General features: G+C 62.8%; 208 protein-coding genes, 2 tRNA genes, 2 pseudogenes and 2 riboswitches (1 of these 214 only partly in view). Of the genes and pseudogenes, 104 read left to right on the plus strand and 108 right to left on the minus strand.

Annotated elements, in window-relative coordinates; translation table 11 throughout:
* The first annotated feature begins 231 nt into the window (after positions 1-231).
* Together IFT57_RS14610 and IFT57_RS27020 are read left to right on the plus strand one after the other, a co-directional pair.
* On the plus strand, positions 232-513 hold the full coding sequence (locus IFT57_RS14610) for a type II toxin-antitoxin system Phd/YefM family antitoxin (RefSeq protein WP_244657348.1): 282 nt from the start codon (positions 232-234) through the stop codon (positions 511-513).
* Positions 514-625: 112 nt separating this feature from the next.
* Positions 626-808, plus strand: coding sequence for a type II toxin-antitoxin system RelE family toxin (locus tag IFT57_RS27020; protein WP_342030359.1), 183 nt, complete (start codon positions 626-628; stop codon positions 806-808).
* A gap of 599 nt (positions 809-1,407) precedes the next feature.
* Here the strand turns inward: IFT57_RS27020 and IFT57_RS14620 are convergent.
* From IFT57_RS14620 to IFT57_RS14695, 16 genes and pseudogenes are all read right to left on the minus strand, one after another.
* A complete protein-coding gene (locus IFT57_RS14620) occupies positions 1,408-2,178 on the minus strand; it encodes a M48 family metallopeptidase (protein WP_342030360.1) in 771 nt (256 codons plus the stop codon).
* Between the two features lie 2 nt (positions 2,179-2,180).
* A complete protein-coding gene (locus tag IFT57_RS14625) occupies positions 2,181-5,456 on the minus strand; it encodes a type I restriction endonuclease subunit R (RefSeq protein WP_192151873.1) in 3,276 nt (1,091 codons plus the stop codon).
* Between the two features lie 158 nt (positions 5,457-5,614).
* Complete coding sequence (locus IFT57_RS14630) at positions 5,615-6,451, minus strand: HAD family hydrolase (RefSeq protein WP_192151874.1); 837 nt, start codon at positions 6,449-6,451, stop codon at positions 5,615-5,617.
* Positions 6,451-7,677, minus strand: coding sequence for a restriction endonuclease subunit S (locus tag IFT57_RS14635; protein WP_192151875.1), 1,227 nt, complete (start codon positions 7,675-7,677; stop codon positions 6,451-6,453). The genes IFT57_RS14630 and IFT57_RS14635 overlap by 1 nt, the downstream gene beginning before the upstream one ends.
* Complete coding sequence (locus tag IFT57_RS14640) at positions 7,667-9,190, minus strand: type I restriction-modification system subunit M (RefSeq protein WP_192151876.1); 1,524 nt, start codon at positions 9,188-9,190, stop codon at positions 7,667-7,669. Before IFT57_RS14640 ends, IFT57_RS14635 begins: the two co-directional genes overlap by 11 nt.
* A gap of 3 nt (positions 9,191-9,193) precedes the next feature.
* Positions 9,194-9,766 carry a restriction endonuclease subunit S gene (locus IFT57_RS14645; protein ID WP_192151877.1) on the minus strand — a complete coding sequence of 191 codons (573 nt, stop codon included), beginning with the start codon at positions 9,764-9,766 and terminating at the stop codon, positions 9,194-9,196.
* A gap of 45 nt (positions 9,767-9,811) precedes the next feature.
* A complete protein-coding gene (locus tag IFT57_RS14650; protein ID WP_192151878.1) occupies positions 9,812-10,093 on the minus strand; it encodes a hypothetical protein in 282 nt (93 codons plus the stop codon).
* 325 nt (positions 10,094-10,418) lie between these two features.
* Positions 10,419-10,709, minus strand: a complete 291-nt coding sequence (locus IFT57_RS14655; protein ID WP_192151879.1) for a hypothetical protein — start codon at positions 10,707-10,709, stop codon at positions 10,419-10,421.
* Positions 10,706-11,686 (minus strand): annotated as a pseudogene (locus IFT57_RS14660) (integrase domain-containing protein). The gene IFT57_RS14655 and the pseudogene IFT57_RS14660 overlap by 4 nt, the downstream one beginning before the upstream one ends.
* Positions 11,687-12,597: 911 nt before the next feature.
* Positions 12,598-13,920 carry a tyrosine-type recombinase/integrase gene (locus IFT57_RS14665; RefSeq protein WP_192151880.1) on the minus strand — a complete coding sequence of 441 codons (1,323 nt, stop codon included), beginning with the start codon at positions 13,918-13,920 and terminating at the stop codon, positions 12,598-12,600.
* Between the two features lie 172 nt (positions 13,921-14,092).
* A tRNA-Thr gene (locus IFT57_RS14670) sits at positions 14,093-14,168 on the minus strand.
* A 290-nt stretch (positions 14,169-14,458) separates the two neighbouring features.
* Entirely contained in the window at positions 14,459-15,661 is a 1,203-nt protein-coding gene (locus tag IFT57_RS14675; protein WP_192151881.1) for a methyltransferase, read from the minus strand.
* Complete coding sequence (locus IFT57_RS14680; protein WP_122480575.1) at positions 15,646-16,335, minus strand: ABC transporter permease; 690 nt, start codon at positions 16,333-16,335, stop codon at positions 15,646-15,648. Before IFT57_RS14680 ends, IFT57_RS14675 begins: the two co-directional genes overlap by 16 nt.
* Positions 16,332-17,027: an ABC transporter permease gene (locus IFT57_RS14685; protein ID WP_192151882.1), complete on the minus strand. Its 696-nt coding sequence runs from the start codon at positions 17,025-17,027 to the stop codon at positions 16,332-16,334. The genes IFT57_RS14680 and IFT57_RS14685 overlap by 4 nt, the downstream gene beginning before the upstream one ends.
* A gap of 56 nt (positions 17,028-17,083) precedes the next feature.
* Positions 17,084-17,833 carry an ABC transporter substrate-binding protein gene (locus IFT57_RS14690; RefSeq protein ID WP_122480573.1) on the minus strand — a complete coding sequence of 250 codons (750 nt, stop codon included), beginning with the start codon at positions 17,831-17,833 and terminating at the stop codon, positions 17,084-17,086.
* Positions 17,834-17,848: 15 nt separating this feature from the next.
* On the minus strand, positions 17,849-18,622 hold the full coding sequence (locus IFT57_RS14695; RefSeq protein WP_192151883.1) for an ABC transporter ATP-binding protein: 774 nt from the start codon (positions 18,620-18,622) through the stop codon (positions 17,849-17,851).
* 590 nt (positions 18,623-19,212) lie between these two features.
* On the opposite strand from IFT57_RS14695, the gene gabP reads away from it, so the two are divergent.
* Positions 19,213-20,601 carry a GABA permease gene (gene gabP, locus IFT57_RS14700; protein WP_192151884.1) on the plus strand — a complete coding sequence of 463 codons (1,389 nt, stop codon included), beginning with the start codon at positions 19,213-19,215 and terminating at the stop codon, positions 20,599-20,601.
* Between the two features lie 27 nt (positions 20,602-20,628).
* Here gabP and IFT57_RS14705 read toward each other — a convergent pair whose 3' ends face one another.
* From IFT57_RS14705 to IFT57_RS14725, 5 genes are all read right to left on the minus strand, one after another.
* Positions 20,629-20,850, minus strand: coding sequence for a hypothetical protein (locus tag IFT57_RS14705; RefSeq protein WP_192151885.1), 222 nt, complete (start codon positions 20,848-20,850; stop codon positions 20,629-20,631).
* Positions 20,851-21,092: 242 nt separating this feature from the next.
* Positions 21,093-21,168 (minus strand) — tRNA-Phe (locus tag IFT57_RS14710).
* A 92-nt stretch (positions 21,169-21,260) separates the two neighbouring features.
* Positions 21,261-21,533 (minus strand): oxidative damage protection protein, encoded by a 273-nt coding sequence (locus tag IFT57_RS14715; protein WP_043191657.1) that lies wholly within the window; start codon positions 21,531-21,533, stop codon positions 21,261-21,263.
* Positions 21,533-22,597 carry an A/G-specific adenine glycosylase gene (gene mutY, locus IFT57_RS14720; RefSeq protein ID WP_192151886.1) on the minus strand — a complete coding sequence of 355 codons (1,065 nt, stop codon included), beginning with the start codon at positions 22,595-22,597 and terminating at the stop codon, positions 21,533-21,535. The genes IFT57_RS14715 and mutY overlap by 1 nt, the downstream gene beginning before the upstream one ends.
* On the minus strand, positions 22,594-24,822 hold the full coding sequence (locus tag IFT57_RS14725; protein WP_192151887.1) for an AsmA family protein: 2,229 nt from the start codon (positions 24,820-24,822) through the stop codon (positions 22,594-22,596). The genes mutY and IFT57_RS14725 overlap by 4 nt, the downstream gene beginning before the upstream one ends.
* 407 nt (positions 24,823-25,229) lie before the next feature.
* On the opposite strand from IFT57_RS14725, the gene IFT57_RS14730 reads away from it, so the two are divergent.
* The 6 genes from IFT57_RS14730 to hisF all read left to right on the plus strand — a co-directional run bounded on the left by IFT57_RS14730 (position 25,230) and on the right by hisF (position 30,194).
* Positions 25,230-26,888 (plus strand): OFA family MFS transporter, encoded by a 1,659-nt coding sequence (locus IFT57_RS14730; protein WP_192151888.1) that lies wholly within the window; start codon positions 25,230-25,232, stop codon positions 26,886-26,888.
* Positions 26,889-27,075: 187 nt separating this feature from the next.
* Positions 27,076-27,669, plus strand: coding sequence for an imidazoleglycerol-phosphate dehydratase HisB (hisB, locus tag IFT57_RS14735; RefSeq protein WP_043191647.1), 594 nt, complete (start codon positions 27,076-27,078; stop codon positions 27,667-27,669).
* Positions 27,669-28,307, plus strand: a complete 639-nt coding sequence (hisH, locus tag IFT57_RS14740) for an imidazole glycerol phosphate synthase subunit HisH (RefSeq protein ID WP_192047991.1) — start codon at positions 27,669-27,671, stop codon at positions 28,305-28,307. Before hisB ends, hisH begins: the two co-directional genes overlap by 1 nt.
* Entirely contained in the window at positions 28,307-28,564 is a 258-nt protein-coding gene (locus IFT57_RS14745) for a DUF2164 domain-containing protein (RefSeq protein WP_122714466.1), read from the plus strand. The genes hisH and IFT57_RS14745 overlap by 1 nt, the downstream gene beginning before the upstream one ends.
* A gap of 42 nt (positions 28,565-28,606) precedes the next feature.
* Positions 28,607-29,344 (plus strand): 1-(5-phosphoribosyl)-5-[(5-phosphoribosylamino)methylideneamino]imidazole-4-carboxamide isomerase, encoded by a 738-nt coding sequence (gene hisA / locus IFT57_RS14750; RefSeq protein ID WP_192151889.1) that lies wholly within the window; start codon positions 28,607-28,609, stop codon positions 29,342-29,344.
* Between the two features lie 79 nt (positions 29,345-29,423).
* Positions 29,424-30,194 (plus strand): imidazole glycerol phosphate synthase subunit HisF, encoded by a 771-nt coding sequence (gene hisF, locus IFT57_RS14755; protein ID WP_043191638.1) that lies wholly within the window; start codon positions 29,424-29,426, stop codon positions 30,192-30,194.
* 87 nt (positions 30,195-30,281) lie between these two features.
* Here the strand turns inward: hisF and IFT57_RS14760 are convergent, their stop codons facing one another.
* Positions 30,282-30,488 carry a hypothetical protein gene (locus tag IFT57_RS14760; protein ID WP_192151890.1) on the minus strand — a complete coding sequence of 69 codons (207 nt, stop codon included), beginning with the start codon at positions 30,486-30,488 and terminating at the stop codon, positions 30,282-30,284.
* Between the two features lie 116 nt (positions 30,489-30,604).
* Here IFT57_RS14760 and trhA point away from each other — a divergent pair, with 116 nt between their 5' ends.
* Positions 30,605-31,222 carry a PAQR family membrane homeostasis protein TrhA gene (trhA, locus tag IFT57_RS14765; protein ID WP_192151891.1) on the plus strand — a complete coding sequence of 206 codons (618 nt, stop codon included), beginning with the start codon at positions 30,605-30,607 and terminating at the stop codon, positions 31,220-31,222.
* A gap of 3 nt (positions 31,223-31,225) precedes the next feature.
* Here trhA and IFT57_RS14770 read toward each other — a convergent pair whose 3' ends face one another.
* A complete protein-coding gene (locus tag IFT57_RS14770) occupies positions 31,226-31,945 on the minus strand; it encodes a 16S rRNA (uracil(1498)-N(3))-methyltransferase (RefSeq protein ID WP_192151892.1) in 720 nt (239 codons plus the stop codon).
* A 133-nt stretch (positions 31,946-32,078) separates the two neighbouring features.
* Positions 32,079-33,485 (minus strand): adenosylmethionine--8-amino-7-oxononanoate transaminase, encoded by a 1,407-nt coding sequence (locus IFT57_RS14775; RefSeq protein WP_122714471.1) that lies wholly within the window; start codon positions 33,483-33,485, stop codon positions 32,079-32,081.
* 189 nt (positions 33,486-33,674) lie between these two features.
* Here IFT57_RS14775 and IFT57_RS14780 point away from each other — a divergent pair, with 189 nt between their 5' ends.
* From IFT57_RS14780 to IFT57_RS14790, 3 genes are all read left to right on the plus strand, one after another.
* On the plus strand, positions 33,675-35,444 hold the full coding sequence (locus IFT57_RS14780; protein ID WP_192151893.1) for a flavin monoamine oxidase family protein: 1,770 nt from the start codon (positions 33,675-33,677) through the stop codon (positions 35,442-35,444).
* Positions 35,445-35,642: 198 nt separating this feature from the next.
* Positions 35,643-36,194, plus strand: coding sequence for a cytochrome b (locus IFT57_RS14785; RefSeq protein WP_122714473.1), 552 nt, complete (start codon positions 35,643-35,645; stop codon positions 36,192-36,194).
* Positions 36,195-36,231: 37 nt separating this feature from the next.
* Complete coding sequence (locus tag IFT57_RS14790; protein ID WP_192151894.1) at positions 36,232-36,831, plus strand: YceI family protein; 600 nt, start codon at positions 36,232-36,234, stop codon at positions 36,829-36,831.
* A 53-nt stretch (positions 36,832-36,884) separates the two neighbouring features.
* Here IFT57_RS14790 and IFT57_RS14795 read toward each other — a convergent pair whose 3' ends face one another.
* The 5 genes from IFT57_RS14795 to ahcY all read right to left on the minus strand — a co-directional run bounded on the left by IFT57_RS14795 (position 36,885) and on the right by ahcY (position 43,355).
* Entirely contained in the window at positions 36,885-38,765 is a 1,881-nt protein-coding gene (locus IFT57_RS14795; RefSeq protein WP_192151895.1) for a DEAD/DEAH box helicase, read from the minus strand.
* A 221-nt stretch (positions 38,766-38,986) separates the two neighbouring features.
* Entirely contained in the window at positions 38,987-39,817 is an 831-nt protein-coding gene (locus tag IFT57_RS14800) for a substrate-binding periplasmic protein (RefSeq protein ID WP_192151896.1), read from the minus strand.
* A gap of 52 nt (positions 39,818-39,869) precedes the next feature.
* The gene (locus IFT57_RS14805) at positions 39,870-40,952 is read right to left on the minus strand and encodes a hypothetical protein (protein WP_192151897.1); all 1,083 of its coding nucleotides are present in this window, start codon (positions 40,950-40,952) and stop codon (positions 39,870-39,872) included.
* Between the two features lie 78 nt (positions 40,953-41,030).
* Positions 41,031-41,876: a methylenetetrahydrofolate reductase [NAD(P)H] gene (gene metF / locus IFT57_RS14810; protein WP_122480554.1), complete on the minus strand. Its 846-nt coding sequence runs from the start codon at positions 41,874-41,876 to the stop codon at positions 41,031-41,033.
* A 69-nt stretch (positions 41,877-41,945) separates the two neighbouring features.
* Entirely contained in the window at positions 41,946-43,355 is a 1,410-nt protein-coding gene (ahcY, locus tag IFT57_RS14815; protein ID WP_122714478.1) for an adenosylhomocysteinase, read from the minus strand.
* A gap of 21 nt (positions 43,356-43,376) precedes the next feature.
* Positions 43,377-43,484, minus strand: a riboswitch (S-adenosyl-L-homocysteine riboswitch).
* Between the two features lie 197 nt (positions 43,485-43,681).
* Between ahcY and IFT57_RS14820 the strand changes: the two genes are divergently transcribed.
* The 3 genes from IFT57_RS14820 (at position 43,682) to IFT57_RS14830 (ending at position 46,245) form a co-directional block, all read left to right on the plus strand.
* Positions 43,682-44,077 (plus strand): acyl-CoA thioesterase, encoded by a 396-nt coding sequence (locus tag IFT57_RS14820; RefSeq protein ID WP_122480552.1) that lies wholly within the window; start codon positions 43,682-43,684, stop codon positions 44,075-44,077.
* A gap of 123 nt (positions 44,078-44,200) precedes the next feature.
* Positions 44,201-45,421, plus strand: a complete 1,221-nt coding sequence (locus IFT57_RS14825) for a putative DNA modification/repair radical SAM protein (RefSeq protein WP_122480551.1) — start codon at positions 44,201-44,203, stop codon at positions 45,419-45,421.
* Positions 45,418-46,245, plus strand: a complete 828-nt coding sequence (locus IFT57_RS14830; protein ID WP_122480550.1) for a TIGR03915 family putative DNA repair protein — start codon at positions 45,418-45,420, stop codon at positions 46,243-46,245. Before IFT57_RS14825 ends, IFT57_RS14830 begins: the two co-directional genes overlap by 4 nt.
* An 11-nt stretch (positions 46,246-46,256) precedes the next feature.
* Here IFT57_RS14830 and IFT57_RS14835 read toward each other — a convergent pair whose 3' ends face one another.
* Positions 46,257-47,000 carry an NRDE family protein gene (locus IFT57_RS14835; protein WP_192151898.1) on the minus strand — a complete coding sequence of 248 codons (744 nt, stop codon included), beginning with the start codon at positions 46,998-47,000 and terminating at the stop codon, positions 46,257-46,259.
* A gap of 121 nt (positions 47,001-47,121) precedes the next feature.
* On the opposite strand from IFT57_RS14835, the gene IFT57_RS14840 reads away from it, so the two are divergent.
* Genes IFT57_RS14840 through IFT57_RS14850 form a run of 3 tightly spaced genes read left to right on the plus strand, consistent with a single transcriptional unit; the run spans position 47,122 to position 49,754 of the window.
* Positions 47,122-47,907: a sulfite exporter TauE/SafE family protein gene (locus IFT57_RS14840; RefSeq protein WP_192151899.1), complete on the plus strand. Its 786-nt coding sequence runs from the start codon at positions 47,122-47,124 to the stop codon at positions 47,905-47,907.
* Positions 47,908-47,916: 9 nt separating this feature from the next.
* Positions 47,917-48,729: a prolipoprotein diacylglyceryl transferase gene (gene lgt / locus IFT57_RS14845; protein WP_192048005.1), complete on the plus strand. Its 813-nt coding sequence runs from the start codon at positions 47,917-47,919 to the stop codon at positions 48,727-48,729.
* A gap of 53 nt (positions 48,730-48,782) precedes the next feature.
* On the plus strand, positions 48,783-49,754 hold the full coding sequence (locus IFT57_RS14850; protein WP_192151900.1) for a thymidylate synthase: 972 nt from the start codon (positions 48,783-48,785) through the stop codon (positions 49,752-49,754).
* A 502-nt stretch (positions 49,755-50,256) separates the two neighbouring features.
* Here the strand turns inward: IFT57_RS14850 and IFT57_RS14855 are convergent.
* The 3 genes from IFT57_RS14855 to cadR all read right to left on the minus strand — a co-directional run bounded on the left by IFT57_RS14855 (position 50,257) and on the right by cadR (position 51,812).
* Positions 50,257-50,730: a GNAT family N-acetyltransferase gene (locus IFT57_RS14855; protein WP_192151901.1), complete on the minus strand. Its 474-nt coding sequence runs from the start codon at positions 50,728-50,730 to the stop codon at positions 50,257-50,259.
* A 76-nt stretch (positions 50,731-50,806) separates the two neighbouring features.
* Positions 50,807-51,106: a helix-turn-helix domain-containing protein gene (locus IFT57_RS14860; protein ID WP_192151902.1), complete on the minus strand. Its 300-nt coding sequence runs from the start codon at positions 51,104-51,106 to the stop codon at positions 50,807-50,809.
* A gap of 256 nt (positions 51,107-51,362) precedes the next feature.
* The gene (gene cadR, locus IFT57_RS14865) at positions 51,363-51,812 is read right to left on the minus strand and encodes a Cd(II)/Pb(II)-responsive transcriptional regulator (RefSeq protein WP_122795909.1); all 450 of its coding nucleotides are present in this window, start codon (positions 51,810-51,812) and stop codon (positions 51,363-51,365) included.
* Between the two features lie 85 nt (positions 51,813-51,897).
* Between cadR and IFT57_RS14870 the strand changes: the two genes are divergently transcribed.
* Positions 51,898-54,150 carry a heavy metal translocating P-type ATPase gene (locus tag IFT57_RS14870; protein WP_192151903.1) on the plus strand — a complete coding sequence of 751 codons (2,253 nt, stop codon included), beginning with the start codon at positions 51,898-51,900 and terminating at the stop codon, positions 54,148-54,150.
* 280 nt (positions 54,151-54,430) lie between these two features.
* Here the strand turns inward: IFT57_RS14870 and IFT57_RS14875 are convergent, their stop codons facing one another.
* Both IFT57_RS14875 and IFT57_RS14880 read right to left on the minus strand, forming a co-directional pair.
* Entirely contained in the window at positions 54,431-55,789 is a 1,359-nt protein-coding gene (locus IFT57_RS14875) for a DUF3482 domain-containing protein (protein ID WP_192151904.1), read from the minus strand.
* Positions 55,782-57,161: a DUF2868 domain-containing protein gene (locus tag IFT57_RS14880; RefSeq protein ID WP_192151905.1), complete on the minus strand. Its 1,380-nt coding sequence runs from the start codon at positions 57,159-57,161 to the stop codon at positions 55,782-55,784. The genes IFT57_RS14875 and IFT57_RS14880 overlap by 8 nt, the downstream gene beginning before the upstream one ends.
* 65 nt (positions 57,162-57,226) lie before the next feature.
* Between IFT57_RS14880 and IFT57_RS14885 the strand changes: the two genes are divergently transcribed.
* Positions 57,227-57,739 (plus strand): dihydrofolate reductase, encoded by a 513-nt coding sequence (locus IFT57_RS14885; RefSeq protein WP_122801359.1) that lies wholly within the window; start codon positions 57,227-57,229, stop codon positions 57,737-57,739.
* Positions 57,740-57,797: 58 nt separating this feature from the next.
* Here IFT57_RS14885 and IFT57_RS14890 read toward each other — a convergent pair whose 3' ends face one another.
* The 3 genes from IFT57_RS14890 to IFT57_RS14900 form a co-directional block, all read right to left on the minus strand.
* The gene (locus IFT57_RS14890) at positions 57,798-59,189 is read right to left on the minus strand and encodes an L-cystine transporter (protein WP_192151906.1); all 1,392 of its coding nucleotides are present in this window, start codon (positions 59,187-59,189) and stop codon (positions 57,798-57,800) included.
* Between the two features lie 207 nt (positions 59,190-59,396).
* Positions 59,397-61,238, minus strand: coding sequence for a dihydroxy-acid dehydratase (ilvD, locus tag IFT57_RS14895; RefSeq protein ID WP_192151907.1), 1,842 nt, complete (start codon positions 61,236-61,238; stop codon positions 59,397-59,399).
* A gap of 411 nt (positions 61,239-61,649) precedes the next feature.
* The gene (locus tag IFT57_RS14900) at positions 61,650-62,846 is read right to left on the minus strand and encodes a class I SAM-dependent rRNA methyltransferase (protein ID WP_122480530.1); all 1,197 of its coding nucleotides are present in this window, start codon (positions 62,844-62,846) and stop codon (positions 61,650-61,652) included.
* Between the two features lie 186 nt (positions 62,847-63,032).
* On the opposite strand from IFT57_RS14900, the gene mutM reads away from it, so the two are divergent.
* Together mutM and IFT57_RS14910 are read left to right on the plus strand one after the other, a co-directional pair.
* Complete coding sequence (gene mutM, locus IFT57_RS14905) at positions 63,033-63,845, plus strand: bifunctional DNA-formamidopyrimidine glycosylase/DNA-(apurinic or apyrimidinic site) lyase (RefSeq protein WP_192151908.1); 813 nt, start codon at positions 63,033-63,035, stop codon at positions 63,843-63,845.
* Positions 63,846-63,954: 109 nt separating this feature from the next.
* The gene (locus tag IFT57_RS14910; protein ID WP_192151909.1) at positions 63,955-64,299 is read left to right on the plus strand and encodes a multidrug transporter; all 345 of its coding nucleotides are present in this window, start codon (positions 63,955-63,957) and stop codon (positions 64,297-64,299) included.
* Positions 64,300-64,333: 34 nt separating this feature from the next.
* On the opposite strand, the gene IFT57_RS14915 is transcribed toward IFT57_RS14910, so the two are convergent.
* Entirely contained in the window at positions 64,334-64,585 is a 252-nt protein-coding gene (locus IFT57_RS14915) for a YfhL family 4Fe-4S dicluster ferredoxin (protein WP_043191560.1), read from the minus strand.
* 101 nt (positions 64,586-64,686) lie between these two features.
* Positions 64,687-65,169 carry a pantetheine-phosphate adenylyltransferase gene (gene coaD, locus IFT57_RS14920; protein WP_122480527.1) on the minus strand — a complete coding sequence of 161 codons (483 nt, stop codon included), beginning with the start codon at positions 65,167-65,169 and terminating at the stop codon, positions 64,687-64,689.
* A 269-nt stretch (positions 65,170-65,438) separates the two neighbouring features.
* Here coaD and IFT57_RS14925 point away from each other — a divergent pair, with 269 nt between their 5' ends.
* On the plus strand, positions 65,439-66,293 hold the full coding sequence (locus tag IFT57_RS14925) for a sulfurtransferase (protein ID WP_192151910.1): 855 nt from the start codon (positions 65,439-65,441) through the stop codon (positions 66,291-66,293).
* Here the strand turns inward: IFT57_RS14925 and IFT57_RS14930 are convergent.
* From IFT57_RS14930 to IFT57_RS14945, 4 genes are read right to left on the minus strand one after another with little or no spacing between them, the layout of a single operon-like run.
* Positions 66,256-67,287, minus strand: coding sequence for a hydrolase (locus tag IFT57_RS14930; protein WP_192151911.1), 1,032 nt, complete (start codon positions 67,285-67,287; stop codon positions 66,256-66,258). The genes IFT57_RS14925 and IFT57_RS14930 overlap by 38 nt on opposite strands.
* Positions 67,288-67,311: 24 nt before the next feature.
* Complete coding sequence (gene rsmD, locus IFT57_RS14935) at positions 67,312-67,899, minus strand: 16S rRNA (guanine(966)-N(2))-methyltransferase RsmD (protein WP_192151912.1); 588 nt, start codon at positions 67,897-67,899, stop codon at positions 67,312-67,314.
* On the minus strand, positions 67,899-69,374 hold the full coding sequence (locus IFT57_RS14940; RefSeq protein ID WP_122795924.1) for a M16 family metallopeptidase: 1,476 nt from the start codon (positions 69,372-69,374) through the stop codon (positions 67,899-67,901). The genes rsmD and IFT57_RS14940 overlap by 1 nt, the downstream gene beginning before the upstream one ends.
* On the minus strand, positions 69,367-70,722 hold the full coding sequence (locus IFT57_RS14945; RefSeq protein WP_192151913.1) for a M16 family metallopeptidase: 1,356 nt from the start codon (positions 70,720-70,722) through the stop codon (positions 69,367-69,369). Before IFT57_RS14945 ends, IFT57_RS14940 begins: the two co-directional genes overlap by 8 nt.
* Positions 70,723-70,954: 232 nt before the next feature.
* Between IFT57_RS14945 and ftsY the strand changes: the two genes are divergently transcribed.
* The 4 genes from ftsY to rpoH all read left to right on the plus strand — a co-directional run bounded on the left by ftsY (position 70,955) and on the right by rpoH (position 75,145).
* Positions 70,955-72,439 (plus strand): signal recognition particle-docking protein FtsY, encoded by a 1,485-nt coding sequence (gene ftsY, locus IFT57_RS14950; protein WP_192151914.1) that lies wholly within the window; start codon positions 70,955-70,957, stop codon positions 72,437-72,439.
* The gene (gene ftsE, locus IFT57_RS14955) at positions 72,436-73,107 is read left to right on the plus strand and encodes a cell division ATP-binding protein FtsE (RefSeq protein WP_122480520.1); all 672 of its coding nucleotides are present in this window, start codon (positions 72,436-72,438) and stop codon (positions 73,105-73,107) included. The genes ftsY and ftsE overlap by 4 nt, the downstream gene beginning before the upstream one ends.
* Complete coding sequence (gene ftsX / locus IFT57_RS14960; protein ID WP_122714503.1) at positions 73,104-74,135, plus strand: permease-like cell division protein FtsX; 1,032 nt, start codon at positions 73,104-73,106, stop codon at positions 74,133-74,135. The genes ftsE and ftsX overlap by 4 nt, the downstream gene beginning before the upstream one ends.
* Positions 74,136-74,290: 155 nt before the next feature.
* Entirely contained in the window at positions 74,291-75,145 is an 855-nt protein-coding gene (gene rpoH / locus IFT57_RS14965) for an RNA polymerase sigma factor RpoH (RefSeq protein ID WP_043191535.1), read from the plus strand.
* Positions 75,146-75,260: 115 nt separating this feature from the next.
* Here rpoH and mtgA read toward each other — a convergent pair whose 3' ends face one another.
* On the minus strand, positions 75,261-76,016 hold the full coding sequence (mtgA, locus tag IFT57_RS14970; RefSeq protein WP_244657349.1) for a monofunctional biosynthetic peptidoglycan transglycosylase: 756 nt from the start codon (positions 76,014-76,016) through the stop codon (positions 75,261-75,263).
* A gap of 46 nt (positions 76,017-76,062) precedes the next feature.
* Here mtgA and IFT57_RS14975 point away from each other — a divergent pair, with 46 nt between their 5' ends.
* The 4 genes from IFT57_RS14975 (at position 76,063) to trmB (ending at position 78,301) form a co-directional block, all read left to right on the plus strand.
* Positions 76,063-76,434, plus strand: coding sequence for a DUF423 domain-containing protein (locus IFT57_RS14975; RefSeq protein WP_122480518.1), 372 nt, complete (start codon positions 76,063-76,065; stop codon positions 76,432-76,434).
* Between the two features lie 70 nt (positions 76,435-76,504).
* A complete protein-coding gene (gene thiS / locus IFT57_RS14980) occupies positions 76,505-76,720 on the plus strand; it encodes a sulfur carrier protein ThiS (protein ID WP_342030363.1) in 216 nt (71 codons plus the stop codon).
* Positions 76,721-76,774: 54 nt separating this feature from the next.
* Positions 76,775-77,569: a thiazole synthase gene (locus IFT57_RS14985; protein WP_122480517.1), complete on the plus strand. Its 795-nt coding sequence runs from the start codon at positions 76,775-76,777 to the stop codon at positions 77,567-77,569.
* A gap of 9 nt (positions 77,570-77,578) precedes the next feature.
* Positions 77,579-78,301 (plus strand): tRNA (guanosine(46)-N7)-methyltransferase TrmB, encoded by a 723-nt coding sequence (trmB, locus tag IFT57_RS14990; RefSeq protein WP_192151915.1) that lies wholly within the window; start codon positions 77,579-77,581, stop codon positions 78,299-78,301.
* Positions 78,302-78,404: 103 nt separating this feature from the next.
* Here the strand turns inward: trmB and IFT57_RS14995 are convergent, their stop codons facing one another.
* The 8 genes from IFT57_RS14995 to IFT57_RS15030 all read right to left on the minus strand — a co-directional run bounded on the left by IFT57_RS14995 (position 78,405) and on the right by IFT57_RS15030 (position 84,699).
* Positions 78,405-78,728, minus strand: coding sequence for a DUF3392 domain-containing protein (locus IFT57_RS14995; protein ID WP_122480515.1), 324 nt, complete (start codon positions 78,726-78,728; stop codon positions 78,405-78,407).
* An 11-nt stretch (positions 78,729-78,739) separates the two neighbouring features.
* Positions 78,740-79,927 carry a radical SAM family heme chaperone HemW gene (gene hemW, locus IFT57_RS15000; RefSeq protein ID WP_192151916.1) on the minus strand — a complete coding sequence of 396 codons (1,188 nt, stop codon included), beginning with the start codon at positions 79,925-79,927 and terminating at the stop codon, positions 78,740-78,742.
* Positions 79,924-80,520 (minus strand): RdgB/HAM1 family non-canonical purine NTP pyrophosphatase, encoded by a 597-nt coding sequence (rdgB, locus tag IFT57_RS15005; RefSeq protein WP_192151917.1) that lies wholly within the window; start codon positions 80,518-80,520, stop codon positions 79,924-79,926. The genes hemW and rdgB overlap by 4 nt, the downstream gene beginning before the upstream one ends.
* A gap of 100 nt (positions 80,521-80,620) precedes the next feature.
* On the minus strand, positions 80,621-81,241 hold the full coding sequence (metW, locus tag IFT57_RS15010) for a methionine biosynthesis protein MetW (RefSeq protein WP_122795929.1): 621 nt from the start codon (positions 81,239-81,241) through the stop codon (positions 80,621-80,623).
* 7 nt (positions 81,242-81,248) lie between these two features.
* The gene (metX, locus tag IFT57_RS15015; protein WP_122714507.1) at positions 81,249-82,388 is read right to left on the minus strand and encodes a homoserine O-succinyltransferase MetX; all 1,140 of its coding nucleotides are present in this window, start codon (positions 82,386-82,388) and stop codon (positions 81,249-81,251) included.
* A 152-nt stretch (positions 82,389-82,540) separates the two neighbouring features.
* Positions 82,541-83,131: a YggT family protein gene (locus IFT57_RS15020; RefSeq protein ID WP_122480512.1), complete on the minus strand. Its 591-nt coding sequence runs from the start codon at positions 83,129-83,131 to the stop codon at positions 82,541-82,543.
* A gap of 9 nt (positions 83,132-83,140) precedes the next feature.
* On the minus strand, positions 83,141-83,962 hold the full coding sequence (proC, locus tag IFT57_RS15025; protein ID WP_192151918.1) for a pyrroline-5-carboxylate reductase: 822 nt from the start codon (positions 83,960-83,962) through the stop codon (positions 83,141-83,143).
* Positions 83,959-84,699 (minus strand): YggS family pyridoxal phosphate-dependent enzyme, encoded by a 741-nt coding sequence (locus IFT57_RS15030; protein WP_192151919.1) that lies wholly within the window; start codon positions 84,697-84,699, stop codon positions 83,959-83,961. Before IFT57_RS15030 ends, proC begins: the two co-directional genes overlap by 4 nt.
* Before the next feature lie 66 nt (positions 84,700-84,765).
* Between IFT57_RS15030 and IFT57_RS15035 the strand changes: the two genes are divergently transcribed.
* On the plus strand, positions 84,766-85,800 hold the full coding sequence (locus IFT57_RS15035; protein WP_122795933.1) for a type IV pilus twitching motility protein PilT: 1,035 nt from the start codon (positions 84,766-84,768) through the stop codon (positions 85,798-85,800).
* Between the two features lie 226 nt (positions 85,801-86,026).
* Here the strand turns inward: IFT57_RS15035 and IFT57_RS15040 are convergent, their stop codons facing one another.
* A complete protein-coding gene (locus IFT57_RS15040; RefSeq protein ID WP_122714510.1) occupies positions 86,027-86,662 on the minus strand; it encodes a C40 family peptidase in 636 nt (211 codons plus the stop codon).
* 249 nt (positions 86,663-86,911) lie between these two features.
* Between IFT57_RS15040 and IFT57_RS15045 the strand changes: the two genes are divergently transcribed.
* Positions 86,912-87,319, plus strand: a complete 408-nt coding sequence (locus IFT57_RS15045; RefSeq protein ID WP_122795934.1) for an NINE protein — start codon at positions 86,912-86,914, stop codon at positions 87,317-87,319.
* A 108-nt stretch (positions 87,320-87,427) separates the two neighbouring features.
* Here IFT57_RS15045 and IFT57_RS15050 read toward each other — a convergent pair whose 3' ends face one another.
* From IFT57_RS15050 to gshB, 7 genes are all read right to left on the minus strand, one after another.
* Positions 87,428-88,699 carry a dihydroorotase gene (locus IFT57_RS15050; RefSeq protein ID WP_192151920.1) on the minus strand — a complete coding sequence of 424 codons (1,272 nt, stop codon included), beginning with the start codon at positions 88,697-88,699 and terminating at the stop codon, positions 87,428-87,430.
* Positions 88,696-89,700, minus strand: coding sequence for an aspartate carbamoyltransferase catalytic subunit (locus IFT57_RS15055; RefSeq protein WP_122714512.1), 1,005 nt, complete (start codon positions 89,698-89,700; stop codon positions 88,696-88,698). The genes IFT57_RS15050 and IFT57_RS15055 overlap by 4 nt, the downstream gene beginning before the upstream one ends.
* Positions 89,701-89,711: 11 nt before the next feature.
* On the minus strand, positions 89,712-90,230 hold the full coding sequence (pyrR, locus tag IFT57_RS15060) for a bifunctional pyr operon transcriptional regulator/uracil phosphoribosyltransferase PyrR (protein WP_192048027.1): 519 nt from the start codon (positions 90,228-90,230) through the stop codon (positions 89,712-89,714).
* 265 nt (positions 90,231-90,495) lie between these two features.
* Entirely contained in the window at positions 90,496-90,936 is a 441-nt protein-coding gene (gene ruvX / locus IFT57_RS15065; protein WP_192151921.1) for a Holliday junction resolvase RuvX, read from the minus strand.
* Positions 90,936-91,505: a YqgE/AlgH family protein gene (locus IFT57_RS15070; protein WP_122795938.1), complete on the minus strand. Its 570-nt coding sequence runs from the start codon at positions 91,503-91,505 to the stop codon at positions 90,936-90,938. The genes ruvX and IFT57_RS15070 overlap by 1 nt, the downstream gene beginning before the upstream one ends.
* A 61-nt stretch (positions 91,506-91,566) precedes the next feature.
* Entirely contained in the window at positions 91,567-92,472 is a 906-nt protein-coding gene (locus IFT57_RS15075; protein ID WP_192151922.1) for an energy transducer TonB, read from the minus strand.
* 89 nt (positions 92,473-92,561) lie between these two features.
* A complete protein-coding gene (gene gshB / locus IFT57_RS15080) occupies positions 92,562-93,515 on the minus strand; it encodes a glutathione synthase (protein ID WP_122795940.1) in 954 nt (317 codons plus the stop codon).
* 193 nt (positions 93,516-93,708) lie between these two features.
* Here gshB and IFT57_RS15085 point away from each other — a divergent pair, with 193 nt between their 5' ends.
* From IFT57_RS15085 to IFT57_RS15115, 7 genes are all read left to right on the plus strand, one after another.
* Positions 93,709-94,098: a response regulator gene (locus IFT57_RS15085; RefSeq protein ID WP_122795941.1), complete on the plus strand. Its 390-nt coding sequence runs from the start codon at positions 93,709-93,711 to the stop codon at positions 94,096-94,098.
* 54 nt (positions 94,099-94,152) lie between these two features.
* The gene (gene pilH / locus IFT57_RS15090; protein ID WP_122795962.1) at positions 94,153-94,518 is read left to right on the plus strand and encodes a twitching motility response regulator PilH; all 366 of its coding nucleotides are present in this window, start codon (positions 94,153-94,155) and stop codon (positions 94,516-94,518) included.
* Positions 94,519-94,527: 9 nt separating this feature from the next.
* Complete coding sequence (locus IFT57_RS15095) at positions 94,528-95,067, plus strand: chemotaxis protein CheW (RefSeq protein ID WP_192151923.1); 540 nt, start codon at positions 94,528-94,530, stop codon at positions 95,065-95,067.
* Positions 95,068-95,125: 58 nt separating this feature from the next.
* On the plus strand, positions 95,126-97,183 hold the full coding sequence (locus tag IFT57_RS15100; protein WP_192151924.1) for a methyl-accepting chemotaxis protein: 2,058 nt from the start codon (positions 95,126-95,128) through the stop codon (positions 97,181-97,183).
* A 2-nt stretch (positions 97,184-97,185) separates the two neighbouring features.
* Positions 97,186-101,262, plus strand: coding sequence for a hybrid sensor histidine kinase/response regulator (locus IFT57_RS15105; RefSeq protein WP_192151925.1), 4,077 nt, complete (start codon positions 97,186-97,188; stop codon positions 101,260-101,262).
* Positions 101,255-101,710 carry a chemotaxis protein CheW gene (locus tag IFT57_RS15110; RefSeq protein WP_122714520.1) on the plus strand — a complete coding sequence of 152 codons (456 nt, stop codon included), beginning with the start codon at positions 101,255-101,257 and terminating at the stop codon, positions 101,708-101,710. Before IFT57_RS15105 ends, IFT57_RS15110 begins: the two co-directional genes overlap by 8 nt.
* A gap of 87 nt (positions 101,711-101,797) precedes the next feature.
* Entirely contained in the window at positions 101,798-102,556 is a 759-nt protein-coding gene (locus tag IFT57_RS15115; protein ID WP_192151926.1) for a substrate-binding periplasmic protein, read from the plus strand.
* Between the two features lie 34 nt (positions 102,557-102,590).
* On the opposite strand, the gene IFT57_RS15120 is transcribed toward IFT57_RS15115, so the two are convergent.
* From IFT57_RS15120 to gpmI, 4 genes are all read right to left on the minus strand, one after another.
* A complete protein-coding gene (locus tag IFT57_RS15120; RefSeq protein ID WP_192151927.1) occupies positions 102,591-103,346 on the minus strand; it encodes a divergent polysaccharide deacetylase family protein in 756 nt (251 codons plus the stop codon).
* Position 103,347: 1 nt separating this feature from the next.
* Positions 103,348-104,673: a S41 family peptidase gene (locus tag IFT57_RS15125; protein WP_192151928.1), complete on the minus strand. Its 1,326-nt coding sequence runs from the start codon at positions 104,671-104,673 to the stop codon at positions 103,348-103,350.
* Positions 104,674-104,735: 62 nt separating this feature from the next.
* Positions 104,736-106,028 carry a murein hydrolase activator EnvC family protein gene (locus IFT57_RS15130; protein ID WP_192102831.1) on the minus strand — a complete coding sequence of 431 codons (1,293 nt, stop codon included), beginning with the start codon at positions 106,026-106,028 and terminating at the stop codon, positions 104,736-104,738.
* Positions 106,029-106,031: 3 nt separating this feature from the next.
* Entirely contained in the window at positions 106,032-107,567 is a 1,536-nt protein-coding gene (gene gpmI, locus IFT57_RS15135; RefSeq protein WP_122480490.1) for a 2,3-bisphosphoglycerate-independent phosphoglycerate mutase, read from the minus strand.
* A gap of 217 nt (positions 107,568-107,784) precedes the next feature.
* Between gpmI and IFT57_RS15140 the strand changes: the two genes are divergently transcribed.
* Genes IFT57_RS15140 through secB form a run of 3 tightly spaced genes read left to right on the plus strand, consistent with a single transcriptional unit; the run spans position 107,785 to position 108,985 of the window.
* The gene (locus IFT57_RS15140; protein WP_122480489.1) at positions 107,785-108,198 is read left to right on the plus strand and encodes a rhodanese-like domain-containing protein; all 414 of its coding nucleotides are present in this window, start codon (positions 107,785-107,787) and stop codon (positions 108,196-108,198) included.
* Between the two features lies 1 nt (position 108,199).
* Entirely contained in the window at positions 108,200-108,454 is a 255-nt protein-coding gene (gene grxC, locus IFT57_RS15145) for a glutaredoxin 3 (RefSeq protein WP_122480488.1), read from the plus strand.
* 45 nt (positions 108,455-108,499) lie between these two features.
* Positions 108,500-108,985 (plus strand): protein-export chaperone SecB, encoded by a 486-nt coding sequence (gene secB / locus IFT57_RS15150; RefSeq protein ID WP_122714527.1) that lies wholly within the window; start codon positions 108,500-108,502, stop codon positions 108,983-108,985.
* A 90-nt stretch (positions 108,986-109,075) separates the two neighbouring features.
* On the opposite strand, the gene trmL is transcribed toward secB, so the two are convergent.
* Entirely contained in the window at positions 109,076-109,531 is a 456-nt protein-coding gene (trmL, locus tag IFT57_RS15155; protein WP_122480486.1) for a tRNA (uridine(34)/cytosine(34)/5-carboxymethylaminomethyluridine(34)-2'-O)-methyltransferase TrmL, read from the minus strand.
* Between trmL and IFT57_RS15160 the strand changes: the two genes are divergently transcribed.
* Entirely contained in the window at positions 109,530-109,970 is a 441-nt protein-coding gene (locus IFT57_RS15160; RefSeq protein WP_192151929.1) for a hypothetical protein, read from the plus strand. The genes trmL and IFT57_RS15160 overlap by 2 nt on opposite strands.
* A 717-nt stretch (positions 109,971-110,687) precedes the next feature.
* Here the strand turns inward: IFT57_RS15160 and ntrC are convergent.
* From ntrC to glnA, 5 genes are all read right to left on the minus strand, one after another.
* Positions 110,688-112,124 carry a nitrogen regulation protein NR(I) gene (gene ntrC, locus IFT57_RS15165; protein ID WP_043191454.1) on the minus strand — a complete coding sequence of 479 codons (1,437 nt, stop codon included), beginning with the start codon at positions 112,122-112,124 and terminating at the stop codon, positions 110,688-110,690.
* Positions 112,121-113,206, minus strand: coding sequence for a nitrogen regulation protein NR(II) (glnL, locus tag IFT57_RS15170; protein ID WP_122480483.1), 1,086 nt, complete (start codon positions 113,204-113,206; stop codon positions 112,121-112,123). Before glnL ends, ntrC begins: the two co-directional genes overlap by 4 nt.
* 277 nt (positions 113,207-113,483) lie before the next feature.
* The gene (locus IFT57_RS15175; protein ID WP_192152067.1) at positions 113,484-114,080 is read right to left on the minus strand and encodes a DUF4124 domain-containing protein; all 597 of its coding nucleotides are present in this window, start codon (positions 114,078-114,080) and stop codon (positions 113,484-113,486) included.
* Positions 114,080-114,595 carry a DUF4124 domain-containing protein gene (locus IFT57_RS15180; protein WP_192151930.1) on the minus strand — a complete coding sequence of 172 codons (516 nt, stop codon included), beginning with the start codon at positions 114,593-114,595 and terminating at the stop codon, positions 114,080-114,082. Before IFT57_RS15180 ends, IFT57_RS15175 begins: the two co-directional genes overlap by 1 nt.
* A 131-nt stretch (positions 114,596-114,726) precedes the next feature.
* Positions 114,727-116,133: a glutamate--ammonia ligase gene (gene glnA, locus IFT57_RS15185; protein ID WP_122480480.1), complete on the minus strand. Its 1,407-nt coding sequence runs from the start codon at positions 116,131-116,133 to the stop codon at positions 114,727-114,729.
* 422 nt (positions 116,134-116,555) lie between these two features.
* On the opposite strand from glnA, the gene thiI reads away from it, so the two are divergent.
* From thiI to IFT57_RS15200, 3 genes are all read left to right on the plus strand, one after another.
* Positions 116,556-118,010, plus strand: a complete 1,455-nt coding sequence (gene thiI, locus IFT57_RS15190; protein ID WP_192151931.1) for a tRNA uracil 4-sulfurtransferase ThiI — start codon at positions 116,556-116,558, stop codon at positions 118,008-118,010.
* 263 nt (positions 118,011-118,273) lie between these two features.
* Positions 118,274-120,094: a translational GTPase TypA gene (gene typA / locus IFT57_RS15195; protein WP_122480478.1), complete on the plus strand. Its 1,821-nt coding sequence runs from the start codon at positions 118,274-118,276 to the stop codon at positions 120,092-120,094.
* A 329-nt stretch (positions 120,095-120,423) separates the two neighbouring features.
* On the plus strand, positions 120,424-122,421 hold the full coding sequence (locus IFT57_RS15200) for a methyl-accepting chemotaxis protein (protein WP_192151932.1): 1,998 nt from the start codon (positions 120,424-120,426) through the stop codon (positions 122,419-122,421).
* A gap of 181 nt (positions 122,422-122,602) precedes the next feature.
* On the opposite strand, the gene IFT57_RS15205 is transcribed toward IFT57_RS15200, so the two are convergent.
* Entirely contained in the window at positions 122,603-123,013 is a 411-nt protein-coding gene (locus tag IFT57_RS15205) for a YkgJ family cysteine cluster protein (RefSeq protein WP_122480476.1), read from the minus strand.
* A 187-nt stretch (positions 123,014-123,200) separates the two neighbouring features.
* On the opposite strand from IFT57_RS15205, the gene IFT57_RS15210 reads away from it, so the two are divergent.
* The 15 genes from IFT57_RS15210 (at position 123,201) to IFT57_RS15280 (ending at position 142,130) form a co-directional block, all read left to right on the plus strand.
* Positions 123,201-125,651, plus strand: a complete 2,451-nt coding sequence (locus IFT57_RS15210) for a glycogen/starch/alpha-glucan phosphorylase (RefSeq protein ID WP_192151933.1) — start codon at positions 123,201-123,203, stop codon at positions 125,649-125,651.
* Positions 125,652-126,098: 447 nt separating this feature from the next.
* Complete coding sequence (locus IFT57_RS15215) at positions 126,099-127,109, plus strand: class 1 fructose-bisphosphatase (RefSeq protein WP_122480474.1); 1,011 nt, start codon at positions 126,099-126,101, stop codon at positions 127,107-127,109.
* Between the two features lie 289 nt (positions 127,110-127,398).
* Positions 127,399-127,923 (plus strand): lipocalin family protein, encoded by a 525-nt coding sequence (locus IFT57_RS15220; RefSeq protein ID WP_446731205.1) that lies wholly within the window; start codon positions 127,399-127,401, stop codon positions 127,921-127,923.
* A gap of 163 nt (positions 127,924-128,086) precedes the next feature.
* Positions 128,087-128,797, plus strand: coding sequence for a histidine utilization repressor (gene hutC / locus IFT57_RS15225; protein WP_192048256.1), 711 nt, complete (start codon positions 128,087-128,089; stop codon positions 128,795-128,797).
* Positions 128,798-128,911: 114 nt separating this feature from the next.
* Entirely contained in the window at positions 128,912-129,880 is a 969-nt protein-coding gene (locus IFT57_RS15230) for an ABC transporter substrate-binding protein (protein WP_192151935.1), read from the plus strand.
* 45 nt (positions 129,881-129,925) lie between these two features.
* A complete protein-coding gene (locus IFT57_RS15235) occupies positions 129,926-130,777 on the plus strand; it encodes an ABC transporter permease (RefSeq protein ID WP_122480470.1) in 852 nt (283 codons plus the stop codon).
* The gene (locus IFT57_RS15240) at positions 130,774-131,595 is read left to right on the plus strand and encodes a quaternary amine ABC transporter ATP-binding protein (protein WP_122714537.1); all 822 of its coding nucleotides are present in this window, start codon (positions 130,774-130,776) and stop codon (positions 131,593-131,595) included. The genes IFT57_RS15235 and IFT57_RS15240 overlap by 4 nt, the downstream gene beginning before the upstream one ends.
* A 133-nt stretch (positions 131,596-131,728) precedes the next feature.
* On the plus strand, positions 131,729-132,874 hold the full coding sequence (gene srmL / locus IFT57_RS15245; RefSeq protein ID WP_192151936.1) for a PheS-related mystery ligase SrmL: 1,146 nt from the start codon (positions 131,729-131,731) through the stop codon (positions 132,872-132,874).
* A gap of 90 nt (positions 132,875-132,964) precedes the next feature.
* Positions 132,965-133,936: a prolyl aminopeptidase gene (gene pip / locus IFT57_RS15250; RefSeq protein WP_122480467.1), complete on the plus strand. Its 972-nt coding sequence runs from the start codon at positions 132,965-132,967 to the stop codon at positions 133,934-133,936.
* Positions 133,933-134,370: a D-aminoacyl-tRNA deacylase gene (gene dtd / locus IFT57_RS15255; protein ID WP_192151937.1), complete on the plus strand. Its 438-nt coding sequence runs from the start codon at positions 133,933-133,935 to the stop codon at positions 134,368-134,370. The genes pip and dtd overlap by 4 nt, the downstream gene beginning before the upstream one ends.
* Positions 134,371-134,632: 262 nt before the next feature.
* Positions 134,633-136,372 carry a glucan biosynthesis protein G gene (locus IFT57_RS15260; RefSeq protein WP_342030361.1) on the plus strand — a complete coding sequence of 580 codons (1,740 nt, stop codon included), beginning with the start codon at positions 134,633-134,635 and terminating at the stop codon, positions 136,370-136,372.
* Positions 136,365-138,941 carry a glucans biosynthesis glucosyltransferase MdoH gene (mdoH, locus tag IFT57_RS15265; protein WP_192151939.1) on the plus strand — a complete coding sequence of 859 codons (2,577 nt, stop codon included), beginning with the start codon at positions 136,365-136,367 and terminating at the stop codon, positions 138,939-138,941. The genes IFT57_RS15260 and mdoH overlap by 8 nt, the downstream gene beginning before the upstream one ends.
* Positions 138,942-139,567: 626 nt before the next feature.
* Positions 139,568-140,365, plus strand: coding sequence for a transporter substrate-binding domain-containing protein (locus IFT57_RS15270; RefSeq protein ID WP_122480464.1), 798 nt, complete (start codon positions 139,568-139,570; stop codon positions 140,363-140,365).
* A 75-nt stretch (positions 140,366-140,440) separates the two neighbouring features.
* Entirely contained in the window at positions 140,441-141,403 is a 963-nt protein-coding gene (locus IFT57_RS15275; protein WP_122796587.1) for an ABC transporter permease subunit, read from the plus strand.
* On the plus strand, positions 141,396-142,130 hold the full coding sequence (locus IFT57_RS15280; protein WP_192152068.1) for an ATP-binding cassette domain-containing protein: 735 nt from the start codon (positions 141,396-141,398) through the stop codon (positions 142,128-142,130). The genes IFT57_RS15275 and IFT57_RS15280 overlap by 8 nt, the downstream gene beginning before the upstream one ends.
* Positions 142,131-142,258: 128 nt before the next feature.
* On the opposite strand, the gene IFT57_RS27285 is transcribed toward IFT57_RS15280, so the two are convergent.
* The 11 genes and pseudogenes from IFT57_RS27285 to ubiE all read right to left on the minus strand — a co-directional run bounded on the left by IFT57_RS27285 (position 142,259) and on the right by ubiE (position 150,339).
* On the minus strand, positions 142,259-143,122 hold the full coding sequence (locus IFT57_RS27285; RefSeq protein ID WP_446730824.1) for a methyl-accepting chemotaxis protein: 864 nt from the start codon (positions 143,120-143,122) through the stop codon (positions 142,259-142,261).
* A pseudogene (locus tag IFT57_RS27290) lies at positions 143,114-144,175 on the minus strand (methyl-accepting chemotaxis protein); the annotation flags it as partial. The pseudogene IFT57_RS27290 and the gene IFT57_RS27285, both read right to left, overlap by 9 nt.
* A 129-nt stretch (positions 144,176-144,304) precedes the next feature.
* Complete coding sequence (locus IFT57_RS15290) at positions 144,305-145,012, minus strand: 16S rRNA (uracil(1498)-N(3))-methyltransferase (RefSeq protein WP_192151941.1); 708 nt, start codon at positions 145,010-145,012, stop codon at positions 144,305-144,307.
* Positions 145,009-145,797, minus strand: a complete 789-nt coding sequence (gene tatC, locus IFT57_RS15295; protein ID WP_122714544.1) for a twin-arginine translocase subunit TatC — start codon at positions 145,795-145,797, stop codon at positions 145,009-145,011. Before tatC ends, IFT57_RS15290 begins: the two co-directional genes overlap by 4 nt.
* A complete protein-coding gene (tatB, locus tag IFT57_RS15300; protein ID WP_192151942.1) occupies positions 145,794-146,270 on the minus strand; it encodes a Sec-independent protein translocase protein TatB in 477 nt (158 codons plus the stop codon). Before tatB ends, tatC begins: the two co-directional genes overlap by 4 nt.
* A gap of 3 nt (positions 146,271-146,273) precedes the next feature.
* Positions 146,274-146,534 carry a twin-arginine translocase TatA/TatE family subunit gene (locus tag IFT57_RS15305; protein ID WP_049861753.1) on the minus strand — a complete coding sequence of 87 codons (261 nt, stop codon included), beginning with the start codon at positions 146,532-146,534 and terminating at the stop codon, positions 146,274-146,276.
* A 25-nt stretch (positions 146,535-146,559) separates the two neighbouring features.
* Entirely contained in the window at positions 146,560-146,895 is a 336-nt protein-coding gene (locus IFT57_RS15310; protein ID WP_122480666.1) for a phosphoribosyl-ATP diphosphatase, read from the minus strand.
* Positions 146,888-147,289, minus strand: a complete 402-nt coding sequence (gene hisI, locus IFT57_RS15315) for a phosphoribosyl-AMP cyclohydrolase (RefSeq protein WP_122714546.1) — start codon at positions 147,287-147,289, stop codon at positions 146,888-146,890. The genes IFT57_RS15310 and hisI overlap by 8 nt, the downstream gene beginning before the upstream one ends.
* A 52-nt stretch (positions 147,290-147,341) precedes the next feature.
* Positions 147,342-148,949: a ubiquinone biosynthesis regulatory protein kinase UbiB gene (gene ubiB / locus IFT57_RS15320; protein ID WP_122480456.1), complete on the minus strand. Its 1,608-nt coding sequence runs from the start codon at positions 148,947-148,949 to the stop codon at positions 147,342-147,344.
* Positions 148,946-149,569 carry a ubiquinone biosynthesis accessory factor UbiJ gene (locus tag IFT57_RS15325; RefSeq protein WP_192151943.1) on the minus strand — a complete coding sequence of 208 codons (624 nt, stop codon included), beginning with the start codon at positions 149,567-149,569 and terminating at the stop codon, positions 148,946-148,948. Before IFT57_RS15325 ends, ubiB begins: the two co-directional genes overlap by 4 nt.
* On the minus strand, positions 149,569-150,339 hold the full coding sequence (gene ubiE / locus IFT57_RS15330; protein WP_043191385.1) for a bifunctional demethylmenaquinone methyltransferase/2-methoxy-6-polyprenyl-1,4-benzoquinol methylase UbiE: 771 nt from the start codon (positions 150,337-150,339) through the stop codon (positions 149,569-149,571). The genes IFT57_RS15325 and ubiE overlap by 1 nt, the downstream gene beginning before the upstream one ends.
* Before the next feature lie 129 nt (positions 150,340-150,468).
* On the opposite strand from ubiE, the gene IFT57_RS15335 reads away from it, so the two are divergent.
* Positions 150,469-150,747 carry a polyhydroxyalkanoic acid system family protein gene (locus IFT57_RS15335; protein ID WP_043191383.1) on the plus strand — a complete coding sequence of 93 codons (279 nt, stop codon included), beginning with the start codon at positions 150,469-150,471 and terminating at the stop codon, positions 150,745-150,747.
* Here IFT57_RS15335 and IFT57_RS15340 read toward each other — a convergent pair.
* The 6 genes from IFT57_RS15340 to IFT57_RS15365 form a co-directional block, all read right to left on the minus strand.
* Positions 150,744-151,121: a gamma-butyrobetaine hydroxylase-like domain-containing protein gene (locus IFT57_RS15340; protein ID WP_192151944.1), complete on the minus strand. Its 378-nt coding sequence runs from the start codon at positions 151,119-151,121 to the stop codon at positions 150,744-150,746. The genes IFT57_RS15335 and IFT57_RS15340 overlap by 4 nt on opposite strands.
* 132 nt (positions 151,122-151,253) lie before the next feature.
* Positions 151,254-152,591, minus strand: a complete 1,338-nt coding sequence (gene hslU / locus IFT57_RS15345) for an ATP-dependent protease ATPase subunit HslU (protein WP_122480452.1) — start codon at positions 152,589-152,591, stop codon at positions 151,254-151,256.
* Between the two features lie 87 nt (positions 152,592-152,678).
* Positions 152,679-153,209, minus strand: coding sequence for an ATP-dependent protease subunit HslV (gene hslV / locus IFT57_RS15350; RefSeq protein WP_043191380.1), 531 nt, complete (start codon positions 153,207-153,209; stop codon positions 152,679-152,681).
* 220 nt (positions 153,210-153,429) lie between these two features.
* A complete protein-coding gene (locus IFT57_RS15355; protein WP_122714549.1) occupies positions 153,430-154,119 on the minus strand; it encodes an SPOR domain-containing protein in 690 nt (229 codons plus the stop codon).
* A gap of 1 nt (position 154,120) precedes the next feature.
* On the minus strand, positions 154,121-155,857 hold the full coding sequence (gene argS, locus IFT57_RS15360) for an arginine--tRNA ligase (RefSeq protein WP_122714550.1): 1,737 nt from the start codon (positions 155,855-155,857) through the stop codon (positions 154,121-154,123).
* 181 nt (positions 155,858-156,038) lie between these two features.
* The gene (locus IFT57_RS15365) at positions 156,039-158,258 is read right to left on the minus strand and encodes a primosomal protein N' (RefSeq protein ID WP_122796581.1); all 2,220 of its coding nucleotides are present in this window, start codon (positions 158,256-158,258) and stop codon (positions 156,039-156,041) included.
* 302 nt (positions 158,259-158,560) lie between these two features.
* On the opposite strand from IFT57_RS15365, the gene rpmE reads away from it, so the two are divergent.
* The 3 genes from rpmE (at position 158,561) to IFT57_RS15380 (ending at position 161,033) form a co-directional block, all read left to right on the plus strand.
* Complete coding sequence (rpmE, locus tag IFT57_RS15370) at positions 158,561-158,779, plus strand: 50S ribosomal protein L31 (protein WP_043193699.1); 219 nt, start codon at positions 158,561-158,563, stop codon at positions 158,777-158,779.
* The gene (locus IFT57_RS15375; protein ID WP_192152069.1) at positions 158,779-159,585 is read left to right on the plus strand and encodes a thermonuclease family protein; all 807 of its coding nucleotides are present in this window, start codon (positions 158,779-158,781) and stop codon (positions 159,583-159,585) included. Before rpmE ends, IFT57_RS15375 begins: the two co-directional genes overlap by 1 nt.
* 179 nt (positions 159,586-159,764) lie before the next feature.
* Positions 159,765-161,033 (plus strand): malic enzyme-like NAD(P)-binding protein, encoded by a 1,269-nt coding sequence (locus IFT57_RS15380; protein WP_122714552.1) that lies wholly within the window; start codon positions 159,765-159,767, stop codon positions 161,031-161,033.
* A gap of 294 nt (positions 161,034-161,327) precedes the next feature.
* Here the strand turns inward: IFT57_RS15380 and IFT57_RS15385 are convergent, their stop codons facing one another.
* Positions 161,328-163,772 (minus strand): penicillin-binding protein 1A, encoded by a 2,445-nt coding sequence (locus tag IFT57_RS15385; protein ID WP_446731206.1) that lies wholly within the window; start codon positions 163,770-163,772, stop codon positions 161,328-161,330.
* Positions 163,773-163,955: 183 nt separating this feature from the next.
* On the opposite strand from IFT57_RS15385, the gene IFT57_RS15390 reads away from it, so the two are divergent.
* From IFT57_RS15390 to IFT57_RS15435, 10 genes are all read left to right on the plus strand, one after another.
* Positions 163,956-165,020 (plus strand): type IV pilus assembly protein PilM, encoded by a 1,065-nt coding sequence (locus IFT57_RS15390; RefSeq protein WP_122714554.1) that lies wholly within the window; start codon positions 163,956-163,958, stop codon positions 165,018-165,020.
* Positions 165,021-165,590 carry a PilN domain-containing protein gene (locus tag IFT57_RS15395; protein ID WP_192151946.1) on the plus strand — a complete coding sequence of 190 codons (570 nt, stop codon included), beginning with the start codon at positions 165,021-165,023 and terminating at the stop codon, positions 165,588-165,590.
* Entirely contained in the window at positions 165,587-166,246 is a 660-nt protein-coding gene (gene pilO, locus IFT57_RS15400; RefSeq protein ID WP_192151947.1) for a type 4a pilus biogenesis protein PilO, read from the plus strand. The genes IFT57_RS15395 and pilO overlap by 4 nt, the downstream gene beginning before the upstream one ends.
* Complete coding sequence (gene pilP / locus IFT57_RS15405; RefSeq protein WP_192151948.1) at positions 166,243-166,770, plus strand: type 4a pilus biogenesis lipoprotein PilP; 528 nt, start codon at positions 166,243-166,245, stop codon at positions 166,768-166,770. Before pilO ends, pilP begins: the two co-directional genes overlap by 4 nt.
* Before the next feature lie 36 nt (positions 166,771-166,806).
* Positions 166,807-168,909 (plus strand): type IV pilus secretin PilQ, encoded by a 2,103-nt coding sequence (gene pilQ, locus IFT57_RS15410; protein ID WP_122714557.1) that lies wholly within the window; start codon positions 166,807-166,809, stop codon positions 168,907-168,909.
* Positions 168,910-168,913: 4 nt separating this feature from the next.
* Positions 168,914-169,432 carry a shikimate kinase AroK gene (gene aroK, locus IFT57_RS15415; RefSeq protein WP_043191342.1) on the plus strand — a complete coding sequence of 173 codons (519 nt, stop codon included), beginning with the start codon at positions 168,914-168,916 and terminating at the stop codon, positions 169,430-169,432.
* 101 nt (positions 169,433-169,533) lie between these two features.
* Positions 169,534-170,637, plus strand: coding sequence for a 3-dehydroquinate synthase (aroB, locus tag IFT57_RS15420; protein WP_122801396.1), 1,104 nt, complete (start codon positions 169,534-169,536; stop codon positions 170,635-170,637).
* A 70-nt stretch (positions 170,638-170,707) separates the two neighbouring features.
* The gene (locus tag IFT57_RS15425) at positions 170,708-172,282 is read left to right on the plus strand and encodes an SPOR domain-containing protein (protein WP_192151949.1); all 1,575 of its coding nucleotides are present in this window, start codon (positions 170,708-170,710) and stop codon (positions 172,280-172,282) included.
* A 394-nt stretch (positions 172,283-172,676) separates the two neighbouring features.
* A complete protein-coding gene (gene gltB / locus IFT57_RS15430) occupies positions 172,677-177,125 on the plus strand; it encodes a glutamate synthase large subunit (protein ID WP_122796575.1) in 4,449 nt (1,482 codons plus the stop codon).
* A gap of 33 nt (positions 177,126-177,158) precedes the next feature.
* Positions 177,159-178,577 carry an FAD-dependent oxidoreductase gene (locus IFT57_RS15435; RefSeq protein WP_043191325.1) on the plus strand — a complete coding sequence of 473 codons (1,419 nt, stop codon included), beginning with the start codon at positions 177,159-177,161 and terminating at the stop codon, positions 178,575-178,577.
* Positions 178,578-178,693: 116 nt separating this feature from the next.
* Here IFT57_RS15435 and IFT57_RS15440 read toward each other — a convergent pair whose 3' ends face one another.
* Positions 178,694-179,734, minus strand: a complete 1,041-nt coding sequence (locus IFT57_RS15440; RefSeq protein ID WP_192151950.1) for a threonine aldolase family protein — start codon at positions 179,732-179,734, stop codon at positions 178,694-178,696.
* Between the two features lie 212 nt (positions 179,735-179,946).
* Here IFT57_RS15440 and IFT57_RS15445 point away from each other — a divergent pair, with 212 nt between their 5' ends.
* From IFT57_RS15445 to IFT57_RS15485, 9 genes are all read left to right on the plus strand, one after another.
* The gene (locus IFT57_RS15445; protein ID WP_192151951.1) at positions 179,947-180,657 is read left to right on the plus strand and encodes a TraX family protein; all 711 of its coding nucleotides are present in this window, start codon (positions 179,947-179,949) and stop codon (positions 180,655-180,657) included.
* Between the two features lie 161 nt (positions 180,658-180,818).
* Positions 180,819-182,072, plus strand: coding sequence for a serine hydroxymethyltransferase (glyA, locus tag IFT57_RS15450; protein ID WP_122796604.1), 1,254 nt, complete (start codon positions 180,819-180,821; stop codon positions 182,070-182,072).
* Between the two features lie 16 nt (positions 182,073-182,088).
* Complete coding sequence (locus IFT57_RS15455) at positions 182,089-183,339, plus strand: sarcosine oxidase subunit beta family protein (RefSeq protein ID WP_122796572.1); 1,251 nt, start codon at positions 182,089-182,091, stop codon at positions 183,337-183,339.
* A gap of 14 nt (positions 183,340-183,353) precedes the next feature.
* Complete coding sequence (locus tag IFT57_RS15460; protein ID WP_192151952.1) at positions 183,354-183,680, plus strand: sarcosine oxidase subunit delta; 327 nt, start codon at positions 183,354-183,356, stop codon at positions 183,678-183,680.
* On the plus strand, positions 183,677-186,694 hold the full coding sequence (locus tag IFT57_RS15465; protein ID WP_192151953.1) for a sarcosine oxidase subunit alpha: 3,018 nt from the start codon (positions 183,677-183,679) through the stop codon (positions 186,692-186,694). Before IFT57_RS15460 ends, IFT57_RS15465 begins: the two co-directional genes overlap by 4 nt.
* A 155-nt stretch (positions 186,695-186,849) precedes the next feature.
* Positions 186,850-187,482 carry a sarcosine oxidase subunit gamma gene (locus tag IFT57_RS15470; RefSeq protein WP_122796570.1) on the plus strand — a complete coding sequence of 211 codons (633 nt, stop codon included), beginning with the start codon at positions 186,850-186,852 and terminating at the stop codon, positions 187,480-187,482.
* A gap of 144 nt (positions 187,483-187,626) precedes the next feature.
* On the plus strand, positions 187,627-188,484 hold the full coding sequence (gene purU / locus IFT57_RS15475) for a formyltetrahydrofolate deformylase (RefSeq protein WP_122714568.1): 858 nt from the start codon (positions 187,627-187,629) through the stop codon (positions 188,482-188,484).
* Positions 188,485-188,580: 96 nt separating this feature from the next.
* Positions 188,581-189,780, plus strand: a complete 1,200-nt coding sequence (gene fdhA, locus IFT57_RS15480; RefSeq protein ID WP_122796568.1) for a formaldehyde dehydrogenase, glutathione-independent — start codon at positions 188,581-188,583, stop codon at positions 189,778-189,780.
* A 443-nt stretch (positions 189,781-190,223) separates the two neighbouring features.
* Positions 190,224-190,796, plus strand: coding sequence for a DUF2780 domain-containing protein (locus IFT57_RS15485; protein ID WP_192151954.1), 573 nt, complete (start codon positions 190,224-190,226; stop codon positions 190,794-190,796).
* On the opposite strand, the gene IFT57_RS15490 is transcribed toward IFT57_RS15485, so the two are convergent.
* Complete coding sequence (locus IFT57_RS15490) at positions 190,797-191,687, minus strand: acyltransferase (protein WP_192151955.1); 891 nt, start codon at positions 191,685-191,687, stop codon at positions 190,797-190,799. It lies immediately after the preceding gene.
* 143 nt (positions 191,688-191,830) lie between these two features.
* On the opposite strand from IFT57_RS15490, the gene rloA2 reads away from it, so the two are divergent.
* The 3 genes from rloA2 (at position 191,831) to IFT57_RS15505 (ending at position 193,152) form a co-directional block, all read left to right on the plus strand.
* Entirely contained in the window at positions 191,831-192,334 is a 504-nt protein-coding gene (rloA2, locus tag IFT57_RS15495) for a retropepsin-like aspartic peptidase RloA2 (RefSeq protein WP_192151956.1), read from the plus strand.
* A 153-nt stretch (positions 192,335-192,487) separates the two neighbouring features.
* Positions 192,488-192,751, plus strand: a complete 264-nt coding sequence (locus IFT57_RS15500; protein WP_192151957.1) for an antitoxin — start codon at positions 192,488-192,490, stop codon at positions 192,749-192,751.
* On the plus strand, positions 192,748-193,152 hold the full coding sequence (locus IFT57_RS15505; RefSeq protein ID WP_192151958.1) for a type II toxin-antitoxin system VapC family toxin: 405 nt from the start codon (positions 192,748-192,750) through the stop codon (positions 193,150-193,152). The genes IFT57_RS15500 and IFT57_RS15505 overlap by 4 nt, the downstream gene beginning before the upstream one ends.
* 13 nt (positions 193,153-193,165) lie before the next feature.
* On the opposite strand, the gene IFT57_RS15510 is transcribed toward IFT57_RS15505, so the two are convergent.
* The 6 genes from IFT57_RS15510 to IFT57_RS15535 form a co-directional block, all read right to left on the minus strand.
* Positions 193,166-193,789: a glutathione S-transferase gene (locus IFT57_RS15510; protein WP_192151959.1), complete on the minus strand. Its 624-nt coding sequence runs from the start codon at positions 193,787-193,789 to the stop codon at positions 193,166-193,168.
* Positions 193,790-193,939: 150 nt separating this feature from the next.
* Positions 193,940-195,634, minus strand: coding sequence for an ATP-binding cassette domain-containing protein (locus IFT57_RS15515; protein WP_192151960.1), 1,695 nt, complete (start codon positions 195,632-195,634; stop codon positions 193,940-193,942).
* Positions 195,635-195,964: 330 nt separating this feature from the next.
* A complete protein-coding gene (locus IFT57_RS15520; protein WP_192151961.1) occupies positions 195,965-196,147 on the minus strand; it encodes a hypothetical protein in 183 nt (60 codons plus the stop codon).
* A complete protein-coding gene (locus IFT57_RS15525; protein WP_192151962.1) occupies positions 196,144-197,268 on the minus strand; it encodes a PepSY-associated TM helix domain-containing protein in 1,125 nt (374 codons plus the stop codon). The genes IFT57_RS15520 and IFT57_RS15525 overlap by 4 nt, the downstream gene beginning before the upstream one ends.
* A 143-nt stretch (positions 197,269-197,411) precedes the next feature.
* Entirely contained in the window at positions 197,412-198,119 is a 708-nt protein-coding gene (locus IFT57_RS15530; protein ID WP_192151963.1) for an exonuclease domain-containing protein, read from the minus strand.
* On the minus strand, positions 198,116-200,059 hold the full coding sequence (locus IFT57_RS15535) for a putative nucleotidyltransferase substrate binding domain-containing protein (RefSeq protein WP_192151964.1): 1,944 nt from the start codon (positions 200,057-200,059) through the stop codon (positions 198,116-198,118). Before IFT57_RS15535 ends, IFT57_RS15530 begins: the two co-directional genes overlap by 4 nt.
* Positions 200,060-200,221: 162 nt before the next feature.
* Between IFT57_RS15535 and IFT57_RS15540 the strand changes: the two genes are divergently transcribed.
* Positions 200,222-200,668, plus strand: a complete 447-nt coding sequence (locus tag IFT57_RS15540; RefSeq protein ID WP_122796560.1) for a response regulator — start codon at positions 200,222-200,224, stop codon at positions 200,666-200,668.
* A gap of 223 nt (positions 200,669-200,891) precedes the next feature.
* Here the strand turns inward: IFT57_RS15540 and rarD are convergent, their stop codons facing one another.
* The 3 genes from rarD to IFT57_RS15555 form a co-directional block, all read right to left on the minus strand.
* Positions 200,892-201,779: an EamA family transporter RarD gene (rarD, locus tag IFT57_RS15545; protein WP_122796559.1), complete on the minus strand. Its 888-nt coding sequence runs from the start codon at positions 201,777-201,779 to the stop codon at positions 200,892-200,894.
* Positions 201,780-201,888: 109 nt separating this feature from the next.
* Positions 201,889-202,863: a serine/threonine protein kinase gene (locus IFT57_RS15550; RefSeq protein ID WP_192151965.1), complete on the minus strand. Its 975-nt coding sequence runs from the start codon at positions 202,861-202,863 to the stop codon at positions 201,889-201,891.
* 76 nt (positions 202,864-202,939) lie between these two features.
* Positions 202,940-204,841 carry a PhoX family protein gene (locus tag IFT57_RS15555; RefSeq protein WP_192151966.1) on the minus strand — a complete coding sequence of 634 codons (1,902 nt, stop codon included), beginning with the start codon at positions 204,839-204,841 and terminating at the stop codon, positions 202,940-202,942.
* 215 nt (positions 204,842-205,056) lie between these two features.
* Here IFT57_RS15555 and IFT57_RS15560 point away from each other — a divergent pair, with 215 nt between their 5' ends.
* Both IFT57_RS15560 and IFT57_RS15565 read left to right on the plus strand, forming a co-directional pair.
* On the plus strand, positions 205,057-205,296 hold the full coding sequence (locus IFT57_RS15560) for a type II toxin-antitoxin system Phd/YefM family antitoxin (protein ID WP_122796558.1): 240 nt from the start codon (positions 205,057-205,059) through the stop codon (positions 205,294-205,296).
* Positions 205,293-205,679, plus strand: a complete 387-nt coding sequence (locus tag IFT57_RS15565) for a PIN domain-containing protein (protein ID WP_192151967.1) — start codon at positions 205,293-205,295, stop codon at positions 205,677-205,679. Before IFT57_RS15560 ends, IFT57_RS15565 begins: the two co-directional genes overlap by 4 nt.
* Before the next feature lie 6 nt (positions 205,680-205,685).
* On the opposite strand, the gene bioD is transcribed toward IFT57_RS15565, so the two are convergent.
* From bioD to bioB, 5 genes are read right to left on the minus strand one after another with little or no spacing between them, the layout of a single operon-like run.
* On the minus strand, positions 205,686-206,366 hold the full coding sequence (gene bioD / locus IFT57_RS15570) for a dethiobiotin synthase (protein WP_192152070.1): 681 nt from the start codon (positions 206,364-206,366) through the stop codon (positions 205,686-205,688).
* Positions 206,363-207,250: a malonyl-ACP O-methyltransferase BioC gene (gene bioC / locus IFT57_RS15575; RefSeq protein WP_192151968.1), complete on the minus strand. Its 888-nt coding sequence runs from the start codon at positions 207,248-207,250 to the stop codon at positions 206,363-206,365. Before bioC ends, bioD begins: the two co-directional genes overlap by 4 nt.
* Positions 207,243-207,974, minus strand: coding sequence for an alpha/beta fold hydrolase (locus tag IFT57_RS15580; protein ID WP_192151969.1), 732 nt, complete (start codon positions 207,972-207,974; stop codon positions 207,243-207,245). Before IFT57_RS15580 ends, bioC begins: the two co-directional genes overlap by 8 nt.
* Positions 207,967-209,139 carry an 8-amino-7-oxononanoate synthase gene (gene bioF, locus IFT57_RS15585; RefSeq protein WP_192151970.1) on the minus strand — a complete coding sequence of 391 codons (1,173 nt, stop codon included), beginning with the start codon at positions 209,137-209,139 and terminating at the stop codon, positions 207,967-207,969. Before bioF ends, IFT57_RS15580 begins: the two co-directional genes overlap by 8 nt.
* Positions 209,140-209,192: 53 nt before the next feature.
* A complete protein-coding gene (bioB, locus tag IFT57_RS15590; protein ID WP_122796552.1) occupies positions 209,193-210,251 on the minus strand; it encodes a biotin synthase BioB in 1,059 nt (352 codons plus the stop codon).
* A 101-nt stretch (positions 210,252-210,352) separates the two neighbouring features.
* Here bioB and IFT57_RS15595 point away from each other — a divergent pair, with 101 nt between their 5' ends.
* From IFT57_RS15595 to IFT57_RS15610, 4 genes are all read left to right on the plus strand, one after another.
* Positions 210,353-211,084, plus strand: a complete 732-nt coding sequence (locus IFT57_RS15595) for a ComF family protein (RefSeq protein WP_192151971.1) — start codon at positions 210,353-210,355, stop codon at positions 211,082-211,084.
* Between the two features lie 9 nt (positions 211,085-211,093).
* Complete coding sequence (locus IFT57_RS15600; protein WP_192151972.1) at positions 211,094-211,843, plus strand: TOBE domain-containing protein; 750 nt, start codon at positions 211,094-211,096, stop codon at positions 211,841-211,843.
* 208 nt (positions 211,844-212,051) lie between these two features.
* Positions 212,052-213,857, plus strand: a complete 1,806-nt coding sequence (locus IFT57_RS15605; RefSeq protein WP_192151973.1) for a phenylacyl-CoA dehydrogenase — start codon at positions 212,052-212,054, stop codon at positions 213,855-213,857.
* A 90-nt stretch (positions 213,858-213,947) separates the two neighbouring features.
* On the plus strand, positions 213,948-215,723 hold the full coding sequence (locus IFT57_RS15610; protein ID WP_192151974.1) for an acyl-CoA dehydrogenase C-terminal domain-containing protein: 1,776 nt from the start codon (positions 213,948-213,950) through the stop codon (positions 215,721-215,723).
* 454 nt (positions 215,724-216,177) lie between these two features.
* Here the strand turns inward: IFT57_RS15610 and IFT57_RS15615 are convergent, their stop codons facing one another.
* Positions 216,178-217,635: a TolC family outer membrane protein gene (locus IFT57_RS15615; RefSeq protein ID WP_192151975.1), complete on the minus strand. Its 1,458-nt coding sequence runs from the start codon at positions 217,633-217,635 to the stop codon at positions 216,178-216,180.
* A gap of 167 nt (positions 217,636-217,802) precedes the next feature.
* Positions 217,803-217,907: riboswitch (TPP riboswitch) on the plus strand.
* 151 nt (positions 217,908-218,058) lie between these two features.
* Here IFT57_RS15615 and thiC point away from each other — a divergent pair.
* Entirely contained in the window at positions 218,059-219,963 is a 1,905-nt protein-coding gene (thiC, locus tag IFT57_RS15620) for a phosphomethylpyrimidine synthase ThiC (protein WP_192151976.1), read from the plus strand.
* Positions 219,964-220,124: 161 nt separating this feature from the next.
* Complete coding sequence (cytX, locus tag IFT57_RS15625; RefSeq protein WP_192151977.1) at positions 220,125-221,408, plus strand: putative hydroxymethylpyrimidine transporter CytX; 1,284 nt, start codon at positions 220,125-220,127, stop codon at positions 221,406-221,408.
* Here the strand turns inward: cytX and IFT57_RS15630 are convergent.
* Positions 221,377-222,123 carry an RsiV family protein gene (locus tag IFT57_RS15630; protein ID WP_192151978.1) on the minus strand — a complete coding sequence of 249 codons (747 nt, stop codon included), beginning with the start codon at positions 222,121-222,123 and terminating at the stop codon, positions 221,377-221,379. The two genes, cytX and IFT57_RS15630, sit on opposite strands and share 32 nt — an antisense overlap.
* Positions 222,124-222,321: 198 nt before the next feature.
* Between IFT57_RS15630 and IFT57_RS15635 the strand changes: the two genes are divergently transcribed.
* From IFT57_RS15635 to IFT57_RS15660, 6 genes are all read left to right on the plus strand, one after another.
* On the plus strand, positions 222,322-222,939 hold the full coding sequence (locus IFT57_RS15635; protein ID WP_122796546.1) for an NUDIX domain-containing protein: 618 nt from the start codon (positions 222,322-222,324) through the stop codon (positions 222,937-222,939).
* Positions 222,894-223,382: a DUF1249 domain-containing protein gene (locus IFT57_RS15640; protein WP_197975833.1), complete on the plus strand. Its 489-nt coding sequence runs from the start codon at positions 222,894-222,896 to the stop codon at positions 223,380-223,382. Before IFT57_RS15635 ends, IFT57_RS15640 begins: the two co-directional genes overlap by 46 nt.
* Before the next feature lie 92 nt (positions 223,383-223,474).
* Entirely contained in the window at positions 223,475-224,290 is an 816-nt protein-coding gene (gene cpdA, locus IFT57_RS15645) for a 3',5'-cyclic-AMP phosphodiesterase (RefSeq protein ID WP_192151979.1), read from the plus strand.
* A gap of 152 nt (positions 224,291-224,442) precedes the next feature.
* Entirely contained in the window at positions 224,443-225,051 is a 609-nt protein-coding gene (locus tag IFT57_RS15650; RefSeq protein WP_192151980.1) for a YqiA/YcfP family alpha/beta fold hydrolase, read from the plus strand.
* A 35-nt stretch (positions 225,052-225,086) separates the two neighbouring features.
* Positions 225,087-226,991, plus strand: coding sequence for a DNA topoisomerase IV subunit B (gene parE / locus IFT57_RS15655; protein ID WP_192151981.1), 1,905 nt, complete (start codon positions 225,087-225,089; stop codon positions 226,989-226,991).
* Between the two features lie 8 nt (positions 226,992-226,999).
* A protein-coding gene (locus tag IFT57_RS15660; protein WP_192152071.1) for an esterase-like activity of phytase family protein crosses the window boundary here: on the plus strand, positions 227,000-227,241 show its 5' portion. 745 nt of this gene lie beyond the right edge of the window; 242 of the gene's 987 nt are visible here — the first part of the coding sequence; its start codon is at positions 227,000-227,002; the stop codon falls past the right edge of the window.

The following is a 227,241-nucleotide window of genomic DNA, read 5'->3' on the forward strand; positions in this document are numbered from 1 at the left end:
GGGGTGAGGACGGGTACTTGAAGTAAGCCTCAAGTTTACTCATTTCATCGCTGCTGACGAATTGTGCATGTGTAGATGCTGCGTAAGCAGTGGCAACGTATCCATCCATTTGCACGTAAACTACTTCGGCGATGCGTATTTTATCGATCAATCCTGAGCTACCACCGATGCAGCCGGTTTGAATACTACCAATCAGCGCGTCTTAATCTTCTGATCAAGAAGGGGCTACCCATGGCTGCACTATTAAGTCGAGCTGAGCTGGCCGTTTCCGCCATGGCTCTGGTTCGTAGCTTTAGCGCGCACTTGAATGACATCACTAGTGGCAACATCTCGCATTTGGTGGTCTTCAAGGACAACGAGCCAGCCGCTGTACTGATGGGCATTGACGCCTACCAAACCCTGCAGGACGAGCTCGAACATCTGCGTTCTGAGCTGCTTGCCATCGAGCGCCTGGCTAGCGTTGAGAACTACGTTACCGTGAGCCTCGAAGACATGGAGGCCCGGTTCAAATAGGTAATGAAGATGAAGGACTGGACTATTCGGCTTCATTCATTGGTACAGACAGACCTCAAGCTGCTGGGCAGTGCTAAAACCAAGAGAGTCCTGAAGGTCATCCGCGAGCGTAGTGCCGAGGGGAGAACCACAAGATCGACAAGGCTTTGCGCTGACTACTGGCGGGTATCGCCGGATCCGGACGGGTGATGTCCGTATCGTCTACCGCATCAACGGTACTGAAATCATCCTGGTCGTGTGCGTAGGTGCCCGACGTGATGACGAAGTCTACGACGCCGCAGTAAGAAGGGTGTGAACCCGGACCCGCCTCGGCGGGTTTTTTTACGCCTCACGATCAACCAGCAATATGGACATTATGGGGCTCTCCGGAAATTTCGAGGGCTTCTGGCCATCCTCGAAGCTCAAGGCACCGAAGCTGCAGAGCGGTGTATTGCTCGGCGATCAGAGACGTTGCCAACCTGGCTTTCACCTCATCCGATCATGGGCATCTCGCGCCATGCGCATTACCAGTGCAATCAGAGCTGGGCTGGAACGATTGCGTGGCAAGGCTTTCCGAGGATTCGAACCGACAATTCCTCGGTTACCTGTTTCCCATGGGTCACCATGAAAACAGATCAGCCACGCTGGGAGGGGGCTTGTTGATGGCTGCACGCTTGGCTGCGAGGGAATGGTGCTCAGGCGTCTACCCACGCTCCATCGCATGCTTATTACGTGCTGGACAAAAACAAAGGGCCTGCATCGCTGCAAGCCCTTGTTTTGCATGGTGCGGCACCAGGAGTCGAATCATTCGTTATGCTTATGATTTAAACAGTTTTTATGAATTGGCGCCTTCTCAGTACCCCAATCTGTATCCCAATGGGCATCTAGAATCAGCATCCACATGTATGATCAAAATCAACCGCCGTTGAGTAGGGACGCCGCCATACCGTCTAACCGCTTTTTCACACTTTCCCACTGCGGCATCACCTGCTGCATTAGCCGGTAAAAGCGTTCGCTATGGTTATGCTCCGCGATGTGGCAAAGCTCATGCAAAATCACATAGTCAATGCACTCGGGGGATGCTTTAACCAAATGGGGGTTGAGCGTAATGCGGCCGGCTGGGGAGCAACTGCCCCACTGTGTTTGCATGCTGAGTAGGCGTAATGGCGGCTTGCCAGAAACCCAAAGGGCTTGCTGCAAGACTGCCTCCAGACGTCGATCAAAAACCTCGCGGGCGTGGGCCTTGTACCAGGCGTGCAGTAGCTCGCGTACCTTTCCTGCCGTTTTCACCCGTACGGTCACCTCCAGCTTGCCACGCAATAGACGGACCTTTTGCAGCTCATCAGGGGCTTCTACAACCTTAAGCAAATATTGCTTGCCTAGGTAGTAGTGGCTTTCTCCACTGATGTACCGCCGCGGGCGGACATGCGTGAGCTGTGCACGGAACTCACGAAGCTGCTGGTAAATCCAACGGCCGCGCCTCTTCAGTGCAGCCAATACCTGTTCATCGCTAACACCGGCCGGTGTACTGACCCGCACGCGGCAATCAGGATCGACCTTGATTAGAATGCGCGAAACCTCGCGTCCCCGTTTTGCCCGCTCAACCTGTATCAACTCATCGGCATAGTAAAAACTCAGCCAGCTTTGCGCGGCAGGACCAGGGGGAGCATTCGTGACGATGGACACACTCATATACCGGACAAGCCTACCCGCGTGATTTGCACCACCCACTCAACCATGGCCTTTGCCTGATCCATGCCGGCACCCACCGCCTTGCACTCCTTGAAGAGCAGCGGTAATAGCTTCTTGCGGATATCACTTTCGATGTTCTGTGGGTTGATCGAATGTTCGGCCACAGAGGCCATGACCATTTCATCCAGACTGTAAGCCAGCTTTACCCAATGCCCCTGTATTTGTTCATCAGTTGAGGTCAGGGCTTCCGGAAGGCTTTTCTTGAAAATACCAAAGTAAGCCTGGGCATGGCGGTTACCCGCAAAGACGTCCGGCAGTTCATCTAGTTTGCGTGCCTGCACCTGCTGCTCAAATTCGTGGAATAGCAGGTACTGCTTGAGTGGATGATCGAACAGCTTTGCGGCTTCCTCGATGGCCTGGCGCAGCAGTTTGGAAAACGCTTCCTGGGCATAGGGGTCGTCACGCAGTTCCTGCTCAATCATCTTGCTTACGCGGGTCTTGATGATGTCGGTTTCGTTACGTGTCTTGTCTTCACTCCACTGCTCAGGCTTTTGCTGCCCCATCTTGCCGACTTCATAAACACCGCATGGTTCTTTAACCTCCACGCCAACCACATGTTTATCCATCAACTTTCGTACTTGTTCGGCGTACTGGTCATAGTTCACCGTTTCACCAGCGTCCTGTTTGGCCAGCTGACGTAGGCTGGAGAACTGCTTGAGTGTTTCCTTGTAGTGAGCGCGGTCAGCGTTGCTGAAGCTGGTGTCCTCAAAGAAAGAGGCAGATTGCAATGCAACCTTCAGGCAGCTGGCGAACTCGGTTAGCGCCTCGTAGAAGTCATCGCGCACTTTGAGAGTCACATCAACCAGCTCACCATCTCGCTCCTGCATTTTGGGCACTAGTACCTGGCGCAGCTGTTCGATATCACTTTTATTTTTCACATCGGAAAAAATCGCCCAGAGGTTTTTGTGCAATTGAGGTAGCCGTTTATACTCACTGCTCATCTGGTTATAGAGGCCAGCGATGTCATTGATGTCATAGCCACCCTGAGTGCGCGAAGCCAGATCCTGATATTTCTGAATCGTGGTATCCAACTCTGAGAGAATGCCGCGATAGTCGATCAGCAGGCCGAATTTCTTCAGGGGGTGCAATCGGTTTACCCGAGCAATGGCCTGAATCAGGTTGTGCTCCTTGAGTGGCTTGTCGATGTAGAGAACGGTATTCTTCGGCTCATCGAAACCAGTCAGCAGCTTATCTACTACGATTAGAAGCTTGAGCGAGTCATCTTTGTCAAATCGTTCGATCAACTGCTTGGTGTAAGCCTGCTCATCAGTGTTTCCAACGTTGTTCTTCCACCACTGGGCTACCGCCGGTGAAGCAGCTTCGTCTACCTCGGTGTTGCCCTCGCGGCTATCAGGTGGGCTCATCACTACGGCGCTTTCAAATAGACCCGCTTCATCCAGGTACTGTTTGTACTTGATTGCCGACGCCTTGCTGTCGCAGGCCAACTGCCCCTTGAGGCCTTCGTCGATGTTCTTCACGAAGTGGTTAGCGATATCCAGCGCAATCAAACGAATGCGGTCATCGGCGCTGTAGATCTGCCCCTTCTTGGCGAACTTGCGCTTGAGGTCGGCCTTCTGCTGCTCACTCAGTCCTTCAGTGATACGCTCGAACCAGCTGTCGATGGCGCGTTCATTCACATCCAGATCGGGGATGCGCTCTTCATAGAGCAACGGCGTCACCGCCTGATCTTCCACCGCACGCTGCATGGTGTAGGCATGCACGATGGGACCAAACTTATTTGTAGTCTTGTCGTCTTTGAGCAGCGGCGTGCCGGTAAACGCCACAAAAGCCGCATTGGGCAGCGCCTGCTTCATGCGGATATGGTTTTCACCGCCTTGGCTGCGGTGACCTTCATCGATCAGCACGATGATGTCTGCACTAGTGTTCACGCACTGCGGCAGCTTAGTGGCGCTGTTGAACTTCTGGATAAGCGAGAAAATGATTCGTTCATTACCCTTGCCGATCTGCTCGGCCAAGCGTGTCCCGGAAGTGGCCATGGCTGCCTCGCGATCCTTCTTGCCTGCCAGTTCGCCTCCCGAGGCGAAAGTCTTGCTCAACTGGTTTTCTAGATCGACCCGGTCGGTGACTACCACAATGCGGCACTGCTTGAGCGAATCATGCAGGATCAGCGCTTTGCTCAGAAAAACCATGGTGAATGACTTACCCGAGCCTGTTGTATGCCAGATTACTCCGCCGTCGCGGCCACCGTCCTTGCGCTTGTGGGTAATCCGCTCGATCAGCCGTTTGATGCCAAATACCTGCTGATAGCGAGCAACGATCTTGCCAGCCTTCTTATCGAACAGGGTGAAGTAGCGTGTCATCTCCAGCAGCCGGGCTGGAGAAAGCAGGCTGATAAGCAACTGATCCTGGCCGGTCAGCGCTAGCTCACCACCAGCAATCAGGGTGTCATACCAGTCCAGGTCACGGGGAGGACGATGGCTGAAAATAGAGGCCTTTTGCGCGGCACTCAGCTTGCGATTCTTCAGTGCATACATCTCAGAGGTGGCGATATCTTCCTCACGCCAAGCCGCCCAGAATTTCGCAGGCGTGCCGCATGTGGCGTAGCGCCCATCGCTGCCATTGATCGACAGCAACAATTGGTTGTAGGCGAATAGCCTTGGAATTTCGTCGTGACGCTGGTTGCGCAAACTCTGAGAAACGCCTTCGTCGATGGTCGGACCTTTCTGTGCATTGCTATCGGGGCGCTTGGCCTCGATCACTACCAGCGGAATACCGTTGACGAAGCAAACAATGTCTGGCCTCCGCGACTCCACACCATTGCTGCGCAGCACGCGAAACTCTTCGGTGAAGATGAAGCTGTTATTCGCGGGATTGTTCCAGTCGATCAACGCCACGGTCGGGTTGGCTTTTTTACCTTCCACGAACTCTGTCACCGAGATGCCATACAGCAAATGGTTGTATAATCGCTCGTTGGCAGCCTGTAGCCCTTCGTTAAGCGCCGGGCTGCACATTTCACTGATTAGATTGTCGATGGCCTTGGCTGATAGTGGGTATTCACTCCCGCCAAACAAGAAGCGTCGCGTACTCAGTTGCTCGCGCAGCACATCACGCAAAACCACCTCGTCGCTCTTGCCGCTCCTGGCTGTCAGTGCCTGCTCGGGGGAGAGGAACTGCCAGCCGAGGTTGCATAGCAGAGCTAGAGCCGGAAGTTTTGCGCTGTATTCTTCCTGGAATTTAGGTGTTGATATCATCCGCTGTAGCTCTCCAAGCCGCTCGCCAGCTGTTGCTGGAAACCAATCAGCTCATGAATTTGACTGCTATGTGGGTCATCGACCCTCTCATTCCGCGCAGGGTGAACTGCGACAAACCATCATCCGTGCTTTAGATAATCAGGTCGCTACCTGTGATATCAGCCATTAGCCTCTGCGATCGTGCGATCAGATACCACCTTGTCGATCATCGCCTTCACGGCGCGATCGATGGCTGAACCATCGGTGTAATCGGCAGTGGTGGCCAGGTTGGTCCGCCCTTCCTTGACCAGCTTGAGTGCCTTGTCGCGGGCACCGCGTTTGCCCTTGCCGTAGACTGCAATCGAATGGCCGCCCTGATTCTTGACTAGACGCATGGAGGGAATGTCGGTCTCGCCGTCGCCGATAAACACCATGTTGCTGAACGGCACAGGCCGCTCGGCTGGCTCGACGAACTTGTTGATCACCGAGTTATCATGCACATCCAGGCTGCCCTTATTAATACGGAACAGATACTGGGTTTTGGTGGTGTAGTTCACCGCCAATGCTGGCCAGTGTGCGACGTCGTTATGGTCGTACATAAAGCCCGAGGCATAGACGCGGGCGAAATGCTTGTTGATCGGGGTTCCTTCGATCATTTCGCGCAGCCCCGATGAGATGATGAAGTGCTCAACCTTTACACCCTTGGCACGGCCATATTCGGTGATGCGTTTGAACCAGTCCTCCACCCCCGGAAATAGCAGGATGTGTGCCCCAAAATCGGCAAAGTTCTTCTTTCGTACCGATACCTTGGCGGTGTTCGCGCGTTCGATCATCAAGCGCATATAGGCCAGGATTTCGTCAGCCTGCTGCTCCTGAGCCATGGCTTTGGCTTCACGCCAGAACTCAGCCGGCTTGATGCCCAATGCCGGCACAAAGTCGTACTCCTGCATATTGCCCGGCGACAGGGTGCCGTCGAAGTCATAGGCAATTACAAACGGAACGTGCTTCTTGGCCATTACGCGACCTCCAACTCATCTAACTTCACACGGCGCTTGCCAGTCAGCAATTGCTGCATTAGGGCCTTTTTCTCCTGCTTAAGGCAGGAGAGCTTGGTTTGCTGGGCTTCGATTTCGCGGTCAGCGGAGTTGAGTGCTGCAGCAATAGCTCTTTGCTCTTCAATGCAAGGAGGGATTTTAATTGTTTCTTTGAGGAAGGAATTAAAATTGAAGGTCATCTTCTCAATGTGTACACCGTAGCTGCACAGGAAAGCTTTGTGGTATATCGATTTCTGTTTGCAGTGCCAGGCTAAAAATCCCATGTCAATTTTATTTTCGTCCTTCGCCGTCAGGCAGATGTACGAGTCGGATACGTGATGGCAGTGGTATTGATGCGTGACGAGGCCCATGGCGCCATGCACTACCTGCATTTTGGAGATGAGGAAATCTCCAGCATGCGTTACATTCATTTTTTTGGTCAGAATTTGGTGGCCAAAGAGAGTTTCTCGCAATACAACGCCTTCAGAGCGTCTTTTGACGCTTAGGAGTTTGTATTCGGTGTTGTCATCCCAAATAACGGGGCGCTTAACCTCTTTGATCAATTCTCCAAGGGTGATCTTTTTCCAAGCGTCGGTGAAACTAGAGAAGCGCTTTTTGCCGGTCATCAACTGCTGCATCAGCGCCTTTTTCTGCTGATGGCTTTTTTCCATCAGTTGCTCGATGGTGGCGATGGCCTGGTCCCAAGTGGAGAGAACTCTGGCAATCTCCCTTTGCTCTGTGAGCGAGGGAACTAAGATCTCGTATTTTTTCAGCTCTCCCGAGTTAAGGTTTGGCTTGCCGCCCCCGGCCATTAAACGATTGACTTCAGATATGCCTATATCTGAGTTGATATGCGCAGACAGATAGAAAGAGTCTAGATATCTAGGGTCTGGTCGAGCAATCAATGTTGTAAATGTTAGGGCGTTCTCGAAGCTGCTGGGGATAACGCATGCTTCACCAATATTTGATCCGGTCCGAACAGCTACAACATCGCCAGCTTTTACCATTTTTGACTGATTCTCCGCAGCAAATTCCGGAGATATATAAACTATAGAGCTTTCGTTGAATGCATTTCTTTTAATGTTTTGATTTCGTATTAACTTAACGCCTCGCTCTCTCATGAACGGCGTGACCGAGGTTGCCAGTCCTACATAGATTTTCTTGCATAGTTGATCTAGTACAGCAATCTTCCATCCGTCAGGCACCATAACCTAGCTCCTTCAAGTAGCGATCCATCTCCATTTCCAGCTCCGTTAACTTAGCCTTTAGCTGCTCGCGCTCGGCACGTACCGCCAGCAAGTTGATCTCCGTCTCTTCTTCGAAGGTGTCCACATAGCGCGGGATATTTAGGTTGTAGTCGTTGTCGCGGATTTCCTGCAGGCTGGCGCGGTGGCTATATTTGTCCGAGTTGATGCGGTGTCGGTAGGTGATGAGAATGTTCTGGATTTGCTCTTCGCCCAGCAGGTTCTGGTTCTTACCGGCTTTGAAGTCACGGCTGGCGTCGATAAACAGCACGTTTTCGTCGGTCTTCGCTTTATTGAAGACCAAGATTGCCGCCGGGATGCCGGTGCCGTAGAAGAGTTTTTCCGGAAGGCCGATTACCGTATCAAGTAGGTTTTCTTCGATCAGTTTTTGGCGGATTTTACCCTCCGCTGCACCACGGAACAGAGCGCCATGGGGTACCACCACAGCCATGCGCCCGGTCTTCGGCTTTAGCGTTTCGATCATGTGTAGGATAAAGGCATAGTCGCCTTTGCTTTTCGGCGGAATGCCGCGCTTAAAGCGACCAAATTGATCATGCTCGGCTTCTTCATGGCCCCACTTGTCCAGCGAAAACGGTGGGTTGGCGGTGACGATATCGAATTTTAGCAGTTGGCCATTCTTATCAAGTAGCTTGGGGTTGCGTAGGGTGTCGCCCCACTCGATCTTGTGGTTGTCTTCGCCGTGGAGAAACATGTTCATCTTGGCCAGTGACCAGGTGGAGCCGATGGCTTCCTGGCCATATAGGGCGTATTGCTTGCTATTGTGGTGTTCGCGCACCTTGCGCCCGCACTTCATTAGCAACGAGGCCGAGCCGCAGGCCGGGTCGCAGATGGTGTCGCCCGGTTGCGGGTCCAGCAACTCGGCGATCAGCTCCGAAACCTCCGGCGGTGTGTAGAACTCACCGGCCTTCTGCCCGCCGCTGGCGGCGAAGTTCTTGATCAGGTACTCGTAAGCGTTGCCAATCACATCCAGGCTGCCGACGCGGGACGGCTTGAGGTTGAGTTCGGCTCCGGCGAAGTTTTCCAGCAGGTGGCGCAGGATGGTGTTCTTCTGCTTTTCTTCGCCGAGCTTGTCGGTGTTGAAGGAGATATCTTGGAACACGCTCTTGCCGGCATCCTTAAGTTTGGTGCCGTTGGCTTCCTCGATAGAGTGCAACGCCTGGTCAATTCGCTCACCGTTACCTGGCTCATGGCGACGCTCGTAGAGGGCGTAGAAGCTGGCATCACGTGACAATACGAAACGCTCGGTCTTGAGCATTTCCTCGATAAGCTCCGGCTCGTCGCCGTACTCGGTTTTATAGTTGTCGTAGTGATCCTGCCAGACATCGCTGATGTACTTGAGGAACAGCATGGTGAGGATGAAATCTTTGTAGGTATCTGCACTAATGGTGCCGCGGAAGATGTCGCAGGCTGCCCACAGCGCCTTGTTGATGTCGTCCTGGTTAACTTTTCCGGTCATAATTCAATCCTTAATCAGGTGCTGGTAAATGCCTTGCAGCATTTGCTCTCTGTTGGTTTGCAGGAGCGCGATCAGTTGATCTTCTTCATCCAATAGAGCTTGGAGGGCAATCAGCTTCTGCTGGGTCGCGAGCGGTGGCAGGGGAATCTGCATGTCCATCAAGGATGCTTTGCTGATTGCTTGAATCGCACTGCCGCTGCGCTCGAGGCTGCGTTGGCTCTGCGGTAAGTTGATTAGCCAACATAGATATACCGGCAGGACCTCTGACCGTTTAGCCGTGACAATAAAAAACTGGCTAGTCGCTACAACTGATTGCGCGCTTGTATAAAGTACGGCTTTGTTGGTATCACCACGGGCGATCACGGTGATGTCGCCTGGCTGAAGCAGAGGTGGAGCGGCACGAGCGTCCCAGGTAACGGCAGTAAGCGTATCGGGCTCAATCGCTGCATTTTGGCGCAGATCTTTGATCTGCAGCACGCGAACATCGCCAGACGGGTCATGCTCCAGCGCACCGCGGAAAGTGTATCCGGAGCGGACATCAGCCAGTTCGCTCAACTTGAATAACTGGGTTGGCATAAATTGCTCTGTGGAAAAGCGCCATCCTTGGCGCAACAAGAGTGGTCAGACTTCGCAGCGTTGGTACTGGTTCTGCAGCCATTTGGCTTGCTCGGCCTCCAGCCCATACCATGCTGCGTCGCCCTTAAGACGGGTTACAAGCAAGCCGTCATCAGCATCCATTACTGCTTTAAGGGTATCCCGCACCTGAGCTGCAGTTTGGGTCGTGGCAACAATCCAGGTGGACTCCAGCGGCCGGCACCAAGTGCCGTAGGCTTTAATGCGCTCATACAGGGATTGGTAATCACGTTTCTTACGCAGATCATAGGTAATTTGGTACAGTTTCATAGCTCTAGCTCTCCTAACGAGTCAGTTATTGCAATAGCGGCAGGGTGCAACCTGCCGCGCCTCATTTTTTCTCTGTACAAGACGTACTGAGTAGATGGCGAGAGCAATATCTCCCCGTTTGCTCGCGGTGTCAAACACTTTTTGCTCAGTAGACGCTCTATAGAAGTGGATTCGTTTTGAGATAGCCAATTCCACTAGCGGGGAAGTCGTGGTGGCTGGGCTGCGCTATACCTCTTCCTGATGCGAGCCACCAATGTGTCGCTTAGCGCTGTGAAGGCGCTCAGGTCCATCTCGTCGCCGTTTGCAATCACCCGGCAGGGCGGTCTCAGTTTTTCTTGCTTCTTTCTTGTGCAAGCCCAGGTTTACCAAGCCGCTTTATAATCAACCACTCGGTTAGCTGGTAGTAATACCTCGTCGCCGGGCTGCGGGACTTCAGGTATTGCTCCTCAAACCACCGGAAATGCTTAAGTTGCCAACTCCACGGATTGTCTCGGCCGAAGCGTTTCCGAATGGCCTTTTGTATTGTTTGGGCCTGCCTAATGTGGCGCTGCCGCGTGGCATGGGAACCGGTGAGTACGGCATCAAGGAAAAGCCTCATGTCGAAGCACTTAGTCATCGCCGTCCTCCTATGTAGGCTGCGATCACGTCAGTGCGGTTATGGCCCAGCTCCAGACTGATCTGCTGGCGTGCTGTTTGGTCGAGCTCACGGTTTTCCTGAAAACAGGTGCCGTCGTTGATCGGCGCTGCATGGCCAGTAAGTTGTTTGTAACGTTCGCAGGCGTAGGCGGCGCGCAATTCTTGGAAGCCTTTCAAGCCATATACGTGCAGGGTCTCGCGTGCCGGTTTCACGGTTTGCTGCAGGAAGGTCTTGTAGCTTTCGTCTTGGGCGAGCAGGTTGTTGCTGCCAATGGGCGAGGCGTTACGGGCGGCTTGCAGTGCGTCCCGTATGTTCTTTGTCGCTGTTATCCATCGTGGTGCGTATGCGCCTGAACGGCCTCCCTTGGTGCCGTCTTGGATGTTGATGCGGCCGAGTCGCTCGGCTTCGCGATGCAAACGTGGCAGGTCGGCCAGGATGGCTTCGCGCAGGCGCATGCCGGTTTCGCGGGCAAGGTGCAGGATGGCGCTGACACGTTGGTGCTGCAGGGCGTTGAGCGCTTTGATGACGGTTTTCAGGTGCTCGCGATCTTGTCCATTGGGTGCCTCGCTTCTTACTGTGGACCTGTGCAAGCCGAGGGCTTGGCTGGGGCTGGTGACCCGTACCGAACGATCACCACGAATCGCCTCCAGCGTGCGGTTCACGCTGGAAAGTCGGTTCTGTGCGGTGGCGATTTTCAGGCCGCTTCGCTCGACCTGTTGGCGCAGGTGCTGGGCATAGTCGAATAGCGTTTACTGGTCGATCTTGCGGGCGTCATTGATACTTGGATCGAATTCGAATCGGCACCATTCGGCGAAGGCTACCCAGCGGTCTGCGTGGGCTTTGACCGTGGAATAGTGCCCGTTGCCAAACATATTCTTTAACGCCTGGCGTCCGGCATAACTCAGCTGTCGACCCCATCCAAAATTCCGTCCACCCCTTCTTCCAACAAGTGGCATAGCCTTGTTCCTCTCGGAGCCCATCGACTGAAGCGTTATCCCCACGTCATCCCGCCAAGAATGTTGAGTGTTATCAGGGATCAAGGCCCCTGCGACCTGTGAGGGTTGTCCACTAACGCGGGACTGACGGCTCCTTACGACCGGGAGCTTGGGCATCTCATGATCTGGCCTCCTGAACACTTCCGAAGACGTGGGCGGGTGGGGGCTGCGCTGGCTGACGAGACCAATGCCGCGAGATCCTGAGTCGGGTAAAGGCAGTGATGCGATGACCGGGGCGTGCCTGACTGTCAGTCAGGTGCAGTCCATTCCGTGGGCTGCGGTACCATCATTTGCATCGCTGTTGCTGGTGACTTCGGTGTTTGTCACGCCGATTGTCACGAGGGGGAATGCGGCAAAGCCCTGTACGGGTTGGGCTGCAGCAGCGGTAGGAGCGCCCGTCTCTTTCCGGAAGAAAGAGACGGGCGCAGGTTGGCGCAAGGAAATGGCCAAGCGGTTAGATTGCTGCAGGGCAGCTGTGAAAGGGGATGACTTGCCGCAGTGGGCACACTGGTAAAGTAGGCATCCATCACATCGCTGTGACCGTGCGAGCCGCCGGACGCTAATCGCACTTTGGGAGAACCACCACGGTGTGGCGTAGCCTTAAAGGTTCTGGCTACCTGGGGTTGCTGTCAACGGCAGCGCTTTGCCCGATCTTTTCTACGCCTGTGGATAATTCGGGTCAAGGCTCGAAATGTCGGGAGTTCTGGGGCTGTGGATGAAATTATCCACCGGTGGAAATCAGTGGTTTTCCACAGACAGTTGGTGGACTTTAGATTTTTTAAGTCAGGTCCATCCAAGCAGGGCGGCTTTGCAGCCCTGTTTGGATGGACCCGCGTGGACAAGCAGATCACTGAGATATAAAGATCGAGCGCTTACTCAGTTGCGCCACGTTTTGCTTTTAAGCGGGTGACGTTCGGTCCGATCTGGTTCGCGAATTCGTGGGGGGTGACATGCTCCTGCCGGTTTGCCTCCAGATACCGGCTCCACCAGTTCATGATCAGCCTACGCTCCTCGATGAACTCGGCCTTGTGGATGTAAGCGGCGCGGACGTTGTTGCGTTCTTTGTGGCTCATCTGCCTTTCAATGGCAGTCTCGGACCACAGTCCTGACTCAATCAGTGCGCTACATGCCATCGAGCGGAAGCCATGGCCACAGATTTCGGTTTTGGTGTCGTAACCCATATTTCGAAGCGCGCTGTTCACCGTGTTCTCAGACATCGGTTTCGACGGGTTGGCATCGCCCGCAAATACCAGGTCGAATTCGCCGGTGAGGGTGCGGATCTGTTCAAGCAGGGTCACGGCTTGCGGCGATAAGGGTACAAGGTGGATGTCCCCGGCCATCTTCGTACCTCTTGTTGAAAAGGGTACTCCGTCCAGCGCGGGTCGAGTGTCCGGTATCTCCCAGGTGCTGCGCTTGAGGTCGAACTCGCTCCAGCGGGCGAAGCGAAGTTCGCTGGAGCGGACAAACACATGTAGCGAGAGCATGACTGTCAGCCGAGTCAGCGTTCGTCCTTTGTAGTTGTCGATGCGCTCCTGCAATTCAGGCAGACGCGATAAGGGTAAAGCTGGGCGGTGGACTGCCCTTGGTGCTTTGATCAAACCTTCAAGGTCGGAGGCAGGGTTTGCCGCGATCTGTCGAGCACGTTTTGCCTCGCGCATGATGCTCTGCAGGTAGTTTTGGACCCTTAAAGCAACGTCGATCGTTCCTCGCTTTTGGATCGCTTCCAGAGGTTGCATCAAGTCGTGAGTGTCTAGGTCGACAATAGCGCGATCACCGATTAGTGGAAAAACATGGGTTTTGAGACGGCTCAGGACCGTCTTGGCATGGCCCGGAGCCCATTTGGCAGACATCGCTTTGTGCCAGTCCAAGGCTGCGCTCTCAAAGGTTCGGCCTCGGATTGTGGCTTGCGTCTTGGCTTGGTGTTTGGACTCGATGGGGTCGATCCCTTCCGCCAACATCCGCTTGACCTCCAGGCGTTTCTTGCGCGCATCGGCGAGGCCGACCACGGGGTAGTTGCCGAACGAGGTCAGTCCTTCACGACTATCAGGTTTTACATACCTGAAACGCCAGCCTTTGCGGCCATTGGGTTGGACTAAGAGGTAGAGGCCGTCGCCGTCGAAAAGCTTGTAGGCGCGGTCGGTAGGCTTGGCCGAACGGCAAGCCGAATCGGAGAGTGGGGCGGTGGTGCGCGACATAAGGGTACTCCTCCCTTTATCGAATGACCTTACCCCTATCTTTATCCTTAAAACGGCTGGTATCCATAAGATTTTGACGGAATCCGACGGACCGCCAAAACGAAAAAACCCGCCAGAAGGCGGGTTTTTCGGGGGTTCCAGAGATTTTGAAAGCCTTCTATGGAACCTTGTATGGTGCCGGCACCAGGAATCGAACCCGGGACCTACTGATTACAAGTCAGTTGCTCTACCATCTGAGCTATACCGGCAAGTGAGGGCGCTGATTATAGCCATTCGATCGGCCGAGTAAACCCCCCTGCGGCATAATTTCTTCGCCTTTAGCTCTTAACCCTCCAGTGCTTATGCACATTTGGCGTGCCAACCTCGGCAACCGCTCGGCGTTTAGGTCGGTTTGATGACATCGTTCGCAAGCTACTGTTTTCGCTGGCGAATCGGACATGAACGAAAAATGACTGATCATCAGTCTGGCGTTCAAACGCCGACCCGGCGCGCCGTGCGACATTTCTACCCACAGAGTTATCCACAGGTTGCGCACGCTTTAGAGGCGGTCAGCGATAATCATCAGATTGCGTGGGGTCAAGCTTTCCAGGCAGAAGGTGCCGACCTGTGCTGTGTACCGGCGCTCTTGCAGGTACAGGGCGCGGTCGAGCACCAGCCACAGTTCCAAGGGCTTGCGAAACAAGCCGCGCAGTAGCTCTAGGTTGCGGACTTGGGCAAGTCGTTGCCAGCCGCGCGCTTCAAGCTCATCGAAATTCACGCCATGCCCGATAGGCACGCTCTGCAGCGCTGCCAGCTCGCGGCAGTAGTCGGCGAAGGGTTTGTCCAGCCAGGCGGCGGGCAGGGAGGGGCAGGGCAGGTAGTGGTCGATGCCGCGTTGTTCGCGCTGCAGCAGGTCGAAGGCCAGGCGGCGGGCCATGGAGTGGTCACGCTGGCGGCGCACGCGGGCGCCAGCGGTGACGGTGGCTTCGAGGGGCAGGCCGAGGTCTTCGAGGGTCAGGGAGAGCGCCGAGGGTTCGGCGCACAGTTGGCGATAGGCGCCGAGGGTGCGGTTGTAGCAGCAGGGTGCGAAGGCCAGGTGTTGGCAACCTGCCTGGGTGGCGCGGTGCATGAGCTGGACGTGCAGGTCGCCGCAGGCGTGCAGGGCGACGGGTGTGCTAAAGGCTGGCAGACGCAGGTCGTCGGCCATGACGTCTTGCAGTTGGTGCTGGGCGGGCAAGACGTGATGGGCGCTGAGCTGGGCGCCGCTGGCCACCAGTGCCGGGTCGTGTTCCAGGCAGGTGAGTTGCTGGCCGTCGCGCAGCAGGCGTCGACCGAGGTGACCTTTGCCGGCGCACCAGTCCAGCCAGTGGCTGGTGGAGTTTGCGAAGGGCAGGGCGGCGGCGAAGGCTTCGATCTGTTGCCACTTGCGGCCGGGTACATCGACGTTGAGGCGGTGGCGCGCAGTGGGCAAAAAACTGGTCGGCAGCGGACCTACCACGGCCAGCGCATGCGCCTGCTGGGCTAAAGCATGAAAGGGCGCTGGGGCGTCCAGGTCCAGCAGCGAGTTATGCACAGCCTCGGCCTCGGCCAGGGTGCGGGCGCGCAGCCAATTGGCGAGCTCGGGAAGTTTCGCTTCCCAAGGTAAGGTCAATTGGGTGAAGGGCTTGGGCCGCCACAGGTCGACGTGGTCAGCCAGAAAGGCGTCCAGTGCGTGAAAGCGTTCACGCAGCTGGTCGCCTTGCAGGGTCAGCGGCCCTGGCACGCGTCCACGCGCAGCCAGCGCTCGAGCAGTTTGAAGCCCTGCACCAGCACGAACGACATGGCCAGGTAGAACATGCCGGCGGCGAAGAAGATTTCCACCGGCAGGTAGGTGCGGGCGATGATCGTGCGGGCCATGCCGGTGAGTTCCAGCAGGGTGACGGTGCTGGCTAGCGAGCTGGCCTTGAGCATCAGGATCACTTCATTGCTGTAGGCCGGCAGGCCGATGCGCGCGGCGCGTGGCAGCATGATGTGCAGCAGGGCTTTGCTGCGCGACATGCCGAGGGCGCGGGCGGCTTCGATCTCGCCCTTGGGTATGGCTTGCAGCGCGCCGCGCAGGATTTCTGCGATATAGGCGGCAGTGTGCAGGGTCATGGTCCCGGCGGCGCACCAGAACGGGCTGCGAAGGTACGGCCACAGGCTGCTCTCGCGCACCGCGTCGAACTGCGCCAGCCCGTAGTACACCAGAAACAGCTGCACCAGCAGCGGGGTGCCGCGAAAGAAGAAGATGTAGGCGTACGGCAGGCCGCTGATGTACCACTTCTTCGAGGTGCGGGCGATGCCCAGCGGGATGGCCAGAATGAGCCCGGCGAGTACCGCGATGGCCACCAGCTCCAGGGTCAGGGTGGCGCCTTGCATCAGCCGCGGCAGCCACTTGATGATCACTTCCCAGTTCATTGCGAAGCCCTCGCGAAGCCGCGCGCGGCGCGTTTCTCCATGAAGTGCAGGGCAACCATGGCGACCACGGTGAGGCTCAGGTACATCAGTGCGGCAACCATATAGAAGGTGAACGGCTGTTTGCTGACGGTGACGGCGTTCTGCGCGTTGCGCATGATCTCTTCCAGGCTGATGACGGACACCAGTGCGGTGTCCTTCATCAGAATCAGAAACAGATTACCCAGCCCTGGCAGGGCGATGCGCCACATCTGCGGCAGCACCAGGCGGATGAAGATGCGCGAGGTGCTCAGGCCCAGGGCCAGGCCGGCTTCGCGGTGGCCCTTGGGGATGGCCAGGATGGCGCCGCGGAACACTTCAGTGGCGTAGGCGCCGAAGCACAGGCCCAAGGCGATGACGCCGGCGGCGAAGGGGCTGAGTTCCAGGCTGCCGACGCCCAGCGTCAGGCCGATGCTGCGCAGGCCGTTGACGGTGCCGAAGTAGATCAGCAACACCCACAGCAATTCGGGAATGCCGCGTACCAGCGTCGAGTAGAAACCGCCGAGCCATTGCAGGGGGCGGTTGCCAGAGGTTTTCGCCAGGGCACCGGCGAGGCCCAGCAGCAGCCCCAGGCACAGAGCGCTGAGGGCCAGTTTGACGGTCATCAGCGCGCCTGCGGCAAGCGCAGGGCCGAAGCCATAGAGATCGATGTTCATGGGCAGGCTTGTTCAGGGGCGGGCATCGGCCATGTAGGCCAACGCCCGCCGGGCTGTCAGAGGATGCTGAAAGGGAAGTACTTGTCGTTGATCTTCTTGTAGGTACCGTCGGCAATGATTTCCTGCAGCGCGGCATTCAGCTTGTCGCGCAGGGCATCGCCCTTGCGCACGGCGATGCCGATCTTGTCGCTTTGCTCGACCGCGTCGCCCTTGAATTCGAAATTCTTGCCGGCATCGCTCTTGAGCCAGTCGTAGCTGGCGTACTTGTCGGCCAAAATGGCGTCGAGGCGGCCGCTGCTCAGGTCGAGAAAGGCGTTTTCAGAGGTGTCGTACAGCTTGAGGTCGACATCCATGCCGTACTTGTCTTCCAGCCAGGTGCCGGACAGGGTCGCGCGCTGGGCGCCGATGACTTTGCCCTTGAGGCTGTCGCCGTCGGTCTTGAAGTCATCGCCCTTCTTGGCAATGAACTGCAGCTTGTTGCTGTAGTAGGGGTTGGTGAAGTCGACCACTTCCGAGCGCTCGGGGGTGATCGACATCGACGACACCAGGAAGTCGAACTTCTGTGACTGCAGTGCGGGAATGATGCCGTCCCAGTCGGAGGTGACGATTTCGCACTCCACTTCCATCTTGGCGCACAGGGCCTTGCCGATGTCGACGTCGAAGCCCACGACCTGGCCGCTGGTGTCCTTGTTGTTGAACGGTGGGTAGGCCGCTTCCACGCCCATTTTCAGTTTTTCGGCAGCCATGGCGGCGCCGTTGACCAGCAGTGTGGCGGCAACCGCCAGGAAGATTTTCTTCATGCTCATATTGTTATTGCTCCGTTAGCGGTTGCTGGACATGAACTGCCTGCAGCGCGCCGACAAGGGGTTGTCGAATACTTGCTCGGGCGTACCCTGCTCTTCCACCAGACCTTGATGCAGAAACACCACCTCGCTGGAGACCTGCCGGGCAAAGCCCATCTCGTGTGTCACCAGCAGCATGGTACGGCCTTCTTCGGCCAGGTTGCGAATAACCGCGAGCACCTCCTGGACCATTTCCGGGTCCAGCGCCGAGGTTGGCTCGTCGAACAGAATAACCTTGGGCTGCATGGCCAGGGTGCGGGCAATCGCTGCACGTTGTTGCTGGCCGCCGGAAAGCTCGTTCGGATAGGCGTGGCGCTTGTCGGCGATACCCACCTTGGCCAGCAGCGACTCGGCCACTTCGATCGCTTCGGCGCGGCTTTGCCCCAGCACGCGGCGCGGCGCCTCGATGATGTTGTCGAGCACGCTCATGTGCGGCCACAGGTTGAAATTCTGGAAGACGAAACCGATCTGGCTGCGCAGCCGGTTGATCTGGCGGCTGTCGGCAGCAATGAGCTCGCCGTTGCGGGCGGCCTTGAGCTTGAGTGCTTCACCGGCCACCAGGATCTCGCCCTGATGGGGGTTTTCCAGCAGGTTGATGCAGCGCAGCAGGGTCGACTTGCCGGAGCCGGACGAACCGAGGATGGAAATCACCGCGCCGTCATTGGCGGCCAGCGATATGCCCTTGAGCACGTCCAGTGCACCGTAGCGCTTGTGCAGGTTACGGATTTCCAGAGCGGGCGTGGCCTGAGCCATGTGCGGTCCTCATATAGGCGGGTGCGGCCTGCCGTCACCAAAGTGAACAGCGAAGCGCAAAGCTAGCATAGCGCGGATGGCGAGGCTGGACTTGCAGCTTGTGTCCGATCTGCTTGGCGCGATGTGCGAAGGCACCGCAGCAGGGACGTCGGACGGGCAGGGCGCGATAAAAAAGGCGCGATGTTGCCAGTTTTGCCCAGAGGAATAAAGCGCGAATGCGGCTTGAATGTGGCAACTCGATAAGAGGGAGGTCGCACGAAGTTGCACCTGAGCCACGCAGTGCCCATGCAAAAGTTGCGCCTTTAGGTTGCACTGTTTTTGTGCGAAGGTGTTACCGACGTCGTTTTTTGGTGCGGCATATCGCCCCACGCTGAGTAGTTCGGTAATGCGTCTCAGCTCGCGAAGCAAACCTCAACAGATTCAATCTGTTGGCACGAATGGCCGAGAGGTCCGTTTCAGGGCGGCAGGATATACCTTGGTACAATTTGGCGCAATTTTTGCGTAAAAGATAAGGAACGGGGTGTAGCGGACTTTGCACAAGGCTCGCGATCACCGCCGGACAGAACGCTATTCTTCGCAAAGGTAGTTTTATGAGTACGCAGAATTCCACAGGTCTCGCTCAGGGACTCAAGCCGCGTCATGTAACTATGTTGTCGATCGCCGGTGTCATTGGTGCCGGCCTGTTCGTAGGTTCCGGGCACGCCATCGCCGCTGCTGGCCCTGCTGTGCTACTGGCCTATGCTGCTGCCGGCAGCCTGGTGGTGCTGGTCATGCGCATGCTCGGTGAAATGGCCGTTGCCTCGCCGGATACCGGATCGTTTTCCACCTACGCCGACCGTGCCATCGGTCACTGGGCCGGTTTTTCCATCGGCTGGTTGTACTGGTGGTTCTGGGTGCTGGTGATTCCGCTGGAAGCCAACGCCGCCGCCTCGATCCTGCATGCCTGGATTCCTGGCGTGTCGCATTGGGTGTTCGCATTGTTGATCACCCTGGTGCTGACGGTGACCAACCTGTTCAGCGTGAAGAACTACGGTGAATTCGAATTCTGGTTCGCGCTGATCAAGGTGCTGGCAATCATTGCCTTCATCGTCGTTGGCCTGGGCGCCGTGTTCGGCTTCATGCCCAACAGCCAGGTCAGCGGTGTCAGCCACCTCACAGATACCATGGGCTTCATGCCCAACGGGCTGGGTGCCGTCGTCGCCGCCATGCTGACCACCATGTTCTCGTTCATGGGTACCGAGATCGTCACCATCGCCGCCGCCGAATCGAAGAACCCAGGTCAGCAGATTTCCAAGGCCACCAACTCGGTGATCTGGCGGATCTTCCTGTTCTATCTGGTTTCGATTTTCCTGGTGGTGGCCCTGGTGCCCTGGAACGACCCGCGTCTGGCCGAGCTGGGCTCGTATCAGACCGTTCTCGAGCTGATCGGCATCCCCAACGCCAAGCTGATCGTCGACATCGTGGTATTGGTTGCCGTGACCAGCTGCCTGAACTCGGCGCTGTACACCGCGTCGCGCATGCTGTTCTCCCTCAGCAAGCGCGGCGACGCGCCTGCTGCCGCGCAGAAAACCTCGAAGTCCGGTACCCCGTCGGTGGCCGTGCTGATGTCTACCGCAGCCGCGTTCGTGGCCGTGATCGCCAACTACGTCGCCCCAGCGGCGGTGTTCGACTTCCTGCTGGCTACCTCCGGCGCCATCGCGCTGCTGGTGTATCTGGTGATCGCCGTGTCGCAACTGCGCATGCGCCGCAAGCGCGAGTTGGCCGGTGAGAAGATCGACTTCAAGATGTGGCTGTTCCCCGGCCTCACCTACCTGGTCATCCTGTTCATCGTCGCGGTGCTCACCACCATGGCCCTTCGCGAAGACCACCGCGTGGAAATCCTCGCCACCGGTGGCTTGGCCATCGCGGTCGTGGTTGCGGGCTTGATCGTTTCCAGCCGCCGCAAGGCCGGTAACGCGCGCGTGGCGCTCGGTCGCTGATCGNGCAAGCATGCCTGGCTCGGCGTGTCAGCCGCTCAAGTTATCCAGTGCCTTCGCTTCGGAATCGCTTGTCCGCGCCTTGGCAGGTGGTTTGAGGAACGCCTGTTTCCATTCCGGCCACTGCTCGACCTTCCGCCGGCATAAGGCAAGGTGGTTGAGAAACGCCTGCCTCTTCGAGGTCATGGCTGACTCCTCGCCGATTGACTCCACGGCGGGCGAGAGGTGTTCGGACTTTTGATCGGCATGCATGCTGACTCCGTGTGCTTGCTCTTGATCCGTCCTTTGATCGTTGGGTGGCTCCCGGTGTTTATCGAGAGATAAGCGCAAAGCCTGAAAGATAGCCGATGAGCCTGCCGGGGTGCAGACGTGAATAGGTTCGAGAGGTAACAGCATGTGTGAGCATGGCAGGGGTACAGGGAAGCCACCCAGCCCCAAATCCCGCCCAATAAAAAACCCCTGAATCTTTCAATTCAGGGGTTTCTCGGTATTAGTGGTGCCCAGAGACGGAATCGAACCGCCGACACGGGGATTTTCAATCCCCTGCTCTACCGACTGAGCTATCTGGGCAACGGGGCGCATTAAACTGGTTTTTCGACGGGTCGTCAAGCGTGATGTCGAAAAAAATTTTAATCATTACCGTCGCTTACGATTTTGCTGGGTTATTCGGCGGGTGGTACGTAGCCGTCGGCCTTGGCGTATTCCTCGCCGGACAGGTACTTGTCCATTTCGCCCTGGAGGAATTTGCGGTCTTCGGCGTTCATCATGTTCAGGCGGCGCTCGTTGATCAGCAGCGTCTGGTGTTTCTGCCAGTCGCCCCAGGCTTGCTGGGAGACGTGGTTGTAGATGTCTTCGCCCTTGGCGCCGGGGTAGGGGGGGCGTTCCAGGCCAGGCAGTTCTTCTTTGTACTTGCGGCACAGTACGGTGCGGGTCATTACAGATCTCCTGCGTTCAAGGCGTCGGCTGCGTGTTGCAGCAGCTTCTTCACCGGGGCTGCGAGGCCCAGGCGCGGCGGTGTGGCGAGGTTATACCAGAGCCAGTCGGCCTCGGCCACGTGGTGGGCGGTCTGCTCGACCTGCACCAGCCAGGGGTCGATGGCCAGCTGGAAGTGGCTGAAGGTGTGCGTCAGGGCCGGCAACTGGCGGCGACCCAGCAGGTGCAGTGCGTGTTGATCGGCAAGGTGGTCGAGGTCACTCAGGTCGTCGAGCTGGGGAAGGCTCCACAGGCCGCCCCACAGGCCTGTCGAGGGCCTGCGGTAGAGCAGGATGGCGCCGTCGCGGTTGGCGAGCAGGGGCATCATTGTCGCGCGTTGCGGAATGGTCTTGCGCGGCTTGGGTATCGGGTAGCGGATTTCCAGGCCGAGCATGTGCGCTTCACAGCTCTTTTCCAGCGGGCACAGCAGGCAGCTGGGCTTGCTGCGGGTGCACAGCGTGGCGCCCAGATCCATCATTGCCTGGGTGTAGTGGTTCACCCGAGTCTGCGGGGTCAGGCGCTCGGCGGTGGCCCACAGCGCCTTGGCCACCTTCGGCTCGCCTGGGTAGCCTTCCTGCGCGGTGTAGCGGGCAAGCACGCGCTTGACGTTGCCGTCGAGGATCGGCGCGCGCAGGCCCATGCTGATGCTGGCGATGGCCCCGGCCGTGGACAGGCCGATACCGGGCAGCTCGACCAGCTTCTCCACGTCGCGGGGAAACTCGCCGCCGTGCTCGCTCATCACGATTTTCGCGGTTTTCTGCAGGTTGCGCGCGCGGGTGTAGTAGCCCAGCCCGGTCCACAGGTGCAGCACTTCGTCTTCCGGCGCCTCGGCCAGCGCCTGCACCGTGGGCAGCGCGGCCATGAAGCGGTCGAAGTAATTCAGCACCGTGCTGACCTGGGTCTGCTGCAGCATGATTTCCGACACCCATACCCGGTACGGGTTGATGCCCTGCTGCCAGGGCAGATCATGCCGGCCATTGCGGTCGTACCATTCCAGCACGGCGCTGGAAAACTGCTCGGGGCTCATCGGTTGAACAGACCTCGCAATGCGTCTTTGAGTTTTGGATCGACCTTGTCGCCCAGTTTTTCTTCGAGCTTCTCGTCGATCTTGTCGCGAATACGGTCGCCGGCCAGCTTGGCGGCGACCTGGCCCAAGCCGTCACGGTCGATACGGCAGGCCTTGGCGCCCATCTCCAGCGGGCCGCGGCAGCGCAGCGGCAGCTCGACGCCGACGAAGCGCTCGCCCACCTGGCAGGCCGGGTCGGCGCTGGTGCCTTGTTCGCCGTCGACCACCACACCAATGCGGTAGTCCATGCCCAGCACGCGCAGATCGACATCGCCGTTGCCCTTCACGGTCAGGCCGGGGATGCGCACGAGCAGGTCCTGGTTGCTGGCCACGCCGTTGCGAAACACCAGGCTGCCCTTGAGCTCCTTGAACGGCGTGTCCTTGCCACGCGGTTCGCCGTTGAGCGTTTTGCGATTGAGCACCGAGATGCCGCGGCAGATCTGCTGCTCGAGGTTGGCGTTGACCAGCACGCCGTCGTTGAGGACGAAGCTGGCGGTACCGTTGAGCGATTCGACCAGGGCCTTCTGGCTGTTGCCTGAACCGCTGAGGTTGCTGTTGAGGTTCAACAGGCCGCGCAGCGGTGGGTTGGCGTTCTGCGTCTTGATGAAGTTTTCAACGGGCACCTTGTCGATGCGTGTCTGCAACGCCAGCAGCGGCATGTCCGGGCGCACGTCGAGCGTGCCCTGGGTGTTGAAGCTGCCGTTGTAGAGGCCGCCTGCCAGAGTCTGCAGGGTCAGCATGCCGCCCTGGCCCTGAGCCTTGAGGGTGGCGTTGTGCACAGGCAGGCCCTTCAGGGTCAGTTGGCCAATGGTCAGGTCGGCCTGCACGTCCAGGGCGCGCAGACGCTCCACGGGCAGCAGGCGGTCATCGCTCCAGGCGCCGCGGGTCGGGGGCTCCGGCAGCGGTGATTCGCCCGAGGCGACTGCGGCCGCTTCGCTGTTCTGCACTTCGGCCTGACGCGCCGCGCTGGCATTGGCGGCCTTTTCGGTCTTGGCCGGCAGGTAGCGGTCGGCGTTGAAGGTGTCGCCCTTGAGCTGCAGGCGCAGGGCCTGGCGGGCAAAATCCTCTACGGCGATGCGGCCGGTGAAGGTGCTGTCGTCCAGTTTCAGCGTCAGGTCCTCCAGGCCAAGGCTGTCGCGGGTGCCCTGCAGGCGGCTGACCAGCTCGAACTTGCCCAGGCTGCCCGGTGCCATCGCCGGCAGCGGTTGGCCGATGCCGTCGAAGAAGGCGCGCAGGTCGAACTCGGCAATCGACAGGCCGCCGGTGAGCTGAGGGTCGCTGTCCAGATTGCGCACGCGCAGTTCGCCCAGCGCGCGCAGCTGATTGGCGGCCAGCTTGAGGCCGGTCCATTCGGCGACGTTGGCGGACTGGTCGAGCAGCAACTGCCCCTGCGCGCTGAAGTTCACGGTCTTACCCTGCAGCGGGTCGCCCGAGGCTTCACCGCTCAGGCGCATGTCTTCGAGCTGGTAGCGCTTGAGCACGCGGTCGAAGCGAAGCTCGCCGGCAAGCTCGGTACGGGCCCGCACGACCGGCTGGTTGGTGCCCAGGAAAGCGGTCAGTTTCAGCGGAATGTCCGCGCCTTCATGGACGGCGCCGGTGCTCAGCTGGATGCTTTCGGCGGTGTACATGCGGCCTGTGCGCACGTCGTTGTACTGCACGCGGGCGTTGTTCACGGTCAGGCTGTCGATGTCGAGCTTGACCGGGCGCGAGGGTGCCTGCGGTTTGCCCGGCTCGGTGACTGCCGGTGCGTTCGGGTCGGTGGCGTCGGCCGTGGTGGCGGGCAGCGGCTTGCCGATGTCTTCCCAGTTGCCGTGGCCGTTGGCATCACGTTCCAGGGACAGGTTCAGGCCTTCGACCCGTACGTCGCTCATCTGCACTTCCTTGCGCAGCAGCGGCAGCACGCGCACGGACAGCCCGAGCATCTGCAGGTCGGCGAAGGGTGCCTTGGGGTTGGCGAGGGTGGCCACGCTGGCGTCATGCAGTTCCAGACCCAGCCATGGGAACAGGCTCCAGCCGATGTCCCCGTTGAGGGTCAGCTCGACGTGAGCCTTGTCCCGTGCCAGTTGGCGAATCTCGTCCTTGTAGTCGTTGGGGTCGAACAGGTGGGTGAGGGCGAAGCCCAGGGCCACCAGAATCAACAACAGACCGAGAATGCACAGGCCGAGGATTTTGCCGAACGCTTTCATGGGCGAGTCCTTTAGTCCGAATTTTGGAAGTTAGCGGGAGAGTATAACGTTGTGCGACTGGCGATGTTGGCGGTCCGTCGGTGCCATTTCACTGGGTACCGATGGCCGCTTCATCCGGGTAGCCCAAGCGCTTTGGGCCGCGGGTTTCACCGGTTCGCCAGGCGACTGCAGAGCCATTCAGGAGGATTTTGCCAACCACCCGGCAGTTCATCGCAATAAAGGGATAGCAGTTTGCTTCCATTGGTTACATCTAGTGGTAATCTCCGCCCCTTCAACTGTCCGCTGCGACTTTATGTCGCGATTTGCCAAGTGCTGCCGATAAAACAATCGATCGCCAACGCGCGTGAAGAATGTGGGCGCATTTGTGTGCAGACAGCTGAACTACAAAAATCAACGGGGGTTACAAAATGAGCAGTAGTCTTTCGGGCGGCGGCGTGGGTGCCCAGCCAGGATTCCTGTCCAAGGAGCGGATCATCGCCAAGCCTGGCTTCAACCGCTGGCTGGTTCCACCAGCAGCGTTGGCCATTCACTTGTGCATCGGCATGGCATACGGTTTTTCGGTTTTCTGGCTGCCATTGTCCAAGGCGATCGGTATCACCGCGCCAGTGGCGTGCGCGCCCGACATGAGCTTCTTCAGCCAGGTGTTTTCATCGTCCTGTGATTGGTCGGTGTCGATGCTGAGCTGGATCTACACACTGTTCTTCATCTTCCTGGGCTGCTCGGCGGCCATCTGGGGTGGCTGGCTGGAGCACGCCGGGCCGCGCAAGGCCGGGGTGGTTTCGGCACTGTGCTGGTGCGGTGGTCTGGTCATTTCCGCGTTGGGTATCTACACCCACCAGATCTGGCTGATGTGGCTGGGCTCGGGCGTGATCGGCGGTATCGGCCTGGGTCTTGGTTACATTTCCCCGGTATCGACCCTGATCAAGTGGTTCCCGGACAAGCGCGGCATGGCTACCGGCATGGCGATCATGGGCTTCGGTGGCGGCGCCATGGTGGGTGCACCGCTGGCAGCGGTCCTGATGGGCCATTTCGCCTCGCCTACCGGCGTCGGCGTGTGGCAGAGCTTCCTGGTGATGGCGGCGATCTACTTCGTCTTCATGATCGGCGGCGCATTGTCCTACCGCGTACCGCCTACCGGTTGGAAGCCTGAAGGCTACGTCGCTCCGGCGAAGAAGGCCAAGGGCATGATCACCAACCGCCACGTACACGTGAACGTGGCCTGGAAGACCCCTCAGTTCGCCCTGGTGTGGCTGGTACTGTGCCTCAACGTTTCCGCAGGTATCGGCATCCTCGGCATGGCTTCGCCGCTGCTGCAGGAAGTGTTCGGCGGCAAGCTGCTGGGCGTGGACCTGGCGTTCAACCAGTTGGACTCGGCGCAACTGGCGCAGATCGCTGCCATCGCGGCGGGCTTCACCGGCTTGCTCAGCCTGTTCAACATCGGTGGGCGCTTCTTCTGGGCTTCGTTCTCCGACTACATCGGCCGCAAGGTGACCTACTTCGTGTTCTTCGCCCTGGGCGTGGCACTGTACGCCTCGGTACCGACCCTGGGTCATTCGGGCAGCATCGCGCTGTTCGTGGCAGCCTTCTGCATCGTGCTGTCGATGTACGGCGGCGGCTTCGCCACGGTTCCGGCCTACCTGGCCGACCTGTTCGGCACGCAGATGGTCGGCGCCATCCACGGTCGCCTGTTGACCGCATGGGCCGTGGCCGGTGTGCTGGGTCCGGTGCTGGTGACCAACCTGCGTGACTACCAACTGGCGCAGGGCGTTCCCCGCGCGGCCGTGTACGACACCACGTTGTACATCCTCTCCGGTTTGCTGGTGCTAGGTTTCATCTGCAACGCGCTGGTGCGTCCGGTGGCCGACAAGTACTTCATGACCGATGCCGAGCTCAAGGCCGAGCAGGCGCTGGGCCATGACAAAGGTGCAGACGGCACGACCGTGCTGGAGTGGAAGGCCAATCCGGCTTCCAAGCCACTGGCCATCGCTGCCTGGCTGGCCGTGGGCATTCCGTTGGCGTGGGGTGTGTGGGTGACCCTGCAGAAGACGGCGGTGCTGTTTCACTGATGTAGATGCTTGAATCGGCGGTGGCCCGTTCGCGGCCACTGACCGCTCCTACGGCATCCCGTAGGAGCGGTCATCGGCCGCGAAAAGGCCACCGCAGATCATCCTTTCCCCCCTCTTCTGTTCCCGTTTCCCGCCTGCGTGCCTATAATGATCACCTTTTTCGCCCAACGATTTTGCGGAGCTGGTGATGGCCGAACGTATCGCGTTCGTCGAGCGCAACACTCTGGAAACCCAGATCAAAGCCTCGATCAACCTGGATGGCACCGGAAAGGCCCGATTCGATATCGGCGTTCCTTTTCTTGAGCACATGCTTGACCAGATCGCCCGGCACGGGCTGATCGACCTGGACATCGAGTGCAAGGGCGACCTGCACATCGACGACCACCACACCGTGGAGGACGTCGGCATCACCTTGGGCCAGGCATTCGCCAAGGCCATCGGCGACAAGAAAGGCATCTTTCGCTACGGCCACGCCTACGTCCCGCTGGACGAAGCGCTGTCGCGCGTGGTCATCGACTTCTCCGGCCGCCCCGGCCTGCAGATGCACGTGCCCTACACCCGCGCCACCGTTGGCGGCTTCGATGTCGACCTGTTCCAGGAGTTCTTCCAGGGCTTCGTCAACCACGCCAACGTCTCCCTGCACATCGACAACCTGCGTGGGCACAACACCCATCACCAGATCGAAACCGTGTTCAAGGCTTTCGGCCGCGCGCTGCGCATGGCCGTCGCGGTTGACGAACGCATGGCTGGGCAGATGCCGTCGACCAAGGGCGTGCTCTGATGCAGACCGTCGCGGTAATCGACTACGGCATGGGCAACCTGCACTCCGTGGCCAAGGCTCTGGAGCATGTCGGTGCCGGCAAGGTGCTGATCACCAGTGACGCCAATGTCATTCGTGAAGCCGACCGCGTGGTCTTTCCCGGTGTCGGCGCCATTCGCGACTGCATGGCTGAAATCCGTCGCCTGGGCTTCGATGCGCTGGTGCGCGAAGTCAGTCAGGACCGGCCCTTCCTGGGTATCTGTGTTGGCATGCAGGCCTTGATGGAGCACAGCGAAGAGAACGCCGGTGTCGACTGCATCGGCGTGTTTCCCGGCAAGGTGCGCTTTTTCGGCAAGGACCTGCACGAAGGTGGCGAGCACCTGAAAGTCCCGCACATGGGCTGGAACGAAGTGCAGCAGGCAGTGGATCACCCGCTGTGGCACGACATTCCCGACCTGGCGCGTTTCTACTTCGTGCACAGCTATTACATCGAGGCCGGCAAGCCGGGCCAGGTGGTGGGGCGCGGCCATTACGGTTGTGATTTCGCCGCGGCACTGGCCGAAGGGTCACGCTTCGCCGTGCAGTTCCACCCCGAGAAGAGCCATACCCATGGCCTGCAGCTGCTGCAGAATTTCGCAGCCTGGGATGGACGCTGGTAATGGCCAAGGCCAGCAAGCCGCCCATTCTTAGCCTGACGCCGGAGCAGGAGAGCGAAGCGGCCGAGAAGATCAAGCGGTTCATGCGTGACCGCTTCGATCTCGACCTGGGTTCGTTCGAGGCCCTCGAGGTGCTCGAGCTGTTCACCCGCGAAATGGCTCCACACTATTACAACAGGGCGATTTTCGATGTGCAGGCGCACCTCAGCGAGAGGTTCGAAAGCATCGAGAGCGACCTGTGGGCGCTCGAGAAGAACTGACTTCCGAGCATCGCCGTTCACCGACTTCGAAGGTTTTTGCAGATGCTGATTATCCCCGCTATCGATCTTAAAGACGGTGCCTGCGTGCGCCTGCGCCAGGGCCGCATGGAAGATTCCACGGTGTTCTCGGATGATCCGGTGAGCATGGCCGCCAAGTGGGTCGATGGCGGCTGCCGTCGCCTGCACCTGGTCGACCTCAACGGCGCCTTCGAAGGCCAGCCAGTGAATGGCGATGTGGTCACTGCCATTGCCAAGCGCTACCCGCACCTGCCGATCCAGATCGGCGGCGGCATCCGCTCGCTGGAAACCATCGAGCACTACGTCAAGGCCGGCGTGAGCTACGTGATCATCGGCACCAAGGCGGTCAAGCAGCCCGAGTTCGTCGCCGAGGCCTGCCGTGCATTCCCCGGCAAGGTCATCGTTGGTCTGGACGCGAAAGATGGCTTCGTCGCCACCGACGGCTGGGCCGAAGTGAGCACGGTGCAGGTCATCGACCTGGCCAAGCGGTTCGAGGCCGATGGCGTGGCGGCGATCGTCTACACCGACATCGCCAAGGACGGCATGATGCAGGGCTGCAACGTGCCCTTCACCGCTGCTCTGGCGGCCGCGACCAAGATCCCGGTGATCGCCTCCGGCGGTATCCACAACCTGGGCGACATCCGTGCCCTGCTGGACGCCAAGGCGCCGGGCATCATCGGCGCCATCACTGGCCGCGCCATCTACGAAGGGACCCTGGACGTCGCCGAAGCCCAGGCATTCTGCGATTCGTACAACGCGTAACGGCTGGACGCGGCCCCCTGTAGCAGCGGCGCAAGCCGCGTCCGCCAGCACCTTGGTCCAACTTTAGCGGAGAACCCCCATGGCCCTGGCCAAACGCATCATCCCCTGCCTGGACGTGGACAACGGCCGAGTGGTCAAGGGCGTCAAATTCGAGAACATCCGCGACGCCGGCGACCCGGTCGAGATCGCCCGGCGCTACGACGAGCAGGGTGCCGACGAGATCACCTTCCTGGACATCACCGCCAGTGTCGATGGCCGTGACACCACCCTGCACACCGTCGAGCGCATGGCCAGCCAGGTGTTCATTCCCCTGACCGTGGGCGGCGGCGTGCGCACGGTGGCGGATATCCGCAACCTGCTCAATGCCGGTGCGGACAAGGTCTCGATCAACACGGCTGCGGTGTTCAACCCGGAGTTCGTCGGCGAGGCAGCTTCGCGCTTCGGCTCGCAGTGCATCGTGGTGGCCATCGATGCGAAGAAGGTCTCGGGGCCCGGCGAAGAGCCGCGCTGGGAGATCTTCACCCACGGTGGGCGCAAGCCTACCGGCCTGGATGCCGTGCAATGGGCACAGAAGATGGAAGGCCTGGGCGCGGGTGAGATCCTGTTGACCAGCATGGACCAGGACGGCATGAAGAACGGCTTCGACCTGGGCGTGACCCGCGCCATCAGCGACGCACTGGGCATCCCGGTGATCGCTTCCGGCGGGGTGGGCAACCTGCAGCACCTGGCCGATGGCGTGATCCAGGGCGGCGCGAGCGCGGTGCTGGCCGCCAGTATCTTTCACTTCGGCGAGTACACCGTGCCCGAGGCCAAGGCCTTCATGGCCAAGCAAGGCATCGTGGTCCGCTGACCCTGCAGCAGCGGCGCAAGCCGCGTCAGGCCTCACCGCGTTGCGCCAGGTTCACCGCACTGCCCGCCGACGCGGCTTGCGCCGCTGCTACAAGGAATCTGTCGTTGCGGTAACCGCGTCCGGCGTCCGGGCAATGATGGTCGCTGTTTCGGCAACCGCGTCCGGCGTCCGGGTAATGACGATCGCCGTTGCGGTAACCGCGTCCGGCGTCCGGGTAATGACGATCGCCTTCACGGCAACCGCGTCCGGCGTCCGGGTAATGATGGTCGCTGTTTCGGCAACCGCGTCCGGCATCACCACGACCCTTGTAGCAGCGGCGCGAGCCGCGTCGGCGGACACCGCGGTGGGACGCTCAATCGCGTCGGCGTTTGACGCGGCTTGCGCCACTGCTCCAGGGGTAAGGAGTTTGTATGTACCATGGCGAACGAATGAACGCCTGGACCCATTTGGTCGGGGCTGTGCTGGCGGCAGTCGGTGCTGTCTGGCTGCTGTTTTTGGCGGCGTTTCAAGGTGACCCCTGGAAGATCGTCAGCGTGTGCATCTATGGCAGCACGCTGATCCTGCTCTACAGCGTTTCCACGATCTACCACAGCGTGCGCGGGCGCGGCAAAGCGCTCATGCAGAAGCTCGATCACCTGTCGATCTACCTGCTGATCGCCGGCAGCTACACGCCGTTCTGCCTGGTGACCCTGCGCGGGCCTTGGGGCTGGAGCCTGTTCGGCGTGGTCTGGGGGCTGGCGGTGCTGGGCATGTTGCAGGAGATCAAGCCGCGCTCCGAGGCCCGCGTGCTGTCCATCGTGATCTACGCGGTGATGGGCTGGATCGTGCTGGTCGCGATCGACCCGCTGCTGCGCCTGCTTGGCCCCGCCGGATTCGCCTGGCTGGCCGCAGGCGGCGCGCTGTACACCGTGGGCATCATCTTCTTCGCGCTGGACAAGCGCCTGCGCCACGCTCACGGTATCTGGCACCTGTTCGTGATCGCCGGCAGCGTGCTGCACTTCATCGCGATCTTTTTCTACGTCATCTGAACCCTAGAAATCACCCCACAGCTGCTGCGCCATCGCCAGGGCGACCACCGGCGCGGTTTCGGTGCGCAATACGCGCGGGCCCAGGCGAGCTGCGTGAAAGCCGGCGGCCTTGGCCTGCTCCACTTCGGCATCGCTCAAACCGCCTTCAGGGCCGATCAGGAACGCCAGGCTGGCAGGCTTGGTGTGACTGAGCAGCGGCTCCGCAACGGGATGCAGCACCAGCTTGAGCTCGGCGTGGCTGGCAGCGATCCAATCGGCCAGCGCCTGCGGCGCATGAATGACCGGCACGCTGGAACGACCGCACTGCTCGCAGGCGCTGACTGCTACCTGGCGCCAGTGGGCCATGCGCTTGTCGGCGCGCTCGTCCTTGAGGCGCACCTCGCAGCGTTCGCTCACCAGAGGGGTGATTTCACTCACGCCCAGTTCGGTAGCTTTCTGGATCGCCCAGTCCATCCGTTCGCCACGGGACAGGCCCTGACCCAGATGGATGGCCAGCGGCGAATCGGGCTGGCCGGCAAACTGTTCGTCGAGGGTAACGCTGACGCGTTTCTTGCCCACTTCCAACAAGGTGCCGAGGTATTCCTGACCGCTGCCGTCGAACAATTGCACCTGGTCGCCGGCGGCCATCCGCAGCACGCGGCCGATGTAGTGGGCCTGGGCTTCGGGCAGTTCGTGTTCGCCCAGGGCGAGCGGGGCGTCGATGAAAAAGCGTGACAGTCGCATGGGGGTGTCTCTGGTGATTTTGTGGTGTTTATTCGGGCCTCTTCGCGGCCACTGGCCGCTCCTACGGTTGCATCGTGTGCCCCTGTAGGAGCGGCCAGTGGCCGCGAAAGCGCTGGTACAGGCGACGTCCTGCTCAACCCGGATCGCGAAACCCGGGGTGGAAATCTTCGGCTACCTGCACGCTCACGCTGCTGCGAGTGGCGATATCGATTCCCTCGCTGGCCACCTCGGCCAGGAAGTCGATCTGCTCGGGCGTAATTACGTAGGGCGGTAGGAAATACACCACGCTGCCCAGCGGCCGCAGCAACGCGCCACGTTCGAGTGCGTGGTTGAATACTTTCAATCCGCGCCGCTCCTGCCAGGGGTAGGCGGTCTTGCTGGCCTTGTCCTGGACCATTTCGATGGCCAGGACCATGCCGGTCTGGCGCACTTCGGCCACGTGGGCATGATCGACGAGGTGCGCCGTGGCGCTGGCCATGCGCTCGGCCAGGGCGCGGTTGTTCTCGATGACGTTGTCCTGCTCGAAGATGTCCAGTGTCGCCAGCGCCGCGGCACAGGCCAGCGGATTGCCGGTGTAGCTGTGCGAATGCAGGAAGGCGCGCAGGGTCGGGTAGTCGTCGTAGAAGGCGCTGTAGACGTCGTCGGTAGTCACGCAGGCCGCCAGCGGCAGGTAGCCACCGGTCAGCGCCTTGGACAGGCACAGGAAATCAGGACGGATGCCGGCCTGCTCGCAGGCAAACATCGTCCCGGTGCGACCGAAGCCCACGGCGATCTCGTCGTGGATCAGGTGCACGCCGTAGCGGTCGCATGCCTCGCGCAACAGCTTGAGGTACACCGGGTGATACATGCGCATGCCGCCAGCACCCTGGATCAACGGTTCGATGATCACCGCAGCAATACTTTCATGGTGCTCGGCCAGGGTGTGTTCCATGGCTTGGAACAGCGTGCGCGAATGCTCCTCCCAACTTACCCCTTCGGGCCGCAGGTAGCAGTCCGGGCTCGGCACTTTCAAGGTGTCGAGCAGCAGCGGCTTGTAGGTTTCGGTGAATAGCGGCACGTCACCGACCGACATCGCCGCAATGGTCTCGCCGTGATAGCTGTTGGTCAGCGTGACGAAGCGCTGCTTGTTCGGCTGACCGCGGTTGACCCAGTAGTGAAAGCTCATCTTCAGCGCGACTTCGATGCACGAGGAGCCGTTGTCGGCGTAGAAACAGCGGGTCAGCCCCTCGGGCGTCATCTTGACCAGCCGCTCGGACAGCTCGATCACCGGCTGATGGCTGAAGCCAGCCAGGATCACGTGTTCCAGCTGATCGACCTGGTCCTTGATGCGCTGATTGATGCGCGGGTTGGCGTGTCCGAACACATTAACCCACCAGGAGCTGACCGCGTCCAGGTAACGCTTGCCTTCGAAGTCCTCCAGCCATACGCCTTCACCGCGCTTGATCGGGATCAGCGGCAGCCGCTCGTGGTCTTTCATCTGGGTGCAGGGGTGCCACAGGACCTCGAGGTCGCGCTTCATCCACTGATCGTTGAGTCCCATCTTTTTCTCCCGCGGCAACACGCTTGGCAAACAGTCGCGCAAGCCTATGCAATGAGGCCTCGGCTCACAACCCAAACATGCTCGATGGCGGCGCTGGCGGGCAGTATGGCGCTGGCGTATGCTGCCCGGCACTTTGCCATTGCCGGGGCACGATCCGGCCATTTCGCTTGCTCTGCCGGAGTTCTCTGCATGTCTGCTGGTTGGTTGCGCGCTTGGGCGCTGATAGTGGTGGGGCTGTTCAGCGCGCAGGCGTTGGGCAATGACAAGGCACAGACGGCGATCGTCGTCGGCGGCGGTCTGGCGGGGCTTACAGCTGCCTACGAGTTGCAGGCCAAGGGCTGGCAGGTGACCTTGCTCGAGGCGCGCCCCAGCCTTGGCGGCCGCTCGGGCCTGGCCACCAGCGAGTGGATCGGCGGCAGCAAGATCCAGCCGGTGCTCAACGGCTATGTGAACACCTTCAAGCTGGCCACCCAGCCAGCGCCGGAGTTCGTCCGCAACCCTGGCTACCTGATCGACGGCGAATACTTCAGCGCCGCCGACCTGGCCACCAAGCAGCCAGCGACGGCGGAGGCGCTCAAGCGCTACGAGAAAACCCTGGATGATCTGGCCCGCTCGGTCAAGGACCCGGAAAACCCCGGTGCCACCAGCACCCTGTTCGCCCTGGACCAGATCAATGTGTCCAACTGGCTGGACCGCCTGCAACTGCCCGCCACCGCACGGCAGCTGATCAATCAGAAAATTCGTACGCGCTATGACGAACCATCGCGCCTGTCGCTGCTGTATTTCGCCCAGCAGAGCCGCGTCTACCAGGACATCGACGATCGCGATCTGCGCGCTTCGCGCTTGATTGGCGGCAGCCCCGTGCTGGCTCAGGCCTTCGTCAAACAGATCAAGACCATCAAGACCGATTCACCAGTCTCGGCCATCAGTCAGGACAAGGACGGCGTGACCGTCAAGGTCGGTGCCGTGGGTTACCAGGCCAGTTACGTAGTGCTGGCCGTACCCTTGCGTGCGCTGGGCAAGATCGCTTTCACGCCGGCGCTGGACAACCGTCAGTTGGCGGCGATCAAAGGCACCAACTACGGTTGGCGCGACCAGTTGTTGCTCAAGTTCAAGACGCCGGTGTGGGACAGCAAGGCGCGCATGTCTGGCGAGATCTACAGCAACACCGGGCTGGGCATGTTATGGATCGAGCCGGCATTGAAGGGCGGCGCCAACGTGGTGATCAACCTGTCCGGTGACAATGCTCGCCTGCTGCAGGCTTTTGGCGACAAGCAGATGGTCGACCAGGTCTTGATCCGCCTGCACGCGTTCTATCCTCAGGCGCGCGGTGCCTTCACCGGCTATGAAATCCGCCGCTACAGTGTCGATCCTTCCTATGGCGGCGCCTACCTGGCGTACGGGCCGGGGCAGATCAGCAAGTTCTGGAAGGTCTGGGAAAAGCCGCAGCAGCGCATCGCTTTCGCCGGTGAGCACACTGATTCGCTGTACCCAGGCACGCTGGAAGGTGCGCTGCGCAGCGGCCAGCACGCCGCTGGCCAGGTTCTCGACCTGGCAGCAGGTAAATCTTTCGAGCCGGTCAAAGTGGCACCGCCAGTGGCTGTGCCAGCGAAGGCCGTCGACAGCAAGCCTGGGTTCTTCTCCAAATGGTTTGGTGGGGGCGAGACGCCCGTGGCCAAGCCGGTCGAGCCAGTACCTGCACCTGCACCGGCACCTGCGCCAGTACCAGCACCAGCGCCTGTTCCAACGCCCGCCCCGGTGCCTGTGGTACCCGCGCCGGTGCCGGCCAAGGCCGAGCCGGTGAAGAAGGCAGCACCCGTGAAAAAGGTCGACGCCAAGAAGCCGGAGACCAAGAAGGCCGAGGTGAAGAAGCCAGCGGTCAAGAAACCGGTCGAAACCAAGAAGCCGGTTGAACCGAAAAACAAGACAGAAGCGAAAAAGCCTGCGGTACAGCCGTAGGTTTCGCACCCTCGCCGTCGGCTTCTTCGCAGGTCGGCGGCGAGCCTTCTACGTGCAGAAGTCGCGACCTTGCCACTGACATCCCTGCGCTTAATACTGACTTAATCGACTTTATCGATATTTCAAAGCGAGATTTTCCGCTTTAATTCGATAAGTGAGTCAGTCATCTTGAGCGCAGTTCTTACAGGGTCCAGGCACATGCAACTACGTAATTCCACTTCTCGCTATGGCTGGGTCAGCATCGTTCTGCACTGGGGCGTCGCGCTGACCGTGTTCGGGCTTTTCGCCCTCGGGCTGTGGATGGTTGGCCTGGGCTACTACGACCCATGGCGCAAGGCCGGGCCCGACCTGCACAAGAGCATCGGTCTGGTGCTGTTCTTCTTCATGCTGCTGCGCGTGGTCTGGCGCTTCATCAGCCCGCCGCCGCCACCTACGCCCAATCAAGGCAAGCTCACCCGGACTGCGGCCCATCTGGGCCACCTGTTTCTCTATGTGGACCTGTTTCTGGTGATGAGTGCCGGTTACCTGATCTCGACGGCCGACGGCGTGGGCATTCCCGTGTTCGGACTGTTCGAGATCCCGGCATTGGTCAGTGGGTTGCCCGATCAGGCGGAAACCGCCGGTACCGTGCATTTCTACCTGGCCTGGGTATTGGTGATATTCGCCGTATTGCATGGCCTGGCCGCATTGAAACACCACTTCATCGATCGTGATGCAACCCTCATTCGCATGCTGGGTCGCAAAGCCTGACTGCAGTACCCATAAATCTATTCGAGGAATATTCTGTATGTTGAAAAAGACGCTCGCCGCACTTGCCATTGGTTCTGCCTTGTTCACCGCAGGCCAGGCCATGGCCGCCGACTACACCATCGACAAGGAAGGCCAGCACGCTTTCGTCGACTTCAAGATCAGCCACCTGGGCTACAGCTTCATCACCGGTACCTTCAAGGACTTCGACGGCTCGTTCAGCTTCGATGCAGCCAAGCCTGAAGACTCGAAGATCGACGTGACCTTGAAGACCGCCAGCGTGTTCACCAATCACGCCGAACGCGACAAGCACATCAGCAGCAAGGACTTCCTGGACGTCGCCGCGTTTCCCACCGCTACCTTCAAGTCCACCAGCGTCAAGCCAACCGGCAAAAGCGCCGATGGCAAGACCACTGCTGACGTGACCGGCGACCTGACCCTGCACGGCGTGACCAAGCCAGTCGTGATCAAGGCCACCTTCCTGGGTGAAGGCAAGGATCCGTGGGGCGGCTACCGTGCCGGTTTCGAAGGCACCACGTCGATCAACCGCAAGGACTTCGCGCCAAAGTCGATGGACCTGGGTCCACAGTCGGACACCGTCGAGCTGTACTTCACGTTTGAAGGCGTGAAAGCGAAGTAAGTTATTCGCTGACACAAAAAAACGCCGCAGCCTTTNCGCGCCGCCATACTGGATCAGCCTTCGCGATTACGCGTCAGCAGCGCAGGCTTTTCACCCCGTGGCCGGCTTGGCAATTGCTCCAGCTGCTCGGCGGTGGGGAAACGATCGATCTTCGATTCCTTGTGCACGATCACCGGTTGGCTCGGGTTGCGCGAGTCAGCTACCACCGGTTCCTGGCGTGGTTGCTCGTCACGTGCCGGGCGGCGGTTGCGCGGGTTGCTTTCGCGACGGGGCTGGCCGTCACGCGCGCCACCTCCGTTGCTGCGCGGGCCACGCTTGGCACCGGCGTTGTCACCCGTGCCAGCCGGACGCGCGGCGCTACCGCTGCGCGGCGCACCACCGGCAGGACGACCCTGGCGAGGCGCGGCTGCAGGCGCGGCAGCACCGGCCGGAGCCGAGGCGCCGGGACGACGACCACGGCCCTGGTTCTTGCCCTGATAGGGGCTGACGTAATCCGCGCGGTTGCCGAAGTTGTCCACTTCGTCATCGAGGAATTCGTCCGGCGCACGGTTGGCGGAAACAGTCGGTTCTACGGCCGGGCGCGCAGCTTGGGGCTGACGGGGCTTCTGGTCACGGGGTTGGCGTTCAGAACGCGCCCCGGCGGGCTTTTCCTTGCCTTTGTCCTTCCCTTTGTCCTTGCGTCCACCACCGGCATTGCTGCTGCCGTCGCCGCGTGGCGCGCGAGCGCCGCGAGCATTGTTGGCCTGAGGGCGTTCACGCACCTCGGGTTTTTCCGCTTCCACGGTGCTGGCATCGAAGCCCATCAGATCACCGTCCGGGATCTTCTGCCTGGTCATGCGCTCGATGCTCTTGAGCAGCTTCTCTTCGTCCGGCGCGACCAGCGAGATCGCCTCGCCACTGCGGCCGGCACGGCCGGTACGGCCGATACGGTGCACGTAGTCTTCGTCAACGTTGGGCAGCTCGAAGTTGACCACGTGCGGCAACTGGTCGATGTCCAGGCCACGGGCAGCAATGTCGGTGGCAACCATGATGCGTACGGCACCGGCCTTGAAGTCTGCCAGGGCCTTGGTGCGTGCGTTCTGGCTCTTGTTGCCGTGGATCGCCACGGCGCTCAGGCCATGCTTCTCCAGGTACTCGGCCAGGCGGTTGGCGCCGTGCTTGGTACGGGTGAACACCAGTACCTGCTCCCACGCGCCCTGAGTGATCAGGTGCGCCAGCAGCGAACGCTTGTGGCTAGAGGCCAGGCGATAGACGCGCTGTTCGATGCGCTCGACCGTGGTGTTGGGCGGCGTGACCTCGATGCGCTCGGGGTTGTGCAGCAGCTTGCCGGCCAGGTCGGTGATGTCCTTGGAGAACGTCGCAGAGAACAGCAGGTTCTGACGCTTGGACGGCAGGCGCGAGAGTACTTTCTTGACGTCGTGCACGAAGCCCATGTCGAGCATGCGGTCGGCTTCGTCGAGCACGAGGATTTCAACGTGGGACAGATCGACACTGCCCTGGCCACACAGGTCGAGCAGGCGGCCGGGGCAGGCCACCAGCACGTCGACACCGCGGGACATGGCCTGAACCTGCGGGTTCATGCCGACACCGCCGAAGATGCAGGCGCTGACGAATTTGAGGTCGCGGGCATAGGTCTTGAAGCTGTCGTGAACCTGGGCGGCGAGTTCGCGCGTCGGAGTCAGGACCAGCACGCGCGGTTGGCGCGGGCCGTGACGTTGGGATTTGTCCGGGTGACCACCTGGGAACAGCCGTTCCAGAATCGGAAGGGCGAAACCGCCGGTCTTACCTGTACCTGTCTGAGCGGCGACCATCAGGTCGCGGCCTTGCAACACGGCGGGAATGGCCCGCTGTTGCACCGGGGTGGGCTGGGTGTAGCCCGCTGCCTCGATGGCGCGGACTAGAGCCTCGGAGAGACCGAGGGAAGCAAAGGACATGAGTAATCCTGTTCTAGTAGGGGCTTATGCCCGAGGGATAATCTTGCCTGGCGCGACGGGTGTGTGATGACACTGTCGCGTCCGGTCCTGCTGGGGTTGCAAAGGGGGCATCACGAAGCGGTGCGCGGGCGCAAGCCCAGCTGGCAGGTGCTTCGGGAGGCCTTGGCAAGGCCGAGCGGCCGGACGTAAGCCTGGCACAAGGGCCGAGTATAACAGAGCAATCACATTGCGCTGCTTTCACGCTGCCCAGCGGTGTTCGCAGGCGATTGCCGGAGGATCTGCGGCGCAGCGGAAGGTAGCGTTTTACCACTCATTGGCGCATCGGCATAGCGTGCCAGCAACTGCGCGTAGGCTGGCTCCAGTTTGAACCGGCGCAGTTCCGCGGCGAAGCGCTGCACCAGCAGGTCCATCCCGGCGCCGCGGCGTACCGCCAGAAACTGCGGGTTGCTGCCGATCTCCATGGGCAGGCGACTGACCCGCTGCTCCAGGCCCAGACGCTTGACGGTGTACTCCCCCACCCGGCGGTCGGTGATCAGCAGGTCGATGCGTGCCTTGGCCAGCTTGCCGAAGTTGGCTTCCTGGCTGGGCCCGCTCTCGCGGATCACGCCAGGCGCCTGGGCGAACTCGTCACCGTAGTCGTACCCGGCCGTGATGCCCACGGTCAGCCCCTTGAGGTCGGTCATGCTCTGCACGGAGTGAGGGCGATCGTTGGCCTGGTAGAACACCCATTCCACCTCCGACAGCGGCTCCCTGGGGTAGAACAGGCTGGCGTCGCGTTCGTTGGTCTGGAAAATATCGAGGATGCCGTCGGCCTGGCCTTGATCGAGCATGGCCAGGCAGCGTTTCCACGGCAGGAACTGCCATTGCACTTGAATGCCCAGGCGCTCGAAGATCAGCGCGGTGATGTCGTAGTCGATTCCCTGCGCCTTACCGTGTTCCTCGAAGGCGTAGGGCGCCCATGAATCGGTGACGATACGCAGCGTTTCGCCGTGGGCCTGCAGGCACCAGCAAAGGAGAAGCGCAGAGGGCAACGAGCGGAGGATGGCAACCATGGGCCGGAGATTACGACGGCTGGCTCCGCTTGAAAAGGTCTGCGCCGGGCTTTCAGGACTTTTGCCGGCTCGTCAGGTGCTGATAGATGGAGCTGCGGCGGCGGCCCAGCAGTAAACGAACGCCGGGATGCCCCAGCCACTGCTCCAGTTGCCTGGGCTGCAGCGGCGTGCGCATGCGCCGCTCGACGTTGTCCTGGGCCTTTTCCCACCAGACGGGTGCGCAGGCCTGGTCGAATTCGTTGGCATGGGGGTAGCAGCCATACAGCACTTCGCGCACGAACTGCCGCTGATGACCGGGCAGCAGCAGGGTCACGGCCTTGAACAGCAGGCGTTGCGCAGCGGGCGGACGCGGCAACTGGGCGGTGACCTGCCGGGTATCGTCCAGCGCAGCAGGATCGAGCGGCACGTTTTGGTGCTTGCGCAGCCACGCCATGACCTTGGCCCGAAACAGCTGCTTGCGGCTCCAGTAATGGTGGATCAGGTCGGGGCACTCGCGCAGGGCGTAATGCCGGTAGGCGGCGATGCCCAGGCAGAACTCCTCCAGGATGTAGGCGCCCTGGGCCCGCGGGTACAGGTCGTCCATCAGCTCGATCGAGCGCTGCAGCAGACAGGCATCGTCGGCATGCAGGCCGATCACCCCGGAGTTGATCAGGGGCATCTGGTCATCGGCCAGGCCGCGCGCCTGCAGTTCTTCGCTCAATGCGCTGTACAGCACGCTTTCCCGGCAGTCGCCATAGCGGATACCGATCGCGTTGCACAGCAGGCTCCCCGGCGCGATACGCTCGAACAGCGCCAGTGGCGACTGATGGAAGAAGGTGTCGGTGTCGATCAGCAGGGCGACTTCGGATTCGCGCAGCACTTCGAGCAGTGCCATGTGCTTGATGCGAAAGTGGTAACCGTGCGGTTGCATCCACGCCTTGCGGGTGGCCGCGTCGAAATTGCGCACGCGCACCGGCAGGTCGCCGTAGGGCGCGGGGTCGTCGGTGAACACCTGGATATCTATGCTGTGACCGGGTGTTTCACGTAGACGCGCCAGGGCGCTGCAGATGCTGAAGATGGCTTCCCGGTGATAGGTGTCGGCACCGAACACGAGGTAGACCAGTTGCGGGCGAGAAGAGCGGGTTTGAGTGACCATGGACCTGATTCTGATGCTGATGAACGACGAAAAAAGGCCCCGGCAATGTGCCGAGGCCCTGAGGCCGCCTGAGAAGACTCAGCTGCTGAGTTTCAGATTGTTCCATACGGCCAGGCTGGGTTCTGCCTGGTTAAGGGTATAGAAATGCAGGCCCGGTGCGCCGCCCTGCAATAAACGCTCACACATCTGCGTGATCACTTGCTCGCCGAACGCCTGGATGCTTTTTACGTCATCGCCGTAGGCTTCCAGCTGCTTGCGCACCCAGCGCGGGATTTCTGCGCCGCAGGCGTCGGAGAAACGCGCCAGCTTGCTGTAGTTGGTGATCGGCATGATGCCGGGCACGATCGGAATGTTCACGCCCAGCTTCTGCACACGCTCGACGAAGTAGAAGTAGCTGTCGGCGTTGAAGAAGTACTGAGTGATTGCGCTGCTGGCGCCGGCGTTGGCCTTGCGCGCGAAGTTGACCAGGTCATCTTCGAAATTGCGCGCCTGCGGGTGCATCTCGGGGTAGGCCGCCACTTCGATGTGGAAGTGGTCGCCGGTTTCGGCGCGAATGAACTCGACCAGGTCGTTGGCATGGCGCAGCTCGCCGCTGGACATGCCCATGCCCGAAGGCAGGTCGCCGCGCAGGGCAACGATGCGCTTGATGCCCGCCGCCTTGTACTGGTCGAGCAGGCCTCGCAGGTCTTGCTTGCTGTCGCCCACGCACGACAGGTGCGGAGCGGCGGGAACATTGACTTCGTTTTCCAGCTGCAGAACGGTATTCAACGTGCGGTCGCGGGTCGAACCGCCAGCGCCGTAGGTGCAGGAGAAGAAATCGGGTTTGTAGGCAGCCAATTGGCGGGCAACGCCCATCAGCTTTTCATGCCCGGCATCGGTCTTGGTCGGAAAGAACTCGAAGCTTAAGGGACGATCTTGAGACATGGCAGTTTCTCGGTAAACCCATCGAGCGGGCCAGGGTTGGCTGGCCCGCCGTGTCAACGTTGCAGAAGCTTAGTAGCGATAGGCTTCTGGCTTGAACGGACCTTCGACGGTGACGCCGATGTAGTCGGCCTGCTTCTGGGTCAGCTGGGTGACCACGCCGCCGAAGCCGCGGACCATTTCCAGGGCCACTTCCTCGTCGAGTTTCTTCGGCAGCACTTCGACGGTCAGGCGCGCAGCCTTGCCGTTGGCGTCCAGGTCGGCAAATTTCTGCTCGAACAGGAAGATCTGCGCCAGCACCTGGTTGGCGAACGAGCCGTCCATGATGCGGCTTGGGTGACCGGTGGCGTTGCCCAGGTTAACCAGACGGCCTTCGGCCAGCAGGATCAGGTAGTCGTCGTTCTGCGCGTCGAAACTGCCGGCACCGGTGCGGTGGATCTTGTGCACCTGCGGCTTCACCTCTTCCCATGCCCAGTTCTTGCGCATGAAAGCGGTGTCGATTTCGTTGTCGAAGTGACCGATGTTGCAGACCACGGCACGCTTCTTCAGCGCCTTGAGCATGTTGGCATCGCAGACGTTGACGTTACCGGTGGTGGTGACGATCAGGTCGATCTTGCCCAGCAGGGCCTTGTCGATGCTCGCTTCGGTGCCGTCGTTGATGCCGTCGATGAATGGCGAAACCAGCTCGTAGCCATCCATGCAGGCTTGCATGGCGCAGATCGGGTCGACTTCGGAAACCTTGACGATCATGCCTTCCTGACGCAGCGACTGGGCCGAGCCCTTGCCCACGTCACCGTAGCCGATCACCAGCGCCTGCTTGCCCGACAACAGGTGGTCGGTGCCGCGCTTGATGGCGTCGTTGAGGCTGTGACGGCAGCCGTACTTGTTGTCGTTCTTGCTCTTGGTCACCGAGTCGTTGACGTTGATGGCCGGGATCTTCAGTTCGCCCTTGGCCAGCATGTCCAGCAGGCGGTGCACGCCGGTGGTGGTTTCTTCGGTCACGCCGTGGACCTTGTCCAGCATGGCCGGGTATTTCTTGTGCAGGATTTCGGTCAGGTCGCCGCCGTCGTCCAGGATCATGTTGGCATCCCATGGCTGGCCGTCCTTGAGGATGGTCTGCTCGATGCACCACTCGTATTCTTCCTCGGTTTCACCTTTCCAGGCGAACACCGGGATACCGGCGGCAGCGATGGCTGCCGCGGCCTGATCCTGGGTGGAGAAGATGTTGCACGAGGACCAGCGCACTTCGGCGCCCAGGGCGACCAGGGTCTCGATCAGCACGGCGGTCTGGATGGTCATGTGGATGCAGCCCAGGATTTTCGCGCCCTGGAGCGGCAGCTGGCCGGCGTATTTGCGGCGCAGGCCCATCAGTGCAGGCATTTCCGACTCGGCAATGATGGTTTCGCGACGGCCCCAGGCAGCCAGGGAGATGTCGGCGACTTTGAAATCGGAAAAACCAGCAGGCGTAAGTACAGCGCTCATTAAGAGCCTCCATTCGTAAGGTTCGAATGGGCGCCGTTGTGTGCGTTTGGCGTCCCCAGGCAAGGCCTGAAAGGACAACGCCCCATCCGAGCCTGACAGGTCGAGCCTGCTGCAGCGCCCCTCGGACGGGTGGCGGGAACGGCCGGGAGTGGAAAGGGCCGTTGGGTGAATCGGTGGCGATTATATAGCGATGTGCCCAGCTGCCAAAGTATTTCTGACGATCAGCGCCGGATCGATAATGGTATTCATAGGCAAAGCTCAATGGAGCCGGGCGCCGCGGTCTGCCATGATTCGAGCCACTTAAGGTGAAGAACAGAGGAGCCAGCATGAATTTTCATACGCGCAAATGGGTAAAACCCGAAGACCTCAACCCCAACGGCACCTTGTTCGGTGGCAGCCTGCTGCGCTGGATCGACGAGGAAGCGGCCATCTACGCCATCGTCCAGTTGGGCAATCAGCGCGTGGTGACCAAGTACATCTCCGAGATCAACTTCGTCAGCGCTTCGCGCCAGGGCGACATCATCGAGTTGGGCATCACGGCGACCGAATTCGGGCGGACCTCCATCACCCTGACGTGCGAAGTGCGCAACAAGATCACCCGCAAGAGCATCCTGACGGTGGACAAGCTGGTGTTCGTCAACCTCGGCGAAGATGGCCTGCCGGCACCCCACGGACGCAGCGAAATTCGCTACATCAAGGATCAGTTCGACACCGTCGGCTGAGTTCACGGGGATGACCCACGGTCAGGGCCGAAGCCGCGTATTGCCTGGCTTCTGGCCGACCGGTGGCGTTGCTGGCGGGCGGGTATTTCTGTACTGTACATAAAAACAGTATCGGGAAATTTCATGCAATTGATCGATAAGCTCAGCATCCTCGCCGACGCCGCCAAGTACGATGCCTCGTGCGCCAGTAGCGGTGCGCCCAAGCGCAGCTCGGAAGGCAAGGGCGGACTGGGCTCGACCAATGGCATGGGCATCTGCCACAGCTACACGCCGGACGGCCGCTGTGTATCGCTGCTCAAGATCCTGTTGACCAACTTCTGCCTGTTCGACTGCCAGTATTGCGTCAACCGCCGCTCCAGTGACGTGCCGCGGGCGCGCTTCACGCCCGAGGAAGTGGTGCGGCTGACGGTGGATTTCTATCGCCGCAACTGCATCAGCGGGCTGTTCCTGAGCTCGGGCATCATTCGCTCGGCCGACTACACCATGGAGCAGTTGATTCGCGTCGCACGCCTGCTGCGCGAGGAACATCAGTTTCGCGGTTACATCCACCTCAAGACCATTCCCGAAGCGGATCCGGCGCTGATCGCCGAAGCCGGTCGCTATGCCGATCGCTTGAGCGTGAACATCGAGCTGCCCACCGATGCCAGTCTGCAGACCCTGGCCCCGGAAAAGGACGTGGCTTCGATCAAGAAAGCCATGAGCACCATCTACACCGGTCAGCAGACCGTGCTCAACGAGCCGCGCGCGCCGCGTTTCACACCGGCCGGGCAGAGCACGCAGATGATCGTCGGTGCCGACCAGACCGATGACAGCACCATCCTGCACAGCGCCGAGTCGCTGTACGGCAACTTCGGCCTGAAGCGGGTCTACTATTCGGCGTTCAGCCCCATTCCCAACAGCCCCAAGAGCGTGCCGCTCGCAGCACCGCCGCTGATGCGCGAGCACCGCCTCTATCAGGCCGACTTCCTGCTGCGCAGCTATGGCTACAAGGCGGACGAATTGCTGTCCGGTCCGGGCGACCTGGCGCTGGACATCGACCCGAAACTGGCCTGGGCGCTGGAAAACCGAAGCGTTTTTCCGTTGGACCTGAACCGTGCCGAACCCGCGCTGATCGCGCGCATACCCGGTATCGGCCTGCGTACCACCAAGCGCCTGGTGGAGCTGCGCCGGCAGCGGCGGATTCGCTATGAAGACCTGACCCGCCTGCGTTGCGTGCTGGCCAAGGCGAAGCCGTTCTTCATCACCAGCGACTACCACCCACAGCAGGCCGAGATTTCCACCTTGTTGCTGCGCGACCAACTGCGTGATCGCCCGCAACCCCAGCAGTTGGGGCTGTGGGGATGATATGCCTGGACTGCGACGACCTCTTCGCGACCTGGCGGCAACAGGCGCGCTGGCTGCTCAGCCACCAGATCGATCCGAGTCATGTGGGCTGGAACACCGTGGCGGACCTGTTCGCCACGGACGAGCACTACCCGGCGGAAATCGGGCCATTCCAGGCGCGTATTCCCCTGGCGCTCATCGAGCTGCTGGAAAGCGCCGCGCAGTACCGTGGCGAGCAACGCTGGAGCCTGTTGTACGAAGTGCTCTGGCGCGTCAGTCACGGCGATCGCACGGCGATGCTGGCGGGTGATCGCTTGGGCAGTGAACTGCACCGGCGTATCAAGCAGGTGCGACGCGAAAGCCATCATCTGCATGCCTTCCTGCGTTTCGTCGAGCTGCCGGTGGCTGCCGAGGGGCCACCGGGCCCCGAGTACGTGGCCTGGCACGAACCGGCCCACGACATTCTGGCCCTCGCCAGCGAGCATTTCATCGGACGCATGGGGCGCAGTCGCTGGCTGATCGCAACGCCGCAGGACGGGGTCTATTACGACGGCACTCAGTTGATCCACGAACGGCAATGCCCATTGGAGTGGCAGCAACTGGCGCAGCAGGCGCACGACCCGCAGGGCGAGCTGTGGCTGACCTATTACAGCCACATCTTCAATCCTGCGCGCCTGAATCCCAAGGTCATGCAGGGCCACCTGCCCACCCGCTTCTGGAAGAACCTGCCCGAAGGGGCGTTGATTCCCGGCCTGATCAGCGATGCGCGCACCGGCAAGCAGCGCGATGGCCAGGCCAGCGACATCGGCAAGCGCCAGGGCAAACGCATCGGCCGCTCGGTGTAGCCGACAACCGGCTAGACCGATTGCAGGTGCACTTCGCCCAGTGCGCTGCCCAGTGGGCCGAAGCTGCGCTCGATCATTTCCCGGCGACCTGCGGCATCGACGATGACCACGGTGCTGGCCCGGGTCCCGTAGCTGGCGCCGGTAATGAATACGCTCGACAGCAACCGCTCGGTGGCCAGGCCCACGCCGGTGTCGGGCAATGCATGCTCGGGCGCCTGGGCCGGGTCAGCCAGCATGTCCAGCAGCGCATGGGGCTGGCTGCCCAATGCCTCTAGCCCCTGACGGGCCTTCACCAGCTTGGGCCATGGCGTATCGAGCCCGGCATTGGACAACCCATAGGTGCCCGCCGACAGATACTGCGGGGTGCCCGCGGCAGAGTGCAGGTAGCACAGGCGCTGGCCATCGCCGAGCAGCAGATTGAATCCGGCATACTCGTCCAGGCGGTCCATGACACGCTGCAGGTAATCGTCGATCGACCCTGTGCCGGTGAGAAACCCTGCGACCAGATCACCTCTGGAGCGCCGGGCGGGCGGCTGGCCAGGTCGGCGGATATTGGTCAGGGCGGCGATGCGTTGCTCGGGCCCGATGCCCAGCCAGGTACCGCCGGCTTCCAGATCCCGCCCGGCATGGACGCCGGGGTGTTCCTGCCACTGGGACAGGGGCGCCGTGGGCCGTGCGTGGAATTCGTCACGGTTGCCCGCCAGCACCAGCGGGTGGGCGTCACCGGGCTGCCAGGTGAAAACGATCAGGCACATACGTGGAAATCCTTGTAGTTTGGCTTCACTCTACCGATCCCCGGCGCGCCTATCCATCGCTGCAAGGTGGAGCGTGGGGCACCGGTTCCGGTAACATGCCGAACTGTTTACGGGGGCAACCATGGAATTCGCGCTGTATCTACTGCTCGGTGCCTGCGCTGGCGTACTGGCCGGCCTGTTCGGCGTGGGCGGCGGTATCATCATCGTGCCCGTGCTGGTGTTCAGCTTCACCTTGCAGGGCTTCGATGCCTCGGTACTGACGCACCTGGCGGTGGGCACCTCGCTGGCCACCATCGTGTTCACCTCGATCAATGCCATTCGTGCCCATCACCGGATGAAAGCGGTGCAGTGGCCTGTGGTCGGCTGGATGACCCTGGGCATCGTGGTGGGCGCAGGCATCGGCGCGTTCACCGCGTCGTTGATCCAGGGCCCGCACCTGCAGAAAATCATCGGCGTGTTCGCCGTGCTGGTGTCCGTGCAGATGGCGTTGGACTTCAAGCCCAAGGCCACGCGCCAGGTACCTGGCAAACTGGGTCTGGGCGTGGCCGGCACGGTGATCGGTTGGGCTTCGGCCATATTCGGCATCGGCGGCGGCTCGTTGACCGTGCCATTCCTGACCTGGCGCAGCGTGCCCATGCAGCAGGCCGTCGCGACGTCCTCGGCGGTCGGCCTGCCGATCGCCCTGTTCAGCGCGACAAGTTTCATGGTGCTGGGCTGGCACGAGCCGGGCCTGCCAGCGCATAGTTTCGGATTCGTCTACCTGCCGGCCCTGGCGGGTATCGCCGTGACCAGCATGTTTTTCGCCAAATACGGTGCCCGCCTGGCGCACAAGTTATCGCCACGCGTGCTCAAACGCCTGTTCGCCGCGCTGCTGTTCAGCGTCGGCATGAGTTTTTTGCTTAGCTGAGGAATCGCAATGCTGCCTTACCCGCAGATCGACCCGGTGGCACTGGCCATCGGACCGCTGAAAATCCACTGGTACGGCTTGATGTACCTGGTGGGCATTGGTGGCGCCTGGTTGCTGGCCTCGCGCCGGCTCAACGGTTTCGACCCGACCTGGACCAAGGAAAAGCTCTCGGACCTGGTGTTCTGGTGCGCAATGGGGGTGATCCTCGGCGGCCGCCTCGGCTACGTGCTGTTCTACGATCTGGAGCAATACATCGCCAACCCGACTTTGATATTCGAGGTGTGGAAGGGCGGCATGTCGTTCCATGGCGGGCTGTTGGGCGTGATGCTGGCCGCGTGGTGGTTCGGCAAGAAGAACGACAAGTCGTTTTTCCAGCTGATGGATTTCATCGCCCCGTTGGTCCCGATCGGGCTGGGCGCCGGGCGTATCGGCAACTTCATCAACGCCGAGCTGTGGGGCAAGGCCACCGACGTGCCATGGGCCATGATCTTCCCGCCCTTCAGCGATCCCGCACAGCTGCCCCGTCACCCCTCGCAGCTCTACCAATTTGCGTTGGAAGGCGTTGCACTGTTCATCATCCTCTGGTTGTTCTCGCGCAAACCGCGGCCGACCATGGCGGTGTCCGGCATGTTCGCGCTGTTCTACGGAATCTTCCGTTTTATCGTCGAATTCGTCCGTGTGCCCGATGCGCAGCTGGGCTACCTGGCGTGGGGCTGGCTGACCATGGGACAAGTGCTGTGTCTGCCGATGATCCTGGGCGGCCTGGGGTTGATCTGGTGGGCCTACCACCGCACGCCGGCGGCTCCGCGTCCGGCCGTTTGATTCTTTTTGCCTGGGCGCAACTGCGGTTGCGCCCTGAACGATGCAGGTAAGTCATGAAGCAATATCTGGAACTGGTCGCCCACGTCATCAAGAACGGCACCTTGCAAAGCAACCGCACCGGCGTGCGCACCATCAGTTTCCCGGGTGCCATGCTGCGGTTCGACCTGCAGGAAGGCTTTCCGGCGATCACCACTCGGCGACTGGCATTCAAGTCGGCTATCGGCGAGATGGTCGGGTTTCTGCGCGGGGTCAACAATGCCGCTGAATTCCGCGCCTTGGGCTGCAAGGTCTGGGACCAGAATGCCAACGAGAACGCTCAATGGCTGGCCAACCCGTTCCGCCAGGGCGAAGACGACCTGGGCGAGATCTATGGTGTGCAGTGGCGCCAGTGGCCGGCCTACAAGCGCATCGCACTGAGCAACCCGGCGGCGATCGAGCTGGCCACCAGCCAGGGCTATCGGCAGATCGCCCAGGCCGAGGAAAACGGCGAAAGCTTCGTGGTGCTGTACAAGGCCATCGACCAGATTCGCCAGTGCGTCGACACCATCATCAAGGACCCTGGCAGCCGGCGGATCCTGTTCCACGGCTGGAACTGCGCTCAGCTCGATGAAATGGCGCTGCCGCCTTGCCATCTGCTGTACCAGTTCCACCCCAATCCGGAAACCCGCGAGATCTCGCTGACGTTGTACATCCGCTCCAACGACCTGGGCCTGGGCACGCCGTTCAATCTCACCGAAGGCGCCGCGCTGCTGTCCCTGATTGGTCGCCTGACGGGCTACACGCCACGCTGGTTCACCTACTTCATCGGCGACGCCCATGTGTACGAGAACCATCTGGACATGCTCAACGAGCAGATGAAACGCGAGCCACTGCCAGCGCCCAGGCTGGTGATCTCCGACCGCGTGCCCGAGTTTGCCAAGACCGGGGTGTACCAACCCGAGTGGCTGGAGCTGATCGAACCGAGCGATTTCGCCCTCGAAGGCTACGAACACCACGCGCCACTGACTGCGCCGATGGCAGTGTGATCACGCCCTAATGAGGGAGCGAAACATTGTGTGATCCCCTGTGGGAGCGGGCTCTGCCCGCGAAAGGCGCGCCGCGGTATACCTGATGCACCGCGGTGCCCTTTTCGCGGCCACGGACCGCTCCTACGGAATTGTGTGATCTCCTGTGGGAGCAGGCTCTGCCCGCGAAGGGCGCGCTGCGGTATGCCTGACAAAGCGCGGCGTCCTTTTCGCGGCCGCTGACCGCTCCTACGAGATTGTGTGATCTCCTGTAGGAGCGGGCTCTGCCCGCGAAGGGCACGCCGCGGTATGCCTGATGCACCGCGGTGCCCTTTTCGCGGCCACGGACCGCTCCTACGGGATTGTGTGATCCTTTGTGGGAGCGGGCTCTGCCCGCGAAGGGCGCGCCGCGGTATGCCTGACAAAGCGCGGCGCCCTTTTCGCGGCCGCTGACCGCTCCTACGGGGTTGTGTGATCCCCTGTAGGAGCGGTCACCGGCCGCGAAACAGACACCGCGATTCGACTACCTTGATGCCCTTGTGAAGATATTCATCCCCCCGACGTCAGTCTCGATCTGCTCCCAGCCAAGCCGCCGGTAGTACGCCGACTTTTCCTCGACGGCGCATAGATACACTCGTTCGACACCCGCCGCCTTCGCTCGCTGCAGGCCGGCTGCAAGCAACGCCGCGCCAACGCCCTGGGTGCGGCTTTCGGCCTCTACCCACAGCGCCGCCAGCCAGGGCGAATACTGAACCCATTCATCCATGTCCGAGGCGATCAGCGATACCGTGCCCACGAACCGCTCGCCTGCATGAGCGACCAAAGTGGTGGGAATGGGCTCGGAACGCAGACTGTTATCCAGAAGCGTCAGCACATCCTCCAGGGTATAGCCGTCTTCCTTCCACCAGGCTTGCCACAGCCGCTCGCCTACGACTGCAAGAAAGCCAGGTTCAGTGCGCAGATCGGATAGTTGAAAGTGAAGCGCGGAGCGATTCATGGCAGCTTCTTTTTTTGCACGTAACCGACCAATTGCGTGTGCAGCGTCAGTTTCAGGGCCGCTAGGGTTTCGACACTCATGGCAAGTCATCCCAGGGGTTTTCCGGATAGTTGTGCACAGGTCGGTCATCTTCGAAGTACACCGGTGCGCCTGCCAGGATCTTTTCGATCAGCTTGAGTTGATCCTTGGGTACCAGGACCATGCTGGCGTCCAGACCTTCGGCAATCAGGTCGAGGGTGTTGAGCCGCGGGTTGCCGTCTTTCTCGATTTTTCCGTATTGCTGGCGGGTGAGGCCTGTGCGCAAGGGCATGTCCTGGATCTGAAGGCCCAGTTGTTGGCGGCGGTTGCGGATCTGTTGCAGAAGTGTGGTTAGCATGAGCTAAGTATGAGCCTTATATGGCTCATTTTAAACGGTATGAGCCATATAATATTCACATCCCGGATGGCTCGAATGCCAGGATATATCTGATGAACCGCGGCGCCTGTTTCGCGGCCACGGACCGCTCCTACGGGATTATGTGACCTCCTGTGGGAGCGGGCTCTGCCCGCGAAGGCCGCGCTGCGGTATGCCTGACGAAACGCAGTGCTCTTTTCGCGGGCAGAGCCCGCTCCCACAGGCTGTGTTCAGTCGTTCAATGCCCGTGGCTGCGGCCTACATGGGAGTGTTCTGCATCGGGAACGGTGACGGCGCCGCTGATTTCCAGGCGCTGAAGGATTGCGCAGTGTTCTTCGGCAGTGCCACCGTGACATTTCTGGCGCAGGGCAACGAGTTGGTCCTGCAAGGCCACCAGACCATCTATGCGTGCCTTGACATGATGAATGTGCTCGTCGATCAGGTCGTTGACGCTCTGGCATTGGTCCTGGGGGCTGTCGCGCAGGGTCAGCAGATCGCGGATTTCATCCAAGGTCATGTCCAGGATGCGGCAATTGCGAATGAAGGTGAGCCGCTCGACATGGGCCTGGGTGTAGAGGCGGTAGTTGCCATCGCTGCGGGCGGGCAGGGGCAATAGCTTTTCGCGTTCGTAGTAGCGGATGGTTTCGACCTGACAGTCGGTGATTTTCGCCAGTTCTCCGATTTTCATGCTTATGACCTGCAAAAAGGTGCTTGACCCTATAGTGGCTACAGGGTGTTCACTTGGCAACCTGCACTTCAGGGAATTGCGACCAATGAGCCACCCCACCTCCGGCCATGCCCACGATCATAAGCACGAGCACGAGCACGAGCACGAGCACGAGCACAGCCCTGCGCCAGCCAGTCATTGCTGCGCAGGCAAGGCAACGGCGCCCACGACCGTCCAGCTCGCGCCCGGCGATAGCCAGGATGCTCGGCTGAGTCAGTTCCGCATCGAAGCCATGGACTGTCCGACCGAGCAGACGCTGATCCAGAACAAGCTTGCCAAGCTGGCAGGCGTGCAACAGCTGGATTTCAACCTGATCAATCGGGTGCTCGGCGTGCGCCATTCGCTGCCCGATACCCAGGCGATCGAGAGCGCCATCAAATCGCTGGGCATGCATGCCGAACCTATCAGCGGGGACGAACCTGCCGCCAATGCGCTGCCAGCGCCACGCAAGCCCTGGTGGCCGCTGGCGCTCTCGGGCGTGACGGCGGTCGCGGCCGAAGTGGTCCATTTCACCCAGGCGGCGCCGACTTGGGTCGTGGCATTGCTGGCATTGGTATCGATTGCCAGTTGCGGTCTGACCACCTACAGCAAGGGCTGGATCGCGCTGAAGAACGGCAACCTCAACATCAATGCGTTGATGAGCATCGCGGTGACCGGTGCCGTGTTGATCGGCCAGTGGCCGGAAGCGGCGATGGTGATGTTCCTGTTCACCGTGGCCGAGCTGATCGAAGCCAAGTCCCTGGATCGCGCGCGCAATGCGATTGGCGGTCTGATGCGCCTTACGCCGGACACGGCGACGGTCCGTCAGGCGGATGGTCAGTGGCTTGAGCAGGACGTGAAAGCGGTCGCACTGCAGGCCATCGTGCGTGTACGTCCGGGTGAGCGTATTGGCTTGGATGGCGAGGTGACCGCTGGTCAGTCGAGCATCGATCAAGCGCCTATTACCGGTGAGAGCTTGCCGGTGGAGAAGGGCGTCGGTGACAAGGTGTTCGCCGGCACCATCAATCAGGCGGGTTCGCTGGAGTTTCAGGTAACTGCCGCGGCTGGCCAGTCGACACTGGCGCGGATCATCCATGCAGTCGAGCAGGCGCAGGGCGCGCGGGCACCCACTCAGCGCTTTGTGGATAACTTTTCACGGATCTACACGCCGGTGGTGTTTGCCCTGGCTCTGCTTATCGCGGTCGTGCCGCCACTGGTGGGGTTGGGCGCGTGGTTCGACTGGATCTACCGCGCGCTGGTGCTGCTGGTTGTCGCCTGTCCGTGTGCGCTGGTGATTTCCACGCCTGTCACCATCGTCAGTGCCTTGGCCGCTGCTGCGCGCAAAGGCATCCTGGTCAAGGGGGGCGTGTACCTGGAAGGTGGCCACAAGCTGGATTATCTGGCGCTGGACAAGACCGGCACGCTCACCCACGGCAAGCCGGTGCAGACCGACTATGCACTGCTCGATCAAGCCTTCGAGGGCCGCGCGCAGGCGATAGCCCAGGCCTTGGCGGCGCGCTCGGACCATCCGGTGTCACGGGCGATTGCCGGTGATCACAACGGGACAGATACCACCGTGATCCTGGATGATTTCCAGGCATTGCTCGGGCGCGGCATCAAGGGCCAGGTGGACGGGCAGACCTATCACCTGGGCAATCACCGGCTGGTGGAAGAGCTGGGTCAGTGCTCGCCTGTGCTGGAGGAGCGGCTTGATCGACTGGAGCGTGAAGGCAAGTCGGTGGTGGTGTTGCTCGGGCCGCAGGGTCCGGTGGCGCTGTTCGCGGTGGCCGATACCGTCAAGCAGACCAGTCGCGAGGCCATAGCCCAGTTGCATGCCCTGGGCATCAAGACGGTGATGCTGACCGGGGACAACCCGCACACCGCCAAGGCGATTGCCGCCCAAGTGGGTATCGATCAGGCCATTGGCGATCTGTTGCCTGCCGACAAGCTCAAGGCCGTGGAACAGCTGTACGCCCAAGGACATCGGGTTGGCATGGTCGGTGACGGCATCAATGATGCGCCGGCGCTGGCGCGGGCCGAGATCGGTTTCGCCATGGCGGCGGCGGGCACCGATACCGCCATTGAAACCGCCGATGTCGCATTGATGGATGATGATCTGCGCAAGATTCCGGCATTCATCCGGCTGTCGAGGCAGACCCGTTCGGTGTTGTTGCAGAACATTGTGCTGGCGCTGGCGATCAAGGCAGTGTTTTTGCTGATGACCGTGGCCGGTATGGCAACGCTGTGGATGGCGGTGTTTGCCGACATGGGTGTGAGTCTGCTGGTGGTGTTCAATGGGCTGCGGTTGCTGCGCAAGTGACGTTGCACTGCGGTGTACCTGTGACTGCGCGGCGCTCTTTTCGCGGCCGATGACCGCTCCCACAGAGATCGCGGAGTTCCTGTGGGAGCGGTCATCGGCTGCGAAAGGCTCACCGCGATGCATCTGACACACCGCGGCGCTCTTTTCGCGGCCACTGGCCGCTCCTATAGAGACCGCGGAGTTCCTGTGGGAGCGGTCATCGGCCGCGAAAGGCTCACCGCGATGCATCTGACACACCGCGGCGCTCTTTTCGCGGCCACTGGCCGCTCCTACGGGGTTGTCAGAGCTGCTGGGCCAGCGCCTCGATCTGCTCTTCGCGCTCGCGTTGGCTCAGGTGCTTGTGGCCGTTGAGCGAGGACCATTGCGGATAGGCGCGCGCCTTGTTCAGGGCTTCGGGCAGCTTACCTTCGCGCCAGGTCTGCTCTTGTGGCGCCGCCACTTCGATGGTGCCCATGGCGGCATGGCCACGGGCATCGAGGGCTTTCACCAGCTGTTGTTGGCGCAACGCCAGCAGCCGTAGCACGTTGTCGTCCACGGTCAGTTCGCGCTCGCCCTTGAACTTGCCCAACAAGCGCGCGCCATAGCCCCGTGCGGTTTGCAGCGCGCCGCCGGCAATGGCCCCAGCGATGGCCGCCATGCCCAGGGTCAAACCGCCCACCAGCAGGTCGACGCCAGCGCCCGCCGCTGCGCCGGCCGCAATGCCGCCGCCGACCTTCACCCCCAGCTGCTTGAGCGTATCGGGGTTGAACAGATCGTCTCCCCAGCGCCCGTCCGACAGCGGCAGGTCGCCTGCCGAGGCATCCTGGCTGCGGAAGGCATACAGTTTCAGCAAGGCTTCCACGCAGCGCTGCTCGCGTGTGCGCACCGCTTGGCGAAGGTCTTCGATGGCGCCCGCCGCTGCATCACTGGTAACGCTGCGACGACAGGCCGCGCAGTCGATCAGCAGTTCGGCAATCAACCGCCGCGCGCTGCCCTGACGCACCAGCCGTTGCGCCTGCTGATCGTCGATCAGCCGTTGCAGGGCCGGACGGGAGTGCTCCAGCAGCAAGGCCAGGCTTTCATAAAGACGTCGTTCACCGTCTTCGGGCGGCGCCACGCTGTCGAAGCGCACCAAGGCATGCAAACCGAGTCGGGCCAGGGCCTCGCGCCAATCCCCCTCGCGCTGCTGGCTGCTGCTGACGAAATTGAGCACTGGCAGTAGCGGTTTCCCGCAGCTTGCCAGCACTTCCAGCTCATCCCGGTACTTGGCCAGCACCGGCTCGCGTGCGTCGATCACGTACAGGCCCGCATCGGAAGCCAATAACTGGCGCAGCACCTTGGCCTCCTGCTCGAAGCGTTGGCGCGCTTCGCTGCCCTGCAGAAACCGCTCGACCCGCGCCGGACCGTCGAGACGCTCGCCGGGGCGATCCAGACGCTCCACGAATTCCAGCAAGGCAATGGCATCTTCCAATCCAGGGGTGTCGTAGAGCTCCAACAAGGCATCGCCATTCACTGAAAGACGTGCGCCTTCCACATGTCGTGTGGTGCTGGGCCGGTGTGACACTTCGCCAAAACCCACGTCGCGGGTAAGCGTACGCAGAAGGGACGTCTTGCCGACGTTGGTATGGCCGACCACGGCCAGGGTCAGGGGCTTACTCATGGCCTGTCTCCAGCCAGTGCAAGGGTGTCGATTGATCCACAGCCAGGTCCAGAGCATCCAGGCCAGTCTGCCAGTCGCCGAGGCGTTGTGGGTCGAGGGACTGGCCAGGCGGCGCGGGTAACAACCACACTCGGGTAACCGTGGCGCACCGGGCCAGTTCGGCAATCAGGCCAAGACTGCCGCGATCCGGCGAGCGCCGCGGATCGCAGGCGATCACCAGCCGCGCGGGCGGAAAGCGGGTCATCTGTTCCAGCAGCCGCTGGCGCGACTCGCGGCTGTCGAGCACGCCGGCATCCTGAATGCCGGGCGCCAGGACAGGTGGCCACGGATGCTGGCCGTCGAGCTCCAGTGCTACCAACACAGCGCCGCTGCTCGACTCGCTGGCTGCTTGAGTGGTGACATGCGGCAACGTGTCGGGCGCCTCATCGCGCACGCCCAAGCGTTCGCTGCTGGGCATCAGCCGTTCGCGCAGTTGGCTGTAGCCGGGCAGGCTGGTATCCAGGGTCAAACCCGCGCGGCCTCGGCGCCAACGCCATTGGCAGAACGCGGCCAGCACCAGGCGCGGGCCGATACCGAACACCAGCAGCACGCCGACCAGCCAACCGGCCCAGGCCTGGCGTGCGCCTTCGATGTTGGTCGCCTGATCGCCACTGGCGCGGATCATGTCGATGTCCGGCACACTGAAACCCAGCAGCGCGGGCACGGCGCCCAACATCTGAGTCAAATCGATGAAGGTGTCCGCACCCAGAATGGTGGTCTCCCAGACAAAACCATAACGTCGGGTGGCCAGCAGCAACAGCAGCACGGCCAGTGCGCTGAGCAAGGCCAGCAGCCACAGCCCATGCACCAGCGTGCCCAAGGCCCAGCGGTTGAGTCGTCGCCGCTGCAGCAGCAGTACCAGCGCCGGCGCCAGATGCACGGCTTGTGCATCACGCGCCAGTTTCTCGCTCAGCCACAACCACAGTCGGCCCAGCACCGCACCGTGTCCACCAGACGCGACCAGCCCCAGCAGCCAGCTCAGCAGCAGAATGAGGTTGAGCCCCAACAGGCTGCCCAGCGCCCAGAACACGTTGACGGGCTGCAGGCCGTTGCCCAGCGCTGCGAATGCCAGGCCTGCGCCGCTGAACACGGCCAGTACGGCCAGCAGCAGCATCGCCAGTCGCGCCCCCTGTAACCAATGGCCCAGGGCCTGGCGCTGGCCATCGCGTTCGGCCAGCAGCAAAGCGCGATGCTCGATGCGCGCGGCCAGGTCGCCGCCTTGCTGACGTGCCCGGCGGTTGGCTTCCAGGTCTTCCAAAGGGCCTGCCTGCTCTTCGCGCAGGCGGATGGCTTCACTGAGCCAGAGTCGATGCAATGCAGTGGGTGCGCTCACGCGTTTTTCCAGGCGGCCGATTCGTCGTGAGCATAACCCAAGGAGGCTCTGCTATTCTGCCGGCCATGAAGACATCTCTCCCTTTAAGCCTGATCGCCGCGCTCGCCGAGAACCGCGTGATCGGCATCGACAACAGCATGCCCTGGCACCTGCCGGGGGATTTCAAGTATTTCAAGGCAACCACCCTGGGCAAGCCGATCATCATGGGTCGCAAGACCTGGGACTCGCTGGGCCGCCCACTGCCGGGGCGCCTGAACCTGGTGGTCAGCCGACAGCCGGACCTGCAACTGCCGGGTGCCGAAGTGTTCATTTCTCTGGAGGCGGCCATCGAGCGTGCCGAAGCCTGGGCTCGCGAACAGGGCGCAGAGGAAGTGATGCTCATTGGTGGCGCCCAGCTGTACGCGCTGGGCCTTGGTCAGGCGGATCGCCTGTACCTGACGCGGGTAGCCTTGCAACCGGAAGGGGACGCCTGGTTTCCCGAGTTCGACGAGAACCTATGGCAGAGGGTGTCGAGCGTGCCTAACGAAGCGGTCGACGACAAGCCGGCCTACGCGTTCGAGGTATGGGAGCGCAGATGATCGGGTGGCCTGTTCGCGCCGCCTGTTCCAGAGGGCGTCCACGAACAGGCGGCACCGGTTACGCCGAAGCCAGTTCCTTGTGCTCATCGGCCGCCAGCAGAGCCTTGTCGGTCTGACCCATCACTTGGCTGGTGATGGTGCCCGCCGCCATCGATCCGCTCACGTTCAGGGCTGTGCGGCCCATATCGATCAACGGTTCGACCGAAATCAGCAGCGCCACCAGGGTAACCGGCAAGCCCATGGCTGGCAGTACGATCAATGCAGCGAAGGTCGCGCCGCCGCCCACCCCGGCCACACCGGCCGAGCTCAGGGTGACGATGCCCACCAACGTGGCGATCCACAGCGGATCCAGTGGGTTGATCCCAACCGTGGGCGCGACCATCACCGCCAGCATGGCTGGATACAGGCCGGCGCAACCATTCTGGCCGATCGTCGCGCCAAAGGAGGCGGCGAAGCTGGCGATCGCTTGAGGCACCCCCAAGCGACGAGTCTGCGCCTCGATGCTCAGTGGAATGGTCGCCGCGCTCGAGCGGCTGGTGAAGGCAAAGGTCAGCACCGGCCAGACCTTGCGGAAGAATCTCAGCGGGTTGACCCCGGCAAGGCTCAACAGCAGCCCGTGCACCGCGAACATCAATGCCAGACCGATGTACGACACCACCACGAAACTGCCCAGCTTGACGATGTCCTGCACGTTGGAACTGGCGACCACCTTGGCCATCAGGGCCAGCACACCGTAGGGCGTCAGCTTCATCACCAGCCGCACCAGCCGCATCACCCAGGCCTGCAGCACGTCGATCGCACCCAGCACTTTCGCCCCTTTGTCGGCATCGTCCTTGAACAGCTGCAAGGCCGCCATGCCCAGGAACGCGGCAAAGATCACCACGCTGATGATCGACGTGGGCTTGGCCCGCGCCAGATCGGCGAAAGGATTCTGCGGAATGAACGAGAGCAGCAGTTGCGGCACATTGAGATCGGCGACCTTGCCCGCGTAGTCGCTCTGGATCGTCGCCAGGCGTGCCGTTTCCTGAGCCCCGGCTACCAGGCCTTCGGCGCTCAGGCCGAACAGGTTGGTCAGGCCGATACCGATCAGCGCGGCGATTGCGGTGGTGAACAGCAGCGTGCCAATGGTCAGGAAGCTGATCTTGCCCAGCGAAGAGGCGTTATGCAGACGGGCCACTGCGCTGAGGATGGATGCAAAGATCAGCGGCATGACGATCATCTGCAGCAACTGCACATAACCGTTGCCGACCAGTTCCAGCCAACTGATGGTGCTTTTGAGCACAGGGTGGCCGGCACCGTAGACGGTGTGCAGGCCGATACCGAACAGAACGCCCAAGGCAAGGCCCAGCAAGACCTTCTTGGCCAGGCTCCAGTCGGTGCGACGCGTTTGTGCCAGACCCAGCAGCAAGGCCGCGAAGATCAGCAGGTTCAACAGCAGGGGCAGGTTCATGTCAGCTCCGAAAGATTGACGACCGCGGCTCTACGGACGCTGGTCAATCGCGAATGCTAACACCCTGAATCGAAAGGCAATTAATACCGGATTGGAAAATCGTTAGGCGTTTTTGGAATAAGAGCATGAGCCCCGACAGCACAAGGCCGGTCTTCACTTGAAGCTGCGTGAAGACCGGCCTGCGGGGTCCGGCTAGTGAACAGCGGCTTACAGCCCGTCGAGCATCGCCTTGTTGCGTACCGCACCCTTGTCGGCGCTGGTGGCCAGCAGGGCATAGGCCTTGAGTGCGGTGGTCACCTTGCGTGGACGCACCTCGACCGGCTTCCAGCCTTTCTTGTCCTGTTCGGCACGACGGGCAGCCAGTTCGGCATCGTCCACCAGCAGGTTGATCGAGCGGTTGGGAATGTCGATCAGCACCTTGTCGCCGTCCTGCACCAGGCCAATGGCACCACCCGCCGCCGCCTCAGGCGAGGCGTGGCCGATCGACAGACCGGACGTGCCGCCCGAGAAACGTCCGTCGGTGAGCAGCGCGCAGGCTTTGCCCAGGCCCTTGGACTTGAGGTACGACGTCGGGTACAGCATCTCCTGCATGCCCGGCCCACCCTTGGGGCCTTCGTAGCGGATGATCACGATGTCACCGGCCTGCACTTCGTCGGCGAGGATGCCACGCACCGCGCTGTCCTGGCTTTCGAAGATCTTGGCGTTGCCCTCGAACACATGAATGGACTCATCCACGCCGGCGGTCTTCACCACGCAGCCATCCATTGCGATGTTGCCGTAGAGCACGGCAAGGCCACCTTCCTGGGAGTAGGCGTGTTCGAAGCTGCGGATGCAGCCGTTTTCGCGGTCGTCGTCCAGGGTGTCCCAGCGGGTCGACTGGCTGAAGGCGGTTTGCGTCGGGATGCCACCGGGGCCGGCCTTGAAGAAGTGGTGCACCGCTTCGTCGGTGGTCTGGGTGATGTCCCACTTGGCGATGCCTTCGGCCATGCTGCGGCTGTGCACGGTCGGCAGGTCGGTGTGCAGCAGGCCGCCACGGGCCAACGAGCCGAGGATGCTGAAGATGCCGCCAGCGCGGTGCACGTCTTCCATATGGTACTTCTGGATGTTCGGCGCGACCTTGCACAGCTGCGGCACGGTACGCGACAGGCGATCGATGTCGCGCAGGTCGAACTCGATCTCGGCTTCCTGGGCAGCGGCCAGCAGGTGCAGGATGGTGTTGGTCGAACCACCCATGGCGATATCCAGCATCATGGCGTTTTCGAATGCCTTGAAGTTGGCGATATTGCGCGGCAGGACCGACTCGTCGTCCTCGCCGTAGTAGCGTTTGCACAGCTCGACGATGGTGCGGCCCGCCTGCAGGAACAGCTGCTCGCGGTCACTGTGGGTCGCTAGGGTGGAACCGTTGCCCGGCAAGGCCAGGCCCAGGGCTTCGGTCAGGCAGTTCATCGAGTTGGCGGTGAACATGCCTGAACACGAACCGCAGGTCGGGCAGGCGCTGCGCTCGTATTCGGCGACCTTTTCATCCGAAGCGGTATCGTCGGCGGCGATCACCATGGCGTCGACCAGGTCCAGGCCGTGGCTGGCCAGCTTGGTCTTGCCAGCTTCCATCGGCCCGCCGGAAACGAAGATTACCGGAATGTTCAGGCGCAAGGCGGCCATCAGCATGCCAGGGGTGATCTTGTCGCAGTTGGAGATGCACACGATGGCATCGGCGCAGTGGGCGTTGACCATGTACTCGACCGAGTCGGCGATGATCTCGCGGCTGGGCAGGGAATACAGCATCCCGTCGTGGCCCATGGCAATGCCGTCGTCCACGGCAATCGTGTTGAATTCCTTGGCCACGCCGCCGGCGCGCTCGATTTCGCGTGCAACCAGCTGACCGAGATCCTTGAGGTGCACATGCCCCGGCACGAACTGGGTGAACGAGTTGGCGATGGCAATGATCGGTTTCTTGAAATCGTCGTCCTTCATGCCAGTGGCACGCCACAGCGCGCGGGCACCGGCCATGTTGCGACCGTGGGTGGACGTTTTCGAGCGATAGTCAGGCATGGAACGACTCCGGGCGGCTAATCGGGTTGCAATGAGGGATTGAGCTTTTCCTGGTCCGCGGCACGCTCGGGCGGTGTGTTGCCGTGCTTGCGGATGAGGCCGGTAACGCTGCGGGATCGCCACGCGTTCGGCCGAGCTCATAAACCCGCCGGGGGATGATTGGCGATGAGTAGGACGATTCTACACCCATGGGGGAAGGATGGAACGTGGGGCGCGGCAAGTAATCGGCACTAAGGCCTGACGCGGCCAGGCCCTCTTGATTCTCCGTAGGAGCGGTCCGTGGCCGCGAACCAGGCGCCGCGGTGCATCAGCCAGTGCGCGTCGTCCTTTTCGCGGCCGATGACCGCTCCCACGGAAGACACAATTCTCTGTAGGAGCGGTCCGTGGCCGCGAACCAGGCGCCGCGGTAGGTCAGCTATTAGGCAACAACCGGCACGTAATGCTCTTGATGTACCGCGTTTCCGGAATCGCTGGGTGCACCGGATGGTCCGGGCCCTGGCCGCCGCGTTCCAGCAGCTGGATGTTGCGGTCCAGGTGGCGGGCGCTGGTCAGCAGGATGTTCTGCAGGTCGTCTTCGGGCAGGTGCATGGAGCACGACGCGCTGACCAGGATGCCGTCCTTGCTGAGCAGGCGCATGGCTTGCTCGTTGAGACGACGGTACGCGCCTTCGCCGTTCTTCAGGTCTTTCTTGCGCTTGATGAACGCGGGCGGGTCAGCCACGATCACGTCGAAGCGTTCTTCGGCGGCCTTCAGCTCCTTCAAGGCTTCGAACACGTCGCCTTCCACGCAGGTGACTTTTTCGGCGAAGCCATTGAGCGCGGCATTGCGCTCCACGCCATCGAGGGCGAAGCCCGAGGCGTCGACGCAGAACACTTCGCTGGCGCCGAAGGCACCGGCCTGCACGCCCCAGCCGCCGATGTAGCTGAACAGGTCGAGCACGCGTTTGCCCTTGACGTACGGCGCCAGGCGCGCGCGGTTCATGCGGTGGTCGTAGAACCAGCCGGTCTTCTGGCCTTCCATCACCGGTGCCTCGAACTTCACGCCGTTCTCTTCCAGGGCGACCCACTCCGGCACCACACCAAAGGCGCTCTCCACGTAGCGCTCCAGGCCTTCGGCATCGCGGGCGGCCGAGTCATTCTTGAACAGAATGCCGCTGGGTTTGATCACCTGGATCAATGCGGCCATCACATCGGCCTTGTAGCGTTCCATGGTGGCCGAAGCCAGCTGCACCACCAGGATGTCGCCGAAGCGATCCACCACGAGGCCCGGCAGCAGGTCGGAATCACCGAATACCAGGCGATAGAACGGCTTGTCGAACAGACGCTCGCGCAGCGACAGACACACGTTGAGGCGGTGCACCAGCAGCGACTTGTCCAGGCTCAGCTTGACGTCGCGCGACAGCAAGCGAGCGCAGATCAGGTTGTTCGGACTCATTGCAACCACGCCCAGGGGCTTGCCACCCGCCGCTTCGAGAATGGCCTGATCGCCCGCCTGGAAACCGTTCAGCGGGGTCGCGGCCACGTCGATCTCGTTGCTGTAGACCCACAGGTGGCCGGCGCGCAGGCGGCGGTCGGCGTTGGCTTTGAGGCGAAGGCTGGGCAGGGACATGAAGTCGCTCCGGAAAAAAGAGCGGGAGTATAACCCGTCGCCCCAGCCGCCGAGGGCTCATTCGACAAATGACCCGGTGCGCACGGTGGGCGCTGCGAGCCTTAACGGTTAGAATTCCCGGGGTGTCCGATGCGTCGAGCCTGGGACACGATTGCCTATCGATCCGCGTTTCGCATCAGGAGCCCCATGCCTGAATTACCCGAAGTAGAAACCACTCGCCGGGGTATTGCTCCGCACCTGGAAGGGCAACGCGTGAGCCGCGTGATCGTCCGCGACCGGCGCCTGCGCTGGCCGATACCCGAAGACCTGGACGCGCGGCTGTCCGGGCAGCGGATCGTGGCCGTCGAGCGGCGGGCCAAGTACCTGTTGATCAACGCCGAAGTCGGCACCTTGATCAGCCACCTGGGCATGTCGGGCAACCTGCGCCTGGTCGAAGCCGGTCTGCCGCCGCTCAAGCACGAGCATGTCGACATCGAGCTGGAATCGGGCATGGCCTTGCGCTACACCGATCCGCGACGTTTCGGCGCCATGCTCTGGAGCCTGGATGCGCTCAACCACACATTGCTCCAGGGGCTGGGGCCCGAACCGTTGACCGAGCTGTTCGACGGCGAACGGCTGTTTCAGCTGTCGCGTGGCCGCAGCATGGCGGTCAAGCCGTTCATCATGGATAACGCGGTGGTGGTCGGGGTGGGTAATATCTACGCGACCGAAGCGCTGTTCGCCGCCGGTATCGACCCGCGCCGCGCGGCGGGGGGCATATCGCGCGGCCGCTACCTGCGCCTGGCGGTCGAGATCAAGCGCATCCTGGCCTACGCGATCGAACGCGGTGGTACCACGTTGCGCGACTTCATCGGCGGAGATGGCCAGCCGGGCTACTTTCAGCAGGAATTGTTCGCCTATGGCCGGGGTGGGCAGCTGTGCAAGGTCTGCGGTACCACCCTGCGCGAGGTCAAGCTGGGCCAGCGTGCCAGTGTGTATTGCCCGCGCTGCCAGACATGATCCGACTGCGCGCGGCCTGCACAATGGCGGGCAACTGATATAGTTACTTTTATCCCTGATGACCCCATCGCAAATCGCAGTCGCCCCACGTGAGCAGAAGGATTGTGCCATGAACCTGTTTCGAACCCTGTCGCTGGCGCTGATCGTCAGTTTCGGCCTGCACATCGTGCCGGTCACTGCCGCCGATTCGAGCATGAGCACGAGCAGCGGTGACCCGACCTACCAGATCCAGAATCCGCCGGCCTACGCCATGATTGGCGATCTGCTGATCGCGCGGCCGCTGCTGGTGGCGGCCACCATCGTCGGCGCGGGGCTGTTCGTGATCGCATTGCCGTTCACCGCCGCCGGCGGCAACGTCGGGGCCAGTGGCAAGGCCTTGGTGGTCGATCCGGGCCGGGCCGCTTTCGTGCGTTGCCTGGGCTGTACGCAGAGCGGCTACGGCAACCGCGACTGAGCCTGCCGCTGGCGCATCTGCCAGCGCGCTGGAATCAATGCTTGCCGGTGATCTGCTTGTACTTGGCCATCAGCTGTTCCTGGGATTCAGGATGCGCTTCGTCCAGCGGTATGCAATCCACCGGGCAGACCTGCTGGCATTGTGGTTCGTCGTAGTGGCCTACGCACTGGGTACACAGGTTGGGATCGATCACGTAGATCTCTTCCCCCTGGGAAATGGCAGCGTTCGGGCACTCGGGTTCGCAGACGTCGCAATTGATGCAATCGTCGGTGATGATAAGGGACATGAAGACTCCGGCCCGAGACTACGGCCCAGGCATGTGAAAACCGATGGCCGCAATTGTGCCGCATTAGCGCCCGCAGTGCACGCGGGCGCAACCACTGCCGGCTACTTGTTGCTGAAGCGCAGGGTGAGCGCCTCGGCCACGGCCGGATGGACGAACTTGGTGATGTCTCCACCCAGGGCCGCAATTTCCCGCACCAGCGTCGACGAAATGAAGGAATAGCGTTCCGAAGGGGTGAGGAACAGGCTTTCCACATCCGGAGCCAGTTGCCGGTTCATGTTGGCCAACTGGAACTCGTATTCGAAATCGGACACCGCCCGCAGGCCGCGCAGCAACACATTGGCGTTCTGTTCCTTGGCAAAGTGCGCGAGCAGGGTCGAGAAGCCCACGACCTCGACGTTCGGCAGGTGCCGCGTCACTTCGCGGGCCAACTCCACCCGTTGCTCGAGGGCGAACAGGGGGTTTTTCTTCGGGCTCGCGGCGACCGCGATGATCACGTGATCGAACAGGCGCGAGGCGCGTTCGACCAGATCACCGTGACCCTTGGTGATCGGGTCGAAGGTACCTGGGTACAACACTCGGTTCATCACGGCGTCCTGGCGGGAATCGGTTAAGGAGTGCGATGGTATCGCAGCCGGAGAGGTGGGCCAAGCCTGCATCCATGGCGCAATGCAAGCAGGATCGCCTGTGGCACGCTGTCGCGGTAGCTGGCCGTCCCTTGTAGGATGGCCGATAGCCGCGGCGAGCCGCGTGACGTGGCGTGCCGACTGCTACAGTGATTCATGCCGCGATGGATTCTGCCCGAGCTTTTCCAGCTGCGCGCGGATCTGTCATTCCTCAACTGCCGGAGCCCTCCATGCCCATCGCGCAACTGATCAGCCCACAAGCGCTCGCCGAACATGTCGACTCCCCTGGATGGGTCCTGCTGGACTGCCGCTACAGCCTGGAAGACGTCGACTACGGCCAGCGCAGCTATGCCGAAGGCCACATTGCCGGTGCCCACTTCGCCGACCTGGGTCGCGACCTCAGTGCGCCTGTGATCAAGGGCGTGACCGGGCGTCATCCGCTGCCCGAGCCTGGGCAATTGCAAGAGAGGTTGCAGCGCTGGGGTATCGGGGCAGACAGCCAGGTCGTCCTCTATGACGATGGCCCGGGTGCCTACGCGGCACGTGCATGGTGGCTGCTGGCATGGCTGGGCAAGCGTGACGGAGTGTTTCTTCTCGACGGCGGGCTGGCAGCCTGGCACGCCGCCGGGCTGCCCTTGAGTCTGGATGCGGCGTCCACGGAGCCGGGCGATTTTGTCGGTACCCCGGATCACGAACGTGTGCTCGATGCGGCCCACGTGCAGACGCGCCTGGAAGATCCGCAGCTGACGCTGCTCGATGCTCGAGCGCTGCCCAGGTTTCTGGGCGAGGTCGAACCCATCGACCCTGTCGCTGGGCACATTCCCGGCGCACAGTGCGCAGCCTTCACCGAGAACCTGGGGCCGGATGGGCGCTTCCTGCCGGTGCAGCAGCTGCGTGAACGCTTCGACGCCCAACTCAAGGGCCGACCTGCGCAACAGGCCGTAGCCTACTGTGGCTCGGGCGTCACCGCCTGCCACAACCTGTTCGCCATGGCCTTGGCGGGATACCCGTTGGCGACGCTGTATGCAGGTTCCTGGAGCGACTGGATCACCGATCCGCAGCGACCCGTGCAGAAGGGGCCATGAACTCGATCCACTGGTTCAGCCACTGCGGTATGCGCCGTTCCAGGTAATAGCCGGGCTGACGCAGGCTGCCATTGACGAAGCCGACGTGCCCGCCCCGCGCATGCAGCTCGAACTCGATGCAGGGCGACATTTCTTCGGCGGTGGGCAGGCTGTGGGGAAACACGAACGGATCGTCCTTGGCCTGGATGATCAGCGTGGGTTTGGCGACGCCGCCCAGGTAGTAGCGACTCGACGAGCTGCGATAGTAGTCCTGGGCATCCTTGAAGCCGTGCAGCGGGGCCGTGACCTGACCGTCGAAATCCCAGAAGGTCCTGATGCCCTGCAGCGAGCCCAGCGCTTCGAGCGCAGCCAGCCCCTCGTGCTGCCCCTCGTGCTGGAAGCGGCTGCGTTTGTCGGTCAGGTAGCCGAGCATGGCGCGCATGAAATGTGCCTGGTAGACCCTGGAAAAGCCCTGGGTCATGCGGTCGGCACACTGGTCCAGGCGAAACGGCACCGATACCGCCACCGCGGCCTGCAATGGGCTGGCCGCTCCGCTTTCACCCAGATGCTTGAGCAGGATGTTGCCGCCCAGTGAGTAACCCACGGCGTAAAGCGGCGCCTGGGGGCGCTGCTTACCCAGGTGTTCGAGCACGTGCAGCAAGTCTTCGCTGGCGCCGGAGTGGTAGCTGCGCGCCAACAGGTTGGGCTCGCCGGAGCAGCCGCGCCAGTTGACGGCCACGCTGGCGCAACCGTGCTGCCCCAACTGGCATTGCAGGCCGGCGACGTAGGGCGAATTGGATGATCCGGTCAGGCCGTGCAATACCAGCACCAATGGCGCATGGGGGGCGTGTGGGCCGTGCCAGTCGAGGTCGACGAAATCGCCATCCTCCAGCCACAGCCGTTCGCGCTCCCGCGCCAGTGCCGGTTGCTTGCGCCACAGGGGGCCCCACAGCGTCTGTATATGTGGGTTGCCCAGCCCAAGGGCCGGACGGAAATGAGGATGTGCTGCGTTCAACGTGACTGCCCTGGCAAGCCTGTGTCAGCCGCGCTGCCACAGGGAGTAGTAAACCTGTCCGGCTTTCTTCTCGCGGTGCAGGCGCCATGTTGCCGGCAACTGCAACGCCGAAGGCGGTGCTTCGCTCTCGGTGTAGATCCAGGCACGTTCGGCCAGCCAGCCTTTTTCTTCCAGCAGCGTGCAGGTCGCCGGCAGCAGGTTCTGGTGGAAGGGTGGGTCGAGGAATACCAGATCGAATGTGCTCGGGGTCTGGGTTTCCAGGTACTTCAACGCATCGCTTTGCAGCAACTGGCCCGTGGCGCAACCGAGCAGATCCAGATTGTGCCGAAGGCTGGAGATGGCGGTGGCATTGGCATCCAGCGCCAATGCCATGCTGGCGCCACGGGACAGCGCTTCGAGGTACAGGGCGCCGCTACCAGTGAAGGCGTCCAGCACCTTGGCACCTTCGATGTGCGCGGCCAGCCAGTTGAACAGCGTTTCACGCACCCGATCCGGGGTAGGGCGCAGACCGGGCGCTTCCGGGAAGCTCAGCTTGCGGCTGCGCCACTGGCCGCCAATGATGCGCAGGTGGCCTTGGCCACCATGGGGTTGCTTGGTGTTGACGCTGGCCATCAGTGCTCCGGTACGCCGAGCGGTTGCTCGTTGGGTGTGTCCGTGGGGGCCGGCAACGGTTGCTGCGCAACCTTGGGGCCAGCCGTGACGATCACCAGTTTATCGGCATCCAGATGTTTGTTCATCGCAGCTTTGACCTGCTCAACGGTCAGTGCCTGGGACTGCTGCAGGAAGTCTTCCATCCAGGTCAGCGGCATGTCGTAGAAACCGGTGGCGCCCAGTTGCGCGACGATGCTCGCGTTGCTGGCATTGGACAGCGGGAAGCTGCCAGCCTGCTCGCGCTTGGCGTTGTCCAGTTCTTCCTGAGTGGGACCGGTCTTGAGGTAATCGCGCAGGATGTCCTGCACCAGCTTCAAGGTACCGTCGCCGAGCTCGGCACGGGTCTGCAGGTTGATCAGGAACGGACCGCGCACCTGCATCGGCGTGAAGCCCGAGTACACCCCATAGGTCAGCCCGCGTTTTTCCCGGACCTCGCTCATCAGGCGGGTACCGAAGGAACCGCCGCCCAGGATCTGGTTGCCCATGGACAGTGCGGCGAAATCCGGATCCTTGCGGTCGATGCCCAGCTGCGCGATGAACATCTGCGTCTGCTTGGACGGGAAGTCGATATGGGTCACGCCGGCTGCGGGTGCGGCTGGTTGCGCCGGCTTGGCCAGCGCAGGGCCCTTGGGCAGGGCGCTGGATACCTGGGCGGCGATCTGCTCGGCTTCGCCGCGCGACAGATCGCCGACGATGGCGATGACCGCGTTGCCTGCAGCATAGGCACGCTTATGAAACGCCCGCAGCTGCTCGATGCTCAGGCCCGGCAGGCTCTTGGCGTCGCCTTCGCTGGGGTGTGCATACGGATGGCTGCCATACAGCTGCGTGAACAGCTCGTTGCTGGCCAGCTTGGCAGGGTTCTGCTTCTGGAACTCGAAGCTGGCGAGCAGTTGGTTCTTGATGCGTACCAGGGCGTCTGCCGGAAAGGTCGGTTTGCCGACGACATCGGCGAACAGCTTGAGCGCAGGGGTACGCTTGTCGGTATCGCTGAGGCTGCGCAGCGACGCCACGGCCATGTCGCGATAGGCGCCGTTGGAAAAGTCCGCACCCAGGCCTTCGAAGCCTTGGGCGATAGCGCTGACGTCCTTGCCGGCCACGCCTTCGTTGAGCATGGCATTGGTCAGCAGGGCGATGCCGGGATGGTTTTGATCCTGGCTGCTGCCGGCGGCGAAGGTAAGCCGCAGGTCGAACATCGGCAGCTCGTGGGCCTCGACGAACAGGACCTTGGCGCCTTCGGCGGTTTTCCAGCTCTGGATGTCGAGGCGGCGATGGCTGGGTGCGGTGTTGCCCAGCTCGCTCACCGATTGCAGGCCGCGCACGGGTTGGCCAGCGCCGGTGGCGTCCGCAGCCTGGACTGCGAAGGTGGCCAGGCAACCGGCAAGCACCAGGAAAGTCGAGCCAACCAGGAAACGACGGGGGGTGGTGGGCTCACTCATGAGCGGCTTCCTCTGGCAGAACGTGGGCGATACTCAAGCGATCGCGGGTGAAATAGGTGCGTGCGGCGCTCTGGATGTCCTGCGGCGTCACGCTCTTGAGGTCTTCTAGTTCGCTGTCCATGAGTTTCCACGACAGCCCCACGGTTTCGAGCATGCCGATGGTGGTGGCCTGGCTGCTGATGGAGTCGCGGCTGTAGACCAGGTCGGCGATGACCTGAGCGCGCACGCGCTCCACCTCGTCGGCAGAGGGCGGCGTGGTCTTGAGCTCGTCGAGCAGTTTCCAAAGCCCTTTCTCGACATCAGCGAGGGTCTTTTTCTTCTGCGCATTGGGCGTCGCGGAAATGAAGAACAGGCTGTCGCCGCGGGTGAAGGCGTCGTACCGGGCACCACCGCTGGAGATCAGTTCCTGTCCGCGTTCCAGGCGCGTGGCCATCCGCGCGCTGTAGCCGCCGTCGAGGAGGGCGGAAATCAGCCGCAGGGCCTGGACGTCGCGCGGCTTGTCGGCAGTGGCCAGCGCTGGGACGTTGAAGCCGTAGAGCAGGCTCGGCAGTTGGGTGCGTACATGCAATGTGGCCAGGCGCTGGCCGGGGTTGGCCAGTTCCAGCGGGATCTTCGCCGGCGGGGTGGGGCGCCGGGCGATGTTGCCGAAGAAGCGTTGCGCCAGGGCCTTGACCTCGTCCGGCTTGACGTCGCCCACCACCACCAGGGTGGCGTTGTTGGGCACGTACCAGGCCTGGTACCAATGGCGCAGCTCTTCGACCTTCATGCGTTCCAGGTCAGCCATCCAGCCGATGGTGGGCGTGTGGTAGCCACTGGCCGGGAAAGCCATGGCCTTGAATATCTCGTACGCCTTGGCACTGGGCTTGTCGTCGGTGCGCAGGCGGCGTTCTTCCTTGATGACTTCGATTTCCCGGGCGAATTCTTCGGCGGGCAGGCTGAGGCTGGCCATGCGGTCGGCTTCGAGGTCGAAGGCCACGGCCAGACGGTCCTTGGCTAGCACTTCGTAATAAGCGGTGTAGTCGTCGCTGGTGAAGGCGTTTTCTTCGGCGCCGAGGTCGCGCAGGATGCGCGAGCCTTCGCCGGGGCCCAGTTTGTCGGTGCCTTTGAACATCATGTGTTCAAGGGCGTGGGACAGGCCGGTCTGGCCGGGGGTTTCGTAGCTGGAGCCGACCTTGTACCAGATCTGGGAAACCACCACCGGGGCGCGGTGATCCTCGCGCACGACGACCTTGAGGCCGTTGTCCAGGGTGAATTCGTGCGTGGGCTGTGTATCGGCGGCAAAAGCTGCCAAAGGCAGGCTGAGCGTGCAGAGCAGCAGGCCTGCGGCGCGGCGGGCGAGGACATTCATGGGATTCAGAACCTTGAGAGCTGCCCGCGTGGCCTTAGCGTCTACGGGCGAGGAGGTGCTAGGATACTGATCCGGTTCGCTGGGGGCCATGCCTGGAAGGCATGAACCTGCCCGGGCAACTCGACAAAATGTTGCGCGTGAACGAGCCGGCGTAAAAGCAGTCTGTGTTGCGTCTTCGAATTTTTTCCGACTCGCCGCCTGGCGCGTCGCTACCTTGAGATAGCCGTCTTCCATGTTTGGTTCCAACGACGACAAAAAGACCCCGGCCCCGGCCGGTGAAAAGAAAGGCCTGTTCGGATGGCTGCGCAAGAAGCCGCAGACACCTGTCGCCGAACAGCCGCCAACCCCTGCCGCCCAGAATCTGCCCGCAGAAGCCGACGCCGCTGCCGAGGCGATCCCGCAGGCTTCCGTCGAAGCCGCAGTCGCGCTCGCACCGGAGCCGGTTCTGGCGCCGCAGGCCGAGCCCGCTGCCGCACCTGCCGAACAGCCTGCCCCGCACGGCCTGGTGCTCCCGGTGCCCGAGGAACCGGTGGCGCTGGTCGAGGACGATGCCCCGCAAACGCCGCCGGTCATCGCTCCGCGGCCGGAAGCGCCGGCCCCGGTGGCCGTCGAGCCTGTTCCTGTTCCTGTTCCTGTTTCGCCACCAGCTCCTGCAGCGCCCAGCGCGCCAGCCCCGGTACCTGCGCCTCCTTCGCCAGTGCAAGTGCCCGTGCCCACCGTGGCTGCGCCCCGTGTCGAAGCGCCGACGCCTGCCGTCGCTGCCGCGCAACCTCCAGGGCAGACCAAGACCGGCTTCTTTGCGCGCCTCAAGCAGGGCCTGGCCAAGACCAGCGCCAGCCTTGGCGAAGGCATGGCCAGCCTGTTTCTGGGCAACAAGATCATTGACGACGACCTGCTCGAAGAGCTGGAAACCCGCCTGTTGACCGCCGACGTCGGCGTCGAGGCCACGTCGGTGATCATCCAGAGCCTGACCCGCAGGGTCGCGCGCAAGGAGCTGACCGACGCCGCCGCCTTGTACAAGGCTTTGCAAAGCGAGCTGACTGCCCTGCTGCGGCCGGTCGAGCAGCCATTGGTGATCAAGGCCGAGCACCAGCCATTCGTGATTCTGGTGGTGGGCGTCAACGGCGCCGGCAAGACCACCACCATCGGCAAGCTGGCCAAGAAGCTGCAGCTCGAAGGCAAGAAGGTCATGCTGGCGGCGGGTGACACGTTCCGTGCCGCAGCCGTCGAGCAGTTGCAGGTGTGGGGCGAGCGCAACAATATCCCGGTTATCGCCCAGCACACCGGTGCCGATTCCGCCTCGGTGATCTTCGATGCCGTGCAAGCCGCCAAGTCGCGCGGCATCGATGTCCTGATCGCCGACACTGCCGGGCGTCTGCACACCAAGGACAACCTGATGGAAGAGCTGAAGAAGGTCCGTCGGGTGATGGGCAAGCTCGACGAGCAGGCGCCGCACGAAGTCCTGCTGGTGCTCGACGCCGGTACCGGGCAGAACGCGATCAACCAGGCCAAGCAGTTCAACCAGACCGTGGCCCTGACCGGCCTGGCGCTGACCAAGCTCGACGGCACCGCCAAGGGCGGGGTGATCTTTGCGCTGGCCAAGCAGTTCGGCCTGCCCATTCGCTACATCGGCGTGGGCGAGGGCATCGACGACCTGCGTAGCTTCGAGGCAGAACCCTTCGTCCAGGCCTTGTTCGCCGAGCGGGAGCCTTCATGATTCGATTCGAACAGGTTGCCAAGCGCTACCCCAACGGCCATGTCGGTCTGCATGAACTGAGCTTCCGGGTGCGGCGTGGCGAATTCCTGTTCGTTACCGGTCATTCCGGCGCGGGCAAAAGTACCTTGCTGCGCCTGCTGCTGGCGATGGAACGGCCCACCAGCGGCAAGCTGCTGCTGGCCGGCCAGGATCTGGGGCAGATCACCAATGCGCAGATCCCGTTCCTGCGCCGCCAGATCGGCGTGGTGTTCCAGAATCACCAGCTGCTGTTCGACCGTACGGTGTTCAACAACATCGCCTTGCCGCTGCAGATTCTCGGCTTGAGCAAGCCGGAAATCGCCAAGAAGGTCGATTCGGCGCTCGAGCGCGTGGCATTGGCAGACAAGGCCGACCTGTACCCCGGCGACTTGTCGACGGGCCAGCAACAGCGCGTGGGCATTGCCCGGGCCATCGTCCATCAGCCAGCCTTGCTGCTCGCCGATGAACCCACCGGCAACCTCGATCCGCGTCTGGCGGCCGAGATCATGGGGGTCTTCGAAGACATCAACCGGCTAGGCACCAGCGTGCTGATTGCCAGCCACGATCTGGCGCTGATCGCGCGCATGCGTCATCGCATGCTGACGCTGCAGCGCGGACGCCTGATCGGTGACGGAGAGGCAGGACAATGAGTGCGACACGCAGCCCCAAGGTCGCGGACCGGGTAGCGCCCAAGGGCGGCGAGCCCACACCGCAGAAGCCGAAGAAACGCCAGCGTGACGAAGACGACGGGCCGCCGTTCAGCAGCCTGCTGCGCGCCTGGGTCGAAAGCCATCGCGCCAGTTGGGTAGACAGCCTGCGCCGTCTGGGCAAGCAGCCGATCGGCAGCTTCTTTACCTGCCTGGTCATGGCCGTGGCCTTGAGCCTGCCCATGGGCCTGTCTTTGCTGCTCAAGAACGTCGAGCGATTGGGCGGTTCGTGGCAGCGCGCGGCGCAAATCTCCTTGTATCTGGAACTCGATGCCGGCGAGCGCGAGGGCCAGGCCCTGGTGACGCAGATCAAGGGGCTGTCGGGCGTGGCGCAGGCCGAGTTCATCAGTCGCGAGCAGGCGCTGGGTGAGTTTCAGCAGCAGTCGGGGCTGGGCGAGGCGCTCAAGGAACTGCCCGAGAACCCACTGCCCGGCGTAGTGGTGGTCACCCCGCTGGAAATCGACAAGGCCGCCCTGGAAACCCTGCGCCAGCAACTCGCCGAACTGCCCAAGGTGCAGCAGGCGCAGCTTGACCTGGTGTGGGTGGAGCGGCTGGCGGCGATCCTCAAGCTGGGCGACCGGTTCGTGTTTGGCCTGACCCTGCTGCTGGTTTCGGCGTTGCTGCTGGTGATCGGCAACACCATTCGTCTGCACATCGAGAACCGACGCATCGAAATCGAGGTCATCAAATTGGTAGGGGGCACGGATAGCTATGTGCGTCGACCTTTCCTGTACATGGGTGCGCTGTATGGCTTCGGCGCAGGCATTTTTGCCTGGGGTATACTGGCGTTCGGCCTGGATTGGCTCAACGATGCGGTCACCGGGCTTTCCGGCTTGTACGGCAGTGACTTCGCCTTGGGTGGGGTTCCCGTCGCCGACGGCTTGTCGCTCTTGCTAGGCGCGGTATTGTTAGGGTATATCGGTGCGTGGATTGCGGTCTGGCGGCACCTGCGCGAACTGGCGCCGCGTTAGCCTGCAACAGATATGTGTGCTGTTCGAACGTGTATTCAAAGTTAACTTTATTGTCATTGGCCATTAAAGCGTCATAGGGAACTTGTCTACTGGTTTCCGGTCAATTTTTCGCAGTGCCTGCGGGCACGAGTCATGTGAGTCGGAGGTTTTTTCGTATGACCACTTCTTTGCAACCTGCTTATGCGCTGGTGCCGGGTGCAAACCTGGAAGCCTATGTGCACACGGTGAACAGCATTCCCTTGCTGACACCCGAGCAGGAGCGTGAACTGGCCGAGAGTCTCTACTATGAGCAGGATCTTGGAGCGGCTCGGCAGATGGTGCTCGCTCACCTGCGTTTCGTCGTGCACATTGCGCGCAGCTATTCGGGCTACGGCCTGGCTCAAGCCGACCTTATCCAGGAAGGCAACGTCGGCCTAATGAAGGCCGTGAAGCGTTTCAACCCGGAAATGGGTGTGCGCCTGGTGTCGTTCGCCGTGCACTGGATCAAGGCTGAAATTCACGAGTTCATCCTGCGCAACTGGCGCATCGTCAAGGTGGCGACCACCAAGGCGCAGCGCAAGCTGTTCTTCAACCTGCGCAGCCAGAAAAAGCGTCTGGCCTGGCTGAACAACGAGGAAGTGCACCGCGTGGCCGAAAGCCTGGGTGTGGAGCCGCGTGAAGTCCGCGAGATGGAAAGCCGCCTGACCGGCCATGACATGGCCTTCGATCCGGCTGCCGAAGCAGACGACGACAGTGCGTTCCAGTCCCCGGCCAACTACCTGGAAGACCATCGCTACGACCCGGCGCGCCAACTGGAAGACGCCGATTGGAGCGACAACTCCAACACCAACCTGCACGAAGCCCTGCAGGTGCTGGACGATCGCAGCCGTGACATCCTCTACCAGCGCTGGCTGGCCGAGGAAAAGGCGACGCTGCACGAGCTGGCCGAGAAGTACAACGTGTCGGCCGAGCGCATTCGTCAGTTGGAGAAGAGTGCGATGAACAAGCTGAAGGTTTCCATCGCGGCTTGATGTGCTGATGTGTTGAATTGAAAAGCCCCGACTGGTTCGGGGCTTTTTGTTGCCTGGCAGGAAGTCTTCGCGAGAGAGGGCTTGCCGTCCGCCCGCAATCCCACACAGACGTGGCCTAATCGGCCCAGGGCGCCGGGCGCGGCATGTTCAGGCGCAGAAGATAGTCATGGCCGCCCAGCTGGCCCATCTGCTGGCGGATCCAGCCCGCGCGGCGAGCTACGTAAGGGCTGGGCCGGCTGGCACTCCAGTTTCGCGGGTTGGGCAGCACGGCGGCCAGCAGGCTGGCTTGTTGGCGGGACAGTTGAGCCGCGCCAACGCCGAAATGATGCCGCGCGGCCGCTTCGGCGCCGAACACGCCGTCGTCCCATTCCGCGCTGTTGAGGTAGACCTCGAGAATGCGCTGCTTGGACCAGAAGATTTCGATCAGACCGGTGAACCACGCCTCCAGGCCTTTGCGCAACCAGCTGCGGCCCGACCATAGAAATACGTTCTTCGCCACCTGCTGGCTCAGAGTGCTGGCACCGCGCAGCGAGCCACCTTCTTCGTTGTGCGCAAACGCCGCACGGATGGCGGCGATGTCGAAGCCCCAATGCTCGGCGAACCGTTGATCTTCACCAGCGATCACCGCCACCTTGAGATCGTCGGCGATGTTCGCCCAGGATTGCCAATCGCGTTGCAGGTCGATCGGCTGGCCGTCGATCAGGGATTCGATCTTGCGTTCGGCCATGAGCATGGTGCCCGGCGGAGGGATGAAGCGAAAGATCACCACCACGGCCACGCTTGCGGCGACGAACCAGAGCAGGGTCTTGCACAGACGGCGGAAGAAGGATTGCAGCATGAAGGGCTTGGCCTGGCCGGGTGAGCGGGCCATTATACAGACCCTGCGGTGCAACACGGCTTTATGAGGACACACCTGGATGCTGCGTACGTTCATGATGCTGGCTGCGTTCTTCGGCTTTACCGGTGTGGCGCTCGGTGCCTTCGCCGCCCACGGTTTGAAGAACCGCCTGAGCGCCGAGTACCTGGCCATTTTCCAGACCGGCGTCAGCTACCAACTTATCCACACCCTGGCGTTGTTCGGGGTCGCGCTGCTCAGCGTCCATGTGCCAGGGCGTCTGGTGGGCTGGGCGGGCGCGCTGTTCTGTCTGGGTATCGTGTTGTTCTCGGGCAGCCTGTATCTGTTGACCCTGACCGGCGTCAGCAAGCTGGGTATCGTTACCCCGTTCGGCGGCCTGGCATTGCTCGCCGGTTGGCTGTGCCTGGGTATGGTCGCCTGGCGCCTGGGCTGATGGCGCGGGTGGTCGGCTTGGCCTTGGGAATCCTCGGCGATCGGGCTAGAATGGCGACCCCCAAAAAATGATGGCTGCCGACCGCATGCGCATTCAATTGAACGGCGACCCTTTCGAACTTCCCGACGGCGAAACCGTTGCCGGGCTGCTGGTCCGTCTCGAGTTGGTCGGCCGCCGCGTGGCCGTCGAGCTGAACCAGGACATCGTCCCGCGCAGCCAGCACGGCGACACCGTACTGGGCGAGGGTGACCAGATCGAAGTGGTTCACGCCATCGGCGGCGGCTGATCGAGTCGCCGGCACCTTCCACGTTCGTATCTTTACCTCAGCAGAGGAATTCCGATGAGCAATGCTCGCATTGACAAGCCATTCACCCTGGCCGGTCGCACCTTCGAGTCGCGCCTTCTGGTCGGCACCGGCAAGTACCGCGACCTCGAGCAGACGCGCCTGGCCATCGAGGCTTCGGGCGCCCAGATCGTCACGGTCGCCGTGCGCCGCACCAATATCGGCCAGAACCCCGGCGAGCCGAACCTGCTCGACGTGCTGCCGCCGGATCGCTACACCATCCTGCCCAACACTGCCGGTTGCTACGACGCCGTGGAAGCGGTGCGCACCTGCCGCCTGGCCCGCGAACTGCTCGATGGCCACAACCTGGTCAAGCTGGAAGTGCTGGCCGACCAGAAGACCCTGTTCCCCAATGTGATCGAAACCCTCAAGGCCGCCGAAGTGCTGGTCAAGGACGGTTTCGACGTGATGGTCTACACCAGCGATGATCCGATCATCGCTCGCCAGTTGGCCGAGATCGGCTGCATCGCAGTCATGCCGCTGGCTGGCTTGATCGGCACTGGCCTGGGTATCTGCAATCCGTACAACCTGCAGATCATTCTGGAAGAAGCCAAGGTCCCGGTGCTGGTCGATGCCGGCGTGGGTACCGCGTCCGATGCAACCATTGCCATGGAACTGGGCTGTGAAGCGGTGCTGATGAACTCGGCCATCGCCCACGCGCAGGATCCGATCATGATGGGCGCGGCCATGAAGCACGCCATCATTGCCGGGCGCATGGCCTATCTGGCCGGGCGCATGCCGAAAAAACTCTATGCCAGCGCCTCTTCGCCGCTGGATGGCCTGATCAAGTAAGAGCCCCCGATGACTGACTCGCAAGAAACGCCAACGTCCAACGAAGGCGAACCGCGCCAGCACCGCGCTATCAAGAGCTTCGTGATGCGCGCCGGGCGCATGACCGAAGGCCAGCAGCGTGGCCTGGACCAGGGCAAGCCGCTGTTCGTGCTGCCACTGACTGATGAGCCGGCCAATTTTGACCAGGTGTTCGGTCGCAGTGCGCCGCGCACCCTGGAAATCGGCTTCGGCATGGGCCATTCGCTGCTCGAAATGGCAGCGGCCTCGCCGGAACTGGATTTCATCGGTGTTGAAGTACACCGGCCTGGCGTTGGCGCACTGCTCAACGGCGTGCTGACCCAGGGTTTGAAAAATCTGAGGGTCTACGACTGCGATGCAATTGAAGTGCTCAAGCAGTGCGTTGCCGACAACAGCCTGGATCGCCTGCTGCTGTTTTTCCCGGACCCTTGGCACAAGGCGCGCCACCACAAGCGGCGCATCGTCCAGCCGGCGTTCGCCGAACTGGTGCGCAGCAAGCTGAAAGTCGGTGGTGTGCTGCACATGGCGACCGATTGGGAACCCTATGCCGAGTACATGCTGGAAGTCATGAATGTCGCGCCCGGTTACCGCAACCAGGCGGCCGACGGCGGTTGCGTACCGCGTCCGGCCGAGCGGCCGGTGACCAAGTTCGAGCGCCGCGGTGAGCGGCTGGGGCATGGGGTGTGGGATCTGAAGTTCGAGAAAGTTGATTGAAGAGGGTTTAGAAGTCTTCGCAGCCAATGGCTGTTCCTACAGGTCTACGCGTGGCCTCGTAGGAGCGGTCAGTGGCCGCGATGAGTCCGTCAGTGCTCACGCATCACTTGCGATCAGCGACGATCCCCAGCAGCACAAGCACCACCAACAGCACCGGCGCCAGGCTGTAGTTGTTGAACTGGCTCAACCCCTTCAGCACCCAGGGCGTGGCATAGATCAAGGCCGCGCCGCTGCCGATCACGCACATCAAGGCGATCAGGGGCACCCGCAGCATGCCTGAGAGCGAGCCCAGGCGGCCCTCGGCCCACGCCTTCACATCGGCGCCGAACAGCACCAGCACACAGCCCACCAAGGCCAGGGAGATCTCCGAAAGGTTGCCTCGGCCCCAGCGGGACACGGTGGCGAGCAGATCGAGCACGAAATCCATCAGGACAATCCTTATACCAGGAAGTATTGCAGCAGGTCGTTGAGGAACAGCTGCCCGCGGGCAGTGGCCACCAGACGCGTCGGTTCGACCTGTAAAAGGCCCTTTTGTTCGGCGCTGGCGCGTGCCGTCGCCAGTGACTGTAGGGACAGGCCGGTGCGTTGCGCGAACAGAGTGGCGTCGACGCCCTCGGTGAGGCGCAATGCATTCATCAGGAACTCGAAAGGCAACTCGTCCGTGGCCAAGGCTTTCTCGCCGGCCTTGAATGACTTGGCGGGGTTCAGGTAATCCTTGGGCAGGCGGGTCTTCCAGGTACGCACGATGCGTCTATCAGGGTGGCTCAGCTTGCCATGGGCACCGGCGCCGATGCCGATGAAGTCGCCGAAGCTCCAGTAGTTGAGGTTGTGCCGCGCTGCCTTGCCTGGCCTGGCATAGGCCGACACTTCGTACTGGCTGAAGCCATGCTCGGCCAGCAGGGCCTGACCGGCCTCCTGGATGTCCCAGAGGGTATCGTCCTCGGGCAGCACGGGCGGCTGGTTCCAGAACACCGTGTTGGGTTCCAGGGTCAGTTGGTACCAGGACAGGTGCGTGGGCGCCAGGGCGATGGCCTGGCGCAGATCGTCCAGTGCCTCTTCCAGGGACTGATCGGGCAGGCCGTGCATCAGGTCCAGGTTGAAGTTGTCGAAACCGGCGCGGCGCGCCATCTCAGCAGCGCGCAGGGCTTCGTCACCGGTGTGGATGCGGCCCAGGGCTTCGAGCTTCTGCGCCTGGAAGCTCTGGATACCGATGGACAGGCGATTGATCCCCAGCTTGCGGTAGGCGACGAACTTGTCCTGTTCGAAGGTACCGGGGTTGGCCTCCAGGGTGATCTCGATGTCGGGCGCGAAGGCGATGCGTTGCTCGACGCCGGCCAGCAGTCGGCCCAAGGCAGCCGCGCTGAACAGGCTGGGGGTGCCACCGCCGAAGAAGATCGAGCTCAGCGGGCGTCCGTAGACAGCGGGCAAGTCCTGGTCCAGGTCGGCCAGCAGCGCATCGACGTATTCTTCTTCAGGCAGAACCGGGCTGGCGGTGTGGGAATTGAAGTCGCAGTACGGGCATTTGCGCACGCACCAGGGGATGTGGATGTACAGCGCCAGGGGTGGCAATTGCGCCAGCGCCTGGTCGGGACGCGGTGCCGGCGGATAAAGCAGTTGGTCGTTCATGCAAGGCTCAGGCGTTGGCGCAGCAAGGCCATGGCACGGGCGCGGTGGCTCAGTTGGTTCTTTTGCGTAGGGTCGAGTTCGGCGCTTGAGCAGTTGCGTTCGGGCACCCAGAACAGTGGGTCGTAGCCGAATCCATGGGCGCCGCTGGCGGTGTGAAGGATGCGACCGTGCCACAGCCCTTCGCAGAGGATCGGCAGCGGGTCGTCGGCGTGCCGCACCAGGGCCAGGACGCAGACGAACTGCGCGCCGCGCTGCTCGTCGGGCACGCCCTGCAAGGCGTCGAGCAGCTTGGCATTGTTGGCGGCATCGCCCTGGCCATCGGCATAGCGCGCCGAATAGATGCCCGGCGCACCACCAAGAAAGTCCACGGCCAGGCCGGAATCGTCGGCCAATGCCGGCAGGCCGGACAGGCGTGCGGCGTTGCGTGCCTTGAGGATGGCATTCTCGACGAACGACAGTCCGGTTTCCTCGGGCTCGACCTGGCTGAATTCACCGACCGAACGAAGTTGCACCGCCCCGCCGAGCATGGCCTGCAGTTCCTTGAGCTTGCCGGCGTTATGGCTGGCGAGGACGAGTTGGGTGAAGTTGATCATGGTTGTGAATATATCTCGAAGGTATCAAAGCGCCAGTTCAGGCGGAGTGCCTGACGTATCCAGTCGTCTGTTTCGCGGTCTGTGGCCGCGAATAAGAGGTCTACACCGCCACCCGATGCTCGCGCAGCCCGGGACTGCTGACCCGGTAGATGCCGATCTCGCCCAGAAGATTGGGCCAGATCTTGCTCGCCCACCCGTGGCGGTGCTGTTGATCCACCGCCAGACGATTGAGCACCTGCGCGCGGCGCTCGCTGCACAGGGCTTCGAAGTCGGCAAAGGTGCAGAAGTGGATGTTCGGCGTGTTGTACCACGTATACGGCAGGAACTCGGACACCGGCATGTGGCCCTTGCTGGCCAGGTACCAACGACAGCGCCAGTGGCCGAAATTGGGGAAGGTGATGATGCACTGGCGGCCGACCCGCAGCATTTCGTCGAGAATTCGGTCCGGGTATTCCACCGCCTGCAGCGCCTGGGTCATGACCACGATGTCGAAACTGTTGCTGGCGAAGTTGCCCAGGCCTTTGTCCAGGTCCTGCTCGATGACGTTGATGCCCTTGCGCACGCATTCGGTGATGTTGTCGGCATCGATTTCCAGGCCGTAGCCGGTGACCTGCTTGTGGTCGCGCAGCCAGGCGAGCAACTCGCCATTGCCGCAGCCCAGGTCGAGCACGCGGCTGCCGGCGGGAATCCAGTCCTGGATGATTTCTAGGTCAGCTCTCATGGATGCCTCACAGTGCAATGCGGTTCATGTAGCTGCTGAACGCCTGCAGATACCGTGGAATGGGGATCAGGAAAGCGTCATGCCCCTGCGGTGCATCGATTTCCAGGTAGCAGACGTCTTTCTTCGCCGCCATCAGCGCATCCACCAGCTCGCGCGAGCGCGCTGGCGAGAACCGCCAGTCGGTGGTGAACGACATCACGCAGAACTTGGCCTGCACATGGGCGAAGGTGGCGGCCAGATCATCGTCGTGAGCTGCGGCCGGGTCGAAGTAGTCCAGCGCTTTGGTCATCAGCAGGTAGGTGTTGGCGTCGAAGCGACCGGAGAATTCCTCGCCTTGATAACGCAGGTAGCTTTCCACCTGGAATTCCACGCTGTGGAAATCGTAGTTGAGCTTTTCGCTCTTCAGGCCGCGGCCGAATTTCTCGCCCATCGAGTCATCCGACAGGTACGTGATGTGCCCGACCATGCGCGCCAGCATCAGGCCGCGTTTGGGAATCACCCCGCGGGCCTGGAAATCACCGCCATGGAACTCGGGGTCGGACAGGATGGCCTGGCGCGCCACCTCGTTGAAGGCGATGTTCTGTGCGCTGAGCTTGGGCGCAGAAGCGATTGCCAGGCAGTGGCGGACGCGCTCTGGGTAGGTGATGGTCCACTGCAACGCCTGCATGCCGCCCAGGCTGCCTCCAACCACCGCCGCCCACTGGGTGATTCCCAGGGCATCCGCCAGGCAGGCCTGGCTGTGCACCCAGTCTTCGACGGTCAGCACCGGGAAATCGGCGCCGAACGGCTTGCCGGTCTCGGGATCGATGCTGCTGGGGCCGGTGGAGCCGTTGCAGCCGCCCAGATTGTTCAGGCTGACCACGAAGAAGCGATTGGTGTCGATGGGCTTGCCGGGACCGATGCAGCTGTCCCACCAACCCGGCTTGCGGTCGTCGGTGGAATGGTAGCCGGCGGCGTGGTGGTGGCCCGACAGTGCGTGGCAGATCAGCACCGCGTTGCTGGCACTGGCGTTGAGCTGGCCGTAGGTCTCGTAGATCAGGTCGTAGGCGGGCAGCGAGCGTCCGCAGGCCAAGGCCAGGGGTTCGCTGAAGTGGGCAATTTGTGGAACGACCAGACCGACGCAATCGTCGGGAAAGACAGTGGACATCGACCCTGCTCACGCTTGAATGAGGCGTAAGTCTAAAGAGCGCGGGGCACAGGGGCAAGCAGCGCTTGGTGGGGTTCGAGGCAGTCCGGCAAGGAGCGTTTGCCGCCTGCGTGAAAGCCCGCGAGGACCTTCACGCAGGCGGCGTGCAGCGGTCAGATCAGCAGGCGCAGGATCTGCGGCATGCCGGTGCTCATGGCCAGGTTGTTGATGACCAGCATGTCCAGCAGCTTGAGTACCATGAAGGCCAGGATCGGCGAGATGTCCAGGCCGCCCAGGTTGGGCAGGATGCGCCGAAACGGCGCCAGAGCGGGCTCGCAGATCTGGTTGACCAGCTCGGCACCCGGGTTGTGGCTCTGCGGTGCGACCCAGGAGAGGATCACGCTGATGATCATGGCGAAGAAGAAGATCTTCAGGAACAGCGCCGTCACCCCGATGATCGACCACACCAGCAGTTGCAGGGGGTTGCCGGTGGTGCCGTAGGCGAGCAGCAAGGTCAGCGCCATGATGATCATCTGGATGACGATGGCCAGCAGCAGCGAAGACATGTCCAGGCCGAACAGGCTGGGGATGATCCGCCGCACCGGCTTGAGCAGCGGCTGCGTGGCGCGCACGATGAACTGGCACAGCGGATTGTAGAAGTCGGCACGCACCAGTTGCAGCACGAAGCGCAGCAGCATGATCAGCAGATACAGGCTGCCCAGGGTTTGCACGACATAGATTGCCGCAGTATTGAGACCGTACATGAAAGCTCCTTATTGACCCAGCTGTTCGGCCAGTTCGGCCGAACGCCGGGCGGCGGCGTTCAGGGCGTTCTGCACCAGGGTTTCGAACCCTTCGGACTGGAATGACTTGATGGCCGCCTCGGTGGTACCGGCGGGTGAAGTGACGCGACGACGCAATTCGGCAGCGTCGACGTCGCTGGCCACGGCCATGTGCGCGGCGCCCAAAGCGGTCTGCAGGGTCAGCCGGGCAGCCGTCTCGTGCGGCAGCCCGAGTTTTTCCCCGGCGGCGGTCATGGCTTCTATCAACAGAAAGAAGTAGGCCGGGCCGCTGCCGGACACGGCGGTGACCGCATCCAGTTGCTGTTCTTCATCCAGCCACAGGGCCAGGCCGACCGCGCCCAGCAAGTCTTCGGCCTGCTGGCGTTGTTCGGCATTGACGTCGGCGGTGGCGTACAGGCCGCTGGTGCCCTGGCGCAAAAGCGCGGGGGTGTTGGGCATGCAGCGCACGATCGGCTGTTGCTCGCCGAGCCACGCCTGCAGGCTCGCGCAGTTGATGCCCGCGGCGATCGAGACCACCAACTGACCGGGTGCCAGGCTCGGTGCCAGCGATTGGCACACGTCCTTCATGCCTTGCGGCTTGACGGCCAGCACCACCACGTCGACCCCTGCGATGGCCTCGGCGTTGTCGGCGAACACCTCGATGCCATGTTCGGCCGCTACCTTGTCACGCTGTTCGGCGCCGCGGTCGCTGGCGCGGATGTGGCTGGCTTCGACACCCTGCGCGCGCAGGCCGCCGATCAAGCTGGCGGCCATGTTGCCGGCGCCGATGAAGGCAATACGAGTGTTGCTCATGAAGGATCCTTGCTCGAAGGTGAGGAGGCCACAGCGGTGTGCGCCGGGGATGTGTCTTGGCCGTAGTTGCGCGCGCCGAACAGCGCCGTGCCGATGCGCACCCAGGTAGCGCCCTGGGCGATGGCCGCCTCCAGGTCGTGGCTCATGCCCATGGACAAGGTGTCCAGCGGCATGTGCAGGCCCGTTTGCAGCGCGCGAACACGGGCAAAGGCGGCGTCCTGCGCGGCCGGGTCATCGGTGGGCTCAGGTATGGCCATCAGGCCGCGCAGGCGCAGGTTGGGCAGTACGGCAATGGCGCTGGCCAGGGCAGGTACGTCGTCGGGGGCGCAGCCGGACTTGCTGGCTTCGCCGCTGACATTGACCTGGATGCAGATGTTCAGGGGGGCAAGCGCGGCCGGGCGTTGCTCGCTGAGCCGTTGGGCGATCTTGAGGCGGTCCACGGAATGTACCCAGGCGAAGTGTTCGGCGATTGCGCGCGTCTTGTTCGACTGAATGGGGCCGATGAAGTGCCAGATCAAGGGCAGGTCGGCGAGTTCCTGCTGTTTGCCCAGGGCTTCCTGCAGGTAGTTTTCGCCGAAGTCATGGATGCCGGCGGCGAATGCCTCGCGCATGGCAGCGGCAGGCTTGGTCTTGCTGACCGCGAGCAGGCCGACTTGGCCGGGCTCGCGTTGCGCCTGTCGAGCAGCGGCTGCGATTCGGGCACTCACTTGCGAAATGTTGTCTGCTATCGTGGACATTGAATTCGTGCCGGCGGGTTTCAGGTCTGCGGCATTCTACCTGCTTGTCTGTATTTGGGGAGTCTCATGGACATTACCGAGCTGTTGGCCTTCAGTGCGAAACAAGGCGCATCCGACCTGCACCTGTCCGCAGGCCTGCCGCCGATGATTCGGGTGGATGGCGACGTGCGCCGTATCAACCTGCCGGCGCTGGACGACAAACAGGTCCAGGCGCTGATCTACGACATCATGAACGACAAGCAGCGCAAGGACTTCGAGGAGTTTCTGGAAACCGACTTTTCCTTCGAAGTGCCCGGTGTGGCGCGCTTTCGGGTCAACGCGTTCAACCACAACCGCGGTGCCGGTGCAGTGTTTCGAACCATTCCGTCCAAGGTGCTGAGCATGGACGACCTGGGCATGGGAGATGTGTTTCGCAAAATTACCGAAGTGCCGCGCGGGTTGGTGCTGGTCACCGGGCCGACCGGCTCGGGCAAGTCGACCACCCTGGCGGCGATGATCGATTACCTCAACAGCAACAAGCACCATCACATCCTGACCGTGGAAGATCCGATCGAATTCGTCCACGAGTCGAAGAAGTGCCTGGTCAACCAGCGTGAGGTACACCGCGATACCCTGGGCTTCTCCCACGCTCTGCGCTCGGCGTTGCGTGAAGACCCGGACGTGATCCTGGTGGGCGAAATGCGCGACCTGGAAACCATTCGGCTGGCGTTGACGGCGGCCGAGACCGGGCACCTGGTGTTCGGCACGTTGCACACCACGTCGGCGGCGAAGACCATCGACCGGGTGGTCGATGTGTTTCCGGCAGAGGAAAAGTCGATGGTGCGTTCGATGCTGTCCGAATCGCTGCAGGCAGTGATTTCCCAGACCTTGCTGAAGAAGATCGGCGGCGGGCGGGTGGCTGCGCACGAGATCATGATCGGCACACCGGCGATTCGCAATCTCATCCGGGAAGACAAGGTCGCGCAGATGTACTCGTCGATCCAGACAGGCGGGTCGCTGGGTATGCAGACCTTGGACATGTGCCTGAAGAACCTGCTCGCCCAGGGCATCATCAGCCGCGACTCGGCCCGCGAAAAGGCCAAGTCGCCGGACAGCTTCTGATCGGTGCATATCCAGCTGCACCGTGGCGTACGTTTCGCGGCCACAGACCGCTCCTACAGAGAATGGCAGTCATCCGTAGGAGCGGCCAGTGGCCGCGAAGGGCGCGCCACGGTCGGGCTGATGCCCTGCGGTGACTGGGTTGCGGCCGATGACCGCTCCTACAGAGAATGGCAGTCATCCGTAGGAGCGGTCAGTGGCCGCGAAGGGCGCGCCGCCGAAAGAGGGATCAGCGCTGGACGATGCGCAGTGCCGGCTCTTTGGGCAGGACGCGCTTGGCGACGGCGTAGTGGGTGTTCCAGTACGGTTTCTTCAGGGTGTCGATAGTCACGGCCTTGCCACGACGCGGGGCGTGGATGAAGCGGTCGTTGCCCAGGTAGATGGCGACGTGATTCACCTTGCGGCTTTTGATGTTGAAAAACACCAAGTCACCCGGCTTGAGGTCCTTGCGTTCAACCTTGACGCCGTGGCCCGCAGCCATGGCGTTGGACGTACGCGGCAGATCAACGGCTTTCACGTCGTTGAAGGCATACTTGACCAGGCCACTGCAGTCGAAACCCTTGCTCGGGCTGCTGCCGCCCCAGCGATAAGGGGTGCCAAGCACGTTGACCGCGCGGCTGAGCACATCGCTGCTCTGCTTGGACGAGGCGTTGCCGACCTTGACCGCGGTAACCTTGGCCAGGGCCTGGTTGCTGCTGGCGGGGCGGGTCACGACGATGCGTGGTGCGCGTTGCGATTGTTCGGTAGCGGACTGGGCGGTGTAGCCATTGAAGCCAGCGGGAAGTCGTTGCTCACGATTGGTGGCGTGGGCGGCCAGGGGCAATAATAGGCAGATGGTCAGCCATGTCTTGAAAAATGGACGCATTCGGCAGGGCTCATGTAGGTAGGCGCGCAACTTTATAACAGCTTTTTGTGTGGTTTTTAATCCGCTGGTCGAGGCTTGGGAGTCGCAAATGGCACCAATCGGGCGCAAAATTGTCCCTTGTGCGGCACGCAACTCAGGTGCTGCAAGGGTTCAGCCGATGTCGGTCACAGAAATGCCATACGTCGGGACGGGGCAAAAAAGTCACAAAACCGTTCAGAAAATTTTTATATCAGAGGGCGCACATCAACAATGAACAGCTATCGGATCCACGATACCCACAGCAAAGTCATGGGCTACCTGTTGTGGATTTTGGGCTTTACCGGTGCTCATCGCTTCTACTACGGCAAGCCGGTAACCGGGACGATCTGGTTTTTCACCCTGGGGCTGTTCGGCATTGGCTGGCTTATCGACCTGTTCCTGATTCCGGCCATGGACCGGCATGCCGACATGCGCTTTCACAGCGGCCAGACCAACTACAACGTGGCCTGGGTGCTGCTGACGTTTCTCGGGTTGTTCGGTGTGCATCGCATGTACATGGGCAAGTGGATCACCGGGGTGATCTACCTGCTGACCGGGGGGTTGTTTCTGGTGGGCGTGCTGTATGACTTCTGGACCCTGAATGATCAGGTGTCGATGAAGAACTCGCAGCGCGGGTAGTTCGGTCAGGCTGCAGCCCCCTGCGCTGTGTCAGGCAGGCCGCAGTGAGGCTTTCGCGGCCGCTGACCGCTCCTACGGGGATGGCGTCGTCTGTAGGAGCGGGGGGTATCAGCCAGTGAAGCTGATATGCCCATCCACCAGGGTGTAGCGCACGGCGCCTGGCAACGTGTGACCGAGGAACGGGCAGTTGGCGCCCTTGGACAGCCAGCGCTCGCCGGCAACCGTCGAGACTCCTTCATCGAACAGCACCAGATCCGCCGCTGCGCCCACCTGCAAGCGGCCTGCCGGCAAGCGCATGGCCTCGGCCGGGCCCTGACTCAGGCGCGCGAGCAAGGTCGGCAGGTCGAGCAAGCCGTCCTGCACCAGGGTCAGAGCCAACGGCAATAGCAGCTCGACACTGCTGATACCCGGCTCGGTCGCACCGAACGGCGCCAGTTTGGCATCACGGTCGTGGGGCTGGTGATGGCTGGCAATGGCCTGCACCACGCCCTTCTTCACCGCTGCACGCAAGCCTTCCCGATCCGCCGCCGAGCGCAGCGGCGGTTGCACGTGATACAGGCTGGAAAACCCGGTCAGCGCTTCATCGGTCAGAATCAACTGGTACAACGCCACGTCCGCCGTGACCGGCAGGCCGCGGCCTTGCGCCTGTTCGATCAGCTCGACGCCGCGGGCCGTGGTCAACTGGCTGAAATGCGCACGCACGCCGCTCTGCTCGACCAACAGCAGGTCTCGCGCCAGGGCAACGGTTTCCGCAGTGGCTGGAATACCCGCCAGGCCCAGGAAAGCGGCGGTGGGCCCATCGTGGGCGAGCCCGCCGATGGACAGATCACGGTCCTGGGAATGAAAGATCACGGTCAGGTCGAACGTGGCGGCATATTCCAGCGCGCGACACAGCGTCCGGTTGTTGCCGAAACTGTTCAGGCCGTTGCCGAAGGCAATGCAGCCAGCATCGCGCAGGGCGATCAGCTCGGCCAGTTGCTCGCCTTCCAGGCCCTTGCTCAGCGCGCCAATCGGAAACACCTTGGCATGGCCGGCTTCGCGGGCGCGATCCAGGATCAGTTCGGCCACTGCCGAGGTATCGAGGATCGGCTTGGTCAGCGGCGGGCAGCACAGGCTGGTAACGCCACCGGCAGCAGCGGCACGGGTTTCGCTGGCGATGGTGCCCTTGCGGCTGTAGCCGGGCTCGCGCAGCGACACGCTGAGGTCGACCAGGCCGGGCGCGGCCACCAGGCCGCTGGCGTCCAGGTGTTGGCTGGCGGTGAAGTCGGCGGGCGCATCGCCGATGGCCACGATTCGTCCCTGGCTGATGTGCAGGTCGCTGATCCGGTCCAGACCACTGGCGGGGTCGATCACCCGCGCACCGATAATACTGAGGCTCACTGGACGTTCTCCTGCTCGAATTGGCGCTGGGCCGTCTGCCCGCTCATGGCCATCGACAACACCGCCATGCGGACCGCGATGCCGTAGGTGACCTGGTTGAGAATCACCGAATGGGGTCCGTCGGCGACGGCCGATTCGATCTCGACGCCGCGGTTGATCGGCCCTGGGTGCATGACGATGGCATCGGGCTTGGCGCCAGCCAGGCGCGCGGTGGTCAAACCGTAGAGGCGATAGAACTCGCCTTCGCTGGGCAGCAGGCCGCCGCTCATGCGTTCACGCTGCAGGCGCAGCATGATCACTACATCGACATCCTTGAGGCCCTGCTCCAGGTCGGTGAACACCTTGACGCCATACTGCTCGACGCCGATGGGCAACAGCGTCTTCGGGCCGATCACGCGGATGTCCGGGCAGCCCAGAGTCTTGAGTGCGATCATGTTCGAGCGCGCTACGCGCGAATGCAGGATGTCGCCGACGATCGCTACCGACAGGTTCTCGAAGCCGCCTTTGTGCCGACGAATCGTGAGCATGTCGAGCATGCCCTGGGTCGGATGGGCGTGGCGACCGTCGCCTCCGTTGATGATGGCCACTTCCGGGCTGACGTGCTCGGCGATGAAGTGTGCGGCCCCGGAGTCGGCGTGGCGCACGACGAACATGTCGGCGGCCATGGCTTCGAGGTTGCGCAGGGTGTCGAACAGGGTTTCACCCTTGCTGGTCGAGGAAGTCGACACGTTCAGGGTGATCACGTCGGCCGACAGACGCTGGGCGGCCAGTTCGAAGGTGGTGCGAGTGCGCGTGGAGTTCTCGAAGAACACGTTGCACACGGTCTTGCCACGCAGCAGCGGGACTTTCTTGACCGCGCGGGCGCCGACTTCAAGGAACGAGTCGGCGGTATCGAGCACTTCGGTCAACAGTTCGCGGGACAAGCCGTCGAGGGAAAGAAAATGGCGTAGCTGGCCCTGGTCATTGAGCTGCAGCGGGCGCTTGGCGTCGATAGGCGTCATGGCGGGGGCTCTTAAAGGCTGGAGGCGGAAGCGAGGTCCTGGCGCTCGAGGGCGAGCGGGGACGGGCCGAGCAATTTTACCCGTTCATGGGCAGCCAGCGACAGGGTGGCACCGACGATGTCGGGGCGAATCGGCAGCTCGCCGGCGTCCAGGTCGAGCAGGCACACCAGGGTCACGCTGGCAGGGCGGCCATAGTCGAACAGTTCGTTGAGGGCAGCGCGGACGGTGCGGCCACTCATCAGCACGTCGTCGATCAGCACCAGATGCTGGCCCTCGATCTCGAAGGGCAGGGCCGAGGGGCGCACTTGCGGGTGCAGGCCGTTCTGGCTGAAGTCGTCGCGGTAGAAGGACACGTCCAGGGTGCCCAGCGCAGCCTTGCTGTCCATGGCCTGCAGCAACGCTTGAGCGACCCAGACACCGCCGCTGTGAATGCCGATGTAGCGCGGCTCGGCAATGGAGCGCCTGGCCAGATGGGCCTTGAGGTCGACTGCCATCGCGCCGATCAGCTCGGCCGGGTTGGGAAGGCTCATGTGTGCTCCTGTGTTTGAGTTCGTCCGAAGAGAGGGGTGCAACGTGGCGCGGCTTGCACCCCACCTGTAGCAGCGGCGCAAGCCGCGTCGGCGGTCGTGCGGTGTATCTGGAAAAATGCGTCGAGGCCGGACGCGGCTTGCACCGCACCTGTAGCAGCGGCGCGAGCCGCGTCGGCGGTCGTGCGGTGTATCTGAAGAAATGCGTCGGGGCCGGACGCGGCTTGCACCGCTGCTACAGGGGGGTGGAGTCCGGCGGCTGTCATCTTCAGGCATTGCCACCCAGCGCATTCGCCTCCAGCCAGCCTTGCAGCAGCAGCTTGGCGGCGATGGCATCGACCGGGTTGTCGCGGTAGCTGCCGCGCTGCCCGCCACGGGCCATGCGCTCGCCCTTGGCTTCGAAGGTGGTCAGGCGTTCGTCGTGGGTATGCACCGGGATGTTGAAGCGGCCGTGCAGACGGCGGGCGAACTTTTCTGCCCGCTCGCTCATTTCGCTGGGGCTGCCGTCCATGTTCAGCGGCAGACCGACGACGATGGCGTCCGGCTGCCATTCCTTGATCAGCGCTTCGACGCGGGTCCAGTCGGGCACGCCGTTCTGGGCCTTGAGGGTACACAGCTCACGGGCCTGGCCGGTGATCACCTGGCCGACCGCGAAGCCGATCTGCTTGGTGCCGTAATCCACGCCGAGCAGCAGTCTGGGTGCGCTCATCAGGCGTGGCCCGCCTGGCTGGTCAGCAGGCTGAGGTTGATACCCAGGCGTGCCGCCGCCGCGCCGAGGCGCTGGTCGCTGTCGGTATTGAACAGGATGTCGGCATCGAAAGGGCAGGTCAGCCAGGCATTGTCGGCCAGTTCGGCTTCCAGCTGACCAGCCTCCCAGCCGGCGTAGCCCAGGGTGATCAGGCTTTGCTCGGGACCGGTGCCATCGGCGATGGCGAACAGGATGTCCTGGGAGGTGGACAGCGAGACCTCGCCCAGCTCGACCGTGGCCTGGAACACCGGGCCGCTGGGGTGCAGGACGAAGCCGCGGTCGGTCTGCACCGGCCCGCCGTTGTAGATGGGTACCTGCTGGCAGGCCGCAGAGGACTCGCTGTCTGGCCGCAACTGCTCGAGTATGTCCGCCAGGTTCAGGTCCTGCAGGCGGTTGACCACCAGGCCCATCGCGCCATTGGGCGTGTGCTCGACGATGTAGGTCAAGGTATGGGCAAAATTGGGGTCCGCCATGTGTGGCATGGCGATCAGGAACTGGTTCCTGAGGTAGCTCGTTTCGACGTTTTTCATGACCTGTAGTGTGGCGTCGGCCTGCCGGCCTGACAAGCTTGCAGGCGCAGTTTCATGTGTCTCAATTGCTCTGCAGGCGATCACCCTTGGCGAAGCGCCAGGTACGGATGATCTCCAGACGGTCGACGTCGGCCAGATCGCCGGTGAAAGGCGCGAACGGCGCGGCCAGGCGCACGATGCGCTGGGCCGCCTGATCGAGCAGCGGCTGCCCGGACGATTCCAGCACCAATACCTCATACAGGGAGCCGTCGCTGTTGATCGACACCATCAGTCGCAGGCTGCCGTAGATCTGCTGGCGGCGTGCCTCGTCAGGGTAATTGAGATTGCCGATGCGTTCGACTTTCTTGCGCCAGTCGTCCTTGTACCAGGCACCCTTGTCGCGCATGGTCGAGGCGGCGCTCAAGCGGTGGATGCGCGGGCGCTTGGCGTAGGCCTGCTGTTCGTGGGACAGCTCGGCTTCCAGGCTGGCGATCTCACTGGACAGCTGCGAGCTGTCGAATTCGGGGGTGGCGGCCTTGGACTTGGGCTCGGGCTTGACCGGCGGCGGACGCGCCTCGGTCTTCACGGGTTTGGGCGCCGTGGTGGCGATGGCCTTCTTGACCGGCGCAGGCTCGGGCTGGGTGACCGGCTTGGGCGCGGGCGGTGGCGTCACCTTGTTGATCTTGTCGTCCTGGAAGGGCGCGACTTCGGAGGTCTTGGGCACGGCCTTCTTGTCCAGGGTGCCGCTGCCTTGCTGGTTGTCCTGGGCAAGAAAATCCGCATCCTTGGGCGCGGTCTGGCTCTTGAGCGGTGCCAGGGTCACTTCCAGGGTCTTGCTGATCTGGGTGGGCGGCTGCGTGCCGAAGCCCACGCCGACGATCAGGGCAACGTGCAGCAGCGCCGCGAGGAACAGGGTGAAACCCAGCCGATCCGCAGGGCGGGCGCCGATGCGGGTCAGTTCAGCAGGGAGGTCGGCGGGCAGCGTCATGAAAGATCCGGCAGGCGTGCAACCCGGGCGGCGATGCGCGCCCGGCAACTGAAAGGGCGTGCATCATAACCCGGAGCAGGGGCGTAAGGTCAGCGTGCCTTGAGCTTGCGATCGATGGCGTCCATCAATTGGCCCCCGATGTCGGTGCCGAACGCCGCGTCGATTTCGCGGATGCAGGTCGGGCTGGTGACGTTGATCTCGGTCAGGTGCTCGCCGATCACGTCCAGACCGACGAACAACAGGCCCCTGGCGCGCAGCGACGGGCCGACCTGTTCGGCGATCCAGCGGTCCTTGTCGCTCAGTGGGCGCGCTTCGCCACGCCCCCCGGCCGCGAGGTTGCCGCGGGTCTCGCCACTGGCGGGAATACGCGCCAGGCAGTAGGGCACCGGCTCGCCGTCGATCATCAGGATGCGCTTGTCGCCGTCCTTGATCGCCGGCAGGTAGCGCTGCGCCATGATCTGCTGGGTACCCATGGCCGTCAGCGTCTCGAGGATGACCGACAGGTTCGGATCGCCCACCCGATGGCGGAAGATCGAGGTGCCGCCCATGCCGTCCAGCGGCTTGAGAATGACGTCGCCATGTTCGGCGGCGAACTCGCGCAGGATGTCGGCACGGCGGCTGACCAGCGTGGGCGGGGTCAGTTGCGGGAACAGCGTGGCGAACATCTTTTCATTGCAGTCGCGCAGGCTCTGCGGCTTGTTCACCACCAGTACGCCTGCGGCCTCGGCCTGTTCGAGCAGGTAGGTGCTGTAGACGAATTCGAGGTCGAAGGGTGGGTCCTTGCGCATCAGGATGACGTCAAGATCGGCCAGCGGCGCGTCGAATTCCGACTCGAATTCGAACCAGTGCTGCGGGTCGGCGAAGACCTTGAGTGGGCGCATCCGGGCGCGGGCCTGGCCCTGGCCTTGGTACAGGTCCTGGATTTCCATGTGGAACAGCGACCAACCGCGTGCCTGGGCTGCCAGCAGCATGGCCAGCGAGCTGTCCTTCTTGTAGGAGATGTTGGCGATCGGGTCCATGACAATGCCGAGGCGAACGCTCATGGGAGTAGCTCCTGTACGCGGGACGTGCCGCTTGCGAATGGGTCTTGGAAAGTGGCGTCAGGGTGGCGCCGCATGGCCCGCAGGTCAAGGGGCAGCGGCCGATGGAACGCTGTTGGAGAGTGTGCTAAAAAGGCTCGGACTTCTTTATTGCCCGCGAAGGCGCCCGTCGGGGCAAGCGCACATCAGAGCCTCCATGAAAACGTCCGAAGCCTTCAAGATCATGGTGATCGACGACTCCAAGACGATTCGTCGCAGCGCCGAACTGTTGCTCGAACAGGCAGGCTGCCAGGTGATCACCGCACTCGATGGCTTCGATGCCCTGGCCAAGATCGTCGACGAACGTCCCGATATCATCTTCATTGATGTCATGATGCCGCGCCTGGATGGCTACCAGACCTGCGCGCTGCTCAAGAGCAACAGCGCCTTCAGCGCCATTCCGGTGGTGATGTTGTCGTCGCGCGATGGCCTGTTCGACAAGGCTCGCGGCCGCAGTGTCGGCTCGGATCAATTTTTGACCAAGCCCTTCAGCAAGCAAGAACTGCTCGCCGCGATCCGCACCCATGTGCCGGATTTCGCCGCGTAGCGAACGTTGTCCAGCCCTGGCGCGTGCCAGGGCCTTTACCGCATGGGGAACAGCATGGCTCGAATCCTGATCGTCGATGATTCGCCGACGGAAACCTACAAACTCACCGGCATGCTGGAAAGGCACGGTCATGAAGTGCTCAAGGCCCAGACCGGTGCCGACGGCGTGGCCCTGGCCCGCCAGGAGAAGCCCGACGCCGTCCTGATGGACATCGTCATGCCCAGTTTGAATGGCTTCCAGGCCACCCGCCAGCTGCAAAAGGACGAGGAGACGGCGCATATTCCGGTGATCATGATCACCACCAAGGATCAGGAAACCGACAAGATCTGGGGCACGCGCCAGGGGGCCAAGGGTTATCTGACCAAGCCGGTCGACGAGGACACCTTGATCCAGACGTTGAACACCGTCCTGGCCGGTTGACCCACGCCGATGCTGGAGTCACGCACCGCCTTCGACCTGCTGCTCGATATCGATCAGCGGTGTCGCTTGCTGGCTGCCGAGCTGCCCTCGCAGGAACTGCGCCTGCAGACCTGGAGCGGCATCGGTTTTCGTCTGGCCGGGCACTGGTACGTCGCGCCCATGGGCGAAGTCGCCGAAGTGTTGCCCGAGCCACGCAGCACGCGGCTGCCGGGCGTCAGGCCCTGGGTCGTGGGCGTGTCGAACCTGCGCGGGCGGCTGTTGCCGGTCATCGACCTGGGAGGATTCTTCGGCCATGGCCTGTCGCCCCAGCGCAAACAGCACCGGGTGCTGGTGGTGGATCGTGCGGACATCTTCGTCGGCCTGCTGGTGGACGAGGTCGCCGGTCTGCAGCATTTCAGCTCGGCCAGCCACCAGCCCTCATTGCCTGAAGCGGCGCTGGCTGCCGCTGCGCCGTTCCTGCAGGGCCACTTCATGCGTGAACACCCCTGGTGCGTGTTCAGCCCGGCCCGGCTGGTTCAAGCCCCGGCTTTCCTGGATGTAGCACTCTGAGCATGCCTATGCGTACTTCCATATTCTGCAACACCCTCGCCACGCGCAGGTCGGCGCGATGACCAAGCGCTGGCCAGGCAACTCTTTGTTGGGCTCGCGAGCCGGCGCGCAGATCATCGGCCTGTTCGTGGCGTTGGTGATCTTCATCGTGCTGCTGTTCGCCAATTTCACCTACCTCAACACCCAGTCCACCTACGACAAGCAGTACATCGGCCATGCCGGCGAACTGCGCGTGCTGTCGCAGCGCATCGCCAAGAACGCCACCGAGGCTGCGGCGGGCAAGGCTGCAGCGTTCAAGTTGCTGGCCGATGCGCGCAACGACTTCGAGCGCCGCTGGGGGTTTCTCAAGGAGGGCGACAGCGCCACCGGGCTGCCTGTGGCCCCCGCGGCGATGCGTGAACAGATGCGCCTGGTGCAGCGGGACTGGGACGAACTGCGCCACAATTCCGATGCCATCCTGGCCAGCGAACAGACGGTGCTGTCGCTGCATCAGGTGGCCGCGACCCTGGCCGAAACGGTGCCGCAACTGCAGGTCGAATACGACAAGGTGGTCGACACCCTGTTGCGTGGCGCCGCCCCAGCCAGCCAGGTGGCCGTGGCGCAGCGCCAGTCGTTGCTCGCCGAACGCATTCTGGGCGCCGTCAACACGGTGCTGTCCGGCGACGAAAGCGCAGCCCAGGCTGCGGAAAGCTTCGGCCGCGACGCCAACCGTTTCGGCCAGGTGCTCGGCGGCATGCTCGACGGCGATGCGCTGATCCGGGTGACCCAGGTACAAGATCCTGAGGCACGCGCGCGCTTGCGCGAGATCGCCGAGTTGTTCCAGTTCGTCTCGGGCAGTGTCGACGAGATTCTGGAAACCTCGCCCGAACTGTTTCAGGTGCGTGCTTCGGCCAGCAATATCTTCAATCAGTCGCAGACCCTTCTGGAAGAAGCCTCGCGGCTGGCCAGCGGTTTCGAGAACCTCGCCAGCGGGCGTTCCGCGGGCACCGTCGGCGGCTATGTGCTGGGCCTGGCGGCACTGGCCTCGATCATTCTGATCGCCCTGGTGATGGTCCGCGAAACCAAGCGGCAACTGCGTCAGACCGCAGAGAAAAGCGAGCGCAACCAGGCGGCGATCATGCGCCTGCTCGACGAGATCGGCGGGTTGGCCGATGGCGACCTGACCGTGACCGCCTCGGTGACCGAGGAATTCACCGGTGCCATTGCCGACTCGATCAATCATTCCATCGACCAGTTGCGCGATCTGGTGGCCACCATCAACCTCACCGCAGAAGAGGTGGCCTCGGCCGTGCAGGACACCCAGGCCACCGCTCACCAGTTGGCGCGGGCCTCGGGGCATCAGGCGCAGCAGATCAGCGATGCATCGGTGGCGATCAGCGACATGGCCCAGTCGATCGACCGGGTGTCGACCAACGCCTGGGAGTCGGCCAAGGTTGCGGATCGGTCGGTGACCATCGCCAACAAGGGCAGCGAGGTAGTGAACAACACCATTCAGGGCATGGACAACATTCGCGAGCAGATCCAGGACACCGCCAAGCGCCTCAAGCGGCTGGGCGAATCGTCCCAGGAAATCGGCCACATCGTCAGCCTGATCGACGACATTGCCGACCAGACCAGTATCCTTGCCCTGAACGCGGCGATCCAGGCCTCCATGGCCGGCGAGGCCGGGCGTGGCTTCGCCGTGGTCGCGGACGAAGTGCAGCGCCTGGCCGAACGCTCGTCGTCGGCGACCCGGCAGATCGAGACGCTGGTGCGGGCGATCCAGGCCGACACCAACGAGGCGGTGATCTCCATGGAACAGACCACGTTCGAAGTGGTGCGCGGTGCGCGCCTGGCCCACGACGCAGGGATCGCCCTGGAAGAGATCGAGGGCGTGTCGCAGGATCTGGCCGAGCTGATCCAGGTCATTTCCAGTGCTGCCCAGCAGCAGACCAGTTCGGCAGGGCAGATCTCGCACACCATGTCGGTGATCCAGCAGATCACCGAGCAGACCTCTTCAGGCTCCAGTGCGACGGCTGAAAGCATCGGCAATCTGGCGCAGATGGCCAGCGAGATGCGTCGCTCGGTGTCCGGTTTCACCTTGCCGGCGCCAAGTGCCGATGCGACTGCGGAGTGATCATGGCTGAACGGCACGAATACGTACTTCCCGCGTTGTGCGAGGAGTTGCTCAAGGTCAAGGAGCAACTGGACCTGTTCGTGCGCGGTGGGCGCGAGTACACCCAGGAGTTGAACGGCCTGACGGCATCGTTGCGACAGATCGCAGACGCTTTGGCAGTGCTCGGTTTCGGCCAGCCGCGCAAGGTCATCATCGACCAGTTGGCGGTGATCCAGGGCCTGGTGCAGGGGACGCGCGAGCCCAACGATGCCGTATTGATGGACGTCGCCGGGGCACTGCTCTATGTCGAAGCCACGCTGGCGGGCATGGCAGGACCCAGTGATACGCCGGGGCGCGATGAGCAGCAGACGTCCAGCACCGACCTGGCGCAGATTCGCCAGCTGGTGATGCGCGAAATCCGCTTCGGTCTGCAAGAGGCCAGGGACGTGCTGGCCGACTCCACCGACGGCCGCTGGGACCGGCAACGGCTGCGCACATTGGCGCCGCTGCTCAACCAGCTGCGCGGTGCCTTGGTCATGCTGCCGTTGCCCAGGGCTGCAGCCGTGCTGCACGCCTGCAATCACGCCGTTCAAGCGCGCCTGCTGGACGACTCGACGGCATCGGTACACGTGCCCCTGGAGCAGGTGACGGCTGCGCTCGCGGCGGTCGAGCACTACCTGCAGCGCACCAGCGAAGCACCGCTGCTTGCCCACGAGGACCTGCTGGCGGTGGCAGAGGCTGGTTTGGCAGCGGCTGCGCCACCCGCCGAGCCACCCGCCGAGCTGCACGCCGCGACGGGCCCGGAGCCCGAGCCTGTGGACACCCAATTGCTGGAGATCTTCCACAGCGAGGCCTTGGGCCACCTGAGCGCCCTGGAGCGATTTCTCGCCCTGGACGAGCAGGGCAACGACGTCGCCGTCACCGACGAATTGCAGCGTGCCCTGCATACGCTCAAGGGCAGCGCGCTGGTGGCCGGTGTCACGCCGCTGGCCGAGCTGGCCACGGCCTTCGACGTCATGGCCCGTGAGCTGCGTGCCCACCGGCTGCCGTTCCAGACCCGAACGCTGGGCCTGCTGGGCGATGCCCACTATCTGATGCGGCAGAAGCTGCTGCAATTGCCTGCGCAGCCGCTGACGCCCATTCCCGCTGCCGTCGAGCTGATCCGGCAGGTACAGGAACACACCACCGAGCGCTTGCAGGGCGTGCAGACGCAGGGCGATGCCCGGCAAGTCCAGGCGCCGCAACTGATCGAGCGGTTGCTCGACGAGGGCATGGATATCCTGCTCGATGCCGAGCGCTTGCTGCAGCGCTGGCAAAAGGCGCCGTCCAGCCGCGTGGAGTTGCCGCGGCTGCTCGACCAGCTGACCCTGCTGGGCGAACAGGCGCAACTGACGGACGTGCAGGCGCTCGACGAGCTGTGCGAGGCGCTGCTCGATCTGTATGGCGCGGTCGAAGAAAGCAGCCTGAGTGTCAGCGCGGATTTTTTCCAGCAGGCCGAACAGGCCCAGGAGGCCATGATCGGCATGCTCGATCAATTGGCGGCCGGGCAAGAGGTCAAGGCCCAGCCCACTCACGTGCGTGCCCTGCGGGCACTGCTGCAGGGTGCCCTGGCCCCGCACGCCATGGGTGTGGTACAGCGCGAAGGCGGCGCGGTGATCGATCTTGCCCTGCTTGGCAACGTCGCTGCGGCAGATGCCGACGATCAAGGGTCATTCACCGAGGAATCCATCGAGCAGACCCAGCGGCGCTGGCTGAGCGAACCCGGCTACGAGGGGGCATCTCAGCACTCGTCGCATCCAGGCCCGCTGGAGCCTGGAATCGAGCAGGTGGACGACGCCGACGGTGAATTGCTGGGTATCTTCATCGAAGAGGGATTGGACATCGTCGAGAGCGCAGGCGCGGCACTGGTGCGCTGGCAGGCCGAACCGGGCAACCATCTCGAAGCGGAAAACCTGCTGCGCGACCTGCACACGCTCAAGGGCGGCGCACGGATGGTGGAGATCGGCCCGCTGGGCGACCTGGCCCACGAGCTGGAATCGGTGTACGAACGCATCTCCCAGGGCCAGTTGCAGGCCTCCAGCCAACTGTTTGGCTTGCTGCACAAGGGTCACGACCGCCTGGCCCAGATGCTCGACGCGGTCCGCTCGCGGCAAGCGTTGCCGGCCGCCGGCAAGCTGATTGCCGCGATCGCCGAATTCGCCGCCGGCAGTGAGCCAACCGGGCCCGCCGGGCCAGCTGCTTCGGCCAAGCCCGCCGTTGCCGAACCGGTGGCCGCCGAACGCGGTCCCGTCGATGTGATCAAGGTCGGCGCCGAGCTGCTCGATGAATTGGGCAACCTGGCGGGTGAAACCGCAATCTTTCGCGGACGCATCGAGCAGCAGGTCAATGACGCCCAGGCGGCGCTGCAGGAAATGGAAACCACCATCGAGCGCATGCGCGATCAGCTGCGCCGCCTCGATACCGAAACCCAAGGCCGTATCCTCAGCCGTCAGCAGGTCGATGGTCAGGCTTACGAAGACTTCGACCCACTGGAAATGGACCGTCATTCACACCTGCAGCAGCTGTCGCGGGCCCTGTTCGAGTCGGCCTCGGACCTGCTCGATCTGAAGGAAACCCTGGCCGGCCGCAACCTGGAAGCGCAGACCTTGCTGCAGCAACAGGCGCGCGTCGACAGCCAGTTGCAGGAGGGCTTGATGCGTACGCGCATGGTGCCGTTCGAGCGCCTGCTGCCGCGCCTGCAGCGTGTAGTGCGACAGGTGGCCGAGGCGCTGGGCAAGGAGGTCGAGTTCGAAGTCAGCCAGGCCCAGGGCGAGATGGACCGCAGCGTGCTGGAGCGCATGATCGCGCCGCTCGAACACATGCTGCGCAATGCCGTCGATCATGGCCTGGAGCCGATCGAGCAGCGCCTGGCTGCGGGCAAGCCGGCGGTGGGGCACATTCGTCTGGCCTTGCTGCACCAAGGCGGCGACATCGTCATCGAGATGAGTGACGACGGTGCCGGAGTGCCCCTGGAAGCGGTGCGCGCCAAGGCCATAAAGCGTGGTTTGCTGGATCCGCACAGCGACCTCAGCGACCACGACGTGTTGCAGTTCATCCTCCAGCCAGGTTTCTCCACCGCCACCAAGGTCACGCAGATATCCGGCCGTGGCCTGGGCATGGACGTGGTCCACGAAGAGGTCAAGCAGTTGGGCGGAGCCATGAGTATCGACTCGCGGCCGGGGCAGGGCGCACGGTTCCAGATTCGCCTGCCGTTCACCGTGTCGGTCAACCGTGCCTTGATGGTGCAGTGTGGCGAAGAACAGTATGCGATTCCCCTGAACAGCATCGAGGGGATCGTGCGGGTCATGCCCGGCGAGCTGCACGATGCCTACCAGTCTGCCCCACCGCGCTACGGCTACGCCGGGCGGGTGTATGACCTGCGCTACCTGGGCACCCTGCTGCACGGCCTCGCCGTCCCCTCGCTGACGGCGCAGAGCCAACCGTTGCCCGTGCTGCTGGTGCGCGCGTTCGATCAGCAGGTGGCGGTGCAGGTCGATGCCTTGGCCGGCTCCCGCGAAATCGTGGTGAAGAGCCTGGGAGCCCAGTTCGCGGCCGTGCCGGGCCTGGGCGGCGCGACCATCCTGGGCGATGGCAGCGTGGTGCTGATCCTCGATCTGCTCGCCCAACTGCGGGCCCGTCAGGGTGTGGCCGTGGCCCGCGCCGGTTACCAGCACGGCGCGCAGGTGCGGCGCCTGCAAGTACTGGTGGTCGACGACTCGGTGACCGTGCGCAAGGTCACCAGTCGCATGCTCGAACGTCACGGCATGCAGGTGCTGACGGCCAAGGACGGGGTCGACGCCATGGCCCTGCTGCAGGAACACAGCCCCGATATTCTCCTGCTGGACATCGAGATGCCGCGCATGGACGGTTTCGAGGTCGCCCGGCGCATCCGTCAGCATCCCACGCTCAAGGACCTGCCCATCATCATGATCACTTCACGTACCGGGCAAAAGCATCGCGAGCGGGCGATGGCCATCGGCGTCAACGAATACCTGGGCAAGCCCTATCAGGAGAGCCAGTTGCTGGAATGCATCGAACGCTGGGGCCAGGTCCATGCTTGATCGGGCGATCGGCCGCCGCGACAGCCTCACCGCGCTGGTGCTGCCCCTGGCCGATCGAAGCCTGTTGCTGCCCAACGTGGCGGTGGCCGAGCTGATCGACTATCTGCCCGGTGAACCGGTGCTGGGCGCCGCGCGCTGGCACCTGGGGATGATCGAGTGGCGCAACCTGCGCCTGCCGCTGGTCAGCTTCGAAGCGGCCAGCGGTGGCGAGGCGGTGATCGGCGAGCGCGCCCGTATCGTCGTGCTCAATGCACTGGGTGAAACCTCGACGCGCTTCATTGCCGTATTGATCCAGCACGTGCCTCGCTCGTGCCGGGTCGACAGCCAGCTCAGCTACGTTGACGTGCCGCTCAAGCCGCTGGAAATGGCGGCGGTGCAGGTCGGCGAAACCGTGGCTCGGGTGCCCGACCTCACAGCCCTGGAAAACCTGCTGCACAGCGCGGTGTAGACACATTGTCGCGTAATCGTTGCAGGGCTTTACAGCCGTCGGCCTGACCGGCACTCTGGCCGTTGCCATTGCTGCAGGGACCTCGTAATGCTCGACCACACCTTTCTCGCCTTCGCCTTCTGTGCCGCGCTGCTCAGTGGCAGCCCCGTGCGCGCCGAGGTCCCGGCAGGCTATTCGATGGTCTTGCTGACCGAGAACTTTCCACCCTACAACATGGCCAGCAACGACAAGAACTTCGCCCAGGAAGAGAACATCCGCGGCATCGCAGCGGAGCTTGTGCGTGAAATGTTCCGCCGGGCTGACATCCCCTACAGCATGACCCTGCGGTTTCCCTGGGACCGCATCTACAAGCTGGCCCTGAGCAATGCCGGCTACGGGGTGTTCGTCACCGCGCGCCTGCCCGAGCGCGAACAGGCCTTCAAGTGGGTCGGCCCATTGGGTCCGGATGACTGGATCATGCTCGCCCGTGCGGACAGCCCGATCACCCTGGAAACCCTCGACCAGGCCCGGCCCTACCGGATCGGCGCCTACAAGGGCGATGCCATCGCGCAGAGCCTCGCCGAGCGGGACATGCGCCCGATCGTTGCCCTGCGCGACCAGGACAATGCGCGCAAGTTGCTCGACGGTCAGATCGACCTGTGGGCCACGGGCGACCCGGCTGGTCGCTACCTGGCACGCCTGGAAGGGGTCAATGGGCTCAAGACCGTGCTGCGTTTCAACAGTGCCGAGCTGTTTCTGGCGCTGAACAAGGACACGCCGCAGGCGGTAGTCGACCGTTTGCAACGGGCCCTCGATGAGATGCGCCGCGACGGTTTCGTCGACCGGGTATTCGCCGACTATCTATGAGGCACGGCACTCGACGAGACACGGCACTGGCGAATCAGTGGTAGATCCCGCCCTTGCCATGGGCAGCCGTGGCGCGGTTGCCACGCTCGCCGATCATCTGCCGGACCGGTATCCACTCCACCCCCCTGGCTTTCAAGCGCGGTAGTTCGCGCTCCAGCACTTCCAGGGTCTGTGGATAGGGATGGCCGATAATCACCACCGTGCCCTGCTTGTGCGCCAGGGCTATGGCCTTTTCCAGCTGGCCGGCGATGGCCTCGACGGTACGCGTGTCATCCAGGAAGACATCCCGCGAGAGGCTGGCCAGGCCGATGCCCTGAGCTTTGGCAGCGGCCACGGTGGCGGCGCTGGTGCGGCTGTCGACGAAGAACATGCCGTGCTGCTGCAGCTCGTTCATCAGCAGGGCCATGGCCTCGGGCTGCGAGGTCATGCGGCTGCCCTCGTGGTTGTTCAGGCCGGCGGCATACGGTACGGCGCGCAGAGCGGCCTGCAGGCGGGCGAGTAGTTCACTGGCGGGCATGTCGGGCCGCCAGGCGAACGGGCCGGTCGCAGGATCCATGGGCATGTGCACCATCACGGTCTTGCCGGCCTTGTGCGCCTGACGGGCGAAGTCCGCAGCGTATGGGGTGTCGGGCATGATTGCCAGCGTGACCGGGCCGGGCAGAGCCAGGGTGCGACTGTCGCGAGCCGGGGACTGCCCCAGGTCATCGATGATCAGGCTCAGGTACGCCGGCCCGGCGAAGGCCGGCCCGGCAGTCAGCAACAGCACGGCCAGCAACAGGATGCGGCGCATGTCAGTTGCCGCGCGTCACGCTCAGGCCCTTGAGCAGGCTGAGCGCCTGGCTGATCTGGAAGTCGTCGTCCTGTGGCCGGGCCTTGCGGGCGCCGATCACCGGCTTGCCCGAAGGTCGATCGGCGCCGCCGTTGCCGTTGCCCAGGTGACCCTGCAGGTCGGCTTCCTTGAAGCTTTCGGTGTCGGCATCGCGGGTGACCTTGCCCTGACGTACCTCGACATCCGGGATGATCCCCTGGGCCTGGATCGAGCGGCCGTTGGGCGTGTAGTACAAGGCCGTGGTGATTTTCAGGGCGCGATCATTGTTGAGCGGCAGCACGGTCTGCACCGAGCCCTTGCCGAAGCTGTCGGTGCCCATGAGGATGCCGCGCTTCTGGTCCTGCAGTGCACCGGCGACGATTTCCGCCGCCGAGGCGCTGCCGCCGTTGATCAGTACCACCAGAGGCACCCGTTCGCTGGCATCGGCAGGGTCTGCCGAGAAGCGCAGTTCCGAGTTGGCGATGCGGCCCTTGGTGTACACGATCAGGCCCTTGGTCAGGAAGTGATCGGCCACTTCCACGGCGCTTTGCAGCACGCCGCCGGGGTTGTTGCGCAGGTCCAGAATCAGGCCCTTGAGCTTGCCGTTGTTGTCCTTGCGCAGTTTCGCCAACGCCTTGCCGACTTCTTCGCCGGTTTTCACCTGGAACTGGGTGATGCGTAGGTAGCCATAACCGTTTTCCAGCAACTGCGCCTTGACGCTCTTGACCTGGATGGTGGCGCGCGCCAGGGTCACGTCGAACGGCGTACCGCCGTCACGTACCAGGGTCAGGGTGATCTTCTCGCCGAGCTTGCCGCGCATCAGGTCGACGGCTTCGGTCATGCTCAGGCCTTGGGTGGGCTGGTTGTTGATCTTGACGATCAGATCGCCGGCTTCGATGCCGGCCTTGGAGGCCGGCGTGTCGTCGATAGGCGAAACCACCTTGATCATGCCGTTCTCGCTGCCCACCTCGATGCCCAGGCCGCCGAACTCGCCACTGGTGCTTTCCTGCAGCTCCTGGAAGTCCTCGGGGCCCAGGTAGGCGGAGTGGGGGTCGAGGTTGCTGAGCATGCCCTTGATGGCATTCTCCAGCAGGGTCTTGTCATCCACCGGCTCGACATAGGCCGCCTTGATGCGGTCCATCACCTCGGCGAAGGTCCGCAGCTCGTCCAGCGGCAACGGTGCGGCGGCTGGAACCGTGCCGACCGACCGGGCGGGCTGGGGTGCCAGATCGGCAGCGACCACTGCCGGGGCAGCACAGGCCACGGCGATCGTCAGGGCCAGCGAGGTAAGGCGGGACAGATGCGGCATGTCTAACAGACTCCTGATACGGGTTCGCGCCTTTGAGGGCTGCTTTTGAACGACTGCGCCAGTCAACCTCGACACCATTGCGAGGGGTCGGTCGGCTTGCCTTGCTGGCGTATTGCAAAATACAGCGCTGGCGTGCTTTGCCCGCCGCTGGTACCTACGGTGGCGATGGCATCACCGGGCTTGACCACGTCACCGGCCGATTTGAGCAGGGTCTGGTTGTGCCCGTACAGGGTGAGGTAGCCATTGCCATGGTCGAGAATGACCAGAAGCCCGGCGCCGCGCAACCAGTCGGCGAACACCACGCGGCCACCGTGCACCGCATGCACCTGGCTGCCGGCCGATGCGCTGATCATGACCCCGTCCCATTTGGTGCGGACATCGTCGCCGCGGGTTTCCCCGAAACGTGCCAACAGTCGACCATCGACAGGCCATGGAAGTTTTCCCCGCGCCGAAGCAAATGCACCACCGAAGCTTTCGCCGCTGCTCGACACCAGCGGGCCACTCGGTGCGCGAGGGGCCTGTGGTGCGGGTGCTGGCGCTTCTCGGGTGGCGGCCGCCTGCGCTTCGCGCTGGCGACGGTTTTCAGCCTCCTGGGCGGCCAGCAGGGCCTTCTGCCGCGCTTCCTCGGCTTCGCGAGCCTGGCGTGCCAGGGTTTCCTCGATGGTCTTGAGCACCTTGGCCAGGTCTTCCTGGTCCTGCTGACGCGTCTGCAGCTTCTGGTCGCCTTGCTTGTACTGATCGTTGAGCTTGGCCAGGGCGACCTGACGTTCCTTGCGCACCTTGTCGAGGTCTTCGCGCTGGCTGTCCAGATTGCCTTGCTGCACCAGCAACTGCGCCTGCTGCAGATTGATGTCCTTTTCCACACCCGCCAGCTTGTGCAGGGTCTGGTTGAAGTTCTTCAGCTGTTCCAGGCGCGCCTGGCTCAGATAATCGTAATAAGTCAGGGTGCGGGCGAACTTCTCCGGATTCTGCTGATTGAGCAGCAGTTTCAGGTATTCCTGGCGCCCGCTCTGATAGGCCGCGCGGGCCTGGATGGCAATGAGACGTTGCTGTTCGACCCGGGCGGCCTGGAGCTTGGCTTTCTCGCCTTGCAGACGCTCCAGTTCGCCCTCAGTCTTTTTTAGTTCTTTCTGCAGGGCCTCCACCTGCTTTTCCAGCTTGCCCATCTCGGTTTCGGTGGTGCGCAGCTCTTTCTGCACCCCGGAGCGTTCCGCCTGCAACTTGCCAAGGGTTTTCTGCAGCTCGGCGATGTCCTTGCGGGTGGCGTCGATCTGCTGCTGGGTTTGCGCGCGCTCGTCGGCGAAGGCCGGGCCGAGCAGGCATGTCAGGGTCAGGAACATCAGGGCGCGGAGCATGGGTCAGCCTTGTACCAGGATCGAGGTGCCGGTCATCTCTTCGGGCTTGGGCAGGCCCATGAGCCAGAGCATGGTGGGCGCCACGTCGGCCAACACGCCGCCGGCGCGTACCTTGACGTCACGCTGGCCGACGTAGATGAACGGCACCGGCTCGGTGGTGTGCGCGGTATGCGCCTGGCCGGTGCAGACGTCTTCCATCTGCTCGCAGTTGCCGTGGTCGGCGGTGATCAACGCTTCGCCGCCGACCTTGTCGAGTGCCGCAGCGATGCGACCCACGCACGTGTCCAGGCACTCGACCGCCTTGATGGCTGCGGCCATGATGCCGCTGTGGCCGACCATGTCGCCGTTGGCGTAGTTGACCACGATGACGTCATAGCGCTGCTGCTCGATGGCTTCGACGATGCGGTCGGTCACTTCCGGCGCGCTCATCTCGGGCTGCAGGTCGTAGGTCGCCACCTTGGGCGAGGGCACCAGAATGCGCTCTTCGCCGGGGAACTCTTCTTCACGGCCACCGGAGAAGAAGAACGTCACGTGGGCGTACTTTTCGGTTTCGGCGATGCGCAGCTGGGTCTTGCCGTTCTTGGCCAGGTATTCGCCCAGCACGTTGGTCAGGCCGGTGGCAGCAAAGGCCGCCGGTGCGGGGATCTTTGCCGAATACTGGGTCAGGCCCACGTAGCCGGCCAGTTTGGGCTGGCGATTGCGCGGGAAATCGTGGAAATCGTCTTCGACGAATACGCGGCTGAGCTCGCGCGCACGGTCGGCGCGGAAATTCATGAAGATCATGGCATCGCCATCTTCGACGCGAACCGGCTCGCCGACCGTGGTGGCCTTGACGAATTCGTCGCTCTCGCCGCGCTCGTAGGCGGCCTGCAGGCCTTGCACGGCAGTGGCCGCGTGGAATTCGGAGGCAGCATCGACGATCAGGTTGTAGGCCGCGCTGACGCGCTCCCAGCGGTTGTCGCGATCCATGGCGAAGTAGCGGCCGATCAGGCTGGCGGTGCGCCCACGGCCCAGGCGGGCGAACGTGGCATCCATCAGTTCCAGCGAGGCCTGGGCGCTCTTGGGCGGGGTGTCGCGGCCGTCGAGGAAGGCGTGCAGGTAGATCTTCTGCGCTCCGCGCCCGGCGGCCAGTTCGGCCATGGCCACCAGGTGATCCTGGTGGCTGTGCACGCCACCGTCCGACAGCAGGCCCATGAAGTGCACCGCCTTGCCGGCGGCCACGGCCTTGTCCACGGCTGCACAGATAGTGGGGTTGGTGAAGAACTCGCCGTCGCGGATGGCCTTGGTCACGCGAGTGAAATCCTGGTACACCACACGCCCGGCTCCCAGGTTCATGTGGCCGACTTCCGAATTGCCCATTTGCCCGTCGGGCAGCCCGACATCCATGCCCGACCCCGAGATCAAGCCATTGGGCTGGCGTGCCATGAGGGCATCGAGCACCGGCTTGCGAGCCGAATAGACCGCGTTGTACTCGTGGTTTTCACTGTGACCGAAACCATCGAGGATGATCAGGACCAAGGGTTTGGGCGTGGCTGTCATGGATCCCACTCGCTATGTCAGAAGAGCATTCAGGAGAAGCCCGGCATTTTAGGGCATTGCGGGCCTGCGTGACGAATCATGGCGGTTTATTTCACCGCGGGTGCAAGAACAACAAGCACAGACCCGCAATCAGGCCGAGCGGTTCCGTCCGGCGGGCTTTGGCCGGACTTGGCGGCTGTGTATACTGGCCGACATTTTAACGCCCTGGAACCCGCTGATGGTCGCTCACCTGATTGAATTCGCCACAAATCACTATCTGCTCGTGACCGCGTTCGTGGTCCTGCTGGTCATGCTGATCATGCTGGAAATGAGCAAGGGCGCCAAAAGCCTCAGCCCCCGCGAGCTGACTGCGCTGGTCAACAGCGACCAAGGCGTGGTCGTGGATATCCGCAACAAGAAGGACTACGCCGCGGGCCACATCGTCGGCGCGCTGAGCATTCCTCAAGACAAGCTGGCCAGCCGCGTCGGCGAGCTGGAAAAATACAAGGGCAAGACCCTGATCGTGGTCGATGCCATCGGCCAGCACGCCGGCACTGCCTGCGCCGAGCTGGTCAAGGCAGGCCACACCGCCGCCAAGCTGGCCGGTGGCGTCTCGAGCTGGCGTGCCGACAACCTGCCTGTGGTGAAGTGACATGAAGCCGATCCTCGTCTACTCCAGCGACTATTGCCCGTATTGCTCGCGCGCCAAGTACCTGCTGGAAAGCAAGAAGGCGCCGTTCACCGAGATCAAGGTCGACGGCAAGCCCGAGCTGCGCCGCGAGATGGCGGCCAAGGCTGGCCGTACGTCGGTGCCCCAGATCTGGATCGGCGAGCTGCACGTCGGCGGCTGCGACGACCTGTTCGCCCTCGAGCGTGCCGGCAAGCTGGACGCGTTGCTGGGGGCCTGATCGGTCCCCTTACCCCCACACCTCTTAAGATCACAAGGATCTGCGATGACCGACCAAGCGAACAATGGCGCTGCTGCTGCCGAAAACGAACCGCAGTTCTCGCTGCAGCGTATCTACGTGCGTGACCTGTCGTTCGAGGCGCCGAAAAGCCCGGCGATCTTCCGCCAGCAGTGGGAACCCAGCGTTTCCCTGGACCTGAACACCCGCCAGAAAGGCCTGGAAGGGGACTTTCACGAGGTCGTGCTGACCCTGTCGGTCACGGTCAAGAACGGCGAAGAAGTCGCGTTCATCGCCGAAGTGCAACAGGCCGGTATCTTCCTGATCAAGGGTCTGGACGAGGGCTCGATGAGCCACACCCTGGGTGCGTTCTGCCCCAACATCCTGTTCCCGTATGCCCGCGAGACCCTGGACAGCCTGGTAACCCGTGGCTCGTTCCCAGCGCTGATGCTGGCTCCGGTGAACTTCGACATGCTCTATGCCCAGGAACTGCAGCGCATGCAGGAATCGGGCGAAGCGCCTACGCCTCAGTAAGCGCTGGCTTGCAGTGAACAAAAAGCGCCTTTCGGGGCGCTTTTTTTGTGGGAGCGTGTGCCCCTTTCGTGGGCAGAGGGCTCTCAAGCCTTACTCAAACCCCAGCTGCCGCCAAGCCTCATACACCGCCACTGCCACCGTATTGGACAGATTCAAACTGCGGCACCCCTCGCGCATCGGCAGGCGCAACTTGTGCTGGCTGTCCAGCGCGTCCAGCACCTCGGCCGGCAGCCCACGGCTTTCCGGACCGAACAGGAACGCATCGCCCTTCTGGAAGCTGGCATCATGAAAAGGTCGCGAGCCCTTCGTGGTGAACGCGAACACCCGTGGTTGACCCAGGCTTTCCAGGCAACTGGCCAGGTCGGCATGGCGCTGCAGAGTGGCATATTCGTGGTAATCCAGGCCGGCCCGACGCAAGCGCTTGTCGTCAAGCTCGAAGCCGATCGGCTCTATCAGGTGCAAGGCGCAACCGCTGTTGGCGCACAGCCTGATAATGTTGCCTGTATTGGGCGGTATCTCTGGTTGAAAAAGGATCACGTGAAACATGCGCGGCACCGAACTGAAGGACGGGCAGCATTCTACTCCTGATCCGAGCGAGCGTTCGCAACTGTGGCCACGGGTTTTGGGCTCGCTGGCGATCATTGGCTTGCTGGTCGGACTGATGATCGGCCGCCTGACCAACCCCGAGCCTGCTCGCCTGGATAATATCGAAGTGCACCGCGACCAGTTGGTGCTGTGGTTCAACGATGAGCCGCGGGTGCATGGCGAGGTGGTGGAAGGAACGGTGGCGATGCTGTTCGACGCCACGGGTGCGCCGGCCAGCGGGCGGTTGCTGGTGGACGGCAAGCCGGTGACCTGGCGCATTCAGCGCAGTGATGAGGGGTTGTTGTTGACGGTGGTGGCGGCGCGCCCTCTGCGGATGCAATGGCGCGGGGTACTGCTCGAAGGACGTTGGCAAACTACCATCGAGTTGCACGAGCAATAAAAGAGGGGACCCCGGCCTGCCTGTACCGGAGCCCCCCAAGCGGGAGTGAAATACCTGGCGCAGTGCCAGGTGTCTCGATGTAAAGAAGGGGAGTCCCGGCCTGCCTGTACCAAGGTCCCCAAAACAGTTATGCGGTATTCCAGCCTTGGCTGGAGTCGCGGTGTAAAGAGGGAATCCCCGGCCTGCCTGTACCAAGGTTCCCGAAACTGGGTAATGGTTAGTACATTGCAGCGCGCGTGCCAGTTTTGTTGCAGAAGCTTTCTGAACACCCGAAATGTTTCGTCGTACTTTCTATATTGTTGAAATATAAGGAAAAATAATTTTGATCGATAACGGTCTTTTAGCTCATTGAAACGAACGAGGTTTTATCCGAGCGATCAGCAATGTCCGACAGCGCATCGCGCAGGTGCACCGAACAAGGCGAATGCACAAAAGCGGAGAGTTTCTTCAAACCTCCTGTAGCAGCGGCGCAAGCCGCGTCGGCGGTATGTGCGGTGCATCTGACCCACCGCGGTGAGGCCGGACGCGGCTTGCGCCGCTGCTACAGGGATCGCGTATGCCGTGGGGGTGTGTGCTGGGTCTCTGACGTACCCCTGTAGCAGCGGCGCAAGCCGCGTCGGCGGTATGTGCGGTGCATCTGACCCACCGCGGTGAGGCCGGACGCGGCTTGCGCCGCTGCTACAGAGATCGCGTATGCCCGTGGCGGTGTGCGGGGCGTCAGGCTTCTTCGACTTCGTCCTCGTCGGCACCGTCGACCTTCATGCCCAGCTCCTTGATCTTGCGCGTAAGGGTGTTGCGACCCCACCCCAGCAGCACGGCCGCATCACGACGTCGTCCGGCGGTATGCTTCAGGGCAGTCTCGATCATGATCCGCTCGAAGCTGGGCACGGCGCTGTCGAGCAGGCTCGATTGCCCGCGTGCCAGCGCCTGGTCGGCCCATTGGCGCAACGCCTGCTCCCAGTTGGTCACCGGCGCGGCGTCCTGCGGCAGGCTCAGCAGCTCCGGCGGCAGGTCGCCGGTGTGCACTTCGCGACCCGAGGCCATCACCGTGATCCAGCGGCAGGTGTTCTCCAGCTGACGCACGTTGCCAGGCCACGGCAGGTTCTTCAGGTATTCCTCGGTCTCGCTCTTGAGCAACTTGGGCTCGACCGCCAGTTCCTGGGCAGCGCGGCTGAGAAAATGTCGCGCCAGGGTCGGGATGTCTTCGCGACGGTCCGACAGGCGTGGGATGTGGATACGGATCACGTTGAGGCGATGGAACAGGTCTTCGCGAAACTTGCCGGCGTGCACCAGGGTTTCCAGATTCTGGTGGGTGGCGGCAATGATGCGCACGTCGACCTTGACCGGTATGTGCCCACCGACGCGGTAGAACTCGCCATCGGCCAGCACACGCAGCAGGCGCGTCTGGGTATCGGCCGGCATGTCGCCGATTTCGTCGAGGAACAGCGTGCCGCCGTCGGCCTGTTCGAAGCGGCCTCGGCGCAGGTTGGCGGCGCCGGTGAAGGCGCCTTTTTCATGGCCGAACAGCTCCGACTCCATCAGGTCCTTGGGAATCGCCGCCATGTTCAGCGCAATGAACGGCGACGCGGCCCGTGGGCTGTGCCGATGCAGGGCATGGGCGACCAGTTCCTTGCCGGTGCCCGACTCGCCATTGATCAGTACGGTGATATTGGAATGGCTGAGGCGGCCGATGGCGCGGAAGACTTCCTGCATGGCCGGTGCTTCGCCGATGATCTCGGGTGTGCGGGTCAATGCCGGGACTTCGGTCAGGCCCTGCTGCTCCTGGGCGTGCTGGTTGGCACGCTTGACCAGCGACACTGCCTCGTCGACGTCGAACGGCTTGGGCAGGTACTCGAACGCGCCGCCCTGGTAGGAAGCGACCGCGCTGTCCAGGTCCGAGTGCGCGGTCATGATGATCACCGGCAGGCGTGGATGCTGTTCGCGAATGCGCGCCAGCAGGTCCAGGCCACTGGCACCGGGCATGCGGATGTCGGAGATGATCACGTCGGGCTGCTGGCGCGCCAGTCGGCTCATGACGCCATCGGCGCTGTCGAAGCTCTGGGTGGTCATGCCTTCTTGCTGCAGGGCCTTTTCCAGTACCCAGCGGATGGAACGGTCGTCATCGACGATCCAGACAGTTTCACTACGGCTCATGACGAAGCGGCTCCTTGTTCCAGCGGCAGGAAGATCGAAAACGTGGTGTGGCCGGGGTGGCTTTCACACTCGATCAGGCCCTGGTGCTGACTGATGATGTTCTGGGTAATGGCCAACCCCAGGCCGGTGCCGTCGGGACGGCCACTGACCATGGGGTAGAAGATGGTTTCCTGCAGTTGGGCAGGAATGCCCGGGCCGTTGTCGGTAATCTCGATCTTGCTGACCAGGCGATGGCGCACATGGCCGATGGTGAACTGGCGCATGGCGCGGGTGCGCAGGCTGATGCGTCCCAGGCGCAGTTCGTTCTGGCCGCTGATCGCCTGCATGGCATTGCGCACGATGTTGAGCACCGCCTGAATCATCTGCTCGCGGTCGATCAACACATCCGGGATGCTTGGGTCGTAGTCGCGCACCAGAGTGATGCAACCCTGGCTTTCGGCCTCGACCAGGTTGGCCACGCGCTCCAGCACCTCGTGGATATTGGTCATGGCCAGTAGAGGCAGCTTGTTCGAACCCAGCATGCGGTCGACCAGATTTCGCAGCCGGTCGGCTTCCTCGATGATGACGTTGGTGTAGTCCTTGAGGCTTTCCTCGGGCAGCTCGCGCGCCAGCAATTGAGCCGCGCCACGGATGCCACCCAGCGGATTCTTGATCTCGTGGGCCAGGCCGCGCACCAGCATCTTGGTGGTCTCCTGCTTGGACAGCTGAGCCTCTTCCTTGGTGATGCGCAGCAGACGGTCACGCGGATGCACTTCGAGCAGCAGCCAGGTCGCGCCGTTGCTCAGGATCGGTGTGACCGCATAGTCGACCGTCAGCGTCTGCCCGGCCAGCGCGGTCAGCATCGCTTCGCGCTTGGTGAAGGGGTGAGCCTGTTCGACGGCCTGGCGCAGCGAGTTGAGTGCTTCGGTGGATTCGGTGAACAGCTCGCTGATGAACTGACCATGGCTGCGTTGGCCACTGATCGCCAGCAGCATTTCGGCTGCGGGGTTCATGTACTCAAGACGCAGGTCGGCATTGAGCAGAATGGTGGCAGTGGTGAGGTTGTCGAGTAACAGTCGGTGCAGGGCATCGCTGATGGTCATGGGGACAGGTGACCTCTTTTGGCACAGGGCGCCCGTGGCAACGCCCGGGTTCGCGCGCGAAACTAACTCGCTGGTGCAGGGAAAATGCAAGAACCAAACCAAGGCTCCGAAAAGAAGCGCGGATCCTGCAAATGGGTACCATTAGTGCCGCGCTACACGGGATGTGCGCCGGACGAAATGCTGCCGCGACCCAAAATGGCACGGCATGCCTGGCAATGACCAGCATAGCGCACCAAAAAAGTGCGGGCGGGTCTATATCGTTTTCGGCTGCCGCTGCTCAGTCGTCCTCGGGCTTGTCCTTGAGTGGACATTCCGGGCGTACACCGTAATCAGCACTTCGGCAGGGGTGAACCCGGCGTTTCTGAATCAGCGAGATGCGCTGCAGGTGGACCGGCTGGGCCGGCGTGCGCTCGATCACATGGTCGTCCTGATCGATGATCTCGGCGGCCAGGGAGTGGGTTCCGCGGTCGACATTGCTCAAGGCGAACACCGGGCTGCGCCCCGGCGCCTGCGCTACTTCGCCGTCGAGCAGCAGGCGGTAGCGATGGTTCGGCTGCAAGGCCGGCTCACTGGTCAGGGTCACGATCAGTGACCCGTCTTCCTCACGCACGGCAGTGTCCGGCAGGGGCCCGAGGATGCGCAGCATCTGATAACGCATCGTCGCGGTTTTGTTCGGCACTGGCACCTTGCTGGTGCGCGGCAGCGTCACCGTAGCCGGGGCGGTGGGCGCGGTGCGTGCAGGCATCGGCACCCGTTCGGCACCCTTGCGCGGTTGGTCGGTGAAGACCCGGTTGCCATTGGCGTCGACGTAGGTGTACACCGCGGCATGGGCTGACGCGGCGATCACTACCAGCCAGAGCAGCGTCCAGCGCATCACGGCAGGTGAACCCGCTGGACCGTGAAGGTGACGGTGGCGCTCTGCTGGATCACCGCTTCGCGGGCGTCGATGACCTGTACCGCCAGGCCATGTTCGCCGCGATCGACATTCACCAGTTGCAGGCGCGGCACGTTGCTTGGCTGACCATAGGGTTCGCCGTCGAGTACCAGGCGCAGGCGATCGCCCGAACGCAGGCGTGGCACGATCGCCACGCCGACATCGAAGGTGCCGTTGTTGGCCCGCAGCGCTTCGTCGGTCGGCAGTCCGGTCAGTTCCAGTTGGCTGTATTGAGTCTGCTGCACCTCGACGGTGGTGCTCGGCAGGGTGGTCGGCACCGGTTTGCGCAGCGACTCGACGCTGTTGAGCGGAGGCAATTCGACCGTCTGGCTGGCACGCCCCTGGGGCGGCTGGTTGCTGTAGGCGGTATTGCCCTCGGCGTCGGTGTACTTGTAGATCTGCGCCGCAGCGGGCAGCGCGCACAGCAGCAACAGGCAGGCTAGGGGTGAGCGCATGGAAACTTCTCTGAGTGGCGCTTGCATGGGGCCAGCATAGAGCAATTGAGGGGTTGCGTGCAGCGTTGCCACGCTCAGCGCAGAACGAAAAAAGGCCACCCGAGGGTGGCCTTTCTGTCACATCACAGGGATCAGACGCTGTAGTACAGGTCGTATTCCAGTGGGTGTACGAAGGTGCGGACCTTGATTTCTTCTTCGCTTTTCAGGGCGATGAAGGCATCGATGAAGTCGTCGCTGAACACGCCGCCCTTGGTCAGGAACGCACGGCCCTTGTCCAGCTCTTCCAGGGCTTCCTTCAAGCTGCCGCAAACCTGCGGGATTTCCTTGGCCTCTTCGGGCGGCAGGTCGTACAGGTTCTTGTCGGCGGCATCGCCGGGGTGGATCTTGTTCTGGATGCCGTCCAGGCCAGCCATCAGCAAGGCCGCGAAAGCCAGGTACGGGTTGGCTGCCGGGTCCGGGAAGCGTGCTTCGATACGACGGCCTTTCGGGCTGTTGACGTAAGGAATACGGATGGAAGCCGAACGGTTGCGGGCCGAGTAGGCGAGCATGACCGGCGCTTCGAAACCTGGGACCAGACGCTTGTAGGAGTTGGTCGACGGGTTGGTGAAGCCGTTCAGCGCCTTGCCGTGCTTGATGATGCCGCCGATGAAGTACAGCGCGGTGTCGGACAGGCCGGCATAGCCTTCGCCAGCGAAGGTGTTCTTGCCATCCTTGGAGATCGACATGTGCACGTGCATGCCCGAGCCGTTGTCACCGTACAGTGGCTTGGGCATGAAGGTAGCGGTGCGGCCGTAGGCGTCGGCAACGTTGTGCACGACGTACTTCAGAGTCTGCACTTCGTCGGCCTTGGCGACCAGGGTGTTGAATTTGACGCCGATTTCGTTCTGGCCGGCAGTCGCCACTTCGTGGTGGTGAACTTCGACGACCTGACCCATCTCTTCCAGTGCGTTGCACATGGCGGTACGGATCTCGTGGTCATGGTCGACCGGTGGCACTGGGAAGTAGCCGCCCTTGACGCCTGGACGGTGGCCCTTGTTGCCGCCTTCGACGTCCTGGTCGGTCATCCAGGAAGCCTGTTCCGAGAAGATCTTGAACATGGAGCCGGAAATGTCGGACTTGAACTTCACTTCGTCGAAGATGAAGAACTCAGGTTCCGGACCGACGAACACGGTGTCGCCGATACCGGTCGACTTCAGGTATTCCTCGGCGCGATGGGCGATGGCGCGTGGATCGCGATCGTAGCCCTGCATGGTGGACGGTTCGATGATGTCGCAGACCAGGATCAGGGTCGGCTCTTCGGTGAACGGGTCCAGCACGGCAGTGCTGTCGTCCGGAAGCAGGATCATGTCGGAGGCTTCGATGCCTTTCCAGCCTTCGATGGAGGAACCGTCGAACATCTTGCCGACTTCGAAGAAGTCGTCATCCAGGGCATCGCGCGCTGGCATGGTCACGTGCTGCTGCTTGCCTTTGGTATCAGTGAAGCGCAGATCAATCCACTTGACGTCATGATCTTTGATGAGTTGAACCGACTTCGACATGTTGTCCTCCGGGGTGGAATGGGGCCGATTGTGAAAGGGGGCCCCTAAATATGAGTGATGCCGGGCCCGATAGTCGGCCAAGGCAACCTGCCTCACAAGGGAGCAATTTGCATGCCAGTGCCCCGTGATGGGCGCAACGCTGATTCTCACTATCCGGATGTTCGAACCCATTCCCCTGCAGCTGCGGCGCAAGCCGCGTCACGCTTCGTCCCCGGCATTAATAGGTATGGAGGCGGGACGCGGCTTGCGCCGCTGCTACAAAGGGTCGGGTTGAATAGGGGTGCGCTGGTTTGGTGCGAGGCCTTTTTGGGTGGTCCAGATTGGTGCGTTTGCCCGTTCGTACGATAACTGGTCAAACCTTGAGCAATTTCCGCTATAATCCGCGCCCCTCTTTTCAGGCTGGCATTTCGCGCGCTGTTTTCATGAAACTTATCGTAAAAGTCTTTCCAGAGATCACCATCAAGAGCCCGCCGGTGCGCAAGCGCTTCATCCGCCAGCTCGCCAAGAACATCCGCATGGTGCTCCGTGACCTGGACCCGCAGCTGATGGTCACTGGCGTGTGGGACAACCTTGAAGTCCAGACCAAGCTGACGGACGCCAAGGTGTTGCGCGAGATGACCGAACGCCTGCGCTGCACGCCAGGTATCGCGCATTTCCTGCAAGTGGACGAATACCCGCTGGGCGACATGGATGACATCGTGGCCAAGTGCAAGACGCACTTCGGCCCGCTGCTGCCTGGAAAGATCTTTTCGGTGCGCGCCAAGCGTGCCGGCAAGCATGCGTTCAGCTCGATGGATGTGGAACGCACCGTCGGCAGCCAGTTGCGCCGCGAGTGTGGTGCTGCCGGCATCGACCTGAAAAAGCCCGACGTGGTGGTGCGCCTGGAAATCCGCGATCAGCGCCTGTTCGTCATTCATGACCAGCACGACGGCATGGGCGGCTACCCCTTGGGCGCTCTGGAACAGACGCTGGTGTTGATGTCGGGCGGTTTCGACTCCACCGTCGCCGCCTACCAGATCATGCGCCGTGGCCTGATGACCCACTTCTGCTTCTTCAACCTGGGCGGTCGCGCCCATGAGTTGGGGGTGATGGAAGTCGCCCACTTTCTGTGGAAGAAGTACGGCAGCTCCCAGCGCGTGCTGTTCATCAGCGTGCCGTTCGAGGAAGTACTGGGCGAGATTCTCGGCAAGGTCGACAACAGCCACATGGGCGTGATCCTCAAGCGCATGATGCTGCGGGCCGCCACGCGCCTGGCCGACCAGTTGAAGATTCCCGCGCTGGTCACGGGCGAAGCCATCTCGCAGGTGTCCAGCCAGACCCTGCCCAACCTGTCGGCGATCGACAGCGCGACCGACAAATTGGTACTGCGCCCGCTGCTGGCGAGCCACAAACAAGACATCATCGATCAAGCAGTTGAAATTGGGACTGCCGATTTTGCCAAACACATGCCAGAATATTGCGGCGTGATTTCGGTCAACCCGACCACCAGTGCAAAATTGCCACGCGTCGTCCATGAAGAGAAGTCTTTCGACATGGCCGTTCTTGAGCGAGCGCTGGAACGCGCCAAGCTGGTGTCCATTGATGAAGTCATCGACCAGCTGGGCCGGGATATCGAGGTCGAAGAGGTCAGCGAGGCGCTGTCCGGACAAGTCGTCATCGATATCCGCCACCCCGATGCCCAGGAAGACCAGCCGCTGTCACTGGCCGGCATCGAGGTCAAGGCAATGCCTTTTTATGCCCTGAACAGCCGCTTCAAGGAACTGGACTTCACTCGCCAGTACTTGCTGTATTGCGACAGGGGCGTCATGAGCCGACTGCATGCTCACCATCTGTTGAGTGAGGGACATGCCAATGTGCGCGTTTATCGTCCGACATAGAGTCCCAGGGTTGAATGGTGGGAGTATCCGCCATCGCCCTCCCGACCCCCAGACAGCGTAGGAACTACTGCGCTAGGCAATGCTGCGTCAGAAACAGGCTCGGAATGCTCATTTACAACCAGTAAACTGTGCTTCCTCGCCTATTTCTTCCTTGCCTTGCCGTTGCTCGCTACGTTCCTACGCTGTCTGGCCCGGATAGCTTTTTGTTTAATATTCGCCACGTAGAATGCGCGGCAACCGAATCCTCTGATCGAGATACACAAGTGATCGAAAATCTACGCAACATCGCCATCATTGCTCACGTTGACCATGGCAAGACCACCCTGGTAGACAAACTCCTGCGTCAGTCCGGCACCCTGGAGCGCAACGAGCTCAACGACGAGCGCGTGATGGACTCCAACGACCAGGAAAAAGAGCGTGGCATCACCATTCTGGCCAAGAACACCGCCATCAACTGGAACGGCTACCACATCAACATCGTGGACACCCCGGGCCACGCCGACTTCGGTGGTGAAGTAGAGCGCGTGATGTCGATGGTCGACTCCGTGCTGCTGCTGGTCGACGCCCAGGACGGCCCTATGCCGCAAACCCGTTTCGTGACCAAGAAGGCGTTCGAAGCCGGCCTGCGTCCGATCGTCTGCATCAACAAGGTCGACCGTCCAGGCGCACGTCCGGACTGGGTTCTGGACCAGATCTTCGACCTGTTCGACAACCTCGGCGCCACCGAAGAACAGCTGGACTTCAAAGTCGTCTACGCCTCGGCTCTGAACGGCATTGCCGGTCTGGAACACACCGACATGGCCGAAGACATGACCCCGCTGTACCAGTCGATCGTCGACAACGTACCGGCTCCGAAAGTTGACCGCGACGGCCCGTTCCAGATGCAGATCTCGGCACTGGACTACAACAGCTTCCTGGGCGTCATCGGTGTTGGCCGTATCGCTCGCGGCAGCGTCAAGCCGAACACCCCGGTGGTCGCCATCGGCGCCGACGGCAAGAAGCGCAACGGTCGCATCCTCAAGCTGATGGGTCACCACGGCCTGCACCGCATCGACGTCGAAGAAGCCTTCGCTGGCGACATCGTCTGCGTGAGCGGCATGGACTCGCTGTTCATCTCCGACACCCTGTGCCAGCCGGACAACGTCGAAGCGATGAAGCCGCTGACCGTCGACGAGCCAACCGTTTCCATGACCTTCCAGGTCAACGACTCGCCATTCTGCGGTAAAGAAGGCAAGTTCGTGACGTCCCGCAACATCAAGGAACGTCTGGACAAGGAGCTGCTGTACAACGTTGCCCTGCGCGTTGAAGAAGGCGACTCGGCCGACAAGTTCAAGGTCTCCGGCCGTGGCGAGCTGCACCTTTCGGTACTGATCGAAACCATGCGTCGCGAAGGCTTCGAAATGGGTGTCGGTCGTCCTGAGGTGATCATCCGCGTCATCGACGGCGAGAAGCAGGAACCGTTCGAAAACGTCACCATCGACACCCCTGAGGAATCCCAGGGCAAGGTCATGGAAGAGATGGGCCTGCGTAAAGGCGACCTGACCAACATGGTGCCGGATGGCAAGGGCCGTGTTCGTCTGGAATACAACATCCCTGCTCGCGGTCTGATCGGTTTCCGTAACCAGTTCCTGACCCTGACCAACGGTGCTGGCATCCTGACCTCGATCTTCGATCGCTACGCTCCGATGAAGTCCGGCCACATGTCCGGCCGTCAGAACGGCGTACTGGTTTCGGTCGAAACCGGCAAGGCACTGACCTACTCGCTGGAAACCCTGCAGGCGCGCGGCAAGCTGTTCGTCGAGCACGGCCAGGAGATCTACAACGGTCAGATCGTCGGCTTGAACAGCCGCGACACCGACATGGGCGTAAACCCTACCAAGGGCAAGAAGCTGGACAACATGCGTGCGTCGGGCAAAGACGAAACCATCGCCCTGGTTCCACCTGTTCGCTTCACCCTGGAACAGGCTCTGGAATTCATCCAGGACGACGAGCTGTGCGAAGTCACGCCGAAGTCGATCCGTCTGCGCAAGAAGATCCTGGACGAAGGCGAGCGTACCCGCGCTGCCAAGAAAGCCAAGAACTGATCCGTAGTTCCGGTTGATTGAAAAAGCCCCCGGCGCGAAAGCGTCCGGGGGTTTTTTTATGATTGCGTTTCGGCAGGTCTGGCCTCTTCGCGGGCAGAGACCCGCTCCCACATGAAGCTGCGCCGTGACAGACAGACCAAGGTACGGCCTTCGCGGGCAGAGGGCTCGCCGCCCGCTCCCATAGATGATCGCCGCCCTTGTGGGAGCGGGTCTCTGCCCGCGAAAGGGCCGGCCCTGGCACCCTGCATACCTTCCATCGCCCACTTCTCGAGTTTCCCCAGCCCGAGCCGATAGCGCAGGCAATATCGATTCCCTCCGAAGGGGGCCCCGTGAGCCTGCTACCTACCAAGATCATGTCCCGCTTCAGCCTGGGCATCCTGTTCATCCTTCTGGTCACGACGGTAGCCATCTACGCGGTCATGGTACTCAGCGGCGAGCCCAAGCTGATCCAGTCCAACACCAAGAGCGCCGAGCAGTCGGCCACGGCCATCGCTCGGCAGCTGTCGATCCAGCTGGCCGAGGTCGAGGGGCGCGTCGCCGCGCTGGCGAGTTTGGGCGCGACGCTGCCGGCCGACGTCGAGCTGGTGAAGGGCGCATTGGCACCGATCATCGACTCACAGGGCGATACCGCAATTGCCGGCGGTGGCCTGTGGCCCGAGCCCAATGCGTTCAGCGCAGGCGTGCCGCGGCGCAGTTTCTATTGGGCGCGCAGTGGGCAGGGCCTGGGTTACTCCGAGGAATACAATGCCGGCGCCGTCGATGACTATCACGCCGCCGACTGGTACGTGCAGGGCAAGGCATCCGCGCCTGGCCGCTGCGCGTGGTCGGATGCCTACGAGGATCCGGTCAGCAAGATCCTGATGACCACCTGTACCGTGCCCTACAGTCGTGAAGGACGTTTCGCCGGTGTGGCGACCATCGACCTGACACTCACGGGCCTGGCCAACTTCCTCAAGTCCAATGGGCAGGTCACCGGTGGTTATGCATTCGCCATCGACCCATCAGGCAAGGTCCTGTATTTCCCGGCCGCCAACGACAAGCCGGCACCTGCCGACGAGGCGGCGATGCTCGCCGCCTATCCTTGGTTCAAGAGCGTTGCCGATTGGCGCAGCAGCGGCCAGCGCGAAGCGCAGACGTTTCATGTCGATCAGAACGCGCAACTGGGTGGGGCGGGCTACATCAGCCTCACGCGGGTTCCGGCCAGTGATTGGGTGGTGGGCCTGGCTACGCCGCAGGCACACATGACCGGCATTGCCAGCAAATTGACCGTCGATATCCTCACCACCTTGCTGCCGATCCTGGCGCTGGTGTTCGCTCTCGCCTGGTTGGCCGGGCGTGCGGTGTTCGGCCAGATCAACGAAACCACGGCGCAGATCGACAAGTTGGGCGAGCAGGGCGGTGGCGCCAGCGCCGAGCTGGACGTGGCTCGCGCGGACGAGATCGGCCTGCTGCGCGGGGCGGTCAACCGTTACGCCGGCAACCTGCGCAGCATGCTCAAGGCCATCGCCGATGAGGCGCTGCGCCTGCAGAAACAGTCCGATGACGTTGCTCGGCTGTCGGTGATCATGGCCGAACGTGCCGAGACCCAGCGTCAGGACAACACCTTGCTGGCCACAGCGATTACCGAGATGTCGTCCAGTGCCCAGGAGGTTGCCTCCAACACCACGGAGTGCTCCGACACCGCGCAGCTGTCGTTGTCGACCGCGCGCCAGAGCCAGGAGCATGTGCAGCAGAACAGCCAGACGATCAATTCCTTGACCGGTGATATCGCCAGCGTTGCGCAGGCGATTACCAGCCTGGGTCAGGACATCGAAAGTGTCAGTGGGGTGCTCGACGTGATCAAGTCGATTTCCGCGCAGACCAACCTGCTGGCGCTCAATGCCGCGATCGAAGCCGCTCGCGCCGGCGAGCAGGGGCGAGGCTTTGCGGTGGTCGCCGACGAAGTACGCACCCTGGCAGGGCGCACCCAGGCTTCGGCCGACGAGATCCAGCAGATGATCGGCGAACTGCGCCAGGCATCGGTGAAGGCGGTCAATACCATGGTCGCGGGCGAGGACCGCACGCGGACCGTGGCGCAGCAAGCCGATGTGTTGAGCGCGTCGCTGGGCAGCACGGTGGTCGGTTTCGACGACATCGTCCAGCGCACACAGCAGATCGCCGTGGCCGCCCAGGAACAGAGCCATGTCACCCAGGAGATCAACGAGCTGGCAGTGCGCATTCACGCGGCCAGCGAGGACGGCGCGCGCGATGCGTCGAGCCTGAGCGAGTTGAGCCAAGGCATGCAGGCCCTGTCGACCCGCCTGGCAGGGCTGAGCCGACAGGGGTAACCGGCGGCAATCCGGCGGCGCTCCCTTCGCGGCCGATGACCGCTCCCACAAGGGGGCGGCGTGTGGCGATGTTCTGTAGGAGCGGTCATTGGCCGCGAAAGGGCGCTGCGGCGTGTCAGGCAGGCCGTGGTATGGCCTTCGCGGGCAGAGCCCGTTCCCACATGGGTAGCAGGAACACTACTCAGCCTTGGCGCGAGACTGGCTTGGGCTGGTAGGCACAGAAGCCTGGGCGAGGCCCAATCTTCGGGTGGTTGCGGCAGGTGTCCGGACGCTTTTCATAGATGGTACACAGGCGGCTTTTCTTGTCCAGATACAGGCAATCGTTGTTGCTCATACGCGTCAGGGTGAAAATGCCCGACTTCTGGTTGAAGCGCTCGACGATGCCTTCCTTCTGCAAGCGCTTGGCAACGTTCTTGGGGGGATCGCCTTTCTCGAACTCATCCACCACACCGATACGGATCAGGTCCTTGATCTTCACTTCCACCGGCAGCGTGCAGCAGGTCGAGATACAGGCGCCGCACATCGGCGCGGAATATTTCTGCCAGGTGTCCAGGCGGTCCACTTCGGCGGCGGCAATCAAAGAGCTTTTCATCGTCAGGTCATCAGGCAACGTGGATCAGGGCGCGCGATCATACCGGCATTGGTGAAAAAGTGAACAACCATCTGCCTGAAACCCTGCTAATCGTGCAAAGTTACGAACCTGAGCTTTCAGCGTGTGTCGAAGCGTCTAGGCTCAGGTATTCCATCTAGAATCGTCAATTTCCCCGAGGACGCATTGCATGTCTCAGGAACCGCTTGTCCGTGACGCCGAGGTGGCCGATTTTCGCGCTGCTGTACTCGCCAAACTCACCTACGCGGTGGGCAAGGACCCCGATCACGCATTCGACCATGACTGGTTCGAGGCCATTGCCCTGGCGGCGCGCGACCACATGGTCGAGCACTGGATGGATCACACCCGGCAGATCTACCGCAAGGGTCAGAAACGGGTCTATTACCTTTCGCTGGAATTTCTCATCGGCAGGCTGCTCTACGACAGCCTGAGCAACCTCGGGTTGCTGGACATCGCCCGTGAAGCGTTGACCGACCTGGGCGTGGACCTGGAACGCATCCGTCTGCTCGAGCCCGATGCGGCGCTGGGCAATGGTGGCCTGGGTCGCCTGGCCGCCTGTTTCATGGAAAGCATGTCGACCCTGGGCGTCGCTGCCCACGGCTATGGCATCCGTTACGAACACGGCCTGTTCCGCCAGGCCATCGTCGATGGCTGGCAGCAGGAGCAGACGGAAAACTGGCTGAATTTCGGCAACCCCTGGGAGTTCGAGCGTCCTGAAGTGATCTACCCGATCAGCTTCGGCGGCCATGTGGAAACCGTCACCGACAGCGAAGGCCAGCAAAAGCAGGTGTGGTGGCCCAGCGAGACCGTTCGTGCGGTCGCCTATGACACGCCAGTGGTCGGCTGGCGCGGTTCGAGTGTCAACACGCTGCGCCTGTGGCGCGCGCGGGCACTGGAAGAGTTGCACCTGGAACGCTTCAACGCGGGCGACCACCTGGGCGCCGTGGCCGAAGTGGCACGGGCCGAAAGCATCTCGCGGGTCCTGTACCCCGCCGACAGCACCGAGGCGGGCCAGGAGTTGCGCCTGCGCCAGGAGTATTTCTTCGTTGCAGCCTCCCTCCAGGACCTGTTGCGTCGTCACCTCAATGGCAACGACAGCCTGCTCAACCTGTCCGACAAGGCCGCCATTCAGCTCAACGACACTCACCCCTCCATCGCCGTGGCAGAGCTGATGCGCCAGTTGGTGGATGAACACGGTCTGGCCTGGGACACGGCGTGGGAAATCACCGTCAACACCCTGGCCTACACCAACCACACGCTGTTGCCCGAAGCGCTGGAAACCTGGCCCGTGGGCTTGATGGAGCGCATGCTGCCGCGGCACATGCAGATCATCTACCTGATCAACGCCTATCACATCGATTCGCTGCGTGCCAAAGGCCAGGACGACGTCGATGTGCTGCGCGCGGTATCGCTGATCGAGGAAGACAACGGCCGTCGCGTGCGCATGGGCAACCTGGCGTTCCTCGGCTCGCACAGCGTCAACGGCGTGTCGGGCCTGCACACCCAGTTGATGCGCAGCACGGTGTTCTCCGAGCTGCACAAGCTCTATCCCGACCGGATCAACAACAAGACCAACGGCATCACGTTCCGCCGCTGGCTGTACCAGTCCAACAGCGAGCTGACTGCCATGCTGGTCGACAAGCTCGGGCCGCAATTGCTCGACAATCCGGAAGTGCTGCTGAAGAACCTCGAACCGTTTGCCGACCAGCCCGAGTTCCGCAAGGCGTTCGCTGCGCAACGGCTGAACAGCAAGAAAGCACTCGCGCGCATCATTCACGAGCGCGTGGGGGTAGCGGTCAATCCCGAGGCCATGTTCGACGTTCAGGTCAAGCGCATCCACGAGTACAAGCGGCAATTGCTCAACCTGATGCACACCGTGGCGCTCTACCAGGCCATTCGCGCCGAGCCGGAGACGAACTGGGTGCCGCGGGTGAAGATCTTCGCCGGCAAGGCGGCGGCCAGCTATCACCAGGCCAAGCTGATCATCAAGCTGGCCAACGACATCGCTCGGGTGGTGAACAACGACCCGACCGTGCGCGGGCTGCTCAAGGTGGTGTTCCTGCCCAACTACAACGTCAGCCTGGCGGAAAGCATCATTCCGGCAGCGGATCTGTCCGAGCAGATTTCCACGGCCGGCTACGAAGCGTCGGGCACCAGCAACATGAAGTTCGGCCTCAATGGGGCCTTGACCATCGGCACGCTGGATGGCGCCAACGTCGAGATGTGCGAGTTCCTCGGCAAGGAAAACATGTTCATCTTTGGCATGACCGCAGCCCAGGTGGAAGAGCGCAAGCATGCCGGGGGCTACAGCGCTCATGGCGACGTCGCGGCCTCCCATCGGTTGAACGATGTGCTGCAGGCCATCCGCGGCGGGGTGTTCTCGCCGGATGATCCATCGCGCTATGTGGGGTTGGTCGATTCGCTGACCAATTACGACCGCTTCCTGCTGTGCGCCGATTTCGACGCGTACTGGGATGCCCAGCGCAAGGTCGAGGATACCTGGCACGACGCCGATAAGTGGTGGCGCATGGCAGTACTGAACACGGCACGCATGGGTTGGTTCTCTTCTGACCGGACCATCCGCGAGTATGCGCAGGATATCTGGCAGGCGCTGGAGTAAAGCCCGATACCGCGCATGCCCTTCGCGGCCATAGACCGCTCCCACAGATGTTTTGTGTTCCTCTGGTAGGAGCGGTCATTGGCCGCGAAGGGCGCGCCGCGGTGTATCAGGTAACCCGCGTCGGCCTTTTCGCGGCCATAGACCGCTCCTACGGAATTTTGTGTTCCTCCCGTAGGAGCGGTCATCGGCCGCGAAGAACGCGCCGCGGTGTATCAGGTAACCCGCGTCGGCCTTTTCGCGGCCACAGACCGCTCCTACGGAATTTTGGGTCTCTCCCGTAGGAGCGGTCATCGGCCGCGAAGGGCTCGCCGCATGCTCAGCGGCGAACTATATTCCCTGATAGCGATCTGATGGCTGCCGCGGCGTGGCTAGCGCTCGCTAGGTTTGACCGCACCCGTGTAAACTGTGCGGGCTTTCCCCAACCCCTTTTCTACTCCGGAGTCGTCCATGTCCCGCGTTACCCTGAGTCGCTACTTGATCGAGCAGACCCGCAGCAACAACACGCCGGCCGATCTGCGCTTCCTGATCGAAGTGGTGGCGCGCGCGTGCAAAGAGATCAGCCATGCGGTGTCCAAGGGCGCCCTGGGTGGCGTGCTTGGCAGCATGGGCACCGAAAACGTCCAAGGTGAAGTGCAGAAGAAGCTGGACGTACTGTCCAACGACATCCTGCTCGAAGCCAACGAATGGGGCGGCCACCTGGCCGGCATGGCGTCCGAAGAAATGGACAACGCCTACCAGATTCCCGGCCAGTACCCCAAGGGCGCCTACCTGCTGGTATTCGACCCCCTCGACGGCTCCTCCAACATCGACGTCAACGTTTCGGTCGGCACCATCTTCTCGGTACTGCGCTGCCCTACCGAGCACTTGAGCCAGAACGACAGCCTGAAGGAACAAGCCTTCCTGCAGCCAGGCACCGAGCAGGTCGCTGCCGGTTACGCCATCTATGGCCCGCAGACCATGCTCATTCTGACCCTGGGCAACGGCGTCAAGGGCTTCACCCTGGATCGTGAAATGGGCAGCTTCGTGTTGACCCACGAGAACATGCAGATTCCGGAAACCACCGCCGAGTTCGCCATCAACATGTCCAACAAGCGTCACTGGGAAGCCCCGGTGACCAAGTACGTGGACGAGCTGCTGGCCGGTGAAGAAGGCCCGTTGAAGAAGAACTACAACATGCGCTGGATCGCGTCCATGGTCGCCGACGTGCACCGTATCCTGACCCGCGGTGGCTTGTTCATGTATCCACGCGACAGCCGCGAGCCAGAGAAGCCAGGCAAGCTGCGCCTGATGTACGAAGCCAACCCGATGTCGTTCCTGGTAGAGCAGGCCGGTGGCGCTTCGACCGATGGCCGCCAGCGCATCATGGACATCAAGCCTGAGGGCCTGCACCAGCGTGTGGCCGTGTTCCTGGGCTCCAAGCAGGAAGTCGAGCGCGTCACCGGTTACCACACCGAGTAAACGCCGCACGGCTAGCAGTTTCTAGCAGAGGCCGTGCCCCCCTCTGTGGGAGCGGGCTCTGCCCGCGAAGAGAGCGGCGCGGTGTGTCAGGCAGATCGCGGTGAGGCCTTCGCGGGCAGAGCCCGCTCCCACACATTAAATACCGTGCCCCGCTACCAAAGGGGCTGCTTGCAATTGGAACCCGCGCGGTCTGCGCTCTTCTAAGCAGCACATCCCCTGTGTCTGCCGTTCAAGGAGAGCCCCCATGTCGTTGCGCACCTTCGCCTTGCTGCCTTTATGCCTGTCGCTGATGATCGCTGGCTGCAGCAACTCCCCCGACGCCAGCATGGCGCCACGCACCGTCGACAGCGTAGACCTGCAGCGTTACCAGGGCACCTGGTACGAAGTGGCCAGGCTGCCCATGTTCTTCCAGCGCAACTGCGCCCAATCCGAAGCCCATTACACCCTGCAGGCCGACGGCAACATCGGCGTGCTCAACCGCTGCCGCACCGAGGCTGGCAAGTGGCAGGAAGCCAACGGCACCGCTTCGCCGCAGGTCCCGGGCAAGACCGACAAGCTGTGGGTGGTGTTCGACAACTGGTTCTCCAGAATGGCCCCTGGCCTGGCCAAGGGCGACTACTGGGTACTGGACGTGGACGACAGCTACCAGCACGCGCTGGTCGGCAGCCCGAACCGCAAGTACCTGTGGCTGCTGTCGCGTACACCCCAGGTTTCCACCGCAGTGCGCGAGCGGATGCTGGCCAAAGCACGCCAGCAGGGCTATGACACCACGCGCCTGATCTGGCGCGCGGCGGATGCCGATATCGGCAAGTGATGGCGCATCCCGGCTCGCGCCCGGCCCGTGCAGAGTTGTCCGGGCGCGAGTCGCGTTACTGCCCAGGCGCGAGTCGCGTTACAATGTCACTCGCTGTGCCCCACGAATCAATCAAGGAATTCCCGTGCCGACTCCGCCCGTTGTCCCTGCGCTGGCTGCCCAGATGGGCGAAAGTCCGGCGCCCTTGTATGCCCGCGTCAAACAGATGATCGCGGTGCAGATCCTCAACGGTACCTGGCCACCGCACTACCGGGTGCCCTCGGAAAGCGAGCTGGTCAACCAGTTGGGCTTCAGCCGGATGACCATCAACCGCGCCTTGCGCGAGTTGACGGCCGAAGGCCTGTTGGTGCGCATGCAGGGCGTGGGGACTTTCGTGGCCGAGCCGAAAAGCCAGTCGGCGCTGTTCGAAGTGCACAACGTTGCCGACGAGATTGCCGCCCGCGGCCATCGTCACAGCAGCCGCCTGGTGCTGCTGGAAGAAGAGGCGGCCGGTGCGGAACGTGCCCTGATCCTGAGCATGCGCGAAGGCCAGCGGGTGTTTCATTCGATCATTGTCCACTACGAAAACGACATCCCGGTGCAGATCGAGGACCGCTACGTCAACGCCCAGATCGCCCCACAATACCTGCAACAGGACTTCGTCGAAGAGACGCCGTATGCCTACCTGACCCGCGTGGCTCCGCTGACCGCCGGCGAGCACTTGGTGGAAGCCATGCTGGCCAACCCCAGCGAGTGCGAACTGCTGCAGATCGAGCGCGGCGAACCCTGCCTGCTGATCCTGCGGCGCACCTGGTCGGGCAAGACGCCGGTCACGGCGGCGCGCTTGATCCACCCCGGTTCGCGCCATCGGCTGGAAGGGCGCTTCACCAAATAGGCCTGCCTGCGGCACAAATACGCCAATCTGCCACACGTCGCGCAGAACAATGGCTCATCGCGCGGTCACAGCCATAGACCGCCGTGACCCATGGCCCATGTGGAGCAGGACCCGATGAAACTGAACAAGACCCTCCTGGCAACGAGCCTTTCCCTGGGCTTGCTGGCCGCTGCCGGTAACAGCCAAGCCGCCGGGTGGTGCGAATCGGGCAAACCGGTGAAATTCGCCGGCCTGAACTGGGAGAGCGGCATGCTGCTCACCGACCTGCTGCAGTTCGTGCTGGAACACGGCTACGACTGCAAGACCGACAGCCTGCCAGGCAACTCCATCACTATGGAGAGCGCCCTGGGCAGCAACGACATCCAGGTGTTCGCCGAGGAATGGGTCGGTCGCAGCGAGGTCTGGAACAAGGCCGAACAGGCGGGCAAGGTGGTGGGAGTCGGCGCACCGATCACCGGCGCTGTGGAAGGCTGGTACGTGCCGCGCTATGTGATCGAAGGCGACACCAAGCGCGGCCTCGACGCCAAGGCGCCCGACCTCAAGGCCATTGCCGACCTGGGTAAATACGCCCAGGTGTTCAAGGATCAGGAAGAACCGAACAAGGGGCGTTTCTACAATTGCCCCGCCGGCTGGACCTGCGAGCTGGAAAACAGCGAGATGCTCAAAAGCTACGGCCTGCTGGACAGCTACACCAATTTCCGTCCGGGTACAGGGCCCGCCCTCGATGCGGCGGTACTGTCGAGCTACAAGCGGGGCGAACCGATCCTGTTCTATTACTGGTCACCAACGCCTCTGCTGGGCCAGGTCGACGTTGTCAAGCTGGCGGAAAAACCCGGCGTGGACAAGACCATCAGCATCAAGGTCGGCCTGTCCAAGGCCTTTCACGATGGTGCGCCGGAATTGCTCGGCGTGTTCGAAAAGGTCAACCTGCCTATCGATCTGCTCAACCAGAACCTGGCGCGCATGAGCCGCGAGCGTATCGAGTCGCCCAAGCTGGCGCGCCTGTTCCTCAAGGAGCATCCGGACGTCTGGAAGCCATGGGTCAGCGAAGCGGCCGCCACCAAGATCGAAGCAGCGCTTTGATGCGGTCCTTGGCATCGAGAAAGTCCCCAGCATCGAGAGCGCCCCATGTTTCCTGAAAGCTTCACCTTCTCCATCGCCAACTGGGTCAATGACGGCGTCGATGCGCTGGTGACCCGCTACGGCGATGTCTTCCGGCAGATTTCCGACACCCTGCTGTGGGCCATCGTCAACCTGGAAAGCCTGCTGCGCATGACGCCCTGGTGGTTGATGCTGGCGATTGTTGGCGGTATCGCCTGGCATGCATCGCGCAAGTGGCTGACCACTGCGGTCATCGTCGGCCTGTTGTTTCTGGTCGGCGCGGTGGGGCTGTGGGACAAGCTCATGCAGACCTTGGCATTGATGCTGGTTGCCACGCTGATTTCCGTGGTGATCGCCATTCCCCTGGGTATTCTGGCCGCGCGCAGCGACCGGCTGCGTGCAGTGCTGATGCCGCTGCTCGATATCATGCAGACCATGCCCAGCTTCGTGTACCTGATCCCGGTACTGATGCTGTTTGGCCTGGGCAAGGTGCCGGCCATCTTCGCTACCGTGATCTACGCGGCGCCGCCGCTGATACGCCTGACCGACCTGGGCATTCGCCAGGTCGATCGCGAGGTCATGGAAGCGATCAACGCCTTCGGTGCCAACCGCTGGCAGCAACTGTTCGGTGTGCAACTGCCACTGGCCCTGCCGAGCATCATGGCCGGTATCAACCAGACCACCATGATGGCGCTGTCGATGGTAGTGATTGCCTCGATGATCGGTGCCCGTGGTCTTGGCGAAGACGTACTGGTGGGCATCCAGACCCTGAACGTGGGCAAGGGCCTTGAGGCCGGGTTGGCAATCGTCATTCTAGCGGTCGTGATCGACCGCATCACCCAGGCCTATGGTCGCCCCCGTCACGAGGCAGGCCGATGAACGCGCCGAAGATCGAAGTGCGCAATGTCTACAAGGTGTTCGGCAAGCGCGAGAAAGAAGCGCTCGCGCTGAGTCAGCAAGGGCAAAGCAAGGAGCAGGTGCTGGCCGCTACCGGCTGCGTGGTCGGGGTCGACGACCTGTCGTTGTCGATCGCTGCAGGCGAGGTTTTCGTCATCATGGGGTTGTCCGGGTCGGGCAAGTCGACCCTGGTGCGTCATTTCAACCGACTGGTAGATCCTTCCAGTGGCCAGATACTGGTGGATGGCGAGGATATCCTGCGTTACGACATGCCGGCGCTGCGCGCATTTCGCCGACGCAAGATCAGCATGGTGTTCCAGAGCTTCGGCCTGTTGCCGCACAAAAGCGTGCTGGACAACGTCGCCTATGGCCTCAAGGTGCGAGGCGAAAGCAAGGCGCTGTGTGAGGAGCGCGCGCAGCACTGGGTCGAAGCGGTGGGCCTCAACGGCTACGAACGTGCCTACCCGCAGCAGCTCTCCGGCGGCATGCGCCAGCGCGTGGGCCTGGCGCGGGCATTGGCGGCGGATACCGACATCATTCTCATGGACGAGGCGTTCAGTGCCCTGGACCCCTTGATCCGCGCGGAGATGCAGGACCAATTGCTGGAACTGCAGACACGTCTGCACAAGACCATCGTATTCATTACCCACGACCTGGACGAAGCGCTTCGCCTGGGCAACCGGATTGCCATCCTCAAGGATGGACGCCTGATTCAGGCCGGTACCGCCAGGGAAATCCTGCACAACCCGGCCGACGACTACGTCGACCGGTTCGTCCAGCGGCGCAGTGTCGCGATCTGAAGCTCTGCGCGGGGTGTTTTCGGAAACGTCCGACAGACGTTTCTGAATAACATCCCTTTCAGACTTTTCTGATTGTAGTCCCGCAATACCCTGCCTAGCGTGCAGGCATTCGCCTCGAACAAGGAATGCCTGCATGCCCGTCACCAAGCACTATCTCAGCCATGAAGCGATACACAAGGCGCTGCGCATTGCCGACCTGACCGACGCCTGCGAGCCGCCCCATGCCGTGCGCCTGCTGGTCAGGGACCTGCTCGCCGGCCTGGTGCGACGAGGCTGGCCCCTGGCCGAGGTGCACAAGGGACCGCGGATCATCTCTGCCGTGGAAAACTTCCAGCTGTGCGGCGACGACCCCCAGGTGACGGATGAAGTGGGTAACCACAGCTGCTGGGTCGATGACGAACTGTTGCTGCGCACCCAGACCAGCAGCGCGATCATCACCGGCCTGCAAGCGGCGGCGGCGCGTCGGGCACCAGGCGAAACCATCATGCTCGCTGCACCGGGGATCACCTTTCGTCGCGACATCCGCGATCGCTGGCATTGCGCCGAGCCGCACCAGATGGACATCTGGGTGCTGGGCGACGCCGCACTGGGCAATCGTCAGGAGCTGCTGCGGCTGGTCGGTGATGTGCTGGACATCGCCGTGCCGGGGCGAATGTGGGGGCACAGCTGCGGAGCCTGCGGTTTTACCCGCGATGGCCTCAACGTCAGTCTGGTAACTCGCCAGGCACCGGTGGACATCCTCGCCTGCGGCTGCATCTGCCCGGCGTTCCTGCAGCGTCTGGATGTCGATCCCCAGGCCCATGGCGGATTGGTCCTGCGCCTGGGGTTGGATCGCCTGGCGATGCTGCGCAAAGGTGTTCCGGACATCCGCCTGCTGCGCGATGGCCATCCCCAGGTGCAGGCGCAGATGGGCGACCTCAAGGCCTGGCAACCGCTGTACCGCCAGCCGGCGATCAGCCGTGACCTGTCGCTGGCGGTGGCACCGGGGTTGGGCATCGAGGACATCACCGAGCAGGTCCTGCAGGTGGCCGGCTACCGCGCCAGCTGGATCGAGGAGCTGCACATACGCGGCTGCTGGCCGTTCGAGGAATTGCCTTCGCTGACCATCAAGCGCCTGGGCATCGTTCGCGGCCAGCACAACCTGGTGCTGCAGGTGGTGCTGCGCGACCACGCCCAATCCCTGACTGCGCAGCAGGCCGACGGCCTGTACCGCGACATCCGCACGGCCCTGCACCAGGGCGTGCCGGGTGGCGCCTATCTGGTAGGGGAACGCTTGTGAAACCCTGCAATGGATAGGGAGAATGCGCCGAGCAGTCATTCGGGTTTATGATGGCCAAAGGCAGAGACCCAATATCCAACGGAGCGCACGATGCAAACCCTGTACCCGCAGATCAAACCCTACGCCAGGCATGATCTGGCCGTGGAAGAGCCGCACGTGCTGTATGTCGACGAAAGCGGCTCGCCCAAGGGCTTGCCGGTGCTGTTCATCCACGGCGGCCCAGGTTCCGGGTGCGACGCGCAGAGCCGTTGCTACTTCGATCCCAACGTCTATCGCATCGTGACCTTCGACCAGCGCGGCTGCGGCCGTTCCACGCCCCATGCCAGCATCGAGAACAACACCACCTGGCGGCTGGTGGCAGACATGGAGCGCATTCGCGAACATCTGGGCATCGACAAGTGGGTGCTGTTCGGCGGTTCCTGGGGCTCCACGCTGGCCCTGGCCTATGCCCAGACCCATCCCGAGCGGGTGCATGGCCTGATCCTGCGCGGGATCTTCCTCTGCCGCCCACAGGAAATCGAATGGTTCTACCAGGCCGGCGCCAGCCGCCTGTTCCCCGATTATTGGCAGGACTACATCGCGCCGATTCCGCTCGATGAGCGCGGCAACCTGTTGCAGGCCTTCCACAAGCGTCTTACCGGCAATGACCAGATTGCCCAGATGCATGCGGCCAAGGCGTGGTCCACCTGGGAAGGGCGTACCGCGACCCTGCGGCCCAACCCACTGGTGGTCGATCGCTTCTCCGAGCCGCAGCGTGCGCTGTCGATCGCACGCATCGAAACTCACTACTTCGTCAACAATGCCTTCCTCGAGCCGGACCAGTTGATCCGCGACATGCCACGCATCGCCCACCTGCCAGCGGTCATCGTGCACGGCCGCTACGACGTGATCTGCCCGCTGGACAACGCCTGGGCGCTGCATCAGGCCTGGCCCAACAGCGAGCTGCAAGTGATTCGCGACGCCGGCCATGCCGCCTCGGAGCCGGGCATTACCGACGCCCTGGTGCGTGCCGCCGAGCAGATGGCGCGGCGTCTGCTGGACCTGCCACTGGAAGAGGCGTGAAGGGGCTGCTGCAGCGGGTCAGCCAGGCCCGCGTCGAGGTGGCCGGGCAAACCATCGGGGCGATCGACCGAGGCCTGCTGGTGCTGGTCGCGGTCGAGCCGGACGACACCGCCGCCAGCGCCGACAAGCTCTTGCACAAGCTGCTCAACTATCGAGTGTTCAGCGATGAGCAAGGCAAGATGAACCTGTCGCTGAAGGATATTGGCGGCGGCCTGCTGCTGGTGTCGCAATTCACCTTGGCGGCGGACACCCGCAGCGGTCTGCGCGCAGGCTTCTCCACTGCGGCCGTGCCGGCCCTGGCACAGGCGCTGTTCGAGCACCTCGTCGAGGCTGCAAAAAAAGCGCATCCACAGGTTCAGGTCGGGCAATTCGGTGCCGATATGCAGGTAAGCCTGACCAACGACGGGCCTGTAACCTTCTTGTTACAAATTTAGTGGCCTATTGCTGGCGAGTTTGCGGTCGTCGACCGCTCTCCACAGCATAAATACTTGAGCTACCCTGATGCGTTGTGACGCGACGTACTAGATAATCGCGCGCCAGGGGGCCACGTTTCGCTACCCGGTATGTCCAGTTTGAAGCGTGTCCGGCTCCGCTTGGGGAATCATTAAGCCCTTTTGGAGTCGGAACAGTGCTCGCCAACCCGGCGCAAGACTGCTGGCCGTTGGTTTTTCGATATGTTTTCGGCGAGGGTTGCTCGTGATTGTTAGTCCTTTAAATGCTTCAAGAACACCCCGCACTCGGTTGCGCAATGCGATGCTGGCCGGGTCTGCACTGTTCTGCCTGTTCAGCGCCAGCCAACTCTGGGCCTTCAGCCTGGATGATGTTGCCGGACGCGCCAAGGAGCTCGCCGGTCAGAAATTCGAAACTCCGCGCAGCAATCTGCCCAAAGAGTTTCGCGACATGAAGTTTGCGGACTACCAGAAGATCCGTTTCCGCAATGAAAACGCCGAATGGGCCGACGCCAAGACCCCGTTCAAGCTGTCCTTCTATCATCAGGGCATGCACTTCGACACCCCGGTGAAGATCAACGAAGTCACCGCTACCACCGTCAACGAAATCAAGTACGACCCAGCGCGTTTCGATTTCGGCGACCTGCAGTTCGATCCCAAATCCACCGATCAGTTGGGCTACGCCGGTTTCCGCGTATTGTTCCCGATCAACAAGGCGGACAAGCAGGACGAAATCATGACCATGCTGGGCGCGAGCTATTTCCGCGTCATCGGCAAAAATCAGGTCTATGGTCTGTCGGCCCGCGGCCTGGCCCTGGATACGGCACTGCCGTCGGGTGAAGAGTTCCCACGGTTCCGCGAGTTCTGGGTCGAACGGCCGAACGAAGGCGACAAGCAGTTGGTGATTTTCGCCCTGCTGGATTCGCCGCGTTCCACCGGTGCCTACAAATTGACTTTGCGTCCGGGCAAGGACACCACTGTCGACGTCGAGTCGCGTGTGTTCCTGCGTGACCGTGTCAGCCGCCTGGGCATTGCGCCGCTGACCAGCATGTTCCTGTTCGGCTCGAACCAGCCGTCGCGTGTGCAGAACTACCGTCATGAGTTGCACGACTCCACCGGCCTGTCCATCCATGCCGGCAACGGTGAGTGGCTGTGGCGCCCGCTGAACAATCCCAAGCACCTGGCCGTGAGCAGCTTCACCGTCGAGAACCCGCGTGGTTTCGGTCTGCTGCAGCGTGGCCGCGAGTTCTCCCGTTACGAAGACCTCGACGACCGCTACGACAAGCGTCCGAGCGCCTGGATCGAGCCGAAGGGTGATTGGGGCAAAGGTACCGTCGACCTGGTTGAAATTCCGACCGCCGACGAAACCAACGACAACATCGTGGCGTTCTGGAACCCGGAAAAGATCCCGGAGCCAGGCCAGGCACTGGAGCATAACTACCGCCTGCACTGGACCACGGACGAAGACGAGTTTCATTCGCCTGACGTTGCCTGGGTCAATCAGACCCTGCGCTCGACCGGTGACGTGAAGCAGTCCAACCTGATTCGTCAGGCCGATGGCAGCATTGCCTTCCTGATCGACTACGAAGGTCCGGTGCTGGCCGCTCTGCCTGAAGACGCCGCCGTTCGCAGTCAGGTCAGCGTCGATGACAACGCCGAACTGGTCGAGAACAACGTTCGCTACAACCCGGAAACCAAAGGCTGGCGTTTGACCCTGCGGGTCAAGGTCAAGGATCCGAACAAGGCCGTGGAAATGCGGGCGGCGCTGGTCAAGGATCTGCCGGTGGAGCCTGTCAAGGCAGCCGAGCCGGTCGAAGACAAGGCTGCGCACAAGCATGACAAGGCACACGGCAAGGCCGACAAGGCTGCCGAGGTTGCCCAGGCACCTGCCGCGCCTGAAGCCGCTCCTGTCACACCTACCGAACCGGTCAAGACCGAACAGGTCCTGACTGAAACCTGGAGCTACCAGTTGCCCGCCGATGACTAATTCTCCAGCTCGGCCAGAATCGCTAGGCGAATATCTGGCTCATTTGCCCCTGGGGGACGCGCAGCGCGCAGAACTTGCCGACTGCACGTCCTTCACCGAACTGCACGAGCGCCTTTCCGGGCGCCCGGCGCACGATGCCGTGCTCGGCGCACAGAACTCGGTCGAGCAGCGCCTGCGGCTGGGCTCGGCTGCCGAACTGGAAGAGGCCGAGATGCTTGGCGTCGACGCCAGCGGCCGCCTGCAGCTCAAGGCCACGCCACCGATCAACCGCACGCTGGTGATCCCGGAACCGTGGCGCACCAACGTGCTGGTTCGGGTATGGCGCAAGCTGACCGGCAAGGCCAGCAAACCCGAGCCCACCAGCGACAAGCGTGTGCTGCCCAAGGCGCGTTGGCGCTGGGTCGGCTCGATGCGTCGCTACATCCTGCTGGTGCTGATGCTGGGCCAGACCATCGTCGCCGGTTGGTACATGAAAGGCATCATGCCGTACCAGGGCTGGGGCATGGTCGACCTCGACGAAGTGGTTCGCCAGCCGATCATGCAAACCGCCACTCAGGTTCTGCCGTACTTCCTGCAGACCAGCATCCTGATCCTCTTCGGGATCCTGTTCTGCTGGGTATCGGCGGGGTTCTGGACGGCATTGATGGGCTTCCTCGAACTGCTCACCGGTCGCGACAAGTACCGCATCTCCGGTGCCAGCGCGGGCAACGAGCCGATCGAGGCAGGCGCGCGTACCGCGCTGGTCATGCCGATCTGCAACGAAGACGTGACACGCGTCTTCGCCGGTCTGCGCGCCACGTTCGAATCGGTCAAGGCCACCGGTGACCTGGATCGTTTCGACTTCTTCGTGCTCAGCGACACCAACGACCCCGACATCGCGGTTGCCGAGCAACAGGCGTGGTTGGAAGTGTGCCGCGAAGCCGGTGGTTTCGGGCATATCTTCTACCGTCGTCGTCGCCGTCGGGTCAAACGCAAGAGCGGCAACCTCGACGACTTCTGCCGCCGCTGGGGCAGCGAATACCGCTACATGGTGGTACTCGACGCCGACAGCGTGATGAGTGGCGAATGCCTGACCAGTCTGGTTCGCTTGATGGAAGCGACGCCGGATGCGGGCATCATCCAGACCGCGCCGAAGGCTTCGGGCATGGACACCCTGTATGCGCGCATGCAGCAGTTCGCTACCCGCGTGTACGGTCCGCTGTTCACCGCCGGCCTGCATTTCTGGCAGTTGGGCGAATCGCACTACTGGGGGCACAACGCGATCATTCGCATGAAGCCCTTCATCGAGCACTGCGCCCTGGCGCCGTTGCCGGGCAAAGGTGCGTTCGCCGGTGCGATTCTTTCCCACGACTTCGTCGAGGCGGCACTGATGCGTCGCGCCGGCTGGGGCGTGTGGATTGCCTATGACCTGCCGGGCAGCTATGAAGAACTGCCGCCCAACCTGCTCGACGAGCTCAAGCGCGATCGCCGCTGGTGCCACGGCAACCTGATGAACTTCCGCCTGTTCCTGGTCAAGGGCATGCACCCGGTTCACCGGGCGGTATTCCTGACCGGCGTGATGTCGTACCTGTCGGCACCGTTGTGGTTCTTCTTCCTGGTGCTGTCCACCGCGCTGCTGGCGGTGAACACGCTGATGGAACCGACCTACTTCCTGGCGCCGCGTCAGCTGTACCCGCTATGGCCGCAATGGCATCCGGACAAGGCGGTGGCGCTGTTCTCCACCACCATCGTGCTGCTGTTCCTGCCCAAGCTGCTGAGCATCATCCTGATCTGGGCCAAGGGCGCGAAAGAATACGGCGGCCGGTTCAAGGTCACCCTGTCGATGCTGCTGGAGATGCTGTTCTCCATGCTGCTGGCGCCGGTGCGCATGCTGTTCCATACCCGCTTCGTGCTTGCCGCATTTCTGGGCTGGGCCGCGACCTGGAACTCGCCGCAGCGTGACGACGACTCCACGCCGTGGAGCGAGGCGATCAAGCGTCATGGCTCGCAGACGCTGCTGGGCGCGGCCTGGGCTGCCCTGGTGATCTGGCTGAACCCCAGCTTCCTGTGGTGGCTGACGCCGATCGTGGGTTCGCTGATGCTGTCGATCCCGGTGTCGGTGATCTCCAGTCGGACCAATCTGGGCATGCAGGCACGCGATGAAAAGCTGTTCCTGATTCCCGAGGAGTACGACACGCCGCAGGAGCTGCTGTCCACCGATCGCTACACCCAGGCGAACCGTGATAACGCGCTCAAGGATGGGTTCGTGCGCGCCGTCGTCGATCCGCGCCAGAATGCCTTGGCCTACGGCCTTGGCACGGCGCGGCACGGCAAGGCTGCGCCGATCGAAAGCATGCGCGCGCAGTGGGTGCATCAGGCACTGGAGGGTGGCCCGCAGAAGCTAGACAACAGCACGCGCATGTCGCTGCTCAGTGATCCGGTAGCGATCTCGCGTCTGCACGAGCATGTCTGGGCCGATCAGAACGTCGCGTGGCTGGAAGCGTGGCGTCAGTCCAAGCAGGCGGAACGGCAGTCGCCGACTGTGCCAACGCTGGATACCGCCTCGGCGGCAGGCTTGCAGAACGCCTGACGGTGTTGGCCTCATTCGCGGGCAGAGCCCGCTCCCACAGAAGTGCTTTTGCTACTTGTGGGAGCGGGCTCTGCCCGCGAAGCCTTCACCTCGATATTCCTGCCATGCTCCCCAACAGTGCCACCTGGCACACACAGGCATGCTGCAGTTCTTTGTAGGAGCGGTCAGCGGCCGCGAACGCCGCACCACGGTTCTTCCGCCATGCCCTCCAATAGTGCCACCTGGCACCCACAGGCATGCTGCAGTCCCTTGTAGGAGCGGTCAGCGGCCGCGAACGCTGCACCACGATTCATCCGCCATGCCCTCCAACAGTGCCACCTGGCACCCACAGGCATGCTGCAGTCCCTTGTAGGAGCGGTCAGCGGCCGCGAACGCCGCACCACGGTTCATCCGCTATGCCCCCCAACAATGCCACCTGGCACCCACAGGCATGCTGCAGTCCCTTGTAGGAGCGGTCAGCGGCCGCGGACGCCGCACCACGGTTCATCCGCCATGCCCTCCAACAGTGCCACCTGGCACTCATTTCATCGCCAAACTTTGTTCAACCCCCTGTTTGAGTTAGGATCGCACCCCGAAATGGTGCGCCCAGGCTTGGTCGTGCCCGAAGTTGGCTAGGGGAATTGGTGATGAACAAGTATCTGTCGCGGCTGCTGCTCGGCGTCATGGCCATGGCGGTCGTGGGCTCGGCGCAAGCGGGCGCTATCGACGAAGCGGTCAAGCGCGGCACTTTGCGCGTGGGCATGGACCCGACCTACATGCCGTTCGAAATGACCAACAAGCGTGGCGAAATCATCGGTTTCGAAGTCGACCTGCTCAAGGCCATGGCCAAGTCCATGGGCGTCAAGCTGGAGCTGGTATCGACCAGCCTGGATGGCATCATTCCAGCGCTCATGACCGACAAGTTCGACATGATCGGCAGCGGCCTGACCCTCACCCAGGAACGCAACCTGCGCATCAACTTCAGCGACCCGTTCATCGTCGTCGGCCAGACCCTGCTGATCCGCAAGGAATTGGCCGACAAGGTCAAGACCTACAAGGACCTGAACTCGCCGGACTACCGCATCACCTCCAAGGTCGGCACGACCGGCGAGTTCGTGGCGCGCAAGTTGATCGCCAAGGCGCAGTACCACGGCTACGACAACGAGCCTGAAGCGGTACTCGACGTGGTCAACGGCAAGGCTGATGCGTTCATCTACGATTCGCCCTACAACGTGGTGGCGGTGGACAAGGTCGGCAATGGCAAGCTGGTCTACCTCGACGAGCCTTTTACCTACGAGCCTCTGGCGTTCGGCCTGAAGAAGGGCGATTACGACAGCCTCAACTTCATCAACAACTTCCTGCGCCAGGCCCGTGAAGACGGCAGCTACGATCGTATCCACAAGAAGTGGTTCGTGAGCAAGAACTGGCTCGACGAAATGCAATGACTGCGCCTCTGGCCAGACTCTCCCTGACGCGCGGGTTTGCCCCGCGCGGCGGTCTTCTAGCGGATTGAACCCCCTGTGATCAAACACCACAAAGCTCAATGGCCCTGGCACGGGCTCACCGCGCTGGTGCTCATCGGCCTGGCTTTCAGCTTGTACGCTGCCACCTCGCGCATTTCCTATGAGTGGCACTGGAATCGCGTGCCGCAGTATTTCGTCTATCAGGCCGAGCAGCCGCAGCGCGCCGAAGGTTATGGCAGTGTCGAGCGGATCGCTCAGCAGGGTGGGCAGACGCGTGTCACCTTGCGCGACGAAGACGGTGGCGAACAGGTGTTGCTGGTGGACAGCGGCAGTGTCGTGCTCGAAGAGGGCGATGACGTCTCCGAAGGCGACCAGATCGGCGTGACGCGCCACTGGACTGCCGGACCGATCGCCTGGGGGCTGTGGACCACGCTGTGGCTGTCGCTGGTGTCCGGCGTGGCCGGCCTGCTGCTGGGCCTGGTGACCGGGCTGTGCCGGCTGTCGAGCAACCCCACCTTGCGCCATCTGTCGACGGTGTATGTCGAGCTGGTGCGGGGTACGCCGCTGCTGGTGCAGATTTTCATCTTCTATTTCTTCATCGGTACCGTGCTCAATCTGTCGCGCGAGTTCGCCGGGGTGGCGGCGCTGGCGCTGTTCACCGGTGCCTACGTGGCCGAGATCGTGCGCTCGGGCGTGCAGTCCATCGCCAAGGGGCAAGGCGAGGCCGCCCGCTCGCTTGGCCTGGATGCCGGACAGTCGATGCGTCACGTTATCCTGCCGCAGGCTTTCAAACGTGTTCTGCCACCCCTGGCCGGGCAGTTCATCAGCCTGGTCAAGGACACGTCGCTGGTGTCGGTGATCGCCATTACCGAGCTGACCAAGAGCGGCCGCGAAGCCATCACCACGTCGTTCTCGACCTTCGAGATCTGGTTCTGCGTGGCGGCCCTGTACCTGGTCATCAATCTGCCGCTGTCGTATTTCGCCAGCCGGCTCGAGCGGAGGCTTGCGCAAAGTGATTGAAGTACGCGACCTGTTGAAGGTGTTCAATACCCGTGGCCAGGTGGTGCGCGCGGTCGATCAGGTGAACACGCAGGTGGCCAGGGGCGAGGTACTGGTGGTACTGGGCCCCTCGGGCTCGGGCAAGTCCACCTTCCTGCGTTGCCTCAATGGCCTGGAGGCGTTCGACGAAGGCTCGGTGAGTATCGATGGCCTGCGCCTCGACGATCCCAAGACCAACATCAATGCCTATCGGCGCGAAGTCGGCATGGTGTTCCAGCACTTCAACCTGTTTCCGCACATGACCGTGCTGGAAAACCTGTGCCTGGCGCAGAAAGTGGTGCGCAAGCGCGGCAAGGCCGAGCGCGAGGCCAAGGCACGCGCGTTGCTGGCCAAGGTAGGCATCGGCGAGAAGGCCGATGCGTTTCCTTCACGGCTTTCCGGTGGCCAGCAGCAGCGCGTGGCCATTGCCCGGGCGCTGTGCATGGACCCCAAGGTGATGCTGTTCGACGAACCGACTTCGGCACTCGACCCGGAGATGGTCGGTGAGGTGCTGGAGGTGATGAAGACCCTGGCCGAAGAGGGCATGACCATGGTGTGCGTCACCCATGAAATGGGCTTCGCCCGTGAAGTGGCGGACCGCGTGCTGTTCTTCGACCATGGTCGTTTGCTGGAAGACGCGCCCCCGGCCGAGTTCTTCGATGCACCGAAGGACCCAAGGGCACAGGCGTTTTTGCGGCAGGTGTTGTAGCCCCAGGTTCCTGCGCCGATCCGCAGACCGCTTTCGCGGGCAGAGCCCCGCTCCCACAAGATCGCTGCAGGCTCCTGTGGGAGCGGGGCTCTGCCCGCGAAGAGGCCCTCAGGCTCACCCAGCCAGGGTCAGACCTTGAACTGACCCACCAGCCCCTGCAGATGTGTCCCCAGCCGCGCCAGCTCGATGCTTGACGCCGCCGTTTCCTCGCTCGCCGCCGATGTCTGCTCGGAAACGTCGCGCACGTTGAGCACGCTGCGGTTGATCTCTTCGGCCACTACACTCTGTTGCTCCGCCGCGGCGGCGATCTGCTGGTTCATCGCCTGGATCGTCGACACGGTACGGGTAATATCGCTCAACGACTCACCGGCACGTCGAGCCAGTTGCACACTGCTGTCGGTCATCGCGCGGCTACTGTCCAGTGCGCTGGAAACTTGATGGGTACCCGTTTGCAGCGAAGCGATCAGCGATTGGATCTCTTCGGTCGATTGCTGGGTGCGTTGGGCCAGGCTGCGCACTTCATCGGCCACCACGGCAAATCCACGACCCGCCTCGCCGGCACGGGCTGCCTCGATTGCCGCGTTCAGAGCCAACAGGTTGGTCTGCTGCGCCACCGACTTGATCACATCAAGCACGCCGCCGATCTTGCTGCTTTCCTGCTTCAAGTGATTCATGGCTTCGCTGGAATGCAGCACCTCGGCGGCCAGCCGCTCGATCTGGCCCACGGCCTGGCTGACCACTCGATCACCTTCACGGGCCTGCTGATCGGCAGCCACGGCAGCTTCCGAGGCTTCCTCGGCGTTGCGCGCCACTTCCTGCACCGTCGCCGCCATCTCATTCATGGCCGTGGCCACCTGATCGGTTTCGACTTTCTGCGCGTTGACGCCGGCGCTGGTCTGCTCGGTGACCGCAGAAAGCTCCTCGGCGGCACTGGCCAGCTGCGTGACACCCTCGCTGATGCCACCCACCAGTTCACGCAGGTTCAGGGTCATGCGCTGCAGGGCCAGTTGAACCTGGCCCAGTTCGTCACGTCGGGTGATGGCAGGCGACTGCCGCAGGTCTCCGGAAGCAACGCGTTCGACACTCGCCAGGGTCTGCCGCAACGGGCCGACGATCTGCGCGGTGATCGCCCATGCCGCCGCGATACCGAGCAATGTGGCCAAGGCCGCTGCAATGGCCAGCCACGCTTTGGCCTGGGCCGTGTCGGCATCGCGCCTGGCCGTCTGCGAGTCGCCCAGTCGGTCGCTGAGCCCGAGCAGGGTGGTGCCCAATGCCGTCATCTTGTCGATGCTCTGCATTGTGGCCTGCTGGTTTTCGCTGAATTGCGCCACCGCCGCGCGATAGGCCCGCAGGGACTCGCCGGCCTGTTGCAGCCGACCGGTGAACTCGCCGGAGACACTGGCCCCTGCAGCGGCAACCGAAGCGATGGCCTGGTCGATGGCCGCCAGCGCCGGCTGGCGTGCTTCGTCCTTGGCGCTATAGGTGTAGCCACGCACTTGAAAGCGCGCCTGCTGGATCAGCCGGCTGGTTTCCACCAGGGTGCTGTAGGCCGTCAGCTCGCCCTGGCTCAGCAGCGCTGCCTGCGCCTGATTGACTTCGGCCACGGCGCGGTCGGCGGTGCTGCCCAATTGGCTGCGGGCTGCCTCGCGACCCTGGATCGACGCCAGCGATGCGGCGAATTCCCGGCGATAGGCTTGGGTCGTGGCTATTTCCTGCTCGACGAGCGCGATGTCTTCGGCCTGCACCAGAGTGTGCTGGGCGGCCGCAAGATCGGTATCGAGTTGGTCGAGAAGACGGGTGACATTGTCGGCACCGGAACTGCCTTTCTGCAGTTCGAACGACTGAGCGGCGATGCGCAGGTCACGCATGCGGTCGTCAAGTATGGAAATGCTGGTGATCTTGTCGGCGCGCTCGATCAAGCGGGTCAGGCCAGACCAGCCCGTGGCGGCAATCAAAAGAGTAAGCAGTAGCACCACACCGAAACCAATCCCCAGTTTCAAGTTGACGCTCAGATTGCCCAGGTAGCGGGCAAAGGTGTTGGACATGATGAAGCTCCCTGACAGGCCGACATCATGATTGTCGGCAGTTCAGGGGCATCGGCGGGTGCTGCCGAAACTCGATAGTGGCTAAATGATGTAACCCACCGGGAATCTTCAAGCCTGGACGACGGTGGGTCAGAACAGCCGCGCCAGCAGCACCGCCACGGCGGTTTCCACCCGCAGGATACGTTCGCCCAGCTGCACGGGCTGCAAGCCTGCGAGGCTCAGCAGGTCCACCTCGTAGGGAATCCAGCCGCCTTCCGGACCGATGGCCAGGGTCACTGGCTGCTCCGGATGGCGCGGGCAGGGCGGGTAGTCGCCCGGATGCCCGACAAGGCCCAGGGTGCCGGCGCTCAGAGCAGGCAGGCGATCCTCGACGAAGGGCTTGAAGCGCTTCTCGATCAGCACTTCCGGGAGCTGCGTATCACGTGCCTGTTCCAGGCCCAGGATCAGCTGCTCGCGAATGGCGGCGGGCTCGAGAAAAGGGGTTTGCCAGAAACTCTTCTCGACCCGATAACTGTTCACCAGGACCACCTTGGCCACGCCCATGGTGGCAATGGTCTGGAACACCCGGCGCAGCATTTTCGGGCGTGGCAGTGCGAGGATCAGGGTCAGCGGCAGTTTGGCCGGCGGGGGCAGGTCGAGCACCACGGCGAGTTCTGCCTCGTGGTCTTCCAACCGCGTGACCTGCGCGCGTCCCATCAAGCCATCGACCTTGCCTACCCGCAGGCTGTCGCCCAGTTCGACCCGGTGCACGGCCTGCATGTGGGTAAAGCGCCGATCACGCAGCACCACCTTGTCCGGCGCGATGAAATCGGCCGTTTCGAGCAGCAACAGGTTCATGCCTGGGTCGCGGGCGGCTGGCCGTTGCTGTCATCGTCTTCGGCGGGTTCGTCACCGCGCTTGCGGATCAGGGCACCGAACAGGATGCCGATCTCGAACAGCAACCACATCGGCACGGCCAGCAGTGTCTGCGAGAAGATATCCGGCGGGGTCAGAATCATGCCAACCACGAAGCAGCCGATGATCACGTACGGACGGATCTTGCGCAGGTACTTGACGTCGACGACGCCGATCCACACCAGCAGTACCACGGCCACCGGAATCTCGAACGCCACGCCGAAGGCGAAGAACAGCGTCATGACGAAATCAAGGTAACTGGCGATGTCAGTGGCCATGGTCACGCCCACGGGCGTGGCACTGGCGAAGAACTTGAAGACCAGCGGGAACACCAGAAAGTAGGCAAAGGCCATCCCGGCATAGAACAGGAAGATGCTCGACACCAGCAGCGGTATGGCAATGCGTTTCTCGTGCTTGTACAGGCCCGGCGCGATGAAGCCCCAGACCTGATGCAGGATGATCGGCACGGCCAGGAACAGCGAGACCATCATGGTCAGCTTGAATGGCGTGAGAAACGGCGAGGCCACGTCGGTGGCGATCATCGTTGCGCCTTCAGGCAGGTACTCGCGCAGCGGCGCCGACACCAGGGTGTAGATCTGTTGGGCAAACGAAAACAGCCCGGCGAAGACCAGGAATATCACGGCAACGCAACGCAGCAGGCGCGTGCGTAATTCGGTCAGGTGCGAGACCAGCGGCATGGGCTGGTCGTTTTCCGGAATTTCGCTCATGGGGCCCGCGGTGGCTGTGTAGGTTCATTGGAGGATACGGGTATGGCAACAGCCTGAGCGCCGCTCGTGTCACGATCGACCACCGCCGGTGTTGGCGCTGCAGTGGCCACGGTAACAGGCGACACATCAGCGCTGACCGCATCGCGGTCAAGCACCGGCTGCGCCTGGGCGCCAGGCGGAATCGGATCGGCCAGCGGTGCGGGCGGCTCGCTCGGACGCGCAGTGCGCTGCGGATCGAGGATCTTGCGCGCCTGCTCCTCGAGCGAAAGCACGTGCTCGTTGTGCAGTTGACGACGGATTTCGTCGGCGCCTATCTCGCGTTCCACTTCGGTCTTGATCGCGTTGAAGCTGCGTTTCAGGCGCCCGATCCACAGCCCTGCGGTGCGCGCGGCACCGGGCAGTCGCTCAGGGCCCAGCACCAACAGGGCGATGAGGCCCACGAGCATGAGTTCGCTGAAGCTGATACCGAACATTGATCAGTCTTTCCTGATGGGTTCTTCGACTTTCTGATGCTGGCCGTCGAGGGTATGCGGCGGAGTCAGCGGCGAGCTGGCCTGCGGGTGCACCGGCTGCGTCGGCTGCTCGGCAGCGGGTTTGTCATCGTCGTTCATGGCCTTGCGAAAGCCCTTGATCGATTCACCGACGTCGGTGCCCAGGTTCTTGAGTTTCTTGGTGCCGAAGACCAGTACCACGACAATCAGGATGACGATCCAGTGTTTCCAATCAAACAGACCCATGATTCAACTCCTCCAAAAAGACATTTCAGGCTGACGGCAGGCGGGCGGCTTTTTCATCGTGACCGGACAGGCCGAATCGGCGATCCAGTTCATCGAGTACAGCCTGTGGGTGTTGGCCCAGTTGTGCAAGCATGACCAGGCTATGGAACCACAGATCGGCGGTTTCGTAGATAACATCGCTGCAGTCGCCGCTGTGGGCGGCATCCTTGGCGGCAATGATGGTCTCGATCGATTCTTCGCCGAGCTTTTCCAGAATCTTGTTCAATCCCTTGGCGTACAGGCTGGCGACATACGAGCTGTCGGCGCTTGCGCCCTTGCGTTCTTCGAGCACCGCAGCGACGCGGTCCAGAGTGTCATTCATGGCCATGGCCTGCGGAATAGATGGCAGCGGGATCTTTCAGGACGGGGTCGACGACGGTCCATTGGCCGTTCTCGAAGACCCGGTAGAAGCAGCTTTGGCGGCCAGTGTGACAGGCGATGTCACCGAGTTGCTCGACGCTGAGCACGACCACGTCGGCATCGCAGTCCAAGCGCAGCTCGTGCAGTTTCTGCACGTGGCCGGATTCCTCGCCCTTGCGCCACAGCTTGCCACGCGACCGGGACCAGTAGATGGCCCGGTTTTCGGCAGCGGTCAATGCCAGTGCCTCGCGGTTCATCCAGGCCATCATGAGGATGCGCCCGGTGTGGTGATCCTGGGCAATCGCCGGCACCAGGCCGTCGCGGTCCCATTTGATCTCGTCCAGCCAGTCTTTCATGTGCAACTCCGACAACAGAGAGGGCTAGTGTGCCAGCCGATGGCGCGACTGGCTATCGGCGCACGACCAGGTACAAGCCCGATGCCAGCATCAACCAGGCAGGCCATGCCTGGACGCTGTCCAGGGCTATGCCGGAGACGGCGGTGACCGTTCCACCCACCAGCAAGGCGCCGCCGAGCAGCCGCAGGGCCCAGCGATCGTGGCGTTGCTCCCAGGGCGGCGGTGGATCCTTGCGATGGGGCTGAGACATTCGTTCGAGCAGATCGCGGGTCATGTTGGCCAGGTGAGGCAATTGCTCGACCTGCGATTGAACATTCTGAAACAAAGATTTCGGGCTGACCCGCTGGCGCATCCAGCGTTCGAGGAACGGCTGGGCGGTGCTCCACAGGTCGAGGTCCGGGTACAGCTGGCGACCCAGGCCTTCGATGTTGAGCAAGGTCTTCTGCAGCAGGACCAGCTGTGGCTGCACTTCCATGTTGAAGCGTCGCGCGGTCTGGAACAGGCGCATCAGCACCTGGCCGAAGGAGATGTCCTTGAGTGGCTTCTCGAAGATCGGCTCGCAGACGGTGCGGATCGCCGCTTCGAATTCGTTGAGCTTGGTCTCGGCCGGTACCCAGCCCGAATCGATGTGCAGTTGCGCCACACGGCGGTAGTCGCGTTTGAAGAAGGCAAACAGGTTGCGCGCCAGGTAATCCTGGTCTTCAGGGGTCAGGCTGCCGACGATGCCGCAGTCGATGGCGATATAGCGCGGGCTCCACGGTGCCACGGTGCTGACGAAGATATTGCCGGGGTGCATGTCGGCATGGAAGAAACTGTCGCGAAACACCTGGGTGAAGAAGATCTCGACGCCGCGCTCGGCCAGCAGCTTCATGTCGGTACGCTGGTCGGCCAGGGCAGCCATGTCGGTGACCTGCACGCCGTAGATGCGCTCCATCACCAAGACCTTCGGCCGGCACCAGTCCCAGTAGACCTGGGGCACGTAGAGCAGGTCGGAATCCTCGAAATTGCGCCGCAGCTGGCTGGAGTTGGCCGCCTCGCGCAGCAGGTCGAGTTCGTCGTAGATGGTGCGTTCGTAGTCGGCGACCACGTCGACCGGGTGCAGCAGGCGCGCGTCGGCGGACAGCCGCTCGGCCTGGCGGGCGAGCAGGAACAGCCAGGCCAGATCCTGGCTGATGACCGACTTGAGCCCCGGGCGAACGACCTTGACCACCACTTCTTCGCCGGTCTTGAGCCGCGCAGCGTGGACCTGTGCGACCGAGGCCGACGCCAGTGGCTCGACATCGAAGCGACTGAACACATCGGTGATCTTCGCCCCCAGTTGCTGCTCGATGAGGGCCATGGCCTGCTTGGGGTCGAACGGCGGCACCCGGTCCTGCAGCAGCATCAGCTCATCGGCGATGTCCTCGGGCAGCAGGTCGCGGCGGGTGGACAGGATCTGCCCGAACTTGATGAAGATCGGCCCCAGGTCCTGCAAGGCCAGGCGCAGGCGCGCGCCACGGTTGAGTTCCTGGCGGCTGCGCGGCAGCCAGCGCCATGGCATGGCGAAACGGGTGATTTTCAGCCACCACGGCAGTGGCAGGGCGAACATCAGGTCATCGAGGCGGTAACGAATGATGACGCGCTGGATGCGCAACAGACGGCGGACGGCAAGCAGCTTCATGCGTTATCGCTGGAATTGTGGGATCGGGCAAGGCGCTCAATACGCGCCTCGAGGCGTTCGACGTCGACTTTCAAAGCATCCAGCTCACTGAAACGGGCCTGGGCTTCCTGCTCGCCCACCAATGTACGCGCTTCCTCGGCCAGGTATTCGCCCAGGTTCTGCGTCGCCGTGGCCAGGCTCTGACGGGTCCAGCCCGTGCGGCTGCGCAAATGCCCGGCCAACAAGGCGGTGGGCACCGGACCCAGCCAGCGTGAGACTTCGTATTCCCAGTCCAGTTCAAGGTCCTGAAGCACCTTGACCAGGTCCAGCAGCGCGGCGCTGTCGCCGTCCAGATCGACCTGCGGGCTGTGCAGCACCGCGGTCTTGTCCTTGCGCAGTGCCAGTTGCACCAGGCTGGCAGCCGGCGCGCGCAATGTGCAGTCGGGCGGCGTGGCCCACTGCTGGGCCAGCATCAGGCCATTGGCACTGGGCAGCATGTACACGGTAAACGAAGGCTGGCGGCCCTGGATGGCAATCACCTTGCCATGCAGGTGTGCCAGGCGCGGCAACGCGGTGGCGTCCAGGCGCAGCACACGGTTCAGACCATGTTCGACACTGGCGATCAGGCCGCCGAGCAGCATCAGGGCTTGATCCCGCGGTGCAGCGCGACGATGCCGCTGGTCATGTTGTGGTACGTGACGCGGTCGAAACCAGCCTGCACCATCATGGCCTTGAGGGTTTCCTGATCGGGGTGCATGCGGATCGATTCGGCCAGGTAACGGTAGCTTTCCGAATCGTTGGTGATCAGCTTGCCGGCCAGCGGCATGAACGCGAATGAATAGGCGTCGTAGACCTTGGACATCAGCTTGTTGGTAGGCTTGGAAAACTCCAGCACCAGCAAGCGTCCACCTGGCTTGAGCACGCGCAGCATGGAAGCGATGGCCGCTTCCTTGTGGGTGACGTTGCGCAGGCCGAAGGCGATGGTCACGCAATCGAAGTGATTGTCGGGGAACGGCAGCTTTTCCGCATCGGCCTGGACGAATTCGATGTTGCCGGCCACGCCGCGGTCGAGCAGCCGGTCGCGACCGACCTTGAGCATCGAGGCGTTGATGTCGGCGAGTACCACCTGGCCGGTAGGCCCTACCAGATCGGAGAACTTGCGTGCCAGATCGCCCGTGCCGCCGGCGATGTCGAGCACCCGGTTGCCCACGCGCACGCCCGAGAGCTCGATGGTGAAGCGCTTCCACAGCCGATGCATGCCGCCGGACAGCACGTCGTTCATCAAGTCGTACTTGGCCGCTACCGAGTGGAACACCTCGGCGACCTTTTCGGCCTTCTGGCTTTCCGGTACGTGCTTGTAGCCGAAGTGAGTGGTGGGTTCGGCATCGCCGCCTTTGCGCTGATCATTCATATCGCTGTCACCAGGAAAAATTACGCACCATTCTAAGCCGCACAAGGGCGCTTTGTCTTGGCGCGATGGATTGCCGGGGCAACCGGGTTAAACTGTGCGCCATTGAACCCTCACTTGTTGGAATCTCCGATGACCCAGATCAACGTCGAACGCAAACACAATCTGGGCCGCGACGCGGCGCGGCAGAAAGCTGAAGTGGTGGTACAGAAACTGATCGACCGCTATGACGTGCAGGCTACCTGGCAAGGCGACACGGTGGCGGTCAAGCGCAGCGGTGCACAGGGCACCGTGCAGATCGACGACGAAGCGATTCGAATCGATCTCAAGCTGGGCATGATGCTGGCGATGATGAGCGGCACCATCCAGAGCGAGATCGAAAAGGCCCTGGACAAGGCCCTGGCGGCCTAGAGCATCAACCTCACCACGGATTCGGCGGGGTCGCGGGATTTGCCGGCGGCACGCAACTGTTCCAGGTAGTCGGTCCAGAGCTGCTCCTGGCGCAGCGCCAACTGGTACAGGTAGTCCCAGGTGAACAGGCCGCTGTCATGGCCGTCGTCGAAAGTCAGCTTCAGAGCGTACTGGCCAGCCGCTTCTACCTTGATCAGACCGACCCCTAGTTTCCCCACCTGCAGAATCGGCTTGCCGTGGCCTTGGACCTCGGCGGACGGCGAGTGCACGCGCAGGAACTCGGCGGGCAGGTGGAACACCTCGTCGGGGCCATACGTCAGGCTCAAGGTCTTGGAGGCCTTGTGCAGATTGATGGCGCTGGGGATTCTGGTCATGATGGGTCTCGAAGTCTTGCGGTGTCCGTTTCGCAGCCACGCACCGCTCCCACATGTCTGGATCCAGAAAGGCGATCGACTGTGGGAGCGGTCAGCGGCCGCGAACAGCGTGCCGCGGCATGACGGGCCGTCTTACAGGATGTAGCGCGACAGGTCTTCGTTCTGCGCCAGCTCACCCAGATGGCTGTTCACGTACTCGGCGTCGATCTGAATCGGTGCCTCGCTGTGCGCAGCAGCCATGTCACCGGCGCTGAACGAGACTTCCTCCAGCAACCGCTCGAGCAGCGTGTGCAGACGGCGCGCACCGATGTTCTCGGTCTTCTCGTTGACCTGCCAGGCGATCTCGGCCAAACGCTTGATCCCTTCGGGCACGAACTCGATGTTCAAGCCTTCGGTCTTCAACAACTCGCGATACTGCTCGGTCAGCGATGCATGTGGCTCGCTGAGGATGCGCTCGAAGTCCTGCGGGCTCAACGCCTTGAGTTCAACGCGGATCGGCAGACGACCCTGCAATTCGGGAACCAGATCGCTCGGCTTGCTCAGGTGGAACGCACCCGAGGCAATGAACAGGATATGGTCGGTCTTGACCATGCCCAGCTTGGTGTTGACCGTGCAGCCTTCGATCAGCGGCAGCAGGTCGCGCTGTACGCCTTCGCGAGACACGTCGGCACCGCCGACGTTGCCGCGCTTGGCGACCTTGTCGATCTCGTCGATGAAGACGATACCGTGCTGCTCGACCGCTTCCAGTGCCTTGGCCTTGAGCTCTTCCTCGTTGACCAGGCGACCGGCCTCTTCGTCGCGGACCATTTTCAGCGCGTCCTTGACCTTGAGCTTGCGGCTCTTCTTCTTGCCCTTGCCCATGTTGGCGAACAGGCTCTGCAGCTGGTTGGTCATTTCTTCCATGCCAGGCGGGGCGGAGATGTCTACGCCACCCATCTGCTCGGCCACCTCGATCTCGACTTCCTTGTCGTCCAGCTGGCCTTCGCGCAGGCGCTTGCGGAACAGCTGACGGGTATTGGAATCGTTGCTCACCGGCTCTTCGTTGAAGCCTGCACGGGCGGCGGGCAACAGCGCATCGAGAATGCGCTCTTCGGCCGCATCCTCGGCGCGGTGGCGAACCTTGACCATTTCCTGCTCGCGCAGCAGCTTGATGGCCGCATCGGCCAGGTCGCGGATGATCGACTCGACATCGCGGCCGACATAGCCGACTTCGGTGAACTTGGTCGCTTCGACCTTGATGAACGGTGCATTGGCGAGCTTGGCCAGACGACGCGCGATTTCGGTCTTGCCGACGCCGGTAGGGCCGATCATCAGGATGTTCTTGGGCGTCACTTCGACGCGCAGTTCTTCGGGCAGCTGCATGCGCCGCCAGCGGTTGCGCAGGGCAATGGCGACAGCGCGCTTGGCATCGTCCTGGCCGATGATGTGGCGATTGAGTTCGTGGACGATTTCGCGGGGGGTCATGGACATGGTGTGTTCCGGACTCGGAGGTTCAGGCAGGGAAGGAGTGAAGGCTTGCGACGCATTGCGTGCAGGCCTGGCCTCGCAACCGTCTGATCACTCGGCGAGATCCTGCTCCTCGATGGTCATGTTGTGATTGGTGAACACGCAGATGTCGCCAGCGATGCCCAGGGCGGTCTCGACGATTTCCCGTGCGCCCAGCTCGGTCTTCTTCAGCAGCGCACTGGCTGCGGCCTGCGCGAACGCGCCGCCGGAGCCCATGGCGATCAGGCCGTCTTCGGGCTCGACCACATCACCGTTGCCGGTGATGATCAAGGAAGCGTCCTTGTTGGCCACCGCCAGCATCGCCTCGAGACGGCTGAGCGAGCGGTCGGTGCGCCATTCCTTGGCCAGTTCCACGGCGGCACGGACCAGATGGCCCTGATGTTTCTCCAACTGGCCTTCGAAACGCTCAAAGAGCGTAAAGGCGTCGGCGGTGGCACCGGCAAAGCCGGCGATGACCTGGCCGTGGTACAGGCGACGGACTTTCTTGGCGTTGCCTTTCATCACGGTATTGCCGAGAGAAACCTGGCCGTCGCCGCCCATGACGACTTTGCCATGACGGCGGACTGAAACGATGGTGGTCAAGGGGAGAGTCTCCACGCAGCGGGGCGAAAATGCCCTGATGGAAACGAATATGGGGGTGGGTGAGGAGATTTCAACCTTTGCCGGTTGTGTGGGGTGGTGGGAACAGGCGGGCGCGGTGTCAGTAGGTTCGCGTGAGGCTGTTCGCGGCCGCTGACCACTCCCACAAGGGACGCAAATGCCCTGTGGGAGCGGTCAGCGGCCGCGAAGGGCGCACCGCGGCTTACTGCCGGATCTGCCTTTGCTGCAACAGCAGGTTACTAAAGCCACTGCCTGCCAGCTGTTTCTGCGCCACGGTCAGCTGCTCGCGGTTGCTGAACGGACCTACCAGTACCCGGTACCAGGTGTCTTCCTTGACCGTCCCGGACTCCACGTTCACCGACTGCCCCAGCAGAATGATCTGCGCCCGCACGCGGTCGGCGTCCGCCTGCTTGCGGAACGAACCGGCCTGCAGGTAGAACTGCGTGGTTGCGGCAGGCTTGATCACCGGCGGCGCCGGTGGTGGGGTCGCGCCACTGAGCGCGGCCTGAGCCCGGGCAGTATCGATCTTGGCTGCCTCGGCCGGGGTTACCGGCGCCTGGGCCGGAATCGGTGGGGTTTTCTCGGGCACCGCTTCGGGTGGCACGATCACCTCGGATTCCGGCAGCAGCGTATAGAAGTCGTACTTGGGCTTGACCGGGGCCTGCGGGCTGGGCGGCGTCTTGTTCGCTTCTGCGATCTTTTCCGCCTTCGCCTGCTCGGCCTTGACGCGCTTGACGTCGCTGTTGCCTGGCTCGAGCTTCATCAGGAACACCACGAAGGCGCCTACGCTCAGGCCGATGGCCAGCCACAGCCAGCCTGGTATGGGCTTCTTGGCAGGTGCGGAATTGCGGCTGGCGCCACGTTTGGGTGCGGGTTTTTTCTTGGCAGCCAACTTACATACGCTCCAGTGTTTCCAGGCCCAACAGAGCCAATCCTTGCTTGAGGGTGCGACCGGTCAGCGCCGCCAGGCGCAGGCGGCTGTGTTGCTGAGCGGGGTGTTCGGCCGCCAGAATCGGGCAGTTCTCGTAGAAGCTGGAGAACAGCCCGGCCACATCGTACAGGTAAGTGCACAGCACATGGGGCGTGCCTTTCTCGCCGACGTTGTTCAGTACTTCGGTGAACTGCGCCAGCTTGGCAGCCAGTTCCTTCTCGTGCTCGGCTTCCAGCACGATCTGCCCTTCGACGTCCGCGAAGTTCTTGCCCAGCTTGCGGAACACACCGGCCACGCGGGTATAGGCGTAGAGCAGGTAGGGCGCGGTGTTGCCTTCGAAATTGAGCATCAGGTCGAAGTTGAAGCTGTAGTCGCTGGTGCGGTGCTTGGACAGGTCGGCATATTTCACCGCCCCGATGCCCACGGCTCGGGCGATCACGCGCAGGTCGGCCTCGGCGGTTTCGGGGTTCTTTTCCTTGACCAGGGTGTAGGCGCGTTGCTCGGCTTCATCGAGCAGGTCGACCAGTTTCACGGTGCCACCGTCACGGGTCTTGAACGGACGTCCGTCGGCACCGTTCATGGTGCCGAAACCCATGTGCTCCGGCTGCATGCCATTGGTGATGAAGCCGGCACGGCGCGCGACCTCGAACACTTGCTGAAAGTGCAGGGCCTGGCGCTGGTCGACGAAGTACAGCGCGCGGTCGGCCTTGAGCACGTTGCTGCGATAGCGCACCGCTGCCAGGTCGGTCGTGGCGTACAGATAACCGCCGCCGGCCTTCTGCACGATCACCGGCAGGGGTGTGCCTTCGGCCGTCTTGAATTCTTCGAGGAAGACGCACTGCGCGCCGTTGCTTTCCACCAGCAGGCCCTTGGCGCGCAGGTCCGCGACCACGTTGGCGAGGTCGTCGTTGTAGGCGCTTTCGCCCATCACGTCGGCCGGCGTCAGCTTGACGTTCAGGCGCTCGTAGGTGCTTTGGCAGTGCGACAGGGAAATTTCGTTGAAGCGCTTCCACAAGGCCAGGCATTCGGCATCGCCAGCCTGCAATTTCACCACGAGGCCGCGGGCACGCTCGGCGAACTCTTCGGATTCATCGAAGCGCTGCTTGGCCGCGCGGTAGAAATTCTCGAGGTCGGACAGCTCGTCGCTGGTGGCGGGCTTTTCCTGGAGATAGGCCAGCAACATGCCGAACTGCGTGCCCCAGTCGCCGACATGGTTCTGGCGGATCACGGTGTCGCCGAGAAACTCCAGCACATTGGCCACGCCGTCGCCAATGATGGTCGAGCGCAGGTGGCCTACGTGCATTTCCTTGGCCAGGTTGGGTGCAGACAGATCGACCACCACGCGCTGCGCGGGGCCGGCCTTGCGCACGCCGATGCGGGCATCGGCCAGGGCGGCGTCCAGGCGCGCGGCGAGGGCCGCACTGTTCTGGAAGAAATTGAGGAAGCCGGGGCCGGCGATTTCCACCTTGCTCACCTGCTCGTCGGCCGGCAGTGCGGCAATCAGCTTTTCTGCCAGGTCGCGCGGCTTCATGCCGGCAGGCTTGGCCAGCATCATGGCGATGTTGCTGGCGAAATCGCCGTTCTTCTTGTCGCGCGAGTTTTCCACCTGGATTGCCGGCGTCAGACCTTCTGGCAGCACACCTTCGGCGACAAGGTGGGTCAGGGCTTGTTGAATCAGCTGGCGAATGGTGTCTTTCATGGGGTTCTCGGTCGACCGCAGGTACGGCGGTGCTGGATGCACGGGTGGAAAAACTGGGCATTATCCGGTTGTTGGCCGGGGTTGCCAACCCGCAAATCCCCCCTGCAAACCACCACCCCTGTAGCAGCGGCGCCAGCCGCGTCGGCAGACGCCGCCGATCCCCGCCCCTGGTGCGCCTATCTCAATACAAATCCACCGGGTCCACATCCAGCGACCAACGCACCTGTCGCCCGCTCGGCAGTTGCTCCAGTTGCAGCATCCAGGCATTGAGCAGGCGGTGCAGCGGCGCACGCAGCGTTGCCTGTACCAGCAGCTGTGCGCGATAGCGTCCGGCGCGCCGTTCCATGGGCGCCGGGACCGGCCCCAGCAGCTCCAGGCCGCCCAGGGCCAGTTGCGCCACCAGCACTTCGGCTGCCGCGCAGGCCTCATCCAGAAAGGCTTCGGCCTGGCCAGGCTTGTGCGCTTCGGCACGCAGCAGCGCCAGGTGGGCGAACGGCGGCAGGCCTGCACCGCGTCGCTCTGCCAGGGCCTGCTCGGCGAAAGCGAAGTAGCCCTGCTCGGTCAGTTGCACCAGCAGCGGATGGTCGGCCAGGTGCGTCTGAATGATCACCTTGCCCGGTTCTTCGGCGCGACCGGCGCGGCCTGCTACCTGGACGATCAACTGAGCCATGCGCTCGCTGGCGCGGAAGTCGCCGGAGAACAGCCCGCCGTCGGCATCCAGAATTGACACCAGGGTGACCCGCGGAAAGTGGTGCCCCTTGGCAAGCATCTGGGTGCCGACCAGGATGCACGGATGGCCTTTCTGGATGGTCGCGAACAGCTGGTTCATCGCGTCCTTGCGCGAGGTGCTGTCGCGGTCGACGCGCAGCACCGGGTAATCGGGAAATAGGATCGCCAGGCGTTCCTCGGCGCGCTCGGTGCCGGCGCCGACCGGACGCAGGTCCACCGTGCCGCACTTGGGGCACTGGCGCGGCACGCGTTCGACATGCCCGCAGTGATGGCAGCGCAGCTCGCCCGAGCGTTGGTGAACCGTGGTCCGGGCATCGCAGCGCGGACACTCCGACAGCCAGCCGCAGTCGTGGCACAGCAGGGTGGGCGCGAAGCCGCGCCGATTGAGAAACACCAGCACCTGTTGGCCATTGGCCAGGGTCTGGCCGATGGCCTGCTGCATCGGTCCACTGATGCCGCTGTCCAGCGGCCGGCTCTTCACATCCAGGCGCATGAACTTGGGTTGCTGGGCGCCACCGGCGCGATGGTCGATGCGCAACAGGCCGTAGCGGCCGGTATGGGCATTGTGCAGGCTCTCCAGGGAAGGCGTGGCCGAACCCAGGACGATGGGAACGTTCTCCTGGCTGGCGCGCACCAGCGCCAGATCGCGGGCGTGGTAACGCAGGCCTTCCTGCTGTTTATAGGAGCCGTCGTGTTCTTCGTCGATGATGATCAGCCCAGGGTTCTTCATGGGCGTGAACAGCGCCGAGCGGGTGCCGATGATGATGTCGGCCTCGCCATCGCGTGCCGCCAGCCAGGCGTCCAGGCGGTCGCGGTCGTTGACCGCCGAGTGCACCAGCGCAATGCGTGCGTTGAAGCGTTGCTCGAAGCGCGCCAGGGTCTGCGGGCCCAGGTTGATCTCGGGGATCAGCACCAACGCCTGTTTGCCGGCTTCCAGGCATTCGTGAATCAGTTGCAGGTACACCTCGGTCTTGCCGCTGCCGGTCACGCCCGCCAGAAGAAACGCATGGAAGCCGCCGAGGCTGGCGCGGATCGCCTCGAACGCGGCGCGTTGTTCTTCGTTGAGCGGCAGTTCCGGTTGCGCCAGCCAGTGTTCGGCACGCGGGCCGGGACCATGGCGGCGCACTTCCACACTGACCAGTTGCTTGGCCAGCAGCAGGTCGAGGCTGTCCTTGTTCAGTTGCAGCTTGCTGAGTAGTTGATGAGCCACGCCATGAGGGTGCTGGGCCAGGGTCTTGAGGGCATCGCGCTGCTTGGGTGCGCGGGCGATGCGCGGGTCGTCCAGGCGGGCATCGGCGGCGGCGTGCCAGAAGCGCTCCTGGCGCGCTTCGGCGGGTTCGCCCTGGCGCAGCAGCACCGGCAACGCCCAGCTGAGGGTGTCGCCCAGGCCGTGCTGGTAGTACTGCGAAGTCCACAGGCACAGTTTGAACAGCGCAGGCGGCAACGGGCTGACCGCATCGAGCAGGGCAATGGCCGGCTTGAGCTTGTCGGCTGGTACGTCGCTGTGGCTGACTACTTCGATCAGGATGCCGATCATTTCCCGCCGCCCGAACGGTACCCGCAAGCGCATGCCGGGTGTGAACACGGTGTGCGCAGTATTGGCGGGCGCCTTGTAGTCGAACAGGCGTCGCAGCGGCGAGGGCAGGGCGAGGCGCAGAATGACGTCGGGCACGCGGGAGTTCTCTTGGGTGGAAGCAACTGCAGTCGTAGGAGCGGTCATTGGCCGCGAAGGCTGCGCCGCGGTATTACCGAAATAACGCGGTGCGCCTTCGCGGCCGAAGACCGCTCCTACGTGATTTACGGGTCGCGGCTGGTTGCCGCTCGCACGGGGTTCGAGGTGCGCAGACTAGCAGACGACGGTCGGTGCGAGCGACACCTTGCGTGTTTGCAATGTTCTGTTAATATACGCGGCCTAATTACGTGCGGTACTCGACAATGGTGTTGGGTGGCGGCACGCAGCCTGAGGAAGTCATCATGAAAGCCGATATCCATCCAGTATACGAAGCCATCGACGCTACCTGCAGCTGCGGTAACGTCATCAAGACCCGTTCGACTCTGGCCAAGCCACTGAGCCTCGACGTCTGCTCCGAATGCCACCCGTTCTACACTGGCAAGCAGAAGACCCTGGACGTTGGCGGTCGTGTTGACCGTTTCAAGCAGCGTTTCGGCGGTTTCGGCGCCAAGAAAGCTTGATTGGTTTGCTCTCGCTGTTGAAGAAGGCGCCCCTTGCGGGCGCCTTTTTTGTGGGCGTTTTCTGGCTTGGCGCCGCTCAGGCCGAGGCCTTCTGCCCGGCTCCGAGCGGGCTGGGCACCGCCCAGGTCCGCCAGGTCATCGACGGCGATACCCTGCGCCTGCAGGATGGCCGCAGCGTCCGCCTGATCGGTATCAATGCGCCGGAGATCGGTCGCCAGGGGCGCGGCGACGAGCCCTACGCCGTCGCCGCGCGGCGCCGGTTGCAGGCGCTGGTCGATGACAGCGACGGCCTGGTCGGCCTGCAGTTGGGCCGCGAAAGCCAGGATCGCTACCAGCGCACGCTGGCCCACGTCTATGGCCGCGATGGGCTGAACTTCGAGGCGCAGCTGCTGGCCGAGGGGCTGGCCCTGCAGGTCGCGGTGGCGCCCAATATCGAGCAGGTGGCCTGCCAGCAGCAGGCTGAACGTGCCGCCCGAAAGGCTGGACTCGGGCTGTGGCGTCAATCGCCGGCCATCGCCGCCGCGCAGGTGGAGCGTGCCGGTTTCGCCCTGCTCGGCGGGCGGGTCAGCAAGGTCGAACGCAACCGCGCCGGGGCCTGGATCGAACTGGACGACTCGGTGGTCCTGCACGTCGCGCCCAAGGTGTTCGCGCTGTTTCCCGAAGGCTGGCTCGATGCGCTCAAAGGTCGCCGGGTCGAGGCCCGCGGCTGGGTGCTGGACCGCAGTCGGCGCGGCAACCTGGCCGCCGGGCAGCTGCGCTGGATGTTGCCGGTGAGCGCCCCGCAGATGGTGCAGACACAGCCGTAAACCTGCCACAGACGGCCGTGCATGGGCCGTCTCGCAGGCCCTCGACGGCCCTGTCGGTACCCGCCGAAAGTCGTAGGCCAGGGGCCTTGACGCATGTGACCGGGTAGTCTTGTCGGGTGTAGGCATCTTGCGTATCCTCGCGGGTCTCGTCAGACCAACGTAAAAGCGGAACGCCCCCAATGTCAGATTTGAAAACTGCCGCTCTCGAGTACCATGCCCATCCACGCCCAGGCAAACTGAGCGTCGAACTCACCAAGCCCACTGCAACCGCCCGTGACCTGTCGCTGGCCTACAGCCCCGGTGTAGCCGAGCCCGTTCGCGAAATCGGTCGCGATCCCGAGCTGGCCTACAAGTACACCGGCAAGGGTAACCTGGTAGCGGTCATCTCCGACGGCACCGCCATCCTGGGCCTGGGCAACCTCGGCCCGCTGGCTTCCAAGCCGGTCATGGAAGGCAAGGGCGTTCTGTTCAAGCGTTTCGCCGGCATCGACGTCTTCGACATCGAAGTCGACTCGGAAAGCCCGCAGGCCTTCATCGACACCGTCAAGCGTATCTCGATCACCTTCGGTGGCATCAACCTGGAAGACATCAAGGCGCCCGAGTGCTTTGAAATCGAACGCGCGCTGATCGAGCAGTGCGACATTCCAGTGTTCCACGATGACCAGCACGGTACTGCGATCGTCACCGCGGCCGGCATGATCAATGCTCTGGAAATCGCCGGCAAGACTCTGGAAGACGCCAAGATCGTCTGCCTGGGCGCTGGCGCCGCCGCTATCTCGTGCATGAAGCTGCTGGTCAGCATGGGCGCTCGCATCGAAAACATCTTCATGATCGACCGCACCGGCGTGATCCATGCTGGCCGTGACGACCTGAACCAGTACAAGGCGGTTTTCGCCCACACCACCGAGAAGCGCACCCTGGCGGATGCCCTGCAGGGCGCCGACGTATTCGTCGGTCTGTCGGGCCCCAACCTGCTGAGCGCCGAAGGCCTGAAGTCGATGGCCGCCAATCCGATCGTGTTCGCCTGCTCCAACCCCGATCCGGAAATCTCGCCGGAACTGGCGCACGCCACCCGCGACGACGTGATCATGGCCACCGGTCGTTCCGACTACCCGAACCAGGTCAACAACGTGCTGGGCTTCCCGTTCATCTTCCGTGGTGCCCTGGACGTTCGCGCCAAGCGCATCAACGAAGAAATGAAAATCGCCGCTGCCAACGCCCTGCGTGAATTGGCCAAGCTACCGGTGCCTCAGGAAGTCTGCGACGCCTACGGCGGTATCTCGCTGGAATTCGGTCGCGAGTACATCATTCCCAAGCCGATGGACCCACGCCTGATCACCCTGATCTCCGACGCCGTGGCCAAGGCTGCGATCGAGACCGGTGTGGCCACCCTGCCGTACCCCAAGCATTACCCGCTGCAGAGCGTGGATGACGTGTTCAACGGCTAAGCCTTTGGATGTGTCATGAAAAAAAGCCCCGACTCGCGAGAGTCGGGGCTTTTTTTGTGGTCCGTGTGGCGCCTTCGCGGCCACTGACCGCTCCTACGGGTGTGCACGATCTGACGCTTTCGCGGCCACTGGCCGCTCCTACGGGTGCGCACGATCTGACGCTTTCGCGGCCACTGGCCGTTCCTACGGGTGTGCACAATCTGACGCTTTCGCGGCCACTGGCCGCTCCTACAGATGTCCCTCAATCCATGTAGGAGCGGCCAGTGGCCGCGAAGGGCTCGACGCGGTCTGGGATCAGAACAGATCGATCGGCGCCGACTCGTCCGCCGGGAGCGGGCTGCCGGGTGCGCTGCCGCCACCGAACTCGCTGTTGGAAGGCGGTGTGTCTTCGCTCTTGAACAGCTCGAAGTAGGCGCCAGGCGTGCCCGGCGCCGCCGCGCGGCCGCTGATTGGGTCTACCCGCAGACTCAGGATGCCTTCGGGCTCGGGCTGCACGTGAGCCGGCTTGTCCTTGAGCGCGGCGGCCATGTAGGTCATCCAGATCGGCAGCGAAACGGTGCCGCCGAACTCATGCCGGCCCAGGGTTTCAGGCTGGTCGAAGCCTGACCAGACAGTGGTCATGTAATCGGCGTTGTAGCCCGAGAACCAGGCGTCCTTCGAGTCGTTGGTAGTGCCCGTCTTGCCGGCCAGGTCGGTACGACCCAGGGCCATGGCGCGGCGTCCGGTACCCTTCTTGATGACGTCCTCGAGCATGCTGGTGAGGATGAACGCGGTGCGCCCGTCGATGATCCGCTCGGCAATCACCGGAGCCGGGGCGGCGCCCGGCGTCAAGGTGGCGTCCACCGCGATGGGCGCCGATACCGTGGTCGTGCCAGCCGGTGCCGCCTGGGGTGTGGCAGCGGCAATTTCATCGGCCGGTACCGTCGGCGGATTGGCGCGGAACAGGGTCTCGCCGTTGCGGCTGTCGATACGCTCGATCAGGTAGGGCGAAACCTTGTAGCCGCCATTGGCGAACACGCTCCAGCCTGTGGCGATTTCCATGGGTGTCAGGGTGGCGGTGCCCAATGCCAGCGACAGGTTGCGGGGCAGGTCCTGTTTGTTGAAGCCGAACTTGCTGATGTAGTCGATGGTGCTGTCTACGCCCATGCTCTGCAGCACGCGGATCGATACCAGGTTGCGCGACTTGTACAGCGCTTCACGCAGCCGGATCGGGCCCAGAAAGGTATTGGTGTCGTTCTTGGGTCGCCAGACCTTGTCCACCGACTCGTCGACGAACACGATGGGGGCGTCGTTGACCAGGCTGGCGGGCGTGTAGCCCTTGTCCAGTGCCGCGCTGTAGATGAACGGCTTGAAGCTTGAGCCCGGCTGGCGCTTGGCCTGCATTGCGCGATTGTAGTTGCTCTGCTCGAACGAGAAACCACCGACCAGGGCGCGAATGGCGCCGGTGCGTGGGTCCAGTGACACCAGCGCGCTCTGCACCGTCGGCACCTGGCTGAACTTCAAGGTGTCATCGTCTTGACGCTGCACGCGGATCAGATCGCCGACCTGTGCCACGTCCGACGGCTGCACAGGCGTGCGCCCGACGCTGTTGGTGTTCATGAAGGGGCGGGCCCATTTCATGCTGTCCCAGGCAATCGACTCCTGCTTGTCGTCGCGGGTGAGCACGACGATGCCCGTCTTGTCGACCTTGGTGACGATGGCAGGCTCCAGCCCGTTCAGCGGACGCTGGCGAGTCAGTTCCTGAGCCCACTCGCGCGGCGTCTTGCCCGGCAGGCGGGCTTCCGGACCACGATAGCCATGACGTTGATCGTAGGCGATCAGCCCGGAGCTGATGGCGTGGTTGGCGTCTTCCTGCAGATTGCTCGGCACCGTGGTGGTGACGTTGAAGCCCTGTGTATAGGCCTCGCTGCCGTATCGTCCGACCATTTCGGCACGGGCCATTTCGGCGATCCACGGCGCGCTGACTTCCGGCGTGGGCACGTGATAGCTGGCGTTGAGTGGTTCGCCGATGGCGGCGTTGTAGCTGGCTTCGTCGATTTTGCCCAGGCGGAACATGCGTCCCAGGATCCAGTCGCGACGTTCTTTGCTGCGTACCGGGTTGGCCAGCGGGTTGAAGCGCGACGGCGCCTTGGGCAGGCCGGCGATCATCGCCATCTGCGCCAGGCTGACGTCGCGGATCGACTTGCCGTAGTACACCTGTGCGGCAGCTTCGATGCCGTAGGCGCGGTTGCCCAGGTAGATCTTGTTCACGTACAGCTCGAGAATCTCATCCTTGGTAAGTTGGCGCTCGATTTGCAAGGCAAGGAGGATTTCAGTGATTTTGCGTGAAAAACTGCGTTCGGACGTCAAGAAATAGTTCTTGGCGACCTGCATGGTGATGGTACTGCCGCCGGTCTGGATATGACCGCTGCGCACCAGCTGCGAGGCGGCGCGCATGAGGCTGCTGGGGTCGACGCCGTAGTGGTTTTCGAAATTGTCGTCTTCTGCGGACAACAGGGCTTGGATGAAATGTGGCGGAATCTCGGCGAACTTGATCGGCGAGCGGCGCATCTCGCCGAACTCGGCGATCAGTTTTCCGTCGCTGCTGAAGACCCGCAGGGGGATCTGCAGCTCGACGCTGCGCAGGGCGTCAACAGACGGCAAGCTGGGGCTGAGATACAGAAATGCCCCGCTGAGCACGAGCAACAGCCCGCAGACGACGGCGAGGAAAGACCACCAGAAAAACTTCAGCAGGCGTATCAAGGCTTTTGGATTTCCAGATAAAAGAATGGGTTAAGCGCAGCACGCAGTACGTGGAAAAAACGCTGGGCATTATAAGCATTTTTCGACCCGGAGCGTCATTTGCGCTTCTGTCAAGACTGCTATTAAATGCCTTGTACGACAAAGGGTCCGTAAGTCGCGGATAGTAATAGGGAATCGGTTGTGCGTGGACTCTTCAGCAAGAAAGCACATTCGCTATTGGGCATCGATATCAGTTCCACGTCGGTCAAACTGCTCGAGCTGAGCCGCACGGGCAACCGTTTCCGGGTCGAGTCGTATGCCGTGGAACCGTTGCCGGCCAATGCCGTGGTCGAGAAGAACATTGCCGAACTCGAAGGCGTGGGCCATGCCCTGAGCCGCGTGCTGGTCAAGGCGCGCACCGGTACCCGCATCGTCGCGGTGGCCGTGGCGGGTTCGGCGGTGATCACCAAGACCATCGAGATGGACGCCGGCCTGTCGGACGACGAGCTCGAGACCCAACTCAAGGTCGAGGCCGACCAGTACATTCCCTACCCTTTGGAAGAGGTCGCCATCGACTTCGAAGTACAGGGTTATTCGACGCGCAACCCGGAGCGGGTCGAAGTCCTGCTGGCGGCCTGCCGCAAGGAGAACGTCGAAGTCCGCGAGGCCGCCCTGGCCCTGGCCGGGCTGAGCGCCAAGGTGGTGGATGTCGAGGCGTATGCCTTGGAACGCGCCTTCGGCCTGCTCACCGCGCAACTGGCTGGTGGCAACCAGGCCCTGACCGTGGCCGTGGTGGACATCGGCGCGACCATGACCACCCTCAGCGTGCTGCACAACGGCCGCATCATCTATACCCGCGAGCAGTTGTTCGGCGGGCGCCAGCTGACCGAGGAAATCCAGCGTCGCTACGGCCTGTCCAACGAGGAAGCCGGCCTGGCCAAAAAGCAGGGCGGGTTGCCGGACGACTATGTGGCCGAAGTGCTGCAACCGTTCAAGGATGCCGTCGTGCAGCAGGTGTCGCGCTCGCTGCAGTTCTTCTTTGCCGCCGGCCAGTTCAACGATGTCGACTACATCATGCTCGCCGGTGGTACCGCTTCGATTTCCGGCCTGGATCGGCTGATCCAGCAACGCCTGGGCACCCCGACCCTGGTGGCCAACCCGTTCGCCGACATGGCCCTGAGCAGCAAGGTCAATGCCGGTGCGCTGGCCAGCGATGCACCGGCCTTGATGATCGCCTGTGGCCTGGCCTTGAGGAGCTTCGACTAGATGGCAAGGATCAACCTGCTGCCGTGGCGCGAGCAGCTGCGAGAAGAGCGCAAGCGACAATTCCTGATTGCCATGGCCGGCGTGCTGGTCGGCGCCATCGCGGTCATTTTTCTGGCGGCCCGATTCATCGGCAATGCCATCGACACCCAGACGGCGCGCAATGCCCACCTGCAGTCCGAGATCGTCCTGCTCGATCAGCGCATCAAGTCGATCAGTGAGCTCAAGGCGCGGCGCAAGCAATTGCTCGAACGCATGAAAACCATCCAGGACCTGCAGGGCAACCGGCCGATCATCGGGCGCATCTTCGACCAGATGGCGCGCACGCTTCCCGACGGCGTGTACTTCACCGACGTGAAAATGACCGACAAGAGCATTGCCATTGCCGGCGCCGCCGAGACCAACAACCGCGTGTCCGACCTGCTGCGCAACCTCGACGCTTCGCCCTGGCTGGAAGCGCCTGCCCTCAACGAGGTCAAGGCCAACACCAGCGCCGACGTCAACGGTGCCAACAGTTTCCAGCTGACCGTGCGCCAGACCGCCCCGGTCCAGGCTGAAGGGGACGACAAATGAACCCTTCGAGCTGGATGGACAGCCTGCGCAAGGTCGAACTCAGCGAGCTGGACCTCAACAACATCGGTTCGTGGCCCACTGCGGTCAAGGTGATTGCCGGCGTGTTGCTGATGGCGCTCATCCTGGGCCTTGGTTACAACTTCCACATCTCGGACCTCGAGGCGCAGTTGCAGCAGCAGGCCGATCAGGAAGCTACGCTCAAGGAGCAGTTCTCCACCAAAGCCTTCCAGGCGGCGAACCTGGAGACCTACACCGAACAGATGCAGGAAATGGAAACGTCGTTCGGCGCCATGCTGCGCCAGTTACCCAGCGACACCGAAGTGCCGGGCCTGCTCGAGGACATCACGCGCACCGGTCTGGGTTCGGGGTTGGAGTTCGAAGAAATAAAATTGTTGCCTGAGGTGACCCAGCAGTTTTATATCGAGCTGCCGATACAGATCAGCGTGACCGGTACCTACCACGACCTGGCCACCTTCGTCAGTGGCGTGGCCAGCCTGCCGCGGATCGTCACCCTGCACGACTTCGAAGTGAAACCCGTGGACCCGAAGGCCAGCAACAGCCAGCTGCGCATGAGTATCCTGGCCAAGACCTACCGCTACAATGATCAAGGCCTGCCTGGCGCGGACGCAGTAGCGACACGGGGGCAAGCGAAATGAAAGCAGTATTCGTTGCAGGCCTGGCCGTGTGCACGCTGGTACTGGCTGGTTGCGGTGGCAACGGCGATTTCGCCGACCTCGACGCATTCATGGCCGAGGTCAAGGCACGGCCCAAGGGCAAGATCGAACCGATACCGCGCTTTGCGCCCTATCAGGCGTTCAGCTACGAGGCCGCGTCGTTGCGCAGCCCGTTCCAGCCACCGATCAAGATCGAACTGGTGAACAGGCAGAAGGGCTCGCGGCTCATCAAGCCCGACACGGCGCGGGTCAAGCAATTCCTGGAGGGTTTCAACATCGAGGATTTCGAAATGGTCGGCACCCTGGGCAACGCCGGTGGGCGCTTTGCCTTGATGCGTGGCGCCGGTGGCGTGCACCGCCTGAAGGTAGGCGATTACCTGGGTCGCAACGACGGGCGGATCATCGCCATCAGCGATGCCCAGGTCGATGTCGTTGAAATCGTTCCCGATGGGGATGGTGGTTGGTTGGAGCGGCCTCGCACCATCCCGCTCAAAGAGCGCTCGTAAAGGGCTTGGGTCAAGCATGTCTAGTGGAACTCGAAAATGAACAGGATTCTCTCAGCCTTCGGTATTTCGCTAGGGATAGCGATGCTTTCACCGATCGTCATGGCCGCGAACTTGAAGACGCTCGACGTTGCTTCCCTGCCCGGTGATCGCGTCGAGCTCAAGCTTTCGTTCGACGGCCCGGTCACGGCGCCACGCGGCTATACCACCGAGCAACCGGCCCGGATCGCCCTCGACCTGCCTGGCGTGACCAGTCAGCTGGGCGCCCGCAGCCGCGATCTGGGCGTGGGCAATGCCCGCAGCGTGGTGGTGGTCGAGGCCACCGACCGCACGCGGATCATCGTCAACCTGACCAAGCTGGCGCCCTACAGCACCCGGGTGCAGGGCAACGACCTGTTCGTGTTGGTGGGCGAGGGTGCCGCGGCCCTGCAGGGTACGGCGATACCGGCCCCGACAGCCGCCCGGCCCGCCCCGCGACCCGCAGCTGCGTCTGCTCCTGCGCGGGCGGCGGTGCCCGCCGGCCGAGCCATTCGCAACGTTGATTTCCAGCGCGGCGAACTGGGCGAAGGCAATGTGATCATTGACCTGAGCGACCCGACCATCAGCCCCGATATCCAGGAGCAGGGCGGCAAGATCCTGCTCAATTTCGCCAAGACCCAACTGCCCGATCCGCTGCGCGTGCGCCTGGACGTGAAGGATTTCGCGACCCCGGTGCAGTTCGTCAACTCATCGGTCAGCGCCACTGGCGCCACCGTGACCATCGAGCCCAGCGGCAGCTTCGACTACTCCTCGTACCAGACCGAAAACCGCCTGACCATCAGTGTGCGACCGCTGACCAACGAGGACGTGGCGCGGCGCAATGTCGAGCGCAATGTCTATACCGGCGAGAAACTCTCGCTGAATTTCCAGGACATCGACGTGCGTTCGGTGCTGCAGTTGATCGCCGATTTCACCAACCTCAACCTGGTGGCGAGTGACACGGTGCAGGGTGGCATTACCCTGCGCCTGCAGAACGTTCCCTGGGATCAGGCGCTGGACCTGGTGCTCAAGACCAAGGGCCTGGACAAGCGCAAGGTCGGCAACGTGCTGCTGGTGGCCCCGGCCGACGAGATTGCCGCCCGCGAGCGCCAGGAGCTGGAGTCGCAGCGGCAGATCCAGGAGCTGGCGCCCCTGCGCCGCGAGTTGATGCAGGTCAACTATGCCAAGGCTGCCGACATCGCCAAGCTGTTCCAGTCGGTGACCCGTGGCGAGAACGTCGAGACCGAGCGTGGCTCGATCACCGTCGACGAACGCACCAACAATATCATTGCCTATCAGACCCAGGATCGCCTCGACGAACTGCGTCGCATCGTCACCCAGCTGGACATTCCGGTGCGTCAGGTGATGATCGAGGCGCGCATCGTCGAAGCCAACGTCGGCTACAACAAGGCGCTGGGCGTGCGCTGGGGCGGTTCGACCAACCTGAGGGGCAAGAACAACTGGACGGCCTATGGCCTGGACAACAATGGCGATGAAGCCGGCAATACCGGTGCCGACGTCGGCAGCAACACGCCCTTCATCGACCTGGGGGCCGCCGATGCGACCTCTGGCATCGGCCTGGGCTTCGTGACCAACAACGTTCTGCTGGACCTCGAGCTAAGCGCCATGGAAAGCACCGGCAATGGCGAAATCGTTTCCCAGCCCAAGGTGGTGACCTCGGACAAGGAGACCGCGAAGATCCTCAAGGGCACCGAGGTGCCATACCAGGAGGCCAGCTCCAGTGGCGCCACCACGGTGTCGTTCAAGGAGGCTTCGCTGTCACTCGAGGTGACGCCGCAGATCACGCCGGACAGCCGCATCATCATGGAAGTGAAGGTCACCAAGGATGAACCCGACTACCTGAACGCGGTGCTGGGTGTGCCGCCCATCAGCAAGAACGAGGTCAACGCCAAGGTGCTGGTCAACGACGGCGAGACCATCGTCATCGGCGGGGTTTTCTCCAACACGCAAAGTAAAACCGTGGACAAGGTGCCCTTTTTGGGCGACGTGCCGTATGTTGGGCGCCTTTTCCGTCGGGATGTCGTGTCGGAAGCCAAATCCGAGCTGCTGGTATTCTTGACACCGCGTATCATGAATAACCAGGCGATTGCTGTGAGTCGTTGATTCTGTGCGAAATTTGATACTTGTTGGGCCAATGGGTGCAGGCAAGAGCACCATTGGCCGTTTGCTGGCCAAAGAGCTTCGGTTGCCGTTCAAGGATTCCGACAAGGAAATCGAGACCCGTACCGGGGCGAATATCCCGTGGATCTTCGATCAGGAAGGCGAGGCCGGCTTTCGCGACCGCGAGCAGGCCATGCTGGCCGAGCTGTGCGAATTCGACGGCCTGGTCTTGGCCACCGGCGGTGGCGCGGTCATGCGTGATGAAAACCGCCAGGCGCTGCACGCCGGCGGGCGCGTGGTCTATCTGCACGCTTCGGTCGAGCAGCAAGTCGGTCGCACCGCCCGTGATCGCAATCGGCCGCTATTGCGCACCGCCAATCCGGAGGCCACGCTTCGGGCCCTGCTGGCAATCCGCGATCCGCTCTACCGTGAAATCGCCGACCTGGTAGTGCAGACCGATGAGCGCCCACCACGCATGGTGGTTCTTGATATCCTCGAACGGCTGCAACGCCTGCCGCCGCGCTGAAAGCGGTGCGCGCGCGTGCGCGGCCATCCGCTACCAGCGCGGAACGCTGTTACATGGAATTCGATTCACAGCTCAGATTCATAGAACAATAGTGGGGACACATGCAGACACTCAAGGTTGACCTCGGCGAGCGCAGCTATCCGATCTATATCGGCGAAGGGCTGCTCGACCAGGCCCGGCTGCTGGCCCCGCACATTGCCGGGCGAAAGGTGGCGGTCATCTCCAATGCGACGGTGGCGCCGCTCTACCTGGACCGCCTGACCCAGACCCTGGGGGCCTATTCGGTGGTGCCCGTGGTGCTTCCGGACGGCGAAGCGTTCAAGAACTGGGAAACCCTGCAGACCATTTTCGATGCCATGCTCACCGCACGGCTGGATCGGCGCGTTACCGTGATCGCCCTGGGCGGTGGTGTTATCGGCGACATGGCGGGGTTCGCTGCTGCCTGCTACCAGCGCGGTGTCGATTTCATCCAGGTGCCGACCACGCTGCTGTCCCAGGTCGACTCGTCGGTGGGTGGCAAGACCGGCATCAATCATCCGCTGGGCAAGAACATGGTCGGCGCGTTCTATCAGCCGCAGGCGGTCGTGATCGACACCGCCACCCTGGCCACCTTGCCGCCGCGCGAGCTGTCGGCGGGGCTGGCGGAGGTAATCAAGTACGGATTCATCTGCGACGAGCCGTTCCTGGGCTGGCTGGAAGACAACGTCGATGCCCTCAGGGCCGTCGACCAGGCTGCCCTGACCGTGGCCATTGCCCGTTCCTGCGAGGCCAAGGCGCGAGTGGTCGGCGCGGACGAACGTGAGTCCGGTGTGCGTGCCACGCTGAACCTGGGGCATACTTTCGGTCACGCCATCGAGACCCATATGGGGTATGGTGTGTGGCTTCACGGTGAGGCCGTGGGGGCCGGTACGGTGATGGCGCTGGAGATGTCCATGCGTCTGGGCTGGATTACCCAGGCCGAGCGTGATCGCGGCATTCGTCTGCTACAGCGTGCCGGCCTGCCGGTGGTACCGCCGGCGGAAATGACGCCGGCCGATTTCCTCGAGCACATGGCAATCGACAAGAAAGTGCTGGATGGCAGTCTGCGCCTGGTGCTGCTGCGCAGCATCGGCGAAGCGGTGATCACCGCCGACTACCCGCACGATGTGCTTCAGGCGACCCTGGAAGCGGATTACCGCGCCATCGTCGCCGGGCTGGAAGCCTAGTGGAGCCTGTTCCAGCAGGACGTGTTTCCAGCAACCCATCAACGATCCACCTTTGTTCTACGAGAGTTCGATGACAAGTCTGCATGCCGATGAGGCCTTTCTCGGCCACTACCAATTGGATCATGACCCCTTCGCCGCAAGGGTGCCTGGCTTCAAATTCTTCCCGGCCCAGCGCAAGCCGGTGCTGGGTCAATTGCACCACCTGGCGCGCTATAGCCAGCTGTTGCTGGTGGTCACCGGCCCCCATGGCAGTGGCAAGACCCTGCTGCGCCAGGCCCTGGTCGCCAGTACCAACAAGCAGTCGGTGCAAAGCATCGTGGTGTCGGCGCGCGGGGCCGGCGATGCCGCCAGCGTGCTGACCCAGGTCGCCCAGTCGCTCAACCTCAATACTCTGGAAGTGCCGGCCCTGCTGGCGCAGATCGTCCAGCTGGGGCTGACCGGGCAGGAAGTCTATCTGCTGGTGGACGACGCGGAACAACTCGACGAATCCGCACTCGAAGCCCTGCTGGCGTTGGCGGCGGGCACCGCGGACGGGCGCCCACATGTGTTCCTGTTCGGCGAGCCTTCATTGATCGCGGGCCTGGAGCAGTTCAGCGCCGGGCAGGAATTGTTCCACGTGATCGAGCTGCAACCGTACAGCCTCGAGGAAACCCGCGAATACCTGGCGCTGCGTCTGGAGGGTGCCGGTAAGGGAATCCAGTTGCTCACCAATGATCAGATCGCCGACATTCACGAGAACTCGGATGGTTGGCCTGGAGCCATTAACCAGGTTGCTCGTGACGCGCTGATCGAGGCCATGATCGCTAGCCGCTCGTCGGTGAAGCGTCCTGCTATGGGGTTTAAGATGCCTAAGAAACACGTATTGGCGATTTCCGCCGTTGTCGTCGTCGCTGTGGCCGCCGCCTGGCTGATACCCAGCCGCGACGGCAAGGCACCGAGCACGACAGAACAGGCCCAGTTGCCGATGGGACAGGGGCAGCCCACTGCTGCTCAATCCAACAACGGCAATCCATCGGTCGAATTCAATGGCAGCTCCCAGTCGTTGCCGATGAATGGGCAGCAGCCGGTCATGCGTGGCCCGCTGGCCGAGTCCACCGGCATGGGCGATGGAGAAGAGACGGGTGATGCGGTGAACACTTCGCCACAGCCGCCTACCGTGACCACCATTGCGCCGCCGGCCGGTGTGCCTGCAGGTTCGCCTGCGACAGTTGCGCCAACCCCTGCGCCTGCGCGTCCGAGCGCTCCGGCAGCAACCACCAAGCCTGCGCCGACCACGGCCGTCAAGCCTGCGCCTGCGCCCACCGTGGCGGCCAAGCCGGCTCCGGCGGCCCCTGCAGCGGCCGGCAAGCCTGCCGCCGGCGGCAGCTGGTATGCCGGGCAGTCGCCAAGCAACTATGTGGTGCAGATTCTGGGGACCAGCAACGAAGGCGCTGCGCAGGCCTACGTCAAGGAGCAAGGCGGCGAGTTCCGCTACTTCAAGAAAACCCTGCAAGGCAAACCGCTCTACGTGATCACCTACGGCAGCTTCGCCAGCCGCGATGCCGCTGTTGCCGCCATCAAGAACTTGCCAGCCAAGGTCCAGGCTGGTAAACCTTGGCCACGCACTGTCGCCAGCGTCCAACAGGACCTCGCGACAGCTCGCTGATTGTCGGGCGGCACCCTATCCCCGCCGCCCCACCCTCCGGCGTCATCTGAATCCCGAGCCTGCCCCGCACTGCGAGGCAGGCTTCGCCGTCCCTGTCCCCAGGTTTGCTCTGAAAGGCTCAAGCACGGGCCTTGCAGACATGCGGGCTTGCACTGTCAGGCTGCGGGATTCAGAATCCAGCTCAAGCCGCTATCACAATAGCCTGCTGGAAACGTTCACATTTGCGACAATTGAGTTATTGATTTCGTCGCCGAATTTGTGACCACCCGTAGCGCTGTGTACAATGACCTCCCTTTTGCCCCCGCAAAGCCGGCGAACGTTCGGCGCGTGTGGTAACTAGTTGAATCGAAAAGAAATTGCCTCGAACAAGAGGCAGCCTGGTGAGAATGTGTCTATGAAAACAGGTCTGTATCGTCCGGATGAATTCAAGGATAACTGCGGTTTTGGCCTGATTGCCCATATGTCGGGTGAGCCCAGCCATAATCTGTTGCAAACGGCCATCGAGGCCCTGACCTGCATGACCCACCGCGGTGGGATCAACGCCGACGGCAAGACCGGCGACGGGTGCGGCTTGCTGATCCAGAAGCCCGACCTGTTTCTGCGTGCCATCGCCCAGGAGCACTTCGGCAACGAACTGCCCAAGCAATATGCCGTGGGCATGGTCTTCTTCAATCAAGACCCGGTACGCGCTCAAGCGGCCCGCGAAAACATGAACCGCGAAATCGAGGCTGCCGGCCTGCAGTTGGTCGGCTGGCGCGACGTGCCCATCGACACCAGCGTGCTTGGCCGCCTGGCCCTCGAGCGCCTGCCAAAAATCCAGCAAGTGTTCGTCGGGGGCGAAGGCCTGAGCGATCAGCAGTTCGCGATCAAGCTGTTCAGTGCCCGCCGCCGGTCCTCCGTGGCCAATGCCGCCGACACCGATCACTACATCTGCAGTTTTTCGCACAAGACCATCATCTACAAAGGCCTGATGATGCCGGCCGACCTCACGGCCTTCTATCCAGACCTGTCCGACGAGCGCCTGCAGACCGCCATCTGCGTGTTTCACCAGCGCTTCTCCACCAATACCCTGCCGAAATGGCCGCTGGCTCAGCCATTCCGCTTTCTCGCCCACAACGGCGAGATCAACACCATCACCGGCAACCGCAACTGGGCGCTGGCCCGTCGCGCCAAGTTCGCCAACGATCTGATCCCGGACCTGGAAGAGCTCGGCCCGCTGGTCAACCGCGTGGGATCCGACTCTTCGAGCATGGACAACATGCTCGAACTGATGGTCACCGGTGGTATCGATCTGTTCCGTGGCGTGCGCATGCTGATTCCGCCGGCCTGGCAGAACGTCGAGACCATGGACCCGGACCTGCGGGCGTTCTACGAGTACAACTCGATGCACATGGAGCCCTGGGATGGGCCGGCCGGCGTGGTCATGACCGACGGCCGCCATGCCGTGTGCCTGCTCGACCGCAACGGCCTGCGTCCGGCGCGCTGGGTCACCACCAAGAATGGCTACATCACCCTGGCCTCGGAAATCGGCGTGTGGAACTACCAGCCCGAGGACGTCATCGCCAAGGGGCGTGTGGGCCCGGGCCAGATCCTGGCGGTCGATACCGAAACCGGCCAGGTGCTGCATACCGATGACATCGACAACCGCCTGAAGTCGCGCCACCCCTACAAGCAGTGGCTGCGCAAGAGCGCGCTGCGCATCCAGTCGACCATGGAAGACAACGACCACGGTTCGGCTTTCTACAGCAGCGACCAGCTCAAGCAGTACATGAAGATGTACCAGGTGACCTTCGAGGAGCGCGACCAGGTGTTGCGCCCGCTGGGCGAGCAAGGTCAGGAAGCCGTGGGTTCGATGGGCGACGACACGCCGATGGCCGTGCTGTCGCGTCGCGTGCGCACGCCTTACGACTATTTCCGCCAGCAGTTCGCGCAGGTGACCAACCCGCCGATCGACCCGCTGCGCGAAGCGATCGTGATGTCCCTGGAAATCTGCCTGGGTGCCGAGCGCAACATCTTCCAGGAGTCCCCGGAGCATGCTTCGCGGGTGATCCTCAGCTCGCCGGTCATCTCGCCCGCCAAGTGGCGCTCGTTGATGAATCTGGATCGGCCGGGCTTCGATCGCCAGGTCATCGAGCTGAACTACGATGAAGCCATGGGCCTTGAAGCTGCCGTGCGCAACATCGCCGATCAGGCCGAGGAAGCGGTACGCGCCGGACGTACCTTGCTGGTGCTCAGTGACCGCAACATCGCTCCGGGCAAGCTGCCGGTGCATGCGTCGCTGGCCACCGGTGCGGTGCACCACCGCCTGACCGAAAAAGGCCTGCGCTGCGACAGCAACATTCTCGTGGAAACCGCGACCGCCCGCGATCCGCATCACTTTGCCGTGCTGATCGGCTTTGGCGCTTCAGCGGTCTATCCGTTCCTGGCCTATGAAGTGCTGGGCGACCTGATCCGCACCGGTGAAGTGTTGGGCGACCTCTACGAGGTGTTCAAGAACTACCGCAAGGGCATCACCAAGGGTTTGCTCAAGATTCTCTCGAAGATGGGCATCTCCACCGTGGCGTCGTACCGCGGCGCCCAGCTGTTCGAGGCCATCGGTCTGTCCGAGGAAGTCTGCGAGCTGAGCTTCCGCGGTGTGCCGAGCCGCATCAAGGGCGCGCGCTTCGTCGACCTCGAAGCCGAGCAGAAAGCCCTTGCCGCCGAGGCCTGGAGCCCGCGCAAGCCGATCCAGCAAGGCGGTCTGCTGAAGTTCGTGTATGGCGGCGAGTACCACGCCTACAACCCGGACGTGGTCAACACCCTGCAGGCGGCTGTGCAGCAGGGCGACTACAGCAAGTTCAAGGAATACACCGCGATCGTCGACAACCGTCCGGTGTCGATGATCCGCGACCTGCTCAAGGTCAAGACGCTCGACGAACCGCTGGGCATGGACCAGATCGAACCGCTGGAAGCGATTCTCAAGCGTTTCGACTCGGCGGGGATTTCCCTGGGTGCGTTGTCGCCCGAAGCCCACGAAGCACTGGCCGAGGCGATGAACCGCCTGGGTGCGCGTTCCAACTCCGGTGAAGGCGGCGAAGACCCTTCGCGCTACGGCACCGTGCGCAGTTCGAAGATCAAGCAGATCGCGACCGGCCGCTTCGGGGTCACCCCCGAGTACCTGGTCAACGCCGAAGTGCTGCAGATCAAGGTGGCCCAGGGCGCCAAGCCCGGGGAGGGCGGCCAGCTGCCCGGCGGCAAGGTCAACGGCCTGATCGCCAAGCTGCGCTATGCCGTACCCGGCGTGACGTTGATCTCGCCGCCGCCGCACCACGACATCTACTCCATCGAGGACCTGTCGCAGCTGATCTTCGACCTCAAGCAGGTCAACCCGGCGGCGCTGGTGTCGGTCAAACTGGTGGCCGAGGCAGGCGTGGGCACCATCGCCGCCGGCGTGGCCAAGGCCTATGCCGACCTGATCACCATTTCCGGCTACGACGGCGGCACCGGTGCATCGCCGCTGAGCTCGATCAAGTATGCCGGTGCACCGTGGGAACTGGGCCTGGCCGAAACCCACCAGACCCTGCGCGGCAACGACCTGCGCGGCAAGGTGCGGGTACAGACCGACGGCGGCCTGAAGACCGGCCTGGACGTGATCAAGGCGGCGATCCTGGGTGCCGAGAGCTTCGGCTTCGGCACCGCGCCGATGATTGCCCTGGGCTGCAAGTACCTGCGCATCTGCCACCTGAACAACTGCGCCACCGGCGTGGCCACACAGAACGAGAAGCTGCGCAAGGATCACTACATCGGCACGGTCGACATGGTGATCAATTTCTTCACCTACGTGGCCGAGGAAACCCGCGAGTGGCTGGCCAAGCTGGGCGTGCGCAGCCTGGGCGAGCTGATCGGGCGCACCGATCTGCTGGAAATGCTGCCGGGCGAAACCGCCAAGCAGCAGCATCTGGACCTGACCCCCTTGTTGGGCAGCGACCATATTCCAGCCGACAAGCCGCAGTTCTGCGAAGTGGAGCGCAACCCGCCGTTCGACAAGGGCCTGCTGGCCGAGAAGATGGTGGAAATGGCCTTGCCGGCGATTCAGGGCAAGACCGGTGGCGACTACGCGATGGACATCTGCAACTGCGACCGCTCCATCGGCGCGCGCATCTCCGGTGAAATCGCCAAGCTGCATGGCAACCAGGGCATGAACGCCAATCCGCTGACCTTCCGTTTCAAGGGCACTGCGGGCCAGAGCTTCGGCGTCTGGAATGCCGGTGGCTTGAACATGTACCTGGAGGGCGATGCCAACGACTACGTCGGCAAGGGCATGACCGCTGGCAAGCTGGTGATCGTGCCGCCCAAGGGCAGCCCGTTCAAGACCCAGGACAGCGCCATCATCGGCAACACCTGTCTGTACGGCGCCACCGGCGGCAAGCTGTTCGCCGCCGGCACCGCAGGCGAGCGTTTCGCGGTGCGCAACTCCGGTGCCCACACGGTCGTGGAAGGCACGGGCGATCACTGCTGCGAATACATGACCGGCGGTTTCGTCTGCGTGCTCGGCAAGACCGGCTACAACTTCGGCTCGGGCATGACCGGCGGTTTCGCCTACGTGCTCGACCAGGACAACAGCTTCGTCGACCGGGTCAACCACGAGCTGGTGGAGATCCAGCGCATCAGTGGCGAAGCCATGGAAGCCTATCGTACTCACCTGGAACGCGTGCTGGCCGAATACGTCGCCGAAACCGACAGCGAATGGGGTCGCAACCTTTGGGAAAACCTGGACGACTACCTGCGTCGCTTCTGGTTGGTCAAGCCCAAGGCCGCCAACCTGAAGTCGCTGCTGTCCAGCACCCGTGCCAACCCGCAGTGATATGCGCCTGAACAGTTTGATGAGGTTTTAACAATGGCTGAACGTCTGAGTAATGACTTCCAGTTCATCGAGGTCGGGCGCAAAGATCCGAAGAAGAAACTGTTGCGTCAACGCAAGAAAGAGTTCGTGGAGATCTACGAGCCCTTCAAACCCGCGCAGTCGGCCGACCAGGCCCACCGCTGCCTGGGCTGTGGCAACCCGTACTGCGAGTGGAAGTGCCCGGTGCACAACTTCATTCCCAACTGGTTGAAACTGGTGGCCGAGGGCAACATCCTCGCCGCCGCCGAGCTGTCGCACCAGACCAACACCCTGCCCGAAGTGTGCGGCCGGGTGTGCCCGCAGGATCGTCTGTGCGAAGGTGCCTGCACCCTCAATGACGGCTTCGGCGCGGTGACCATCGGTTCGGTGGAGAAGTACATCACCGACACCGCGTTCGCGATGGGCTGGCGCCCGGACATGTCCAAGGTCAAGCCAACCGGCAAGCGCGTCGCCATCATCGGCGCCGGCCCGGCCGGTCTGGGCTGCGCCGATGTGCTGGTGCGTGGTGGCGTGACACCGGTGGTGTTCGACAAGAACCCGGAGATCGGCGGCCTGCTGACCTTCGGTATTCCCGAGTTCAAGCTGGAGAAGAGCGTGTTGAGCAATCGCCGCGAAGTCTTCACCGGCATGGGCATCGAGTTTCGCCTGAACACCGAGGTGGGCAAGGACATCAGCGTCGAGCAGTTGCTGGAAGAATACGATGCGGTGTTCATGGGCATGGGCACCTACACCTACATGAAGGGCGGCTTCCCCGGTGAAGACCTGCCCGGTGTGCATGATGCCCTGGATTTCCTGATCGCCAACGTCAACCGCAACCTGGGCTTTGAAAAGTCGCCGGAAGATTTCGTCGACATGAAGGGCAAGAAGGTCGTGGTGCTGGGCGGCGGCGATACGGCGATGGACTGCAACCGCACGTCCATTCGCCAGGGCGCCAAGGCGGTGACCTGTGCCTATCGGCGTGACGAGGCGAACATGCCGGGCTCGCGCAAAGAGGTGAAGAACGCCAAGGAGGAGGGGGTCAGATTCCTCTATAACCGCCAGCCGATCGCCATCGTTGGTGAAGACAAGGTCGAAGGGGTGAAGGTGGTCGAGACCCGTCTTGGCGAACCCGATGCCCGTGGCCGTCGCAGCCCCGAGCCGATCCCGGGTTCCGAGGAGATCATCCCGGCCGATGCCGTGGTCATCGCTTTCGGTTTCCGCCCAAGCCCGGCGGCGTGGTTCCAGGACCACAGCATCCAGACCGACAGCCAGGGCCGCGTGGTGGCGCCGGAGCAGGGTCAGTTCAAGCACCAGACCAGCAACCCGAAGATCTTCGCCGGTGGCGACATGGTCCGCGGCTCGGACCTGGTGGTGACTGCCATCTTCGAAGGCCGCAACGCCGCCGAAGGGATCCTGGATTACCTGGAAGTCTGAGTCAGACTGGGCGGTGATGACCTGTGGGAGCGGTCATCGGCCGCGAAAAGCGCACCGCGGGGTGTTCAGCCATACCGCGGTGCACCCTTCGCGGCCGATGACCGCTCCTACGGGGGTCAGGTGCTCATGACAGCTTGAATGTCGCGGGCCAGCTCGCGCACGCGGGCTTCTTCGGTGTCCCATGAGCACATGAAACGGGCGCCACCGCTGCCGATGAAGGTGTAGAAGCGCCAGCCCTTGGCGCGCAGGGCTTCCAGGGCCGGTTCCGGCATCTGCAGAAACACCCCGTTGGCCTCCACCGGAAACATCAACTCCACCCCCGGTATACCCTCGACCAGCGCCTTGAGCAGTTGCGCGCAATGGTTGGCATGCCCGGCATGCTTGAGCCAGGCATCGTTTTCCAGCAACCCCACCCAAGGCGCCGACAGGAAACGCATCTTCGACGCCAGCTGCCCCGCCTGCTTGCAGCGATAGTCGAAATCTTCGGCCAGCCGGTGGTTGAAGAACAGGATCGCCTCGCCCACGGCCATGCCGTTCTTGGTACCGCCGAAGCACAACACATCCACGCCCGCTTTCCAGGTCAGCTCGGCCGGTGTGCAGCCCAGAAATGCACAGGCATTGGCAAAGCGCGCGCCGTCCATGTGCAGGTTCAGGTTCAGTTCCTTGCAGGTGTCGCTGATGGCCTTGAGTTCTTCGGGGCGGTACACGCTGCCCACTTCGGTGGCCTGGGTCAGGGTGACCACGCGCGGCTTGGGGTAGTGAATGTCCTGACGCTTGAGCGCGACTTCGCGGATGGCCTCAGGGGTCAGCTTGCCCTGTTCGGTGCGCGCGGTGAGCAGTTTGGAGCCGTTGGAAAAGAACTCGGGGGCACCGCATTCATCGGTTTCGACGTGGGCGGTTTCCGAGCAGATGACGCTGTGGTAGCTCTGGCACAGTGACGACAGGGCCAGGGAGTTGGCCGCGGTACCGTTGAAGGCGAAAAACACTTCGCAATCGGTTTCGAACAGGCGGCGGAATTCATCGGCGGCGCGTGCGGTCCATTGATCGTCGCCATAGGCGCGCTGATGGCCCTGGTTGGCCTGCTCCATGGCCGCCCAGGCCTCGGAGCAGATGCCCGAATAGTTGTCGCTGGCGAACTGTTGGGTTTGGTCGTTCATGGGCGGTCCTTGGTGTTAGGTATGTGGGGCACTGTAAACCAACTTGGAAATGTGTGTCGCCGGTGCAGGCCTCTTCGCGGCCACTGGCCGCTCCTACAGGAAAGGTGTCGTCTATGCGGACAGCTCCTGTGCTGTGTGAGGCTTGCGTGGGAGCGGTCTGTGGCCGCGAAGAGGCCGGTATGAGCAATCCAACATCTGGAGCTTTTTCTCGGATGACCCGAAACCACGCACTGGACCTGCTCAAATGGCTGGCCATGCTGTGCATGGTCCTCGACCACCTGCGCTATGTCGGCTGGTCGCTGGACTTTCTCTACGTGCCGGGCCGTCTGGCTTTCCCCTGGTTCTGCCTGGCGATTGCCGCCAACCTGACACGCCGCCCGGAGGCTCCCCTGGGCGGACGCTACCTGGCCTGGTTGCTGAGCTTCGCCGCCTTGTCGGAAATCCCCTACCGCCTGTTCGTCTACCCTGCCGACACTCTCAACGTGCTGCCCACCCTGGCCCTGGGCTTGATCGTCGCCAAGGCCTGGCAGCAACGGCGACAACCGGCCATGGCCGCACTTGGCTGCGCGGTGGTCGCCGTGGCGGCGTTTTTCGACCGCCAGTTGATGTTCGGCCTGGCGGGCGTGGTGCTGCCATTGGGGTTCGTCCTGGCCTGGCAGCGCCCGCTGTACTGGGCGTTGCCCCTGGGCGTGCTGTGCCTGGCCGCCAACGCCTGGGTCAACCTGTTCGAATCCGCGCGCCACTTCTACTGGCCGGCGATTGGCGGCATCGTCGCCTGCCTGCTGGCACCGGGGTTGGGCCTGCTGCTGCTGCGCGTCGGGATACGCCAGGCAGTTGTCCCCATGCGCCGTTGGGCCTACGCCATCTACCCCCTGCATTTCCTCGGCCTGTTGGGCCTGCGCCTGCTGTTGCGCGCACTCTGACGCTGGCCTGATCGCGCCATGTCGTAAACGAACCTCTGCAAGGCGCGCGCAGGCATTTGGTCGGATCGCGCCGGCCCTACCATCGCAATCAAAGAAGGCAGCCGTTGCCGGTCGCCTTCGTCCAACACGCCAGGCGCCACGCCGCCGCTGGGGAGACCGCGATGTTCAGCAAACAAGATCAGATCCAAGGTTATGACGACGTCCTGCTGGCTGCCATGAACGCCGAAGACCAGCGTCAGGAAGACCATATCGAGCTGATCGCCTCGGAAAACTACACCAGCAAGCGCGTGATGGAAGCCCAGGGCAGCGGCCTCACCAACAAGTACGCCGAAGGCTATCCGGGCAAGCGCTACTACGGTGGCTGCGAGCACGTGGACAAGGTCGAGCAACTGGCCATTGATCGCGCCAAGCAGCTGTTCGGTGCCGACTATGCCAACGTCCAGCCGCACTCGGGCTCCCAGGCCAACGCCGCGGTCTACCTGGCGCTGCTGCAGGCCGGCGACACCGTGCTGGGCATGAGCCTGGCCCACGGCGGTCACCTGACCCACGGTGCCAAGGTCAGCTTCTCCGGCAAGCTCTACAACGCCGTGCAGTACGGCATCGACACCGACACCGGCCTGATCGACTACGACGAAGTCGAGCGCCTGGCGGTCGAGCACCAGCCGAAGATGATCATTGCCGGCTTTTCGGCCTACTCCAAGACTCTCGACTTCCCTCGCTTCCGTGAAATTGCCGACAAGGTCGGAGCCTACCTGTTCGTCGACATGGCCCACGTCGCCGGACTGGTCGCCGCTGGCCTGTACCCCAACCCGATCCCGTTCGCCGACGTGGTCACCACCACCACTCACAAGACCCTGCGTGGTCCGCGTGGCGGGCTGATCCTGGCCCGTGCCAACGAAGCCCTGGAAAAGAAATTCAACGCCGCTGTGTTCCCCGGTGGCCAGGGCGGCCCGCTGATGCATGTGATCGCTGCCAAGGCGGTGTGCTTCAAGGAAGCGCTGGAGCCCGAATTCAAGACCTACCAGCAGCAGGTCATCGACAACGCCCAGGCCATGGCCGGCGTGTTCATTGAGCGTGGCTACGACGTGGTCTCCGGCGGTACCGACAACCACCTGTTCCTGGTCAGCCTGATTCGCCAGGGCCTCACCGGCAAAGATGCCGACGCCGCCCTGGGCCGTGCGCACATCACCGTGAACAAGAACGCGGTGCCGAATGACCCGCAGTCGCCGTTCGTGACCTCGGGGCTGCGCATCGGCACCCCTGCGGTCACCAGCCGTGGTTTCAAAGTGGCCCAGTGCCTTGAGCTGGCCGGCTGGATCTGCGACATCCTCGACAATTTGGGCGATGCCGACGTCGAGGCCAACGTAGCCCGTCATGTGACGGCCCTGTGCAGCGACTTCCCGGTCTACCGCTGAGAGTGGAGTGAACACCATGCAACGTTATTCTGGCTTCGGCCTTTTCAAGCACTCGCTCAGCCACCACGAAAACTGGCAGCGCATGTGGCGCACGCCGACCCCGAAGAAAGTCTACGACGTGGTCATCGTCGGCGGCGGCGGGCACGGTCTGGCCACGGCCTACTATCTGGCCAAGGTCCACGGCATCACCAACGTGGCCGTGGTCGAGAAGGGCTGGCTGGGCGGTGGCAACACCGCGCGCAACACCACCATCGTGCGCTCCAACTACCTGTGGGATGAATCGGCGCACTTGTACGAACACGCCATGAAACTGTGGGAAGGCCTGTCCCAGGACATCAACTACAACGTGATGTTCTCCCAGCGCGGCGTGTACAACCTGTGCCACACCCTGCAGGACATGCGCGACTCCGAACGCCGGGTCAGCGCCAACCGCCTGAACGGCGTGGACGGCGAGCTGTTGAACAACAAGCAGGTGGCCGACGAGATCCCCTACCTGGACTGCACCAGGAACACTCGGTACCCGATCATCGGCGCCACCGTCCAGCGCCGTGGCGGCGTCGCCCGTCACGACGCCGTGGCCTGGGGCTATGCCCGTGCCGCCGATGCCCTGGGCGTGGACCTGATCCAGCAGACCGAAGTGACCGGCTTTCGCAAGGAAAACGGTGTGTGCATCGGTGTCGAAACCAACAAGGGTTTCATCGGCGCCAAGCGCGTCGGTGTGGTCACCGCCGGCAACTCCGGGCACATGGCCAAGTTGGCCGGCTTCCGTCTGCCGGTCGAATCTCATCCGCTGCAGGCGCTGGTGTCCGAGCCGATCAAACCCATCATCGACAGCGTGATCATGTCCAACGCCGTCCACGGTTACATCAGCCAATCGGACAAGGGCGATCTGGTGATCGGTGCCGGTATCGACAGCTGGGTCGGCTACGGCCAGCGCGGTTCGTACCCGATCATCGAGCACACCCTGCAGGCCATCGTCGAGATGTTCCCGGTGCTCTCGCGGGTGCGCATGAACCGCCAGTGGGGCGGCATCGTCGATACCACCCCGGACGCCTGCCCGATCATCTCCAAGACCCCGGTGCCGAACATGTTCTTCAACTGCGGCTGGGGCACCGGTGGCTTCAAGGCCACGCCGGGCTCGGGCCATGTGTTCGCGGCCAGCCTGGCCACGGGCGAGATGCACCCGCTGGCCAAGCCGTTTTCCATCGAGCGCTTCCACAACGGCGCGTTGATCGACGAACACGGCGCCGCCGCCGTCGCCCACTGACAGGAGAAACCACCATGCTCAACATCTTCTGTCCACACTGTGGCGAGCTGCGCAGCGAAGAAGAATTCCACTGCTCGGGCCAGGCGCACATTGCCCGCCCGCTCGACCCAGGCGCGTGCACCGACGCGCAATGGGGCGAGTACATGTTCTTTCGCAACAACCCGCGCGGCCTGCAGCACGAGCTGTGGATCCATGCCGCCGGTTGCCGCCAGTATTTCAATGCGACCCGCAACACGGTGACCTACGAGATCCTGGAAACCTACCGCATCGGCAGCAAGCCGCAGTTCGTCGAAAAGATCCTTGATGAGGCGCCGCAGATCGCCTCGGGAGACAAGCCATGAGCCAGGTCAATCGCCTCTCCACCGGAGGACGTCTGGAGCGCAGCAAGAAGCTGACCTTCACCTTCAATGGCACGACCTACATCGGCTATGAAGGCGACACCCTGGCCTCGGCCCTGCTGGCCAATGGCGTCGACGTGATCGGTCGCAGCTTCAAGTATTCGCGTCCGCGCGGCATCGTCGCAGCGGGTGCCGAGGAGCCCAACGCGGTGCTGCAGATCGGCGCCACCGAAGCCACCCAGATTCCCAACGTGCGGGCGACCCAGCAGGCGTTGTACCAAGGCTTGGTCGCCACCAGCACCAACGGCTGGCCCAACGTCAATACCGACATGATGGGTATCCTCGGCAAGGTCGGCGGCAAGCTGATGCCGCCGGGGTTCTACTACAAGACCTTCATGTACCCGCAGTCCTTCTGGATGACCTACGAGAAGTACATCCGCAAGGCTGCCGGCCTGGGTCGCTCGCCGACCGAGGTGGACCCGGATTCCTACGACTACATGAGCCGCACCTGCGACGTGCTGGTGGTCGGCGCCGGTCCTGCCGGCCTGGCTGCCGCTCTGGCCGCCGCGCGCAGTGGCGCCCGGGTGATCCTGGCCGACGAGCAGGAAGAGTTCGGCGGCTCGCTGCTCGACACCCGTGAAAGCCTCGATGGCAAGCCGGCCGGCGAATGGGTTGCCGCGGTGATCCGCGAGCTGACAGGCATGCCTGACGTGGTGCTGTTGCCGCGTGCCACCGTCAACGGCTACCACGACCATAATTTCCTGACCATTCACCAGCGCCTGACCGACCACCTCGGCGACCGTGCGCCGATGGGCCAGGTCCGCCAGCGCATGCACCGGGTTCGCGCCGGGCGCGTGGTGCTGGCAACCGGCACCCACGAGCGGCCGCTGGTGTACGGCAACAACGACGTGCCGGGCAACATGCTGGCCGGTGCGATCTCCACCTACGTGCGCCGCTACGGCGTGGCGCCAGGCAAGAAACTGGTGCTGTCGACCAACAACGACCACGCCTACCGCGTGGCCCTGGACTGGCACGACGCCGGCCTCAAGGTGGTTGCCGTGGCCGATGCCCGCCACAACCCGCGCGGCGCGCTGGTCGAGGAAGCACGCGCCAAAGGTATTCGCATCCTGACTGCAAGCGCGGTGATCGAAGCCCGCGGCAGCAAGCATGTCACCGCTGCCCGCGTCGCTGCCATCGACGTCAAGGCGCACAGGGTAGTCAGCCCCGGCGAATGGCTCGATTGCGACCTGATCGGCAGCTCGGGCGGTTACAGCCCGGTGGTGCACTTGGCCTCGCACTTGGGCGGCAAACCCGTCTGGCGTGAAGACATCCTCGGTTTCGTGCCGGGCGAAGCGCCGCAGAAACGCGTGTGTGTGGGCGGCGTGAACGGCGTGTATGCCTTGGCCGACGCCATGGCCGACGGTTTCGAAGGCGGTGCCCGGGCAGCGTCCGAGACCGGTTTTGGCATCGTCGAAGGCACCCTGCCCAAGGTCTTGAACCGTGCAGAGGAGCCGACCCTGGCGTTGTTCCAGGTCCCCCACGACAAGGACACGGCGCGTGCGCCCAAGCAATTCGTCGACCTGCAGAACGACGTCACCGCAGCCGCAATCGAACTGGCCACCCGTGAGGGCTTCGAGTCGGTCGAGCACGTCAAGCGCTACACCGCGCTGGGCTTCGGCACCGATCAGGGCAAGCTGGGCAACGTCAACGGCCTGGCCATCGCCGCCCGTTCGCTGAACGTCACCATTCCGGAAATGGGCACCACCATGTTCCGCCCCAACTACACGCCGATCACCTTCGGTGCAGTAGCTGGCCGCCATTGTGGTCACCTGTTCGAGCCGGTGCGTTTCACCGCGCTGCATGCCTGGCATGTGAAGAACGGTGCCGAGTTCGAAGACGTCGGCCAATGGAAGCGCCCCTGGTACTTCCCCAAGCGTGGCGAGGACATCCATTCCGCCGTCGCCCGCGAATGCAAGGCGGTGCGCGACAGCGTCGGTCTGCTGGACGCCTCGACCCTGGGCAAGATCGACATCCAGGGCCCGGACGCGCGCGAATTCCTCAACCGCATCTACACCAACGCCTGGACCAAGCTGGACGTGGGCAAGGCGCGCTACGGCCTGATGTGCAAGGAAGACGGCATGGTCTTCGACGACGGCGTTACCGCCTGTCTGGCCGACAACCACTTCCTGATGACCACCACCACCGGCGGTGCCGCGCGGGTCCTGCAATGGCTGGAAATCTACCAGCAGACCGAATGGCCAGACCTGAAGGTCTACTTCACTTCGGTTACCGACCATTGGGCGACCCTGACCCTGTCGGGCCCCAACAGCCGCAAGCTGCTCAGTGAAGTGACCGACATCGACCTGGACAAGGACGCTTTCGGCTTCATGACCTGGAAGGAAGGGCAGGTGGGGGGTGTGCCGGCGCGCGTGTTCCGCATCTCCTTCACCGGGGAGCTGTCATACGAGGTCAACATCCAGGCCGACTACGCCATGGGCGTGCTGGAAAAGATCATCGAGGCCGGCAAGCAGTACAACCTGACGCCGTACGGTACCGAAACCATGCACGTGCTGCGTGCCGAGAAGGGCTTCATCATCGTCGGCCAGGACACCGACGGGTCGATGACCCCCGACGACTTGAACATGGGCTGGTGTGTCGGGCGAACCAAGCCCTTCTCGTGGATCGGCTGGCGCGGCATGAACCGCGAAGACACCGTACGCCACGAGCGCAAGCAACTGGTCGGCCTCAAGCCGATTGATCCGAACAAGTGGCTGCCCGAGGGTGCCCAGTTGGTGTTCGACCCCAAGCAGGCGATCCCCATGAGCATGGTCGGCCACGTGACGTCGAGCTATGCCAGCAACTCGCTGGGTTACTCGTTCGCCATGGGTGTGGTCAAGGGCGGTCTCAAGCGCATGGGCGAGCGGGTGTTTTCGCCGCAGGCCGATGGCAGCGTGATCGAAGCCGAAATCGTTTCTTCGGTGTTTTTCGATCCGAAGGGCGAGCGGCAGAACATCTAGCACGAGGCGCCTGTGGGAGCGGCCAGTGGCCGCGAAAGGCACGCCGCGGTGTGCCAGGCCTACCGCAGCAAGCCCTTCGCGGCCGATGACCGCTCCTACGGGAGCTCACCACCTTCTTCCAGGCTTCAACAGCATTCACTGACAGGTGCAGCTAAATGACCACAGTCAACGTATACCAGCAACGCCCTGCGTCGGGCGCCAAGGCCGAAGACCCGCTTCACCATGCCGATCTCGCCAGCTTGGTGGGCAAGGGTCGCCAGGGTGCCGGTGTGACCTTGCGCGAGAAAAAGCTGCTGGGTCACCTGACCCTGCGCGGCGACGGCCATGACGCGACCTTTGCCGGCGCGGTGCACAAGGCAACCGGCCTGGAACTGCCGGGCGCTTTGAGCCTGGTCAGCAGCGGCGACACCTCCCTGCAGTGGCTTGGCCCCGACGAGTGGCTGTTGATTGTCCCTGGTGGCGAGGAACTGGCCGCCGAGCAACGGCTGCGCGAAGCACTGGCCGGGCTGCATGTGGCGGTGGTCAACGTCAGCGGCGGCCAGTCGCTGATCGAGCTCAGCGGGCCGAACGTGCGCGACGTGCTGATGAAGTCCACGAGCTACGATGTGCACCCGAACAATTTTCCGGTAGGCAAGGCGGTAGGTACGGTGTTCGCCAAGTCTCAGCTGGTGATCCGCCGGACCGACGAGGACACCTGGGAGCTGTTGATCCGCCGCAGCTTCGCCGATTACTGGTGGCTGTGGTTGCAGGATGCCTCGGCCGAGTATGGGCTGAGCATTCAGGCCTGACAGTGCAGGGATTGCACAGCCCTGTGGGAGCGGTCATCGGCCGCGAACCAGGCGCCGCGGTGCATCAGACACACCACCGTGCGCCGTTCGCGGCCGATGACCGCTCCTACAGTTGTTTCGACCTCGACACCAAAGGACTACCCCATGAGCCGTGCCCCCGATACCTGGATTCTCACCGCCGATTGCCCCAGCGTATTGGGCACGGTGGACGCGGTCACGCGCTACCTGTTCGAGCAGGGCTGCTATGTCACCGAGCACCACTCGTTCGACGACCGGCTGTCGTCGCGCTTCTTCATCAGAGTCGAATTTCGTCAGCCCGACGGCTTCGATGAAGTTGCTTTCCGCGCAGGCCTGGCCGAGCGCGGTGCCAGCTTCGGCATGATCTTCGAGTTGACCGCACCGCAGTATCGTCCCAAGGTGGTGATCATGGTCTCCAAGGCGGACCACTGCCTCAACGATCTGCTCTACCGCCAGCGCATCGGCCAGTTGCCCATGGACGTGGTCGCGGTGATCTCCAACCATCCGGACCTCGAGCCGCTGGCGCGCTGGCACGACATTCCCTACTACCATTTCCCGCTCGACCCCAAGGACAAGCCCTCCCAGGAGCGCAAGGTGTTGCAGGTGATCGAGCAGGCCGGCGCCGAACTGGTGATCCTCGCCCGCTACATGCAGGTGTTGTCGCCTGAGCTGTGTCGGCGTCTGGACGGTTGGGCGATCAATATCCATCACTCGTTGCTGCCCGGTTTCAAGGGCGCCAAACCCTATCACCAGGCCTACAACAAAGGCGTCAAGCTGGTCGGGGCCACCGCGCACTACATCAACAACGACCTGGACGAAGGCCCGATCATCACCCAAGGTGTAGAAGTGGTCGATCACAGTCACTACCCCGAGGACCTCATCGCCAAGGGCCGCGACATCGAATGCCTGACCCTGGCCCGCGCCATCGGCTACCACATCGAGCGCCGCGTGTTCCTCAACGCCAACCGCACGGTGGTGTTGTAGCAGCGGCGCAAGCCGCGTCAGGGCAGTACACGAATCAACGCATGACCGCAGCACGCAAAACCCAAGCTCAAAAACAACAAACAGCGAGGTGAAAGCATGTCTGGTAATCGTGGAGTGGTGTATCTGGGCTCCGGAAAAGTCGAAGTGCAGAATATCGATTTCCCCAAATTGCAGGACCCCAGGGGCAAACGCATCGAGCATGGCGTGATCCTGCGCGTGGTCTCGACCAACATCTGCGGCTCCGACCAACACATGGTCCGTGGCCGTACCACCGCTCAGGTCGGCCTGGTGCTGGGCCATGAGATCACCGGCGAGGTCATCGAAGCCGGCCGCGACGTAGAGCACTTGAAAGTCGGCGATCTGGTTTCGGTGCCGTTCAACGTCGCCTGCGGCCGCTGCCGCTCCTGCAAGGAGCAGAACACCGGCGTCTGCCTGACCGTCAACCCGGCACGCCCCGGCGGCGCCTATGGTTACGTCGACATGGGTGACTGGGTCGGCGGCCAGGCCGAGTTCGTGCTGGTGCCGTATGCCGATTTCAACCTGCTCAAACTGCCGGACCGCGATGCGGCCATGGAGAAGATCCGCGACCTGACGTGCCTCTCCGACATTCTGCCGACCGGCTATCACGGTGCCGTGACCGCAGGCGTTGGCCCCGGCAGCACGGTATACGTGGCCGGTGCAGGCCCGGTCGGGCTCGCCGCCGCTGCTTCCGCGCGCCTGCTGGGTGCTGCAGTGGTGATCATCGGTGACGTCAACCCGGTACGTCTGGCGCATGCCAAGGCCCAGGGCTTCGAGATTGCCGACCTGTCCCAGGACACACCGTTGCACGAGCAGATCGCCGCGTTGCTGGGCGAGCCGGAAGTGGATTGCGCAGTCGATGCGGTAGGCTTCGAAGCACGCGGTCACGGTCACAGCGGGGCCAAGGCAGAAGCACCGGCCACCGTGCTCAACTCATTGATGGGCGTGGTGCGTGTGGCGGGCAAGATCGGCATCCCCGGCCTGTACGTCACCGAAGATCCGGGCGCGGTGGACGCGGCGGCGAAGATGGGCAGCCTGAGCATTCGCTTCGGACTGGGCTGGGCCAAGTCGCACAGCTTCCACACCGGCCAGACGCCAGTGATGAAATACAACCGGCAGCTGATGCAGGCCATCATGTGGGACCGCATCAAGATCGCCGACATCGTCGGCGTGGAAGTCATCTCGCTGGACGACGCCCCGCGCGGCTACGGCGAATTCGACGCGGGCGTACCGAAGAAATTCGTCATCGACCCGCACAAGCTGTTCAGCGCCGCCTGACCAGACCCGCTCCTACAACGAGCATACAGCTCCCCTGTAGGAGCGGTCATCGGCCGCGAAGAGGCAACCGCGGTGTATCTGCAAGCCCGCAGCGCGCCCTTCGCGGCCACGGACCGCTCCTACAACGAGCATACAGCTCCCCTGTAGGAGCGGTCATCGGCCGCGAAGAGGCAATCGCGGGGTATCTGCACGCCCGCAGCGCGCCCTTCGCGGCCACGGACCGCTCCTACAACGAGCATACAACTCCCCTGTAGGAGCGGTCATCGGCCGCGAAGAGGCAACCGCGGTGTATCTGCACGCCCGCAGCGCGCCCTTCGCGGCCACAGACCGCTCCTACGTGGCTTCATCTTCGCCATTACACAATTTTCACCCCCGAGGAACATAATGGGACCGAACTGCCGTTTGACGACGGTCCGTCTATCTGTCCCCGAGGTTGCTGCACAATGAACATCACTCGCGCCATGGCCCTGGCTTCCCTGATGGCCGTTGCCACCAGTCCCGCCTTCGCCTTCAACCTGAACGACGCGGTCAATGCCGCCTCCACCCTGCAGAACGGCAAGCAAGGCAACAACGCCGCCGTCGCCGCAGCCCCGGAAGCCGCAGGTCTGCTGAACACCCTGGGTTCGACCCTGAACATCACCCCGACCCAAGCCATCGGCGGCACCGGTGCCATGCTGGGCCTAGCCAAGAATCAACTCAGTACCTCCGATTATTCGCAACTGAGCAAATCCGTCCCCGGCATCGACAAGCTTTCGGGCAACAACGCCCTGGGCGGCTTGGGTGGTCTGAGCGGCCTGCTCGGCAAGTCCGACCAGAAAAACATCAGCGCGCTGAACAACGCCCTTGGCGACGTGAAAACCACCAGCGACATGAACAGCGCCTTCAGCGCGCTGGGCATGAACAGCGGCATGGTCGGTCAGTTCGCGCCAGTCATTCTTCAGTACCTGGGCCAGCAAGGTGTCGGCGGCCCGTTGCTGCAAAGCCTGGGCAGCATCTGGGGCGCCACCGGCAGCTGATCAACGTCCCGATTCGGTGCGCAACGTGCCGATCAGTTGGTCTTTCTCGGTCCATAGCTGGTTGACCCAGTTCTGGACCTTGAGCCGAAATACAGCATCGTTTTCATAATCGCCATCGATCAGGCCCGGATCGATGCTGCGCGACTTGATATCCACGATCACCTTGCGCACATCCCCGCAGAGCAGGCTCCAGAAGCCCGGGATAGGCCCATCCGGATACACCACCGTGACGTCCAGCAAGCGATCCAGTTGCGGCCCCATCGCAGCCAGTACGAAAGCCACGCCGCCGGCCTTGGGCTTGAGCAGATAGCGAAAGGGCGAGGCCTGCTGCTCGCGCTTGGCCTGGGTGAAGCGAGTCCCTTCCAGATAGTTGACGATGGTCACCGGCTGACGCTTGTACAGCTCGCACGCCGCCTTGGTGATTTCCAGGTCCTGGCCCTTGAGGTGCGGATGCTTGTCCAGAAACGCCTTGCTGTAGCGCTTCATGAATGGATAGTCCAGCGCCCACCAGGCCAGCCCCAGGAACGGTACCCAGATCAGCTCCTTCTTCAGAAAGAACTTGAAGAACGGCGCGCGCCCATTGAGTGCCTGGATCAGCGCGGCAATGTCGATCCACGACTGGTGATTGCTTACCACCAGATAGGACGTGCTCTTGCGCAGGTCGCGCGCTCCGCGGATATCCCACTCGGTGCGGGTGCAGACCTTGAAGATCAGCTTGTCGATCTCCGACCAGGTCTCGGCAATCCACATGACCGCCGCCGAGGCACGGTCGCGCCAGCGCCCGTGCATGGCCAGCTTGAACAAGGCGAGCACCAACAGGGGGCCGATCAACACCAATGTATTGAGTAGCAGAAGGGCGGTCGCGAGACAGCCGGTGAGAAGGCGGCGCATAGGGCTACTCTGGCTTCATGAAGCAGGCAATGATAAGCACAAGCGCGGCTGTAACCAATTCTGCCCGAGCGTTTCGTCAACAAATGTTTCACTTTTATCTGGGTATGCTGCGCGCATTGCACACTGCCCCGAAGGAATCCCAGGTGAAGAACCTACTCGCCCTGTTGTCCATACTGGCCCTGCCCGCGCTGGCAGCCGAGCCGACCCTGTATGGACGCTATGAATACATCAAGCTGCCCGAGATCGGCGGGCAGACGCTCAAGGCCAAGATGGACACCGGCGCACTGACAGCGTCGCTGTCGGCCAAGGACATCCAGACGTTCACCCGCGACGGCGACGACTGGGTTCGCTTTCGCCTGGCCACCAAGGATGCCGACAACAAGGTTTACGAGCACAAGGTCTCGCGCATGAGCAAGATCAAGAACCGCGCCGAGGAAGACGACGACGGTGAAGGTACCGAAGTCTCGCAACGGCCCGTGGTCGACCTGGAACTGTGCCTGGGCGACGTCAAGCGCACCATCGAAGTCAACCTGGTAGACCGCAGCAGCTTCAACTACCCCCTGCTGATCGGCGCCAAGGGCCTGCGTGAATTCAAGGCCGCGGTAAACCCCGCTCGCCGCTTCGTCGCCGACAAGCCCGACTGCTGATTGGGGGCGTGGCAGGCAGACAATGCGTCCATCGTATCCGGCGAGCAATGATCACCATCGTTACGCCTGCGAGGTAAACGGAAAATCTCTCATTTTCCCCCCCCCTTGGATGCTGGTATATATTGTGGTGTATACCAGCACTGGGGAATGCACATGTCTCAGACAGCAAAAGTCTTCGTAAATGGTCGAAGCCAAGCCGTGCGCTTGCCTGCCGCTTTCCGATTCGACACCGATGAAGTCTTCATACGGCGCGATCCCGAGACCGGCGATGTTATTTTGTCCAGAAAGCCGGATTCATGGGATGAGTTTCTGGCACTTGTCGCGGAAGGCGGTGTTCCAGACGACTTCCTGAACGCCGACGATCGCACCCAGGTGGGTGGTGAAAACCGTGATCCACTTGACGGTATCCCTGAATGAAGCAACTGATGCTGGACACCAATACCGTGAGCCACCTGCTCAAGGGGCATCCGGGTGTCATCAAGAACTTGAGCGCTGTGCCCATGGCCTTGGTGTGCATTTCCTCCATCACCGAGGCAGAGTTGCTTTATGGCCTGGCCAAGCGACCGTCGGCGCAGCGATTGGCGGGGCTTGTCACTGCGTTCTTGAAAACCGTCGATATCCTTCCCTGGGACAGCCAGGCGGCCCAGGCCTACGGCTCGAGCCGAGCCGTAGGCGAGCGTCGCGGGCACTGTCTGGGCGCATTGGACGGCCTTATCGCCGCCCATAGCCTTTCGCTCGGGATGACACTGGTCACCAGTGACAAGGCGTTTCGCTTGGTCGAGGGACTCGAGGTACAGGACTGGTGCGAGGTCGCGTGAGCACCCGCCCATGTCAGGCCGACGGCATAGTCGAGCGCAGCGACTCGCGCTCACTCACCTCGGCAAACCACCCCGCCAACCCCGGATAGCGCTGCCGCCAGCCAGACTCCGGCATGCGAAAATCCACATACCCCAGCGCACAGGCCACGCCGATTGCCGCGATATCGAACGCTGCGCTCAACTCCGCAACCGCCGTGGCCTCCAGATACGCCAGTCCCCGTTCGACCTTTTCCGCCTGATTATCCAGCCACAACGGCCAGTGCAGCTCAGGCGGCCGCAGGGCCTTCTCGTAGCGAATCAGCACGGCCGCGTCGAGCATCGCATCCGCCAGTGACGCCACCGTCAACCGCCGCCAGCGCGACGCCCCTTCCCGAGGGATCAGCGGGTTGCCCACATGCTGGTGATCCAGATACTCCAGGATCACCCGGCTGTCATGCAGCGTAGTGCCGTCTTCGAGCACCAACGCCGGAATCTTCCCGGCCGGGTTGTCCTGGTTCACTGACGCATCCGGACTGACAGGGCTCAACGCCACCATCTTCAGCGCGACCCGCTCCAACTGACCGGTCTCATGCAGCAGCACCATGACCTTGCGAGCAAAGGGGGAGGCGGGGTTGTGGTAGAGCGTCATGGCGGGCATGAGGTGTTCTCCTTGGATAAGGAAACACCCTGTATCAGCTGTGAGATGGGGTCAAGTCGTCTCAGCTTGATCGTGACCCACGCTCTCCGACATTGGTTGCTTTGGCCAGGAATGCAGGTTCACAGCTCAACTTGCATACAGGGCTATCGCTCAGCGTTCTGGCACTTCCGCTATGCCTTTGAGCAGACCTGCCTCCTTTCTCAATAGCTGCCATGGCCCATCGGCAACGATCTTGCCCTGCTGAATAACCAGAACCCGGTCGAAACGCGCCAACGCTTCGATATCGTAAGTGACGCAGATCAACCCTTTACCTTTGAACGCCCGCATCAGGGTGTCCCATGTTGCCATGGCCAGCTCCTGATCGAGTGAAGCGGTTGGCTCGTCGAAAAGATTGAAGCGCCCAGGTCTGTTGAGCAGCCGAAGCAGGCTAAGGCGCTTGGCCTGTCCGCCGGAGAGGTTGGACGCGGTATCGTTGAGATTTAGTTGGCTCAGAAGTGTGTCCAATGACAACTCTCGGGCTTGCCCCAGCAGTTCAGGCTCAGCGGCATGGCCATACATGACGCCCGATTCCAGATCGCCCGGCAGAAATACCGGACTTTGCGGGCAGTAGCGCAGCGCGCGCAGCTGTGAGGCGCCGCAGATCCGCTGAACGCAGATACCATTCAAAGAGAGATATTGTCGATACGCCGCATCCATACCCGCCAGCAACTCGAGCAGTGTTGACTTGCCTGCACCACTGGGGCCCGTGATGGCCACGCTCTCATCGGACTTGAATCGCAGGGAAGCATCGAGCGTCAAATGTCGGCCTGACACCTCGCATGCTGCCAACTCCAAGGAGGAGAAGAGGGGTGTGCCAGGTTCCAGTGATCGGTCAGGTCCATCGAATCGCGGAAGGCTGAGGGTCTGCTGCAGTTTCACTCTGTCAGCCATGAATTGATGGGCCGAACGATAGGCTTCGGCAATGCCCGATATGTTGGTGAGAAATCCACCCGCAATCGAGCACAGGGCAACCAACTCGCCGATGGTCAATGTCGGGTTTGTCATCCCCTGGTTTCGAACGCCCCACACCAGAAGTCCACACGTGGCGAGCCCGATGAAGAGCATTTTCGCGGACCCCAGGGCCGCAGCCGAACTCGCGACGGTGGTAGCGCAACGTGCATAGCGCTCGAATGCCAGGTTGAGCGGGGATAGCGTTTGTTCTGCCGCACCTTCCAACTTGATCGACCGGGCGGCGCGCAGCGTGCTGAACAGACGTTCAGAGACTTCGTCTTCGCTGTCGTTGACGTCGGTGATATGTCGAATCCGCCACTGAATGATTCTGTGGCACACATATAAATAGATGCATGACGCCGTCAACAGCGCTGCAAAGAGTTGGGCGCCGCCAAAGTGCACAAACAGAACACTAACGACGAGGATCTCGATGATCAGGGGCAACCCAGCGGTGATGAAGAAATTCAGTATCTGCTCATGAGCGGTAATACCGCGATCCGTCGCTTTGATCAAATGGCCGATTCTCAGATTGTCGAAGACGCAGAATTCTTTATGGAATATCTCGGCCATCCAGCTGATGGATCGATCCTTGACCGTCTGCTGTACCAGTCGGGTAAGCACATACGTCTGGATGGGTGCGACCGCTGCCGTTACCAGTATGATCAATGCATAGCCAGCCAGCAGATAAACAATGGTCAGATTTTGAGCGCTATTGTCGTATGACAAATTATCAATGATTAAGCCCAGTAATAGAGGTGGCGCGAAAAGCGAAAGCTTGAGGACTAATATAGTGATCAAGGTTGCCCCGAATAAAGCTGGCCTTTGCGTTATCGCCTGCGCCAGGAAATGCCTCATATCGACGGGGCCTCATCTAAGGGTCGATTTGTTCACGAGCTGAATTTAGAGTCATGCCCGAGCAAATCAGCGAGGGGAGTGCGAGGTGGATAGAGATATCATTATGTTTGGTTCGATACAACGTTTGCGCACAGTGCTGCGCCTTGAAAAATTGTAGGATATTTAACATTGGGCTGTCAGAGTAATTAGCTGCGCAGTAGGGCACAATCTTCCATTGTTTGATGTGGAACGGTTTGATGTGTGGTTTTTGGAAACTCCGGTTGCTCGGATGATGAAGTTAAACAAAACATTGCCGCCTAGTTAAACAGGAGTAACTTCCTTCCTCCCAGCTCAGCCCTTCCTCACCAACCCCCATACCCCCAGCACCGCAGGAACCCCCAACCCAATCCACGCCAAGGCATCCCACCCGCCATCCCCCAGCAGGGCGGCGAACAATCCGGTGGCGCCGAGCACGCCGACCAACAGCGGAATGCGGAACACCGGCCAGAACGTCGACTTCTTCCGTTTCGTCACACCGCGGCCTCCACGCCAGCGGCCTTGGCGGCGCGGCGTCGGACCCACCACAGGTACACGCCACTGCCCAGCACGATGATGGTCAATACATCCAGCGCCGCCCACAGGATCTGCATCGGCATGCCGCCGTAATCGCCGAAGTGCAGCGGCTGGGACAGGCCCATGGCGTCCATGTACCAAGGCCGTTCGACCACGGCAGTGACGTCCAGCGTGGTGGCGTCGATCAGCACCGGCGTCAGCAGGTGCGAGGTCAGGTGGGTACCGCCCTTCATGAACACCGCGTAATGGTGTTCGCTGGAAAAGCGCGTCCCGGGAAAGGCGATGAAGTCGGGTGTCATGCCTGGCGCAGCGCCATGGGCGATGTCCAACAGGCGGGTGGCGGGCGCCAGTTGTTTGAGCGGTGGCGCGTCGCGGTAGGGTTCGATCAAGGCGCTGAGGGTTTCTGCCCGCCAGGCACCGATCAGCAGGTCGGCGCAGGCGCTGATCACCCCCGTCACGCCCACCACCAGCGCCCAGGTCAAGGTGACCACGCCGATCAGGTTGTGCAGGTCGAGCCAGTGGGTGCGGGTAGATTTCTGATTGCGCACGGTGCCAAACGTGAGTTTGCGCATGAACGGCGCATACAGCACCACTCCGGAAACGATCGCCAGCACGAACAGCAGACCCATGAACGCCAGCAACAGCTTGCCGGCCAGGCCGGCATACATGTCCACATGCAAGCGCAGCATGACCATAATGAAGCCGCCATTGGCCGAGGGCGTTTCCACGGCGTCGCCGGTACGCGCATCGAGCATGAAGGTGTGCGACGAATTGGGCTCGGTGTCGGCGGTGGCAGCGGTAATCGCCAGCACGCCGTGGGGCTCGTCCTCGTCCCAGCCGAAGTACTGCACCACTTCACCCGCACGATGGGCCTGGGCGGCTTCCACCAGTTGTTGCAGATCCAGTTGCGGCGTGTTGGCAGGCATTTCACGGAACTGTGGCGCATCGCCCAGCAGGTGTTCGATCTCGTGATGGAACACCAGGGGCAGGCCCGTGATGGCCAGCATCAGCAGGAACAGGGTGCAGATCAGGCTGGTCCAGGTGTGGATAAAGGACCAGCGGCGGATGGTGGTGCTTTTCATTTCAGGGCCTGCAAAAAGAACCCAGCCGTCCACATTGGGATGGCTGGGTCACGGAGCGTCAAGTGCCGGGACGTTATCACCTGTTGTCGACACTGGCGACCGCGGTCGGGTAGCGATCGGGTGCATACACGCCTTTGCGCTGGTCAGAACACCTGGTTCTGCTGCCTGCGCCGCCACTGGCTCACTTTCTCGGCCAAGGCACAGGGGCTGTCCAGACCTTGGCGGCGCGCACGGCTGAACAGCAGCATGGCCAACTCTGCGGTGACCAGCGCATCGGCACTGGCGTGATGGCGCTCGCCGACCTGCAGGCCGAAATGCGTGGTCCAGTCGTCCAGTCCAGCTGCGCGCAGCAGCGCATCGGGGCAGAGCATCGGCGCCAGCTCGGCGACATCGATGAAGAGGTGTTGCAAGGTGTAACCCAAACTGTCCTTGAGCGCGCGGCCCAGCATGTGCTCGTCGAACGGTGCGTGGAACGCCAACAGCGGGCTGTCACCGACGAAGGTCATGAAATCGAGCAGGGCATCTGCGGGCACCTGGCCGGCGGCGATCGCTTCCGGCCCCAGGCCATGGATCAACACACTGGCGCCCAGGCGAGGTTGCTCGCGCAGCAATGTGCGCTCGAACTGCTGGGAGAAGTCCACCGCGCCGTCTTCGATGACCACCGCGCCGATCGACAGCACCTGATCCTTGTTCAGGTTCAAGCCACTGGTTTCCAGGTCCAGCACCACCCAGCGCTGTTCGCGCAGGCTGCAGTCAGCCAAAGGTTGCGGGCCGGGCAACTCTTGCAGGCGCTGCTGCAGCTCGAACGCCAGCGGGGTGGGGCGTGGCCGTCGCCACGGGAACAGATTCACAGTTGATACCTCAGGCTCAGGCTGGCCTGCAGACGCTGGGCCTGGCGCAGCGACTCGCGCAGGATGCGCCGGTCCAGTTGATTGAGCTCGGCAGGGTCGATGCGATTGGAGTAGGGCAAGTGCTGCCGGGCTTGGGCCTGATGCTGCTGCATGCGCGTCTGCTGGATGAAATGGTACGCCTCTTCATAGGCGGCGCCGTCCTGCGCGTCGATGACCTCCTTGGCCACCAGTTGGCGCAGGCGCTCCAGGGTATTGCCGGTGTCGATGCCGTTGGCCAGGGCCAACAGGCGCGCGCCATCGACGAAGGGCGTCAGGCCTTGCACCTTGAGGTCCAGGGTGGCCGCCTTGTCACTGCCCTGGCGGGTCAGCACGAAGTCGCGAAAGCGCCCGACCGGAGGCCGCTGGCGCAAGGCGTTCTGCGCCAGCATGCGTTGAAACAGGCTGTTGTCCGCCACCTGCTCCAGCACGCTGCGGCGCAGCTGCGCACAGGCCGAATCATCGCCCCATACCGTGCGCAGGTCGAAGTAGATGCTCGAATTGAGCAGGTTCTCCGGGCTCGCTTCGCGAATGAAACCGGCGAAGCGCCGCGCCCATTCCAGGCGCGACAGACACAGCTCGGGGTTGCTCGCCATGACGTTGCCCGAGCACAGGCTGAAGCCGCATTGCGCCAGGGCCAGGTTGATCTGGTGCGCCAGTGGCAGCAGCTTGCCGCGGATTTCTGCAGCGTGGGCGGCGTCACGGGCTTCGAAAACGATGCCGTTGTCCTGATCGGTGTGCAGGGTCTGCTCGCGGCGACCCTCGCTGCCGAAACACAGCCAGCTGAAAGGCACGCCCGGATCGCCGCGCTCTTCCAGCGCCAGTTCGATCACCCGGCAGACGGTGTGATCGTTGAGCAGGGTGATGAGCTGGGTGATCTGCGTCGACGATGCGCCATGGGCCAGCATGCGCTCGACCAAGGCGCTGATTTCCCCGCGCAAGGCAATCAATTGTTCCAGGCGCGAGGCATGGCGAATGGTGCGTGCCAGGTGCACCAGATCCACCCGCTGCAGGGAAAACAGGTCGCGCTCGGACACCACGCCGCACAGACGCTGGTCTTTCACCAGACAGACATGGGCGATGTGCCGTTCGGTCATGGCCACGGCAGCATCGAAGGCGCTGGCTTCAGGGCTGAGATGGAAGGGCCGCGGGATCATGTAGCGCTCGATGCCCGCACCGAAATCGGTGGCCGCGTCGGCCACGGCCTGGCGCAGGTCGCGCAGGGTGAAAATGCCCTGGGGGGCCTTCATGTCATCGACGATGACGATGCTGCCCACTTGCTGCTCGTGCATCAGCCGCACGGCGTCGCGCAGCGGCAGAGAGCCTGAGCAGGTCACCGGATGGCGCATGGCAAGGTCACCCAGTCGGGTGTTCAGCGAATACTGGGTGCCCAGGGTTTCCACGGCCTGGCGCTGCACTTGCTGGTTGACCTGATCGAGCAGGCTGCTCACCCCGCGCAGGGCGAAGTCGCGGAACACCGTGGACAGTGCGAACAGCTTGATGAAGGCCGGCTTGTTCAATTGCAGGCAGAAGGTGTCTTCGGCCGCCAGATGCTCGGTGCGCGTGGCGCGCTCGCCGAGCAGGGCGGCCAGCGGGAAGCACTCGCCGGCAGTGATCTCGAACGTGGTTTCGGTGCCGCGACGCGCACTGTGCGGCCGCTCGCCCACCACCTGCCCCTGCTTGACGATGTAGAAATGCTCGACAGCACCGTCGGCCGGTTTGATGATGCTTTCACCGCCGGCATAGAAGCGCAGCTGGCACTGCTCGACCAGGTACGCCAGGTGGGCGTTTTCCATCTGGTTGAACGGTGGGAAGCGTTGCAGGAACTGCACGGTGCCGTGAATGTTCTGCAGCACCGCGGTCTTGCCCGCCTGGGTGAAGGCGTCGGTTTTGCTCATGGCCATTACCGCTCGATAGGTCGAATCGGAAGTTGTTGTTATGGGAGATTTGTCTTTATCGTTCGGCCATGGTCGACTGCATGGGCGAAGGTGCCCATTGGACGTAAGTCTAAAAGGCGGGAGCGAGCGCAATGGCCCGATGGATGAGTTCTGGATGACGGGAAGTGTATGTCCGATCACGAATTGTTGTTGAGCGATGCCGAGCGTGAAGCGCTCAGCGAACTGGGCCAGGTGCAGGCGCTGCCGCCACAGCTGGCGCTGGTGGTGGATGATGACGACGACACGCGGGACGTACTCGCGCAGATTCTGGCGCTGCATGGCATCGAGTGCCTGCAGGCCGACAGCGCCATGGGCGCGATGCTGCAACTGCGTGCGAACAGAGGCATCGGGTTGTTGATCACCGACCTGCGCATGGGTCCCGAGTCGGGCCTGGACCTTATCCGTGAAGTGCGCGAGTCGGAGCGCGCGGCGCTGCCGATCATCATCATTTCAGGCGATGCCAGCGTGAAGGATGCGATTACCGCCATGCACCTCAGCGTGGTGGATTTTCTCCTCAAACCGATCGATCTGGACCTGCTGGTGAAGCTGGCGCGCGAAGAGCTTGGCCTGAGCTGACGCCTGCTCAGGTTATCCAAGGTTATCCTGCGCCTGCCTGTGGATAACCTGTGGCGACCCCTCTGCAGGCCGCGCCCTGCAAGGCTTGCAGGTATTCGGTCAAAAAACAGCCAGTTTACGGCATGTTGTGCACAATCCACGGGGACCAGCCTGTGGATAACCTCGGCGTAGATCTCTGTACACGGTGCCCGGCGCGGCCTGCAGGCGGTAGATCAGTTTTTGATCAGTGACGTTGGCGCCGGTTCCACCAGATATCCACACTGTAGATAACCAGTCCCGCCCAGATGAAGATGAACGTGACCAATGTCGCTGGCGCCAGATGCTCCCCGAATACCTGAACGGCCAACAGCAGCACCAGCGTGGGTGCGATGTACTGCAAAAATCCCAGTGTGGTGTAAGGCAGGTGGCGCGCGGCGGCATTGAAACACAGCAGCGGCACCAGTGTGATCGGCCCTGCAGCCATCAACCAGAGTGCATCGCTGGTAGTCCAGAAGGCCGGCTGGATACTGACGGCATCGCCGTGCCAAAGCAGCCAGCCTGCGGCCAGCGGTACCAGCAACCAGGTTTCGATGACCAGCCCCGGCAGCGCCGCTACCGGTGCCCGCTTGCGGATCAGTCCGTAGAAACTGAACGTCAAGGCCAGTGCCAACGAGACCCATGGCAGGCTGCCCACCTGCCAGACCTGCTGCGCTACCCCGGTTGCCGCCAGTGCCACGGCGATCCATTGCAGCGGGCGCAGCCGTTCACGCAGGATCAGCAAGCCGAGCACGACGTTGAGCAGCGGGTTGATGTAGTAGCCCAGGCTGGCCTCGAGCAGTCGACCGTTGTTCACCGCCCACACATAGACCAGCCAGTTGGCGGCGATCAGGCAACCGCTGCCCACCAGGATCGCCAGGCGCACAGGGTTGTCGCGCAATTCGCGCAGCCAGCCGGGATGCTTCCACACCAGCAGCAGCAACGAGCCGAGCAGCGCCGACCAGAGCACGCGCTGGGCGATGATCTCCACGGCCGGGTAGTGCGCAAGAGTCTTGAAGTAGAGAGGGATGAACCCCCAACAGATGTAGGCGCTCAGGCCCAGGATGTACCCCCGACGGGGATTGGCGACTTGCATGGAGCTCCCTGCTGGCACGGTTTCGATATCGAATCGCTGGTCGGTAACTGTTACACATCAAACCATTGGAAACAAAAAGGCAAACGCTGCTTTCAGGTCCGGCGCTCGGCTAGAACAGCTTCAGCGGTTCTTCGTTGAGTGCTGCCAGCTGTTCGCGCAAGGCCAGCACCTGGTCACCCCAATACCGCTCGGTGCCGAACCAGGGAAAGCTGCGCGGAAAGGCCGGGTCTTCCCAGCGCCGGGCCAGCCAGGCGCTGTAGTGCATCAGGCGCAGCGCTCGCAGTGGTTCGATCAGCGCCAGCTCGCGCGGATCGAAGTCGTGGAATTCGCGGTAGCCGTCCATCAGCTCGGACAACTGGCCGAGGCATTCCTGGCGGTCGCCGGCGAGCATCATCCACAGATCCTGAACCGCCGGGCCCATGCGGCAGTCGTCGAGGTCGACGATATGAAACACTTCGTCGCGGCACATCATGTTGCCGGGGTGGCAGTCGCCGTGCATGCGGATGTTCTGGTGCGGTGTGGCCTTGTACACCTCTTCCACGCGCTTGAGCAGGTCTCGGGCGACCGACTCGTAGGCGGGCAGCAGGCTGCGCGGTACATGGTTGCCTTCGAGCAGGGTCTGCAGCGAATCGTGGCCGAAGTTCTGCACCCCCAACGCTTCGCGGTGCTCGAACGTGCGTGTGGCGCCCACGGCATGCAGGCGGCCCAACAGCTGGCCCAGGCGATAGAGCTGATCGAGATTGCCGGGCTCTGGCGCCCGGCCGCCTCGGCGAGGAAACAGGGTGAACCGGAACCCGGCGTGTTCGAACAGCGTTTCGCCCTCGTGCACCATCGGTGCTACCACGGGCACTTCGCAATCGGCCAACTCGGCCGTGAACGCGTGTTCTTCCAGAATGGCAGCGTTGGTCCAGCGGCCGGGGCGATAGAACTTGGCAATCAGTGGTTGGCCATCTTCGATGCCCACCTGATAGACGCGGTTCTCGTAGCTGTTGAGTGCCAGCACCCGTGCATCGCTCAGAAAGCCGATGCTTTCCACGGCGTCGAGCACCAGGTCTGGAGTGAGTGTTTCAAAAGGGTGGGCCATGCGAACTCCTGCGCGCGGCAGGCTGCCGCGTCCGGCTCGCCATGGTAGCGCAGACGCGGCAACAGCGGTGGCCGGGTTACGCGCCGATCACCCCGCCATCCTCGCGGCTGATGGCAATCACCGACGAGCGCGGCTTGCCGTTGGGCAGGTGTTCGGGGAAGGTCGAACCGCCGTTCTCGCCCGGGTGCTGGATGCCGATGAACAGGGTGCGTTGATCGGCAGCGAAGCTGACGCCGGTGACTTCGCAGCCGACCGGGCCGACCATGAAGCGACGGATCTCGCCGCTGGCAGGGTCGGCGCAGAGCATCTGGTTGTTGCCCATGCCGGCGAAGTCGCCCATGTTGGTGGTGTCGCCATCGGTCTGTACCCACAGTCGACCGGCATCGTCGAACGCCAGGCCATCGGGGCTGTTGAACATGTTCTGCGGATTGATGTTGGACGAGCCGCCCTTGGCCTGGCCAGGGTGCACGCTGGGGTTGCCGGCCACCAGGAACAGGTCCCACTCGAAGTCCATGGCGCCGTGCTCGTCGCCGCTTTCGCGCCAGCGCAGGATCTGACCGTAGACGTTCTTCGCACGCGGGTTGGGGCCGCCGACCGGTTGGCCGTCGTCACCGCGTTTGACGTTGTTGGTCAGGGTGCAATAGACCTGACCGTCCTTGGGACTGACCACGATCCACTCGGGGCGGTCCATGCGCGTGGCCTGCATGACGGTGGCAGCCAGCCGCGCGTGGATGAGAACCTCGGCCTGGCTGGCAAAGCCCTTGCTGGCATCCAGGCCATGCTTGCCATGGGTCAGCTCCAGCCACTGGCCACGGCCCTTGGGGTGGTCAGCGTTGCCGTCGCCGTCGTCGAAACGGGCAACGTACAGTGTGCCGTGGTCGAGCAGGTCACGGTTGGCCTTGGGGTTGTGGTGGTCGATGCGGTCGCGGCTGATGAACTTGTAGATGAACTCGCCACGCTCGTCATCGCCCATGTACACCACGGCGTGCCCGTCGCGGGTTTCGGCCAAGGCTGCGTTTTCATGCTTGAAACGACCCAGCGCCGTACGTTTGACCGGCATGGCGGTCGGGTCGAACGGGTCCACTTCCACCACCCAGCCGTGACGGTTGAGCTCGTTGGGGTTGTGCGCCATGTCGAAGCGCGGATCGTGGGGGTGCCAGTTGATTTCCTTGCTCGCCGCGACCACCCCGTAGCGTTTCTGCGCGGGAGTGAACGCCAGGGTAGCGTCGGTGCTGCCGAAGCAGTCGGTGAAGTTTTCTTCGCACGTCAGGTAGGTGCCCCAGGGCGTCTTGCCGTTGGCACAGTTCTGGAACGTGCCATGCACCAGTTGCCCGGTGCTGTCGGCCGCAGTCTTGAGCAGGGCATCACCGGCCGCCGGGCCGCTGACACGGATCGGCGTGTTGCCGTGAACGCGGCGGTTGTACTGCGAGCCCTGGACGAAATGCCAGTGGCCGCCCTTGCGCTGGATCTCGATCACCGACAGGCCTTCGCAGGCCAGGGCCTTGCGCACTTCTTCAGCCGACTGCGGGCTGCCGCCGTGGGCGTAGAGATAACGGTAGTTGGTGTATTCGTTGTTGATGGCCATCAACGCGCGATTGGCGTCGTTGGGGAAGGGGAACAGACTCATGCCATCGTTGTTGTCGCCGAACTGCACTTCCTGGGCTTCGGCGCTGCCGTTGCCGCTGGGGTCGAACGCAGGGCCGCCGGCTTGCAGGGGTTGCCCCCAGCTGATCAGCACGCTAGCCCGATAGCCTGGCGGCAGGCTGATGGTATCGCTGGTGGCAGCGGCAATACCGGTAAAGCCCAGCAATGCGCTGTTGCCGGCGCTGACCGCGTTGGCCATGGCCGTGCGGGTCAGCAGGTTACCGCCCATGAACATCGCGGCACCGCACAGCGCACCCGCGCCGATGAAGCGGCGACGGCTCAGGCCGGTGATCTTTTCCAGGTCGGTGGCTTGGTGTTCTTCTAATAGGCTCATGATCATCTCCCTTCAGGTCAGCGAGTACCTTAAGGAGGGATTATGACGAACAGGTTGCAGGCGGGGGGTGTGCTGATGGGTGCGTGCAGAAAAGTTTCCGCATGCAGCAATACGGGGAAGCACGGTGCAAAGCCAGCATGAATGCGCATGAAAGAATTAGCTAACCAGATGGGCTAAGATAAACTGTACTCACCTGTACAAAGGAGTCGCCACCGATGGCCATTCACAATGTCCACGATGCCAAAAGCAATCTGTCCCGGCTGCTGGATCAAGCCGCAGCCGGTGAAGTGGTCGTCATTGCCAAAGCCGGCAAGCCGGTTGCCCGGCTGGTGGCTTATGACACGCCACCACCGGGTGAAGCAAAGCGTATCGGTTTCATGCTTGACCTGGAGGTACCCGAAGACTTTGATGAGCTGGACATTGAGGTCGCCAATCTCTTCGAGGGCAAGGTGTGAAGTTACTGCTCGACACGCATATCCTGATCTGGGTTGCCAAGGACAGCCCGATGCTTTCAGCAAGTGCTCGATCGTTGATCGGCAATATGGATCACGAGGTGTACTTCAGCGCAGCGAGCCTGTGGGAAGTGGCCATCAAGAACGGTCTGAGCCGCAGCTCCACGGTCATCGATACCGCGCGTCTGCGCCGGCAGCTATTGCTCAATGGCTACAGCGAGCTACCAATCACTGCAGCCCATGGCATGGCCGTGGAAAAACTGCCGCCCATTCATCGCGATCCGTTCGATCGCCTGCTATTCGCCCAGGCTACCCTCGAGAGCATGCAGTTACTGACGGCCGACGCATTGTTGAGCCAATACGGCGCACCCGCATTGCACGTTTGAATCTTCTTACCCAATGAGCTCCAGATGCAGGTGCTCGGCAACGCTTTGGGCAGTGGCGTCCTTCAGGTAAGGCACGCGACCCAGGCAGGGCGCTGGCAGGCGTTCGGCGAGGGTGGCGAGGTTCTCCTCGAGCCGTGAGGTTTTCGGTTCGATGATATTGGCCACCCAGCCGGCCAGTTGCAGGCCGTCACGGGCAATCGCTTCCGCACTGAGCAGCGCATGGCTGATGGCGCCCAGGCGCACGCCTACCACCAGAATCACCGGCAGTTTCAGGGCAATGGCCAAATCCGACAGGTTGGCTTGGTCGGACAGCGGCACGCGCCAGCCGCCGGCCCCTTCGATCAGGGTGAAATCGGCCTTCTGGGCCAGCACGTGGCGCATGGGCGCCAGCAGTGAGCCGACTGTCAGTGCGATGCCGGCCTCGCGAGCGGCAATATGTGGGGCGATCGCCGGTTCGAAGGCCACTGGATTGACCTGCGCGTATTCCAGGCGGATCGAGCTTTGCGCCATCAGGGCCAGCGCATCACTGTTGCGCAGGCCCTTGGGCGTCACATCGCAGCCCGAGGCGACGGGTTTGGCACCCAGCGTGCTGAGGCCCTTGAGCCGGGCGGCGTGCAGCAGGCCGGCCGCCACCGTGGTCTTGCCGATGTCCGTGTCCGTACCGGCGATGAAATAGGCGCTCATCAGAATTGTCCTTGCTCGACGGGTTTGCGCAGCACTGCGTAGACCACCTGGTAGGTGGCTGGCAGCCCCACGGGTGTACGAAAGGCTTCATAGGCCTGCAGCAGGCCGAGCATGCGCGCCCGGCCGGTCAGGCCGTCAGGGCGACCGGGGTTGAGGTTATGCGCGCCCAGCGCCTTGAGTTCATGGGTCAGGCCACGCACGTCGGCGTAGTGCAGCACCTGAGGCACGTTATCCAGGCCCAGCACCTCCAGGCCGCTGTCGGCGCACAGGCGCTGGTAGTCGGCGAATTCACGGAAGCGGTTGACGTGCACTCGGCCATCCACCGCTCGCCAGCTTTGCCGCAGCTCGTGCAGTGTGCCCGCGCACAGGCTGGCAAAGGCCAGCACGCCGCCGGGTTGCAAGGTTCTGCGAGCCTCGGCGAGCACGGCGGCGAAGTCGCTGCACCATTGCACCGCCAGGCTGGAATAGATCAGGCCACAGCTGCCATCGTGCAAGGGTAGCTGTTCGGCATCGCCGGCCACATGCCAAGTGGCTCCGCCCTGGCCACGGGCGTGGGTCAGCATGCCTTCGGCAATGTCCAGCGCCACGCCGGCGACCTCGGGAAAACGCTGCGCCAGGGCGCGGCTGAAATAGCCCGTACCGCTGCCCAGGTCGAGCCATTGCGAGGGTTGCAGATCGGCCGGCAGGCGCGCGAGCAGCGCATGGCCAATGTCGCGTTGCAACTGCGCGACGCTGTCGTAACTCGCCGCCGCCTTGGAAAAGGAAGCCGCCACCCGCCGCTTGTCAGGCAACCCCGACACTGCCTCGGCCCCTGTAGCAGCGGCGCAAGCCGCGTCATCTACCACCGCAAAACCTGCGCCAAACGCAAAACCTTTGCCGTTATTCATCAAAACCTCGCTCACGCAGGAAGGCCTGAATTGCACCGGCGACCCTCTGCGAGTCCTCCAGCATGAACGCATGGCTGGTCTGCTCGACCACGCCGATCTCAGCCTCCGGCACCAGCTCCCGCAACGCGCTCACGGCACCAACAGGCACCAGCGAATCGTTCCCGGCAAACAAGTGCAGTTGCGGCCCGGCAAACGCCTGCAATGCGGCCCGGGTATCCAGCTTCGCCAGCACATGCAGGCCCTCCACCAACGTCTGTGTCGAAGTCGGCTCAGCAACCGCCAGTCGCCGAGAAAGCCCGCGCGGATCAGCAGCGCCTTGCGCACAGAGCGACGCGAAGCGCTTCAGCAGGTTTTTCGGATCCGCCTCGCAAGCGGCCAGAAACGCTTCGAACGTCTCAGCGGGCATTGCGTCCGGCCAGTCGCTGCGGGCAACGAAACAGCTGTTGCTGGCCAGGGTCAGCAAGCCACGGCAGCGCTCGCCACGGCGCGCCGCCAGTTCGGCAGCAAGCATGCCCCCCAGCGACCAGCCACCCAGCCAGACATCGTTCGGCAGGCGCTCGTCGAGCGCATCGAGCCAACGGCCAAGCAGGGCAGAGCCTGGCGCAGGCAACGGTTCGACCTGCACGTACACGGGCTCGGCAAGCCCCTGCAGAGCTGCGATCAAAGGGTCCAGCGCGCTTGTGCCCAGGCCCCAGCCCGGCAGCAGGATCAGCCGATCAGGCATGCTCGGCCCCCAGCAGCGGGTAGCACTCAGCCAGCGCATCGAGCAGTTGCTGCACCTGGGCACTGCTGTGAGCGGCCGAAAGGGTCACCCGCAATCGCGCACTGCCGACGGGTACCGTTGGCGGGCGAATGGCTGTCACCAGCAATCCGCGCTCGCGCAACAGCCGCGACAGATGCAGCGCCCGCCCGGCGTCACCGATGAGAATGGGCTGAATGGGCGTGAAGCTGTCCATCAAGGTCAAGCCCAACCGGGCAGCGCCCTGCCTGAACTGCGCGATCAGGGTCGCCAGATGCTCGCGTCGCCAGTGCTCGCTGCGCAGCAGCTGCAGGCTGCGCAACGTGGCGCAGGCCAGCGCGGGTGGCTGGCTGGTGGTGTAGATGTAGGGCCGGGCGAACTGCACCAGCGTCTCGATGAGTTCCTCGCTGCCAGCGACGAAGGCGCCCGCAGTGCCGAAGCCCTTGCCCAGGGTCCCGACCAGCACCTGCACATCGTCCATCCCCAGCCCAACGTGTTCGACGATACCGCCACCGGTGGCGCCCAGGGCACCGAACCCGTGGGCATCGTCGACCATCAGCCAGGCACCCTTGGCGCGGGCCGAAGCGGCCAGTTGCGGCAGCTCGGCAAGGTCACCGTCCATGCTGAAGACGCCATCGGTCACCACCAGCGTATTGCCGGTGGCTTTGTCGAGGCGCGTTTCCAGGCTGGTGGCATCGTTGTGCAGGTAACGGCTGAACCGTGCGCCGCTGAGCAACCCGGCGTCCAGCAGCGAGGCGTGGTTGAGACGGTCCTGCAGCACGGTATCGCCTTGTCCCACCAGGGCGGTGACCGCCCCCAGGTTGGCCATGTAGCCCGTGGAGAACAGCAGCGCCCGCGGACGCCCGGTGAATTCGGCCAAAGCCTCTTCCAACGCGTGGTGAGGGCTGCTGTGACCGACCACCAGATGCGATGCACCGCCACCCACGCCCCAGCGCTCGGCGCCCTCGCGCCATGCCTTGATCACTTCGGGATGGTTGGCCAGGCCTAGGTAGTCATTGCTGCAGAAAGCCAGCAGCGGTTGGCCATCGACCACCACGCGTGGCCCCTGCGGGCTTTGCAGCAATGGACGCTGACGATAGAGGTCGGCGGCGCGGCGCTCGGCCAGGCGCGCGCTGAGGTCGAAGGGCATGCAGGCCTCGAATGGCAGGGGGGTGAACGCCGGCCGCTGGGGCCGGCGCAGGGTCAGGCGGACGCGGCGTCGTAGAACAGGTCGCTGCTCTTCTGCTCGACCAGAGCCTGCTCGATGGCCGCTTGATGAACCTCGTCGGCGTGTTCTTCGCGCGCTTCTGGGGCGATCCCCAGGCGGGCGAACAACTGCATGTCCTTGTCCGCCTGCGGGTTGGCCGTGGTCAACAGCTTGTCGCCGTAGAAGATCGAGTTGGCTCCGGCCAGGAAGGCCAGGGCCTGCATCTGTTCGTTCATCGCTTCACGCCCGGCGGAGAGACGCACATGGGACTGCGGCATGAGAATGCGCGCCACGGCCAGCATGCGGATGAAATCGAACGGGTCGATGTCCTCGGCGTTTTCCAGCGGCGTGCCCGCCACTTTCACCAGCATGTTGATTGGCACCGACTCGGGGTGCTCGGGCAGGTTGGCCAACTGGATCAGCAGCCCGGCGCGGTCGTCCAGCGACTCGCCCATGCCCAGGATGCCACCAGAACAGATCTTCATGCCGGCGTCGCGCACATGGGCCAGGGTCTGCAGGCGTTCGCTGTAGGTACGGGTGGTAATGATGCTGGTGTAGAACTCCGGCGAGGTGTCCAGGTTGTGGTTGTAGTAGTCAAGGCCGGCCTGGGCCAGGGCCTTGGTCTGGTCCTCGTCCAGGCGGCCCAGGGTCATGCAGGTTTCCAGACCCAGCGCCTTGACCCCTGCAACCATCTGCAACACATACGGCATGTCCTTTGCCGAAGGGTGTTTCCAGGCCGCGCCCATGCAGAATCGCGTCGAACCGATCGCCTTGGCGCGGGCGGCTTCTTCGAGCACCTTCTGCACTTCCATCAGCTTTTCTTTTTCCAGCCCGGTGTTGTAGTGCCCCGATTGCGGGCAGTACTTGCAGTCCTCGGGGCAGGCGCCGGTCTTGATCGACAGCAGGGTCGAGACCTGGACTCGATTGGGGTCGAAATGCGCCCGGTGCACGCTTTGCGCCTGAAACAGCAGGTCGTTGAACGGCTGCACGAACAGCGCCTTGACCTCGGCCAGGGTCCAGTCGTGACGAACGGTTGCAGTTGTACTGGCGCTCATCGGCGATTCCTTGTTTATGCTGGGCGTGCGCAGGGACGCAGGAATGTCCATGGGCGCAACGCGGCTATTGAGTCGAATGCGGGCATGATTAAGGAAGCTCCATGCACTGTCAACCTCCTGCAACTGTCTCGGTTTACAAGTGGCTAAAAAACGATCAGGTATGTGTATTATGCGACGAAGCGTCGGGCAATCCCTATGCACTGTGCGAGGCCTGCGAATGCGAGCTGCCCTGGCTGGATGAGCAGTGCACGGTGTGTGCGCTGCCGCTGGCGATGAGCGGGTTCACCTGCGCTCCCTGCCGGCGCCGGCCTCCGGCCTTCGAGAAGGTGGAAACGCCCTGGCACTACGGTTTCCCCATCGACAGCCTTATCACGCGTTTCAAGCACAACAGCCAGTGGCCCTACGGACGTTTGCTGGCCGAGTTGACCAGCCACTGGCTCGACCACCGCTTCAACGAAGGATTGCCGCGCCCGCAGTTGCTGATCCCGGTGCCCATGGGGCGCAAACGCCTGCGCAGGCGCGGTTTCAACCAGGCTGAAATGCTCGCTCGATGGTTGTCCAAGGCACTGCAGATCGACTGCGATTCGACCCTCGTGCAACGACCGCGCGAAACCCAGGCGCAGCAGGAGTTGGGCGCCAGGGCGCGGCTGCACAACTTGCAACAGGCTTTCTCCCTGTTGCCCGATGCGCGGTTGGAGGGGCTGCACGTGGCTCTGGTCGACGATGTGATGACCACCGGCGCCACCGCGCAGGCCCTGGCCACGCTGCTTCGCGAGGGCGGCGCCGCGCGGGTCGACGTCTACTGTCTGGCGCGTACGGCCAAGCCCGAGTAGCCTTGGCCCATGACCTTGCCCCCCTTGCTGGCCCAGTACATCGCACGTCGCCCACACCGCATCGAACTGCTGCGTCATATCGCCGAGCAGGGTTCGATCACCCGCGCCGCCAAGGCGGCCGGGCTGAGCTACAAGGGCGCCTGGGACGCCATCGACGAACTCAACAACCTGGCCCACACGCCACTGGTCGAGCGAGTCGTGGGCGGCAAAGGCGGCGGTGGCACGCGCTTGTCCGCGGAAGGGCAGCGCATGCTGCGCCTCTACCAGAAGCTCCAGGCCTTGCAGGCGCAAGTGCTCGAAGCCGCCGAGGACGCCGGCGACCTCGACCTGCTGGGCCGGCTCATGCTGCGCACCAGTGCCCGCAATCAACTGCATGGCCGCGTGACTGCCATCGACGCCTCGGGCCGCAACGACCAGATCACCCTCGATCTGGGCGCCGGGCTGAGCTTGCGCGCGCAGATCACTCACGACAGCACGCAGACGTTGACGCTCGCGCCTGGAGCGGTGGTGGTGGCGCTGGTCAAAGCCGGTTGGCTCTGCGTGTTGCCCTTGGACGCTGTCGGCATACCCGGCCATAACTGTTTGCAGGGCGTCATGGAGCAGATCCTGCTGGACACTCAGGGGCCTTGTGAAATGCGTATCGGCCTGGCGAACGGCCAAACCCTGTGCGCGTTGTCCGAGCACTGCTCGATGCGTGAGGGCGACTCGGTCAATGTATGGCTCGATCCTGCCAACGTGCTGCTCGGTACCCCGCTTTAACCAGCGTCATACCCCGCCGAATTCCGTTGATCCCCCTCTTTCAGCTAGCCAGCCAGCGGCTGCCGCGGCACCACCTGACGGCCACCGACTGGCGCCGTGCGGCTATTGACTTTGCCCAGGCGTAAACGTATGTTTCAAACAGCCGTTTGATAGCGACAACCTGTCGCAGGTCGAACCCACCGGAATTCATCAGCAGAGGTTCATTGCTATGCCTGATTACAAGGCCCCCTTGCGTGATATTCGCTTCGTCCGCGACGAGTTGCTCGGCTACGAAGCGCACTATCAAAGCCTGCCCGGCTGCCAGGATGCGACCCCGGACATGGTCGATGCCATCCTCGAAGAAGGCGCCAAGTTCTGCGAACAGGTACTGGCTCCGCTGAACCGTGTGGGCGACATCGAAGGCTGCACCTGGAGCGAAGACGGCGTGAAGACGCCGACCGGCTTCAAGCAGGCCTACAAACAGTTCGTCGAAGGCGGCTGGCCAAGCCTGGCCCACGACGTCGAACACGGTGGCCAGGGCCTGCCCGAATCCCTCGGCCTGGCGGTGAGCGAGATGATCGGCAGCGCCAACTGGTCGTGGGGCATGTACCCCGGCCTGTCCCATGGCGCCATGAACACCATTTCCGCCCACGGTACCCCCGAGCAGCAAGAGGCCTACCTGACCAAGCTGGTGTCCGGCGAGTGGACCGGCACCATGTGCCTGACCGAACCGCACTGCGGCACCGACCTGGGCATGCTGCGCACCAAGGCCGAACCGAAGGCCGACGGCAGTTATGCGATCAGCGGCACGAAGATCTTCATTTCCGCCGGCGAACACGACATGGCCGACAACATCGTGCACATCGTGCTGGCACGTCTGCCCGATGCACCGGCCGGCACCAAGGGCATCTCACTGTTCATCGTGCCCAAGTTCCTGCCCGACAGCGATGGCGCGATCGGCGCGCGCAATGCGGTGAGCTGTGGCTCGCTGGAACACAAGATGGGCATTCACGGCAACGCTACCTGCGTGATGAACTTCGACAGCGCCACCGGTTATCTCATCGGCCCCGCCAACAAGGGCCTGAACTGCATGTTCACCTTCATGAACACGGCACGCCTGGGCACCGCCCTGCAGGGTCTGGCCCATGCCGAAGTCGCGTTCCAGGGTGGCCTGCGCTATGCCCGCGATCGCCTGCAGATGCGCTCGCTGACCGGTCCCAAGGCGCCCGAAAAGGCTGCCGACCCGATCATCGTGCACCCGGACGTACGGCGCATGCTGCTGACCATCAAGGCCTTCGCCGAAGGCACGCGGGCCATGGTCTATTTCACTGCCAAGCTGGTGGACGTGCTCAAGTTCAGCCAGGACGAGGAAGAGCGCAAGCGCGCCGATGCCCTGCTTGCCTTCATGACACCGATCGCCAAGGCATTCATGACCGAAGTCGGTTTCGAGGCCGCCAACCACGGCGTGCAGATCTACGGCGGGCACGGTTTCATTGCCGAGTGGGGCATGGAGCAGAACGTGCGCGACAGCCGCATTTCCATGCTGTACGAAGGCACCACCGGCATCCAGGCACTCGACCTGCTGGGGCGCAAGGTGCTCATGACCCAGGGCGAGGCACTCAAGGGCTTCACCCGCATCGTGCACAAGTTCTGCCAGGCCAACGAAGGCAACGAAGCCGTTGCCGAGTTCGTTACACCCTTGGCGCAGTTGAACAAGGAGTGGGGCGAGCTGACCATGAAGGTCGGCATGGCCGCCATGAAGGATCGCGAAGAAGTCGGCGCAGCCTCGGTCGATTACGTGATGTATTCGGGTTACGCCTGCCTGGCCTATTTCTGGGCCGACATGGCTCGTGTGGCAGCGCAAAAGCTGGCTGAAGGCACGGGCGATGCCGCGTTCTACACGGCCAAGCTGCAGACGGCGCGCTTCTACTTCCAGCGCATTCTGCCGCGCACCCGCACTCACGTTGCCGCCATGCTCTCGGGCGCGGCCAACCTGATGGACATGGACGAAGCGCACTTCGGCCTGTCCTACTGACAGGTACGCCAACCAGCCGGGCGGCGCGCGTCTTGCCGAGCGCGCCACCCGGCTTTCGAACCTCAGCCCTCGAATTTCTGCGAGTCAGCCATGGCGGATTACAAAGCTCCCCTGCGCGATATGCGCTTTGTCCTGAACGAAGTATTCGACGTTGCCAGCCACTGGGCGCAGCTGCCGGGCCTGGCCGACAGCGTCGATGTCGACACCATGGAGGCCATTCTCGAGGAGGCCGGCAAGGTCACCGCCCAGGCCATCGCGCCCTTGAGCCGAGCGGCCGACGAAGAGGGCTGCCATTGGCGCGATACTGCGGTGACCACCCCGGCCGGGTTCATTCAGGCCTACCAGACCTACGCCGAGGGTGGCTGGGTCGGCGTGGGCGGCGAGCCTGCCCACGGTGGCATGGGCATGCCCAAGGTGATTTCGGCGCAGGTCGAGGAGATGGTCAACTCGGCCAGCCTGGCGTTCGGCCTGTACCCGATGCTGACTGCAGGTGCCTGCCTGTCCATCAACGCCCATGCCAGTGAAGAGCTGAAACGCACGTACCTGCCCAAGATGTATGCCGGAACCTGGGCCGGCTCCATGTGCCTGACCGAAGCCCATGCGGGCACCGACCTCGGCCTGATTCGCACACGCGCCGAACCGCAGGCCGACGGCAGCTACAAGGTCAGCGGGACGAAGATCTTCATCACCGGCGGCGAGCACGACCTGACCGAGAACATCATCCATCTGGTGTTGGCCAAGCTCCCCGACGCACCGCCAGGCCCCAAGGGTATCTCGCTGCTGCTGGTGCCCAAGTTCATGGTCGATGCCGACGGCAACCTGGGCGCGCGCAACGCGGTGTCCTGCGGTTCCATCGAACACAAGATGGGCATCCAGGCGTCGGCCACCTGCGTGATGAACTTCGATGGCGCCACCGGTTACCTGGTCGGCGAGGCCAACAAGGGGCTGGCGGCCATGTTCACCATGATGAACTACGAGCGTCTGGGCGTAGGCATTCAGGGCCTGGCGTCGGCCGAGCGTTCCTATCAGAACGCTGTGGAGTACGCCCGTGACCGGCTGCAGAGCCGTTCGCCCACCGGGGCCATGCAGGCCGACAAGATGGCCGACCCGATCATCGTCCACCCGGACGTGCGCCGCATGCTGCTGACCATGAAAGCCTGCAACGAAGGCGGACGGGCGTTCTCCACCTACGTGGCGCTGCAGCTGGACACCGCCAAGTACAGCGAGGAGCCGGCCACGCGCAAGCGCGCCGAAGACATGGTGGCCTTGCTGACACCGGTGGCCAAGGCGTTCCTCACTGACCTGGGCCTGGAAACCACGGTGCATGGCCAGCAGGTATTCGGTGGCCACGGCTATATTCGCGAATGGGGCCAGGAGCAGTTGGTCCGCGATGTGCGCATCACCCAGATCTACGAGGGCACCAACGGCATCCAGGCGCTGGACCTGATGGGCCGCAAGGTGGTGGGCAACGGCGGTGCGTTCTATCAGCTTTTTTCCGACGAGGTGCGTGGCTACGCCGCCGATGCCGACGCCGGGTTGCAGGAGTTCACCCAGCCGCTGATCCACGCGCTGGACCGTTTGGATGCGCTGACTGCCGGGGTTCTGGACCGCGCCGCGAACGACCCGCGCGAGATCGGCGCCGCGTCGGTCGAGTACCTGCAAGCCTTTGGCTACACCGCCTATGCCTACATGTGGACAAGGATGGCCGCTGCTGCGCTGGGCCGGCAGGACGAGGCGTTCTATGCCAGCAAACTGGGCACTGCGCGCTTTTATTTCGCCCGGTTGCTGCCGCGGATCCACTCGTTGGCGGCTGCCGTCGATGCTGGCAGCGCGTCGCTGTTTCTGTTGGGTGAGGAGCAATTCTGACGGTGTAAGCTTTGGCTTACATCACGTGGTGTCTTTGAGCTATATCCGTAGATTGGATCCACAGTTAATCTTCACTCCAAGGACGTTGCGCAGGATGCGCCTAGATATAACAGGGACACGTAGGATTTCTGCCAGGACGGCGGACGGAAATGGATGTCATGGGAAACAGTCTGCAAAACCCCGCTTCGGCGGGGTTTTCTTTTTTCCGATCCCGAATAATTTCCCCTGTAGCAGCGGCGCAAGCCGCGTCACCGACTGCGCGGTACATCTGACCCACTGCATCAAGGCCGGACGCGGCTCGCGCCGCTGCTACAGGGTTGCGCAAGCCAGTCGTGAAGGTTCGCGTCCCGTGTAGCAGCGGCGCGAGCCGCGTCACCAACGACGCGATCCACCTGACACCCCGCATCACCGCCCGACGCGGCTCTCGCACGCCCTGTAGCAGCGGCGCGTCAGGTCATGGTTTCGCTGGCGGCTTGAGCAGCGCTTCTGCCGCCTTGGCCAGGTCCGGCGGGAGGAAATCCCGATCCGGGTTGTAGTCGGCCTTGAGGAAGCGCGTCAGGTCCTGCAGGTCGCCGGGGCTGAGAATGCCCGCGGCCTGCTTGAGGCGCAGGTTGTCGAGGATGTAGTCGTAGCGGGTGTTATTGTAGTCGCGCACCGAGCTGTATAGCTGACGCTGCGCATCGAGCACGTCGACGATGTTGCGCGTTCCCACCTGATAGCCGATTTCCGTGGCCAGCACCGAGCTCTGGTTGGAGATGATCGACTGCTTGCGCGCCTGCACCTGCTCGACATCGGTATTCACCGCACGGTGCAGGTTGCGGGTGTTCTCCACTACTTGTCGACGCAGGCTTTCACGCTGCTGCTCACTTTGCGTAAGCCGTGCATAGGCCTCACGGACCTGCGAACTGGTCAGGCCGCCGCTGTAGATCGGAATGTTCAACTGCACCCCAATGCTGCGCTGCGACACATCGCTGCCATAGCTCACGCCCGGCAGGTTGGACGGATTGCTGAAACCCAGATTGTCGTTGTCGCCCTTCTGGTATTGCGCCACCGCATCTACCGTGGGCGCATGCCCGGCCTTGCGCTGGCGCAAGGTCTGCTCGGCAGCTTCCACGGCGTAGTTGCTGGCCAGTAGATCGAGGTTCTGCCGGGAAGCGGTGTCGACCCACGCGCTCGCGTCGTTGGGCATCGGCGCCAGCACCGGCAAGGTGTGAACGATGCCCTGGATCGAATTGTATTCGCGGTTGGTCAGCGTGATCAGGGCCTGGAAGGCGTCGTCGACCTGTCGCTGGGCGATGATTCGATTGGCCCGGGCAGTGTCGTAGCTGGCCTGGGATTGCAGGGTGTCGGTCTTGTCGGAAAGACCGACGTTGAAACGCTCCTGCGACTGATCGAGCTGGCGCCGGAAAGCATTCTCTTCGGCACGCGCGGTGGCCAGATTGTCCTGCGCGCGCAGCACCGAGAAATAGGCCTGGGCACTCTGCAGAATGAGATTCTGCTCGGTGGCCGACAGCTGCACGGCCGCCTGCTCGTCGACCGCCTTGGCGGCCTTGAGCTGGAACCAGCGGTCGGCGCGGAACAGCGGCTGGCTCAACTGCGCCCGGTAGGAATTGCCGCTGCGGTTGTACACCGCCGAAGGCTGGTCCAGCGCCGTGCGGGTATCGTTGATGTCATAGCCCGCCGACAGGTTGGGCAGCAAACCGGCCCGCGCCTGCGGCACGATTTCGCTTTGCGCGGCGTAGTCGGCACGCGAAGCGGCCAGGTCGGCGTTGTTCAGCACCGCTTCCTGATAGACGCTGACCAGATCGGTCATGCTCGCCAGCGGTGCCTGCTGCGCTTGGGCCATGCCTGGGATGGCACCGGACACGGCCAGGGCGAGGGCCGTTGCCGAGGGAAATCTACTGCGCAGCATGGGGCAATCCTTGGTCTGAAAGCTGGGTCTGGGCGTCAGCTGTGAAAAGAGGCGTGGGGCAGGGCGAGTGTAGAGCGCGGCGCGCCGCACAACAATCCGGCGCAACGGCCAATATCAAGACCTGCAGGCGGAGTTGGCGTTCCGTGTGCGGGCCGTCTATGCTGTGCACGTTCTTGTCGGGGTGCCTTGCTATGAGGCTGAGATCGGATAATCCGGATCCCGTTGAACCTGATCAGGTTAACGCCTGCGTAGGGAACAAGATTTCTCGTCCTTTCGGCGAGTCCTCTTGTGCTTCGTCCGGGGTCTCGCGCATTTTCTGCACAGCACCTCGCGTACAAGCACAGCATCCGTTCACAGGATGCATCCGTGCCTTTCAGGTTCGCTCCGACATTCCCGTGATGGATGCCGTCTGGAGAGCCTGTGATGAATACAAAAGCAAAAAACACCGTGCATTTGAGCGAATCGGCCCAAGTCGATTCCGGCTCCGTGCAGCCCTTCACCCGTTCACGCAAGATCTACGTTCAGGGCTCGCGTGCGGACATCCGCGTGCCGATGCGCGAGATCAGCCTGGATGTCACGCCCACCGACTTCTCGACCGGCAACGGCGCGGGCGAGATCAACCCGCCGGTGACCGTCTACGACACGTCGGGCCCCTACACCGACCCCGGCGTCGTCATCGACGTACGCAAGGGCCTGGCTGACATACGTTCGGCCTGGATCGACGACCGCGGCGACACCGAGCGCCTGGCCGGCCTGAGCTCCAACTTCGGCCAGCAACGCCTGAGCGACGACGAACTGACCAAACTGCGCTTCGCCCATGTGCGCAACCCGCGCCGCGCCAAGGCCGGCGCCAACGTCAGCCAGATGCACTATGCCCGCCAGGGCATCATCACCGCCGAAATGGAATACGTCGCCATCCGCGAGAACATGAAGCTGGCCGAGGCGCGCGCTGCCGGCCTGCTCAAGGACCAGCACAAGGGCCACAGCTTCGGCGCCAGCATCCCCCGGGAGATCACCGCCGAATTCGTGCGCGACGAGATCGCCCGCGGCCGCGCCATCATTCCGGCCAACATCAACCACACCGAACTCGAGCCGATGATCATCGGCCGCAACTTCCTGGTGAAGATCAACGGCAACATCGGCAACAGCGCGCTGGGTTCCTCCATCGAGGAAGAAGTGGCCAAGCTCACCTGGGGCATTCGCTGGGGCTCGGACACGGTGATGGACCTGTCCACCGGCAAGCACATCCACGAGACCCGCGAGTGGATCATCCGCAACTCGCCCGTGCCGATCGGCACCGTACCCATCTATCAGGCCCTGGAAAAGGTCGGCGGCGCGGCTGAGGACCTGACCTGGGAGCTGTTCCGCGACACCCTGATCGAACAGGCCGAGCAGGGCGTCGACTACTTCACCATTCATGCCGGCGTGCTGTTGCGCTATGTACCGCTGACGGCCAAACGGGTCACCGGCATCGTCAGTCGCGGCGGGTCGATCATGGCCAAGTGGTGCCTGGCGCATCACAAGGAAAACTTCCTGTACACGCACTTCGACGAGATCTGCGAGATCATGAAGGCCTACGACGTCAGCTTTTCCCTGGGCGACGGCCTGCGTCCCGGGTCGATCGCCGACGCCAACGACGAAGCCCAGTTCGGCGAACTGGAAACCCTCGGCGAGCTGACCAAGATCGCCTGGAAGCACGACGTGCAGTGCATGATCGAAGGTCCGGGGCATGTGCCGATGCAGCTGATCAAGGAGAACATGGACAAGCAGCTGGAGTGCTGCGACGAAGCGCCGTTCTACACCCTGGGCCCACTGACCACCGACATTGCGCCGGGCTACGACCACATCACCTCGGGCATCGGTGCCGCGATGATCGGCTGGTTCGGCTGCGCCATGCTCTGCTACGTGACGCCTAAAGAGCACCTCGGGTTGCCGAACAAGGATGACGTGAAGACCGGCATCATCACCTACAAGATTGCCGCCCATGCCGCCGACCTGGCCAAGGGACACCCGGGCGCGCAGATCCGCGACAACGCCTTGAGCAAGGCGCGCTTCGAGTTTCGCTGGGAAGACCAGTTCAACCTGGGGCTGGACCCAGACACCGCGCGCGCCTACCACGACGAAACCCTGCCCAAGGATTCGGCCAAGGTCGCGCATTTCTGCTCGATGTGCGGCCCGAAGTTCTGCTCGATGAAAATCACCCAGGAAGTGCGCGAGTACGCGGCCAACCAGAAGATCGAAGCCGTCGACCTGAGCGTGGAAGAGGGCATGCGCGAGCAGGCGCAGCGCTTCAAGCAGGAAGGCAGCCAGCTGTACCAAAAGGTCTAGTCAGTATCTTCGGTGGTACGGCCTTCGCGGCCACAGACCGCTCCCACAGGATCGCGATCCCTGTGGGAGCGGTCATCGGCCGCGAAAGCCGCACCGCGTTCGACCTGACTCTCTGCCAATGCCCCAATAACCTTCGACCCATTTCCACTCGAGCCCATCCATTGAAAACCTCCTATTCTCCCGATACTGCGGTGTCCGCCGCCCAGCGCGTGCTGGGCGGGCGCGACCTGTTCTCCCTGTGGTTTTCCCTGGGCGTGGGCCTCATGGTGCTGCAGACCGGCGCCCTGCTGGCGCCTGGACTGGGCCTCGCCGGCGCACTGGCGGCGATCTTCCTGGGCACCCTGGTGGGGGTCTTGCTGCTCGCCTCGGTCGGCGTCATCGGCAGCGACACCGGACTCTCCGCCATGGCGGCCCTGCGCCTGACCCTGGGCCGGGGCGCCGGCAGCGTTCCGGCCTTGCTCAACCTGCTGCAACTGATCGGCTGGGGTTCGTTCGAGATCATCGTCATGCGCGATGCCGCCAGCCTGCTGGGCACGCGCGCGTTCGGTGAGGACAGCCTGGGCAGCAACCCCTGGCTGTGGACGCTGTTCTTCGGCGGTCTGGCGACACTGCTGGCGGTCACCGGGCCGCTGACCTTCGTGCGCAAGGTGCTGCGCAAATGGGGCATCTGGCTGCTGTTGGCGGCGTGCCTGTGGCTGACCTGGAACCTGTTCGCCAAAGCCGACCTGAAGACCCTGTGGAACACCGCTGGCGACGGTTCCATGGACCTGGCCACGGGCTTCGACATCGCCATCGCCATGCCCTTGTCGTGGCTGCCGCTGATTGCCGACTATTCACGCTTCGGCAAGCGCGCCAGAAACGTGTTCGGCGGAACCGCCGTGGGTTTCTTCATCGGCAACTTCTGGTTGATGAGCCTGGGCGTCGCCTACACCCTGGCGTTCGCGCCAAGCGGCGAAGTCAATGCGCTGCTGCTGCCGTTGGCTGGGGCCGGCCTGGGCATACCGCTGCTGTTGATATTGTTGGACGAGTCGGAGAACGCCTTCGCCGATATCCATTCGGCAGCCGTATCGACCAGCTTGCTGTCGGGGCTCAAGGTCGAACACCTGGCCCTGGCCATCGGTATCATCTGCACGCTGATCGCCTGCCTGGCACCGCTGGCGCAGTACCAGAACTTCCTGCTGCTGATTGGCTCGGTATTCGCGCCGCTGTTCGGCGTGGTGCTGATGGACCACTTCGTGCTGCGCAAGCGTTCGGCCCAGGTCGAACCGCGCGCCATGCACTGGAGTGCACTGCTGGCCTGGCTTGGCGGCGTGTGCCTGTACCATGGGCTGGCCAATCTGTACCCGCAGATCGGCGCAACCCTGCCAGCGCTGCTGGTGGCAGGGTTGCTGTACTACCTGATCGAGCGAGCGCTCAACCGCGACCCGGGAACAGCTCGGGCTTGATCACGCCATTGAGGCGCGGGTAGGCAATCTTCACTTCCGGGTGGCCCATTGCGTAGGGGGCGATGCTGTACACGTTGTACTTGAGCACCACGCCCCCATAGGTGAGCGCAATGTTCGGCGTTTGCTGGAAGGGCCACTGGCGAATGAACTCGGCGTCCTTGTCCAGTTTGCTGGCGACCAGCCAGCCGCGGTGGGCTTCTTCGGCGGCCTGCCAGAACGCTCGCTCCTGGCCTGGGATCAGCATGTCCTGCAGGGTCAGCTCGCGGTGCTCGCGACGCGACCAGTTGATGAAGCCGCGCCCGGGCATGCCATGGGCGCCGCCGGTCATGGCGTAGCTGGACAGCTCGACTACAACAATGCCGTCATGCTGTTCGCGTACCTTGGCTTGCAGGTAGCTGCTGTAGCGTGGCTGGGCCTCGCGCATGAATTGCTCTTCGTAGGCCTTCAGGGTCGCCGGCACGCGGGCGTCGGGGGTGTTGACGGTCATCTCGCGCAAGCGCTTGTCGATGGCTGCATCCAGGCCCGGCTCGTCGGGAAAGTGCACCACGTCGATGTTCACCAGCGGGCAATCCTGATTGTCGCAGCCAGGCTTGAGGTGCTCGAAAGCCTCGCGCTTGGTGTCCAGCGGCGCCCGGTAGTTGGGCTGGAAGACACTGGAGCAGGCACCCAGGGTGAGGGCGACGCAGGCCACGGAGGCGAACTTGAGAAACGACATGAGGGTCCTTGGCGGGTAATGGAATTATCGTGGTTGGACTGCCGGTCGAACCGTCGGTTCGCCAGCTGCGCAATCTTAATGCCTGCTCGCTCAACCGCCTATCCCGAGGCTTGCGGCTTCACCTCAAAGGGGGCTGCAATACAGGCGCATCGCGGTTAGGATGGCCCCATGCTGCATGCACGAGTAAGAGGTTTTTCCATGTCAGATTCATCCCGGTCGATGCCTACAGCGGTCGAAATCGACAAGCGCGAGCTCTGCTTCCAGGGCTTCTACAAACTGGACAAGTTGTTCCTGCGCCACGAGCTGTTCAACGGTGGCATGAGCAAGCAGATCAGCCGCGAATTGTTCGTGCGCCATGATGCCGTGTGCGTGTTGCCCTACGACGCCGCTCGCGACGAACTGGTGCTCATCGAGCAGTTCCGGGTCGGCGCGGTGGGCAAGGTCGACAACCCCTGGCTGATCGAAATGGTTGCCGGGCTGATCGACAAGGACGAGCTGCCCGAGGAAGTCGCGCACCGCGAGGCCGATGAGGAAGCCGGCCTGCAGATTCAAGCGCTGTGGCCGATCAGCAAGTACTTCCCGTCTCCCGGTGGCAGCGACGAGTATGTGCACCTCTACCTGGGCCGCTGCAGCAGCGAGGGCGCGGGTGGCCTGCATGGCCTGGAAGAAGAGGGCGAGGACATCCGCGTCAGGGTCTGGGCATTCGACGATGCCCTGCAGGCCGTGCGCGATGGTCGAATCATCAACGCGGCAGCGATCATCGCCATTCAATGGCTGGCCCTGAACCGCGACGAAGTCAGGGGGCTGTGGTCGTGAGTCCGTTGCGCGAGCGCTACCGCGTCGACCTGGTCGGCCTGCAGGCGGCCTGCGAAGCCAATTATGCGCGGCTCATGCGCCTGCTGCCGGACATGCGCAGCCAGCAGTTGTCACGTCGCATCGCCATGACCCAGGCCGACCAGATGCTCGGTGTGCTGACGCTGGAGGTGCTGCTGGCCTGTCCATACACCACAACCCTGCGCGTACGCCAGGAGCACAGCCTGCCATGGCTGCCGGTGCCGCAGATGGAAGTGCAGGTGTACCACGATGCGCGCATGGCCGAAGTCGTCAGTGCCGAACACGCCCGACGGTTCCGCAGCGTCTACCCCTATCCCAACGCGGCCATGCACCAGCCTGACGAAAAGGCCCAGCTCAACCTGTTCCTGGGTGAGTGGCTGAGTCACTGCCTGGCCTGTGGCCACGAGTACGAAGCGGTACGCTGAGCATCGCCCTGCACGAACGCCGCACGTCGCATTGCCCTTGTCATCCAGGCTGCGCATAATTTGCCGGTTGCCCCTTTCGCCTGGAGACGGTCTTGCCGAGCCTATCTGATCCCACTGTCGATGCCCCGGTGCTGCTCGTGCAGCTTTCGGACAGTCATCTGGTGGCCGAAGCCGACGGCGCCATGTTCGGCGTGAACACGCGCCAAAGTCTGGCGCATGTGATCAGGCAGGTGCTCATGGAACAGCCACGCATCGACTTGCTGGTCGCCACCGGTGACCTGTCCCAGGACGGCACGCTGGCGTCGTACCAGGCGTTCGCGCAGGCCACCCAGGTCATTTGCGCACCGGCGCGCTGGCTGCCCGGCAACCATGACCAGCCTGCGCTCATGCAGCAGGCCGCCCAAGGCACCCAGTGGCTGGAGCCTGTGGCGGACGTGGGCGCCTGGCGGGTGACGCTGCTCGATTCGACCATCGCTGGTTCGGCAGCCGGCTATCTGGCCGACGACCAGTTGCAGTTGCTCGAGCGGGCGCTCGTTGAAGCACCGCACAAGCATCATCTGGTGTGTCTGCACCACCATCCGGTTGCGATCGGCAGCCAATGGATAGAGCCCATCGGGCTGCGCAACGCTGAGGCCCTGTTCGAGCTACTCGCGCGTTTCCCTCAGGCGCGGGGCATGCTCTGGGGGCATGTGCATCAGGAAGTCGACCGTCACGCCCATGGCTTGCGCCTGCTGGCGTCGCCGTCCACGGGCATTCAGTTTCTGCCAGGCAGCAAGGATTTCGCCCTGGACGACCGAGCGCCGGGCTACCGCTGGCTGCGGCTGATGCCCGATGGGCAGATCGAGACCGGCGTGTCGCGGCTGGCAAACTTCACCTTTACCCCCGACCTGAACGCCGCGGGTTATTGACTCAGAGGCGGTAGCGCGGCCTTCGCGGGCAGAGCCCGCTCCCACAGGGTTTCGTGCCAGGATTGCGGCTTGCCCATATACCGACGCAGCAACACCCCAACTGCACCCCCGACAAGGTAAACTGCGCGCCATCTCTATGCCCGGAGGCCCCCATGCCCGGTTCGATCCTTTACATTCACGGTCTGAACAGTTCGCCGGATTCGCAGAAAGCCCGCCAGCTGAGCGCGCTGATGCAACGCATCGGCCTGGCCGACCAGCTTCGTGCGCCGGCGCTGCACCACCATCCGCGCCAGGCCATTGCCCAGCTGGAAGCCGCACTGGCGGAGCTCGACGCGCCATTGCTGGTGGGAAGCTCCCTCGGCGGCTACTATGCGACGCACATGGCCAAGCGCTTCGGGCTCAAAGCATTGTTGATCAACCCGGTGGTCAATCCGCACCGTCTGTTCGATGGCTACCTGGGGATGCAGACCAACCACTACACGGGCGAAAGCTGGCAATTGACCCGCGACCACGTCACGGCGCTGGCCGAGCTGGAAGTGCCGGCGCCTACCGATCCCGAACGGCTTCAAGTATGGCTGCAGACCGGCGACGAAACCCTTGACTATCGCCAGGCGGCGGTCTTCTACCAAGCCTGCAGCGTACACATCGAAAACGGCGGCGATCACGGCTTCCAAGGCTTTGCGCAAAAGTTGCCAGCGCTGCTGGCATTCGCCGGCATCGACGCGGCGCGTTACCAGGCCGTCGATTTTGCCCAGCTTTGATCACTCTTTTCACGAACGACTGACGACGAGACCCCATGGCCAATCCCAGCGCTAGCTCCTATAACGCAGACGCCATCGAAGTCCTCTCGGGCCTCGACCCGGTGCGCAAGCGCCCGGGCATGTACACCGACACCAGTCGGCCCAATCACCTGGCCCAGGAAGTCATCGACAACAGTGTCGACGAAGCCCTGGCGGGCCATGCGCGGTCCATTCAGGTCATCCTGCACGCCGATCACTCTCTGGAAGTGTCCGACGATGGCCGTGGCATGCCCGTGGACATCCACCCCGAGGAAGGCGTCAGCGGCGTCGAACTGATCCTCACCAAGCTGCACGCGGGCGGCAAGTTTTCCAACAAGAACTACCAGTTTTCCGGCGGCCTGCACGGGGTCGGCATCTCGGTGGTCAACGCCCTGTCCCATCAGGTGCGGGTCAGGGTCAAGCGCGACGGCAACGAGTACCAGATGACCTTCGCCGATGGCTTCAAGGCCACCGATCTGGAAGTCATCGGCACCGTCGGCAAGCGCAACACTGGCACCAGCGTGTACTTCGCACCGGACCCGAAATACTTCGATTCGCCGAAGTTTTCCGTCAGCCGCCTCAAGCATGTGCTCAAGGCCAAGGCGGTGTTGTGTCCCGGCCTGCTGGTCAGCTTCGAAGACAAGGGCAGCGGCGAGAAGGTCGAATGGCATTACGAAGACGGTCTGCGTTCGTACCTGATCGACGCGGTCACCGAATTCGCTCGCCTGCCCGACGAGCCGTTCTGCGGCAGCCTGGCGGGCAACAAGGAAGCCGTGGACTGGGCGCTGCTGTGGTTGCCCGAAGGTGGCGACAGCGTCCAGGAAAGCTACGTCAACCTGATTCCCACGGCCCAGGGCGGTACCCACGTCAACGGGCTGCGCCAGGGTCTGCTGGATGCGATGCGCGAGTTCTGCGAGTTCCGCAACCTGCTGCCGCGCGGCTTGAAGCTGGCGCCGGAAGATATCTGGGAACGCATCGCCTTCGTGCTCTCGATGAAGATGCAGGATGCGCAGTTCTCCGGCCAGACCAAGGAGCGGCTGTCCTCGCGCGAAGCGGCCGCGTTCGTCTCCGGCGTGGTCAAGGACGCCTTCAGCCTGTGGCTCAACGCCCATCCCGAATTGGGCATGCAGTTGGCCGAACTGGCGATCAGCAACGCCGGGCGCCGCCTCAAGGCGAGCAAGAAGGTCGAGCGCAAGCGCATCACCCAGGGCCCCGCATTGCCCGGCAAGCTGGCTGACTGCGCCGGGCAGGACCCGGCCCGCTCCGAACTGTTCCTGGTCGAAGGCGACTCGGCAGGCGGCTCGGCCAAACAGGCGCGAGACAAGGAATTCCAGGCGATCCTGCCGTTGCGCGGCAAGATCCTCAACACCTGGGAAGTGGATGGCAGCGAAGTCCTCGCCAGCCAGGAGGTCCACAACATTGCCGTGGCCATCGGCGTCGATCCCGGTGCCGCCGATATCAGCCAGCTGCGCTACGGCAAGGTGTGCATTCTGGCCGACGCCGACTCCGACGGCCTGCACATCGCGACCCTTCTGTGCGCGCTGTTCGTCCAGCACTTCCGCCCCCTGGTAGACGCCGGTCACGTCTATGTCGCCATGCCGCCGCTGTACCGCATCGACCTGGGCAAGGAGATCTTCTACGCCCTGGACGAGGCCGAGCGCGACGGCATCCTCGACCGCCTGGTCGCCGAAAAGAAACGCGGCAAGCCGCAGGTCACGCGCTTCAAGGGACTGGGCGAAATGAACCCGCCGCAGCTGCGCGAAACCACCATGGACCCCAACACCCGCCGCCTGGTGCAACTGACCCTGGACGACTTCGCCGGCACCACCGAAATCATGGACATGCTGCTGGCCAAGAAACGTGCGGGCGACCGCAAGGCGTGGCTCGAGTCCAAGGGCAATCTGGCCGAGGTGCTGGCTTGATCGCAGCGCTGCTGACAGCCCTGTTCGCCCTGGCCCTGCCGACGCTGGCCATGGCGTCGGTGCAATCACCCGTGCCCGAGCTGACCCTGGTCGGCGAGCACGCGGTGGACGGCATGCCCAGCGGGAATCTGTCCGGGCTGGCGCTGTGCCGCAAGGCGTTGTGGGCCGTCTCGGACCGCGAGGACGGCACGGTCTATCGACTCGACACCTCGACCCGCGACTGGCAGGCCACGGCCGTAACCTTCAAGGC

Origin of the sequence: Pseudomonas sp. CFBP 13719 (assembly GCF_014842095.1) — a bacterium.
GTDB lineage: Bacteria > Pseudomonadota > Gammaproteobacteria > Pseudomonadales > Pseudomonadaceae > Aquipseudomonas.

Bases quoted from the DNA above. Each gene is read 5' to 3' on its own strand.
- IFT57_RS14610 (WP_244657348.1), top strand. From the start codon at position 232: ATGGCTGCACTATTAAGTCGAGCTGAGCTGGCCGTTTCCGCCATGGCT.
- IFT57_RS14625 (WP_192151873.1), bottom strand. From the start codon at position 5,456: ATGATATCAACACCTAAATTCCAGGAAGAATACAGCGCAAAACTTCCG.
- IFT57_RS14630 (WP_192151874.1), bottom strand. From the start codon at position 6,451: ATGGCCAAGAAGCACGTTCCGTTTGTAATTGCCTATGACTTCGACGGC.
- IFT57_RS14635 (WP_192151875.1), bottom strand. From the start codon at position 7,677: ATGGTGCCTGACGGATGGAAGATTGCTGTACTAGATCAACTATGCAAG.
- IFT57_RS14640 (WP_192151876.1), bottom strand. From the start codon at position 9,190: ATGACCGGAAAAGTTAACCAGGACGACATCAACAAGGCGCTGTGGGCA.
- IFT57_RS14645 (WP_192151877.1), bottom strand. From the start codon at position 9,766: ATGCCAACCCAGTTATTCAAGTTGAGCGAACTGGCTGATGTCCGCTCC.
- IFT57_RS14650 (WP_192151878.1), bottom strand. From the start codon at position 10,093: ATGAAACTGTACCAAATTACCTATGATCTGCGTAAGAAACGTGATTAC.
- IFT57_RS14655 (WP_192151879.1), bottom strand. From the start codon at position 10,709: ATGACTAAGTGCTTCGACATGAGGCTTTTCCTTGATGCCGTACTCACC.
- IFT57_RS14665 (WP_192151880.1), bottom strand. From the start codon at position 13,920: ATGTCGCGCACCACCGCCCCACTCTCCGATTCGGCTTGCCGTTCGGCC.
- IFT57_RS14680 (WP_122480575.1), bottom strand. From the start codon at position 16,335: ATGAACTGGGAAGTGATCATCAAGTGGCTGCCGCGGCTGATGCAAGGC.
- IFT57_RS14685 (WP_192151882.1), bottom strand. From the start codon at position 17,027: ATGAACATCGATCTCTATGGCTTCGGCCCTGCGCTTGCCGCAGGCGCG.
- IFT57_RS14690 (WP_122480573.1), bottom strand. From the start codon at position 17,833: ATGAGCATGAAGAAAATCTTCCTGGCGGTTGCCGCCACACTGCTGGTC.
- IFT57_RS14695 (WP_192151883.1), bottom strand. From the start codon at position 18,622: ATGGCTCAGGCCACGCCCGCTCTGGAAATCCGTAACCTGCACAAGCGC.
- gabP (WP_192151884.1), top strand. From the start codon at position 19,213: ATGAGTACGCAGAATTCCACAGGTCTCGCTCAGGGACTCAAGCCGCGT.
- IFT57_RS14705 (WP_192151885.1), bottom strand. From the start codon at position 20,850: ATGCATGCCGATCAAAAGTCCGAACACCTCTCGCCCGCCGTGGAGTCA.
- IFT57_RS14715 (WP_043191657.1), bottom strand. From the start codon at position 21,533: ATGACCCGCACCGTACTGTGCCGCAAGTACAAAGAAGAACTGCCTGGC.
- mutY (WP_192151886.1), bottom strand. From the start codon at position 22,597: ATGAGCCCCGAGCAGTTTTCCAGCGCCGTGCTGGAATGGTACGACCGC.
- IFT57_RS14725 (WP_192151887.1), bottom strand. From the start codon at position 24,822: ATGAAAGCGTTCGGCAAAATCCTCGGCCTGTGCATTCTCGGTCTGTTG.
- IFT57_RS14730 (WP_192151888.1), top strand. From the start codon at position 25,230: ATGAGCAGTAGTCTTTCGGGCGGCGGCGTGGGTGCCCAGCCAGGATTC.
- hisB (WP_043191647.1), top strand. From the start codon at position 27,076: ATGGCCGAACGTATCGCGTTCGTCGAGCGCAACACTCTGGAAACCCAG.
- hisH (WP_192047991.1), top strand. From the start codon at position 27,669: ATGCAGACCGTCGCGGTAATCGACTACGGCATGGGCAACCTGCACTCC.
- IFT57_RS14745 (WP_122714466.1), top strand. From the start codon at position 28,307: ATGGCCAAGGCCAGCAAGCCGCCCATTCTTAGCCTGACGCCGGAGCAG.
- hisA (WP_192151889.1), top strand. From the start codon at position 28,607: ATGCTGATTATCCCCGCTATCGATCTTAAAGACGGTGCCTGCGTGCGC.
- hisF (WP_043191638.1), top strand. From the start codon at position 29,424: ATGGCCCTGGCCAAACGCATCATCCCCTGCCTGGACGTGGACAACGGC.
- IFT57_RS14760 (WP_192151890.1), bottom strand. From the start codon at position 30,488: ATGCCGGACGCGGTTGCCGAAACAGCGACCATCATTACCCGGACGCCG.
- trhA (WP_192151891.1), top strand. From the start codon at position 30,605: ATGTACCATGGCGAACGAATGAACGCCTGGACCCATTTGGTCGGGGCT.
- IFT57_RS14770 (WP_192151892.1), bottom strand. From the start codon at position 31,945: ATGCGACTGTCACGCTTTTTCATCGACGCCCCGCTCGCCCTGGGCGAA.
- IFT57_RS14775 (WP_122714471.1), bottom strand. From the start codon at position 33,485: ATGGGACTCAACGATCAGTGGATGAAGCGCGACCTCGAGGTCCTGTGG.
- IFT57_RS14780 (WP_192151893.1), top strand. From the start codon at position 33,675: ATGTCTGCTGGTTGGTTGCGCGCTTGGGCGCTGATAGTGGTGGGGCTG.
- IFT57_RS14785 (WP_122714473.1), top strand. From the start codon at position 35,643: ATGCAACTACGTAATTCCACTTCTCGCTATGGCTGGGTCAGCATCGTT.
- IFT57_RS14790 (WP_192151894.1), top strand. From the start codon at position 36,232: ATGTTGAAAAAGACGCTCGCCGCACTTGCCATTGGTTCTGCCTTGTTC.
- IFT57_RS14795 (WP_192151895.1), bottom strand. From the start codon at position 38,765: ATGTCCTTTGCTTCCCTCGGTCTCTCCGAGGCTCTAGTCCGCGCCATC.
- IFT57_RS14800 (WP_192151896.1), bottom strand. From the start codon at position 39,817: ATGGTTGCCATCCTCCGCTCGTTGCCCTCTGCGCTTCTCCTTTGCTGG.
- IFT57_RS14805 (WP_192151897.1), bottom strand. From the start codon at position 40,952: ATGGTCACTCAAACCCGCTCTTCTCGCCCGCAACTGGTCTACCTCGTG.
- metF (WP_122480554.1), bottom strand. From the start codon at position 41,876: ATGTCTCAAGATCGTCCCTTAAGCTTCGAGTTCTTTCCGACCAAGACC.
- ahcY (WP_122714478.1), bottom strand. From the start codon at position 43,355: ATGAGCGCTGTACTTACGCCTGCTGGTTTTTCCGATTTCAAAGTCGCC.
- IFT57_RS14820 (WP_122480552.1), top strand. From the start codon at position 43,682: ATGAATTTTCATACGCGCAAATGGGTAAAACCCGAAGACCTCAACCCC.
- IFT57_RS14825 (WP_122480551.1), top strand. From the start codon at position 44,201: ATGCAATTGATCGATAAGCTCAGCATCCTCGCCGACGCCGCCAAGTAC.
- IFT57_RS14830 (WP_122480550.1), top strand. From the start codon at position 45,418: ATGATATGCCTGGACTGCGACGACCTCTTCGCGACCTGGCGGCAACAG.
- IFT57_RS14835 (WP_192151898.1), bottom strand. From the start codon at position 47,000: ATGTGCCTGATCGTTTTCACCTGGCAGCCCGGTGACGCCCACCCGCTG.
- IFT57_RS14840 (WP_192151899.1), top strand. From the start codon at position 47,122: ATGGAATTCGCGCTGTATCTACTGCTCGGTGCCTGCGCTGGCGTACTG.
- lgt (WP_192048005.1), top strand. From the start codon at position 47,917: ATGCTGCCTTACCCGCAGATCGACCCGGTGGCACTGGCCATCGGACCG.
- IFT57_RS14850 (WP_192151900.1), top strand. From the start codon at position 48,783: ATGAAGCAATATCTGGAACTGGTCGCCCACGTCATCAAGAACGGCACC.
- IFT57_RS14855 (WP_192151901.1), bottom strand. From the start codon at position 50,730: ATGAATCGCTCCGCGCTTCACTTTCAACTATCCGATCTGCGCACTGAA.
- IFT57_RS14860 (WP_192151902.1), bottom strand. From the start codon at position 51,106: ATGCTAACCACACTTCTGCAACAGATCCGCAACCGCCGCCAACAACTG.
- cadR (WP_122795909.1), bottom strand. From the start codon at position 51,812: ATGAAAATCGGAGAACTGGCGAAAATCACCGACTGTCAGGTCGAAACC.
- IFT57_RS14870 (WP_192151903.1), top strand. From the start codon at position 51,898: ATGAGCCACCCCACCTCCGGCCATGCCCACGATCATAAGCACGAGCAC.
- IFT57_RS14875 (WP_192151904.1), bottom strand. From the start codon at position 55,789: ATGAGTAAGCCCCTGACCCTGGCCGTGGTCGGCCATACCAACGTCGGC.
- IFT57_RS14885 (WP_122801359.1), top strand. From the start codon at position 57,227: ATGAAGACATCTCTCCCTTTAAGCCTGATCGCCGCGCTCGCCGAGAAC.
- IFT57_RS14890 (WP_192151906.1), bottom strand. From the start codon at position 59,189: ATGAACCTGCCCCTGCTGTTGAACCTGCTGATCTTCGCGGCCTTGCTG.
- ilvD (WP_192151907.1), bottom strand. From the start codon at position 61,238: ATGCCTGACTATCGCTCGAAAACGTCCACCCACGGTCGCAACATGGCC.
- IFT57_RS14900 (WP_122480530.1), bottom strand. From the start codon at position 62,846: ATGTCCCTGCCCAGCCTTCGCCTCAAAGCCAACGCCGACCGCCGCCTG.
- mutM (WP_192151908.1), top strand. From the start codon at position 63,033: ATGCCTGAATTACCCGAAGTAGAAACCACTCGCCGGGGTATTGCTCCG.
- IFT57_RS14910 (WP_192151909.1), top strand. From the start codon at position 63,955: ATGAACCTGTTTCGAACCCTGTCGCTGGCGCTGATCGTCAGTTTCGGC.
- IFT57_RS14915 (WP_043191560.1), bottom strand. From the start codon at position 64,585: ATGTCCCTTATCATCACCGACGATTGCATCAATTGCGACGTCTGCGAA.
- coaD (WP_122480527.1), bottom strand. From the start codon at position 65,169: ATGAACCGAGTGTTGTACCCAGGTACCTTCGACCCGATCACCAAGGGT.
- IFT57_RS14925 (WP_192151910.1), top strand. From the start codon at position 65,439: ATGCCCATCGCGCAACTGATCAGCCCACAAGCGCTCGCCGAACATGTC.
- rsmD (WP_192151912.1), bottom strand. From the start codon at position 67,899: ATGGCCAGCGTCAACACCAAGCAACCCCATGGTGGCCAAGGCCACCTG.
- IFT57_RS14940 (WP_122795924.1), bottom strand. From the start codon at position 69,374: ATGAGTGAGCCCACCACCCCCCGTCGTTTCCTGGTTGGCTCGACTTTC.
- IFT57_RS14945 (WP_192151913.1), bottom strand. From the start codon at position 70,722: ATGAATGTCCTCGCCCGCCGCGCCGCAGGCCTGCTGCTCTGCACGCTC.
- ftsY (WP_192151914.1), top strand. From the start codon at position 70,955: ATGTTTGGTTCCAACGACGACAAAAAGACCCCGGCCCCGGCCGGTGAA.
- ftsE (WP_122480520.1), top strand. From the start codon at position 72,436: ATGATTCGATTCGAACAGGTTGCCAAGCGCTACCCCAACGGCCATGTC.
- ftsX (WP_122714503.1), top strand. From the start codon at position 73,104: ATGAGTGCGACACGCAGCCCCAAGGTCGCGGACCGGGTAGCGCCCAAG.
- rpoH (WP_043191535.1), top strand. From the start codon at position 74,291: ATGACCACTTCTTTGCAACCTGCTTATGCGCTGGTGCCGGGTGCAAAC.
- mtgA (WP_244657349.1), bottom strand. From the start codon at position 76,016: ATGGCCCGCTCACCCGGCCAGGCCAAGCCCTTCATGCTGCAATCCTTC.
- IFT57_RS14975 (WP_122480518.1), top strand. From the start codon at position 76,063: ATGCTGCGTACGTTCATGATGCTGGCTGCGTTCTTCGGCTTTACCGGT.
- thiS (WP_342030363.1), top strand. From the start codon at position 76,505: ATGGCTGCCGACCGCATGCGCATTCAATTGAACGGCGACCCTTTCGAA.
- IFT57_RS14985 (WP_122480517.1), top strand. From the start codon at position 76,775: ATGAGCAATGCTCGCATTGACAAGCCATTCACCCTGGCCGGTCGCACC.
- trmB (WP_192151915.1), top strand. From the start codon at position 77,579: ATGACTGACTCGCAAGAAACGCCAACGTCCAACGAAGGCGAACCGCGC.
- IFT57_RS14995 (WP_122480515.1), bottom strand. From the start codon at position 78,728: ATGGATTTCGTGCTCGATCTGCTCGCCACCGTGTCCCGCTGGGGCCGA.
- hemW (WP_192151916.1), bottom strand. From the start codon at position 79,927: ATGAACGACCAACTGCTTTATCCGCCGGCACCGCGTCCCGACCAGGCG.
- rdgB (WP_192151917.1), bottom strand. From the start codon at position 80,520: ATGATCAACTTCACCCAACTCGTCCTCGCCAGCCATAACGCCGGCAAG.
- metW (WP_122795929.1), bottom strand. From the start codon at position 81,241: ATGAGAGCTGACCTAGAAATCATCCAGGACTGGATTCCCGCCGGCAGC.
- metX (WP_122714507.1), bottom strand. From the start codon at position 82,388: ATGTCCACTGTCTTTCCCGACGATTGCGTCGGTCTGGTCGTTCCACAA.
- IFT57_RS15020 (WP_122480512.1), bottom strand. From the start codon at position 83,131: ATGTACGGTCTCAATACTGCGGCAATCTATGTCGTGCAAACCCTGGGC.
- proC (WP_192151918.1), bottom strand. From the start codon at position 83,962: ATGAGCAACACTCGTATTGCCTTCATCGGCGCCGGCAACATGGCCGCC.
- IFT57_RS15030 (WP_192151919.1), bottom strand. From the start codon at position 84,699: ATGTCCACGATAGCAGACAACATTTCGCAAGTGAGTGCCCGAATCGCA.
- IFT57_RS15035 (WP_122795933.1), top strand. From the start codon at position 84,766: ATGGACATTACCGAGCTGTTGGCCTTCAGTGCGAAACAAGGCGCATCC.
- IFT57_RS15040 (WP_122714510.1), bottom strand. From the start codon at position 86,662: ATGCGTCCATTTTTCAAGACATGGCTGACCATCTGCCTATTATTGCCC.
- IFT57_RS15045 (WP_122795934.1), top strand. From the start codon at position 86,912: ATGAACAGCTATCGGATCCACGATACCCACAGCAAAGTCATGGGCTAC.
- IFT57_RS15055 (WP_122714512.1), bottom strand. From the start codon at position 89,700: ATGACGCCTATCGACGCCAAGCGCCCGCTGCAGCTCAATGACCAGGGC.
- pyrR (WP_192048027.1), bottom strand. From the start codon at position 90,230: ATGAGCCTTCCCAACCCGGCCGAGCTGATCGGCGCGATGGCAGTCGAC.
- ruvX (WP_192151921.1), bottom strand. From the start codon at position 90,936: ATGAGCGCACCCAGACTGCTGCTCGGCGTGGATTACGGCACCAAGCAG.
- IFT57_RS15070 (WP_122795938.1), bottom strand. From the start codon at position 91,505: ATGAAAAACGTCGAAACGAGCTACCTCAGGAACCAGTTCCTGATCGCC.
- IFT57_RS15075 (WP_192151922.1), bottom strand. From the start codon at position 92,472: ATGACGCTGCCCGCCGACCTCCCTGCTGAACTGACCCGCATCGGCGCC.
- gshB (WP_122795940.1), bottom strand. From the start codon at position 93,515: ATGAGCGTTCGCCTCGGCATTGTCATGGACCCGATCGCCAACATCTCC.
- IFT57_RS15085 (WP_122795941.1), top strand. From the start codon at position 93,709: ATGAAAACGTCCGAAGCCTTCAAGATCATGGTGATCGACGACTCCAAG.
- pilH (WP_122795962.1), top strand. From the start codon at position 94,153: ATGGCTCGAATCCTGATCGTCGATGATTCGCCGACGGAAACCTACAAA.
- IFT57_RS15095 (WP_192151923.1), top strand. From the start codon at position 94,528: ATGCTGGAGTCACGCACCGCCTTCGACCTGCTGCTCGATATCGATCAG.
- IFT57_RS15100 (WP_192151924.1), top strand. From the start codon at position 95,126: ATGACCAAGCGCTGGCCAGGCAACTCTTTGTTGGGCTCGCGAGCCGGC.
- IFT57_RS15105 (WP_192151925.1), top strand. From the start codon at position 97,186: ATGGCTGAACGGCACGAATACGTACTTCCCGCGTTGTGCGAGGAGTTG.
- IFT57_RS15110 (WP_122714520.1), top strand. From the start codon at position 101,255: ATGCTTGATCGGGCGATCGGCCGCCGCGACAGCCTCACCGCGCTGGTG.
- IFT57_RS15115 (WP_192151926.1), top strand. From the start codon at position 101,798: ATGCTCGACCACACCTTTCTCGCCTTCGCCTTCTGTGCCGCGCTGCTC.
- IFT57_RS15120 (WP_192151927.1), bottom strand. From the start codon at position 103,346: ATGCGCCGCATCCTGTTGCTGGCCGTGCTGTTGCTGACTGCCGGGCCG.
- IFT57_RS15125 (WP_192151928.1), bottom strand. From the start codon at position 104,673: ATGCCGCATCTGTCCCGCCTTACCTCGCTGGCCCTGACGATCGCCGTG.
- IFT57_RS15130 (WP_192102831.1), bottom strand. From the start codon at position 106,028: ATGCTCCGCGCCCTGATGTTCCTGACCCTGACATGCCTGCTCGGCCCG.
- gpmI (WP_122480490.1), bottom strand. From the start codon at position 107,567: ATGACAGCCACGCCCAAACCCTTGGTCCTGATCATCCTCGATGGTTTC.
- IFT57_RS15140 (WP_122480489.1), top strand. From the start codon at position 107,785: ATGGTCGCTCACCTGATTGAATTCGCCACAAATCACTATCTGCTCGTG.
- grxC (WP_122480488.1), top strand. From the start codon at position 108,200: ATGAAGCCGATCCTCGTCTACTCCAGCGACTATTGCCCGTATTGCTCG.
- secB (WP_122714527.1), top strand. From the start codon at position 108,500: ATGACCGACCAAGCGAACAATGGCGCTGCTGCTGCCGAAAACGAACCG.
- IFT57_RS15160 (WP_192151929.1), top strand. From the start codon at position 109,530: ATGCGCGGCACCGAACTGAAGGACGGGCAGCATTCTACTCCTGATCCG.
- trmL (WP_122480486.1), bottom strand. From the start codon at position 109,531: ATGTTTCACGTGATCCTTTTTCAACCAGAGATACCGCCCAATACAGGC.
- ntrC (WP_043191454.1), bottom strand. From the start codon at position 112,124: ATGAGCCGTAGTGAAACTGTCTGGATCGTCGATGACGACCGTTCCATC.
- glnL (WP_122480483.1), bottom strand. From the start codon at position 113,206: ATGACCATCAGCGATGCCCTGCACCGACTGTTACTCGACAACCTCACC.
- IFT57_RS15175 (WP_192152067.1), bottom strand. From the start codon at position 114,080: ATGCGCTGGACGCTGCTCTGGCTGGTAGTGATCGCCGCGTCAGCCCAT.
- IFT57_RS15180 (WP_192151930.1), bottom strand. From the start codon at position 114,595: ATGCGCTCACCCCTAGCCTGCCTGTTGCTGCTGTGCGCGCTGCCCGCT.
- glnA (WP_122480480.1), bottom strand. From the start codon at position 116,133: ATGTCGAAGTCGGTTCAACTCATCAAAGATCATGACGTCAAGTGGATT.
- thiI (WP_192151931.1), top strand. From the start codon at position 116,556: ATGAAACTTATCGTAAAAGTCTTTCCAGAGATCACCATCAAGAGCCCG.
- IFT57_RS15205 (WP_122480476.1), bottom strand. From the start codon at position 123,013: ATGAAAAGCTCTTTGATTGCCGCCGCCGAAGTGGACCGCCTGGACACC.
- IFT57_RS15210 (WP_192151933.1), top strand. From the start codon at position 123,201: ATGTCTCAGGAACCGCTTGTCCGTGACGCCGAGGTGGCCGATTTTCGC.
- IFT57_RS15215 (WP_122480474.1), top strand. From the start codon at position 126,099: ATGTCCCGCGTTACCCTGAGTCGCTACTTGATCGAGCAGACCCGCAGC.
- IFT57_RS15220 (WP_446731205.1), top strand. From the start codon at position 127,399: ATGATCGCTGGCTGCAGCAACTCCCCCGACGCCAGCATGGCGCCACGC.
- hutC (WP_192048256.1), top strand. From the start codon at position 128,087: ATGGGCGAAAGTCCGGCGCCCTTGTATGCCCGCGTCAAACAGATGATC.
- IFT57_RS15230 (WP_192151935.1), top strand. From the start codon at position 128,912: ATGAAACTGAACAAGACCCTCCTGGCAACGAGCCTTTCCCTGGGCTTG.
- IFT57_RS15235 (WP_122480470.1), top strand. From the start codon at position 129,926: ATGTTTCCTGAAAGCTTCACCTTCTCCATCGCCAACTGGGTCAATGAC.
- IFT57_RS15240 (WP_122714537.1), top strand. From the start codon at position 130,774: ATGAACGCGCCGAAGATCGAAGTGCGCAATGTCTACAAGGTGTTCGGC.
- srmL (WP_192151936.1), top strand. From the start codon at position 131,729: ATGCCCGTCACCAAGCACTATCTCAGCCATGAAGCGATACACAAGGCG.
- pip (WP_122480467.1), top strand. From the start codon at position 132,965: ATGCAAACCCTGTACCCGCAGATCAAACCCTACGCCAGGCATGATCTG.
- mdoH (WP_192151939.1), top strand. From the start codon at position 136,365: ATGACTAATTCTCCAGCTCGGCCAGAATCGCTAGGCGAATATCTGGCT.
- IFT57_RS15270 (WP_122480464.1), top strand. From the start codon at position 139,568: ATGAACAAGTATCTGTCGCGGCTGCTGCTCGGCGTCATGGCCATGGCG.
- IFT57_RS27285 (WP_446730824.1), bottom strand. From the start codon at position 143,122: ATGACCCTGAACCTGCGTGAACTGGTGGGTGGCATCAGCGAGGGTGTC.
- IFT57_RS15290 (WP_192151941.1), bottom strand. From the start codon at position 145,012: ATGAACCTGTTGCTGCTCGAAACGGCCGATTTCATCGCGCCGGACAAG.
- tatC (WP_122714544.1), bottom strand. From the start codon at position 145,797: ATGAGCGAAATTCCGGAAAACGACCAGCCCATGCCGCTGGTCTCGCAC.
- tatB (WP_192151942.1), bottom strand. From the start codon at position 146,270: ATGTTCGGTATCAGCTTCAGCGAACTCATGCTCGTGGGCCTCATCGCC.
- IFT57_RS15305 (WP_049861753.1), bottom strand. From the start codon at position 146,534: ATGGGTCTGTTTGATTGGAAACACTGGATCGTCATCCTGATTGTCGTG.
- IFT57_RS15310 (WP_122480666.1), bottom strand. From the start codon at position 146,895: ATGAATGACACTCTGGACCGCGTCGCTGCGGTGCTCGAAGAACGCAAG.
- hisI (WP_122714546.1), bottom strand. From the start codon at position 147,289: ATGAAAGACTGGCTGGACGAGATCAAATGGGACCGCGACGGCCTGGTG.
- ubiB (WP_122480456.1), bottom strand. From the start codon at position 148,949: ATGAAGCTGCTTGCCGTCCGCCGTCTGTTGCGCATCCAGCGCGTCATC.
- IFT57_RS15325 (WP_192151943.1), bottom strand. From the start codon at position 149,569: ATGCTGCTCGGCGGCCTGATCGCCAGTGTCGAACATGGTCTGAACCGT.
- ubiE (WP_043191385.1), bottom strand. From the start codon at position 150,339: ATGAATGATCAGCGCAAAGGCGGCGATGCCGAACCCACCACTCACTTC.
- IFT57_RS15335 (WP_043191383.1), top strand. From the start codon at position 150,469: ATGACCCAGATCAACGTCGAACGCAAACACAATCTGGGCCGCGACGCG.
- IFT57_RS15340 (WP_192151944.1), bottom strand. From the start codon at position 151,121: ATGACCAGAATCCCCAGCGCCATCAATCTGCACAAGGCCTCCAAGACC.
- hslU (WP_122480452.1), bottom strand. From the start codon at position 152,591: ATGTCCATGACCCCCCGCGAAATCGTCCACGAACTCAATCGCCACATC.
- argS (WP_122714550.1), bottom strand. From the start codon at position 155,857: ATGAAAGACACCATTCGCCAGCTGATTCAACAAGCCCTGACCCACCTT.
- rpmE (WP_043193699.1), top strand. From the start codon at position 158,561: ATGAAAGCCGATATCCATCCAGTATACGAAGCCATCGACGCTACCTGC.
- IFT57_RS15380 (WP_122714552.1), top strand. From the start codon at position 159,765: ATGTCAGATTTGAAAACTGCCGCTCTCGAGTACCATGCCCATCCACGC.
- IFT57_RS15395 (WP_192151946.1), top strand. From the start codon at position 165,021: ATGGCAAGGATCAACCTGCTGCCGTGGCGCGAGCAGCTGCGAGAAGAG.
- pilO (WP_192151947.1), top strand. From the start codon at position 165,587: ATGAACCCTTCGAGCTGGATGGACAGCCTGCGCAAGGTCGAACTCAGC.
- pilP (WP_192151948.1), top strand. From the start codon at position 166,243: ATGAAAGCAGTATTCGTTGCAGGCCTGGCCGTGTGCACGCTGGTACTG.
- pilQ (WP_122714557.1), top strand. From the start codon at position 166,807: ATGAACAGGATTCTCTCAGCCTTCGGTATTTCGCTAGGGATAGCGATG.
- aroB (WP_122801396.1), top strand. From the start codon at position 169,534: ATGCAGACACTCAAGGTTGACCTCGGCGAGCGCAGCTATCCGATCTAT.
- IFT57_RS15425 (WP_192151949.1), top strand. From the start codon at position 170,708: ATGACAAGTCTGCATGCCGATGAGGCCTTTCTCGGCCACTACCAATTG.
- gltB (WP_122796575.1), top strand. From the start codon at position 172,677: ATGAAAACAGGTCTGTATCGTCCGGATGAATTCAAGGATAACTGCGGT.
- IFT57_RS15435 (WP_043191325.1), top strand. From the start codon at position 177,159: ATGGCTGAACGTCTGAGTAATGACTTCCAGTTCATCGAGGTCGGGCGC.
- IFT57_RS15440 (WP_192151950.1), bottom strand. From the start codon at position 179,734: ATGAACGACCAAACCCAACAGTTCGCCAGCGACAACTATTCGGGCATC.
- IFT57_RS15445 (WP_192151951.1), top strand. From the start codon at position 179,947: ATGACCCGAAACCACGCACTGGACCTGCTCAAATGGCTGGCCATGCTG.
- glyA (WP_122796604.1), top strand. From the start codon at position 180,819: ATGTTCAGCAAACAAGATCAGATCCAAGGTTATGACGACGTCCTGCTG.
- IFT57_RS15455 (WP_122796572.1), top strand. From the start codon at position 182,089: ATGCAACGTTATTCTGGCTTCGGCCTTTTCAAGCACTCGCTCAGCCAC.
- IFT57_RS15460 (WP_192151952.1), top strand. From the start codon at position 183,354: ATGCTCAACATCTTCTGTCCACACTGTGGCGAGCTGCGCAGCGAAGAA.
- IFT57_RS15465 (WP_192151953.1), top strand. From the start codon at position 183,677: ATGAGCCAGGTCAATCGCCTCTCCACCGGAGGACGTCTGGAGCGCAGC.
- IFT57_RS15470 (WP_122796570.1), top strand. From the start codon at position 186,850: ATGACCACAGTCAACGTATACCAGCAACGCCCTGCGTCGGGCGCCAAG.
- purU (WP_122714568.1), top strand. From the start codon at position 187,627: ATGAGCCGTGCCCCCGATACCTGGATTCTCACCGCCGATTGCCCCAGC.
- fdhA (WP_122796568.1), top strand. From the start codon at position 188,581: ATGTCTGGTAATCGTGGAGTGGTGTATCTGGGCTCCGGAAAAGTCGAA.
- IFT57_RS15485 (WP_192151954.1), top strand. From the start codon at position 190,224: ATGAACATCACTCGCGCCATGGCCCTGGCTTCCCTGATGGCCGTTGCC.
- IFT57_RS15490 (WP_192151955.1), bottom strand. From the start codon at position 191,687: ATGCGCCGCCTTCTCACCGGCTGTCTCGCGACCGCCCTTCTGCTACTC.
- IFT57_RS15500 (WP_192151957.1), top strand. From the start codon at position 192,488: ATGTCTCAGACAGCAAAAGTCTTCGTAAATGGTCGAAGCCAAGCCGTG.
- IFT57_RS15505 (WP_192151958.1), top strand. From the start codon at position 192,748: ATGAAGCAACTGATGCTGGACACCAATACCGTGAGCCACCTGCTCAAG.
- IFT57_RS15510 (WP_192151959.1), bottom strand. From the start codon at position 193,789: ATGCCCGCCATGACGCTCTACCACAACCCCGCCTCCCCCTTTGCTCGC.
- IFT57_RS15515 (WP_192151960.1), bottom strand. From the start codon at position 195,634: ATGAGGCATTTCCTGGCGCAGGCGATAACGCAAAGGCCAGCTTTATTC.
- IFT57_RS15525 (WP_192151962.1), bottom strand. From the start codon at position 197,268: ATGAAAAGCACCACCATCCGCCGCTGGTCCTTTATCCACACCTGGACC.
- IFT57_RS15535 (WP_192151964.1), bottom strand. From the start codon at position 200,059: ATGGCCATGAGCAAAACCGACGCCTTCACCCAGGCGGGCAAGACCGCG.
- IFT57_RS15540 (WP_122796560.1), top strand. From the start codon at position 200,222: ATGTCCGATCACGAATTGTTGTTGAGCGATGCCGAGCGTGAAGCGCTC.
- rarD (WP_122796559.1), bottom strand. From the start codon at position 201,779: ATGCAAGTCGCCAATCCCCGTCGGGGGTACATCCTGGGCCTGAGCGCC.
- IFT57_RS15550 (WP_192151965.1), bottom strand. From the start codon at position 202,863: ATGGCCCACCCTTTTGAAACACTCACTCCAGACCTGGTGCTCGACGCC.
- IFT57_RS15555 (WP_192151966.1), bottom strand. From the start codon at position 204,841: ATGAGCCTATTAGAAGAACACCAAGCCACCGACCTGGAAAAGATCACC.
- IFT57_RS15560 (WP_122796558.1), top strand. From the start codon at position 205,057: ATGGCCATTCACAATGTCCACGATGCCAAAAGCAATCTGTCCCGGCTG.
- bioC (WP_192151968.1), bottom strand. From the start codon at position 207,250: ATGAATAACGGCAAAGGTTTTGCGTTTGGCGCAGGTTTTGCGGTGGTA.
- IFT57_RS15580 (WP_192151969.1), bottom strand. From the start codon at position 207,974: ATGCCTGATCGGCTGATCCTGCTGCCGGGCTGGGGCCTGGGCACAAGC.
- bioF (WP_192151970.1), bottom strand. From the start codon at position 209,139: ATGCCCTTCGACCTCAGCGCGCGCCTGGCCGAGCGCCGCGCCGCCGAC.
- bioB (WP_122796552.1), bottom strand. From the start codon at position 210,251: ATGAGCGCCAGTACAACTGCAACCGTTCGTCACGACTGGACCCTGGCC.
- IFT57_RS15595 (WP_192151971.1), top strand. From the start codon at position 210,353: ATGCACTGTCAACCTCCTGCAACTGTCTCGGTTTACAAGTGGCTAAAA.
- IFT57_RS15600 (WP_192151972.1), top strand. From the start codon at position 211,094: ATGACCTTGCCCCCCTTGCTGGCCCAGTACATCGCACGTCGCCCACAC.
- IFT57_RS15605 (WP_192151973.1), top strand. From the start codon at position 212,052: ATGCCTGATTACAAGGCCCCCTTGCGTGATATTCGCTTCGTCCGCGAC.
- IFT57_RS15610 (WP_192151974.1), top strand. From the start codon at position 213,948: ATGGCGGATTACAAAGCTCCCCTGCGCGATATGCGCTTTGTCCTGAAC.
- IFT57_RS15615 (WP_192151975.1), bottom strand. From the start codon at position 217,635: ATGCTGCGCAGTAGATTTCCCTCGGCAACGGCCCTCGCCCTGGCCGTG.
- thiC (WP_192151976.1), top strand. From the start codon at position 218,059: ATGAATACAAAAGCAAAAAACACCGTGCATTTGAGCGAATCGGCCCAA.
- IFT57_RS15630 (WP_192151978.1), bottom strand. From the start codon at position 222,123: ATGTCGTTTCTCAAGTTCGCCTCCGTGGCCTGCGTCGCCCTCACCCTG.
- IFT57_RS15635 (WP_122796546.1), top strand. From the start codon at position 222,322: ATGTCAGATTCATCCCGGTCGATGCCTACAGCGGTCGAAATCGACAAG.
- IFT57_RS15640 (WP_197975833.1), top strand. From the start codon at position 222,894: ATGGCTGGCCCTGAACCGCGACGAAGTCAGGGGGCTGTGGTCGTGAGT.
- IFT57_RS15650 (WP_192151980.1), top strand. From the start codon at position 224,443: ATGCCCGGTTCGATCCTTTACATTCACGGTCTGAACAGTTCGCCGGAT.
- parE (WP_192151981.1), top strand. From the start codon at position 225,087: ATGGCCAATCCCAGCGCTAGCTCCTATAACGCAGACGCCATCGAAGTC.